Here is a 230,686-nt window from a genome sequence, read left to right as displayed (position 1 = left end):
GGCCGATGCGGGTTATTTGACTCGTCGTCTACATGACGTAGCGCAGGATATGATTGTTGTCGAACAAGATTGTGCTACGTTGAGAGGTCTTTACAAAACAGCACTTAAAGAAAACGATGATATTGTTGAGCCATTATATGACAGAATTTTAGGACGTACACCGCTTAATGACGTTTTACATCCTGAGACAGGTGAGTTGATTGCTGCTGCAAACGTTGATATTTCGGAAGAGATTGCTGAGGCAATAGAAGCGGCAGGAATTGAAGGTGTAGAGATTCGTTCTGTATTAACATGCGAGTCGAAACGTGGTGTTTGTGCTTGTTGTTACGGACGTAACTTGGCATCAGGTAAACGCGTTCAATTGGGTGAAGCTGTCGGTGTGATTGCTGCTCAGTCTGTTGGTGAGCCAGGTACACAGCTGACACTTCGTACGTTCCACGTAGGGGGTACTGCATCTAACATTGCTGCTGATTCAAGTATTGTTGCGAAATATGAAGGAAAAATCGAATTTGAAAATGTTCGTACTGTTGCTAAAGAAGGCGAAGATGGACCTTATCAAGTTGTGATTGGACGTTCAGGAGAAATTCGCATTGTCAATGATGAGAAGAAAGTTCTTTACAATCAAGTGATTCCTTATGGTGCGAACCTATATGTAAATGAAGGTGACAAAGTTGAAAAAGGAAAAACCTTAGTAGACTGGGATCCATATAATGCGGTAATTATCTCTGAATTTGGTGGTAAGATTGAATTCGAAGCAATCATTGAAGGAGTGACATTCCGTGACGAGTCGGATGAACAGACAGGACACAAAGAGAAGGTTATTATTGAAACGCGTGATAAAACAAAGAACCCTACAATTAAAATTGCTGATTTAGTGGGTGATACATTACGTTCTTATAACATTCCTGTGGGTGCTCACGTTTCTGTTCAGGACGGTCAAAAGATTAAAGAAGGAACAATCTTAGCGAAGATTCCTCGTGCTACTGGTAAGACCCGAGATATTACGGGAGGTCTTCCACGTGTAACGGAATTGTTTGAAGCGCGTAATCCTTCTAATCCAGCTGTTGTAACTGAAATCGATGGTATCGTGACATTGGGTGGTGTGAAACGTGGTAACCGTGAAATTTCTATTGAGTCTAGAGATGGACAAATTAAGAAATATTTGGTGCCGCTTTCGAAACATATCCTTGTACAAGATAATGACTTCGTGAAAGCGGGTATGCCATTATCAGATGGCTCTATTTCTCCATCGGATATCTTATCGATTAAAGGTCCTGCTGCTGTACAGGAATATATTGTAAATGGTATTCAAGAAGTTTACCGTTTGCAAGGTGTGAAAATCAACGATAAGCACTTCGAAACCATCGTTCACCAAATGATGCAGAAAGTGAATATCGAAGATCCAGGCGATACGCGTTTCTTGGAAAGAGAAGCGGTAAACAAATGGGATTTCATGCAAGAAAACGATTCCTTATTTGATAAGAAGGTTGTTGTCGATGCCGGAGATTCTAAAACGTTACGCCCTGGACAGATTGTCACTATGCGTAAACTTCGTGAGGAGAACTCGATCCTGAGACGCCAAGATTTGAAAACTGTAGATGTGCGTGATGCAATTTCTGCAACTTCTAGTCCATTACTGCAAGGTATTACCCGTGCATCATTAGGTACGAAGTCATTTATTTCTGCGGCATCCTTCCAGGAGACAACGAAGGTCCTTAACGAAGCAGCTATCGCTGGTAAACGTGATGATTTATTAGGATTGAAAGAAAACGTAATTGTTGGACACCTTATTCCTTCAGGTACAGGTCTACGAGAGTATGGAAATATTATCGTGGGATCTCGAGAAGAATACGATCAACTTTTAGCTTCTAAAGAAGAAGACTAGTTTTCCAAGTAAATAAAAAAAAGGGTAGTGATTATTTCACTACCCTTTTTTTATGAAATTAAAACCAGCTAATTTGTCCGTCTCCAAAGTCTCCTTTTATAAACAGCTTATGGAAGCCTGCTGCAGTAGCTGTATCGACAACAGCTTGTGCGCTCATATTATTGGTTAGGGCATGTATGAGTCCTGCCATGAAAGCGTCGCCACTCCCTATGCGATCGATAACCTGTAGTGTCTCTAATGTTTTGGAATGTACATTTTCTACTCGCGTATGAAAGGTGCCGTAAAATAAATTGTGGTTCGGACTGTCCATAAATCGAAACGTGTAAGCTACATGTTTACACTTTGGATATTTAGTTAGTATTTCATTAGCAGAAATTTGTGCTGCTGCGAGATACTCTTCTTTCGTTGTTTGCCTATCTAGACGTTCATCTACTGCTATGCCTAACATCGTGTTTGCAGCCCAGATATTTCCCATAATAACATCGCAATATGCAATGAGTTTTGGCATAATATCAATAGGTGCTTTGCCGTATTGCCATAGTCGACTTCGGTAATTCAGATCAACAGATATTTGTATATTTCGGCGTGCGGCTTCCCGAAGTATCAATTCCATCACATCTGCTAGTTCTTGGTTGAGTGCAGGCGTTAATGCTGTCCAGTGGAACCAAGTCACACCATCAAAAAGTTTATCAAAATCTATATCATTTGCTGTGAGTTGACTAAAACTTGAATATTTTCGATCGTAGATTACTTCGCCTTTAGATAAACCGTTTGCAGACATAAGGATGTATGAGCCTAGACGGTCACCGGTAATGATTGATTTTGAGGTATCTATTTTTAACTGTTGGAGTATGGTTAATATTTCGTCAGCTAAAGCATTGTTTGGAAATGCGCTACAGTAGGCTACTGAATTACCCATTTGTGCTAATGAAGCGGCGACATTTGCTTCCGATCCTCCCGGAAATATTTCTAAACGATTGTTTTTCTTGTCGAAAAAACTGTTACCTAAACTTTGTTGTCTTATCAGAATTTCCCCAAAGGATAATATATGGTTCATCAATGTATATTTTTTCTCTGTTAAATTAGCGTTATTTTTTGAATCTTTTTAGGTGTATTACGAAATCGTTATCGTTAATTATGAAGGCTTGAATATCAAAATACAATAAAAAAATAGGTATTATTGACCATTATAAGCTGAAGATTGATTTATGAATATTTTGGATAAATTCTCTTTAAAAGGAAAGGTCATCGTGGTTACCGGTGGTACGGGAATTTTAGGGAAAGCCTTTGTAAAAGCGCTAGCGCAAGCGGGAGCGAAGCTATGTATTATTGGACGGAATAAAGAAAAAGCCGATGAGCGGGTTAAACTTGTAGAAACCCTATCCGGTGAAGCATTTGCTGTGGTAGCAGATGTTATGGACGAAACGTCTATGCGTGATGCCCGTGATCTTATCCTAGAGAAGTGGGGGACAATTGATGGATTGGTAAATGCAGCAGGAGGTAATATTCCTGGGGCAACGATTGGACCTGATGAAAATATCTTTGATAATAAAATTGGCGATACCATAAAAGCTATCGAACTGAATTTATATGGCACCATGATTCCAACACTTATTTTTGGAGAGGTGATGGCTAATAATGGTGTGGGATCTATAATCAACATTTCTTCTCTGGCCGCGAGTCGTCCTATAACCCGCGTTTTGGGGTATACCGTTGCGAAGCATGGAATTGATGGATTCACGAAGTGGATGGCTACAGAACTGGCTTTACGATATTCGAATAAGATTCGTGTAAACGCTATTGCTCCCGGTGTGTTTTTAACCGAGCAGAATCGTACGTTATTAACCAATCCTGATGGGACGTATACTGATCGTGCACAAAAGTTTGTACAAGGAACTCCATTTTTACGTTTGGGCGATCCATCGGAGCTAGAAGGTACGTTAGTGTATCTGTTGAGTGAAGCTTCGGCTTTTGTATCCGGGGAGACGATTTTTGTAGATGGAGGCTTTAATAGTTGGTCTGGTGTTTAATATTTAGATGAATGAAAAGTAGATTTTTAGAACAAGCATGGCGTTGGTATGGTCCTAATGACCCAGTCTCTCTTCAAGATGTAAAGCAAGCTGGTGCTACAGGTATTGTATCTGCTCTGCACCATATTCCTCACGGCGAGATTTGGCCGAAAGAAGATATTTTAGAACGTAAGCGCATCATAGAAGACGCTGGTTTGGTTTGGTCCGTGGTAGAGAGTGTAACTGTGCACGAGGCCATTAAAACTCGATCTGATGAGGTCGAACATTTTTTGGAAAATTACAGACAGACATTAGTTAATTTGGCGGAGTGTGGCATTACGACTGTTTGTTACAATTTCATGCCTGTCTTAGATTGGACCCGTACGCAGCTTGATTTGGTCATGAAAGATGGGTCGAAAGCACTTTATTTTGATTGGATTGATCTTGCTATTTTTGATATTTTTATATTAGAACGTCCTGATGCGCGTCTATCGTATCCTTCAACGATCGTAAAGGAAGCGGAGGAGAAGTATGAAGCGTTTGACGATGATGCTAGAAAGCATTTGCAAAGCAATGTTTTGATGGGAATCCCTGGTGAGAAAGATCCATCATTGGAAGACCTCAGACGAAGCATACAAATTTACGAGAAAATAGGATTTGAAGGCCTTCGCGAAAATCTCGTGTATTTCCTCTCGTCTATAGCCGAGGTTTGTGATCAATATGGGGTCAAGATGACCATTCATCCGGATGATCCTCCTTATCCAATTTTAGGTCTGCCGAGAATTGCAAGTAATATAGCCGATTTTAAATACATTATTGAGAAAGTAGATCGGCCATTTAATGGTGTTTGTTTTTGTACTGGATCATTAGGCGCTGGACCTAAGAATGATTTGGTAGCCATGTTTAATGCGGTTCAACATCGTGTCAATTTTGTCCATCTTAGAAACGTAAAACGGGACGAAGTTGGTAGTTTCTATGAAGCGGACCATTTGGATGGAGATGTCGATATGTATGCCATTATGAAAGAGTTGGTTCTAGAGAATCAAAAACGTGAATTGCCTATTCCATTTCGTCCAGACCATGGACATCAAATGCTTGATGACTTGTCTAAAGTAACAAATCCCGGTTATTCTGCTATTGGACGATTGCGTGGTTTAGCGGAGTTACGCGGACTTGAATTAGGCGTCGTTAGAAATTTGGATTAACCAAGTGTTGATCGTCGAAGCTGAATAGATGTGGGTAATTTAATGTCTTCCCATTCTATTTGGCTTCGATGGCTTTTGTTGATTACTTCCACTAATTTTTTAATCGATATTTCTCCGATATCTTTGGTAGGTTGTCGAATTGTGCTCAAAGACGGATTGAGTGATAATGCTAAGTCCGTATTTGCAAATCCAATGACGGCTAAGGTGTCGGGAACTTTAACGTTCAACTTCGCTAGAACACCAAGTAAATGGGTTGTTATGGTGTCTGCGACACCAATTATGGCATCTGGAGGATGAGGAAGATTTAATAGTGTTCGAATGTGTTGTTCCATCTCCAAATGAAGTTCTTCTACACTTTTTACATTACAGTATACAACATATTCTGGTGTTAGTGGAACTTCGAGTTCTGTATGGGCCTCATAATAACCTGATAGCCTTTTGGCCGTTATCCCCTGATTTGTTCCACAAAAAATAGCTATTCTCCTGCGTCCCGTTTCAAAAAGATGTTTACAGGCATTATAGGTACCTGCAGCGTTCAAAACACCAACCTTATGCGTTTCCAAAGCATAGTTTGTGCGGTCAAATATAACAATAGGAGTGGTTTTCATAATTCGCGTGGCCAACTCCAGATTAGATTGTTCATGTATAGGACAGAAAAGTAGACCGTCGACGGCTTTGTCAAGCATGGATTGTAATGCTTGTCTTTCTTGCTCTTCGTTCTCCATTGTGTTCATAATCACAATCCGGTAATGCAGTTCACTTGCCGTTTGTTGCATTCCCTCCAGTATTTGAGATTCGAAGGGACTAGTCATCTTTGGCAATACAACGCCTATGGTTTGGGTTTTTCCTGTTTTTAGGAACTGCGCGAGTACATTGGGTTGATAATTATACTTTTCGGCAAATTCCTTTACTTTTTTTTTCGTTGATGCACTGATCTCATAACTGTCGTTCAAAGCTTTAGACACAGTAGATACAGACATATTCAATGCTTGTGCGAGACTTTTCAGTGTAGTTTTTCCCATAATTATGGATTATCTAAGATCAACGATTTCGAACTGTGGATAATTTGACTTGTTAAATGTGAAGTTGGTTGCGGAAATCTTGTGATTTACATATAGAGATTGGATAGTATAGGTATACCGGCCTCCTGACTTATCAAAAATAAGAACATCGTGTATATGTTTATTCTTATTGATGCGGATTTTTATTTTAAAGTAGTTTGTGCGTGTGTCGATAGGACTTAGTTCGACCACTTTTAACATTTCAGAACCCACCTTTTCATCTTCTGTAGTTAGGTATTTATAGCCTTTTTTATAAAAGGTAAACAGGTTGTTTGGACCAATAGTTTCTACATTATTTTCGGCATCAGAGACTTGTATTTCTTTATCCTCCTTTAAGATCGACCAGGTGGTTTTTCCGTCACTGATGAGTTCTTGTACACGCAAAATAATACGATATTGATTTTTTTGCTTATTCAGGAAGATTGTTCCGCTATCTGCATAATCGCCAGTTTCTCCTTGCTTGGCAGAAAAGGTAAAAGAAGCTTGTATAGTATTATAAGCATCGTATTTTTTCGAAACTTCATCAAGTAATTTTTTTGCAGCGGGATCTGTTTGCGCAAAACTTACGGCAAAGTTTCCGAACAATAATAGCATGACGATTGTTAATGTTGCTTTCATCTGAATAGATTTATTTATTCATTGTTATGTGGGTTGATAATACGCTGCCCAACTCCTTTTAATATATTGGCGGACGTTATGTTAATCTTTGTTCCGCAATGTTTCTAAATACTGTTCCAAAGAATATTCGTCTGGGTAAAGTACTTCTCGAGCTTTACTACCTTCAAATGGCCCTACAATTCCAGCGGCTTCTAGTTGATCTATAATTCGTCCGGCTCTATTGTAGCCAAGTTTTAACTTTCGTTGGATTAATGAAGTTGAACCTTGCTGATGCATAACAATAAGTCTCGCCGCATCCTCAAAAAGCTGATCCCTATCTTCGAGGTCAAACTCAATTCCTCCACTTCCTTCGCCATTTTCATCAACGTACTCCGGCAATAAAAATGCTGAAGGATATCCTCGTTGGCTGCCGATGAATTCTGAAATTCGATCTACTTCAGGCGTGTCGACAAATGCACACTGTATACGCGTTAGGTCACTTCCCGTTGCTAAGAGCATATCGCCTCGGCCGATTAATTGATCTGCACCGCCCGTATCTAAAATCGTTCGTGAGTCGACTTTTGATAAAACACGGAATGCTAGTCTAGCCGGGAAATTCGCTTTGATTGTACCTGTGATAATATTGACCGATGGGCGTTGCGTCGCGATAACAAGGTGTATACCCACAGCACGAGCTAACTGCGCTAATCGTGCAATCGGTGTTTCTACTTCTTTTCCTGCGGTCATCATTAAATCAGCAAATTCGTCTACTACTAATACAATGAAAGGTAAGAATCGATGACCCTCTTCAGGGTTTAATCTGCGATTGACAAATTTTGCATTATATTCTTTTAAATTCCGTACCTGTCCATTTTTTAGTAAATCATAGCGCTGATCCATTTCAATACACAGGGAATTCAACGTATTGATTACCTTTTTTGTGTCGGTTATAATAGCTTCTTCCTCGTTTGGCAATTTTGCTAAGAAATGTCTTTCTATCGTTTTGAATAGAGATAGTTCCACTTTCTTAGGGTCTACCATAACGAATTTAAGTTCTGCAGGATGTTTCTTGTACAGCAGAGAGGTGAGGATTGCGTTAATTCCCACGGATTTACCTTGACCTGTGGCACCGGCAACAAGAAGGTGCGGCATTTTGGATAGATCCGCGATGTAGACTTCATTAGATATTGTTTTTCCCAAAGCAATGGGTAAATCCATATCTGTTTTTTGGAATTTTTCGGTAGCCAATACAGAACGCATAGATACCATCTCTGGAGAGCTGTTGGGAACTTCTATTCCAATGGTGCCCTTTCCTGGCATCGGTGCTATGATACGAATTCCTAGTGCCGCCAAACTAAGCGCGATATCATCTTCTAGATTTTTTATTTTCGATATCCTAACTCCTGGTTTTGGAATGATTTCATATAACGTTACTGTGGGGCCTATAGTTGCCTTGATGTGTTCTATCTCAATGTTATAGTTGCGTAAGGTTTCAACAATACGGTTCTTATTTGCTTCAAGCTCCTGTTGATTTATGGTTATTTTACCTGTGCCGTAATCTTTTAGGAGATCGAGTGTGGGATATTGATAGCCAGATAGATCTAGTTTGGGGTCGTATTCGCCAAATTGCGCGACGAGATCATCTGCAGTTATTGCTTTTTCTTCGATAACCTTCGATACACTTAATTCCAGTTCTTTGGGTTCCTCTATTTGTGAGGGAATGGATGTTGGACTTTCTACAGATAAGGTGATTTCATGAGAAGAAGTTGATAAAGGGATGTTGAAATCCGTGTCTTGCTCTTCATCATCCAGTTCTAAAGCTATAGCATCATCTGAAGGAACAAGGTCTTCAATTCGTTTGTTTTCAACAATAGGGGATTTATGGACGGGGATCGCTTCGAAATCTTCTTGTTCTTCTCTGTTTGCATGGGAGGGAACATTGGGGCGATTCAAATTGGAAGAGTTGGTTGTTTTAATAAAATGATCATAATTATCTTCCTCTTCTTCTAGATCTTCCTCAGGTTGTTCTTTTGATACAGACTTGGAAGTCCAGCTCCATTTTAAATCAAGGTTATATACAATAATCAGCACAGTGAGGTAGGCAAATACGAGAAGTGCTGCTGTTCCTGTAGAGCCAATTTGTGCTTTCAAAAGTTGATTCGTCCAGTAGCCGAATTTTCCTTCTAAAATATGCGGGGAGTCGGTTAAAAAATCCTGGAGAAAGCCCAAGGTAATTGAAAGAAATACAATCCCCAATAACGCATATGTGATGGTTTTCCATACGGGGAGTAGCGATTTTTTATAGAGAAATTTGTAACCAATAATAAAGGCCATAAGGGAAAATAAAAACGAAGCTATCCCAAACCACTCGTAAATAAATTGATTCGCGAGTAATGCGCCTAGTTTGCCTAGTTTGTTCTCTACAACGGGTAAATCTACGGTTTCGTCTGCTATTTCATGTGCGCTTTTGAATAGCGTTGACCATCCTCCATTCGTTTGCGCGATGTAACTTTGATCTTGTTTCCATGTGAATAGGTAGGAAACAAAGGATACCGCTAGTATAAAAGATACAAAAAGTAAAAAAATACCCAGTATCTTCAATGCTTTACGTTGACCTTCAGAAAAGTTGATGTTTTCGAAAGATCTAAAGTGTTCTTTTTTCTTGTAGGTTGCGCTTCCACGTGCACTCGTTCCTCTTTTTGGATTCCCTGCGGATGTGGAATGTTTGAATGTATTTCCTTTATTTGACATGAAAAATCGATAATCCTCCTAACTACAAACTTAAACAAAAAGGATGATTATCTTGTTAGAATTTGAGGTTTTACCATTTTACATATGGGATTTATCATCTACTCAACAAAATAAAAACAGACTTTATTTTTGATATAAAGTCTGTTTTTTTATTATCTGCTTAGATTTAAGGTGATAGGGAGTGTGTAAGCGACCCTTACTGCCCGTCCTCTTTGGACACCAGGTCTCCATTTTTTTTGCGCCATTTTCAATGCTCGAATGGCAGCATCTCCTGTTCCAAAACCGAGATCGTTACGTATTTTGAAATCACTCATGCTACCATCTTTATTGACGATGAATTCTATTTGGATTGTTCCTGATACACCTGCTCTGATAGCCCTATTTGGATATTGGTAATTGTTAGCGACAAACATGCGTAAAGCGTTATATCCTCCCGGATATTCGGGCATAATTTCATAATTGTCTTCATCATATGTTGTTTCTGCTCCTGTAGAATCTTTTGTGATTCCCCGTATCAGTTTTCCTTCTTCCCATTCTTCTTCATAAGAATAGGTCTTAAAAGAACCTTTCCATTCTCCATTTTTTTGATTGTTGAGAATTGGTCCCTGCTCTGTAAGACGATTTTTATTCAGTAAATCTGTGATTACTAAAATGCCGTTTCCATTTTTAGCGAGTATGTTACCTAGGCTGTCTTGGACGAGTAAGTATTCGATAGAATTATTGTTTTCTTCATTTTTGCTTGAACTAGGTTTGTTGCCTTCTTGTGTGAGAGAGACAGCTTTACTTTTATGCAGTCTCTTCATAAACAAAATACCATTTTCGTAATAGGTGTAAGAAGAGTCTATCAAGGTATGGTTATCACTGAAATATTCTTTCTCAAATAGTTGTCCATTTGGGTAATAGCTTAGAGCTTCACCTACTTTACTGTGTGTAGTTCTTTCGTTTTTGAGCGTCGCAATTGTCTTTTGCGTATCTCCTTTCGTGTAATACTCTAAGTATTTGAATAAATTTGGCGATTTGTCGTCTGTTGCAATAATGCGATAGAAAAAAGACTCTTCTTTGTCGGTGATTTCTTTTCCATCTTTATCATAATAACTTACGCGTAAGTACTGAGCAGATGTCGTCGAGAAGAATAGAAGGAAGGAAAATGTGAAAAAAATGTAAGCTTTCATATACTTATGTTCGTGAAGTGGGTGAAATATTCCCACCTCACGAAGATAAGTTCTATTTAAAGATAATCAAAAAATAATTCTTCTTTCCACGTTGAATTACAATGTAATTTTCGTTGATTAAATTTGTGTTGTTAATGATCAATTCGATGTCGCTAATTTTCTCTTTATTGATTGCGACACCGCCACCCTGCAACATTTTACGTGCTTCACCTTTCGAAGGGAATACTTGGGTTTGCACAGCAAGGAGGTCTAATATATTGATGCCCGCCATTAAGTCCGTTTTACTGACCTCAAATTGCGGTACACCATCAAAAACTTCAAGAACGGCATCGTGCTCTAAATCGGCTAGGAATTCTAAGGAACCATTTCCGAATAAAAATTCAGATGTTTTTAACGCTGTTTCGTAGTCTTTTTCCGAATGGGTTCTGATGGTGATATCTTTTGCTAATGCTTTTTGTATCGCTCTGCTGTGAGGCGCTGCATCATGCTCGGCAATAATTGCATCAATCTCTTCTTTCGGCTTCAGTGTAAAGATCTTTATCCAATTCTTAGCATCATCATCGGATGTATTCAGCCAAAACTGGTAGTATTTGTAAGGACTTGTTTTCTTTGGATCCAACCAAACAGCGCCTGACTCTGTTTTTCCAAACTTTTGTCCGTCTGCTTTTTTAATCAATTGTGTTGTAATCGCATAAGCTGTGCCCTGATCTTGTCTGCGGATCATTTCACTGCCTGTAACGATATTTCCCCACTGATCGGATCCGCCCATTTGGACTTTACAGTTATGGTTTTTCCAAAGATAGTAGAAATCATAGCCTTGTATAAGTTGGTAAGAAAATTCGGTAAATGATAATCCATTTTCTCCCTCTAGGCGTTTTTTTACAGAATCCTTCGCCATCATGTAGTTAACGGTAATAAGTTTACCTACATCACGAATGAAATCCAAAAAATTAAAATCTTTAAACCAATCGTAATTGTTAACCATTTTTGCCTCATTCTCTCCTTCTCCGAAATGCAAGAATTTGGCAAGTTGATTTTTTAGACAATTAACATTATGTTGTAAGGTAGCTTCGTCTAGGAGGTTTCTTTCGGCCGATTTAAAGGAAGGGTCTCCAATCATTCCCGTTGCTCCACCCACTAATGCAACAGGCTTATGTCCTGCATTTTGGAAATGGATTAAGGTCATGATTTGTGTGAGATGTCCAACATGTAAGGAGTCTCCCGTAGGATCAAAACCTATATACCCCGAAACTTTTTCCGAGTTTAATAATTCTTCGGTTCCAGGCATAATATCCTGTAGCATACCTCTCCAACGTAGTTCTTCTACAAAGCTCATCTTTTTAAGGTTAAGATTTTTTATTTAAGATTGCAAAGATAAGAGATTAAGCTGTATCTTACGATAATAAATGCGAAGTTTGACTTGTGAATTTTCTGTCCCATTATTATTTTGAACGCTACAGTCTGCATTCTGAGACTGTTTTAGGTGCACTTTTGCCTGATTTACTTAAGAATGTCGACAAGCAATATAATTTCCATCCTCAACGATTTGAAGAGTTGATGTTTGCATTGCCTCAGACAATGCATATCTCAGAGGGCTGGTATAGGCATTTGGAAGTCGATAAGCTTTTTCATAGTTCACCATTTTTTTTGGATCACTGCCATGTGTTGCGCAAACAGCTGGATCCCATTGTTCATCATTTACCTATTAGAGCATCTTTCTTGGCACATATTGCGGTAGAATTGTTGCTTGATCATATTCTTTTGGATCAACAGTTGGTGAATCCGGCGAGGTTATATGAGCATTTAGCCCAAGTTCCTGATCGTGTTTTAGAGAAATATTTACGCATATTGGGAGAAGTAGACATCGAACGCTTCATAACATTTTACCGACGATTTATAGAGGTGAAATATATTTTTGATTACAGCGATATATCTAATTTGTCACGTGCTCTTTTTAATATTTGTAAACGTATTTGGGATTTTGAATACAGTTCTGATGATTGTGTGAAGCTAACTGCATGTTTAAGGCGTTATAAAGCGTCTGATTTGAAGAATTATCTTGATATATTTCATTATATTCAAGGGAATTTAGTATAAAGTAGCGTATTTTTTATCATTTTTGTTGTCGTTGTTGTCAAATTATTAACATGTTTATATGATAAGCAAACTTTTACGAAAGAAAAACGTCGACCAAATCATTCGTGACTCTCAAGAAGGAACAGGATTGGCAAAGGTTTTAGGGGTGAGGGATCTTGTTTCACTCGGAATCGCAGCAATCGTTGGAGCCGGTATCTTTAGTACGATTGGCTTAGCGAGTTATGAAGGTGGTCCTGCTATTTCTTTGTTATTTATCTTTACTGCTTTTGCATGTGTTTTTACTGCCCTAGCATATGCACAATTTGCCAGTACGGTTCCTGTCTCAGGAAGTGCTTATACTTATGCATATGTGGCCTTTGGGGAGCTTTTTGCGTGGATAATCGGTTGGGCCTTAGTGTTGGAATATGCCGTTTCGAATACTGTTGTGGCCATATCTTGGTCGCAATATTTTGTGTCGATGCTGGAAGGGTTTGGCGTTTTCCTTCCAAAATGGTTAACGATGGCTCCTGGATACGCTATCGATGCACATGCAAAATTTCTTTCCGATGGCATAGCCAGTTTATCGTTGGCTGATAAGGCTGGTCTTGAAGCTTATATGTCGGCTCCTCGTATTGCTGACATACCTATTATTTTTGATTTTCCAGCTGGAATTGTAACTGTGCTTGTTACTTGGTTGGTGTATATCGGTATAAAAGAATCCCAGCGGGCAAGTACGATTATGGTAATGATTAAGGTAGGAATTATCCTATTGGTGGTCTTCGGGGGAATTTTCTACATCAAACCTGAGAACTGGACACCTTTCGCTCCCAACGGGGTCAAAGGTGTTTTAGGATCTGTAGCAGCGGTCTTTTTTGCATTTATAGGCTTCGATTCGATCTCGACAACAGCAGAAGAATGTAAAAATCCACAACGAGATTTGCCTAAGGCAATGATTCTTTGTCTTATTATCTGTACTGTATTATACGTAGCTATTACATTGGTGCTTACAGGAATGGTGAATTACACGGAATTAAATGTGAAAGATCCTTTGGCATTTGTTTTCAAATATGTTGGACTGGATTTTATGGCAGGTGTTGTTTCTATAACTTCGGTAATCGCAATTACGAGTGCCCTATTGGTTTATCAGCTTGCACAACCTAGAATTTGGATGACAATGAGCCGTGATGGTTTGTTATCCAAGCGATTTGCAAAAGTACATCCGAAGTATAAGACGCCATCTTATGCGACTATTGTTACAGGTATTGTTGTAGCGATTCCTTCGCTGTTTTTCAAAATGGATTTCTTTGTGGATCTCACGAGTGTAGGTACTTTTTTCGCTTTTATTCTCGTTTGTGCTGGGGTTTTGTATATGGATTATTCTGGTATTTCCGCTAAATCAAAATTTCGGGTACCTTACGTTAATGGTAAATATCTGGTAGGTTTAGGCTTTATTGCTGGGTGGTTGTTTGTTTATATCTATGGTCAGGGTATCGTGCAGGAATGGCTTTCCATGTCTTTTGTCGAGATTATAGAACATAAATCACTGGTTTTGTTGTTTTGGATTGTTTGGCTGGTTCTAGCGGTTATGGCCTATAAATATCGTTTTTCCTTATTGCCCGTGGTTGGAATACTGATAAATCTTTATTTAATGAGTGAACTTGGCGCAAGCAACTGGTTTATATTCATCATTTGGTTGGTTATAGGGTGGGTGTTGTATTTCGCCTATGGTTTTAAACATTCGAAGTTAAATAAACAATAAAAGGGGATAATTTATCCCCTTTTATTGTTTATAGATGTCTTACCCCAATGAAAATCTATTGGAGTGTTTTCTGTTAATGCAGCCTTTTTAATTTAACCTCTTTTGTGTTTGGGATATTTAAGGGCACACGTTCTAAGGTGACGAAACTACTGTCAAGCCCAAAGCCTTTTTCTTCGGATAAGCTAAAGCGTTTTAAAATTTTATATATTTCTAAGATTATCTTTTCGTGCCATTTAAGATCATGTGTTTTGGAAATCATCTTTTCAAGTACTACAAAATTGAAATCGCCTGCTATTTTATGTTTCTTTAACGTCTCGTAGTTGCTGGTGATATCAATTTCTCCTTTTTCAACCATGTCTTCTACTACTTTCCTAAACAATAAGCTAATGCGTTGTTCTTCTCTGAATCCCAATTTAAAATCAATGCGGATTAATTTCTTGGGAATTAGTTGTTCAACGACAAACTCCTGTGTGTGGGGGTTATCCATTACATCTACGTGTACCAACCAATAAACATCTGCGCGTTTAGGCTTTTTGTTGATGATGGAATAGATAATCTTAGATTCTATCTCATGCTTATTATTTGCGCTAGTAAGGTATACCAAATGGGATGCGAAAAGTGGTACAGATTTGTCTTCACTAAGTTCCGATATAATAGGGAAGTAGTCTCGGATATCATTAAATCGTACAAAGCTATTCTTTATTTTACGAGCACCATACCAAGAAAACATGGCGATGAATAGCGTTGTCGCCAAGAGTAGGGTGAGCCAACCGCCATGCGTAAGCTTTACCAAATTTCCTGCTAAAAAAGAAAACTCTATTGTGAAATAGAAAACTGCGAATACCACAATCCAGATTTTAGGAATATGTACACGAGCTAAGAAAACGCACATCAAAACGGTTGTCATGATAAACGTTAAATTGATGGCTAGACCGTAGGCAGCCTCCATGTTCGAAGATTCCTTGAATACGGCGATGATGAGCATACAGCCGATGTAAAGAATCAGGTTAATGGAAGGTACATAAAGCTGTCCTTTTTGGTCGCTGGGGTACCGTATAGATACCTTAGGCCAGATGTTTAATCGTACAGCCTCAGAAATTAGCGTGAATGAACCCGATATCATGGCTTGACTGGCAATTACTGCTGCCATCGTTGCGATGGCAATTCCGTACACAACGAATCCCTCTGGCATGATTGCGTAGAAGGGATTTTTTTCGCCCATTTGGGTTCCCGCGTGTTGCAGAAGCCAAGCGCCTTGTCCAAAATAGTTAAGGACAAGTGTTAATTTTACGAAAATCCAACTTACCCTTATGTTCGACTTTCCACAGTGTCCCATGTCTGAATAGAGAGCTTCTGCACCCGTTGTACATAAGAAAATCGCTCCAACGAGAAACAGCGCATTTGGATGATTTATGATGGTTGAAATCGCATAATAGGGGTTAATTGCATAGAACACTTCTGGCGCATGTTTGATATACAACGCGCCAAGTACACCGATCGTGGAAAACCATATGAACATCATTGGTCCAAAGATTCGACCGACTATAGAAGTGCCGAAGCGTTGGATTAGAAAAAGTAAGCTGATGATGATGACAACAATGGGCACTGTTGGCACTTGTGGATGTCTTATCGCAAGACCTTCAATAGCCGAGGATATTGTAATTGCCGGCGTAATCATACCATCGGCTAACAACGTGCTTGCGCCGATTATCGCAGGTATAATCAACCATTTCGCTTTTTTTCTCACGAGAGAATATAGGGAAAGAATTCCTCCCTCACCTTTGTTGTCTGCGTTTAACGTAATCCAAACGTATTTTATTGTAGTTTGTAGAGTCAATGTCCAAAATACGCAAGATAGACTACCTAGAATGAGACTCTCTTCTATGATTCCCTTGTTAAAAATAGCTTTAATAACATACAGAGGGGACGTTCCTATATCCCCGAATATGATACCAAGACTAACGAGTAGACCCGCAAAGCTGAGTCTGTGTGCATCGTGATGCTTATGGGTTTTCATTCTTATTAATTTATCCTGCAAAATTACAGTAAATTATGTGCCAAACTATATAAAAAAATCAGGCAACGTATAAACTTGTTAAAAATTGTTAAAACGAATTTTTTTTTTTGAAACAGGGTGGAATCAATACTAAAAAAAATTACTTTTGTATAGGAAGGTTTGTATCAGCAAGGTGCTGATTTAGAATCAACCACCAACCAGTATAGTCTACACTATAAACAATGATTAGATTGATTAACAAAATAGCTTTATTCACCTGCGTTAGCATAGGTATGCTTAACGTTGGAAAAGCGGTTTCATCTAGTCGCCCTATCGCTGTAGATGCTCTCACTACTTATTCTTCTATACATACAGTGTCCTTGCCTGAAGATGATGCGGAGAAGCTTATTAATAATGTGAAGGTTTTTTATAATCCGGTTGCAGATCAGATTACCGTGAATTTTAAGCTAGCGAAACAGAATACTGTTGCTGTCAAAGTAATGGATGCTTTAGGTAATGAATCGCTAAACTTAATGAACGGAAGGTTGGATGCTGGTATGCAAAATCTATCTTTCGAAGCGAGTGGTAAACTCACAACTGGTGTTTATTTTGTACGTGTTTCTGCTGGAGCGGAGACCGTGGTAAAACGTATCTCCGTACGTTAATTTCATCAAAACCCTTAGAAGCTAGTTACCTTCGCTTTCGTCTATCCAAAGGCCATCATTCTTTATAATCTCAATAAGTTCATCTAATGCATTTGTTGCACTGACATTCTTTTTGACAACTTCTTTTCCTCTGTAAAGCGTTATTTTATCAGGCCCGGCACCTACGTACCCATAATCTGCATCAGCCATTTCTCCAGGTCCATTGACAATACAGCCCATGATCCCTATTTTTAGTCCTTTTAGATGACTTGTACGGCTTCTGATCATCTGCGTGGTTTCTTGAAGATCGAAAAGTGTTCTTCCACAGCTCGGACAAGAAATGTATTCTGTTTTTGAGATTCTGGATCGGGTTGCCTGTAAAATTCCGAAAGATAGAGAGGCTATTTTCTCGGTAGGTGTTGCGGGTGAATCAAGCCAAATTCCAGAGCCTAGTCCGTCTACTAATAATGCACCAAAATCTGTGGAAGCATAGAGCTGAATTTTTGATATTGGCTCTTCTGGATCCATGACGTTTCCTATCGGTCCAGAAAACTCTTCTATAGGATAACTTCTTTTAATGATAGTAGGGACAGATAATCCGATGTATTGCAGATTGTTGAAAAATTGTCTTTGATCTGCCATCCCATGATGCTTATCGGTTTCGAGGACGAAAACGATGGTCTTGTCTATTTGTAGATTTGCAAAACTATCGGTTAGTATGTCGTCGTTTGAAATCTGAATGAGATTTAGCACAGGGTCATGTATCGTATTTTGTTGGTACTCATTTAAGGAAAATACGGGATGTTTATTTGCTTTGTTTTCCAGATTTATCCAGGTTTCGTAATCATACAATACCTTGAGATTCCCCGGTAGAACAAAAGATGGAAGGTTTGAACCAAGATAGACGAAATCTACAGATTGATCTCCCATGTGGTATTTGTCATTGATAACATCATACCTGTAGCCTACACTCGATAGAATAAATGGATCTTTAAGATTTTCTCTCGAAATGTCTACGACGATGCGAGGAACCAAAGATCCTCCAATAAAAGCGTTAACTTCCTGTGTTTCAAAAGCTGTTGTCGAGGTGTTGCCAGAGATGTTGATGATCGGCTTCTCTGTCGAATTTTGAGCAGTTAGCGCTCTGTTTCGATATCGATTCACAAGGGCTAAAGCAACTGGAGCTTCATTTTCCGGCTCTTCTGTTAATGATACCCGAACAGTGTCACCTAAGCCATCTTCCAGGAGTGTACCTATACCTACGGCTGATTTAATTCTACCGTCTTCTCCATCGCCAGCCTCTGTTACGCCGAGATGCAGTGGGTAGTTCATGTTCTCCGTAATCATCTTTTCCACCAATAAGCGATAGGCACTTACCATCACTTGCGGGTTTGAAGATTTCATTGAAATAACCAGGTTACGAAAGTTTAGATCTTCACAGATTCGAATGAACTCAAGAGCTGACTCAACCATTCCTTCTGGCGTATCGCCGTATCGGCTCATAATTCTATCCGATAGGGAACCATGATTTGTGCCTATTCGCATGGCGGTGCCGTATTCCTGACATATTTTTACGAGAGGAGCGAATTTCTTGTAAATTCGATCTAATTCTGCTTGGTAGGCACTATCTGTGTAGTCAATCTGATCAAATTTCTTTTTATCGGCATAATTTCCTGGGTTAATACGAACCTTTTCTACAATGCGCGCGGCAACTTCTGCTGCATTAGGGGTAAAGTGTATATCTGCAACTAACGGAACATTGTAACCTCTTAATTTTAGTTCTTTCTTAATGTTCGCTAAATTCTCGGCTTCTTTAATACTCGGAGCTGTAATTCGAATGTATTCACAGCCTGCATCAACCATTCGGATCGTTTGCTCGACGGATCCAATTGTATTCATGGTGTCTACCGTAGTCATACTTTGTATCCGTATCGGGTGATGAGCTCCCATAGGGATGTCGCCGATTTGAACTTCTCTTGTTAGAAACCTGCTATAGGTCGTTTTGGAGTTGCAATATCCTCCATCCAGTTGCGTTACCACTTTCGTATCCATGCGTAGCTACAAAGTTAGGTATTTTATTAAATTAATACCGCGTTATTTTGAACGTATTAGCTGCACCATCGATCTCGATATCGTATTTTTTATCGGCACTGTCGTAATTGGCTGTTTTCGCAATACCATTCTTTTTGGTTTCGAATCCTTCGAAAGAATTCTTTGAAAGAATTGAAGAATATTTAACGCTTATAGCGGCGTCTTCAGGAATGTGGAAATGGATTTTCGAGGCCCCTGTTGCGATTGCAATTTTTGCTGTCTCGCTTTTAGGTGCTCCTAAGGTTAAGTCCAAATTACTGGCACCAGTATTGATTTCTAAATTTTTGAAAGACAGAGAACTCAAGTCTCCTGTAATATTCGCTGCGCCGTAATTCAGTTCGAAGTCCCAGAGAATATCTGGATTTAAGTCAATCAGGACCGCGCCGGATTTTTTATTGTCAGAGACAGGTTTTGCGTTAAGAGTAAGCTCCTGCACGCCCTCGTTGATGGTAGATTGAAGATTCATCCCCATAGCATTATCCTGGCTTTTTGCCGTTAGCAGTTGTTCTTTATTTGTTGCAGTTAGTTCAAATTTTCCAGCGCCGCCGTTGAATTCTAGACGTGCTTCATGTATGCCACTATCGATGGACGCTTGTACGTTGTTTTCAAAGGGCTGTCCATCCTCCAGGTCTCCAATTTGGATATTCTTGTTGTTGAGAAGGCTCTCGGTCCAATGGGTTGAGGGTGACGTTATTCCTATGTAAAATATCCAGCCCAAGAATAATACATTCGATGCAATCTTGATGTAATTTCCGTAGACTTTATTTTGTACCATCAGATTAATTCCTACGATAACGATAAGTAGCGGCCAATATTTTAGTGTGGGAACGAAATTGAAATCAATAACATTGATATTGTGTAGCAGGAGAACCATGCCGATGAATACGAACCAAATGCCAGATGTGATTTTATTTTCCATAATTTGTATTTCCGTGTAAATATATGCCTCAAAAGTATAAGTTACTAATTTTTTACAAAACCTGTTTTAGGTTATGTTGTTTATATTTTCGGTGAAAGAAACGATAATGTCGGTAAAAATTCTTCCCTGCAAATGTGTATATTGCAATAATATTAATTTAAGCGTTGATTATTTATGATATTCCACCATTTTGGAGCGTATGTTTTGTTGCTAAGAAAAGTTTTCAAGAAGCCTGAGAAATGGAAAATATATATAAAGGAAATTTTTCATGAAATGAATGAGATCGGTGTCGGATCGATCGGTTTAATTGTTATCATTTCTACTTTTATAGGGGCAGTCATGACTTTACAGATTGCCTTCCAGTTGGTTTCAAATTTAATTCCTCCCACAGTTATCGGGCAGATAAATCGGGATTCTAATATACTCGAGCTTGGACCAACGATTTCTGCGTTAGTGCTTATGGGAAAAGTAGGTTCTGCGATATCGTCACAAATCGGATCTATGCGTGTTACCGAGCAAATTGATGCGTTGGAAATTATGGGTATTAATGCACCAGGCTATCTTATTTTGCCGAAGATTTTGGCTGGAATTGTTATGGTACCAGCCTTGGTTGTTATTGCTATATTTTGTGCGATATCTGGAGGTTTAATAGGTGGAGCATTATCAGGAGCAGTTGCACCGACAGATTACATACAAGGTATTCAAGGAGGTTTTAATGGATTTACGGTTACTGTGGCATTGGTAAAAGCGTTTATTTTTGGTTTTATTATTACGTCCGTACCCGCTTACAAAGGCTTTTTCGTTAGGGGGGGAGCTCTCGAGGTGGGGCAAGCAGGTACGCAAGCAGTGGTAATTGGATGTATAGCTATTTTAGCCTGTGATTATATTATTACGGCATTGATGTTGTAAACTAATGATAGAAATTCAAAATATACATAAATCGTTTGGAAGTAACCATGTGTTAAATGGTATAGATGCGATTTTTGAACCAGGAAAAGTTAGCCTGATCATTGGCGGATCGGGTTCTGGAAAAAGTACATTGTTAAAATGTATTGTTGGACTGCATGAACCTGAAGAAGGAAAAGTCTTTTTTGATGGTGAGGAATTTACGAACATGGATTTCGAAGCGCGAGTTCCCATTCGGCGAGAAATTGGGATGCTTTTTCAAAATTCAGCGCTATTTGACTCTATGACGGTGGAACAGAACATTGTGTTCGCCCTCGATATGTTTACGGATATGGGTAAAAAGGAAAAAGTTGAGCGCGCGAATTTCTGTTTAGAACGGGTCAACTTAAAAGATAAAAATAAGTTATATCCTTCTGAACTGTCTGGTGGAATGAAAAAAAGAGTTGGTATTGCAAGGGCTATTAGTATGAATCCGAAGTATCTCTTTTGCGATGAACCCAATTCGGGGTTAGATCCCGCAACATCGATCTTAATCGATGAACTTATTCAGGAATTGACAGAAGAATACCAATGTACCACTGTCGTGGTAACGCACGATATGAATTCGGTGATGGGGATTGGCGACTATATTTTGTTTCTACATCGCGGAGAGAAGTTTTGGGAAGGGTCAAATGAGGAGATGCTACGTACGGATGTTCAGGAATTAAACGATTTCGTGTTTGCGAGTCCGTTGATGAAAGCTGCGCGATCGACGATTAAGTAGAGCTATACTCTTGTTAAGACGAACTTAAGTTTATATTTTTGCTCCCCAAAATTGTTATTAGAAAGTAGCAGGATTGGAATTTTTAACTTTTGATTTTTAACTTTTGGATTCAAAAACTAACATACAATTGCTCACACCCCAATATTGGGAAGATTATGAACTAATCGACTGTGGCGATTTTGAGAAATTGGAGCGCTTTGGTGAGTTTGTGCTGATTCGGCCCGAACCACAGGCTGTTTGGCCTAAAACATTACCTGAGTCTGATTGGAATAAATTACATCATATTCGTTTCAAGGGCCGTTCTGCAACATCTGGCGATTGGTTGAAGAAGAATCCGAAGGGACAGGATCGATGGCATATATCTTATAAAAATCAAGATGTTGCCATTAAGTTTCGCTTGGGACTTACTTCTTTTAAACATGTAGGTATATTCCCGGAGCAAGCTGTGAATTGGGATTATATTTCGGAATCTGTGAATGCATTCAAGACGCCTAATCCTAAGGTGCTGAATCTATTTGCCTACACAGGAGGGGCATCATTAATTGCAAAAGCAGCAGGAGCAGATACGACACACGTGGATTCGATTAAACAGGTGGTAACCTGGGCGAATGAAAACCAAGAGTTGTCGAATCTAGATAATATTCGATGGGTAGTCGAAGATGCCTTAAAATTTGTTAAGCGGGAATTGAAGCGCGGAAACAAATACAATGGTATCATTTTGGATCCACCGGCTTATGGGCATGGTCCGAAAGGTGAAAAATGGAAACTGGAAGACCATATTATGGAGATGATGCGTGATGTGGTTCAATTATTGGATCCGGAAGAACATTTTTTAATTTTAAATACTTATTCTTTAGGATTTTCTTCTGTGATTGTGGAGAACCTGATCTATACGGCTTTTCCTAAAGTAGAGAATCTTGAAGTTGGCGAGCTTTACCTGCAAGCTACGGCCGGTGTGAAGCTTCCATTGGGTGTTTTTGGAAAATTTCGTAAGTTCAAAAAATAAGGCCTTCATAAAATTTGAAAAGCTTCAAGGTATTCACTTTGAAGCTTTTTTATTGCACCGTTATCAGCTTATGGTTAAAAGAGAGGCTTCGTATGATTCCAATAAAGATAGAAATCTGGATTCAAGATCTGCTTTGAACAGCTTTACATCGAGCAGTGATCTGTAATATTGTATTCCATTTAACAGTTGCCCTTTAAATTTTTCTTTGAATTTAATGCTTTTGCTGTCATCTGCATACAGTTCAATATACTTTCTATAGTAATCTATATACAGTTTTAATTCATTGAGGAACATATGTGGTCTATCTGGCATTGTTAACGGGATACGGCCATATATGTGATCCACCATTTGCTTTAACGAGTAAATGTTTTTGAAGAATTTTGTATTTGGTCCCGGACATATGGCGACTGCTGTATTTTCTTTTGGTTGAGTCATGTTATATTTCAGGTATGCGGCACTGGCAAGCCCTTCACATAGACAATTTTTTTCAGTGATTTTATCGTATTCGTCCTGAAATTCCTGTTGTTGTAAATTAGACTTTTCCAATTCTTTTATTTTTGCCTTTTGATAGGCCCGTGATGCTGTACAAATTGGTGTTTTCGAGAATTCAGTACTCGATACAAGGTATCGTTTTATACAGGGGCTTCCTGGTTTGCCTTTTCTAATGCGATCAAGGCGGAGCTGTTCGGAGCTGCTTGGACGGAAATTGTTAAAAAGAACACCCAGTGGAGAACTATTACTCAGGTAAAAGTCATCATCACTTGCATCCTTGAGGGAGGACAGCGTCTGTTCATCTACGGTTGTGGCTTCTGGGACCAATAAAAAGGGCGATCCCCACCCAATGCTGTCAAAACCATAGTAATCTATCAAAAATGATTGCTCCTCTGCGTTTCCAACTCCTCCTTGTACACTAAATTTTGTATCTAACGAAGAGGTTATTTTGGGTGGAAGTCCGCGTTGCTCGATAGCTTGTTCGTAAAGCGAACGTAGTTCATCAAGCAGGCTGTCTTTTTTTTGTTTAAACTCTTCTAAAATAGGCCCCAATAGATAGCCGTCTGTTGCAAAAGCATGACCGCCACAATTGAGCCCAGATTCTATACGGAACTCGGAAACCCAAATTCCTTTTTTTGCGAGGTATTTTGATTGGATATGTGCGGAACGGAAATCAGAAACTTTAAGTGTGATTTTCTTTTCCAGTATTCCATTTTCGTTTGGTAGGAATGCTGGGAACTCGGCAATATAATTATATAAGCGGGGGTTCATTCCTGCAGAAAGTATAAGGGAAGAATGTAATTTGGAGTTTGCAAATCCGCGTAAGGCTGCAGACGCGTCTGAATACATTTCGTCCAGTATATGGCCTTCTTTATCGCTGTTGATCTTGTCTACTTTTGACATGATGTTTACATCAATGTCGCCAGCAGTCACATTGTCTTTTAGGTAAGTTTGGAGTAAAGATTTCTTTGTGGAATCGATCGTATTTATCATTTGTTGATAAAGCAATTTCTTCAAAGAGTTTTCAGGCAACAGCTCAAAATACTTTGTGAGTTCCGATTGCGGTGTGAATTCTTGACTTTTTATGGTTTCAATTTGGTTGTTGACTAAATCCTGTACCAAATTGAGATAGGCACTGATCCTTTTCGCTCGATAATCTGATTCATTTCTCGTAATCTCCTGGTGAATCAAATTATTCATTTTGGCATAATAGAACCTCATTCGTTCAATTAATTCATCATCTACGACAGAGATGACGGAAGATATTCCATATCTCGCTACTTTAATAGGAGAGTCGATGGAAAAGGCGAGTCCTAGGACTGGAATGTGAAATTTATGCGTCATAAGTATATCTTATCAACGCGAAGTAAGGAAAATCTAACTAAGGATAAAGTAATGGAGGTGTTTCAAAAAAATGATTGATGTCATTTTTTATAATCAAGGACAAAAAGCCTTATTCAAACACCACCGTTTTGTTTCCATGTAACATGACTCGATCTTCGGTCAGCAATTGTATAGCATGGCTTAGTACTGCCTTTTCAATTTCTTTTCCAGCAACAACCAGATTTGGAACATCGTAGCTATGATTGATAGATTTTGTTCGTTGTACAATAATTGGGCCTTCGTCCAAGTCATTTGTTACAAAATGAGCGGTAGCACCGATGATTTTTACTCCCCTTTTATGCGCCTGACGATAGGGATTTGCACCTATGAAGGCAGGAAGAAAAGAATGATGAATATTGATCAATTTATTTTGGAAGCGTGCTACGAATGAGGGCGAAAGGATCCGCATAAACTTAGCCAACACAATGTAGTCTGGTTGGTATGGTATTATCTTTTCCGCTAATTCTTGCTCAAAAGTCTCTTTATCCTTGTTTTCATGAGATACAAAATGGTAGGGGATATCGAACTTTTCTGTAAACTCTTTAAGTGTCTCATAATTGCCAATAACGGCCTCTACATTTGCATTGAGTGTTTGGAAAAAATGGCGTACCAATATATCCGCTAAACAATGGTGTTCTTTTGTAACCAAAACGACCAATTTCTTTTGGCGTGAGGGATTTATAGCCACAATCGCCTGTGGAGGAAGGTGAGTTACTAAATCTTGCTGAAGACCTGCGACTTCAGCGGGAACGCCGCTACAAACAATACGTAAGAAAAATTTGCGATTTTCTTCATCGACAAATTCGCGCATGGTCACGATATTTAATTGATGTTTCGCTACAACTTGCGCGATGTTCGCTACAAGACCAACAGCGTCTTGGCAGTGAATAAGGATTAAAGTTTGGTTGTTCATGGTAAAGGTTGAAACTGTGCCGCTACATCTTAGGATGCAGCAGCAGCTTTTGCTAGTTCTTCTTCTAGATCTATTTCTACACGAAGGTTATCTACAATATGTCTTTGGCGTTCGGGGGTGTTTTTCCCCATGTAATACTCCATTAATTGAGGAAGTTTGTTTTCTTTGGATAGTATGACGGGGTCAAGACGCATATCTTTACCTATGAATAAGCCAAATTCAGAAGGCGATATTTCACCTAGTCCTTTAAATCGAGTTATTTCGGGTTTTGCGCCTAATTTACTGACCGCTCGTTGGCGTTCTTCGTCTGAATAACAATAGATAGTCTCTTTTTTGTTTCTTACCCGAAACAAAGGTGTTTGCAAAATAGAGACATGCCCCGCTTTTACCAGGTCTGGAAAAAACTGTAGAAAAAATGTGAGTAACAGCAACCTAATGTGCATTCCGTCAACATCGGCATCTGTTGCAATAACGATATTGTTGTATCGTAATCCGTCAAGTCCATCTTCTATGTTTAATGCATGCTGCAATAGATTGAATTCCTCATTTTCGTATACAATTTTTTTAGACATACCGTAGGAGTTCAAAGGCTTTCCCTTTAAGCTAAAAACTGCTTGAGTTTGTACATCGCGTGATTTGGTAATCGACCCACTCGCAGAATCTCCCTCTGTTATAAATAAGGTAGTTTCTAGGTTTCGTTCATTTTTATCAATGAAATGTACTTTACAATCGCGTAGTTTCCTATTGTGTAAAGAGGCTTTTTTGGCACGCTCGTTTGCCAATTTTTTTATGCCAGCGATGTCTTTTCTTTCACGTTCAGACTGCAGGATACGTTTTAGTAATGCATCAGCCGTGTCCGAATTTTTGTGTAAATAGTCGTCTAGTGCTTTTTTTACGAAATCGTTGATAAAGGTACGTACGGTTGGACCATCCGGGCCTATACTTTGGGAACCTAGTTTTGTCTTGGTCTGAGACTCAAAAACAGGTTCTTGTACCTTGATCGCAATTGCGCCTATTATAGATGCACGTATATCTGAGGCGTCGTATTCTTTTTTGTAAAACTCACGTACAGTTTTTACGACAGCTTCACGGAAGGATGCTTGATGGGTTCCTCCCTGTGTCGTATGTTGGCCATTTACGAATGAATAATATTCTTCTCCATATTGTTGACCATGGGTTATTGCGATTTCTATATCATCTCCTTTGAGATGAATGATAGGATAACGCATGGATTCTGTATCTATATTCCTTTCGAGTAGATCTTTAAGGCCATTTTCCGATATATACTTCTGTCCGTTGAAATTTATGGTTAATCCCGAGTTCAGGAAAACATAATTCCAGATCATGTTTTCTACAAATTCAGTCCTAAATTTATAATTTCTGAAAATGGAGTCGTCGGGGTAAAAACTAGTCGCTGTTCCATTACGTTGCGAAGTTTCTTTTTGTTCATCTGCGATAAGTTCTCCACGACTGAATTGGGCAATTCTAGTCACTCCTTGGCGATAAGATTGAACAGTGAATTGATGTGATAGGGCGTTGACAGCCTTTGTACCGACGCCATTTAGGCCCACAGATTTTTGAAAGGCTTTACTGTCGTATTTTCCACCGGTATTAATTTTCGATACCACATCTACAACGGAGCCAATTGGAATGCCGCGACCGTAATCACGTACCGAAACTTTGTTGTCATGAACAGCTATATCTATTGTCTTACCTGCTCCCATAACGAATTCATCGATGGAGTTATCAACGATTTCCTTTAGTAATACATAAATCCCGTCGTCATAGGCTGAGCCATCACCAAGCTTTCCTATATACATGCCAGGACGTAAACGGATGTGTTCTTTCCAGTCTAATGAACGTATACTATCTTCGTTATAAGTCGTCATACGGTTGTTTCTTTTTCTTCGCTAGCAAAAATAGAAAAAAAAGAAACATACTGCTTACTTAACAGGCGGTGTTCATCCCCGATTACCATTAATTTTTTCAAAAAGAGATAGAACGGTACAATTTTTTCTAGAGCAAAATAGTTTTATTTATATTTAAGAAAAGCCAATATATTTTTATGGAGCAAGAACTAGAAGAAAAGTACAAGATTGAAGCACCTGCCAGCTGGGTACAACCTGTTTCAGATGAAGAGCTGTTGTCTTGGATAGTCGAAAGTGATTTTTCCCAACAACAGTATGATGATGGCAAGGATTATTGCTATTTCCTTCGGAAAATAGAATATACTGACGATACACAAAATGCGGAATATAACTGTATGGCGTATAGTGTTCAACAGCCTGGAACTTTAGAATTTGCCTCGGTGAATGAGTTTGTTGTGTACGCAGCAGAGCATTTGATTTTTCATCGGATATCTGTTTTGCGGGAAGGCGTACTTATTGATAAGTTGCCTGATGCTAAGTTTAAAGTGTTGGATAATGAAAACCAAAGTATAGACGGTGTCATCAATAGCTCGAAAAAGGTGAATGTTACAATCAAAGATGTGCGCCTTCATGATATTCTGATCGTAGAGGATACACGCGTGACCTCCTTTACAGATAAAGACTTTTTGCGAAAAGAATTGTTTAAGTACATATGGTTTAGTCCAGATGTGTATTGGGCGTATGGAAAGTATGAATTTGACCTAATTAATAGACGTACAAAGCCTATTGCTTACAAAAAACAGTTCTTTCGAAATGAGGAAGGTGCTTTGTCGGAGGTTGAAGAAGGAGTGATTGTTCCGGGCGAGGTCTTTTCTTTGCGATACGAAAATTACATGAATCCTGTCGATGTGAATCGTGAGGTATTCCCTTTCATTGATTTTGTCTCTAGATATGATTACCCATCGTTGATGGATTTTGTGTACCCCCATTATGAACAAGCGTTGACGACGAAATCGCTGTCAGAATATGCGCCCGATTTAGTGTCAAAGTTGGATGCTTTAGGGAGTGATATGGAGGCGAAGATTCAATACGCGATAGAATTTGTGCAGAATAATGTTCGTTATATCTATAATGAGGAAGAGATGCACGGTCATAAGCCTCAAGATCCTTGGCTTACCTATGATTTTAAACAAGGAGACTGTAAAGCAAAGACCGTGTTGTTAAAATCTGTTTTAGATTATTTGGGTTTGACGTCGGATATCATTTTGGTAAACTATAATGCTGACTTTTACTTGAAGCATTATCTACCTTCTCTTTTTAATTTTAATCATGTGATTTTGAAGGTGCATTTTGAGGGGAAAGATTATTTTGTAGATGCGACTTATCGCGATGAATATGGAACCTTGGCGAATCGCTCATTTATAAGTTTTCTTCATTATCTTGAAATGAAGCCTCAAGCTGTCTTGGAAAAGCGTGAAGGTTATACCTATCCTGATTTCGCCATCTTTGATGAAATTTTGTTGGATGTAAAAAATGATATGGGGGAAATTAGTATAAAAACCACTTATCGCTATGGGCGGGCTAATTCCATGAGGCGCTACTTTAAAAACACGAATAAAAAAGCCATTGTTGACCATACCAACAGTTTCGTTTTTGCTTGTTTGGATTTTGTGGAAAATGAAAATAGTAACGACAAACGTCAAATTTTTAAAGATGCTGCGATGCGTATTGTGAGCGATGATAAGGAGAATAATATCTTCGTCACGCAATATACAGCAACCGTTGCAAATCCCTATTTTACATCAAGTGATGGCAGAAAATACCTGAAGTTTTACGACGCTAATATTGTGAAACAGCAGTTGAAAGAATATGTGCAGAAAGATGTAAGCTTTTGGCAGTCATTTGATTCTGAAAAATATCAGATTACAATACGTTCGGACAAGCCTATCGATGTTCAAGATGAATACACGAATAAACAAATGGACGTCGATTACGAACACTTTAAGTATAAGCTGAAGAAAAAAGTTGATAAGTTTGGTGCAGTAGCCGATATCGAGTTTGTGCCCTTATCTAACGTAGAAGTGGCTGTATCAGATGTTCCTGATTTAAGGGATAAATATACGGCGGTGGGAAGAAGTGCTTATGGACTAGGGGTTGCTATCGCAAAGCCGACACTTTTAGATTCGATCAAATCGTTGTTCGGTAAGAAATAACAAAGGGGAGTGTAATGCTCCCCTTTTGTTTATTAAAATTATCTTCCGAAATCGTCTTGAACACGAACAATGTCACTCTCATCTGAGGGATTTTCGGCGTCTGTGTGTTGCCATATTTCAGCTACTACACCATAACCTTCTAAACCGATAAGACGGTGTCTTTCGCCTTGAGAAAGACGGATGAATTCGCCTTCTTTTAATTTTCTCAATTCGCTCTCTTCGTCTGTACTGCTCGTAACGACAGCTACTTCACCTTGTGTTACACGCCAGATTTCAGCACGGCGATGGTGGTACTGCCAAGATAATCTTTTGTTGGGCGCTACAATAAGAATTTTGGGACTCAATTTCCCTGAAATCTTTAGGTCTTGTACGTTTAGGCCATCAAAGTATTGGTCTGCAAACTGTTGTGCTTGATCTTCGTTGATAACGAAGAATCCTCCCCAAGGTCTCGTTTGATCGATGTTGTCGATAGTAAAACCTTGGCCTGTTAATTTTGCTTCAATTTGGCTAAATAATTCGCCTTTATCAATATGGTCTGCCATGTCTTTTGTATTTGCCGTGAAGTTAGCTGTTTTCTTTAAATTACACCAAATAAAACAGGTGGAAAGTAAGGTGTATGTTGAATAAGTGTGTTCAATTATCAAAGACCAGCCCAAAGATATTCTTATCTTTGGGCTTTCTATTTAGTAAAAAGATCAACAATGGCGAAATCTTCAGTTGATGACAAAAATCTGGCTTTCATGCAAGCCGTCTCATTTGTCAATCAAACGAACCAACATTTATTTTTAACAGGAAAAGCAGGGACTGGAAAAACTACTTTTCTTAAATATATAAGAGAAAACTCCTATAAAAAGATGGCTATTACTGCGCCGACAGGTGTCGCAGCAATGAATGCTGGTGGAACTACACTACATGCACTTTTCTGGTTGCCATTTGGTGTTTTTATTGAAGATTATACCTTAAAATGGGATGAACAGGATAGCCACATCTATAATAAAAGTCGCCTTTTTTCTACCATAAAACTTACCAAGCAGCGTCGAGCCATACTGCAGGAATTGGAGTTGTTGGTGATCGATGAAGTATCGATGGTCCGAGCAGATACATTGGATGCAATTGATGTTATTTTAAAGTCTGTACGAAGAGATATGCGTCCCTTTGGTGGGGTGCAAATGTTGTTTATCGGTGATTTGTACCAGTTGCCTCCCGTGGTTCGAGATCACGAGTGGCAAGTTCTTCGTGAACATTATAGTAGTGCTTTCTTCTTCGATGCCAAAGTCCTTCGCGAACATCCTCCTGTCTTACTCGAATTGAGTAAAATATATCGTCAGAATGATCTTGATTTTATTGGACTACTGAATAATATACGTAATAATAAATGTACACAGGCCGATTTAGATTACTTAAATTCACATTATAAAGACGATTTTTCTCCAGAAGAAGGAGAGCAGTTTATTACATTGACATCTCACAATAAGCTGGCTGAAACCATCAATCAAGAACAATTGCTGAAACTAGCTGGAACGATGCATAATGTAAAGGCTGTGGTTAAAGATGAATTTCAGCAATCCTCTTATCCAGCGGAAGAAACTTTGCCACTTAAGATTGGAGCACAGGTTATGTTTATCAAAAATGACAGTGGTGAGGACCGTAAATTTTTTAATGGAAAGATTGGTGTTGTTAAAGAATTGCTGTTGGATAAACATCAAGTAATTGTCGGTTTTAAGGACGGATCTGAGGATGTAACTGTTCGGCGTGAAACTTGGGAGAATATTCGTTACAATTACAATAAAGGAGAAGATAAGATTGAGGAAGAAGTCATGGGGACGTTTTCTCAATTTCCATTACGTTTGGCTTGGGCTATCACCATTCATAAGAGTCAAGGGTTAACCTTTGATAAGGCAGTGATAGATGCCGGAACATCTTTCGCTGCTGGTCAGGTATATGTTGCTTTAAGCCGTTTAACCGGTCTTGAAGGTTTAGTGTTAAAGTCGAAAATTCCACATCATTCTATTCGAACAGATTTTCAGGTCGTGGAGTTTATGCAGCGTATGAGTTCGGGTGATGAAGTTCATAAAATATTGGAGTTGTGCCAAAGGCATTACTTAGGGCAGATACTTTTGCAAAGTTTCCGCTGGGAGACGCTGGTGGAAGGCTTGCAAGAGTTGAAGGAATCGCTTGGGAAACGAAATATAGATAGTAAAGATTTAGCGCTTGAAATTTTGGAGAATGTATTGACGGCCTTACGTGAACAACAAAAAGTAGCCAATAAATTTATTACGCAGTTGTATGCCATGCTGAGGGATCGAGAGCAGTTGGATTACGTAAAAATCTGCGAACGGACAAAGTCGGCAGTGGCTTGGTTTTTACCTCGTTTTGATGAAGGTGTCTTGTTGGCAACGCAAGAGCATATTGAAGCGTGGAAAATTAAGAAGCGTACCAAAAAATATGTAGAAGAATTACGGTCGCTACTGTTGGATTTTCGTAGGAAGAAGGAGCAGCTGTCTCATTGTTTAACCATTGCGGATATTTTAACCAAGGAAGGTGATCTGTCTCAAGTCGTACACGCATTAACAGCAAAAGAAAAAACCACTGATAGTACCGTGAAATCTGCTCAAGACGACGATGCGGTAAAGGACACAAAGGCTATTTCTCTTGATATGTTCTTGGATGGATTCAGTATCGAAGATATTGCTAAAAAGAGAGATATGGTGGTGGGAACAATTTACGGTCATCTTATTAATTATGTAGGAAATGAAGTGGAAGCTACAGATTTAATTTCGCAAGAGAAATTAGATAAAATCCTAACTGTGATCCGTCAAAACCCTGATAAATCATCGTCGGAGTTAAAGATGCTGTTGGGGGCTGATTTTGATTACCCGGATATTAAAATAGGTCAGAAAGTGTTGGAAATAGGGGTTTAGTCTGTTTAGTTGTCTTTTTTAGAATAAATCTAAAGAGGCTTGTGGTTTCTATGTAGAAAATCCTATCTTTGAGTCCTTTTAGTTTGCTGATGGAAGAAAAAAAGGGAAGTAAGGGGAAGAACAAGTGGATGGTCTTCACTTCCATGCCTATACAAATGGGGGTAACAATTTATATCTTTTATCGATTGGGAGCTTGGTTGGATGTTCGCTACGCCGTTGAAAGTGGTTGGTGGATGAAAGGGCTGACCATGTTAGGGGTGATTGTATCCATGTACCAATTTATTAGGCAGGTCAATTATTTGAATAAAAATGAATAAATACGTTAAGAATGCGGTGTTTCTTGTATTGTTTACAGGGATAGGTTTAGGGATACACACTTTCGTGTTGAACTTTACGGGGCTCGATGTATATTGGGAACGTACCGATTATTCGTTGGTGGGTCTATATACTTTTGGAGCGGTAGCTTCTTTATTGATAGCTGTGTTTTTATTTCTTACCGATTTCGCTATGCCTAAATATCTCAGTTTTGTGTTTTTGGGCGGGATTATGTTGAAAATTTTAGCAAGCTATCTTTACATTAAATCCGGTCTAAATGTATTCGAGAATGACTTTTTAGAATTGAACTTTTTAGTGTCGTTTTTTATCTTTTTATTGTACGATGTTTACGTGGCTTATCAGCTTGTAAATCAGGAAGTAAAGGTTGTGGAAAAGTAATTTCGCAAAAAGTTCTAACAAATGTTAATAAATGCCAAATAAAGTTGTATTTTTGCGCAAAATTTTTTATCATTCAATAGTAAATCGAAAATGGTGAGTCTTAAGAGAGCACTTTTATTTTTTGCAGTAATCTTCTTTGCTGTTGCCCCGTTTACCAGACTTCGTGCTGCTGAAGAAGCACATCACGGAGAGGAACCTAAATCCCAAGCGGAGGAAATCCAGGAATATAGTCAGCATCACTTGCAGGACGATTATTATTTTTCGTTGTTTACCGATAAGAATGCGGGAAAGCATTATGGTTTTCCTCTTCCTGTTATTTTGATTGATAATGGATTTAAGGTTTTCTCTTCTGGAGAATTTCATCATGGCGAGTCTTTGGTTGAAAAAGACGGTCAGTACTACAAATTGTATCACAGTAAGATCTACAAAACGGATGCTGCTGGAACGATTACTTATGATGAACATAATCATCCGTTGAATGAAAAACCGTTAGATTTTTCTATCACAAAGAATGTTGTAGGTTTATTTTTAGCTGCAATATTGTTGTTTTGGGCGTTTTTAAGCTTGGCTAAAACTTATAAAAAAGGACCTAATGCACTCCCTAAAGGTTTAGGACGTGTTTTAGAACCTTTGGTTTTGTATGTTCGCGATGAAATGGCTCTTCCTAATATTGGCCACCGCTACAGAGAATTCATGCCTTATCTGTTGTCGGTTTTCTTCTTAATATTTGTTCTTAACTTGTTAGGATTAACACCGCTTGGTTTCAATGTTACCGGAAACATCACGGTTACATTGTGTTTGGCTTTATTCACATTTGTAATTACCAACGTGAAGGGAAATAAAGACTATTGGAAACATATTTTCTGGATGCCAGGAGTTCCGGTTCCTTTTAAATTTGTTTTGGCACCAATTGAAGTGTTGGGAATGTTTACCAAGCCGTTCTCGCTGATGTTGCGTCTATTTGCTAACATTACTGCAGGTCACTCTGTTGTTATGGGGCTTATCGCAATTGTATACTTATTTCAACAACAATTAACGATTCCAGGTAGTATCGGTGTTTCAATGTTATTGACATTGATTTTGACATTCTTAGAATTGTTGGTAGCATTTTTACAGGCGTTTATCTTTACCATGTTGTCATCCCTGTTTATTGGTATGGCGGTAGAGGAACACGCGCATCATTAATCGAATTTTTTGTTAAATTTTTATAAATTCTTATTACTATGTACAATTTAATTGGAGCAGGTTTAATCGTAATCGGTGCAGGTTTAGGTTTAGGTAAAATCGGTGGTTCAGCAATGGAAGCTATCGCACGTCAGCCTGAAGCAGCATCTAAAATTCAAACTGCGATGATCATCATTGGAGCCCTAGTAGAAGGTTTAGCATTCGGTGCTTTAATCTTAGGTAAATAATCCAATGTAAGGTACAAAAGCACCTTTACAACGGTTGGTTGTAGAAGGTGCTTTTTTAAAGAACAAAAAATAAAAATAATATTATAGACTATATATACAATGGATGCACTAATTAATCAGTTTTCGTATGGTTTGTTCTTTTGGCAACTTATCATCTTGTTGATTGTAATCATTATCTTAGGTAAGTTTGCTTGGAAGCCGATTGTGAATGCTTTGGAAGAACGCGAAAAGGGAATCTCTGATGCTTTGGCTTCTGCAGAGAAAGCAAAATTAGAGATGGCTCGTTTAACAAACGAAAATGAGCAATTGTTAAAAGAAGCACGTGCTGAACGCGATGAGATTTTAAAAGAAGCGAAAGCGTTGAAAGATAAAATCGTTGCGGAGGCGAAGCATGAAGCGCAAGAGTCTAGTCAGAAAATCATAGCGCAAGCTAAACAAGAGATTGAAGATCAGAAGAATAAAGCATTGGCTGAAGTGAAAAATCAAGTTTCTTCCTTATCTTTGGACATCGCTCGCAAAGTATTAACGAAAGAATTTGAAGACCAAGAAAAACAAGATGCACTTGTTGCGGACTTGTTGAAAGATGTAAAATTAAAATAATTACTTGGTCAAAATTTAAATTTAATATATGTCAATTTTTACAGTTGCATCCAGATACGCAAAATCACTTCTTGAGCTTTCGCAAGAGCAAGGTAACTTAGATGTTATTAAAACTGATATTGAACAACTTCTTGCTGTAATAAAGGGTAATACAGAATTACAGACAGTTCTTAAAAACCCGATTGTAAGTACGGATAAGAAGTTAGGCATTCTGACAGCTCTTTTCGAAGGAAAGATAAACCCGCTTATTCTTTCTTTCTTCACTATCTTAGTGAAAAAAGGACGTGCTGATATCCTGGCTGACATTGCACAGGAATTTATTCGTGAATACAACGAAGTTAAAGGCATCGTGAAAGCTACAGTGGTATCCGCATCTGCATTATCAGAAGCAAACCTAAATGAGCTTGCTTCTACTATTGCTAATGAAATCAATGCGCAAGTTGTTTTGACGAATACTGTAGATTCTTCATTAATTGGCGGATTCGTTGTTCGCGTGGGAGATCGACAAATCGATACAAGCATTGCAGGTAAATTGCATAAATTGGAAAAGTATTTTGTACGTCAAGGTGTTTAGTGCCTTGATTTTTGGATGTTAAATAAAATCAAAAACCCCTTATAATAATAACAATGATAGAGGTAAGACCAGATGAAGTTTCGGCAATTCTAAGAGAGCAATTGTCGGGCTTTAAATCAGAAGCCGAACTCGAGGAAGTTGGTACCGTACTAACTGTTGGTGACGGTATTGCTCGTATTTACGGCTTAACTAAAGTTCAGTCCGGTGAGTTGGTTGAATTTGATAATGGATTAGAAGGTATCGTTCTAAACTTAGAAGAAGACAACGCAGGTGTTGTACTTTTAGGTCCTTCTGACGAGATTAAAGAAGGTGATACAGTAAAACGTACAAAACGTATTGCATCTATTAAAGTAGGTGAAGGTATGTTAGGACGTGTTGTAAACACTTTGGGTCAGCCTATCGATGGTAAAGGGCCGATTGTTGGAGAAACATACGAAATGCCTATTGAGCGTAAAGCGCCGGGTGTTATTTACCGTCAGCCTGTAACTGAGCCATTACAAACAGGCATCAAAGCGATTGATGCGATGATTCCAGTTGGTCGTGGACAGCGTGAGCTTGTAATTGGTGACCGTCAGACAGGTAAAACTGCGGTATGTATCGATACAATTTTAAATCAAAAAGAGTTTTATGATGCAGGGCAACCTGTATTTTGTATATATGTTGCAGTAGGTCAAAAGAATTCTACAGTAGCAAATATTGTACGTGTTCTTGAAGAAAAAGGTGCATTAGCTTATACTGTTGTTGTTGCAGCTTCTGCGGCAGACCCTGCTCCATTGCAGTTTTACGCGCCAATGTCAGGTGCAGCTATCGGTGAATTCTTCCGTGATACAGGCCGTCCAGCGTTAATTGTTTATGATGACTTATCAAAACAAGCTGTGGCTTACCGTGAAGTTTCTCTTTTATTGCGTCGTCCTCCAGGACGTGAAGCATATCCAGGAGACGTTTTCTATTTGCACTCTCGTTTATTAGAAAGAGCGGCGAAAATCAACTCCTCTGATGAGATTGCGCGTAACATGAATGATTTGCCAGAATCGATCAAGCACTTGGTGAAAGGTGGAGGTTCGTTAACTGCACTTCCGATCATCGAGACACAAGCTGGTGACGTTTCTGCTTATATTCCTACAAACGTGATTTCAATCACTGATGGTCAGATCTTCTTGGAATCTAATTTGTTTAATGCAGGTATCCGTCCAGCGATCAACGTAGGTATTTCCGTATCTCGTGTTGGTGGTAATGCACAGATCAAGTCGATGAAGAAAGTTTCTGGTACTTTGAAGCTAGATCAAGCCCAATTCCGCGAGCTAGAGGCTTTTGCGAAATTCGGTTCTGACCTTGATGCTGCTACAAAAGCGGTATTGGACAAAGGTATCCGTAATGTGGAAATCTTAAAGCAAGGCCAGTATTCTCCAGTATCTGTAGAAAAACAAGTTGCGATTATCTATGCTGGTACAAAAGGATTGTTCCGTTCCGTTCCAGTAAAGAGCGTTCGTCAATTTGAGGAGGAATATTTAACGCAATTAGAACAACGTCACCCCGAAGTTTTGTCGGCGCTTAAAGCGGGTAAGTTTAGTGACGAATTAACGGATGTGTTAGAGAAAGTAGCTAAAGAATTAGCAGCGAAATATTAATAAGATAGGGGTATAGAGTATTGAGTATAGAGCTTTATACTCAATACACACTACTCGATACTCAAATCTATACTAGTGTATGGCAAATTTAAAAGAAGTAAGAAACCGGATTAGCTCGGTAACATCGACGCAACAAATCACAAAAGCCATGAAAATGGTTGCTGCAGCGAAGTTGAAGCGTGCGACAAATGCTATTGTACAATTACGTCCTTATGCCGATAAGCTAAGAGATATTTTAGCGCAAGTTTCTGCTTCCGTTGAGGGAAATGATTCTCCCTATACACAGGATAAAGTACCTACAAAGGTATTAGTTATTGTGTTAACCTCTAATAGAGGGTTGGCTGGAGCATTTAACGCAAATGCGATTAAAGCAACAAATAACCTTATTTTTAGCAAATATGCGGAGCAACATGCTCGTGGGAATTTGAGCATTATTGCAATCGGTAAACGTGGTCATGACTTCTTTCAAAAACGTGGTTTTAATGTATTAGGAAACTACAATGATTTATATAGTGACCTTAACTTTTTAAATGTATCCCGTGTTACGGAATATGTTATGGAAGAGTTTAAGGCAGGTAATATTGATCGTGTTGAAGTTGTATACAATCAGTTCCGTAATGCTGCCGTTCAAATTCTGACAGCAGAGCAACTTCTTCCTTTACTTCCTCAAGAAAAGGAAGAGAATGTAAAGACAACAGAGGTTGATTATATTATAGAGCCTTCTAAAGAAAAGATTATCGAAGAGTTGATTCCAAAAGCTATCAAAACGCAATTATTTAAGGCGGTTTTAGATTCTAATGCTTCTGAGCATGGAGCGCGTATGACTGCGATGGATAAAGCAACAGATAATGCTGGTGATCTATTAAAATCCCTGAAATTGTCTTACAACCAAGCACGTCAGGCTGCGATTACAACTGAATTAACTGAAATTGTATCCGGTGCGGCTGCATTGTCTAATGGATAAATTTAGCATTTACATCATAAAAAAAGGGGATCACACGATCCCCTTTTTTTATGATGTAAGATAGGGTCTATTATCGCTATAGATACTTTACTTACCGGTGTAGACGTTTTTTCTGACGTTTTGTTATCTTCTTCTTGCTCAAATATTTTTTGAGTTTCTTCTTTTTATTCTGAAATCTTCTTATCTTTCATTATCAATTATAATGAATTATGATAATCCGGGTGTTATTATTAACCATAATATCCCTTCGATTATCCGCTCAAGTTTTTTCACCCTCTCCCTTTTTAGGTATGGGAAAAGCTGCCATTGCGCAGGAGGGAATTTATGCTTTGCAGGATAATCCCGCGGGGATAAGTAGGTTGCCCAAGCCAGTTGTTGCGGCAGCCTATCAACAGCATTTTGGAAATGTAGATCTTGCTACACAAGCATTCTATCTAGCAACTCCTTTATTCAATTCTACTGTATTGGGCTTAAACCTAAGCAACTATGGCTTGTTCGGTGTGTCGAGCTTGCTGCGGGGAGCGGGATCTTTTACGCGCGCCTTTGGAACGCATTTAAGGGCATCTGTAACTGCCAATTACCACCAATATATGTTAGAGGGAAATTATAGTCAACGACGATTTTCTGCAGACTTGGGTATCCAATATTGGTTGGATGAAAATACGTGCTTTGGTTTATCCGCTAAGAATATTGGAAGAGCTACATTTTCTACGGTTGTAGATCAACGTATTTCCCGAAATTTAGGTTTGGGCGCCTTTATACGACTATCGAGCGAATTGGAACTTGCAGCAGACGCTTTGTTGGATGAATTTTCTCAACAGGTTTATCGCGCTGGCCTAGCCTATTATTTTGATAAACGATTCGTTATTCGGGGAGGAGCGGTAACTCAGCCTTTAACTTATACAGCGGGCTGTGGTTTTAGAAAGTCAAATTGGCAGATTGATTTTGCATCTTCCTTTCACTCAAAATTGGGTTCTTCCCCACAGATCGCACTCGCTTATGTATTTCAATAAATTCTATTTCATTTTATGTCTCCAACTCGTTGGAAATATTTTCTTTGTTGTCTGTCAGGAAACGGAAATTCAAGCTTGGGAGGAACAGTTGATCGAAGAAATCGTTGCTAATCTAGAACAGGAAGTTGACGTTAGTGAGTGGACGGAGCGGTTACGTTATTACGTTAAACATCCGATGGATCTCAATACTGTAAACAGCGATAAATTGGCTGATCTCTTGTTTCTTTCTCCGTTGCAGATCACGAATTTATTAGCGCATCGGTCAGTTTCTGGAAGATTTTATTCTGTTCTTGAGTTGCAAAGTATAGATGGTTTTGATAAACAAACTATAGACAAGTTGCTCCCTTTTGTTGTGATAGCGCCAGGATCATATGTAGAATCAATGCAATGGAAAGATATTTGGGAGAAGGCAGATCACAGTGTAATGTTCCGCTATGGGAAAGTTCTGGAGAAACAAAAAGGATACGGTATTACAGATACGACACGTTCTCGGTATTTAGGTGATGCAAATCGGTATATGTTCCGCTACCGATTGAATTTTAGTCAAAATATCCAATTTGCACTCAATATGGAGAAAGATGCCGGTGAACCATTTTTCTCGAACAAACAACAGTTGGGATTTGATCATTATGGGATGAGTTTGTTTGTTAAAGGACATGGTGTTATTAAACATTTCGTTTTAGGAGATTATAGTATACAGGCAGGTCAAGGCTTGGTCATGTGGAATGGTTTAAGCTTCGGGAAAGGAGCGATGATTACTAGTGGGGTAAGACAGGGGACGGGTTTAAGAAGTTACACTTCGATGAACGAACACAGTTACTTGCGCGGAACTGCTGTTACATTATCTTACCGGGGGATAGAGGTCACACCGTTTATTTCTATGCGTCGTTTGTCTGGATCCATTACATCGGAGCAAGAAGGACATTTCATTACATCAATTTCTAGCTCGGGCTTACATCGTACCCCTACAGAATTAGCAAATCGACATACTATCAAACAATTTACCTCTGGCTTAACACTGTTGTATCACAAAAAACGTTTGCAATTGGGAGCCGTTGGTGTTTACTCAGCCTATAATGGAACGATCTTGTCAGGTACAGCACTTCGTAACCTCTATGATTTTGAAGGGGACCAAACAGCAAATGCAGCAGTCAACTATCAGTTTACATTTCGTAATGCTTATTTATTTGGTGAAACTGCCTTTCATGCAAATGGAGGTTGGGCAACGATAAATGGAGGTATGCTTAGTCTTCACCCCAATGTATCTGCATTTGTGAACTATAGAAATTATAGTAAAAGCTTTTATACAACCTTTGGACAAGCTCTTGGCGAGGGAAGTGCTGTCGCGAATGAAAAAGGTATTTATGCAGGAGCTGCTTATATTTTGGGGCGAAAAATAGAGTGGGTAAGTTATCTTGATGTATTTGAGTTTCCTTGGCTGCGTTATCGCGTGTCAGCACCAAGTGTTGGAATGGACTTTTTATCGCAATTTACTTACAAATGGTATCGAAAAGGCCGTTTGAGCATACGGTATCGACATCGTCTGAAAGAAGAAGATAGTAGTGAATCATTAACTTCAGAAAATATCGTAGAAGAGGTTTTAAAAAGACAACTACGACTAGAGTTTCACTATAAACTATCGAAGATTTGGGAAATTCGTTCTCGCTTAGAAGGGATAAACTATAGAAAGGCGACCCGTAGAGAGCGTGGAGGATTGTTCTATCAGGATGTTTTTTTTCGTTCTGTTTCGCATCCTATAAGTGCCAATTTTCGTGTAGCTATTTTTAATACAGATTCTTATGAGTCACGTTTATACGCTTATGAAAACGACGTTTTATATGCAGGTGCCTTTCCGTTATATAGTGGTAAAGGATGGAGATCTTATATAAACGTTCGTTACAGCGTGACCAAGAGTTTTGATTTTTGGATGCGCTATAGCCATAGCAATTATTTTGGTGTTGAATCTGTTGGTTCGGGATTGGATGAAAGCACAGGGAATAAGAGAAGTGATATCAAATTACAATGTAGGTATCGATGGTAGAGATTCAGCTATTTCAATACCTGAGAAAAATTCCGTTTCTGAGAGTTTTCATATTTCTGGCCTTAGGCATTAGCTTGGGATATATAATACCGTTGACGACATTTTTATATTATTTTTGCGGGCTTATTGTCCTACTGGCCGTCTGTTCATCCATCGTATTGACCTTGTTTTACAAACGTCTATTTAAATGCTTGTTTCCTTGGCTATTTTCTGTTGCACTCTTTTTATTGGGAATTGTTGTTATAAAACAGCAGCAACCGCACCAGCAATTGACGTATTTTAAGAATCAAGATGCGGATACTCTCATCGGTGTCATTGTGGAAGAACCTGTGTATAAGGAAAAAAATGTTCGATTTGTCGTGCGCGTTGAGGGTTGTCTAAAACATAACATCTCCATTCCAGCAACGGGAAATGTTATGTTGAGCGTAAAGTCTGATCAAACGGATCATAGGTTGTTTAGTTACGGTGATAAATTGTTGTTTGCCAATCGTGTTGCTGAAGTTTCGAAGTCTTATAACCCGTTACAATTCGATTACAGAGAGTACTTGAAGCGAAAGAATATTGATCATCAGGCGTACTTGACAATGGGTCAATTGACTAAGATTGATAGTAATAAAGCTTCTGTTATCCGAAAGTATACCCTTAATTTGCGGATGGCGATGCTCAAGAAATTTCAACATGTCATATCAGACCAACGTGCTTTAGATATTTGTGCCGCATTGGTATTTGGTTATCGGACGAATTTCGACGAGACAACGCTCGCGGCATTTACAAATACCGGGACTGTACATATCTTAAGTGTATCGGGATTGCACGTAGGAATCGTTTTCTATATCTTGAATTTTTTGCTGCGACCAGTTGATCGAATCAAGTTTGGGCAGCATATCCGGTTGTCTGCCATCTTGATATTAATTTGGATGTACGTGCTGCTTACCGGATGCGCCCCTTCTATTTTGCGTGCGGGTGTCATGATAACTTTTCTGCTATTCGCCAATTGGGGAAGGCGCAAGTCCGAAAATGTAAATACGCTGTTTGCATCAGCAAGTATTTTACTTATTCTTGATCCATTTCTGTTGTTTGACGTCGGTTTTCAGCTTTCTTATCTAGCTGTATTGGGATTATTTGTTTTTCATCCATTGTTGCTAAAGTGCTTCCCCACAAAAAGAAAGTTCGTGAAGCCGATATCGGAGCTCTTGTCCGTTTCCTGTAGTGCACAGCTGTTCACTAGTCCATTGGCGATTTTTTATTTTCATCAGTTTCCCACTTATTTTCTAATAGCAAACTTATTTATCACGATTCCCTCTACGTTACTTATGTATGTTGGGCTATTATTGATGTTGTCTCCATGGAACTTTCTAAATATTTTTCTGGGAAGAGGCTTAGTCTTTTTGTCACATGTTACACTAGAGGGGTTGGAGTGGATTCAAAAGATGCCTGCTTCCGTTTTATCTGGTCTTCAACTTTCGTCCTTTGAACTGATAGTTTGTTTTTTACTTATTTTCTTTTTGACGATATCCTGGTATAGTGCCCTGAAGAAGTTTCTCTGGATAGTTGTCTCTTTAGGTATGATATTAGTAGGGGGGCTTGCTGTAAAATCTATAGCTTATAGCGGCTTTCAGGGAATTAAAGTTTACAATATGAAGCATCAGCTGGCAATTGCAGTCATTGACCGAGGAGTCGTATGTTTGTTCTCTAATTTGGATTCTCTAGATCATCCCTTATTGAAAAATGCCGTTTTGTTGGATTTAAGCTGTTACACCGATATCCATGGAATAAAATTCGAATGTCTTTTCTTTGCAGAGGGGAAGGAAATATTGTTGGAAACTGCTTTTGGGAGGCTGGCGATAATTGAAGGGGAGCGATCTGTTCCGTTGCCCACAAATTGCCAATGGATTTTATGGCGCAATGCTGGAAAGGATAATCTGCTTAATTTTGAGGAGAGCAGCTCTTCTGCAAATTTTATTTGGGATGGGGTTGATAGAGAAACAGTTTTCTCTGAAAGGCAGAATAAATTCCATGTATTGGGAAAAACGCATTATGTATTGAAGAATAATTTTGCTTATGTTTGGCAGAAGGAAGATTGAGCATGGAAAATAAGAGCTTAACCTTATTGAAACAGTATTGGGGCTATGACTCATTCCGGCCTCTCCAACAGGAAATCATCGATTCCATCTTATTGGGCCGTGATACGTTGGCTTTGTTGCCTACTGGTGGTGGTAAATCCGTTTGCTTTCAGGTTCCTGCTTTACAGCTTGCAGGAATCTGCATCGTGATAACACCATTGGTGGCTCTGATGAAAGACCAAGTTGAGGGGCTTCGGAAAAAGGGCATAGATGCAGTAGCTATTTTTTCGGGAATGTCTCGTCGAGAGGTCGATATAGCGCTTGATAACTGTATTTTTGGACGGATTAAATTTCTGTATTTAGCTCCAGAGCGTCTGTATAGTGAAGTGGTGCGGGAACGTATCCGATACATGAAAGTCAATCTTTTTGCCATTGATGAGGCACATTGTATTTCGCAATGGGGATATGATTTTCGTCCTCCTTATTTGGAACTCGCGAAACTAAGGGAAATTCATCCCGCAGTACCCTTTTTAGCGCTTACAGCGACAGCGACACCAGCGGTCGTTGAAGATATTCAGAACAAGTTAGGTTTTGTTGGTAAAGAAGTTTACCAGAAGAGCTTCCGAAGGAGTAATCTCGCTTATATGGTTCTTCAGGAGGAGGATAAAATGGGCCGTATGTTACGAATGATTCATAAGTTAGGTGGTTCAGGGGTAATCTACGTTCGTAATCGACGAGAAACCCAAGAGATTGCACAATATCTTATCAATCATGGTATTTCAGCAGATTTTTATCACGCAGGACTTGATGCGCCGACAAGATCTAACAAGCAAGATTTGTGGATGAGCAATAAAGTTCGGGTTATAGTTGCTACGAACGCCTTTGGTATGGGAATAGATAAACCTGACGTGCGTTTTGTGCTCCATTTGGAACCTCCAGATTCTCTTGAAGCCTATTACCAAGAAGCTGGAAGAGCAGGCCGAGACGGAAAAAAAGCGTTTCCGGTACTCATGTTTCAACAAACAGATAGGGACAAACTTTGGGAGAATTATGAGGTAAGTTTTCCTCCAATAACCTTTGTACAACAAGTCTATCACCATTTGGGTAATTTTTTTCAAATAGCCTATGGAGCCGGAAAGGGCTTGTTTTTCGATTTTGATGTTGTTGCATTTTGTAAACGTTACCGTATTGATATACTACCTACATTAAATGCTTTGAAATTTTTAGAGCGAGATGGATGGATTGCGTTGTCTGAGGCGGTGTTTATTCCGTCAAGATTTAAGTTTGAAATAGATTATCAAGAGCTGTATAAATTCCAAATCCAATCTGCCAAATACGATCCATTAATTAAGTTTATTCTTCGCATGTATGGAGGAGTGTTTGATTACTATGTTCCCTTGAATGAATATGATTTCGCGAAGCAGCTAAAAACTTCTTACAGTACGATTGTAGAAATGCTGAACGGACTTCAGAAGCAACAGATCGCCTCTTATTTACCGAAAACAGATGCACCTCAACTTGAGTTTTTACAGCCCAGGGTTGACTATAAAAATTTATTCATTGATATCGCTTTTATTCAAGAACGAAAACGTATCAAAGAGAAACAGATTAAAGCGATCTACGCTTATTTAGACGAAAAACGATGCCGAAGTATTGCCCTTCAAGCGTATTTCGGAGAATTGGATGATACCTTATGCGGGGAATGCGATCTCTGCTTAACACGAAAACACAAGGCCGACATTGTAAGAAAGCTAAAAGAAGAGATTAAAACGCTGCTTTTGGAAAAGGAGATAGGGGTAAAGCAATTGGTCGATTTATTGCAGATTGGAAATGACGAGCAAAAGCTCTATGTTATTCGCTTACTGCTAGATGATAACTCGATTATTTTAGAAAAGGGTATGTACCGATGGAATACCACTTTCTAATGTGGATTTATTTGACAAAAAAATGAAAAAGTTCAAAAAGTAAAGTTTTGATAAGATTTCGATACTTGCTAATTTTGCATTTTAGTTAAAATCGTTCTTGTCATGGCAAAAAAATTATATGTGTCCAACTCCACAGGTTCCTCCCGAATGTTTAAAAGTAACTTCTTGGAGTCGTTAACAAAAATACATTATAGTGTTCCTTTGATTTTTTGGATTCCTGTCATTTGTTACTTTATTTATAAATCTTACAGTGTAGGAGAGATGTCTATTGGTACTATCAGCTTCTATTTTTTTGCAGGTCTTGCGTTTTGGACTCTGGCTGAGTATGTACTGCATCGGTGGGTTTTTCATTTTCATCCTACTTCTTCGTGGGGAAAACGCATTCACTTCATTTTTCATGGCGTTCATCATGACTATCCGAAGGATCGCTTGCGACTGGTTATGCCCTTGTCTGCGAGTATTCCTATGGCCGCTATTATTTATTTCATTTTCAGTATATTCTTCGGTGAATTTACATTGGCCAGCTTCTTTTCTGGGTTCTTGTTTGGTTATTTGATCTATGATGAATGTCATTACGCTATGCACCATGCGAATTTTAAATCGGGTTGGTTCAAAAAGATAAAAGACCATCATATGTTACACCATTATGCTGATCCTGAACGAGGTTTTGGTGTAAGCTCGGCGCTATGGGATAAGATTTTTAATTCCGGGTTTAAGAAGAAACAGGAGGAGAATTCTAAAAAGTAAAAAAGAGGACTTGTCCTCTTTTTTTTACCATCGTATTAAAGCAGATCCCCAGGTAAAACCTGCACCAAAAGCGGCAAGGCAAACCAAGTCTCCCTCCTTAATTTTTCCTTGTTCCCAAGCTTCGCAAAGTGCTATTGGAACCGAAGCGGCAGTTGTGTTCCCATATTTTTGTATGTTATTAAAAACTTGTTCATCTTTCAGTCCCAACGTTTTTTGTATAAATTGGGAAATTCGAAGATTGGCTTGGTGTGGAACCAACAAATCGATATCCTTTGCCGCTAATCCGTTTTTAATTAAAGCCTCTTGGATTACTTCAGGAAACTTGACAACGGCTTTCTTGAATACGGCCTGACCATCCATATAAGGGAAGGCTGTACCATTTTCCAACATGTCGGTGGTCATGAGCATCCCGCCCAATTCTTGTTCAGGCCAATCAGGCTTTTCTTCGAGCCACAGACCTCCAGAGGCCCCTGGATAATACATAGCTAATTTCTCAGCATCTGCTCCGTCTGCGTGAAGGTGTGTGCTGAGAATTCCTTTTCCAGGTTCGGTGGTAGGCTGTAGAACAACAGCTCCGGCACCATCACCAAAAATAACGGAGACAGCTCTTCCTCGTGTTGAGTAGTCTAGTGCAAAGGAGTGCTTTTCTGATCCTACAACCAAAATGTTTTTATACATGCCGGTCTTGATAAATTGATCCGCCACAGCGAGCGCATACACAAAACCTGAACATTGATTTCTGATGTCCAATGCGCCTACTTCTTTCATATTCATTTCACGTTGCAACAGTACCCCGCAACCAGGGAAGTAATAATCCGGAGATAAGGTTGCAAATATGACAAAGTCAATGTCTTCAGGAGTTGTATTAGCTCGTTGAATTGCTATTTTGGCAGCTTCGATGCCCATCGTTGTTGTCGTTTCGCCAATACGATCTGCATAGCGTCGTTCTTTGATTCCCGTGCGCTCTTGGATCCATTCATCGCTTGTATCCATAAATCGCGTTAAATCATTATTGGTGTATACATTTTTAGGCACATAATAGCCAATCCCTGCGATCTTCGACTGAAACATAAGTTGTATCGTTTTGATTAGACGGTAAAATTACGTAATTTTTAAAAAATAACTATTTTTGTATTATGAGTGTACAAACCGAACAAGAAACCTTTACGCTTGACGAAATTTTAGCGGTTGTTAAAACTTCCAACCGTTTAATTCTGTGGAATGATGAAACAAATACATTTGATCATGTGATTAATTGCTTAATGAAACATTTACAGTATTCTGAATCGCAGGCAGAACAGATCGCTTGGAAGGTTCATAACGAGGGTAAATGTGCAATTCTGGAGGGATCCTTTACGGAAATGGAGGTCTATAGAAAGATCTTGAAATCGGAAGGGTTAACCGTCTCTGTAGAATAAATATACATCGTAATAATACGGTTACGATAGAACTATAGCAGGTTTTATTTTGTTGTTTTGTGAAAATGTTTGTTTTCACATGATATCAACTAAAAACTATAAGCTTTTACTTTTTTATATTATTTTCCCTTCTTTTATTTTTGCCCAAAAGGGAAAAATAGAAGCTCTTGTAATAGATGCGGAAACCAATGAACCCATTATTGGTGCTAGTGCTTCCTTGTTAAAACAAATTGATAAAAGCTATGTGCTTGGGGCTCAAAGTGACCTCAACGGACAATTGGTTTTTAATCAAGTGGAGTTTGGTTCTTATGCGTTAAGAATCACTTATGTAGGAAAACAGGATATTATTCGTGAAAATATTCTGGTTAATTCCACAGATCCTACTAGCCTAGGTAAAATTCTGTTGACAGACGACGGTAAAGTTATTCAAGAAGTTGTCGTTGAGGCACGCGTACCTGAATTAAAGTTGGGCATAGATCGAAAAGTATTTGATGTTTCGCAGAGTTTAGTGAGTGTTGGTGGTTCAGCAACAGATCTTTTACAAAATGTTCCTACATTACAAGTGGACATGGATGGAGCAGTGTCCCTTAGAGGGTCGAGTAGTGTGAAAATATTGATTGACGGTAGAGAATCTGCTATGGCTGGAAGCGATATCAATGCGTTATTGCAATCTTTGCCTGCCAATGCCATTGATAAAGTGGAGCTAATAACAAACCCTTCTTCAAAATACGACGCTGAAGGACAGTCCGGTATCATTAATATCGTTTTAAAGAAAAATGTAAGTACCGGTCTCAACGGTACAGTCACGGCATCTGGTGGATCCTATAATAACTACATGGCAGGTGTGACGCTAAATTACAGAGATAAAAAGTTTAATTATTACGGAAGCTACAATTTCAATAGAAGAAATAACGTGGGATCTGGATTAAGAAATAACCTATACCTAAACAATAACAGTCAAATTAATAATACGGAAGAGACTTCAAGAAGGGGGATCAATAATACATTCAAGCTCGGAGCTGATTACTACATCAATGAGAAGACTACCGTAGGTGTGTCCAGTAATTTAAGTGTTCGGGACAACGATAGAGATGCTGATTTGATCTATCAATATTATAATCATCCTAGTCTATCTGGAACAAGTACGCGATTGTCTCGTCAGAACGAAGGGGATTTAGGATATGATATCAATGTTGATTTTTTACGGAAACTAAAAAGGGAAGGGGAAGAGTTGACCGCAAACTTCAACTACGGGAGAGACACGGAAGATGGAACGAATAGTTTCACCCAGACCTATAGTTCAGGAATGCCAACGGACGGTCGTATTAATAATACAAGCGAAGATGGGAAGATGATGAATATTCAGCTCGATTACATTTTGCCATTGGGAGAGGATCGTAAGTTTGAAGCAGGCTATCGTAGCATTATCCGTAAGTCGTTTGATACGCAGTTTTCGGATACGCTAAATACAGTGGATAATAGCTACTATCCCGATTATTCTATTAGCAACGATTTTGACATGACGAATGCTGTACACGCCTTATATGTAAATTATCAGGATCGTTTGTCAAAGAAAATCGGTTATCAGATTGGTTTACGTGCAGAACAGGTCGATCTTAGCACCACATATTTTAGTAAAGATCCTGATTTGTCTGCCGATGAGTTGGAAACCAATGGGAAGCAAAATTACTTTCGCCTTTATCCAACGGTGTTCTTAACTTATGATGTAAATGATGCTGGTGATAAGATTCAATTGAGTTATTCACGTCGGGTTCAGCGTCCAAAAGGATGGCAAGTTAACCCATTTCCGGACGTGTCAGATGAAATGAATAGAAGACAAGGGAATCCCAGTTTATTGCCTGAAGATATACACTCCTTTGAAGCTAGTTTTGCCAAGTTCTATAGTAAATGGAATTTTATTTCATCTGCATACTATAGACGGATGAATGATGTGATGCAACCTTACATTTATGAGGTAGATAATAATAGCGTTACCTACAGTAAGTGGGAGAATTTAACCAGTTCTAATGTAGCGGGATTAGAACTGATTACAAAAGTTAACCTCACGAATTGGTGGGATGCGACTTGGAATGGTAATCTATTCTACAATAAAATTGAAGGAAATGATGCTTTTGATATTCAAGAGCAGGAAGGTGTGAATTGGAATACCAATTTGAATACAAATGTGAAGTTCGCTAAAAGTTGGGCGATGCAGGTACGCGGAGATTATGCGGCACCACGGGTTATGGCTCAGGGGAAGATGAAGTATATGGCGGGAGTTGATGTTGCTGTCAAGAAAGAATTTATGAACAAACGTGCAAATTTGTCGCTGAATGTCCGCGATTTATTTAATACGCGTCGTTTTGGTGCAACAACGGTAACGCCGCAGATTAATTCGGAGTTCGAACATCGTTGGATGAAACGTATGGTAACGCTTTCATTTTCTTATCGTTTCGGTATTCAAGATCTTACGAAGAAGCGGGATAAAAATGAAGGCGAAGGAATGGGCGAAGATATGGGAGGCGGATATTAAAAGTGCATAATTTTTATTACCTTTAGTTGACAACTAAACTTATGTGTATTTATATGAAGAGAAAATTTATTTACGCAATCAGTGCTGTTATGCTGTTGGTTGCGGTATCAAGTAAGGCCCAAAATAAAAATGTTGTGGCAACTGATGTACCTCCATATGAGATCCTAAATCTTCCTAAGGTCGATATCAAGAAATTTCCAAAAAATGCAGATGGAGCTTATGTGATTTTTGACGGTAAGTCATTAGATGGCTGGCGTGGATATAATAAAGAAAAAGTGCCCGCTAAATGGTCTATTGAAGATGGAACATTGAAATTTTCTAAAAATCCAGTAGGGGTAACCAATCCTGATGGTGGAGATCTTGTCTTCGCCTACGACTTCAAGAATTTTGAATTAGAGTTCGATTGGAAAATATCACAATCGGGTAATTCTGGTGTGTTTTTCCTTGCTAAGGAAGTTAAAGACCAGCCAATTTACATTTCTAGTCCAGAGTATCAATTGTTGGATAATGAAAATCACCCGGATGCGAAGATGGGAGTAGATGGAAACCGTAAATCAGGATCGTTGTACGATATGATTCCGGCGATACCCCAGAATGGTAATCCCGCAGGTGAATGGAATAAGGCAAAGATTGTCGTAAATAAAGGAAAAGTTACCCATTATCAAAATGGCGTAAAGGTGGTTGAATACGATTTGTGGACTCCAGCTTGGACAGCTCTTTTACAAGAAAGTAAATTCAGTCAGACAAAATGGCCTCTCGCTTTTGCATTGTTAAACCAAGTTGGTGGAAAAACAAAATCGGGGGTAATTGGATTTCAAGATCACGGTGACGACGTTTGGTTAAAGAATATTACGGTAAAGGTTTTGTAAGAATAAAGTGATGTAACAGCGTAAGCTGATACAAAGCCAGATTATATTTAAGGAGTTCCTTTTCATATAATCTGGCTTTTTGTATGATAAATAGCGTACCTATATGTTTGAAAATTTATCAAGATAGTACGCTTTTTTTAATTTAAAAGAAGGATTCAAGTTCTCCTAGATCTCGGATCATGTAGCGAACATCAGCTGGTTTTTCTGCTCCTATGGCATTAAAAAAAATAGCATCAATACCTACATTTTGTGCTCCTCTGATGTCGGCGTCGAGATTATCCCCAATCATGATCGATGTATCAATTACAGAAGAACTGTTGGATATCGCATAGTGGAAAATCTGAGGATTCGGTTTGTTGACACCTACATTTTCTGAAATAACAATTGTCTGAAAGTAATTCGAAAGATTACTATGCGCTAACTTTTTTTCACACGCTTCTTTGAATCCGTTGGAAATAAGATGAAGATTATATTTCGATTGTAAATAACGGAGTGTTTCATGGGCATTAGGAAAAAGATTCGTTTTGGTGGGACAAATAGCCAAATATTCGTCCTCAAAAGCCCAAGGGAATAATTGAGGAGAAAGGCCTAGTTGCTCAAATGTATCTTCAAAACGAGCTTTACGTAAAGTCGCCTTATCAATTCTTCCATGGTGATATTCATCCCATAGCCGATGGTTGTTGTACGTATAGGTATTAATGAAAACATCTGAATTCTGCTGTCCAGTCAATTTATCGAATCCATATTTGTAATATAAATCATGCAGCGTCTCTTGTGCATTGCGGTCAAAGTCCCAAATGGTGTGGTCTAGATCGAAGAAAATATCTTTTTTATCAAAAAACATATACAAACTTACATAATTCATTTTTATATGGTTGACACTAGTGTTATCAGCAGTGCTATTTTGTTGTTGTTACGTAGTTGTATTATACACTTGGTACAGCATTAGAGAAAGAGGTTTTTTCGTCTGAGTGTCAAAAAGTGTTTAGTATTTTCATACAGACCTACAAATGGTTATTTTTGCGTATCTTAATAACTTATATGAGGAGAGCCCTTGTTTTATTTTATTTTTTAGTTTTTTATGCTGTGATGCAGCTTGGCTGGTGGGGTTACCTTTTGGTGAGCTATGAGCCAGAACGCAGAGGGATGATCATTGGTGAGGGAATTTTTTTCCTCCTTATTTTTATCTGGGGTGCTATGCGTTTGAAAAAACTGTTTAGTAGAGAACATAAACAGCAACAACAACAGCAAAACTTTTTGCTATCCGTCACCCATGAACTAAAGTCTCCATTAGCGTCGGTAAAGCTTTATATTCAAACTATTCTAAAGAGAGATTTAGAAAGAGAACAGCAAAAAATGTTTTTGGCTAACTCCCTTAAAGACATCGAACGTTTAGATGATCTTGTGGAAAATGTTTTGCTTACTACGAAATTGGAAAACCGAAGTTTTAATTTACCCAAAGAAGAATTTAATTTTTCCGATGTGGTCAATAGCGTTGTAGATCGTTTGCAAAAAAATGCCTGTAGTTCGCAGGTTATTAAGCCAGATTTAGAACAGGATGTCACTATTCATGCAGATAAGTTTGCTATTACCAACGTCGTAAACAACTTGATTGAAAATGCAATTAAATATTCTCCTCCTTGTGCAAATGTCGTTGTACAATTGAAAAAGCTGGAAGACGGAAGGTTGACGTTTTCTGTTTCGGATCACGGTCCCGGCATTCCTGATGAGGAGAAGAAAAATATATTCAATAAGTTTTATCGTGTAGGAAATGAATCCACGCGTAAAACTAAAGGCACAGGTTTAGGGTTGTATATCGTGAAGACCGTATTACAAAAACACAATGCCTCAATAAAGGTAAAAGATAACGCTCCATCTGGGAGTATTTTTGAAGTAACATTTGAGAACTATGCAAACTAAACAACGCATACTTTTGGTAGAAGACGAAGAACATTTGTTAGAAGCTATCAAATTAAATCTTGAGTTAGAAGGCTATCGTGTAACAACAGCTACAGATGGGAAAAAGGCTCTTAAAATTTTTAAAGAAGAACGATTCAATTTACTCATTCTAGATGTTATGATTCCTGAAATTGACGGTTTTCAAGTAGCTGAAACTGTTCGATTACAGAATACGGAAGTCCCCATCATGTTTTTGACGGCAAAGAACAGCAGTGAAGATCGTATCACGGGGCTAAAAAAAGGTGCAGATGATTATCTGGTTAAGCCATTCAATTTGGAAGAACTGATTCTTCGGGTTGGCAATCTGATTCGTCGCGGACTTAAAGCGGATGATTTAAAAGAGTTTAATTCTTACAGCATAGGTGACAAAACAATCTATTTTAACTCCTATGAATTGCACCATACTGATGGCACAATAACCTCACTTACGAAGAAAGAAACGATGTTGTTGAAGCTGCTGATTGAGCGGAAGAACGAAGCTGTGTCGCGCGAACAAATTCTTGAAACGGTATGGAACTATGATGTTTATCCCTCAACTCGTACAATAGATAACTTCATATTGACTTTTAGAAAGTATTTTGAACCAGATCAGAAACATCCGGTATATTTTCATTCGATTCGAGGTGTAGGTTATAAGTTTACAGACACAGCGGCAGTATAACACGCAATGAATACACAATCTAGAATGATTGTCATCGCAATTGCGGTGGCATTTCTTCTTTATGCAGTTTATGCACAGCATTACAATTTTGCAATTTATATCTTAGGCGGTATAGGTTATCTCATTTGGGGGCATTTTCGGGAAGGTACGGTCTTTTTAGCGACCCAAGCTTTTCATAAGCAAGATTATGAGAAAACCGAGCGTTTATTGGCTGAAATAAAAAATCCGGATAATTTGCGTAAAGGGCGTCGTAACTATTATGAGTTTATGATGGGGAATATTTTATTGAAGAGAGATGAGGTTGACGAAGCCGAATATCATTTTCAATTGGCTTCTCGTTTACCTTGGAAACGGGATGCAGAAAAAGGATTCGTGTTTATCAATCTGGCGAATATAAGCTTGCGGAAAAAGAACTATGATCGAGTATCCGCTTATTTGGAATTGGCGAAAAAGTTAAAATTGACAGAAAGACAGTTGAGGATTGTTGAGAAAATAGAAGTAGAACTAAATAAAAATATCTAAGTGAACCAAATTTTAAAGAACGATTTATTCATAAAAGCTGCTTTATCGCAGGCTACAGAAAGACCTCCGGTATGGATGATGCGTCAAGCAGGACGTTTTATGCCCGAGTATTGGGAAATAAAAAACAAGTATAGTTTTTTAGAGATGTGTAAAACGCCTGAAATTGCAGCAGATGTCACCATGCTACCTGTTGATTTGTTGGGTATTGATGCCGCTATTCTATTTTCTGATATTCTGGTAACGGCGGAAGCAATGGGAGGCGATTTATCGTTCGAACAGGGTGTTGGTCCTCGTTTTAGTAATCCAGTTCGTACGCAAGCCGATGCCGATAGATTAGAGGTGAATTGTCTGGACAAGTTGGAATATGTGGCGGATGCAATCCGTGTTATACAACAGCGTCTAAACGGAAGCATACCTTTAATTGGATTTGCGGGAGCACCGTTCACGATATTAAGCTACTTGGTCGAAGGAGCTTCATCCAAAGATTTTAAATTGACGAAATTGCTGTTGAATAATGAACCTAAACTGGCACATCAAATTCTTCAGAAAATTGCAGATGTCACTATTCAATACCTGAATATGCAGATTGATGCTGGTGTAAATGCTGTGCAATTGTTTGATAGTTGGGCACTAGCGCTGTCATGGAATGACTATCGGGATTTTTCACATTATTACAATAAATATATTCTAGCAAATATAAAACGTTCTGTTCCTGTTATTTCGTTTTGTAAGGGTTCGTCTGTATTCGCACCAATGATGGCGGAAGCCAATCCAGACGTTATTTCTGTCGATTGGAATGCCGATCTTAAAAATATTAAACAGTCCTTGCCTCAAGGTATCGCAGTACAAGGGAATTTAGATCCATTTGTACTTTACGCGGAGAAAAGAGTGATCAAAGAAAAAATTCACCAATTATTTGAACGTATGCGTGGGGAAGATGGTTTTATATTTAATTTAGGGCATGGTATTATGCCGGATATTCCTTTCGATAACGTTAAATATGCGATCGATACGGTGAAAGAATATAGATATTAAAAGAATGTTGGGGGCGATTAGCCCCTCATTTTATCCTTTTTGACATGTTGTACCTATACGCAAAATCATTGCATATTATTTTTATGGTTTGTTGGATGGCAGGTCTATTCTATATGCCTCGCTTGTTTATTTACCATACAGAGGCGAAGGAAAAAACAGCGCTAGAGTACGAGATTTTGCATAAACAATTTAGTTTGATGGAGCGTCGCCTATGGTGGGTTATTGCTACTCCGGCCATGTATATTACCATTGCTTCTGCCATGACCATGTTGTATCTTTCCCCTGGATTACTCAGCCAAAGTTGGATGCATGTGAAGTTGGGCTTCGTTATCGGCTTAATTTTTTATCATTTCAAAAGTCAACATATTATGAAGCTTTTGGCAACAGGGCGTTGTTCTTGGACGTCATCGCAATTACGTCTTTGGAATGAGGTGTCCACTATTATTCTCTTTGCTATTGTATTTCTTGTTATTTTTAGATCGGCGGTTGATTGGATTTTTGGGGTTTTGGGATTATTGAGCTTAGCAGTCCTATTGATGATTCTAATTAAATTGTATAAAAGATATCGCAAATCAAAAGGAGAACATATAGACTAAAAAAAAAAAGCTACTGTGGATGAATGGCTCACGAAAGTAGAATACAAACACGAATGAAAATACGCTAGACATTCCATATGACCTTTAAAAAACAAACCGAGTGAAACGAGCTCATTTATTCCAATGAAATAAATGTAACACTTAATAAATATTAATTTACGTATGAAAAATATCAGTTTACTCTTCATTTCAATTCTATTTACTCTTGTAGCCAAATCGCAGGAGCAACATGCTTGGGCATTTGGATTTTACGGCGATGTCCAACTCGAATCTCCGACATATAATGGTGCTTTCGGAATTCAAGGAAAGTATGACTTTGGTAGATTTTCATCTGCCCAAGCGCAGGTTTTTGGACGAAACGGTTACGTTTCAGTTGGGGCTGATTATTTGTTCTCTTTTTTAGATAGAGAGAAAACGAATTTTAATGTGTTTTTAGGGGGAGGAATTGGTCAGGATTTTTATAGATATAATGAAATCGCCGGGGAGAAAATTGTGCCTGAGCAAAAGGAAAATCATACGGTAGCTAATGGTCAGGTGGGGCTAAGCTATTATTTCCCCTCTGTAAATTTATCGCTTTATGCAGGTTATAAAGTAAAATATAATTTGGATTGGGAAGAGGTAGATCCAAATTATGTGATGTTTGGAATACGCTATCATCTTTGGTAAAAAACGTTGATTAAAAATCAACGTTTTAGGTGCCAAAACAAAGGTATTTTACCTCTAAATATTCTGATAAACCATGGCTCGATCCCTCGCGGCCTAGACCTGATTGTTTAACTCCTCCAAAAGGCGCTGATGCATTCGAAACCATGCCTGTGTTTATTCCTACCATTCCCGACTCAATTTGTTCGGATACACGCTGACAACGGTATATGTTCGTAGAATAAAAGTAAGCTGCTAAACCGAACGGTGTGTCGTTCGCTAGGCGAATCGCTTCTTCTTCTGTTTCGAATGGAAATAACGCGCATACGGGACCGAAGGTTTCCTCTTTCGCGATGAGTGCATCATGAGAAACGTCTGTTAATATTGTAGGCTCAAAAAATAGGTCTTTTATGGGATTCCCTCCGAAAGCTATCTTTGCTCCTTTCTCCACGGCATCTGCCACATGTTGTTTTACTTTGTCCAAGCCTTTTACGTTGATCAGTGGACCTACCTGTATGTTATTCTCCATCCCATTGCCGACACGGAGTTTTGAAACCTCTGCACTCAGCTTTTGGGCGAACTCCTGATAGATGCTGCGTTGAACGTAGAATCTGTTGACCGCTACGCAAGTTTGTCCCGCATTCCTAAATTTTCCTGCGATGGCTCCTTTAACAGCTTCATCAATATCGGCATCGTCAAATACGATAAACGGTGCATTTCCGCCCAATTCCATAGAAACTCTTTTAATCGTACCAGCTGCTTGCTGCATTAAAATACTGCCGACTTTTGTGGAACCTGTAAAAGAGATCTTACGTATTGCAGGGTTGGATGCTAGTTCGTTGCCAATTCCGTTGCTGTCTGTTGATGTTATAATATTTAATACTCCTTTGGGAAGACCTGCGATTTCTGTCAATCGAGCTAAGGCAATAGCTGAGAACGGCGTTTGCGATGCTGGTTTAAGAATGACGGTACAACCTGCAACGAGCGCAGGTGCAATTTTTCGGGTAATCATAGCTAATGGAAAATTCCAAGGGGTAATAGCGGCTACCACACCTACGCCTTGTTTGATCGTAAGAAGACGTGTACCTTCCTTTAAAGCAGGTATGGTTTCACCATAGGTGCGTTTACCTTCTTCGGCATACCATTCCATATACGAATTGGCATAGTCAACTTCTACCAGAGATTCGGTCAGCGGCTTTCCACATTCTTTAGTCATGATTTCCGCGAGTTCCGTTTTGTATTCATTAATCAGTTCGAAAATTTTTCGGACAAGTGTTGTTCGTTCTCCTATGGTTGTTTTTTGCCATTGTTTCCATGCATTTTCAGCAGCATTAATGGCTGTTTGACAATCTTTCACAGTGAGATCAGGAACATGGCCTAAAGGGAGCAATGTTGCAGGGTTAATAACAGGAAACGTTTTTTCACTGTGGACGAACTTTCCGTCAATATATGCTTTTTCTATAAATAGGGTGCTGTTCATAAAATTCCTTTTTAATTTCTAACGTTTGGTAAGATGAACTGTTTTGATGAATGCTATTTTCTATAATCCTTTTTGTTGTTATGTCGATGTTTAAGCTAATCCTTTTATTTAATAATGAAGGATTGAGGAAAGACGAGTCATGTTTATAAAGAAATTGCCAAGAAAAAATCTTTAAAAAAGGATTTTCTTGGCAACGGCTTTATTTATGTAAGAATAATTAGGCGAATAATGCGAGCTCGCTATTCGTTAACGCACCACATTAGCTGTCTTTCAGAATCGAGTGTCCCATTCGGTCTCTTTTTGTTTTAAGATAACCCTCATTATAGGGGTTAGGTTCGATCTCTATTGGGACATTTTCTACAACTTCTAACCCATACCCGACGAGGCCAGCACGTTTTGTTGGATTGTTAGATAATAGTCGCATTTTTGTAACGCCCATATGACGAAGAATTTGAGCTCCCACACCGTAATCCCGCAAATCAGCTTTAAAGCCCAATTGTAAATTTGCATCCACGGTATCTACCCCCTGTTCCTGAAGTTTATAGGCGTGTAATTTGTTAATTAGTCCTATTCCGCGCCCTTCTTGGTTCATGTATACGATAATCCCTTTTCCTTCATTTTGAATTATCTCCATCGATTTATGAAGCTGTGGTCCACAATCGCATCGGCAAGATCCAAAAATATCACCGGTGATACAAGAACTGTGCACACGTACTAAGATCGATTCATTTTCCTCCCATTCGCCCTTGTATAAGGCCAGATGTTGCTCTCCTGTATTTTTTTGAGTGAAAGCCTTCAGTTTAAATTCTCCCCATTGTGTCGGCATGTTTACCGTTTCTTCCTCCTGAATTAAGGAATCGTTTTTCAGGCGGTATTCAATAAGATCTTTTATACTGATTATTTTCAAATCAAAACGTTTAGCAACCTCCATAAGGTCAGGGAGGCGAGCCATTTCACCATCTTCCTTTAGTATTTCAACGAGAACGCCAGCAGGCTCAAATCCAGCAAGACGTGCGATGTCTACAGAAGCTTCTGTATGTCCTGTCCGGCGCAATACCCCACCATCTTTTGCAATAAGAGGGAATATATGTCCTGGACGGCCTAATTCTTCTGGATGTATATTCGGATCTATTAAGGCTTTTATTGTTTTTGAACGATCGGATGCAGATATTCCGGTAGTACATCCGTATCCTTGAAGATCGACAGATACAGTAAAATTGGTTTCGTACACTGCTGTATTCTCTCCAACCATTAAATTTAGGTTAAGCTCGTTGCAGCGTTCCTGTGTAAGAGGTGCACATACAAGTCCGCGTCCATGTGTAGCCATAAAGTTGATCACATCAGGAGTTGCATTGCGGGCTGCGGTCACAAAATCTCCTTCGTTCTCACGATCCTCATCATCCACTATAATAATGACCTTTCCAGCTTTGATATCTTCAATAGCTTCTTCGATCGTATTTAATTTTATATCCATGTTGTGTTAGTCTTTCTTTGCAAAGGTAGATTTCTTTCATCGCTTTTGTATAATTCACTTGTCAAAAAGCGATCTACTAATGTTGCAACTTTTTATCGAATCTGCTCGTAACCCATTTCCACAGCATCTGTACTTTTAACTTATACTGATCGATATCGAACAGAGAAGAGTCTGTTGTCGATTTGTAGGTTAAGAACACAGCAAGTGGAGTAAGTACAAAAATTGCCATCCACATACCTAGAATTGGATCAAGACTGCCATCCTTGGCTGCTTTTTCTGCCATCGTCGAAATGATATGGTAAATTAAGAAGAAAATGATGGCAACAACCACAGGTAAGCCTAATCCACCTTTTCGGATTATGGCACCAAGAGGAGCTCCAATAGCAAAGAGTAAGAGACAAGACACCGCCAAGGTGAATTTACGATGAAACTCAATATGGTAGCGAATGTCTTTATCTGTATAGGCCTTGTATTCAGGTTCCTTCATGTCAAAGATGTTGTTTAGCTGTTGTACCTGTCCTAAGGCATTGCTAATAATGCTCCTTCGTTGCTCAGGCGTTACATATCCCTCCAAAAAATTGTCAAACTTCTTTACCGAAACCGGTTTTACGGTTGCTTCGTGATAATATGGCGAAAGATAAGTGATGTAATTTTTAGTTTCCGAAAAAATAAGTCTAGAGACGCTATCTATTTGAATTTTATTTGAGTCGGTATAGAGTTTTAATTGTTTTAGATTCAACATTGAATGGTGTGTCTTAAATAGACTTTCATCCGTACGTTTCATCTGAAATGCTTCCATATCAAATTTTTGCTCGGTTTCTTTGAAGCGAAAGCGTGTGAATTGTTGACGTGGATCGTATCGTTTGGCATTTCTAGATCGTTGTTCTTCATAGCGGACCCCATCCTTAAGCCGAAGGATCATGTAGTTATTATCTGCGGAATTCTGCATGAAGCCTTCTTTCGCTAATAGTACGTTGTTCGCTGCGTTACCCGCCTTGTTATGATCATAAATCATTAAATCATATAAGATTGTGCCGTTTTCACTTTTGCTTTTGGCGCGGATGGAATAGCCAGGAATTGTAGCATTGAAGATACCAGGTTTGATAAGGAAATCTGCTTTTTTGTTTCGAACATCCCACAATAAAGAACCCATTTTTAGGTTCACTACGGGTAGGATGTAGTCAGAAAATATAAAAGAACCTCCCGCAAAGAGAGCAACTAGAAAAATTAAAGGTGTCATGGCCTTCCTTAAGGAATAACCAGCGGCTTTGATAGCTACGAGTTCATAGCTCTCACCGAGATTACCAAAAGTCATGATCGAGGATAGTAACATGGCTAATGGGAGCGCCATCGATAACTGAACAGCACATTGGTAGCCAATTAGTTCCATTAATACATACCATTCAAATCCTTTTCCGATCAGGTCATCAATATATTTGAACAAAAAAAGCATTAAAAGAACAAACATTACAATGCAAAAACAGACCAAAAATGGTCTTATAAATGCCTGTAAAATTAATAAGTGTATCTTTTTCATATCAGCACCAAATTTCCTTACGAAATTCCATAACAAAGATATGCTTTTTTTCGTAAGCTTCTGTTTTTTAAGCAAACGGTATGCAGATACACTCGAGTATTTTGTAGAGGTATGGTGATGATTTTTTATGCACCAATTACACTTTGCAGATAGCCTATTGAGTTATCCCAGATCTTCTTTCTGTCTTCCAGATTGTCTGATTTTACAAAGTCTGTAATAGATAGAGCGACATCATTGGTCAACTCGTCTTGTATGATTTCAATTTCAAAGTAATAAGGGTCATCCTCTATCCACTTAAAACGGACAGATTTGTTTTCTTTACTAGAAATAAGCTTGGCACGGTTTACCTCATCATCCCATACAAATTCATAAATACCATCCCTGTAATTTACGTCATCTGCAAACCATTGGGACAAGGCATTGGGTTCCTGTATATAGGGGAATAAAATTCGAGGCGACGAATTAATGATATATTCTAAATGAATTTCAATTTTTTGTTCCATATAGTTTGTTTTGGCTAACACAAAATCTCCATTGTTGATGTTTGTAATAATACAATTTTATTTTTGTAATCAAAATAGAATGTAAAATTAATTTTATTGATTCTAGGAAAATGATTTTATTTTATTTATAATGAGAATGTTGTATATTTCTGTTGAAGAAAATATTGTGAAAATAAATTTTTCCTTGGCATATCATGACTATTTGCTATATTTGCATCACGAAAACGGCGGGGTAGCTCAGATGGTTAGAGCGCAGGATTCATAACCCTGAGGTCGGCAGTTCGATCCTGCTCCCCGCTACATTATTAAAGCTTCAACTAAAATTGAAGCTTTTTTATTTAATACACATTTCTGAATCTGACCATTCCTGATTGCATGAGATGTTCTTCTGCCTTATATAACCGTGGTTGATATATGGTTAACATGTTATAAAATAGCAGATTGCGATATTTTGTTTACCTTTGTGTTTATGGGAATAATTACTGGTTGGAAAAGAATTTACCTGACGATTCTTCTTTCTACGTTCTTTTTGTGTATCCGTGCGGATTATTTTGCAAAATCAGTTCGTATTTGTAGAATACAAGATAAAGATGGAGTAACTCTGCAGTCTCCTGATGATGAGAATAAGCCTAAAGCCGTTGTTTCAATTGCGAAAAAATTATTAGGAATAGGTTATAAATATGGTGCGGCAAGTCCGTCGCATGGTTTTGACTGCTCTGGATTTGTATATTATGTATTTAAGCAAATTGACATTACTATACCAAGGAGTTCATCAGCGATCGGGCAAGTGGGTAAGACTATTCCATTGTCGGACGCCAAGGCAGGTGATATTATTCTGTTCACAGGAACGAATCCTGCCAGAAGATCAATTGGACATGTGGGCATTGTTCTTTCTAATGACAATAAGTTATGCTTTATTCACGCAAGCTCCGGTAAAGCACAGGCTGTAACAGAGACGATGTTGGAAGGTAGTTACAAGAAGCGGTTTATGAAAGTCGTACGGGTACTAGGGGAACAAAACGTTTTGTGAGTTCAATTTGTTGCATTAATATACGACACTTCTCTTTTTTAATCGATAAACAGAGAAGTGTCTCTGTTTATCGATTAATCCGCTAACCGTTAAGTATTTTACTTTTCTCTGTGTCAAACTCTGTTTGTGTTAGAATGCCAGCGTCTAGCAATTCTTTGAGCTCCATTAGCTGCTTTTTTTTATCAGAAATGCTATTCGATGAAGAGGGGGCTGTGTTCTTTGCATTTGCGACAGTAGTATTTCCAATACTTGAACCATATTTCAGTAGCAATTCCGTTATTTCATTATAACCCTTGATATTTGCATAATCGATTGCTTTCTGCTCCTTGCGATTAACCAAATGAGGGTCAGCTCCCTGTTCCAATAGATAGCGCGTAATATCTTTTTTTCCATTTACAGCAGCATAATGCAAGGCTGTATTGCCAGATTCATCTTGTATATCCACAGAAGCGCCACGCTCTAGTAGAAGTTTAACCATACTGAAGTGTCCGTTTTTTACGGCGAGATGGAGAAGACTCTCGCCTCCTTGAATCTGCGTAGTTTTTAAACTAAATTCAGCATTGAGTGTACTATTGTTCGCCGTTTCTATCCAGTCAAGATAGCCATATAATACTTGATCGTTTCCTGTTATAGGTCTACTGTAGTTCGGGTCTAGCCCTCTATCGATAAAGAGGTTCACAATTTCTTTTTGATTATGTCCACACGCATACCAAAGAGGAGAGAGCCCGTCATTAGAAGTTGCAAAAATGTCTGCTCCAGCTTCAATAAGGACCGTAATTGCAGTTTTGTTAGCCTGATGACAAGCGAATAATAAAGCATTTTCGCCATGATGATTCACGTGGTTGATGTCAACACCTTCCTCGATAAGTTGCTTCATAATGGGGAGACTTTTATGTTGAGTTGCAATAAGGATCGATGAGTTCCCTTGTTTGTCCGCTGCATTTATATTTGCTCCGTTGCGGATAAGAAGTTTCACAAGCTCTATGTAACGATAGTTTGAAGCTACGAGTAGAGGTGTTCGCGCTTCATTATTCTCTGCGTCTACCGGGATTCCCTTTTGAATGACAAGTTCAGCAAGCTCGATCTGTCCATTCTGTGCGGCAATATGGAGTAGGCTATTTCCCCCGAAGTCGTTGATCTCTACACGAGCCCCTTGTTCTATCAAATAAATTGCTGTTTGTTTTTGTTTTTGCAAAAAAGCAAAGTAGAGAGGCGTTTCTCCTTGGTGATCTTCGTAATCTAAGTCAGCGCCAGCTCCCACTAAAGATTTTACGAGATCAATGTAGCCTCGGTGTGCAGCATAATGCAAAGCAGTACGACCTTTCTCATCAGTGTATTTTACATCAACTTCTTTGTTATTAAGTAGCAGTTCTGCTATTTTTCGTTTGCCGCTTTCGCAGGCTATAATAAATGACATGGACATCGTTTATTTCTCCTTTTGTGAATGTAAGATTAAGAGTTCAACGGTTTTTGTTTTTAGATTGTCTGCGGAGGCTAGCATCAGTGCCGTTTGTTCTTTATTATTGGTCAATTGGCTGTCCGCGCCCGCCTCCAATAACATTTTGACCTTTTTATAGATATCTTTTGCTACCTGTTGGTCATAATTGCAATTGACAGCACAAACTTTATGTAAAAGTGTATTTCCTTGATCATCCGTTTGATTAATATCGGGCATAGTTAGCCTTAATGCTAAATCAAGGACGATAGGGTTTTTCTCTGCAACCCAATCCCAGCCAGATTTGGGTACATGATAATGTAAGCTTGTCGCATTCAAATCCGCTCCATCTTCAAGGAGTTTGGTAAGTAACAAAGGATTCGTCTCATAGGATCCGTGTAACATGCGAAGATGTTCATGAAGTACGCTTTTTCCTTCTTTATTGCGTTGATCGAAATCTATAGACTCAAATGCAGATAGTTTGTTGTAAATATCGAGGTCTAGTTTGTGAACAATGGCGTAGAAGAAAGCCGAATTCCCTTCAGCATCCTGATCGTTTGGACTTGACCCTTGTTCAAGTAGTAGATCCAATAGCTGTTTTTTATTGCTTTCTATCGCCATATGCAAAGCCGTTTTTTTGACAATATTTCGGTCTTGTATATCTAATCCTTCGGCCAAAAGCAACTTTACATAATCAACTAACTTCTCCGCAGGGGCCCGGCAATATTTGATTACAGTGTGGAGTAATGTTTCTTCTGCGTTATTTCGAATATCGGTACGTAAACCGGCATCTATAAGTGCTTTAACTATCGGTAACGGAGCTTCCACTTCAAAAGCATAAGATAATAGGGTGTATTCATCTACCTCGTCTTGTAAGTTTTCTGCATGTGTTAATAAGAATTGGAGCAGATCGAGTAAATCCGTATCGGGATTAATTGATTTAAATATGGGATAATATATGCTTTCTCGAAAATTCTCAAATTCGTATATATCATTGGGAATATCTCCATGTTCCACAAGCGCTCTGATTAGTGAATAACCTTTATCTCTCATAATTTGATGAAAGAAGAAAGGTAAATTTTGCGAATGCATAGATGCGGGGATCCCTTGTCCGCTCTGTAACAAGGAAACCGCCTCTTCAAATTCTCGACGGTTTACTGCTTGAATAAAAGGTGTTTTTTCTGACATAATGGAATAATATCGATACGGTCTGTGTACAACTAAGACGTGCTTATGGATTATTTTTTTATTACGTTACAAGTAGGATGCCAAAAAGTAAGACTGATATTGATTTTTAACAAGTGATACGGTCGTGAATCCGTTTTAGAATCAGGTTTTTATAAAAAATATCTCCTAAATTATAGATTATAAACTTTTAGTATGAAGTCTCCGTTGGTTAATCTTCATGGCCTGTTTTATCTGTCTAAACAGAACGCTATGATCAAGTTTAATACAGTTTCAGGACGATCCATGGTAACATGATTAGTCGCTGACCCGTATTCCTTGGTAAGGACGGCAGCAGCGGCGAGAAATACAAATAAATAAGCCTGCGGGAGCAGGCTTATAACTAAACTAAACAACGAAATGTCTCACGACATGTCCTATAATTGAAACAAACTTTAATAATTCTTAAGGATAAGTTGTTACCACCTTGCTTACCTTCCAGCCATCTTCGTTTTGGTTCAAGGTAATGTAATCTACACGAGTGAAGTGTTCAAATTTCATTATTGCTTTCGCTACACAAGCTTGACCACTCTGATCTAAAATTTCATAGGTTGTCTCGCAATTGAACTTAATCCCTTTATGCGCTTTCAAGAAGCTTGTATACTCTCTTTTGTTGAATCGAAGATTATTGACCGTATTTCGGTATTCAAAATCATCAGCAAAGAGGTACTTATTCAATTCAATGCTACCTAAAGTCGTGGCTTCTAGATAGGTGGTAATAATTTTTGCGGATTCCACATTGCGAAGTGGATTTGTTTTTTCCACCGCAAAAGACTGAAATGATATCATCAAGATGAATGCGGTTACGATGGATGTGATTGTGGTTTTCATAGTTAAATTTTTAGTATTGTTATTCATTTGTTTTATCAACAAATCGTTCTTTTCTATCTCGGCCTCTGTTTTGTCTATTCAAAATTAGCTGGAAGATCTATCTTGTTGAATATCAATTAGACGGGGCTCCTGAAAAACTCGGTGAATACCGAAGAAATGTCGGTGAAACACTTTTTGCGAAATGGGAAAAAGACTGTGTTGATCATACTACTTTGTTTTATAATTTCCTTGTGCCAAGATGTAAACAAGGAGATGACCATTTTTGTAATTATCTTATTTTGAGATACTTTTGTTGGTTCGTGTTTTTTGACCTCGTTCGATAATGAACAAATTCATGTTCGTAATCGAACAGATCGATTTTTATGCTGCTAGGCGAGCTCGTCTTGCTCCTTAATATAGGTTTATCAAGTTGTGCGCGGAAAATGAAAAATCCTGAAACGGGGAGCTTCAGGATTTTTACTAACTAACCAATTATTAACCTAAATTATGAATTGTGTAATTTATAGCAAATGATATGCCAATTTTAACTGAATTTACGATTTAGCACATGTAATTATGACGGAAAAAGCCATTCGTTACGAATGGCTTTTTCTTAGGTAGATGGAGTGAAATTAGGACAGTATAATTTTTTAGAGGCTCTTCGGCGGCTAGTGTCCTGCGTATAGACTTCTAATGGACAAATCGATCAATATATTTTAAAATGGCTCGTTTTTTGTATCTATCTAAAAATAAGATAGGAACCAAGTGGATTCTCAATCTACTTATTATATAAATTTTTTCGTTTTTGTTGTTTAGTAATCTAGTGTTTGCCCAAGAACCTCGCAAGGACAGCGGGGTGTTTGGGCGCTTAACCAACTTTCGTTTTACAATTACTATCCGATTTCCTGTATTTCTTGTGATTTCCCTTTTCTCTTAGACCAAATCATAAACCCGACCCAAACTGTGAGTAAAATTACAATAAGTGTGATCTCTGTCCCATGAATACCGTTCCTGAAAAAATTATTTAGCGAATGAAAGCCGGCGACGGCTAGTAACGAGTGTGTTTTTTTATATACTTTTCCTATTCCCCAAGTACCTGCAAGAATAATAAAGAAGAAAATTATATTTCCCGTATTCCATGCAAAATTGAGATGCCAAACAAACCAAAGTATAGCGATGAGAAGATTAGCGTAAATTATAGGAAGCTTTGCGAGCTGTTCTTGTAGAAATCCGCGCCAACCAATTTCCTCTAATAAGCCATATAGCAAGACCGTAAACATAAGTAGCAAAGGAAAATTTCCTTCTTGTACATAATAAACAGTAGCAATCAATAGTGCAGGAAAAATCGTATAGACAATAAGCGGGATCCAAATTGTAGCATATGTTCCTTTAAGAGACAAGTTTGTCGGAATACGAAATACTACGAAGGTAATAAGTGCACCTAAAGTTGGGCCGATTCCAAGTAACAAAATATGTAGATAGCCATTGTCGATGTCTTTCAAAAAGTCGGTTTTAGCGCCGACATAACGGCACAATACGGCGATAATGTAAAATAAACCAATGGCAAAATACTTGTTTCTTGCTTTCATTTTTTCTGTGTCTAGTTGTTGTTTGGAATCTTTGGCGATTAAAATAGCTACTGCGTTCTGCTGTGGACCATTATTTAATCGTATACGATTCATAAAGTAGCTTAATTTGAATCCAAAAATAAGCGTAATAATCAAACTAGAAATTGACTTTGGGTAAGAAATTATCTTTCCGTGATTCTTTTGCGTATGCGGCTTAAACTTTCTGCAGTTAATCCGAGATAAGCAGCAATGATTTTTAAAGGGACGCGCTTAAATATTTCCGGACGCTCGTTTATCAATGCGAGATACCTCGTTTCTGGTGTTTTCGTGAGAAGTTGTATTTGTTCATGTTGTTTACGCATAAAAAGGATATCAGCAATAGCTTTACCTATGGTAATTCCTACCGTAGAACGACTGTATAACGTATTGAGATCGTTAAAGTGAATAGACCATAACGTTACCTCTTCAATCGCTTCTGTTTTTATCGCTGTAGGTTGCTGTGTAATAAAAGATAGATAATCACTACATAAAGCATTTTCAAAAAGAATGTTTATGCAGCTATCCTTTTTTCCATCCCAAACGAAGATGCCTATACAGCCAGACACGATGATGTTTACATATTTTTCGACTTTGTCGTGATCCTTAATGATTTCACCCTTTGCAAAATTGCGTATGAGGAGATATTCCGAAAAGGATTTCCAGACATGTATGTCTGCTTTAAAATAATTGTCAAAAACTGATTTTACCTGTTCCGGTGTAGGACTTTGCATTTTATATAAAATTCTTTTTACTGCGAATCTAACTATTTTGAATTCGAATGTAGAAAGCCTTTACTTTAAGCGTATAAATTATTTTTAGGAAATCAGGAATCTGTCGGGTAATATTGCTGAACTTGATGGTCAGATTCTTTACGCCTGCATGTGATATTAGGGAAGAAAGGTTATACGGCACTTGCAGGGCATCTGTTGGATGCGCGTGTCAACGATGGAGGAGAGTTTTTTGTTTATACTTTGGAAACTAAACGAACCAAAGTTAAAAATGACAATTTGGCCTTAAACATTATTGATTTTTTATGCACGATAAATCATTCCCGATATCGGATGTTTTGCTCCCTTTTACAGACACGTCCAATATCGTTGTCTTTCTACTTTTGTATAGTATAATCCTACCCTATAGATCTGTGGTTGGAAGCTTGAAAAAAATAGAAAGTAAATATGGAGAAAACAAAGCTTGAAATTATTCAAACACAGCTTGAAGTAATTCGAAAGGAATATATTACCCCTCATTATATTAGGATATATTTAACAGGGGAAGATGTTGCTAGAATAAATAATACGACTATAGGCGTAAACAATAAGGTACTCATTCCTCCTAAAGGTGTTGATAAGGTTTATTTTCCAGAATTTGACTATGAAAATAGACAGTGGAAGCCCATGTCGGAGGCTATAAGACCAATAGTAAGAACTTACACGCACCGGGGTATTGATCTGATTAAGAACGAAATTTGGATAGACTTCGTTGCTCACGGAGATGAAGGACCTGCTTCAAGTTGGGCACTTGCTGCAAAAGCTGGTGATGTATTGGGAATATTGATGAAAGATGGGAAAACAGCTTTGTACAGTAAAGCTAATAATTACTTACTGGTTGGAGATGCAACCGCGATTCCTGTTCTTGGAGCCATTTTGGAAGACTTACCCGCAGAGGCTAAAGGAACATGTATCATCGAAGTGCATGGAAAAGAGGATGAACAGTCGCTATATACAAAAGCCGATATTCAATTTACTTGGTTGCATAATGAATCTCCACAAAAAGAGAGTGCTTTAGCTGATACGCTTAAAATATATAAGCTACCAACCGAAAACCGATTTGCTTATGTGGCGGCGGAATTCTCTACAGTAAAGAGTATCAGGAATTACTTGAGAAAGGAAGAGAATTGGAAACGAGAAGAACTCTATGCATATTCCTATTGGAAATCCGGTGTTGCGGAAGATAAATCCGCGGCAGAGCGACATGACGAAAATGAATGAAAACTGTGGATGAGAATTTAACCCGAGACTTTGTATTTGCATCGAACATTGCTTAAGTTTGATTAAAAGGATTGATGATGGATAAAGTAACCAAAGCCTCTTTCTATGACCTAGAGGCTAAAACGACAAGCGGTAAGAAAATTGCTTTTTCGGATTTTAGAGGCCAGGTAGTTCTGATTGTGAATACTGCGACACGATGTGGTTTAGCTCCCCAGTTTGAGGGGTTGGAAGAACTGCATCTCAAATACAAAGATCGAGGTCTTGTTATTTTAGGTTTTCCATGCGATCAATTTGCTGGACAAGAACCTGAATCGAATGAGCGGATGGAAGAGGTTTGTAAAATAAACCATGGTGTTACATTTCAGTTAACGGAAAAATGTGAAGTCAATGGCGAGGCCGCTCATCCTGTTTTTAAGTTTTTAAAAAAGAAATTAAAAGGCTTTTTAGGTAGTCGTATAAAATGGAACTTTACCAAATTTGTCATTGATCAAAACGGTGAACCTTGCAAACGCTTCGCTCCCGTTACGAAACCGAAGGATATTGAAAAGCTGATACAGCGTCTATTATCTTAAAATATGCTGGAAAGAATTTGGTAGTTATTAAATTAAATACAACAGTAGATGCACCAATAGAGGTGGTATTTGATCTTTCGCGTAATATTGATATGCATCAATATTCGGTTTCCAACACTCAGGAAAAGGCCGTATCCGGTGTCACATTTGGTCTCATCAACCAAGGGGAATCTGTAACATGGCGAGCTAAACACTTCGGAATCTTTCAGCAACTAACAGTTGAAATCGTAGCTATGGAACGGCCAGTTATGTTTATTGATCGGATGACAAAAGGTATCTTTAAATCTATGGACCATCAACATCATTTCGAAAAGATAGGCGAAAGTACGATTATGCATGATTTATTTTGTTTTCAAGCGCCCTTTGGAATGCTAGGAATCTTCGCAGAGAAGCTCTTCTTAGCACGTTACATGAAGAAATTCCTCAAACAACGGAATACGATAATAAAACAAGTAGCTGAAAGCGGTCAATGGAAGAATTTTCTATCCTAAGCATTGGATAAATTGGGCTTTATTTGTTTTTTACTGTTGTTTTCTGTTTATACCTACTCTTGTTAATCATGAATATACAAATAGCTAAAGGGAGTATTCCACCTATATAAAGAGCCTTTTTATTTAACGGACAGCAGAAGACCGTAATCGTTTTTTTTAACTACTGACAATCTGTTGTCAATTTCGGGTTATTACTTTGTAGATAACAGAATTAACATCGATTACTATGAAAAAGTATGAACTTAATGATTGGAATGATAATAAGGCATCTCATGTTCTTTCTCTCGAATGTCAAGAAAGTATGGCAGTAGAAAATATCTACTTGATCTTTCTTTTTCTGATGTATTTGTTGCTTTTAATGTCACTTTCAAGCTAGATTCTGTATCGTAAAGCAATAGAATTCCAGATGGCCCGGGCGAAATTAACATCTGTTATTTCTGTTCCTCCTTCAAAGATCCAAATCCCAGCACTATCTTTGACAATGGTTCTTGGGACATTATCGACAAGAATACGGATAGCTCGCGTTCCTTTATAAAGATCTTCCCTAACTAACCTGATGATATAATCCACACTATGGAGATTGATCCTAAAACGTAACCCTTCATAGTACGTTGGTGGTAAGATGTTGCTTACTGGTTGGCTGCCCGTGTTTCGATTAATTGATTTAATAAAATTCATAATTTCTTCAGCATAGTAGCTTATGTCTTGAGAACATTTCGTGGAAGAATTAGTTCATGAATCGCATGTTGTTTTTTTAATCTATTTTTAGGACGAAATGTCAAAAGTTCATGCATTCGACCTAATTGGCAACATAATATGTAACTTGATCAGTAATGCGGTGAAATATAGTTTGCCCGGTGGGCTTGTAGAGGTCGATGTTTTTCATTTAAAGGATAAGGAGGCGAGTTTTCTCGCTATTCGAGATTACGGTAGTGGTATGGAATCGTCTACCATGAAGAAAATCACAGAAAAGCAATTCCAAGGTAGTATAGAAGGGGCGCATGACGAAAAAGGAACCGGTATAGGTTTAGCGTTATGTCAAGACTTATTAGAGCGTGTTGGTTGGCGGCTGGAGGTCGTTAGTACGCTGGGAGAGGGGAGTATATTTCGACTGTTTTTGCCTATTCAAAACACTATGATGCCTAGTGCGACCTTGGAGTTATCTGCCTTGGAATAACGGATTTTACGAGACGGGTATCTTTACTTTTTTTGCTTTACTTTTTTTAAACTTTCTTCCGTACCAAACATAGAAGCCTGTAATAGGTAAACTTGCACAAATAATACTGCCCAGAAAGGCGACTATCATGCCCGGAATTCCGGCTATTTTGCCTACATGTATATCATAATTTGAATTACGCCATTTCATTCCCATCGTTTTTTCGTGTTGTAATCGGGAATTATACGCCTTTCCATTTCGTAAATCATAGGCATAGAGGTCTGAAGCCGACCACCAAGAACGATCATCATAATATACTATTCCGTTTAGCTGCTGTACTTCGCTTAATATATTCATGTAGATACCTTCATGAACAACGTGTTTTGTCTGTATATCTTTCCAAATTAAATCGATAGGTCTTGTGTCATGTGTGATTTTTAAAATGGTGTCTAATGAGGCTGTAGGCGGAGCAACCTGTAGATTAGGCCGTTTTCCATCAAGAAGCAAGTAAATGCTATTTTCCCACCATTTAAAAGACCATACCAAACCTGTGCAGGCGATAACAATAGCAATACAAAAGACATAAAATCCAAGTACTTGGTGCAGGTCATAGTTGATGCGTTTCCACTTTGCCGTGAAATCAATTTTCATTCTTTTAATGGCAACCTTTTGGTTTTTAGGCCACCAAAGCCATAGGCCCGAGATTAATATAAATACGAAAATTATTGTACTTGAACCAACAATGGTACTCCCAACGTCGCGACGTAGGTAGAGAAACTGGTGAACTTGGCGTACAATCCAGAAAAAATTCATTTCTACATCTATTTTACCGAGTACTTTGCCATTGTAGGGGTCGACAAAAACGCGATCCCAATAGTAAATCTCTTCATTGATAAAAAAGCCTTGCACATCGGTTTTTGCTCTACGTTTCACCGCTTCGAATACAAAAGGTTTATTACGTTCTGTTGTAGCGGGCGTTCGAACCAGTGTAATCTGTTTCCCTGAATCGACCGCATTTTGAGCCTGTTGCAATAGGGCAGAGAGAGGACGGTATGTTCCGTTTTTAGGAACGTCTACTTGACATAGTTCAGGATGGAATACAGAGAAAAGCTCCTCCTCAAAGACAAATATTGCCCCTGTTGTACTAACTACAAATACCACAAGCCCGGACAGTAGTCCGAGCCAGCGGTGAAGAAATAATGCGATTTTCTTGAATGGCATGTTGTTAAAATGTATAGCCAAGAGTGAATAAGAAATTTCGAGGTGTTCCAGGAAATAGACGAATGTAGTCGTAACCACCCACCCAATGTGTTTTATTAGTGATGTTGTTGAAGTTTCCTTGTATTTGTACTTTTCCTATTGTGTAGTACAGCGCTGCATTAAAAAGGGTATATGAAGGTATTGTTTGATCTTGATTCAAAGACAGGTTACGCTTGTCTACGAAATTTGTACCAAAGCCGATTCCTAAACCTTTGACTGCTCCCTTTGGAATGGAAAAGCGAGTCCAAAGGTTGGCGGTATTTTTTGGAGCATTCGGTTTTTGTCTATTCAATTCCTCGTTATTTGCTCCATGTGTAATTTTTGCATCATTATGCGCGTAAGATCCTATGATACTCCAATACGGAAGGATTTGACCTTGGATATCAAATTCAATTCCTTTTGATCGTTCTTTCCCAATTTGCTCCAGCAAATCTGCATTATCAGCAGTAGGAGCTGCATATAATGTATTCTTTTGGTTGATTTGATAGACAGCTGTGCTTAATTGTAGCTTTCCGTTAAGCCACGCTGTTTTTAAACCAAATTCTGTCATATCATTCTCTAAAGGATCAAAAGGACCTCCTGCGTTTGGATTCGATAAAGCGGAGGCTGTTTGTGGGTTGTAACCCTGAACATAGGTTCCATAGATGTTAATTTGTGGACTGATGGTATAAACTGCGCCAATACGAGGAAGTAGGACATCTTGATAGACATTATCCGCTTTTTCTGTTTTGTAATTGACAATATCTTTATATGTTTCATACCGCAAGCCTAACAAGAGTTGTAGAGGGCCAAAAGTTAGTTGATCTTGCAGGTAGAATGCATTGAGATGGTAGTAGGTTGGAGCTACTAGAGTCGATGCAAAGAAGTATTTACTAGCATCTTGTAATTGCTGGCTTTTTAATGGATTACTCAAATCAAAGCTAGATACATTGGGTATCGGATTTCCTTGGCTATCCAACATATAATCCGCTATTTTTGCCGGATTAAATCGGGCTATTGTTCCTGTATTATCTTTATTTCTGTATCCACTGGCTGTTAATTGAGAGCCACCCACGGGGAGCACCTCTTGTGCGTAATCGTACCCTAAAACCAGCTTATGTAGAATAGTTCCGGTTCTTGTTTGGTAGTTAAAGAACGCTGCAAGATTGTCCATAAAACGTTTTCTATTACGTATAAACACCTGGCGCGCAACCATGTTGTCGATATTTTCTCCGTTGCCATCTACAGCATAGGCATTTGCTGAGCGATGCTCCGATAGATCTTCCGCATAGCCAGTTTTTATATAGGAAGCATTAAAGCTCAAATCATTTGTAAAATGATGATTTAGCGATGCCGTAATCATATAAGTCTGTTCGTTGAGGAAATCGTTTGCCGTACTCATGGATTGACTGATGGGCGTTGAATAGAGATCTCCATTAGCAAAAACTGATTGCCCCCGATCCAAGCGTGACCGAGAGTCGTTATATACCATATCAAAATTTAAACGCGTATTGGCAGATGGGATGAATGAAAAAGACGGTGCAATAACTATATTTTTATCAAATTGTAAGTCCCGAAAGCTTTGCGCATTTTCATAACCGATGTTTAGTCTGTAAAGCAAAGTTTTGTCCGATGTCATGGGGCCAGTAAAATCTGCTAATGCTCTCATATTGTTGAAGCTACCCACAGCGAACTGTAATGATTTCCTTGTTTCGTCTAAAGGTTTTTTCGTCACTCGGTTTACTACTCCTCCTGGACTTGAGTTTCCAAACAAGGCAGAGGAAGGTCCTTTCAAAACTTCAACACGTTCTAAGTAATTGGCTAGTGGTTGTTTCCAAAAACCCGTAGTCGTTCGTAAGCCATTCACGAGCTGTGTATTAGATCCACCATTGATACGAAAGCCACGTATGGTGATATCGTCATAAAAGGTAAACTGATTTACGCCGCTAAAATTTTTTACGATATCTCCGACACGCATCAAGCCTTGATCGGCAATTAGTTCCTTTGTGGCATAGGATACCGATTGAGGAAGATCACGAAGTTTCGTTTCGGTCTTACTTCCGATGAATGATTGGTTGTTTGTGTAGGATTTTTCCTTTCGGCCAAATATTTCTACTGTCTGTAACGCTTCTTGGGTCGGCGTAAGAAGAAAATCGTACGTACTTCTATCGTTTTTTAAGATATTTATCTTTTGTTTTATTGTTTTGAAACCAATTGCGCTGATTTGTATTTCATACGTTCCCTCCGGTAATGTTTTTAAAATGAACTGACCATAAACATCTGTTACCGATGTTGTCGTTGGTTTATATGTTGTGATATTAGCATTCGGAAGAGGCTCCCCACTTTGTTCATTGCGGACTGTTCCTCGGAAAAGAGCGAAATCTTGTGCTTTTAGAAGTGACACAAAAAGTGAAAAGATGAAAAAAAGTAGAATAGTGTATTTATTCATTTTATTTAAAATAAGTCTTAATAAGAGGCAAAAGTCGCGTATAAAACTTACATTTGTTGGAGAAAAAATATACAAATCAGGAATTTTTAAGGCATATGAGGAGTAAAGGTTTGGAGAAAATACTTCGTAAAAATGGTTCATTACAAGAGACTTGGGCTTTAGATAAGAAAGTTGAAGCCGAAATGCAAGTCGTGCCACCACACTATATGTTTGATATACGGGATTTTGCAGATCGACCTTTTCAGCAACGGCAAAACAGATTAAAACAATACCGATCAGAGATGACGGTTACAGAATTGGTGTTCCCAGAAGGGATACATGTGATGCATGCTCAATTACAATCTCAAAGTGATGGCTACCTCTGTATCGATGTCGCACAGCCTTATATTCATTTATTTTTTGCACTCCAAGACGATAGACATTATTATGTCGATGGTAATTTGTTGGGTAAACTATCGCCGGGAAGACACCAAGCTTTTTTGTTTCACAAAGAAGAGGTGACTGCGCTATGGCATGTCCAGACTGAAGATTGCTTTGTGGAAATCAACATCGCAGTAGCTGTGTTAGAAAGCTGGTTGCCTGAAACGGGAGAACATCGGATAAGGTTGGAAGAGATTTTAGAAAAACAGCAATCTAAGGCTCTCTTTCCAGATACAATGCAGACAAGTCAACGTCAAAAGCAGATTTTAATGGAGTTAACCAATAAAATGGTGGAGGAAGATTGGCTTCATTTATATACGAAAGCGAAATTGATGGAACTTGTGGCTTTAGTGTTTGATCAGCAACAGGTGCAGGAATCGCTACCGCTAAAAGAGGAAATAAGCACAGATATGCAGAAATTGATGGAGGAAGCGAAACGGATATTGGATCATGACGTAGTTAACCCACCTTCGATTTCTGAGTTATCCATCCTGTTGGGCACGAATGAGAACTACCTTAAGAAGTACTTCAAATTATGTTATCAAACAACCATATATGGGTACCTCACATCAGTTCGTATGCAACGAGCCAAAGAAATGTTACAGCAAGGTGAACGTCCCATCAATGAGATATCCCGTTTTCTTGGTTACAACAGTCACGCTCATTTCTCTGCAAGTTTTAAAAAGCACTTCGGTATTAAGCCAAAAATATTGCATAAGCAACGTGGGGTAGGTGTGGATAGCTAAAAATGGATGATATTAACATCTCCTACGCTTATTCTCCTAAAGCAATTTAATACTTTATAGAACTTTCGTCTCCTATCAGCGTTCCAATTCCTTATTTACTTCAAGGACATCTTCGCGTGCCGCAAGATAGCGCTCTGCTTCTAATGCCGCCATACATCCCGTCCCCGCCGCTGTAATAGCTTGGCGATAAATAGGATCTTGCACGTCTCCACAAGCAAAAACCCCCGGAATATTTGTAGCCGTAGAATTGGGTTTTGTCGATAGATAACCTATATTGTCCATTTCAAGTTGTCCCTGAAAGAGCTCTGTGTTGGGTTTGTGCCCGATGGCAACAAAAAATCCGCTGACATTTAAGATGGATCCCTCGTGCTGGGTTTTGTTGTTGAATGTTCGAATACCTGTTACTCCGCGTTGGTCTCCAAGAATCTCTACTGTCTCCGTATGATACAGCACTTCGATGTTTTTGGTATTTTGAATTCGGTTTACCATCGCTTTGGAGGCGCGAAATGCGTCTCGTCTGACCAACATATACACTTTTCTACAAAGCTTGGCAAGGTAGGTTGCTTCTTCTGCAGCCGTATCTCCTGCACCTACAATGGCTACATCTTGTCCCTTGAAAAAGAACCCATCACAGACCGCACATGCTGACACGCCAAACCCGTTGAATTTCTCTTCTGAAGTAGACCAAGCCACTTCGCGGCTGCGCCTGTTGCTATGATTACAGATTCTGCAGTGATATGTTGAGTCCCGTCTACTTCAATTTGGTGTACACCATCTTCTTTCGAAAAAGAAACCTTGGTGATATAGCCAAAGCGCACATCAGTACCAAACCTCTCTGCTTGCATTTTAAGGTCTTCCATGAGTACTGGACCTGTAACACCTTGTGGGTAACCCGGAAAGTTGTCAACTTCTGTTGTTTGGGTGAGTTGTCCCCCGAGGATGATTCCTGTATAGAGTACTGGTTTCAAATCCGCGCGGGCTGCATAAATGGCTGCGGTATAGCCTGCTGGACCCGATCCGATAATAAGGCATTTCACATGTCCTACATATTCATTGTATGTCATTGGTAACCGATATTTATACTTTTTTTAGATTTATCAACCTTGCAAAACTAAAGCATGTCGGGTAAAATGAAACCCTTATTTGTATTTTTCGAATAATTAACAGGAATTATCCCTACTTCGGGATTGTTTGTTGTAATATTTATTGTGTAATGTGTTTTTTGTTGTTTTTTTTATGGAAATAGGGGTGATATGTTGTTTATATTATGATTTGTATAAAGATTTGTAAAAAAAACAAAAGTAGAGATGTCCGGCTTGGTGGTGGTGTTTTTTAGTACATCCTCCTTGATTCGTAGGTGCTCACAACGATATTTGTAATAAGACACGAATTAAATAATCTATACAGATGAAGAAAATAACCCTAGTTGTAGTAGCAGCTATGATGATGATGTCAGCTGCAATCGCACAGATTCATAATCCCGTAAAATGGTCTGTTGCCTCAAAAAAAATAAACAGTAAAGAAGCGGTGGTATTCATTAAAGCGACGATACAGGATGGCTGGCACATTTACGGACTGGATGTTCCAGAAGGAGGACCTATATCGACGAAGTTTTCATTTAGTACGTCATCTGAATATACGTTGAATGGAAAGGTAGCTGCTCCAGCTCCTCAAAGTAAATATGAAAAAGATTTTAAGATGAATGTGCCTTATTATCCTAAAGAAGTAACTTTTCAGCAAAAAGTAAAACTGACAAAAGGCCAGACGACGGTAAAAGGTGTCGTTGAGTTTATGGCATGTGATAAGTCGCAATGTTTGCCTCCTGACGAATATAATTTTAGCATCGCAATAAAGTAGTAAGATTTTAACCGATTTCGACTTCAAAGATAACGAAGCGCACGTGAAACCGGTAGGCAGGTTAGCATAACTTGCTTAAAGAAAATACCGAAAAGGTATTGTTGTTTAGTTAGTAAAATTAAAAGGCTACCTCGCCCGGGTGTAGCCTTTTTTACTTCCAATACACCTGTTTGAATTTCTATCACTTCTTTCATTTTCTTTATTACTTTTGTTTTAACTTGACAAGTTGAAAATACCACAAGTGTATTTTTTTAGATAAGTAGATGTCAAATACAGTAAATACATATTGGGACAGTTTTCTTGCAGGAGATAAATTTGCCTTTGAGCAAATCTATAGATTGCTATTGCCTAATTTGTATGAATACGGAATGCGGCGGGTTGCTGATGAGACATTGGTAAAAGACGCCATTCAGGATGTTTTTATCAAACTATGGGAAGGACGGGAAAAGCTAAGAGAAATTGCAAGTCCAAAACATTATTTACTTGTCGCATTAAAAAACAGCTTGTTGAATGCACAACTTCGTGACGGGAAACTCAGTCCTATCAGTGAGAAGGAAGAATTTGCGCTAAACTTTAATCTTGAAAGTCAGATCATCAAAACAGAAGAAGATCGGCTTAGAGCTGAAAAACTCGTTCGCGCATTAGAACAACTAACGGCTAAACAGCGAGAAGTCATTTATTTACGTTATTTCCAAGAGCTCAGTTATGAAGAAATTCATGCGCTAACCCATATTTCTATTAAGAGCTTATATAAGATTAACCATCGCGCAATAGAAACATTGAAAGAATTTTTGGCTATGCCAAAAGGCGATGTTATCTTATTATTATCCCTTCTTCGATTTTTATATTCATAATATATTTAGTTTATCTTTTATTCTTTTTTGACCATTTGGGTGCTATTTTGAATTTTTTTTAAAAAAACTTTCAATCTCATGGGATAAAATGAATTGTTTATTTGTCTTACTCTTAACAATGTCCTAATAATGGAGAAATATAACGTTTACACGGTACAGGATTTTTTGGATGATATGGATTTCTTGATGCATGTCAAATATCCAGATGGTGCGGATGCGCAGCCCTGGATAGACTGGCGTCAGGGTAATCCACCGAATGCCGACTTATACGATGAGGCGCGTTTTTACCTGCAAGGAATTTTGGGATTGGTTCGGTTACATCCTACACAATCGTTCGCGAATCGCCTATATGAAGATATTGAGTCCGGTATTCAGAAAAATAGTCGTTTGAAAAAAAGTAAAGAAATTCGTTTATGGGTTTATCGTAGTGCAGCTGCGGCTATTTTATTGTTCGTGACACTTTTCTGGTACTTTACGTCCCTTATTACAATCAGCACAGGTAATGGAGAAGTTCAGGTGATGCAGTTACCGGATAGTAGTGTAGTACATATCAATGCGAATTCATCAGTGGCATACCATCGCGCTTGGACTTGGTACGATAAAAGAGAAGTTTATACCACTGGAGAAGTGCTATTTGAGGTGAAACATTTGAATAAAGATAATTCAAGAATAAAAACCGGAGATCAATTTGTCGCTTATTCTGGCGATATCGCGGTCGAGGTACTCGGTACGAAATTCAATATCAAAAACAGGGATGCAAAAATCACCGTATCACTTTTAGAAGGGAAAATCGCTCTTCGGAATTTAAGAAAACCTACAGAGGTTAAATTGATGACACCAGGAAATGCCATCATGTATACAGCTGATGGTTTTCAGGAAGCTACAGAAGGAGTTGCTAAAATAGAGCAATCTACTTCTTGGTCTGAAAAGAATCTTGTAGCCGAAAATTTATCCATTGGCGATTTAATTAATGAATTCCGCTATATCTATGGGCGGGAGATCGTGGTGACGGACAGTAGTTTGCTGAACAAGCGAATCGATGGTCGTATATCGCTTAATTCACAAGAGAGTATCATATATTCTCTTGCCAATATTCTGGAAGCTAATATTCGTTTGGACAAGGATACAGTTTATCTAGACCCTAAGTAGAGCAGAAACTAAATAATAAATACTTAATTACTCTAACCTATCATTTGACAATGAAGATGAAAACAAACCAAAAGCAACCGAAAAGCAAGCTGTTATCGCTGCTCATCGGTTTATTGTTCTTCAGTTTGTGTTTGCCAGCCTTTGCCCAACAACGGTTAACACTTACAGAAGCAATCAAACGTGTTGAACAGCGGTTCAATGCGAACTTGAGTTATGAACATAATCTTTTACAAGGAAAGTTCACAGATTCTGAAGCGCTCAAAGGTGCGAAATTGGAAGAAGTACTGAAGAAATTACTTTACCCCAATCAGCTCGTGTTTCTCTATGTGGATGAAAAATCATATTCTATCGTGAAGCGTAGTGAGCAAGAGGAAAGTTCAGGATCGTTTAGACGAATGGATGTTGATACTCGAGATCAAAATGTTACCGATCGTGTATCAGGCACAGTTCGATCTTCTTCTGGGAAACCGATTCCTTTTGCGAGTGTTTGGGTAAAAGATACCCGGAAAGGAGCTAAAAGTGATGAGAATGGTCGTTTTTTGGTGTATGATATCAAGCCCGACGATGTGATTGTCGTTACAGCAGTAGGTTATGAAGAAAGTAGTGTGGTGTCCGGAAATAGAAACGAGGTTACTTTTGTGATGAAGGAAAAAGAGAATCTGTTGGAAGAGGTGGTCATTTCAACTGGTTATCAGAAGATATCGAAAGAACGTGCCACGGGATCTGCTTCCGTTATTACGGCGAAGGATTTGGAAAAGATTCCTTCTCCCAATTTAATACAACGTTTAGAAGGGCAAGTTCCCGGCGTACAGGTGTCTATTGGTACAGGTGATCGTACATTTACTTATAACAATAACCAACTAGGGATCTATTCCAGTACGCGTACTATTGGTCAAAACGATTATAGTATGAATGTACGGGGGATAGGGAGTATCGATACGGAGACAGAAAAATCCCCTTTGGTTGTGGTTGATGGAGCAATTTCCACTATAGATTTAGCCATGTTAAATCCAAACGACGTGGAAAACATTACTATTTTGAAAGATGCAGCTGCAGCTTCTATTTATGGGGTTCGCGCTGCAAATGGTGTCATTGTTGTTACCACAAAAAAGGGGTCTATTACGGGGGTGCCACGTGTCAATTTTTCTATGAACACGGCTTTTTCTGGACGACCTAATTTGGGATACTTAAAGACAATGAATAGTGCTGAGATGATTGATTACCAAGAAGAACTTGTTTCAAAAAATATTCTCAATGCTAATAATAACTCTGCTCTAAATTATACTTATTCGCAATATTATGCAGGAGATGTTGTAGCGGCAGCAATTAATTTAAAGAACGGCCAGATGACACAGGCGGATTATGATGCATTTGTAAACCCACTCAAGAACATTGATAATCGTTCCCAGATTCAGGAATACTTGTTGAGGCCAATGAACAGTCAGCAATACAACTTCTCTATTAGCAACGGAACAGAGAATAATAACTATTTCTATTCCGCCTCCTACGCTAATGAAAACCCTTATACTAAAGGGGAAAATGGGAAACGATTAACATTGAATCTCAATAACTCCTGGAAATTATTCAAAATTGCTACTTTATCTACGAGTATAAAGGGGACTTTTTTTCGTAATAACAAAGGTGGAATTGGTCTGTCGACGATTTATGACGCTAGTAGTTCAACGCTATTGCCCTACCAGTTACTAGCTGATGAGAATGGAAATGGAATTTCTTATGATCGTCTGACGCCAGGCTTCGTTGACGCGCTTGGTTCAGCTTACAAGGACTGGGGATATAATTATTTGCAAGAGTTAGCACTTGCTGATAACATGCAAAAAGACAATAATTATTCTGCGATTATTAATTTAGAAGTTCCTTTCTACAAAGGTTTAAAGGGTTCTGTTATGTATGCAAATGAACGTTCTTTTGGAGATAATCGTCGTTTCCAAGATGAGAATTCATATGCAAACAGATCTTTACTGAACTTATTTACCCCCATAGGAGCGACCTCAAATTCTATAGGTCTCAATAAAGGCGGAATCTATAATATTATCAATACAACTGTAAATAATTATACGGTTAGAGGACAATTAAGTTATGATAGGCTATTCGCACAAAAACATGAAGTCACAGCAATAGCGGGTTCCGAAATAAGACAAACGGAAGCAGGTCAAGGAAACAATACGCTTTATGGGTATAATCCTCAAACTGGATTTAATACAGCTGTGAGTTATGCGAACTATGCTTATAGTACCTTGGCTGGCTATAGTTCAAGCCTTTCGGGATCTCCTTCACAAGCCGATCGTACCCGACGCTTTTTATCTTATTTTTCAAATGCAGCGTATACATACTTAGGAAAATATACGGTATCGGGAAGTGTCCGATACGATGATTATAACAATTTTGGGTTAGATCGCGAATTTCGTGCGACCCCGTTGTGGTCTACTGGATTGAAGTGGAATGTTAGCAAAGAAGGTTTTATGAAGAATGTTAAAGGTTTAAATCAATTAGCATTGCGTGCTACCTATGGCGTAAACGGAAACATTACACAGGATGTTCGTCCCTTTACTTATATAACGTTGGATGAGTCTTATCTAAATGCGACAAACGAACCTAGTGCAAGTATTATTGCAATCGCAAATCCACAATTGCGTTGGGAGAAAACATATGTGACAAATATTGGTCTTGATTTTGGGTTGCTTGACAATAGATTAACAGGTGTTATCGACTATTATTATAAGGACGGTCGAGATTTGTTGTATAGTTTTCCTATTGCGGCGCCTTATGTTGGAAACATCAATTCAGGTACTTTAAAACGAAACACCGCAACAATGGTCGGCAAGGGGGTAGATATAGGATTGACGGGAGTACTTTTGCGGAATACGGATTGGAATTGGGATATGACAGCAAATTTTTCCTACAATACGAATGAGGTTACCGACAACCGTTTTGATCCTACAGATATTTCCACTTTCACTTATTCTTACACACCTGTTGGCATAAGTTTTTTAGAGGGGTACCCTAGCGATAAAGTGTTTGCTTTTCGTCATGCGGGATTAGATGAAAATGGGTTAACACAAATCTATAATAAAAATGACGAGGTTGTTTCCGTAAGACAGACCTTAGCAGGTGTTGAAGATCTGAAGTATGTAGGACGTACTACAGCTCCTTATTATGGAAGTTTGCGTACAAACCTTCGTTATAAGCAATGGTCGATGTATGCCCTTTTTACGTATCAATTTGGCAATGTATTTATGAAACCAAGTGTAGAATCTTATATGACTCCAAGTAGAGGGTTTACATTGCCTAAGTATGATTTGAGTGCAGATATTGCAGACAGATGGCGTGAAAGCGGTGATGAAGCAAAAACGAATGTTCCTGCGGTGACGGCAGATATTTATTCGCAATATAGTCTGCAACGTTATATGTATTCGGATATTAATGTGCTGAAAGGCGATTACATTCGTTTACGTGAGGTATCTTTAAGTTACTCTTTGCCCAAAAATTTATTGAATAGTATAAAAATCGAACAAGTACACCTAACAGGTTCGGTCCGTAATTTAGGATTGATTTGGACGGCAAACAAAGAAGGTTATGATCCCGATTTCGTAACATCTGTAGGTAATGTAACCAATTTACGTCCTGTACCAAGTTATAATTTTTCCATTAACGTTAACTTCTAAAATGGATTATCATGAAAACAAAAGCTCACCTATTCAACAAAAAAGCAAAAATGAGAATAATATATAAATTAGGTTTTTCAATACTCTCATTGATAGGCTTAAGCAGCTGTGAAAAATATGTGGACATAAAGACACAAGGACAGCTCACTCCTGGAACAATAGAGAATTATAGGTATTTGTTAAATAATACATCCGTTTGGGAAGCAGCTCCGACCATATCTGATATGGCTTCCGACGATTTAGAGATTTTAGATGGATCAGCACAACAGTTATCTTTAGCAAGTAGCGACTATTATGGTTATTATGGGAGAGCCTACCAGTGGTCGGACGTTATCTATCCTATAGAGAATATGTACTATAAGGATGATAATTGGAGTTGGCTGTATAATACTATTGCGTATGCCAATACTGTTATCGCGGAGGTCCCTAATGTTTCAGACGGCACGCAAGATGAAATAGATGCTTTGATCGCAGAAGCTAAGGTGCATCGTGCATCTGCATATTTGATGCTCGTGAATACTTATGCAAAACCTTACATAGAGAGTACAGCTTCTACAGATTTAGGTGTTCCACTTGTGCTCGCGCCGACAACAGAACAGCCTTTAGTGAGAGAGCCTGTGCAAAAAATCTATGAATCTATTTTATCCGATTTGGAAACAGCAATATCGAGTCTTCCCTCCACACAGTCGTATACAACCTTACCAACAAAAGCATCAGCATATGGTCTCTTGGCAAGAACTTGTCTTTATATGAACCGTTATACTGAAGCAGCAGCAGCAGCAGATCAGGCTTTAGCATTGAAAAGCGATCTAATCGATTTGACAACTCTTACGGAATTAACATCGACTAATTATCCACAGCGGGTTTTCAATAGTGAAATTTTGTTGTCGAAAGTTCCCATTAATGGTGTAACTGCATACACGACGACTGCGCTTCGATTGAGTGATGATCTTTTAAGTTTGTTTAATACCAATGATCAACGTTATAATTTGTTTACTGTTCCGGGAAGTATCATCTCTTCGTGGGATGTATATGAAGGACGCTATTATTATCTTGATTACATCATGAATGAAGGACGAAACGTAGGGCCTACTGTTCCTGAAATGCTATTAATCAAAGCAGAAGTGGAAGCCCGTAATAATCAACCTGCAGCAGCTATGGCGTTGGTTAATCAATTACGTGCAAAGCGAATTTTACCTAATGGTAATGTTAATTTGACCGCAGGCACAGCTGATGAAGCACTTATAAAGGTTATTCAGGAACGTCGTCGCGAATTTATGTTCCGCATGTTACGTTGGTGGGATATGCGCCGATTAAAAGATGATACGAGATTTCAAAAAACGTATACCCGTACATTCGGTGGAAAAACAACAACTCTTGCACCGAACAGCAATCGTTATGTGTTTCCTATTGCATCCTATGAAATTAATTTAAGTCCCGAAATCGTGCAAAACCCATAACCGGAAGTTGTATTAAGAAGATAGATAAGTAGTATGAGAACAATGAATAAAATAATCAAAAAATCTTTTAATGCGTTAACAGGAGTATTATTACTTAGTGCTCCTTTGATGGCGCAAAACGCTAACTTTAAGGTGATACCTGAGTTTCCTAAAGAACTAGATACCATTCAGCTAATTTATGATGCGCGAAATACCGCACTAAAAAATGCAACGGAAATATCTGGAATGCTTACAGGTTTCCAAAATTTTAAATGGATACATGATAACTTGAAATTTGCCAAGAAAGACTCGGTCTGGACAACGCAATATGTTTTACCTGCCGATTTAGGTTTGATGAATATTGTATTCCAATCCGATACCTTACAAGATAATGGTGGTGACCAGACCTATTCCTACATATTGTCGGCAAACGATGGACGCCAAGTATCCGGTGGTATGTTGGGGTGGGGATTGTTGCGGACACCTCATATTGTAAGAGGTGTACCTTACGTCGTTGATACCACTTCCTACAAGACGGATGAAATTTTGTTGATGTGGGCAAAGTACGAGTTGCAATATCATCCCGAGAATCGTTTTCGAGTGCTATATGCTGCAGCAAGTGCATTAAAACATATGAATACAGCTGAATCTTCAAGTAAACTGCAGAACGAATTGAACGCTCTTCAGCAAATTCCTGAAATAAGAGAAGAGGATTTGTTAGAAATCTATAAGGTGTACAAAGAAATTCTTCAGGATACGGCAAAGACAGCAGAAATAGAAACACAAATCCGAACTAAGTTCCCAAAAGGAGAATATGTGACAGGACAGCAACGCTTAAGTGACTTTAAATTAATACAGGAGGCTAAGACAGACGATGAGCGATTAAATGCAGCTATGAATTTTGTTGACAAACATCCTTATAATGATGCAGATTCAATTTTCAATGACGCCAATCGTATCAGTTATGTTAGTGCTTATTGGATTATTTCCGTCTATACAAGTATGCAGAAAGATTTGAGCACTTATACGAAGTATATCTCGACGACGGCTCCATACCAAGCTTTATCCAATGTCATATATAGATCGTTAGATGTGCCATACATTTCGCAAAAAAGCATGAATGCGGCTGAGATTTTACCCTATGCACGTGTCGTGATGGATCGCTTAAATTACTATAAAGATAATTTTCATTCAGATAAGTATGCCACACTTTACTACATTAATGCACCTCTTTTTGCAAAGATATTAGTCGATAACAAATTGTATGATGAGGCTTTCGTTTATGCGGCAGCAGCGCAGAGCACAGCGCGTTACGAAAATGCTGATTTAAATGATACCTATATTCGGGTGCTTGAAGGCCAGTCGAAAATGAAAGAGTTGCAGATCGCTTTAGAGAAAAGTTATTCGCTAAACCAAAGTTCGACCTACATGTTAGACTTGTTAAAAGAGTTGTATAAAAAGAAAAATAGTTCGATCGAAGGTTATGAAACATATTTGGCCGGACTAAAGGATGTAGATAAAGGAAACGAATTAAAAGCAAAGGTGAAAGGTCTACTGATAAACAAAGACTTTACTGATTTTGAATTGTTAGACCAATATGGCAACAAAGTACGTTTGTCTGATCAGAAAGGGAAGATTGTAGTTTTGGACTTTTGGGCATCTTGGTGTGCACCTTGTAAAGGAGCCTTTCCGGGAATGAAATTGGCCGTTGAGCATTTTAAAAATGATTCAGATGTGGTTTTTTATTTTGTTGATACACAAGAGCGTAAAGCAGATATGAAAGACTATGTTACGAATTACATGAAGGAGAACAATTATCCATTTACCGTGTTATTGGATGTCAATAGTAATGTGTCTAAAAAAGCAGGCGTTACAGCTATCCCACACAAAATGGTAATTGGACCTAATGGAAAATTACGTTTTTCGGAAATCGGTTACATGGGAAGTGCTTCGGAACTTTCCGACGAGATTATAGAGATGGTGAATTTGGTAAAAGCTGAAAAATAAATTAGATAAAAATGAAAATCCTGAAGGGAATATTATTGTTAGCGTTATTCGCTTTGTTAAGCCCGTTTGTTGCAGCGCAAAATTTCAAAGCAGAGGATGTTGTTTTTCATGCCGTTCATGATACGATAAGTTTTGGAGCGACAATCACAAGCCCTAAAGAATCTGGGAAATATCCTGCATTGGTCTTGGTATCGGGTACAGGACCTCAAAATAGAGATTGCGAGATGGCGGGACAGCCACTTTTCGCCCAAATAGCAGCTCATTTGAGTGGACAGGGTTATATCGTGCTTCGTATGGATGATCGTGGCGTTGGGAAAACGACGGGTAATTATATGGCTGCCACTACTGCCGATTTTGCGAACGATGCGTTGGAGGCCGTGGATTATTTAAAAAAACATCCCCAAGTTGATACTTCTAAAATTGGTCTTTTAGGGCACAGTGAAGGTGGAGCTGCGATAGCGATAGCAGCTTCGAAATCCAACAATATTTCCTTTTTGGTTAGTTTGGCTGGATTGGCAACAAGTGGATTGGAATCGTTATTCTTGCAGAATGAAAGTCTGGTGAACAACTCGCCGATGACAGTTATTGATAAAAAGCGGTCAAATGAAATCAATCGGTTGATGTTTGCTGTGGCTTATCAATATGCTGAATCGGATAGTTTGGAAAGCAAGTTAAATGCTACTTATAACTATTGGAAAGAAAAAGACAATATTTATTTTGCTACATTGGGAATTGAACACGATCATTTTCGTTTTCCTATTTGGTCTTATGTACAGCAAGCTGTTGGTCCGTGGTATCGCTATTTTGTGCGTTATAATTCGCAGATGGTTTTAAGCCACGTTGATGTACCTATTTTGGCATTAAACGGAGACAAGGATCTTTTTGTGACGCCTGTTAATCTTCAGTATTGGGCAACATATAGTTTGTCAGGACAACAAGGTAAAGTGACGACAAAATTATTACCACAAGTCAATCATTTGATGCAGGAATGTAAAACTTGTGATACCAAGGAATACCGTAATTTAGGACCAATGCCTGAATCGACATTGAATATAATTTTAAACTGGTTGGATAACACAAACAAAATCGTACGATGATAAAGAGATTCATTTTTTTTTATGTTTTTTTCCTTTTTTGCTCTTCATTTACTTTAGCCCAAAAGAAAGGTATAAAAGAAGAAGTCGAGGCGATAGTTAATTTCTTAAATGAAAAAAATAGTAGAGCTTTACTCGCGTTGATGACGGATTCCAGCCGTATTGGTAATCTGCCCCCTATGGATATACAGAAGGTCTTGCCGGAAATTTTATCCAATTTTAAAGGTGTTGAAAAGTTTGATATTATTAGTGACATGTCATTAGCGAATGGAGATCATCTTGTTTCACTGCAGGTTACCTATGCAGATGGAAAATCGGGAAAACCTACATTTCAATTCAATAAATTGGGGAAACTTGTTAACCTTGGTATTATTAAAGCGCGGCTAAAGGGTAATCCGGAAGAGGCTTTGACACAAGCATTAAATGCTACGGAGAAAGCAGATACTTTACGTATTCCGTTCCAAATGGAAAATGGTCTTATTTATGTACCTGCTGAATTGAATGGCCAACAGGGTTTCTTTATGTTTGATAGTGGTGCACCGGTACTCATTCTACGGAAAAAGTATGTTTCTGTGTCGCATATAAATAAAGAAGTTTCCGTTGATTTTACAGGAATGGGAGGCACGATGCGGGATGTTCAATGGGCTGTGGGAAATACCTTAAAATGGGGAGGAATGACTATTGAGGATCTGGATGCTCCTGTTGCCGCTATGGATGATATGGAATTAGAAAATGGGGTGCCTATTTTTGGTTTGATGGGATATGGTATGTTAAAGGATTATCAGCTAACTTTTGATTATACTCGACAAGAACTACTCTTAGAGCGGGTTGATAAGGATGGCGATCTTGTTGGTTCGAGCTTCAAAAAAGGTAAATATCAAGGCCTATTTTCCATGCGAATGAAGCGACATATTCCTATAGTTGACATTGCCATAGGTGACCATGTTTATCCAATGGGAATTGATTGTGGGGCGAATGCAAATGTGTTGAAGGAAGATGTGGCTGCAGCTATGAATTCCTATATTGATTATGGAGATGAGAATGTAAGCATCTCCGGAGTAGGAGGCGTAGCGCAGAATAATCGTGTTGCTTATCTTATGAAGGCTATGATCGGGTCGGTCGCTCTTGAGGATATGTATACTGTTTTTACTAATCAAGCGATTGGCGGAGGAGAAGGTGATGATGCACTACCGATCGTTGGATTGTTAGGGACCCCTTTTTTGAATCAAAACAAAATAACCCTCAACTTTAACAAGGGTGAGATCACCGTTTATTAAATATAAGATCTGATTTAACGTCTTCGATCAGATCCTAATAGATTAAAGAAACCTATTCAGGTAAATTGTTTACTTAGTAGTAAAGGTCGACCCTTCTGAGGTCGGCCTTTTTTGTATATGTTGAATATCAATTATTCAAGATTTGAATTTTTTGCTAAATATCAGATGGCAATGGTCAATATTGGGAAAGTTTGCTGTATCACGTAATTCTATCTTTGATAGAAAAAATTCTATACACATTGCTGATAAACTATAAATTATGAAAAGAAAATTGATTCATCTGATAAGTATCGCCGTTTTTTCGGCTCAACTGTTTTTTTTAAATTCTTCTTTTTCTGCCATATCAATAGGAAGAATGGATTCGATACAGATAGGGAGTAAAGACGTGTATTTGCCCACAGAGGTTTGGCGAGTGCCCGAGAATAACGATTATGAAAATCCGGAGAGTGAATATAGCAATACGAGACGAGTGGAATCTGCCAATATTGTTCTCTTTTGGGCTAAAGAATATGGGGATCAACCGATGCACAATAATGACGAGGCGAAAAGATTTGATCCGGAAGCTGTGTTGAAGACTTGTGAAGACTTGTATCAATTCTATACCAAAGAACTAAAATTTGTAGAGGAAGGGAATTCTATTTCCGATCGATACAAGTTGTTGATGTATGTATTCGGAGGCGATGATGGAACGGCATATGGTGGAGGTGCAGCGGATAAAATAGGTGTAATGTGGACGCCCGCCGCTCGAATAAAGAATGCTCCATATGGTGCGCTTGCACACGAAATGGGGCATAGTTTTCAGTATTTAGCAAAATGTGACGGAAATTGGGCATATTCCTCTCCGATTGAAGGAAGCCGTGGCAATTCTATATTTGAGATGACTTCCCAATATATGTTATGGCAAGTATATCCCGATTGGATAACTTTTGAAAATTATCATTTGAAAGGCTTTATGGAGAAGACACATTATGCGTTCTTACATGAAGAAAATCAATACCATTCTCCTTTTGTTTTAGAATATTGGGCGAGTAAACATGGGAAAGATTTTATTGGGAAAATGTGGCGTAGTGCACAAAAGGGAGAAGATCCAGTTATGACCTACAAACGTTTGGCAGGTCTATCTCAGGAGCATTTTAATGACGAATTATTTGACGCTTATCGGCGTTTTGTCACCTGGGATATGGCAAGAATCGAATCGGTGTCTCGCCAATATGCGAACCAACATTTTACCAAGCTCGACGCATTGCCTGAGCAAGGTTGGCGTATATCGGCAGATAAAACTCCTCAGAACTATGGTTACAATGCGATCCGCTTACACGTTCCCACGGGAGAAAATAGAGAAATCGAATTAACCTTTAATGGAAAGAAGGGGTTAGCGGGATATAGGACAATACATCCCGAAGAAGGAGGTTGGCGATATGGTTTCTTGGCTGTCTCCAAGGCTGGTTTGCGCACTTATGGACCAGTATATAAAGACGATAATGCGACTGTTGCATTTTCTGTTCCTGACGATACAGCTTATCTCTGGTTAGTGGTTATGGGAGCTCCGAAAATTCATCGAAGTCATCTGATTGATGGTAAAGATGAGACTGATGAGCAGTGGCCTTATGAAATTGTGTTAAAAAAAACAAATTTATTTAATGAATAGTGGGTTCTTGTTGACTTGTGTTGTTTAATTTTTATTGTTTAATAAAAAAGATCAGGATTATTTTTATGGTTCTGATTTTTTTTGTGTCATTATAAGTGTATTGGTTAAAATTTAATTCGATTTAGCTAAATTATGTGCGTTTTTGGGGGTTGATATGTAATATTTTTGTTGGTAAGGTTTGATAAGAGAGTTTAATTATGCTAACACTAAACAAAAATAGAAATGAGAATCAATTATTTCATGCTAATCGTTATCGGGCTGTTTCTGTCGCTTGATAGCTCCGGACAATCCCAGATTCTAAAAGGAGTCGTGGTCGATGTCAATAAGTCGCCTCTAGCAGGCGTATCTATTGCTGTCAAAGGCACTTCCAGTGCTACGAGTACAGATGCCTCCGGAAGATTTACGTTGACATCCTTAGCTCCCAATGGTACATTACTTGTTCGACATCTAGGCTTTAAGTCCCAAGAGATAGATTTTGAAACGAAAACTGAACTTACAATTGTGTTATCCGAGGATAGTGAGGAGCTTGGAGAGGTTGTGGTTACAGCACTTGGAATCAAGCGTGAAAAGAGGCAGTTGACTTACAGTACCCAGGAAGTTTCGGGTGAAGACATTAGTCGTTCTAAGGAGTCAAGTGTACTCAACGCCTTGACGGGGAAAGTCTCTGGTGTCCAGATCACCTCTTCCTCCGGGCAACCTGGAAGTTCTTCTCGTATAGTCATTCGCGGAACGAGTTCCTTAAGCGGTAACAATGAGGCCCTGATTGTTGTCGATGGTGTACCGATTAATAACGATCAAACAGGGAATAATGGCAATGGTAATGGTATAAGTCGATTTTCGGATATCGATCCGTCCATTATTGAAAGTGTCAATGTACTTAAGGGATCTGCAGCCTCAGCGCTTTATGGTTCCAGTGCAGCGCGAGGGGTTGTCATCGTGACGACCAAAAATGGATCTAAGGAACAAAAACCAACATTTAATTTTACTACCCAGTACGCTATAGATAAAGCAATCTATCCACAAGTGCAATCGCTATATGCGCAAGGGACGAATGGTGTTTATTGGAATGGTGTGGATAGTGATCAAAAAACCAGCTTGGTTTGGGGACCGCGCTTGGATACTTTGATGGTTGACGGACAGCCTGTGCGTAATGTAAACCCTATGGATGAATTTTTTCAAACTGGTAGAACGTGGACAAATGGCTTGAGTATTCAAGGAGGATCGGATAAGGCGAATTACTTTATGTCTTATTCGTATTTGGATCAGGAAGGTACAATTCCTACAACGAATTACAAAAGACATGCTTTTTTTGCGAAGTATAATAATAAAATCACAGATAAATTTTCTGCAGGATTTCAATTTAATTATGTGCCTACTACTGCTCATCGTACATCAGAAGGGTATGGGTTAGAAAGTCCCCTTTGGACCATTTATACAGCTCCATTCTCTTGGGACCCTTCCCCTGCGGTCGACGACGATGGAAATCAGCGGATGTTTCGCTATTCAAGAAATAACCCGTATTGGGCCTTAGAAAATATCTACACTGATATCACAGGGAATAGAATACTGCCAGTAGCGAATTTCTCTTATACTCCATTTAGCTGGCTTACCTTTACAGAGAGGATAGGAGCGGATCTATATTCTGAACAATCAAAATACCACGAATTGCCTAGCGATATGCTTGGTACAACAGGAATATTGCGTGATCGTAATAATAATTATCGTCAATTCAATCATGACTTTATTGCTGAACTTCGCCAGCCTATAGCCGATGATACGGAACTTAGTGTGCTTGTTGGGAATAATATTTTCTCGACGTATAACCAAACGTACGAACTGACAGGTACAGGTGGCTTTACCGTGGAAGATTTTAATAATATCAGTAATACAGAGAATCAAACGGTATCGGAATCTTATACGCAATTTAGACGTGTTTCGTTTTATGCACAGCCTACTGTCGATTATAAGAAAATACTCGTGCTTTCGTTGACAGGAAGATTGGAGCAAAGTTCTGTGTTTGAAAAGAGCAACAGAACATATATGTATGGTTCGGTGTCTGGAGGATTCGCATTTTCGGAATTATTGAAGAGTAAGTGGAGTTGGCTTGATTTTGGAAAACTACGGGCTTCTTACTCTATTGTCGGAAATGACAATGTTTCTCCATATGCCACTACAACAAATTATGCAGTAGCTACCAATTTTCCATTTAATGGTGTACCAGGCTTTTTGATCAGTAACGTGTTAGGGAATTCTGCGTTGAAAAATGAAACGACGAAAGAGATTGAAATTGGCTTAGAAGCTCAATTTTTGAAAAATAGAATCGGCTTTGAATTCAATTATTTTGATCGCAATCACGAAGATTTACTCTCCTATGTTACTTTGGCAAACTCAACAGGTTATAGCAATTCCTATATCAATGCTGGTAGTATGTATAATAAAGGAATCGAGGCTTTGTTGAATATTTCTCCAGTGAAAAAAGAAGATTTTTCATGGGATTTGACATTGAATTTTACGAAGATCAAAAATAAAGTTACTTACATTAATGGTGATGCCGGTAACGTTAATATTGGGCAAACTTGGGCCTTTCGTGGAGATCCTTACGGAACCTTTTTCGGCACAGGCTACAGCTATAATAATGCTGGACAGCTTTTAGTAGATGATTCGGGGTTGCCGGTGATTAGCGAATCGAAAAAGATTGGAAATATCCAACCCGATTGGTTGGCGGGGTTGAATAATAGTTTCACTTATAAGGATTTCAGCTTGAGCTTTTTCTTCGATATGCGAAAAGGTGGAGACATTATGAACTCCGATGATCGCTACGGCTTTTTCTATGGAACAAGTAAAGCTACTGAGAACAGGGAGGATCGAATTGTGGAGGGAGTAAATGTGAATACCGGAGAAACCAATACAGTTACGGTATCGGGACAGAGTTATTTTCAACGGCTTAGCGATATCTATGAATCGGCTATTCAGGACGGAACGTATATTAAATTGCGAAATGTAAATCTGACCTATAACTTTCCTACAAAATGGATAGAGCGCACACCTTTTAAACGAGGATCTTTTACTGTGACAGGACGAAATTTATGGATCTATGCACCACATTTTACGGGTTCAGACCCTGAAGTGAATAGCTATGGAACAGGAAATGGGGCAATAGGCCTTTATGGAAATTCGGCGCCTACTTCCCGCTCCTACAATTTCACCCTATCGTTAACCTTTTAAATTGTAAAAAATGAAAAAGATATATGCTTATTTGATTGGCGCGTGTACGTTATTATCTCAAGCGAGTTGTGATAAATTTCTAGACGTCAACGAAAATCCGAATCAACCTGCGGATGTACAAGAATCCTTATTATTGCCTGCTATTGAGTATAATTTAGTGAATAACGTAGTCGCTGGTTGGGCCTCTATTGATGCTGCGCATTTCATGCAATTGATAGCCTTAAACCAAGCTGTACCTAATGTCGGAACTTATAGGCTAAATCCTGTTGATTTAGATGATCCTTGGTATTACACTTACACCTCTTGTCTCCAAAATATAAAGCTGATGAAAGAAAAGGCAGAATCAAAAGGGAATGAGATTTATGGTGGTATCGCAGATGTTTTATTGGCTTATACGCTCGCTTATGCCAGCGATATGTGGGGCGACATCCCTTACTCTGAAGGTTTAAACGGTTCAGCCAATTTTACGCCAGCTTATGATGCACAGGAAGATATTTATAATACCGTACAAGGATTGCTTGATGAGGCTATCACCCGGTTATCATCCGGAGGTGGTTCCACACCAGGTAGCGATGATTTCTTTTTTGCTGGTGATACCCAGAAGTGGATTAAGGCTGCTTATACATTGAAAGCTAGGTATTATATGCACCTAACAAAAGCTCCTGGATATGCGGCATCTGAGCAGGCTCATCTTGCTTTGACAGCATTAGAGAATGGTATGGAAAGTAATGATGATGATCTGGCTTTGCCTTATGACGGATCTGCGGGCCGCGAAAATAGATGGTTCAAAAATTTCCTCCCTGGCGAAACTATCGTGCTCTCGTCGAAGACTGTGGATTCTTTAGTCAATCGGAACGACCCTCGCTTATCCAGCTTGGTTGCTCGATCGGCCTTGAACAACGATTATAGTGGACGATTGATAGGAACAGTAGGTATAGGCTCACTAGAAGCGTATTCGATTGGGGGCAATTTCTATGCGAGCGAAAGTTCGCCACTCTCGCTGATCAATTACCGAGAGGCGTTATTGTTGAAGGCTGAGGCTACATTAATTGTTTCAAATGCAGCGAGTGCGCAGCCGTTTTATCGTCAGGCTATTGAAGCGGATATGGAGCATATTGGTGTTACTTCAACAGCAGCTATTCAATCTTATTTAACTGCACGTGGAACTATTAACGCAGGTAATGCAATGTCTTATATTATGGAAGAGAAAGCTGTCGCTAATTTTTTGTCACCGGAAATTTTTAACGATTGGAGACGTACGGGCTATCCTGCTTTAGTAAAAGTACAAAATGCTTTATCCGATATCCCAAGAAAAATGTTGTATCCACTTACTGAAGTGACAAATAATCCACAACCACAACATACGAATGATGCGTTAATCAATCGCGTGTGGTGGGACGCACAATAGTTGATTTTAATATCAAAAGCAAAGAGGGGCGTCTGAAAAGGACGCTTCTCTTGGAATTACTTTATTGATCCTTTCTCTCTGGATAGATCAACGGCTTTCATTTTGAATTGTTAGTCAGATACTCGATTGCTCTTGGTTAAACTAATTTAAGTGCTTAATTATTAAATCTGTATCTACTCAAATATGACTAACGCTATCCATGTGTTGCTGCGTTACATGCCTGTATTGTAGTATATCATACTTGTATTACCGCGTTACATGCCTGTACTCGAGTATATCATACTTGTGTTGCCGTGTTTCATGCCTGTACTCAAGTATATCATACTTGTGTTGCTGCGTTACATGCCTGTATTGTAGTATATCATACTTGTATTACCGCGTTACATGCCTGTACTCGAGTATATCATACTTGTGTTGCCGTGTTTCATGCCTGTACTCAAGTATATCATACTTGTATTGCCGCGTTACATGCCTGTATTGTAATATATCATACTTGTATTGCCGCGTTTCATGCCTGTCTTGTAGTATATCATACTTGTATTGCCGCGTTTCATGCCTGTCTTGTAGTATATCATACTTGTGTTGCTGCGTTACATGCCTGTCTTGTAGTATATCATACTTGTATTGCCGCGTTTCATGCCTGTCTTGTAGTATATCATACTTGTATTGCCGCGTTTCATGCCTGTACTTGAGTATATCATACTTGTGTTGCCGCGTTACATGCCTGTCTTGTAGTATATCATACTTGTATTGCCGCGTTACATGCCTGTACTCGAGTATATCATACTTGTATTACCGCGTTACATGCCTGTATTGTAGTATATCATACTTGTGTTGCTGCGTTTCATGCCTGTACTCGAGTATATCATACTTGTATTGTTCCGTACTATATGCCTGTAAATCTTATAGGCAGTATCCATTAAATTGTACACTGGCTTAATGTACATGTACAAAATAGCGGTCTTGCAGGATACGAGTTTAATACGTTATCCCTATTTTATATGTACATGATACTTGTTTTTCAGGTGCGCATATTTTTTTCGGTAAGCCGATGGCGTATCACCAAATAGTTTGGTAAACTGTTGCCTGAAATGTTTAATATCGCTGAATCCTGCGGCATAGGCTGCTTCATTGATGTTCGCGTTTGTATCAATCAACAATCGGGCAACTTTTCGAAGTCGAATATAGCGAATAAATTCGTTGGCCGATTTTCCAGAAATAGACTTTATACGTCGGTACAGATTCGAATGACTCATGCCAAGTTGTTCTGCCAATGTTTTGACGGAGAAATCAACATCTTGTAAATTCGCTTCTACTACGGCAATAGCCTGCTCTAGAAAATCTTTGTATTCCACAGGTATTTTGTGGTCATTGACTTGTAAAGTGATGGCACTATGGAAATACTGATGTAAACGATGACGATTCTGAATCAGGTTGTTGACACGGGCGGTCAAGATTTCCTTATCAAAAGGTTTGGTTATATAGTCATCAGCTCCTCCTTCGATACCTTTCAATTTAACGTCAGGAGAGAAACTAGCGGTTAATAAGATAACAGGAATATGGCTTAATTTGTTGTTTTTCTTTATTTTTTCGCACAAGTCTATACCCGAGACTTGGTGCATCACGACATCACTGATCACAATGCTGGGCTCCAAGGTCCGTAGAAGTTCCAATGCTTTTTCCCCACTTTCCGCTTGCACAACGTCAAAATTAGACAGGAAGAGTTTGCTGATATAATTTCGTATATCATCGTTATCATCGACAACGAGCATGATATCGCGAGAGGTGGTTAGTGGAGTTGTTATAACTTCTTGATGTTCATACTCCGAAGCTACTTTCTGAATATCGGAAGGCGTATCTTCATCCATAAGTTCTTTTATGAATATCGAGTGTTCAGGAACGTCTTCGAAAATGAGATTATCTTTAATAATAGACGAAGAGCGTGGAATCGCTAAGGAGAAAGTTGTGCCTCCCATGCTGTTCTGCTGAAATGTAATATTTCCTTGATGTGCCTGTGCAAACTTTTTAACAAGAAAAAGTCCAATGCCGAAGCCTTCTTTTGCTTGACTATTACTGGAATAGTCGCGTTGGAAAGGCTTGAATATGTTCTCGTCTAGCGCTTGATGGGTTCCATTACCGGAATCGTTGATCTCTAAAATGATGTTTCCATAATGTAACCGAAGTACGATATCTACTTTACCTTGGTTTGCGGTATATTTGATTGCATTGTGAAAGAGATTAAAAAGACATATTTCGAGTTTTTCGCGATCACCATAGAGGCTATAGTCCTCTTCTGTATTCGAAAAGGTGTAGTTTATATGACGAGAATGTGCCAATTGTTGAAAACAATAAAACACTTCACGAGCGAGCACAGAAAAATCGAGCTTGACGATGCGGAGTTCGTCAAAGTCACTATCCGCTTTTCGAAAGAGCAAAAGTTTGTCGACTAGGCTGAGTAAACGCCGCGCATTGCTGTACACATGCTGTATTTCCGTTTGATGTTCGGGAGGTTCTGATTGATATAAAATTTCCTTTAATGGATTAACGATAAGAGTTAAGGGGGTACGAAATTCATGTGCGATATGGGTAAAGAACGTGATTTTCTTTTCATTAAGTTCATGTTCTTTGCTGCGCTCAAACTCCGATGTTTTTAGTCGGTATAATAATTCTGTTCGATGTTTCACGTAACGGATATACAGGTACAACGCTGTAGCCAAAGCGACCCCATAAAAAAGGTAAGCCCACAAAGAGCGCCACCAGGGAGGAAGTACCCTAATTTTTATTAGACGCTCGACGCTATTCCATTTTCCGTTGGCGTCGGTAGATCGAATGCGAAGGGTGTATGTTCCTTCTTTCAAATGAGAGTAATGAGCTGACCGCTGTTTGTCTACATAATTCCAATCTTTATCCCATCCTTCCAGGAAATACGAGTATCTGATTTTGTCCGGAAAGCTATATTCCAATGCCGCAAAAGAAAAAGATAATATGGCATTGTCGTAAGGAATTTCTAATGCATCTATTGCCGAAAGCGGATAATCTACGTAATCGTTGTAGCTCGTATAAGGTTTGTTGTCAATTTGAAATTGTGTTAGTACCAGCGAAGGAAATTGAGAGCGAAGATGCATATCTTCCGGATTAAATATATTGAAGCCTCTGATCCCCCCAAAGGCCATTTCTCCATTTTTTAGTGTTAGTGCTGCGTTGTAGTTGAATTGATTGCTTTGAAGACCATCTGATTTGTAGAAATTCTGAAAGCTGCGGTCGTCGGTATTGAACTTCGATAGTCCATTGTAGGTTGATATCCAGAGATTTCCTCTTTTGTCACGCAACGCATTTAGTAGGGTGTTGCTGGGGAGGCCTTCTTTTTCCGTATAGCGGATGATCTTTCCGGTAAGTGTGTCAAATAGGAGTAGGCCGCCACCTTCTGTTCCTATCCAGAGTTTTTTATCTTCGGCATGTTGTATAAAACGCACGGGGGTGCCGATGGGGAATATTTTGTGTTTTTTTGTGCTGATATCATAATAAACAAGTTCTGCCCATGACCCCATCCAAAGTGTATTTTGTTCTCCTTCCATAAAGGATAAAATATCATAAATGGGAATGTCGAGCGGAATAAATTGATCTGTTTTTTTGTCCAGTTGATAAACGTGCCCTCCATTTAATGTAGAAGCCCAAAGCCGTTCTTCACTGTCTTCGTAAAGTCGCCAAACTGCTTTGTTGGAGTAGCTTGTCTGCGGATAAAAACAATCGTAGCTTTTAATATCCCCAGTTTTGGTGTTTAGCTTAAGGATTCCGCGATCGTAGGTCGCTATCCATAAAAAATTATTTTTATCTTCTATTAGCCCTGTTACAAAAGCTTGTTTGAGTAAATTGCTATTAGAAAGGGGATAATTTATGAAACGTTGATGAGGCATATTCCACTTCAATAGTCCTGCACCATCGGTGCCCACCCATAAATTATCATTTTCGGATTCCTCGATTGAAAGGACGAAGTCTCGCGAGCTGATTTTTTGATTTTCACTGTTATTTTTAACGAGTTGAAACTTTCCCTTGTTAGGATCAATAAGATTTACGCCCCCTCGTAATGTACCTATCCATTGGCGATCTTGCCTATCTTCGTAGACGGCAAATACAGAGTTGCTTGTAAGTTGTGTACCGCTGAATAAAGGAAGGTGTGCAATTTGTCCTGTTTGTATATTGATTTTCTGAATACCACCTCCGTCAGAGCAAGCCCAAATTTTTTGATCCTTACCGAAATACAGGTGCACAATCCTTTCCTGACACAAACCATTTGTTGAGGTATAATATTGAAAACTACTTTTTGTAGTATTGTACCGGGAGATTCCCCAATTTGTTGAAAACCAGATGTCGCCATCTTTTGAAGCGGTCATTGAACTGGCATTGAAGTTTCCTGCCATCTGTAGGCGTACCGTATGACTTTCGCTATCGTAATAACATAACCCAACATGGTGAATCACGATCCATAATTTACCATCCGGCGTTTGGCACGTTCCACTGACATTGTACGTTGTCGTTGGCTTTTGATGAGGCAGCAGTAATGGTATTGATTCTGCAATAACTTCATTTTCCTGATGTCGGATAGCAAGTAAGCCAGCTTTACCGCTACCTGCAAAAATATTTCCCTTTTTGTCCATTTCGAACTGATGGATAGAGAAATCAATGGAATCAAGTTTGTTTTTCTTTGTTTGGAGTTTCAATCGTGTAAAACCGCTATGAGCAGGATGTAAGACAGCAGCTCCTACTTTTGTTGAAATATAAAGTATCCCTTTTTTATCTTCAATGATATCGGTGACGCGGTTATCTGGTAGCGAGTGGATATCGTGTGGAACATTCTTGAATATTTTGAATTCATAACCATCGTATCGATTTAACCCATTAGCTGTGCCAAACCACATAAAGCCGTCGTTGTCTTGGTAGATATCCGTTATATAGTCGTTGGATAAGCCTTGCTCTATTCCAAGATATTCAACGGTGTTTTGGGCATGTACTTGGGACAGTAGAAATAGGATGTAGATAAAGACTTTTACGTATAACTTCATAATATTAAGTTTGTCTTATTCTTGTTAGGCGTTAGTTTAATGCTAAAGTAAGTAATATTCGGTTTTTTTTTTGCAGATTTGATAATTTTGTCTTCTTTTTTATAGATTTTATTGAATTAACATCTGTTAACATAGTTGTGTTATTTCTCCCCCCTTTTTTTATGAATCCCCCCCTTTTTCTTTGCCTCTGATCTAGCTATTATTGCAATATGCTAATCAATATATATGCTGTATTGTTAGATAATCAATGTTGAGGTATACCTAGGATTTTGAACCTTGCGATAATAATATAAACCATAATAATGATAAAAATGCTAAATACTTCGTAAAAGAATACACTTCTTATGAGTGCTGGTGTGTGCGCTCAACTCTTATGTGATAGTAAATGTTTAAACTCCCGATATATAAGGGAACATAACCTAAATGATGAAAATTAAAATACTTGTTAGAATGATGGGGAAACGCTCATCACTTTATTTCGCTATGTTTTCAGTTTGGCTATTTTTTTCAAGGTGTAGTAGCGATAAGCTCCTTTCAACTGAAATCTATAATTCTTCTGAGCCGATTGTGATAAATAAATTTATGCCAGATTCAGGGGGGATAAGAACCCAGTTTATTATTCAGGGATCGAATTTTGGTACGGATAAGGATAAAGTCTCGGTTTTTTTTAGTGACTATGAACGGGACCGACAAGCAACAATAGTAGGAATGACTAACGAGACTATCTACTGTCTAGTCCCTAAACAATACGGAGGAGCCAATACCATAAAAGTCAAAATTGTGAGTGATTCATCGGAGACGACAGAAACGTTTAAGTATATAGTTGCCGAGAGTGTATCAAATGTAGTTGGAGTAGCTAGTTCCGGTGGTTCTGTTGATGGAAGTTTAGCAGATGGACGTATTCAACGAACTTTCGGTCTGGCAGCGCTAAATGATGACGAATTGATCAGTTTCGAAAGTCTTTCTTCTAATGTTCGCTACATCTCAGTTAATGATAATAAGATTTCTACGTTACAGACTGGTTTTGATGGTACACATCCTGCTGTAACGAAAGACAGAAGTAAAATATACAGTATAGGCAGAAGTTCGCCACACAAAATATACATGTATGAGAAATCGTCATTGTGGGCTCCTCAAATTATGGCGGCGCAAATTTCAGGATCAACGGGATTAGTTTTTTCGGCATGCTTAGACGATTCGGAAGAGTGGCTCTATTTCAGAGATAAAAATGCGGTTTTTGGAAGGATACAGATCAGTAATCCAAATAATGTTGAAATTTTGAATACTGCATGCGGCAATGTAGGAACAAGTGATTATTCATATATGACTTATAGTTCAGTCGATGACTGCTTTTTTGTTAGTGTTCAATCTTCAAATGGTATTTACAAAGTAAGTAAAGATGGTTCGATTGTAGAAGAATATGCTGGATTTAATGGATTGGGACGCTTTGACGGACCAAAAGAAGAGGCATCTTTCTACTCTCCGGTAGGTATGTGTATTGATAAAGATGGAAATTTATATGTAATAGATTCGAATTCAAACCTTATACGCAAAATTAATCGTTTATCGGGACAGGTTTCGACCATAGCAGGGCAATATCTCGTTTTTGGTGGAGCCAATGGAGCTCCCTTGGAATCAAGTTTTAATTATCCTTATTGTATTGCGGCAGACGATGAAGATAACTTTTTTATAGGGGAAAGTTGGGGTGTGACCATTAGAAAACTAGCTATAGAGTAATGTCGTGATTTGTTTTTACACGTTTGAAAATTAGTTATATGAATTTATAAGATATGCAGAAGTCATTAAAAAAAATATTGATGTTAATTGTACCTCTATTGGTTTTACAGTTGCATCTTTTTGGGCAGTCAAAAGATTTATTGAAAATAGAGGGTAGTGTGATGGATGAGAATGGTAAAGAATTGGTCGGTGTAAGTATTCGAATTAAAGAAAAGTCAGGATCTGGAACTACATCTAATAATAATGGATATTTTACTTTGGGAAATATATCAAAAGGAAATACAGTTATCTTTTCTTTGGTGGGTTATAAAGACTATCAGCTAGAAGTTAATGAATCAATGCTCAAATTGAAAATAGCATTAACTGAAGAAACAAATGAAATGGATGAAGTTGTTGTAGTTGGGCGAGGTGAACAAAGAAAAATTACAGTAACAGGGGCTGTTACTAGTATTGACGTAAAGGAGTTACAAGTTCCAGCTTCATCAATAAGTAATATGTTAGGAGGGAGGGTTCCTGGGATTATAGCTGTGACCCGAAGTGGGGAGCCGGGTAGTGATTTTTCAGAGTTTTGGGTACGCGGGATAAGTACATTTGGGGCGAATCAAAGTGCATTAATCTTAATCGATGGAGTAGAAGGAGATTTGAATAACGTAGATCCTTCCGATTTGGAAAGTTTTACTGTATTGAAAGATGCTTCTGCAACAGCTGTTTATGGTGTTAGAGGTGCAAATGGCGTTGTTTTAATCACGACAAAAAGAGGTAAGGCTGGAGCTCTGAAAATGTCTTTTAGAGCCAATTCAACAATCACACAGAGTGCCCGTATGCCTGAATATGTTGAATCCTATGATTATGCACGATTAGCTAACGAGGCCAGGCAGGTAAGAGGCCTCGATCCAATTTATTCAGAGGTGGAGTTGGAAATCTTTAAAAAGAATTTAGATCCAGATTTATATCCTAATGTAGATTGGCGTGATGTTCTTTTAAAGGATTTCTCACGATACGATCAAGGAAATCTGAATATCTCTGGAGGTGGCACAAATGCAAGATATTACATGAGTTTAGGATACCTGAATAAAGAAGGTATCTTTAAACAAGATAAGGCAGCAAATAAGTACGACGTCAATACGAATTATTACAAATATAATTTTCGGGCAAATATAGATGTAGATTTAACGCCGACAACACAATTGGCTCTTAATCTAGACGATGCTATTACACAGACAAACTCGCCTGCTTATGCTACAGATAACAAATACCTATGGACTTCGCAGGCTAATATTACCCCTGTTAGTGTTCCCCTTCGGTACTCGACAGGACAGTTGGCCGGGTATGGGGCAAACGGGACAGAGCTCACACCATATTACCTCTTAAATTACACGGGTTTCTCCAAAACAAATACCAATACCGTGAATGTTAAACTGAATCTGCAACAGGATTTGAAAAGTGTAACCCCGGGATTAACAGGTAGTGCCTTGTTTTCTTACATGTATAAAAGTACGCATACAGCCTCTCATACAAAGCTTGGAGCGGACGTTTATCATGCCACGGGACGCGCAAATGATGGAAGTCTTATCTCTACGCGGACGGTGTCTGCAACGAACCCTACATATGGTCAAGGATCGCAAGCGGACAGGCAAGTCTATATGGAAGGACGTTTAAATTATGCGAAATTAATTGATGATAAACATAATTTTACAGGGCTTTTGCATTATTATCGACAGGAAGATGTTACATCTGATGTAGATAAGTATGAAAGTTCCTACATGAGTATTGTACCGTTAAGGTTTCAGGCTCTTTCAGGACGCATCGCTTATTCATACAAAGATACGTATTTGGCTGATTTGAATATGGGCTATTCGGGTTCAGAAAACTTTAAGCCAGGGGAACAATACGGTCTTTTTCCAGCCATATCAGCTGGTTGGGTACCAACCCAATACGAATGGGTAGATGATCACGTTCCTTTTATCGATTTCTTTAAAATAAGAGGGTCTTGGGGGAAAGTTGGAAATGCCCAGATTTTAGATGATAATGATAAATTGGTGCGATTTCCTTTTCAGACGATACTAACAACGAGCAGTAATGACTGGGGGTCAACTATAACTGAAGATAAGGTAGGAACAGACGGCTTGAGATGGCAAACTTCTACTAAATATGATGTAGGTGTGGATGCGAAATTTTATAAAAATAGATTCGATTTGACAGTTGATGCATTTTTGACCGATGCAAAAGATATTTATCAACAGCGCGTCACTATACCAGAGGAAGTAGGAGCTGCGCAATCTCCTTATTTAAATGTTGGTTCGATGCGGAGTTGGGGGATGGATGGAACATTGGCCTATACACAGACCTTGAATCCTGATTTCACCTTTACTTTACGTGGTAATTTTACTTTTTCCAGAAATAAGGTGACACATTGGGAACAAACAGGTGTGAATTTTCCTTACCAATCTTATACAGACGTTCCCTACGGAGTTCAACGTGGCTTGATCGCTTTGGGATTATTTAAAGATGAAGATGACATTGTAAGTAGCCCAAAACAAACCTTCATGGCAAATTACTTGCCTGGCGATATCAAATATAAAGATGTCAACGGTGATGGAATCATAGATACCGATGATGTCGTACCTCTAGATTATTCAGATGTCCCTCGTATAGTCTATGGATTTGCAGCTTCCGTAAATTGGAAAAAATGGAACTTCAATGTTTTCTTCACGGGGCAAAATCAAGTAAGCTATTTTCTTGGTGGTTCCGGATATTATCCTTTTGCCGCAGAAGAAACCGGTAATTTGCTATCTATCGTAACGGATCAATCTAATCGCTGGATTCCTGCTTCGGTTTCGGGAGATGCAAGTACTGAAAATCCTAATGCTCGCTTCCCTCGATTAACCTATGGTGCAAATAGTAACAATAATAGAGCTTCGACTTTTTGGATGGCGGACGCTTCATTTTTGCGCTTGAAAAACTTGGAAATAGGTTACAGATTCGAAGGGGTTCGGCTTGCAAAAAAGAAAATAGCGGCCATTAACTTAAATCTTATAGGAGATAATTTAGCTATCTGGGATAGTGTGAAATTATGGGATCCGGAACAAGCTTCCGATAACGGATCTGTTTATCCGCTGCAAAGAACATATACTCTGCAGATGAACATCACCTTTTAATTTGAAAAAAATGAAGAAAATAACAAATATATTTTTGGGTATCTGTTTTATGGCCAGTTTTTTTATCCTTGATTCATGCAAAAAGGGGTATTTAAACGTTGACGAATACTTGTATGATTTTACCTCATTGGACAGCGTGTTTGCTGATCAGGATAAATTACTTACGTATATTAACGGCATAGCTTCTTATCTCCCTAATGAAGACCGTTTATGGACAAATGCTTGGGCACCTTTCCAGATAGCATCGGACGAGAATTTTATATCGTGGAACGATGATAGACATGCAGGGATGAAATTTTTATTGGGGGAGATTACACCGTATTTAGCTAATTCATATTACAATAATTACGGTACTTGGTATAAAGGTATTCGCAAGGCGAACACCGTAATTGCACGTATAGACGAAACCAAGAATATCAGTACCTCGACCAAAAGGGAATATCTTGGCGAAATGTATTTCTTTCGAGGATATTTTATGTATTTGCTTATACAGCAGTATGGCCCGGCAGTTATTCCTCCGGATGAAGTGTTGGACATAGATGCCACTGGAGAGGAGCTCTCCTTGGAAAGAAATACCTATGATGAATGTGTGAACTACATTATCGAAAATATGGAGTTAGCTTCTTCCTATCTGCCCAATACAAAGGATGCACTGTCGGATATTTATCGGCCGACATCCGGAGCTGCATTAGCTGTAATGTCCAGGGTTCTTTTGGTAGCAGCAAGTCCTATGTACAATGGTAACCCTTCATATTCAACATGGAAGCGAACCGATGGAACTAATTTTATTAACCAAACGAATGATAATACAAAGTGGGGCAAAGCAGCTGTGGCAGCAAAAAGGATCATTCAAAATGGGCAATACGAATTATATACATATCCCAGAAGTACGGATACAGAAGCACTGGCAAGCAATGTGCCGACGGATCAATACCCAAATGGAGCAGGTGGAATAGATCCTTATCGTTCGTACAAGTATTCGTTTATAGGAGAGGTTCCTGCAACGAGTAACTCGGAGATAATATGGTGCACGAATCAGAGTCCGACGACAACAGATTCTCCACTATGGATTTCTTCTCTGGCTCTTCACGGAGGAGGAAACGGGCTCAACATTACCCAAGATCTCGTAGATGCGTATAAAATGAAAGACGGGCGGGATATCAACAATTCCAGTACGGAATATCCTTATCCTGGAGCGAATGATGTGTATCAAACAATAGGTTCTACAAAAGTTCACTCTGATGTTCAAATTGCGTCAAATGCCGCTAGAATGTATGATAACCGAGAGCCACGATTTTATGCCACAATAGGCTTTTGTCATTCTTATTTTAAAGGAACGACTTATACAGGCTCTGAGACAACTTATAAGAATGTAGAAATAACATATTATTCCAATGGAAATGGAGCACCTACGACAAATTATCCAAATGATTACAACCATACGGGGTATACTTGTATAAAATATAATCATCACACGGACAATCTGAGAGGAAGTGCTCTGAGTAAGGTTTTTCCTATTTTTCGATATGCAGAGATATTATTGAACTATGCGGAAGCACTCAACGAATTAAATGGGACTTATTTTGACGAAAGTACAGGAATTACAGTACAACGAGATTTAGAAGAAATTGCCAACGCAGTGAATAGGGTTCGTTACAGAGCTGGGCTTCCTGGGATGTCGTCCGAAGAGCTGACAAGCCAATCAAGTGTTCGAGAAGCCATAAAAAGGGAGAGAAAAGTTGAATTTGCGTTAGAAGGCAGGCGCTATCACGATTTAAGAAGATGGTTGGATGCTCCCGATGCTTTCGGTACGCCAATAGTAGGAATGAATATAAAGGCTTCCAGTAGTCAACGCAGTTCTTTTTATACGAGGACAATCATCAATAACGTACTAACCGATAGGGAATGGGCTTTCAAACTATACTTTTGGCCATTGCCGAAAAACGTTTTGGATAAAAATTCCAAATTGGTACAAAATCCTAGTTGGTAACTTTTTAAGAGAAATAAAATGAGAAATTATATTTTTTTGACGACGGCAATATTTCTGATGTTGTTTAACGCTTGCAACGAAGAAAACCCATTGGATGTGGAACAGTATATGAAGCAAGTTTATATTGTAGGTGCAAACCAATCCAATAACGAAGGTTTGCTAACAGTAGATGTTCCTTATGTCGCCACTGCTGATGAAGAGGCTGAAACATATATTTCTTTAGCTGTCGGCGGTAGTCAATATATTGATCGTGATATAATGGTGAATGTAGAAGAGGCAGGTAGTTCGGCGGTAGATCAGTACAATTTTATGTATTTGTATAAAGATGACGATATCCAATATCGGATGTTGGGTGCTTCCTACTATAGAATTCCATCCAAGTCTGTAACGATTAAATCTAATAACATCTATGCTCGTATGCCCATCTATGTTAAAACTTACAGTTTTGAGCGGGATTCTTTGCTTGCACTAACCTTCAAAATAACCGATGTATCTGATCCCGATTATGTGAAAATCCGAGAAACGGATACTGTTTTAATGTTTTCTGTGGCAATGTATAATAGTTATTCAGGCGATTATACCATGACTGGATCATATTATCAGTATGGCAAATCAACTGCAGTAGATACGGTAAGTGTCGTTACCTTAAGAGAACTTGAAGCTACAAGCTACAATTCGGTACGCTTATTTCACTTAGCGAATACAGAAAGTATAGCGAATGCAGCTGAATATGGGATCAAGATTGTCATTAATTCTGATAATACTTTGACTTTGCAACCTTGGGGAAATCTTGCGTTAACTGATGGAGGAGGGGGGTATGATCCTACGAATAAAAAATTTACATTTTGGTATAATTATACGGTAAGTGGAGTTGTTTATCAGTTTAAAGGAAATCTTGTTATGGACGGCGTCTAGGTAATTTTTTTAGTCTGTATATACTTTATTTTTTTTAAGCTTGGTTCATCTGTAAATTATTATTTAAGATAGAACCAAGCTTTATTTGTTTGGAACTTTTGTTGTTCTCAATGTTTTTTTATTAGTTGATTTATTTCACTGGTATTAGTGTTTTGAAAAAAAGTTAAAATCCGGTTATCATTGACTAAAATCAGATTTATTAACTCCAAAATCAGTTTTTTACGATCTAAGTGAGCCTATTTCCCCCCCCCTTTTTGACCAAATCCCCCCTAAACTATTCGACTTATACTGCCGATAATTGAGGATACAAAATTATCTACGTATTACTAACCAAATTTAATTTATAATGAAAAGATACAAACTGCTTAGGCAAAGATCAGGTATACTTCTATGCTTTGTATTGATGTGTCATTTTGCTATTGCGCAAAATATACGTGTATCAGGGATAGTTTCCAGTGGAAATAAAGCCTTAGAAGGAGTTTCAATTGGTGTGTTAGGTGGGCAAGCTCGATCTGTTACCGATGTCAACGGTTCTTATTCAATTGATGCTGCTGCTAGCGCGACTTTGGTATTCAGCAATGTCGGTTACGTGCGAAAAGAAGTTGCTTTAGCTGGGAAACAAGCTAATTCTGCAGGTGTTATTACCTTGAATGTGGAATTAGAAGAAGATCAGAGTGTTATCGAGGACGTCGTGGTGACAGGATTCGGCCAACGCGAAAAAAGGGCATCTGTTGTAGGTGCGGTAACAAGCATCGATCCTAAAGAATTAAAAGGGCCAACAAGTAACTTAACGACGATGTTGGCTGGTCGTGTGGCAGGTATGATCGCTTTTCAGCGTAGTGGCGAGCCTGGTTCAGATAATGCTAACTTTTTTATTCGCGGCTTGGGAACATTCGGAAGTGGAAAACAAGATCCATTAATTTTAATAGATAACGTTGAATCTACTCAAAATGACATGGCTCGTCTTCAGCCAGATGATATAGCTAATTTTTCAGTATTAAAAGATGCTAATTCGGTGGCAATGTATGGCGCTCGTGGCGCTAATGGGGTTGTTCTTATCACTACGAAATTAGGAAAAGAAGGATCAACAAAATTTGATTTTCGCTCGGAGAACAATATCTCGACCAATACCCGAAGCTTCAAATTCGCGGATAATATTACTTATATGGAAATGGCAAATGAGGCTTATTTAACGCGGCCTGTTGATGGAGCCTCTGCACAAGGGTTGCCTTATTGGCAAAGTAAAATCGACCATACGAAAGCTGGCGATAATCCGCTCCTCTATCCAAATAATAATTGGATAGATCAATTAATTAAAGATTATACTTGGAATCAACGTAATAATTTGAGTATTGCGGGAGGAGGAGCCAAAGCTCGTTACTATTTAGCAGGAACATACAACATTGACAATGGTATTTTGAAGGTTAATGGTACGAATAATTTTAACAATAATATCAAACTGAAAAATTATTCGGTACGATCAAATGTAGATATCAATTTTACGCCAACTACCATAGGTATTGTTCGTGTTTATGCGCAGTTTGATGATTATACAGGTCCTATTGGTGGCTACGACGAAGATGGAAATAGACTTAACGGTGGAGCAATGACTTTTAGACGTGCTATTTGGTCTAATCCTGTTGCTTTTCCAGCTGTTTATCCAGCAGAATATCTCCCGTACATGAACCATCCTCTTTTTGGAAATGCCTTAAATAGAAATGGAAGCCTTTATGTAAATCCTTATGCGGAAATGGTCCGTGGTTATCAAGAATACAATACCTCGACCATTATGCCACAGATTGAGTTGCGCCAAGACCTAAGTTCTGTAGTTCCAGGGTTGAATGTAACAGCAATGACCTATCTCAAAAGATATGCTTATTTTGAGGTAAGTAGACGGTATAATCCTTTTTATTATACATCTTCCGTAGACCCCTCTGGTGGATTGATGCTCAGTGTTATGAATGATGGAGGATTAGGTTCAGTAGGAACGGTGGGTACAGAGTATTTAGATTATAGCGAATCAGGAAAAGAAGTAAATTCTATGTTTTATGCACATGGTATCGTCAACTACAACAGGATTTTCGGAAAACATAATATTGGAGGTACGCTTATTGGATTGATACAGAATTCATTAAGTGGTAATGCAGGAAGTCTGCAATTGTCGCTCCCTTCTCGTAATATTGGCCTTTCCGGACGCGCGACTTATAATTTTGATGATAGATATGTTGCTGAATTTAATTTTGGATACAATGGCTCAGAGCGTTTCGCAAAAAATAAGCGGATGGGATTTTTTCCCTCTTTCGGACTTTCATACAATTTGCATAATGAATCATTCTTTGAACCTTTATTGGGTGTCGTAAATAATTTAAAATTGAGAGCCACACACGGTTATGCTGGAAATGATCAAATTGGCGAATCAAGTGAGCGTTTTTTCTACTTATCCGAGGTAAACATGAATAGTACGAGTTTAGCATTCGGAGAGCTTGGAGGTTATTCTCGACCAACAGTTGCAATTACTAGGTATGCGAATGAAGATATTACTTGGGAGCGGTCGCAACAAACCAATATTGGTTTAGATTTGGGTCTGTTTAATGCGTTGGAACTTAATATTGATGTTTACAAGCAGGTACGAAGTAATATTTTAACCGACCGGTCCTATATTCCAGCTACAATGGGTTTACGTGCGGATATCGTGGCTAATACGAATAAGGCTCAAAGTAAAGGGATCGACGTTACATTGAATTACAATAAATCGTTTATGAATGGTTGGTATTTACAAGGGAGGGGTACCTTTACTTATGCTGTAAGTAAACGTCTTATTGTAGATGAGCCAGCATATGCCGAATCATCTCGATATACTGTGGGGACATCTGCTTCACAGGAGTTCGGATATATTGCGGAGCGACTTTTTGTAGATGATCAGGAAGTTCTAAACTCACCTACGCAATTTGGTACTCCAGGTGCAGATTATTTGGGCGGTGATATTAAGTATAGAGATTTAAACGGCGATGGACAAATTACAGATTTAGATCGTGTAGCGCTTGGATACCCGACGACTCCAGAAATTATTTATGGCTTTGGTGGAACCGTCGGAAATAAAGGAATTGATTTTAGTTTTTATTTTCAAGGCTCGGCCCGATCTTCCTTCTTCATCAATCCTGAAAATATTTCTCCGTTTTACTTGAATGGAGGTAACCAAAATGGTTTGTTACAAGTTATCGCAGACAGTTACTGGAGTGAAGATAACCGTGACCTGTATGCTCTTTGGCCTAGATTAAGTGAAGGGGTAATCTCGAATAATAATAGACAATCTACCTGGTGGATGCGTAACGGAGCTTTCCTTAGATTGAAAACTGTGGAATTGGGTTACACATTTAAACCTAGTATCATGGAAAGAATAAAGGCTAAAAACTTTAGGATATACGCCAATGGAATGAATCTCTTTGCGATTAGCAAGTTTAAAATGTGGGATGTGGAAATGGGGGGTAAAGGAATTGGTTATCCTATTCAAGCGAGCTACAATCTGGGTATTCAACTTAGTTTTTAAAATCTAAATACGATGAAAATGAAATTATATAAAATGAAACGATTTGTAATCTATTTCTTGATGATCGTATCGTCTCTCGGAATTGGCTCTTGTGCAGATTATATCGACGTTGTGCCAGATAATGTCGCGACAATTGATAATGCTTTTTCGTTAAGAAATGAAGCGGAGAAATTTTTGTTTACCTGTTATGCGTGGTTGCCCAATAATGCGGATGCCCAGACAAATACGGGTTTTCTGGCAGGTGATGAGGTCTGGATTCCGGTAGCACAGCGCGAAATATATCCAGCTTACAATTGGCAAATTGCTAGAGGGGGGCAAAATGTTAACGGACCTTTGGTGAATACTTGGGAAGATGGCTATTGGACGGCTATCCGTGATTGCAACATATTTCTTGAAAATGTATCAGACTTAAATAAAGTGCCTGACTTGTCGACAGATGAGCGTTCTCGTTGGCTTGGTGAAGTGATGTTCTTAAAAGCATACTATCACTATTTACTTTTTAGGCAATATGGGCCAATCCCACTCATTAGAGAAAACATAGATCTTGATGCAAGCGAGGAAGAGGTTCGTGTTGTGCAGAGGCCTGTGGACGAAGTGGTGGACTATTTGGTTGGTTTATTAGATTCTGCAGCTAGCAAATCTGTCCCCTCATTGATAACTGATCAAGCCTCTGAATTGGGACGTATTACCAAACCTATTATTTATGCCGTGAAAGCAGAAATTTTGTTGACAGCAGCAAGCCCATTGTTTAATGGCAATACGGACTATGCTGCCGTGAAAAACTCGCAGGGAGAGTCGCTATTCAATTCCTCTGTTGATGCCACCAAATGGACAAGAGCTGCTGACGCTGCAAAGCAGGCCGTTGAATCGGCAGAAGCTGCTGGTTTTTATCTGAACACATTTAATAAAAATGAGTATGGTCAATTTACGTTATCTGACTCGACCGCGACGGTACTCGGACTTGAATTGGGATTCAATGAACGTTGGGCCTCGGAACATATTTGGGCAAATCCAAACCATACGGCTTGGAATATACAGCGAGATGCTATGGCGAGATTATCGTCTGATGCTACGGTTAGTGATGCTCGCTCACATTTATGTGCTCCTCTAAAAGTAGCGGAGATGTTTTATACGCAAAATGGTGTTCCCATTACTGAGGATAAAACCTTGAATTTTAATAATAAATATACGTTAAGAACAGCAACCAATGCCGAACGCTTTTATATCCAAGAAGGATATACGACGGCTCGATTAAATTTTGACAGAGAGCCTCGGTTTTATGCTTTTTTAGGATTTGATGGCGGTGTTTGGTTTAAATTTGATACGCCAAGTTTGACAGATGAAGATACCTACGTTTTGCAAGGTAAATTGAATCAGCAAGGAGGTGCTAATACCTATGGCTGGATTAATGAAAGCGGTTATTTCTTGAAAAAATTGGTGAATTGGGAACAGGCTTTTGCCAGTAGCGGGGTGAGTTATCAAAGTTACCCATGGCCTAATATCCGCCTTAGCGATGTTTACTTAATGTATGCTGAAGCACTGAATGAATCCTCTGGTCCTTCGACAGAAGTATATACTTATTTGGATAAAATTAGGGAAAGAGCTGGGTTAAAGGGGATCTTAGAGTCGTGGACAAGCTATTCTAATAACCCTAGCAAGCCTACAACGAAAGATGGACTTCGTGAGATTATTCAACGTGAGCGTATGATTGAGTTGGCTTTCGAGGGAAAACGTTTTTGGGATTTACGGCGTTGGAAATTGGCGGTGAATTACTTTAACCAAAATATTACCGGATGGAGTGTAAGTCAAGAAGAAACAAACGATTACTATCAGTTACGTACGATCTATTCACAAACTTTCGTCTCCCCAAGAGATTATTTTTGGCCGATATCGGAAAGTGAACTTACGGTAAATCCTGCGTTAGTACAATCTTTAGGCTGGTAATTGAAGTTAACTTTTAATTTAAAAAATTATGAAAAAATCATATTATATTCCAAATATACTTTTCCTTTTGTTTTTACTACTGACAAGTTGTGCGGAAGAATTTAATCAGGCATCGGTATTAAATTCTACACCTCCCGGGCAAGTCTCAAATGTTCGGGTGGAGAATCTTCCTGGTTCTGCAAAGATTACGTACTCTCTACCGAAGGATCAAGATCTTTTATATGTAAAAGCGGTGTATACACTGGCTTCGGGAAGAGAGATGGAAGTAAAGTCTTCTTATTATAACAATTCTCTCACTGTTGAAGGTTTTGCGGACGAGAAACCTTATGTTATCAGTTTATATTCGGTTAATCGTAGCGAAGTTAGTTCTGAAGCAGTAGATGTTACAATCGAGCCATTAGAAAACCCTATTTGGGAAACCTTTCGGAGCTTAGAGGCTATTGCTGCTTTTGGAGGAATTCGAATTACAGCTGAAAATGACAATGAAAAAGATGTAACGATTATGGTAATGAAGGATTCATTGGGAGAATGGGTGCCATCCTTGGATAATATCTATACATCGGCGAAACAGATAAGTCGCACTATACGTGGATTGGATACGATTCCTCAGGAGTTTGCAATCACGGTAAGAGATAAGTATCTAAATTATACAGATACGCTAGTGACTACTATTACTCCTCTATATGAAACTGTTTTACCGAAATCACGTTACAGTGCTGTCGTTCTACCTACGGATGTAGGACAAGGGTATACCTCAACTGGATTGGCAAAGATGTGGGATGGTGATATTTTCTATTGGCCAAATATTTCCATGACTGATGCTAGTGTGACCAATGCACAATGGGTTACGTTCGATACTGGTGTTTTGGCAAAAATGAGCAGGATTGTTATTTGGGATTACCCCGAGTATACCAACAGTGGACGTATTTACTACTATGGTGGAAATTTGAGGTTTTTTGAAGTTTGGGGATCAAACAATCCGCCCGCTGATGGCAGCTGGGATAACTGGCATCTATTAGGCAGTTTTGAAAGTGTTAAATCTTCGGGATTACCAGTTGGAGAACAGTCAGACGAAGACTACCAGTTGGCTTATTCTGGCTTAAGTTATGACTTTGATGTCGCGGCATCTAAAGCCCGATATCTTCGGATAAAGTCTATACGTAATTGGGCAGGTTCAACCTTCATGGCCATTTCTGAAGTTCAAGTATATGGGGATCCTCGTTAAGGTAATTTTGTATAAATAAAAAAAAGAAATTATGGATAAGCATTTAATTAAGAGACTCTTTCGCATAATAGTGCCCTGTCTTGTTGTATATTGTTTAGTGAGCTGTTCAAAAAGTGACGATTATAAAAAATATTTAGAAGGAGGAGAGATTACCTATACAGGAAAGATTGATTCCGTTACCGTATATTCTGGAAAGGAAAGAGTTTATGTGACAGGACTTTTTTTGGCAGACCCGAAAATAGAAAAATTACGTGTTTATTGGGGGAATCGAACTGATTCTGTTGATGTCGCGATACAGCGTACAGAGAATGTAGATACTTTAAAATTGATTATTCCGGTAGAAGAAGGTGTTCACAATTTTGAGTTTGTCACTTTTGACGGTTTAGGCAATAAATCGTTGACCGTATATAAGACAGGAGTTTCGTACGGCGCCCGCTACTCCTCTGGATTAATTAATCGGCCTGTATCGAATTCTTATATTTCTGAAGGAGACGAGGGATGGATAGAATGGGGTGGGATGGATTTGACTAGCGGCGTTATTGCAACGGAGGTGTCTTATACCGATGAAAATGCGGCAGAGCATAGGTTCTTGGTGCCTATTGATTCGACAGCTTCTTTATTGCCGGAAGATTATGTTATTGGCGAAAGTGTAAAATACCGAACACTTTTTCGTCCTGACACATTATCTATAGATACTTTTTACACGGAGTACACCGAATTGAATTTTACGAGATATGTTACAGCTTTGTACCTCACTAATACTACAGCTCCTTTTGCTACTTCTGCATCTACAGGAGTTCGTTGGGCTACTCCTGCCAACTGGGTGACGAATAGTGCTGTTAAAAACTATTTGTCAAATGGAGTCTACTATGGTGGTGTGGATTTAAACCAAAATAGCAGATTGACAATGGAATCAGGATGGAACAGTACCAATCTTCTCTCCTTCACAAACGGGAAAATCTACCAAACGACCATACTCCCTGCCGGTAACTATGAGTATGAAGTCGATATTGATGATGCATCAAGCAGTGGATCATTTTATATTGTTGTAGCTAAAGGGACAAGTATTCCAAATATAGAAAGTCTATCTTCTGAGGCATTTAAATATCTAAGTTTTGTGAATCGCACGGGCACATTGAGTCTATCTTTCGAATTGACAGAAGAAACAGAACTTTCTTTTGGTTTTGTAGGATCACTTGTTGGTACTGGCAGCACGGGACAATATTGGAAAGCTAATAGTGTAAAACTTAAATACCTTGCACAATAATAAATCGTAAGATATGAAGAGAGCAATTTTTGTATTTCTAGGTGTAGCGGTAATCTTGTTAACAAGCTGCTCAAAAGACAGCGTACCGTTAAACGATACCGTTGTTGTCGAAGAGACCGATATAGCCTTACCTACATTGGCCGTTGTGACCTATGCAGATGTCACTACAACCAGTGCAAAAATTACTGGACTTGTTACTGAAAAAGGAGGTGCATTAGTTAATAGTAGAGGGATTTGCTGGAGCAAATCCCCAAATCCAACAATTGAAGACGCTGCGTTGGAGGCCACGTCGGTAAAGGGCTCAGGAGAATTTAGTGTTCAACTCAGTAATCTAAATGCATCTACCGACTACTACTTGCGAGCTTATGCAAAAAACAAAGGCGGCATTGCATATAGTGAAGAAATTATTCTCCGGACAGCTGATGTTCAGACCGTTGAATTTGCAAATGCACCAATGTTTATCATAGGTTCATCTCGTGCTTCCTACGACGTTGAGGTTCTAAGTAGCGGTGGAGGTGAGATCACAGAGTTAGGTGTATGTTGGGGAGAATCGGAGCATCCTACTGTTGATGATGGAAAAGTTGTCCACAGCTCCGCAGGAATCGGTAAGTTTAGAGTGAGTTTTGATGGGCTAACCGAACGAACAAACTACTATCTCAGAGCCTACGCTATTAATGAAACTGGTGTCAATTATGGTGAATCAATTTCGTTTCGCACTATTGGAAAAGGAAATGTAACCTATACTTTTAATAAGGTTGATAACCCAACAGCTGATCAGCTTGCCGCCTATGCTCGTTTGCAAGTTGCAATTGATAGTGCAGTATGGTATGCTAATAACTATACCTCAGCGACCAAACATGTTTGGCTGAACTATGATACGGGGGTAGCAACTGCGGATGCCAATAATGAAGGATGGATGCGTTTTGGGGCTAGTTCTACATATCAAAACATACGGACAATGTTGCATGAAATGAATCATACCTTTGGAACAGGTACCACGAGTTGGTGGTGGAATGATGCTATTTCTAATGGTACTTATCAGTTGACGAATGCTACGCAGATGGTTAAATATATTGATGGAAGTGATGCCGCGATAAACGGCGACAGTCAGCATTGGTGGCCTTATGGATTAAACCAAAATTCGGAAGTAAGCTCTAGCTGGGATTACGTTTATAATTGTCTTATTATCGAAGCAATGAGAAAGGATGGTATGACTTCGCATAGTGGAGCCCACTTACCTTAACAGCAATCGCCAAGGACAAAAGACTTAATTGAATAGAATAACCTTAAAAATTTGACAGATTGTTAGCCTTGTTACTGGACGGATTTGCAATAAAATAGTTTCGCAAAATCGTTTTCAAAAGGCTCCTGTATAGTGTGTACTACTCCATAGCAATATGGAGTAGTTCGTTTAACAACTATTTAAAGTTAACTTTATGATACGTATATATAGTACCCTATTATTCATTACTGTAGCCCTATTTTTTTGTTCCTCAAATATTGCTACTTTACCGTCAAAAAAAAATAAAGATCGTTTTATCGGAATATGGGAGCTTGTGGCTGTTGAAAATGCAACGGGAGAGGAATTCCCTATTCTTCCTGGACAATTGAAGATTTTTGCAAAGGATCGAACGTATCGCTTTCTATCCATTGGTTCGCAAGGTACATCAATCAGACAAGAGGGAACATTTAAAGTCCATTCAGATACGTTGTATAGTGAAGAAATTGAATTTGCAACAAATCCTATCTTACTTAATCTGTCTTCCAAAATCTCTTATGTTTTTCGGACAGAAGATACCTTGTTTATTACAGGTGAGGTGAATGGAGCAGTCTTTCGTGAAAAATGGGCTAGAGTGAAGATGCCATCTCGATAACTAATCGATTGTAATCAATACGTGACATGTTTATCGCCTTATTCTCAATATCCCCAACTTTTTTGCTGAAAATGCCCCCTTTTTAACTTCTTTTATCCAATAAATTTGTAAGTAACATATATTTATTCATGATATCGATAACAATTTAATTTTTTATGAAGCGACTCCTTTATTCTGTTTTTCTTTTTGCCATGTGTTTTTCGAGTTATGCGCAGCAATATTCCAACGACAATTACCGGCTCGTGTGGTCAGATGAATTCGATCAAGAGGGGCTACCTCAGGAATCGAATTGGAATTTTGAAGAAGGCTTTATGCGGAATCGTGAAGATCAGTGGTATCAAAAAGATAACGCTTATTGTAAGAATGGTCTGTTAGTTATTGAAGCGCGCAAAGAGCAGTCAAAGAGAAGCAATCCCACATTCGAACAGGGAAGTAAAGACTGGATTAAGTCTCGTAAGGAAATAAAATATACATCGTCGTCTTTGAATACCTTAAACAAAAAAACATGGAAATACGGTCGGTTTGAGATAAAAGCAAAAATTCCTATCGGGTCTGGATTATGGCCTGCATTTTGGACCTTGGGTGTGGACGGTGAATGGCCTTCGAATGGAGAAATTGATATCATGGAATACTATCAGGGGAATATCTTGGCTAACATCGCTTCTGGCACAAAAGACCGTTGGACGGCCAATTGGAGCAGCGCAAAGAAGTCTGTCAAAGAACTTGGCGGAAAGGCTTGGGCAAAAGAATTTCATACCTGGAGAATGGATTGGGATGAAAATGAAATCGCGTTGTATGTAGACGATAGTTTGATGAATAGGAAGAGCATAAAGGACCTTCAAAATAAAGACGGTAGTGGCTTGAACCCCTTTCAACAACCCCACTACCTGTTGTTAAATTTTGCGCTTGGTGGAATTAACGGAGGAAAGATTGATGATAGCCTGCTACCTGCAAAGTATGAAATTGATTACGTCCGCGTCTACCAAAAAGAAGAGCACTTGCCAGAGGAGTTGGCACAATTTACGCCTGGAGAGCTGTGGAATGATCAATATGGCCAGCATATCAACGCACATGGAGGTGGAATTATTTATCATGAAGGAACTTACTATTGGTACGGCGAAAAGCGAGGTGGAAAAACTTCGTTGGGAGTAAATGTTTACTCCTCTAAAGACCTTTACAATTGGACATTTGAGACTTTAGCATTTTCACCGTCTGACGATCCAGATAGTGACATTGCTTGGGGATGTTTGATGGAACGACCTAAGGTGATTTACAATGCAAACACGAAAAAATTTGTCCTTTGGTTTCACCTTGAGCTTAAGGGGCAGGGGTATGCTGCTGCGCGTGCAGCTGTTGCGGTAAGTGATAGCCCAACCGGTCCGTTTACTTATGTACGAAGTTTTAGACCGAACAATAATATGTCCCGAGATATGGGGCTATTTGTAGACGACGACGGTAGTGCTTATCATATTTATTCTTCCGACGAAAATTATGCCTTACGCTTGACCCGTTTGACAGACGATTATCAAAATCCAACTACGGAAGATAAATTACTGTTTCGTAATCATCGAGAAGCGCCAGCATTATTTAAGCACAATAATAAATATTACCTCTTTACCAGTGGCTGTACAGGCTGGGCTCCTAATAGAGCTGAATTACATGTGGCTGATCAACTTTTTGGACCTTGGAAATCTTTAGGTGATCCTATGCGAGGCCCACATGCAAATATTACATTCGACGCGCAATCTACCTATGTCTTACCTGTTGAAGGTAGGAAAGACGCCTTTATTTTTATGGCAGACCGTTGGAACCCAGAAAACTTAGCTGATAGCCGTTATATTTGGCTACCTATTTCCATCAACAATGACGGAATTTCTGTCTCTTGGATAGATCGCTGGACATTACAGACATTCAATTAGGCATCAAATAACACTAACATTATATAACGATTACTTGTTAAGCTCATGAACTTATCTTTTAAGATTAGCATTGCCATTACGCTCTCTTTACTATTATTTGGTCACATCTCCTTTGCACAATCCAGTATCATGCTGAAAGGTACTGGCGTGAATAGAAACGAGGAACCTGCCATCGAACGAGCAGGAGTGCCTTGGTTGGATGAAACCATTGTGGAAGAGAATCGCTTGCCCATGCATGCTAGTTATTTTGTCTATGAAAACAAACAGCTGGCAGAGGAAGGAGACTGGAAGAAATCCAAAAATTACCAGAGCTTGAATGGAGCATGGAAATTTAAATGGGTAGAAGCTCCTGCCGACCTGCCTCAGGATTTTGAAACTTTGGCACATGATGATAGCCAGTGGCCGACTTTTCAAGTACCTGGTAACTGGGAACTCAATGGCTTTGGTTTCCCCATGTATACCACGTCGGGTTTTGAATTTACATATTTGATCGGAAGGCCAAATCCCCCGCTTGTACCCATGCGGTTCAACCCGACTGCAGTATATAGGCGAGAGGTGAATATCGACGAAAATTGGAAAGATCGACAGATTCATCTCCATATAGGCGCAGCTAAGTCTAACCTCTCAGTGTGGGTAAATGGTAAATATGTGGGATATGGAGAAGATAGTAAATTACCTTCGGAATTTGATATTACGCCCTATTTAACGAAAGGTAAAAATCTGATTGTTTTACGTGTGATGCGTTGGGGGGTAGCTAATTACCTTGAAGATCAAGATATGTGGCGATTAAGTGGGATTACACGCGACTGTTATTTGGTGGCTCGTCAGCCATCTCATATTACCGATATCGCTATCTCACCAGAATTGGATACCAGTTTTGGGGTAGGAACCCTACATACTAAACTGTATCTAAATCAGAAACCTGTTCAAAAATTAACGGCAGAAATAGCGTTGCTTAAAGATGGTACCCTTATTGGAAAAGAGGCGATTCTTTTGGATAAAGGAGGAGAGATCGTTTCGAAAATTGCAGTAAAACATCCTCAGCTTTGGACTGCCGAAACTCCAAATCTGTATCAGGTCATAACGACGGTTACAGATGCACAAGGAGAGACTGTTGAGGTCATACCGCAACGGGTTGGATTTAGAAAAGTCGAGATAAAAAATGGACAATTTTTGGTAAATGGACAGCCAATTTTAATCAAAGGTGTTAACCGGCATGAAACAGATCCTAAAACTGGACATGTAATTAGCCGGGAAGCTATGATTAAAGATATACAGCTGATGAAACAATTTAATATTAATTCTGTTCGAAGTAGTCATTATCCCAATGCTGAACTTTGGCTAGACTTATGTGATGAATATGGATTATATGTTATTGATGAGGCGAATATCGAGTCGCATGGTATGGGATATGATCTATCGTGGACAATGGCGAATAGACCTACATGGGAGAAAGCGCATGTTTCAAGGGTAGAGCGTATGATGGATAGGGATAAAAACCATGCTAGTATCATAACTTGGAGCATGGGTAATGAAGCTGGGAATGGATATAATTTCTACAGGGCTTACGTACGTATGAAAGAGAAAGACACAACGAGACCAGTGCAATACGAACGTGCCGTGGTAAATTACGGCGAAATGCGTTTTGATTGGAATACGGATATGGTTGTTCCCATGTATGCTACGCCAGGAGCGATGAAGAATTATGCGAAGAACAATCCTAAGCCTGCGCGTCCTTTTATCCAATGTGAGTATGCACATGCCATGGGGAATTCATTGGGGAATTTTAAGGACTATTGGGATATCATTCGGGAAAATAAGGGCGTATTTCAAGGGGGATACATTTGGGATTTTGTCGATCAGTGTTTTCAACGTGTAAACGAAAAAGGAGATACTGTTTATACCTACGGGGGCGATTACGAACCTAAAGAAGCAATAACGGATTGGAATTACGCATCAAAGGGTATATTTTATGCAAATCGTACCCCTTATCCGCACGCCTGGGAGATGAAGAAAGTGTATCAAGATATTCATAGCTCGTTGGTAGGAAAAGAAGGAATTAAAATATATAATGAACGTTTCTTTACTGATCTGAGTAACGTCAAAGCCGAATTTGAGGTTGTGGTAAATGGGGTAAGCGTACATAAATCCTCCGTAGATAAGATCGATGTTGGCCCTCAACAGACTGCAGTTCTACCTTTTTCCTATGACAGCCAACAACAAGGTGAGGCCTTTTTAAATATTACGTATCGTTTAAAAAATGCGGAGCCTTTGATGCCGGCAAACCATATTTTAGCGACTGAGCAGCTATATCTAGGTGGTAGTTACAGATCTTCTGTGCCAAATAAAACTGTGCCTGCGGGAGCTATTGATATCGAAGATGATGGCGCTAAAATCCATGTAAAAGGAAAGGATTTAATCGTGGTTTTCGACCGAGAAAATGGATGGTTGGAAAAATATAGATACAAAGGAACGGATTTGATGGAGCCTGCACATTCTTTTAAAGCTAACTTTTGGCGTGCACCGAACGACAATGACTTTGGTGCGAATACACCGGAGAAGTTGAAAGCATGGAAGGCCGTTACGCAAAAGACGATCGTTAAGTCCATCGACTCGAAGGTGAGCGATAGAGTTGCGTATATCAAAGTGATACATGAGCTGCCGGAAGTGTTTGCAACCTTACAAATGGATTATGCGATCAATAGTGCAGGTGATATTTCAGTGTCTGAGTATTTACAGGTAGACAGCGGGAAGCAAGTGGAAGTATTGCCTCGTTTTGGTATGCAATGGATATTTCCTGCTGGTTTCGAAAATATACAATATTATGGGCGTGGACCGCACGAAAACTACCAAGATAGAAATTTTAGTGCACATGTAGGACTCTATAGACAGTCGGTTGATGAACAGTATTTTCCTTATGTAATGCCACAAGAAACGGGCTATAAAACAGATATCCGCTTTTGGAAATTAACGGATAAAAAAGGTCGAGGAATTACAGTTGCAGCAGATTCTCTGTTTAGTGCAAGTGCGCTTCATTTCTTCGATGAGGATCTGGATGATGGTGCTAAGCGAAGACAGCGGCATGCAGCCGATTTGTTGAAACGTAAACAAACACAATTTAATATTGATCTGAAGCAGATGGGCGTTGGCGGCATCAATAGCTGGGGGGCTTGGCCGATGAAAGAATACCTCATGCCTTATGGCGATTACAGGTTTTCTTTTACCATTCGTCCGACATATTAGTATGCATTTCGTGTCTGCTGACGTGTATAGTGTTCAATGATGAAAAGTGGAAACCGGGAATTTGGTATTGTTCTTCCAGTTCCCGGTTCTACAGTATTTAGAACTCCCGACTCAAGCATATATTCTGAAAAATATGGATCTTTCATTCCTGTGATAACCAGTTTATTTTGGTTATCATTGCTGCTATGAATGATGTCAAAAATATCCTATTCGATCTAGATGGTACGTTAACGGATCCCGCAGAAGGAATTACAAAATGCATTGCTTATGCATTAGATTCTTTTGGCATTGAAACGCTGGATCTGCATAGCCTAAGAGCCCATATAGGCCCCCCTTTAAAAGACACATTTATGGAGGTTTACAGTTTCGATGAAGAAACCGCGTTGCAAGCGGTAGCGAAGTATAGAGAACGTTTTTCTACCGTTGGACTTTATGAAAATCTTTTGTTTGATGGGGTGCCATCATTTTTGGAAGAGTTGAAATCCAAGGGCTACGGAATTTTTTTAGCGACATCCAAGCCGGAGATATTTGCAAAGGAAATCATTCGTTATTTTGAGCTAACGTCTTTTTTTGATTTTATTGGAGGGTCAGCGTTAGATGATTCCCGTCCGACAAAGGCTGATGTTATTCGTCATGTTATGGAAGGGGCTTCGCTTGCTAAGGCTGATCATTGTGTGATGATTGGTGATCGTAAACACGATATTTTAGGCGCTAAAACATGGGGGATGTCTTCTATTGGCGTACTTTATGGTTACGGTGATTTGGAAGAATTGAGAATTGCAGGTGCAGATTATATCGTCGAGGACATCCCTGGACTTCGGAATATTTTCGTATGCTGAGGTAATGTTTATCTCCTAAGTGTTTGGTTGATTGTAAATAACGGAGCAAAAAAAGCGCGCCTTCCTAGAAAGCACGCTTGGAAATTTAAACTAGAAAATAAATAATAACGATAACGCTATTAAATTTTGCGGATTAATTTTACGGTCTTGATTGTGCGTGGTATCACATACCGACCTTGTTCATCTTTATTCATGTCTTTTACATGATAGCCACTTTCTTCGGATATATTCAGTAATACATTAGGTGTAAAGTCCGCACAACTTAGTGTTAATTCTACTTCTTTAGCTTTTGGATCATATTGTAAAGATTCTATTTCACCAGCATCTGTGGTAATCCATAATTTTTCTTCAGCTAGAAACACGCGACCTCTTGATGAAGTCGTCAGGTTTACTTTTATCAGGCCTTGCTTTTCTTCTAAATTACCACTGAACGAAAGCCATCCAAATTCTGGGTGACGGATGATATAGGTTCCTGAATTTACTGCGTAACCGTAAAATCCTGTGCCATAATCGCCTGAAATACCATCGTTCGCTAATGTAGAAGGGTAAGAATGAAATGCACCAGGTGCAAAACCATCTTCTGTAACGTTTGCCAATGCTCCCATCATTCCAGCATGCCCCACGCGTAAGAGGTAAAAATCATCAGGATGATCACGGTACTCCGTTAATACAGGAATGGCGTTTAAAGCAGATCCGTAGTGGTGAATTTGTCGTTCAATACGCGCCAGTTTTCCTCCATATACGAAATCCCAGTAGCGACGAGCACTTCCATTATAGCCCCAATGTGGAACTGTCGGTGCGTATGCTAGAATGGCGTTGAGGGTAACTTTAGCTTTGTCGTCAAAACCAAAGTATCTAGACCATACATATACTTCCTCTTGTCCTGTCGAGTCCCATGGCATCTCACTTCCAAAAGGATAGTTGAGCGATTTCCAGTGTAAGGCACGCTCCTTCATGACGGTTTCTAATTGCTGTGCGGCCTGTGTTACCCCTTCTTTTTTTAGATCCATTAGAATCAGGAGAAATACACTGCCTTCCATCTGACCAAATTGAGCATAATGGGGAGCCTTTTCTACCATGGCGATGGCTGTTTGAAAAGCTCGGTCTAAGTACGTTTGCCAACCTTCTTCTGTAACAAGCTGGTTCTGGTTTCTTGCCAGACGATAAAGTACCCAATGTGCTGCCGCAACGTGTGGATAGTTGTAAGACCTACCAATATTATCGGCTTCTTTCTTCGGCCATGCAGCCCACGTTTTATAATTTATAGCATCACTGTATGTGCCCTTGGGCATGGAATCCGGTTCATAATAAAACAAACTTTTTACAACAGCATACTTATTTTTGCCTTCTTTGTGTTGGATATGTCCAAACATGGTTTCGTTAGCGAAACGCTTTAGTTTGTTGATCTCGGTAGGATCTGGCTGTAATAATTGTTTCATGATAGCAGCAAGCCAACTAGCAGCCCCAGCTTCATCGCTTAGACCGGCAAACCAAGCATTTTGATGTTGTGTGACCGGTGACTTTGTTTCGTAGTCGTAGGTTATGACGGATGGGGACCGACCAAATGGATCGTTGGGATTTTCATACCATTGTGTGGTTGTAAGGAAATGGCCCAAGTCTTTGACAACTTCTTTTTCTGGTTTGATGACTTTATACTGTATGGTTTGGAGCAGTCCATCTTCATAAGTGATTTGTAGTCTCGCTCTTCCCCAAGTATTTCCTTTTACAGTATAGCTAGCCCATTTTCCTTTCGTTGTCGCTCCAGGCTCGAGCGTTAAGGCTCCAGTTGGATATACTTCGATGTTTTTTACCTTCTTGTGATACTTCAAAAACAATTTTGCAGGGTTGTCTACGCTCACGAGGTAGCCTGGTGCACCAACAGCTACAGGTCTATTTTGATGGACAAGTTCTTCTTCTATTTGTTTTATGCTAGGGGCTAAAACGAATCGTAAGGCAAAGCTTTTAGTCTCCCCTGGTTTTAAGATAGTTGATGTGGGGGTATTCCACTGCTCTACACCCTTCCAGTCTGTTTCCGCATAAGCTTTAGAATGGATCAACCATTCATGGAAGCCTTCGAAGGTTATACTGCGAGGAGTAGGGTCATTATTCAATGGGTTGTAAGCCTCAAATGCCGCATTTTCTGCTGGCAGAACTAAAAGGCTAGGGCCGTTTCCATGTAGTCTATTTACTTGCAAATAACCCGCGTCTTTACCAATATAAGGATCAAAAAATACGTTGTCAGCGTGCGCACTGTCTAAGCTTTTCCAGTCCATATTGTTGTTAAAGATCATCGGAATACCCAATGCACCGATTTCAAAAGATTTCTTCGTGACGTTTTTGATACTGAAGCGTAGGTAAAGATTTCCATTGTGATTTTCCCAAGAACGAGAAACCTGTAAAGGGATGTCTCCGAGTGTTGCACTGATGTCGGCTGCAGCAAGCACCTTACCTGAAGCTTTTAGTGGTTTTACGGACTCCCGAACCCTTGCTGAAGAGTAGGCTGTCCAAGAGTTCTCGCCTATGGGGCGGATAGAAAGATTGATGTCTCCCAGATGGTAAAATTTGTTACGGTCGCGTTTTGTTAACAGTTCGTCTGGGGTGTAATCAAAACGCTCATCGCTCGTCAATTTTAGTGAAGAGAGGGTTTGGGAAGATTTTAAAATGCCCACGTTCAATTGGGAAAGTTTAAAGTTGCTACTTCCCTGCTCTACACCGAGTGTGGCGGGCTGTTTCTGTACTTGCTCCCAAAATGGATTTTGGGCATAGACTGCTGTGGTCACCGATGCTTGCAACAGAAGCAATACCAAAGGAACTTTAAAAGCTTTATGCATATGATCTATACTTGTATGTTTTCTTTAGGATTAACTTATGGAAAGTTAGCTGGTTTTTAGATAACTTTCATACTAAACAAAAGTAATAGGTTTAGATTAGCTTTTCTTGTCGGATATTGGCTTTCAATCTTCGGAAATTAACCACTGTGTTCTTTTGAGCAAAGTAAACGAAAAGCATTCATCATACGATTCAAAATATTCTCTCTCTTCACAATATCGACAACTTTATGAAACCCGAAGCACTTTTTACCTGACTAACAGGGTAAATCTTTCTGTTTAATTATGATATAAGGAGGTTCAGTTTTAGAGTGAAATATACTTCATTTTGCTGTCGAAGATAAAGGCTTTTTCGGAATGGTTTAGGGCAATGTGGTTTTGAATGTCAGCAAGCACATCTTCCTGGAAAGACAAGATGCTATCTTCTTCTTGCACCGTCAATTGTAGACAATAGGTCGTGCCTTCGTGTGGAGAATCCAACATTTTTAAAAATTTGACATCGTAAGAGCTTGTGCGCAGTTTATGCTGTAGCCATACCAATAAGGGATCATGGCTGCTATCTTCAACGATGATGGATATGTTGTATAAAATCATGCACAAACCTAAGTAAATTCAATTTTATATGCAAAATGAGCCAATTAGTTGCTTATATCGATATCCTTCGTTAGGTTTTTCTTAAGGACTATTAGGCGGGTATAACGGATAATAGTAGCGACTTTAAGTGAGGAGACAAACGTTCTTGTTACTTTGCAAATCACGAAATTACAACTGTAAAAATAAGGTTGCATATAAGGTATATTCTCAAAAAAATGCCAATATTTGAAATTGGAATAAGATTGGAATATGTTTAGAGTTTTGCTTTGGTGTTTTGTTGTGTGCCTATTTATGGGGCTGATGTCGTGCGGAAAGCAACAGGATGTGAATAAGCTGATACCTATTGAAGATTTTTTTATTAAGCCCGAGAAGAGCAATTTTAGACTTTCTCCTGATGGAAAGAAGATTGCTTACTTAGGGGTTGACGATCATTGTCGCAATATTTTTGTGCTTGATCTTCAGGATAAAAGTAAGTCTAAGCAATTGACTTATCAATCGGATATGAATGTGCAATATTTCTTTTGGGCATCCGACTCCGCAATCGTGTATGCAAATAGTCATTCGCCTGGAGATAGCCTACGTGTTTTTGCTATTTCTATCCGGACAGAGAAGTCAATAGCTTTGTTACCTCCGAAAAAAGCCAAGTTGCGGTGGTTGAACCCTCAAACGTTGTATGGTAATTACTTGCTTGCTTCGCTGAATGATCGTGATTCGACTGTTTTTGATCTTTATCGGATTTTTTTAGATGGGACAGCTCCTCAGCTTGTGTCCCAAAATCCAGGTAACGTGTCGAATTGGTTTCCCTCTCCGGATGGTAAAGTACGGCTGGCAGTGACCAGTGATAGCGTACAAGAAAGTATTCTATATCGGGCTGATGAGTCTTCAACATTCAATCGTGTCACAATAACAGATTATCAAACGCTGATTCAACCTTTGGGCTTTGTGAAAAATGCAACCAACCTGGTGTATGCCTTGTCTAATCATGAACGGGACAAGTTGGCTTTGGTGGAATATGATATATCCACGGGAAAGGAGGAGCGTTTGTTGTACAGTAACAGCCAAGTGGACATCGAGCCTTTTGGCTATTCGGATAATTTACGGGAGATGGTATTTAGCCAGTATACGCTAGATCGCCCAGAGAAGCTTTTTTTTAACAAAGATTTTCAACATGATTTCGAAAAGCTCTCGGCGCTGTTTAAAGATCAGTCTATCGATATCTTAGATACGGATACCAGTCTTCATCAGTGGATAGTGAAGATTTATACGGATGTAAATGCGGGAGGGGTGTACCATTATGATGCAGTAAAGGGGAAAACGAATCTATTGTCTGATATTAACCCTAATCTCTCCACTTATACGTTGTCTCACAAGGAGCCCATCAACTTTCAAAGTAGAGATGGCTTAACGCTTCATGGTTATCTCACCTATCCACAGGGAAAGACTCGGGAGGAATTACCTGTTGTTGTTTTGGTACACGATGGACCTAATCGCAGGGAAACTGCCGATTTTGATGCTGAGGTTCAGTTTTTAGCGAATAGAGGATACCTCGTTTTTCAACTCAACTACAGAGGTTCGGCAGGGTATGGTAAGAAATTCTGGGCTGCAGGTTTCAAGGAATGGGGAGGTAAAATCCAAAGTGATATTATTGATGGGGTGACATGGTTGATTCATCAAGGTATTGTTGATAAAAAGAGAGTAGCAATCATGGGGACAGGTTTTGGTGGATACTCAGCATTACATGCCGCAACGTATAATTCGTCTTTTTATCGATGTGCGATATCCATGTCTGGGTATACTAACTTGTTTACCTATTTCAAGGAAATTCCACCTCACCAAAAACAATATGTGCGTCTTTTTTATAATATTATCGGTAATCCGAATAAAGAATACGAACTGTTTAAAGCAATATCGCCGGTATTCCATGCCGATCGCGTGAAAATTCCCGTATTGTTTGCGCAAGGAGGAAGCGATCGGTATAGCTCGTTGACTGACGCGAATCAGTTTGTTCAAAAACTGAAAAACAATAACGTCCCAATTAAGTATATATATAGGGAGGACGAGGGACGACGTTTTAAGAGCGAAGAAAATATAGTGAGTTATTACCAAGAAGTAGAAGCCTTTTTACAAAAGTACCTGCAATAAATTCATGACGTATAACCAGCTTAAATATCGCAAAAATTTTGGATTGCTGATCGTCTTCGTGGTGCTCATGACGATTTTGTTTATAGCTGCGATGACGGCCGCAAGATCGATGATTGCGAACCTTATTGAAACTGAATTTAACAATAGAAAAGTAGAAGTCTTTGATCAGTCTTTTCACCCGTTCTATGAGTTTTTTAATGAGAAAATTCCGGAGATATCTTATTACCAAGGGTATCTGGATTCGACTAAGGCAGCATCCTACGTCAATGACGTTATCAGGAAGAACCCTTTTGTGGAAACAATCTTATTTTACGATATTACGGTGACGAATTCCGATTCCATTGAAGCCGGTATTAAGTATAATCATCTTTTGGTATATCCTAAAAGTGTGATTTCCTTTCGTCTGGATAAAGAAAATAGGCTTATTGCTCAGCGAAAAGAAAGTAATGAAACCAGAGCATACGTAGAAGATTTCAATAGTATGGTTTTGAAATTTGTAGGTTTTCTGGATCGTGTGAGTGATTCTACGCGTATGTCGGATAGCGATATCTATAAAGTATTCTACACGTTGACTGCTGGCAAGGTATCTTACATGAATATCCCCCGAATCTCTGATTTGTTGGCCTACAAGAGGATGATGTCATCGGCAGATAATCCTATTGTATCTTATGATCAGGATATGTTTATGTTTTTGATCAATCCTAGTAAGATCCATATAAAAAATGTCGCGCCCAATTTGTATGAAAAGATCGAAATTCTGCCTATTGTCTCTGGAAGTGTAACAGATCAACATTTTTATTTGCAGACCGAGCTTCCTTTACCTGGTGCTTTGTCCGATTATAAGATGCAGTATACGAGTTCAGAGGCTTTCATAAATAAGGAAATCAATCGACGGTTTTTGCCAGTTAGTTTAGGTGTTTCGGCTATTTACCTCATTTTGATCTGCATTGCTTATTTAATTTATCGCAATATCATGATAAACAGTAAGCTGTTCCAGCTGCAGTATGATTTTATCAATAATCTGACTCATGAGTTTAAAACCCCGGTCAGTGTGATAAAAATTGCAGGAAATAACATTCAGAGCTCTGAGAAACTGTCGACCGACGAACAACGTATGTATGGCAAGATCCTAGATCAGGAAGCTGACAAGTTAAATAGCTTAATGAATAAATTGCTGTCATTTGCACAGATTGAAAACAAATCGATAAAACCAAATAAAGAGGAAGTAGATGTCGATGAATTTTGCGAACCTATTTTTGCTGCTGTAAAGTTAAAATATCCAGATTTAAACTTTTCCTATCATATCGATGTCCAAAATAATATGGTGGTCGATTCCACGTTATTGTTGAGTGTTTTTCAGAATTTAATCGATAATGCTTATAAATATTCTGAGCCTCAAAAACGTTATCTGGATATTGAGTTACAACAAAACAAAAAGAATTTTGTTATAAAATTTAAAGATCAAGGAATTGGTATAAATAAGAAAGAATTTAATAGTATTTTTAAAAAGTTTTATAGAGTAAAGAATCAATTCAATCAACAGGGGAGCATCGGTTTGGGGCTGGCTTTTTGCAAAGAAATTGTTGATTTTATGGGAGGAGAGATCAAGGTTGATAGTGTGCTGAACCAAGGTACTACCTTTACGTTGCTTCTTCCTCTAGGTCCAAAAAAGAATTAAGTAGTATTATGAGCAAAGATATCACTATAGCTGTTGTGGAAGACGATGAGAACCTACGTTTTCTTGTTGCCCACCGTTTGTTAACCGAAGGATATAAAGTGGTCCAGGCCGGCAATGGTACTGAAGCAGAGGATTTGATTCTGCAACAGAAGCCCGCCGTTGTATTATTGGACTGGATGTTGCCGGGTAAGGAAGGTATCGAAGTCTGTGAGAACGTTCGTAAAGCCGGATTTGAAAATATCATCATTATGATGACCGCAAAATCGCAGGATGTAGACAAGATTGATGCTTACAGTTATGGAGTTACAGACTATATCACTAAGCCATTCAACATGGACGTTTTGGTCGCTATGATTGAGAATAAGGTGCGGTTTTTTCTCCCTAAGAATAATGATATATATACCTTTGGTCATACAGAGCATCACCCGAATATACACTCGTTAGTGCGCGATGGGCGTAAGATTGAACTCACCATTTTGGAAAATAGAATTCTATTGTATTTTCTGCAAAATGTGGGAAAAGAAATCACGCGTGAGGAACTGATGGAAGTCGTTTGGGGATATAGCTCCAACGTGAATACACGCACCTTAGATATGCACGTCGTACGTCTTCGTAAGAAAATAGAAACAAATCCGGATAAACCGCACTATCTCCAAACTGTGCGGGGCTTAGGTTATAAGTTTATCGATACAGACGAAGAAGAAGAATAAACAAATTTGGTTTTATGAATGTTGATCGCTATCTTAGCAATCAACGTACAAGACCATGTTGTCCTGGTGAGGGGCGGTATGGTCTTGTATTTTTTTTGATTTTTTTAGAAATAAATTAAGTTAAATAATATGGCAGAAGTAACTTATTACACACAAGAAGGATTAGATAAGCTGAAACAAGAGTTACACTATCTAAAAACGGAAGGTAGAGCTAATATTGCTAAAGCGATAGCCGAGGCACGAGATAAAGGCGATCTATCTGAAAATGCGGAGTATGATGCCGCAAAGGAAGCTCAAGGTTTACATGAAGCGAAGATAGCGAAGTTGGAAGAAGTGATGGCAAGTGCAAGATTGATTGATGAGTCTACACTTGATACTTCTAAAGTACTGGCGTTGTCTTATGTGAAAATCAAGAATAAAAAGAACAATGCTGTGATGACATACCAATTGGTGTCAGAAACTGAGGCAGACCTTAAATCGGGTAAAATTTCGGTGAAATCGCCTATTGCTCAGGGGCTTTTAGGTAAATCAGTTGGAGAAGTCGCGCAAATTGATGCTCCTGCAGGAACGTTGGAGTTCGAGATTTTAGAGATCTCTCGGTAAGAATGTGATAGGTTATGTGCGGGTTGCCATAACCGCACGTAATTTAGAGAAGATAAAGAAAGACGGTTGCAAATTGCTGCAGCCGTTTTTTATTGAAAGCATTTGTTATCGAAGGCCAATAAGAACTTTCATTTGTATAGGTTATCTATGGAATCGTGAAAGTTTGTTATATTTGTTTGTTTGCAAATTAAACGTAACGTATGTCAACCATTTTTTCGAAGATAGTATCGGGGGAAATTCCAGCACATAAAGTTGCTGAAAGTAACGACTATTTAGCTTTTTTAGATGTAAGTCCTTTAACACAGGGGCACGTATTGGTGATCCCTAAAAAAGAAACCGATTATATTTTTGATATTCACGACGATGAATATATGGGCATGTGGGTGTTTGCTAAAATTGTAGCACAAGGTATAAAGCAGGTTTTTCCTTGCCGTAAGGTTGGTGTTGCTGTGGTGGGACTTGAGGTTGCACATGCACATATCCACTTAATTCCTTTAAATAATGTGGATGATATGAACTTTGCAAGACCAAAATTAAAATTGGAAGCGGAAGAGATGGCACGGATTGCCGAAGATATTCGGGAAGCAATTTCAGAAGTAACTAACCCTTCAAAGTCTTAATAATTTAGAGAAAACAATCAAGAGGATGACAGAGTATTCTTTTCTTTGTTTCCTCGATTAAAAGATTAATATGCAAGATTTGTGGCTGTCCTTTCAGCAATTGTTGGATCCTGAGTATCTGTTAAGTCATGGAGGATTCTATATAGTTGTGTTGATTGTCTTCGCTGAAACAGGACTTTTCTTTGGTTTCTTCCTCCCGGGAGATTACCTTTTGTTTTTAGCAGGACTTTTCTGTGCTTTGGGTAAGATAGATGTCGATATCACCACCATGTATTTCGGGATTTTAGCCGCCGGTATCTTAGGGAATTTTGCAGGTTATTGGTTCGGCTATCGAACGGGACCTGTATTGTTTAAACGTAAAGACTCGATGCTATTTAAGCGTAAGTATGTGATTATGGCAGAAGAGTTTTTTCAAAAATATGGCGGAACAGCGCTTATCATAGGTCGGTTTGTTCCTATTATTCGTACATTTGCCCCGATATTTGCAGGGGTGGTTAAGCTGAATTTTAGGAAATTTTTCCTTTATAATGTTCTTGGAGCTTTCCTCTGGGTAAGTTTATTAACATTAATGGGATATTTTCTTGGTGTTAAATTCCCCGCTATAATTAATTATGTAGAGTATATCATTGTCGCCCTTATCGTTATTGCATTTTTGCCTATTGCGATAGCGCTATTAAAACGATGGTTGAAAAATAAGAAAGCAAACAAACAGTAATATAATATTAATGAGTAATACACATCCTTGGCATCAGATAGCTCCCGGTAGCGACTTGCCAAATTCCGTCAATGCAATTATTGAGATCACAAATGGATCTAAAGGTAAATACGAATTAGACAAAGATACTGGTCTTCTTTTGTTAGATCGCGTATTAAGTTCTTCTGTTGTATATCCTGCTAACTACGGATTTATTCCGCAAACGTACTGTGATGACAAAGATCCTCTTGATATCTTGGTAATTTGCTCTGTAGATATTTTACCGTTGACATTGGTTGAAGCAAAGGTAATCGGGGTAATGAATATGGTTGATGGTGGTGAGCAAGACGATAAGCTTATTGCTGTTGCTAAAAATGATCCTATTTATAACTACATTGACGATATTGAGCAGTTAGCTCCTCATATTATGAAAGAGGTTGTTCAGTTCTTTGAAAGCTATAAAGCTTTAGAGAAAAAATCAGTCGTAGTGGAAGGCGTATACGGTCGTGAACGTGCACAACAGATCTTACTAGAAAGTATCGAGCTGTATAAAAAAGAATTCGCGAATAAATAAGCTCTAACATGGCCATAGACGTTTTTTGGACAATATTTTTGGTTTTAGCCAACGGTTTCTTCGTAGCTGCAGAGTTTGCGATCGTTAAGGTGCGCGCATCTCAAATAGAGTTACAGGCGAAATCAGGTAGTAAAGTGGCAAAAATTGCCAAGAATATTACAGAGCATCTAGACGGCTATTTGGCGGCTACGCAATTAGGTATTACATTAGCTTCTCTTGCCCTAGGTTGGGTAGGAGAAGCTGTAATGACAGAAATTGTACACAAGGTATTCGGTGTTTTTAATGTAGAGTTAACAGGACCTATTGCTAAGAATTTAGGTCATGTTCTCGCTTTCAGCATCATTACGTTCCTGCATATTGTTTTTGGTGAGCTTGCTCCCAAATCAATAGCTATTCAGCGTCCGGTGGCAACAACCATGCGTATAGCTGCACCACTTCAATTTTTTTACTACATATTTAAGCCCATCATTTGGATCTTAAATGGCTTTGCAAATTTTCTTTTACGACTTATCGGAATTGAAGTGCACGGGCATGAAGCTAGCCACTCCTCAGAGGAACTGCAATATTTGTTGGAGAAAGGGAAAGAGAGTGGAGCCTTGAATAATGCCGAACACGAGCTAATTAAGAATGTGTTTGATTTCAACGAACGTATCGTGAAAAACATCATGGTGCCTCGTACAAAGATTGTTGCTGTTGACATGTCGGAGACGGCAGACGATTTTATCAATACTGTCACAGAAGAAGGATATTCCCGTATTCCCATCTATGATGATAATATTGATCAGATTGTTGGAATCGTACATACCAAGGATATCTTACCTATTATTGTGAAAGGTAAAGAAGTGGTATTGAAGAATATCATGCGTAAGCCTTATTTCATTCCAGAGACGAAAAAAATCAACGATTTGATGACTGAGTTCCAACAGAAGCGTATCCAAATAGCGATTGTGTTGGACGAGTTTGGCGGTACTGCTGGAATGGTGACGCTTGAAGATATTGTTGAGGAATTGGTTGGAGAGATTCAGGACGAATACGATGAGGAAACACCAGTAGTGGAACGGATTTCGGAAACGGAATACATGGTGGATGCAGGAGCCAGTGTACACGATGCAAATGGTTATTTACCTTTGGAATTACCGGAAAGTTCAGACTACGATACCATTGCTGGATTGGTAAGCCATTATTTTGAGAAGATACCTGACGTAGGGGAAGTGAAAGAAGTAGAAGGCTATGCGATAACAATTATTAAGAAAACCCAGCAGAATATAGAATTTGTTAAGCTAGATTTGGTAGAAACAGCAAACGACGATATTGACGAAAACTAGTTCTTATGCATTTGTTCTACTCACCAATTTTGGAGCCTCACCATACTCAATTTGTACTGAGTGAAGAAGAAAGTAAACATGCTATACGGGTTCTTCGTTTAGAGGCTACTCAGCTGGTGTATCTGATCGATGGTAGAGGAGGTTGGTATTCCGCAGAAATTTTGGATCCTCATCCAAAAAGAACGATTTTAACGATTCTTCACGTAGAACAGGATTATAAAAAATCGAATTATCATCTTCATGTAGCTGTCGCCCCTACAAAAAATATAGATAGGATCGAATGGTTTTTGGAAAAGGCAACTGAAATCGGTATTCAGGAAATTACCCCAATCATCAGTGAGCATTCTGAACGTAAAGACGTTAAGATTGATCGCTTGAATAAAGTGGTTGTTTCAGCAATGAAACAGTCCTTAAAGGCTTACATGCCTTTAGTTCATCCTGCAACATCTTTTACACAGTTTTTGAAGGATACACAGCTCGAAGACGAGCGTATAAAATGTATTGCACACTGTGAAGATGGTGAAAAGAAGTACCTCAATCAGCTATGTACTGCAGGAGGAAGGTATATTATTCTCATTGGCCCAGAAGGCGATTTTTCATCGAATGAAATCTCGCAAGCTTTGAATGCGGGCTACAAGCCGGTGTCTTTAGGAAATAGTCGCTTGCGTACCGAGACGGCTGCTTTGGCTGCTTGCTTGGAGATTTCGTTGTTAAATAGATAGCCTACTGTTTCGGATCTTAGTATTGTATTTTTTTCGTTAAATACTGTAAATGCAACCCAATTTCATTCGTACTTCTATAGAATAGTTAGTAATTTGCGGTGCAAAATTGACAAATCATGGCAGATATTATTTTATCTTCTGTTCAGCTAAGCTATCAATATCCAAGAGGTGCTAAATTGGTGTTCCCAGATATGCATATTGAAAAAGGACAGCATAGCCTACTTCTAGGTGAGTCAGGAAAGGGAAAAACAACACTTCTTCATCTATTAAGTGGCCTCTCTAAACCAATCACGGGTGAGGTACAGTTGATGGGGCAAAGCCTGTATACTCTTCAAGGTTCTCGTTTAGATGCATTTAGAGCAAAAAACTTAGGCTTTATATTTCAGGAAGCACATCTGCTTAAGAATCTTTCGGTGTTAGAGAATATAAAATTAGCGCAAAGCCTTGCAAAGAATGCGGTTGATGAGCAGGGAATATTGGAAATATTACATAAGCTACAATTGAAGGACAAGGCGTCGGCTCTGCCCAACGAGCTAAGTAGGGGGCAGAAACAACGAGTAGCAATAGCACGGGCAGTCATTAATCGGCCAGCCTTGTTGTTGGCGGATGAGCCAACGGCATCCCTTGACGACCACAATACGTCTTTGGTGTTGCAGCTGCTTTTTGATATCGCTAATGCATATGGATCCACCTTGCTCATTGCGACGCATGATAAACGGATTAAGGAACATTTCAAAAATAACTATCAACTCTAGCCGCATGAATAATCTACAACTCGTTTGGAAAAATATTACGCATCAGCTAGGTTCAACACTTCTGAGCATTCTTTTAACGGCATTTGGCGTAGCGATTCTTTGCGTTATCTACATTACGAGTGATACTTTTGAAAAGCAACTGACAAACAACACAAAGAATGTCGATTTGGTCGTGGGAGCAAAAGGAAGTCCACTGCAATTGATTTTGAGTTCTCTTTATCACGTTGATAATCCTACGGGAAATATCGCGCTAGAGGAAGCTCGTAAACTTGCCCAAAATCCATTTATTGAAACAGCTGTTCCGATATCGTTAGGGGATAATTTTAAAGGACATCGTTTGATCGGTACGGAGCCGAGTTATTTGGATCTGTATGAACTTTCTTTCAAAGAAGGAGTTATCTGGAACTCTGCTTTTGAGGCTGTTATTGGTAGTGAGGTTGCGCGAAAAAGAGGTTTGAAGATAGGAGATAGTTTTAATACTTCCCATGGACTCGCGGCAGAAGGACATGTGCACGATGAGCATCCTTTTCGCGTCGTGGGGATACTCCAACCCTCTCATTCTGTCGTTGATAATTTAATTTTATGTAATCTGGAAAGTGTATGGGATGTACATGGTTTAGCCCATGAAGATCATAGTGCGCATACACACGATGGTGACCATCATCATGAAGCCGACGTACATACTCCAGATCAACACCAAATAGAGCATAATCATGAACATGATCATCAGCAAGCTCAACCGATAGAGGAAGCACAATCTTCGGAAGAACTTGTTCAAGAGAGACCACAAGAAGAACAATATGTAAAGAATATTGGTGATGATATGTTAGCGTATAGGGGCGATGAGGTTACGGCCTTATTAGTTAAATATGCATCTCCAGCGGCTATGGGTATTGTGCCACGGCTCGTCAATCAGTCGACAGATATGCAGGCTGCATCGCCTGCGATAGAAAGTACGCGCTTGTTCTCGCTGTTGGGAGTGGGGCTCGATTCGTTAACTGTTTTAGCTTACATTATTATGTTCATTGCTGGACTTAGCGTTTTCATCAGCTTGTATAATGCACTCAAAGAACGGAAATATGATTTAGCAATCATGCGCTCTATGGGCGCATCTCAAACTAAACTTTTTACCTTGGTTATTGTCGAAGGGATAGTGATTACAGCAATAGGCGGAGTAATAGGTATGTTCTTAGGTCATTTTGCACTTTATATTATTAATATACAGACCAGCGAAAGTGCCGATTTTATTCAGGTATTTGCGTTGAACAACAAAGAGATTTATTTAATAGCGGTAGCTTGTATTATTGGTGTTGTGGCGGCCTTAATTCCTGCCATTCGCGCCTACAAGACCTCTATTTCTACCATTTTAGCAGATAAATAACATGAAAAAAATACTATTTTTTGTTTTTTTTACCATTTTCGGTCTTGGTGTAACTAAGGCTCAGGTAGGTCAGTTTCCACAAATGAACGTTCCTGACCATACCCCAATGATGAACAGTACCTGGGAGGCGATCGATAAAATGATGTATAAAGTGACTTATGAGGGAAATAAGAAGGTATATACACCAAGCTATCCCCCTGCACTGAAATCATTGGAGAACAAAATTGTGGAATTACCTGGATATTTAGTCCCTTTAAACAGTGGACGTACGCATAGCACATTTATGCTTTCGGTTCTGCCAGTTATGCAATGTATGTTTTGCGGTTCCAACGGTATCCCCCCAATGGTTGAAATCTTTATGAAAGACGGTTCTGTAAAGTTTACAGAGGAGCCTATTAAAGTTAAAGGGAAAATGAAATTCAATCCGGAACCGTTGAAAGGAAATGCAGAAATTCAGATTATTGACGCTGTATTAATAAAGTAATCGGTCCATAAAGATAAACCGAAGTTTTCTAAACAAAAAAGAGGCAGCTGCCTCTTTTTTGTTTTATGGTATGTTATAAAGTACGTTCAATAATTCTTCATCCAATTTAGTTTTATAATCAAATGAGATCCATCTTAGTGGTGCATTTTGCTTCCAGATGGCAACGTTGGATAAGTAAGCTGGAAGAGGTATAATAACTGCCTCCGATAACAATTCCATTTCATCTTCTTAATAATTTATTAACAAATACGTGATGTTTTGATAATTCTTAAGTAACAGTAAGCTAATATTTAGCTTATAATATTGCAACATAATTTTAACACGCTATGAACAAGTTCAACTATTATGTTGCGTTAATCATTTCACTATTAACCATTCAAGTCTCGGCACTCCATGCTCAACAATTTGGGGTAAAAGGAAAGGTATTGGATGTCGAAACCTATAAGCCAATTCCGGGAGTAAGCATTAAAGTCGCTAATTCCAGCCTAGCAATTTCAACCGATGAAAACGGAGAGTTCTCCATTACACTTCCGGAAAGAGGACGTCAATACACGCTTGTTAGTACATTCGTAGGATATAACACGGACTCTACACAATTTAGTCTACAAACCAACAACTGGGAATTTGTCCCGGTTACACTTGTAAATGCCAATTCTACTTTAGATGAAGTTGTTGTAACAAGAAGAAGAGAGCGGATTAGTGAAATTGCGCTGTTGGAAGAACGTAAAGCTTCTAATTTGATGTTGGAGAAAATTGGTGCGCAAGAGTTAACCAGAAAAGGAGTGAGCGATGCAGAAGGCGCATTAACTAAAATGAGCGGAGTTACGAAGTCGGCAAGTGGAGCAAATGTTTTTGTTCGTGGTTTAGGAGATCGTTATAACACGACAACATTTAATGGTTTAGCCTTACCTTCCGAAGATCCTTTAAATAAAAACATTTCTCTAGATTTCTTTGGTACAGGTATTATTCAGAGTGTCGGTGTGAATAAAACTTTTAATGCACAGTTATTGGGTGATGTAGCTGGAGCCAATATAGATATTCTTTCGAAAGAACTTAGTGATAATGCATTTCTTGAGATCGGTGCTTCGGCAGGTGTAAATACACAAGCTGTTAAAGCGAAGGATTTCAAACGTATTTCTGGTACAAATTGGTTTGGTTCTTTGAAAGAAAAAACTTCTCCCATTACCGATTACTCGAGATATAGTTTCAGGAATAATTGGGATGCCTCTAATATTGAAAACCCAGTGAATTCTAGTTTTTCTTTAGCTGGTGGAAGGAAATTTAAAGTAGGTGATGGTAATTTAGATGTCTTTTTAACAGGAGGCTTTAATTCTGAATATCGCCGTTTTGACGGAATCGTTCGTCAAACATCAACGGATGGATCGGTAGGTATTGATCAAACGGTAGAAAAATCACAATATAATGTATCAAAAACCGGTATGGCTAATTTGAAATACTCATTCAATAACCATTATATTGCTTTTAATTCGTTGTATATCAATGATCAAGCGCAAGATTATGGAAATTATTATGGTCTTAATGAAGAGTCTAATGTTGGTGATATAGGTATTTTTAGAAGAAGTCATGTAGCTGATAATAAATTATATGTAAATCAATTATTGTCGAAAATAAATTTATCTAATCGTCTAGCTTTAGATCTTGGAGTAGGGTACAATATGGTGAAAGGATTGGAGCCGGATCGTCGTACAACTCAATTAATTGAAAGGGATGGAGTAACTCGGGTATCAGATGAGGCTAATGGGCCTGATAATGAACGTTATTACTCTGATATGACGGAGAAGGGTTGGACAGGTAAAGCTATAGCTACATATAAAATTGAAAATGATAATAATTATGACAGAAAAATTGATTTTGGATATAATTTAAATACTACGCGTCGTCGTTTTGATGCTCATTTGTTTTACCATGACATTGTTGGAGATCCAGATAGAACGGTTGCTGATGTAAATAATATTGATGTTATTTTTAATCAGAATCAACTCGATAATAATTTCTTCAGTTTGACTTCTTCTAGAGGTCAAACGCTAGCTACTGACTGGTATGATGCGAAAAAATATACACATTCTGCATTAGCAGTGGGTACGTATCAGTTTAATGAGAAATTGACAGCAGTTCTAGGTCTGCGGTTTGATAAAGTTATGCAAAATGTCATATTCGATACGAATGGGGGATCATACAGTAGTAATTTAAGAGGTCCGTCAAAAATTAACAAAGATTATTTTCTGCCAAGTTTAAATGTAAAGTATAGCCTAACGGAAAACAGTAATTTAAGAGCGGCGGCTAGTAAAAGCTATACTTTACCACAATTTATTGAGATAGCTCCTTTCCGTCAAACATTTGCAACTTATAAAGTTAATGGTAATCCAGACCTGGTGCCTGTAGAGAACCTGAATTTTGATTTGAAATGGGAATTGTTTCCTTCAAATAGTGAACTTATATCTGTGGGAACTTTTTATAAGAAGCTGAAAAATCCAATTGCTAGGGTAGAAACAAAATCTGGCGGTGTCTTAATGACTTATTTCAATGTTGGAGCTACAGCTGAGTTATTTGGAGCAGAAGTCGAGTTAAAGAAAAATCTGTTAAAAACAAATACTCAGAATGGTGATAATATTCTTTCCGCAGGAGCCAATGTATCTTATTTATATTCTAAACAAGAGCTTTCGGCTTCAAGAGCGGGTTTTACATCATCTGAAAGTGCATTACAGGGAGCTTCTCCTCTTTTAGTTAACGCAGATGTGTCTTATCTTCTTAATGGAAAAAATTGGAATTTGAATTCTTCTGTGGTCTTCAATTATTTTTCTGATCGCGTATACTCCTTGGGTTACTCAGATTTTCAAAATGCCATAGAAAAAGCGGTTCCGACATTAGATTTTGTAACAAATGCTGTGATTTCTAAAAAATGGGGTATTAACTTGAAAGTACGAAATATACTGAATCCAAGCTATGAGATAGAAAGAGAGTTCACTGAGCGAGAAAATATAACTCTTGAATCTTACAAAAGAGGTGTGGATCTAAACTTAGGTTTATCTTATAGGTTTTAACAATTATATAACATTAAGTTAATCAAACAGTTAAAGTAGTTAAATAATATTGTAACATAAATTATAAAGATGATGAAAACAAAATTACTTGCAATTTTAGCGGCTTCAGCGTTAGCGTTTACTTTTACAAGCTGTTCTAATGATGATGATACTACTCCAGATAATGGAGGTGATGTATTGAGTGTGTTGAATGGTAACATTACGGGTAATGCAACATTAGCTTCTTCAGTTCGTTTAACTGGCGCAACTATTGTCCGTTCAGGAGCAACATTAACTATTCCTGCAGGAACAACAATTTCTGCGGATGCAAGTGGAACAGCTGTATACCTTTTGGTTGAGCAAGGTGCAAAAATTATAGCTGAAGGAACAGCTACAAGTCCGATTGTATTCACTTCTGCGGCTTCTTCTCCTAAGGCAGGAGATTGGGGTGGTGTAATCATCAATGGTTATGCTCCTCTTTCTGGACCTACAGGTACTACCGGAAGCACTGAAATTAATACAGATATTCCTTATGGAGGTACCAATGTTAGCGATAACTCTGGTGTTTTGGACTATGTGAAAATTGAATATACTGGTGCAAAAATTGATGATGATTCTGAGCATAACGGTTTAACTTTAAATGGTGTTGGTAATGGTACAAAAATTAGCAATATCTATATTAAAGATGGTGCTGATGACGGTATCGAATTTTTTGGTGGATCAGTAAACGTGACGAATCTTCTAGTGGTGAATTCCCAAGATGATATGTTCGATTGTACACAAGGTTATACAGGTACTTTAACTAACTCTTATGGTATTTGGGAAGCTAGTTATACAAGTAGTTCTAATGACCCACGTGGAATCGAAGCTGACGGAAATCTTGATGGTGATTTTCCTACACATTCGAATCAATCTGCTTTCACTGTTACAAATATGACAATCGTAAACAAATCTACTACGTCAGAAATGAACGATGTTGTTAAAATAAGAAGAGGTGCTAAAGCGACAATAACGAACTTAAATATTCAGGTTGCTGAGACTGCAAAAATTGCTGATATTATCGATTTTGCAGATACTAAAGGTGCAGGTGATGCCGCTTCAACAATTCAGTATTCAATCACGCCAGCTTCATTGTTTAGCGATAGTAAGATTAAAAATACTATCGGAGCAGTTTTAACAAGAACAGAAACAGCTCAAGTAGGTGCAACGACATCGGCATTCTCTTGGACTGGTTATTCTTTCTAAAATTTAATTAGAATATATATAAAAGCCTCGTTCCTAATCAGGAACGAGGCTTTTTGGTTAAGCTTTCGTTCTTTGTGAAGTTGTTCAAAAGATTTTTATTTGTTGGCTTTCACAGCATAAACTATAACAGTTCATATTCACAGATGGTAATCGATTCTCCGCGGAAAACTATGGCCTCTCCTTGTTTTAAATTTGTTTCTCTATGGATTTTAACGACATCTTTGTCGGGGTGATCTAGTATATTTTTTGCGTTAAGCTGGCTGGAGGAATAAGTGATTTTATTCTTAAGCTTTTTTATGGTACAATGATGAAAGCGAATGTCTGTAGTAAGATCTTTCGAGTAACGATTAACGATAAATAAGGTCAGTTTTTTATGGTCTCGGTCTACAGTTGCAGAAACATCGAGAGCAGGAATGTTATCCTCGATAAAGGGTGCATTCACCGAAGTAGCAATAGCTTCTTTTAAGCTGTATTGACGGAAGGCCTGTAGCGGATAAAAGATGGTTTGTTTGATGGATGTTTTCTCATTGCTCATAATAGGGGCAAGGATGTTTACCAGCTGTGCCCAGTTGGCCATTCCCACCCATTGTGCTTGGCGTTGTATGCTGTTGAGAAAACTAGCAGTGGCCAGTGCATGACGCCATTCGTAAATATTTGTCGTGCCATAGGGCGGGGCTTGACGCTCCCATATTCCCCATTCATCAAACGCAATTTTAATGGGGCCTTGACGCGATGGAAATCTATACCACTCGCTCCATTCCCTGACGCTATCTTGGTAATTTTTTTGTATGAAGTTTCCTAGTTTTTCCAATTCTTCCTCAGCCAAAGAAATCTTCTTAAAAATAGAGTACGGTTTACCTGCATCTGTATTAACATAGTAATGAAAAGATAGGTAATCTATGGTGTCTCCCAATCCATCCAGAACGGTTTTGTTCCACGTTTCATTCATTGCTTCACCATTGGCAATAAGCTTGATGCTAGGGTCTGTTAGTTTCATTAACTTAATAAAATGCCACATGTCCTCCACATATTTTTTTGGGTCTTGGTGTCGGCCAGCGTCGGGGACAGCTCCTTCTTCGTTTCCTAGCGCCCAATATTTGATGTCAAAGGGTTCAGGGTAGCCATGTGAACGCCGAAGATTTGCATAATAGGTATTACCTGTACCATTGCAATATTCAACCCAATTTGCAGCTTCTTCGGCACTTCCGGTAGCGATGTTGACCACAAGACAGGGGTCAGCTTGTATCTCGCGGCAGTATTCCACAAATTCACAGGTTCCAAAATGATAAGTGTTGATACCTCCCCATATAAGGTTTCGTTGCGCCTTTCGTTGTGCTTTTGGCCCGATTCCATCTTCCCAATGGAAGGTTTTGACGACGGTGCCACCAGGAAACCGCAAAATGCTCGGATTTAATTCCTTTGCTTTTTCCAATACATCTTTGCGGAAACCTCGTTGATCCGTCAGTGAAGATTGTTCCTCGTAAATACCACCATCAATACAGCGACCTATATATTCTATAAATTGACCATATACCAAAGGACTAATCTTCCCGAGTGAATTTTGGGCATCGACCTGAATTTGTATTTGTTGAGCGGTAGCAAACAGTTGAAACAGTGTTAATGATAAGAAAGACAAAAAAAACTTCATCGTAATGATAGGATTAAAGCATAAGAAAGCGTAAATATATTAATAAAAAAAGAACCCTCCGACATCGGGCGATGGAGGAGGGTTACAAACCAATTATTAACCTAAATTATGAACTAGAAACTATTCAACTATTAGGCCAACTTTGGATATGTGCTTTTTTTTTGTGTAACTACCGTATATATACGGTGATTTATAATTGTTATGGGGATGGAGGGATGTCTGATTTTTTAGGCAGTTAGGGCATATGTTTTTATTTAGTTGTTTTTGATTTCAGTCGGATAAGTTTAAAATTTACTTTTTTAGCTTTAACTTTTCAGCTTTTACTTTCCAAATTCTGTATCTTCGTGCAATGGATAATTTTATTGTTTCAGCTCGTAAATATCGCCCGGTAACCTTTGATTCTGTCGTAGGTCAGCAGCATATTACAAGTACGCTTAAGAACGCGATCCACAATAGTCAGTTGGCACAGGCTTTTCTGTTTTGTGGACCACGGGGAGTTGGTAAAACGACTTGCGCGCGTATCTTAGCAAAGACAATAAATTGTGAGCATATTGCCGAAAATGTGGAAGCCTGTGGTACCTGTGATAGTTGTAGATCCTTTCAAAACGGCAATTCTTTTAGTATACACGAGCTCGATGCAGCTTCCAATAACTCTGTAGATGATATTCGGAGCTTAATAGAACAAGTTCGTATCCCGCCGCAGACAGGTAAATATAAAATATACATTATTGACGAGGTGCACATGCTCTCTCAAGCTGCATTTAATGCTTTTCTGAAGACGCTAGAAGAACCACCTTCCTATGCCATCTTTATATTGGCTACGACAGAAAAACATAAAATTCTACCCACAATCCTTTCTCGTTGTCAGATTTTTGACTTCAATCGCATTAAGGTGGACGATATGGCCAATCATTTGGCCTCCATTGCGGAAAAAGAAGCTATTACGTTTGAAGCAGATGGTCTACATATTATTGCGCAAAAAGCAGATGGTGGTTTGAGGGATGCGCTGTCCATGTTTGACCAGATTGTCAGTTTCTCCAATAAGAATATTTCTTATCAATCTGTTATCGATAATTTGAATATATTAGACTATGACTATTATTTTCAATTGTTGGATGGCATTGCTAAAGAAGATGCTGCACAAAGTCTGTTAATTTTTGATAAAGTGCTGAATAATGGCTTTGATGGAGGGCATTTTATCAGTGGACTTGCGACTCACATACGAAATCTGTTGGTTTCGAAAGAACCTGCTACATTGAAGTTGTTGGAAGTAAGCGAAAATATTAAACGTAGGTATCTTGAGCAGTCTCAAGCTTTAAGTTCGGGTTTATTGCTATCTGCGCTCAATATTGCTAACCAATGCGAAATCAACTACAAGAGCAGTAAGAATCAACGTTTGCAGGTTGAGCTTGCTCTTTTAAAGATGTGTCATATCGCGGCCGCAATACTCCTGAGTAAACAAGGAAGCTTTGTGCCCTCAGCATCGCCTGAGCAAAAAAAAAAACTCCCTGATCAACCCGTAGCTCCAGTAGATAGACCGGTTTCTCCTACAGCGCAAGTTCCTGTTTCTACCTCTAAAGTTGACACAGCACCTATTGTTGGGCAATCAAATATAGCGTCGCCTACCAATAATGCGAAGCCACCTATCGTTTCTTCGTCTGTGGCTACAGATACGCCTAAGAAGGGCTGGGGCAAAATTGCGACGCCTACAAATATCCCAAACCTCAATACCATTTTTGAAGATAAACCTGTGGAAGAGGATCAAGAATCTGATTTAGTACAAGGGACTGATTTTCAAGAAATAACGTTAAACGTTTTCCTGTCGAAATGGAATGCTTTCGCCGATACCCTCAAACAAACGAGTAGAATCACATTGTATACCATTATGACAGCAAACACACCTCGTTTGAATGGTACCGTTATCGAGATTGATGTTGAGAATGGCGTGCAGATGGAGGAACTTAAATTGGGGAAAATTGATATGCTGAACTATCTCCGTGTGGAATTGAAAAACTTTGCTCTTGATATCCAAGGTATACAGGTGGAGATGACACGGTCCCGAAAACCCTATACTTCCCAAGAAAAATATCAGGCGATGGTTTCTAAGAATCCTGCATTGGAGACGCTGCGTAAAGCTTTTAATCTCGGTTTGAGTTAGACTGTTGACAATGTTCTGGTCTAAAGGGGATGCAATCGATTCGTTAATGTCATTCTCATTTCGTGTATTCAGATGTGATGGGTGAAAAAATTAAAGTCTCAAATGTTTATTCGAACTTCTATGCATCTAGGCGACAGCTAAAGGAATCAGGAAAGATTTGCTTATCTTTGCAGACTAAAGTTGAAACTTGGAAAGAGTGTCTCTTTCCTGGCATCTTGTTTTTACTGTCTATTTTAATTTACTTATTACTAATGCAAAACTTCCAACGTAGAGAAAGAGGAGAAAAGAGAGAATCAAATCAAATGGTATTTGGTATTCGCGCCGTTATTGAAGCTATCGATAGTGGAAAGGAAATCGAATCTCTATTTGTGCAACGTGGATTGACAGGTAGTTTGTTCTTAGAGCTAAAGGCTTTGTTGAAAGAGCATGGTATTGGTTTTCAGCAAGTTCCTGTTGAGAAATTAAATCGTATAACACGAAAGAATCACCAAGGTGTTATTGCCGTTATATCACCGATTACCTATCAAAATATAGAAGATCTTCTTCCTGTGATATTCGAACAAGGCGAAACACCTTTTCTCTTAATGTTGGATGGGGTGACCGATGTGCGTAATATGGGGGCAATTGCGCGGACAGCGGAATGTGCCGGCGTTCATGCGATCATTGTTCCCAAAAAAGGATCTGCAGAAATCAATCCCGATGCGATAAAAACTTCAGCAGGTGCCCTCTACAAGATTCCTGTTTGCCGTCAAGATTCACTTGGAAAAACAGGAAGATTTTTAATTGATTCGGGGGTGCAATTAGTCGTCAGTACGGAGAAAACGGAAGATTCTATCTACGATGTAGATTATACAGTACCTACCTGTATTATCATGGGGGCAGAAGATGTTGGAGTTTCAGACGATTTGATCCGAATTTCCGATAAATTAGCAAAAATACCTATGTTTGGAGAAATTGGCTCATTGAATGTTTCTGTTTCTGCGGGCGTGGTGATCTACGAAGCTATTCGGCAACGTAACCTAAAATAAAGAAACTTGAAAAAACATATCCAACGACAGTTACGGGTTTATCGCTATGTATTTTATAAAGAAACACTGGTAGATCCCCGGGAACATTTTTGGTCTTTCTTGGGCGCTTTTGTAGGTATTTTTAGTATTGCTTTTGTACAATCGTTACACCTGCCAGTTTCTGAAAATGTCTTTCTGATAGGCTCCTTTGGAGCTTCTTCTGTTTTAGTGTATGGCGCTATACAGAGTCCACTTGCTCAGCCACGTAATTTAATTGGAGGCCATGTGGTTTCTGCACTAGCCGGGGTCACGGTTATGCAACTGTTACCGGATATCATCTGGCTGACTGCCCCATTCGCTGTCGCGTTATCGATTGTACTTATGCAGGTGACAAGGACGTTGCATCCTCCGGGAGGTGCGACTGCTTTAATCGCGGTAAGTAGTGGGACTAAGATTGCCGAAATGGGCTATTGGTATGTGTTGAGTCCTGTTTTTTCTGGTGCTGTTATTTTGTTTGTTGTGGCTCTGATTTTTAATAATATCACCAGAAAACGTCATTATCCATCGCGAAGCTCACGTTTGCGTCGCTCTCGTAGAAGGCATTTGAAGAAAAGGTTTGTCTGAGCTGTTATAAATCCAGTTCAGACAAATCATTTTTAATGATACATTTCTTCGTATTCCCGTTGGTATTTCTTTAGAATTTCTCGTCTCTTCATTTTTAGTGTAGGTGTTAACTCTCCTTTTTCTATCGTAAATTCCTCGGGGAGTAGAGCTATTTTCTTTATTTGCTCCCAGTTTCCAAAGTGTTTGTTCGCCAGTTTTACTTCTTGGTTTACACGTTTGTATATAGCTGGGCTAGACAAAAATTGTTCTTTTGTTAAAGGAACTAAATCTGGTTCATTTAGCTTCGCCCAATCCTTCAGATTGGCATAATGTGGAACAATAAAAGCACTTGCAAATTTCATACTATCCCCAACGACCATGGCTTGTTCGATAAATTGAGATTCTGTGAGTTTAGTTTCGATGGGTTGAGGAACAATATATTTACCTCCTGAAGTCTTAAACATTTCCTTTTTTCGGTCAATGATTTTAAGGAAATTACCATCCACCCATTTTCCGATGTCGCCAGTGTGTAGCCATCCATCTTTGAGGACTTCTGCTGTTGCTTCTGGATTTTTATAGTAACCTTGCATTACATTCGGCCCCTTAACTAGAATCTCGCCATCTGCAGCTAGTTTGATTTCGACATCCTTTACCGGATTACCTACAGTTCCCACACGTATGCCTTTATTGTAGAAGTTGACAGAAAGTAGAGGGGAGGTCTCCGTTAATCCATAACCTTCATAAATGGGGATACGGGAAGCTAGTAATACGCGAATGATTCTTGGTTGTAAGGATGCGCTTCCCGATACGACGGTGACGAGATGACCACCAAGCGCTTGGGGAAATTTATTTAGTACGAGACGTCGCGCGATCGCTAACTTTTGTTGATAGATAAAACCGGTGTTCTCTCCTGATGGGTCATATTGTTCGGCGATACTGATGGCCCAGTGGAATAATTTACGTTTGACGCCCGTTAATGAATGTCCTGCTTTCAGGATGTTTTCAAAAACTTTCTCCATGATTCGAGGCACAGCAGTCATAATGTGAGGTCTTACTTCTCTGATATTGTCACCTATACGTTCTAAGCCTTCAGCGAAATAAACGGTGATACCAATGTAAAAATAAGTGTAAATCACCATGCGTTCATAAGCATGGCAAGGAGGGAGGAAGGTGAGCGCTCTGCTGTACCCTTGAAGTGGTGTCGCTTCCCGTGCTGCAAATACTGCACTTAAGATATTGTCGTGTGTGAGCATCACGCCTTTTGGCTTTCCTGTGGTGCCAGACGTATAGATCAAAGTGGCCAGATCACTGGAGCGTACACTGGCTTTTAGACCGTCTATTTGTTGTTCGTTAATTCCTTTTCCGATGTCAATAAGTTCTTTCCAATTTCGCGACTCAGGGAAATCATTAATCGCAAAGATGAATTTTAGGGAGTAAATGGAACTCATTAAGTTGTTAATCCGTTGATATAAACCTTTGTCGCTTACTACACAAAGCGCTATCTCTGCATCGTTGAAAATAAATTGATAGTCTGCATCTGTAATATTAGGATATACAGCAACCGTGATCGCACCGATCTGTTGAACCGCAAAATCAATAACATGCCACTCATAGCGGCTTTCAGAAACCAACCCAACTTTATCGCCTGCTTTTACCCCCAGTTCTACAAAGCCTTTCGAAATGGCACGGATTTGTTCGATAAATACATTGGTTTTGATATGTTGCCATTTGTTGTCGATTTTATGGGAAAACATGTTTAAGTCAGGAAACAACTGCAGTTGCCTGTAAGCTAAGTCAAATATGCTATTGGGACTATCCATATGTAATTGTTTTGGACAAAGAAGACTATGTCTCTCTCGGCCATAAATAAACGGCATTACCCACGAATTGTTTACCTTTTATTTGTAAAGGTAATAAGCAACACGAAGTTTGCCAAGGATGATAATGCAACAAGAAAAAGCCAGAAATTCGAAGAAAATCTGGCTTTTTTATTAAAAAAATGAGTGATTAATAACGTGATCTAGAAGATTGTTTTTTTCCAGAAAAATCTCTAAAACCAGATCCAGATTCTTTTCTGTCTCCTCTAGAGCTGCTTCTTCTGTCTCCATTGCTACGAGAAGAACGCTCACCACCGCGTGATCTTTCGCCTCCACGATTTCTATCTCCTCCACGAGAGCGACCTCCACGGCCTTCGGAACGACCTCCACCATCTCCAGATACTTCTATACGTACCTGACGACCATTGAAGTCAACACCTTTAAAGCCTTCGAAAACTTTGTTTACTTCTGCATCCTCAACTTCGAAGAAAGTGAATACTCCTTTCAGGTCGATTTTTCCAATAGATTTTCCTGAAATCTTTGCATTATTACAGATGAAACCAAGCATTTCTCCACGACTGAATTCATCAACAGAACCAAGATTCATGAATAATCTTGTAAAACCTCTAGAAGAAGATCTAGCTTGACGATCACCACGATCGCCTCTGTCTTCTCTTCTGCTATCACGTGCATCGATATTTAAATCAGGTGCATCTTGATAATATTCTAAGAATCTGTTAAATTCTAAAGAGGCAAAACGTTTGATGATATCTTCTTTAGAAAGATCCTGCATGCTTTCCATAATTTTTGGAATGAAAGGCGCAATTTGATCCTCGTTGATATCGACATTGTGCACTTTATCAATCATTTTGAAAAGCTGTTTTTCGCAAACTTCAGCACCTTGTGGAACTTCTTTTTTCTCGAAAGGCTTACCAATGATTTTTTCGATGTGACGGATCTTGCTAAGCTCTTTCACATTCACTAAGGAAAGTGAAATACCTGTTTTACCCGCACGTGCTGTACGCCCTGAACGGTGTGTATAGTTTTCTACTTCATCAGGTAATGAGAAGTTGATAACGTGGGTGACATCATTGACATCGATACCGCGTGCAGCAACATCGGTAGCAATAAGCAATTGAAGGCTACGCTCGCGGTAGCGTTTCATCACTTTATCACGTTGTTGTTGCGACAGGTCTCCATGTAAAGAATCGGCATTATAGCCGTCCTTAACCAAAGCTTCTGCAATTTCTTGCGTTTCAATTTTTGTACGACAGAATACGATACCGAAAATTTCCGGATAGAAGTCTACAATACGTTTGAACGCCGCATATTTATCTTTAGCCTTAATTAAATAGTAGTGGTGTTCAATGTTTGCATTACCTGTGTTTTTCGTTCCAACAGTAAGCTCAAAAGGGTTGTTCATATAGTTTTGTGCTATACGACGTACCTCTTTAGGCATAGTAGCCGAGAATAACCAAGTTTTTTTTGTGTCAGGAGTTTCCGAAAGGATATTGTTGATATCTTCTTGGAATCCCATGTTTAACATCTCATCAGCTTCATCCAACACGACATATTTCACGTCGGAGAAATCGATGGCATTTCTGCCTATGATGTCTAACATACGGCCGGGAGTAGCAACAACAATCTGTACTCCACGACGGATTTGGCGCAATTGATCAGAAATATTTGCACCTCCATACACTGCAACAACATGTACGTTGTCAATGTACTTCGCAAATTTTTCTAAGTCTTTTGCAATTTGTAAACACAACTCACGTGTAGGGCATAATACTAACGCTTGTGGGTGTTTCTGAGAGAAGTCAATCAGTTCTAATAATGGAAGACCAAATGCCGCGGTCTTTCCTGTGCCGGTTTGGGCTAATCCGACAAAATCGTCGTTACCAGTCAGTAATACAGGAATGGCTTTTTCCTGGATGGGAGATGGTTTTTCAAAACCAATCTCAGCGATGGCATTAACAACTTCATGACGGATTCCCAAGTCTAAAAATGGGTTCATGAAATAAAATATACAATAGGCTCTATTGCCTAAGGCGGTGCAAAGATAAGAAAAAAAAGTTATTATTAAAAAATATTAACAGGTTAATTATGAACTATTTGTTTTTTACACAGGGATGATTTTTCTAAAGCTCTCGAAAGTTGGGGTTTGGTTCTTTAGATTTTGACCTACTCGAGGACGCTGACCATAAATCTGAGATGTGTAGTAGGGGGAGTTGTTCTTCTGAATTCTGGCAAGCAATTTTTTTGCGAAAGCAAAGGTGCTTAACAAACCTTGGCTACGTACTAATATAAGCTAGCACCAAGCTAAAAATCTGTTAAGCACCTTTCCGTGCAATTTGGACAGCTGTTAATACAACGTAAATTCTACACGACGATTTTGCTGACGACCTTCGGCAGTTGCATTTGTCGCTATGGGTTGAGTCGGTCCATAACCTGTCGCTTCAATACGTGATGCATTTGCTCCTTTAGAAACCAAATATGCTTTCACGGATTCTGCGCGCTCTTTGGATAAACGCATATTCACTTGCATCGATCCCGTATTATCTGTGTGACCAGCCAGTTTTAAACTGAAATTTTTCTCAATCAATAAGGAAGCTACACGATTTAATGAGGGATAAGAAGATGAGCGTATTGTTGATTTAGCTAAATCGAACTCTAAGTTTTTGATAGCTTCGTCGACAACCTTTCTGTCTTCTTCGGTTACTACGATTTTTTCGATAACCTTTGTTTCATTTTTTAATTCTGGTAGGGGACATCCGGAACCATCAACTTTCACGCCTGATGGTGTGCCAGGACACTTGTCATAACGATTTGCTACACCGTCGCCGTCATCGTCATTCAGGTCATTGTTTAATGCTTCAACCTGCGTCTTCAATGCTTCATTCGCAGATGCTAAACGATCTCTATCTGCCTTTAGTTCGTCGTATTTTGCGGTGTAGTCGTTGACTAGTGTAGCGACTGGGTTAGAATTGTTGAGCGCAGCTTTCGAACTACTGCCCAGCGCAACTTCGATGCCTGCATGTGCATAGGAGAACAGGTCGTTTTTGTATTGGCCTCCTGTTTTTCCGTCAAAATCTTGGTTTGCCCAATTAAGCTGGTAACCTAAGTCTAGGTTGATACCTTTGGAAACTGCAAATTTTAGTCCTAAGTCTACAGGAACATAAAGTTTTGTTTGTTTCTCTGCAGTGCTTTGGCTACCGTCTATTGTGCTGCTTGTTTCGAAATTCATAGCTCCTAAACCCACGGCTGCATAAGGCTTGATCACACTGTTGAAAAAACGCCAATTACTATTGGCCATCGTCCACTCGCCGGATAAAGCACCAGACCAAGGGATGTTTGTTTCAAAAGAAGCTACTTCTCCGCTTAACGCATCTTCATTTGTTCCAGCTACCTTGCCTCCTAAATATTGAGCTTTGATGCCGAAAGAAGGAGAGATTTGTTTTTTGATGTAAGCACTATAGCCTACATTGTGTTCCAGTTTGTCGAACCCATCTCGGTTAAAACCAAAAATATTTCCTTGATTTAAGAGACCAGCATTTATACCTATAGACCAAGTACGATACTGCGACGTCGCTCCTAAAGGTGTTGTGCCCTCGATCGTGGAGTAGTTTTGAGCGTGTACAAATGATGTGCCTGCGAGAATTCCTGCCGCACCTAAAAGGAATAGTTTTTTTAAGTCAAAATTTACCATATCAAATTATTTTTTTTTTAGACAATTGAACAAAGGCAATTGTTTTGCCAAAAAAATAATTTTCTAGTACAAAAGCGAAAAAAATCTTATGCTTGTCGACGGAATACTACAATAATTGGGAGAGAGGACAATAAAGGGAGAAGGCAACTGCCGCTGTATTTTTTTTGTATTTCATAGAGCGACAGTTGTTTAAGTGTTGTATTTTATCCTGCTGAATGCACGCGGGCAAATAAAGTGGGGATAGTTAAATTAAACGCCATTTTTCGGACGATATTTTCGTCGATGAGTTTTCTGAAGATACTCTTTCTGCTTTTCGTGACTAATAAAATGTTGATGCGTTCATCGGCTAGTACGTTATTGACCGCATGTGAGATGTTCTCAAGCGCCCTGTTGTACAGCGCCTGTGACTTTACAGTGTAGGAAATATCCTCTATGCCGGTCCGGTGAATGATTTCGTTAATCCATGATTTGAAACGTTCATCTATCAGTTTGATGTCTTTATCTTCTTTGTTGACGTGAATTAATATCAATTCGAAGTCGTTACCTAATAAGTTAATAGCTTGTTGTAGTGCTTCTATTTCTGCTTCTTTGAAATTACATAGGAGGCCGATACGCTCTTTTTTAAAGGTGTTGGCATCCTTCGGAATACCTAGTACAGGGGTTTTCGTGTTAAGAATGACGTCATAGGTGTTACTGCCTAAAAAAATGGATTCGAGACCAGAGGATCCTTTTGTGCCCATGATGATAGCATCATAAGTGAAGACTGCTGTAACTTTACTGATCTCTTCATAGAGATTGCCTTCTTTGAAAATTTCATGACAGGTAATTGAAGGGTGTTTGAGATGAATAATTTCTATCAATTTCTTCATTTCATTTTTTGAAATTTCAACTTGTGGGTCGATCAAGTCAGGATTGACTTGTCTATTGACATATAAGTTGGAGTGGCTGGTGAAAACATGTACAAGATCTAACTCTTGACCACCCTTGTTTTCTAAGATAATCTGGCAGGCGTACTCGACAGCAATTTGTGAGTATTCTGAGAAATCGACAGGGATTAATATTTTTTTCATAACCAATAAAATTAAATTGTTTTTCCGAAAAAAGCGGGTTTTTGAAGTTCTAAAGCCATTGCTTTTGAAACTGAGGATGTGAATAATCGCTCGAAAAAGGTCTTCCTACTCTTTGAAATGAGGATCAGATCGATCTCCTCTTCACGAATAAGCTGACTAACAACCTCAGGTACAGAATCCAGCTCTTTATCGTCCTTCACGATAGGAGCTATAAGTTGATCAATATGACGGATAGCTGGGAATTCCCGGATATTAAAAGTCCAGGAGTCTAGGCGTTCACGAACGGAAGTTTCTTTTTCCTCTTCTTTGTAAACATGAATAAGGCTTAAATCGACTGTTTCCTTGAAAATGTGTACAAATTCATGTAGCGTTACCAATTCTTCTTGTTTAAAATTAGTAAGTAGCGCGACTTTTGTAATTTCTGTATGGAGAGGTTTGTTTGGAATGGCTAAAACAGGAATCGGAGATTTTGCGATGATAAGCGCTGTATTACTCCCCCAAAAAATGTTTTTGTCCGCACTTGCGCCAGTTGTTCCCATAACAATGGCAATGTAATTTTCGTTTTTAGCTTCCTTTGGTAAGACCTCTTCAAGAAGCCCACGTTCATTTTGATAGGATATCAGCAGATCTGGGTATAGGCTCTTGAGCCGATCGATCCATTCTTTGATTGTGATATCCGCTTTGAGTATATCTGCATCTTGTGTTTCTTTTGTCAGTTCTTTCTCGTCAAAACTCGAGGATGAGGCGGTGTAGCAATGAACAATATGTAGACTGTATTTGTGCTTTTTACATAGTTCAGCAGCATATTGGGCAGCTAAAAACGCATTGTCTGAAAAGTCAGTCGGTACTAAAAGTTTCTTCATAAAAATACGTGGATTACTGTATAAATGTACAAATAATATATCAGAGTAAAATTTGATTTGATGAACAATTTAGTCAGTCTCCTTATCTTCTGTTGATTCCACTTTGTTAGAGCAAGCAATTTTGAGTAAGTTTGCACTTCAAAATAGCATATTATTCCATGACGAGTAAAGAGATACGCGAAGCTTTCTTAAGTTTTTTCAAAAGTAAATCCCATCAAATTGTTCCTTCGGCTCCAGTTGTCGTAAAAAATGATCCTACGCTGATGTTTACGAATGCCGGAATGAACCAGTTCAAAGAGTTTTTCTTGGGCGAAGCACAGTCAAAATTTTCGCGTATAGCGGACACGCAGCGTTGCTTACGAGTGTCGGGGAAACATAACGATTTGGAAGAAGTTGGTATAGATACTTATCACCACACGTTGTTCGAAATGTTGGGGAATTGGTCGTTTGGAGATTATTTTAAAAAAGAAGCTATTTCTTGGGCATGGGAACTTCTTACCGAGGTCTACAAGTTAGACAAGGATCGCCTGTATGTCACTATTTTCGAGGGCGATGAAAAAGAAGGGCTGGCAAAAGATGAAGAGGCCGCTGGTTTTTGGAAGGCCTTGATCGCAGAGGATCGTATTTTGCTGGGGAATAAGAAAGATAATTTTTGGGAAATGGGTGAAATGGGGCCTTGTGGGCCTTGTTCGGAAATTCATTATGATATGCGTGGGGACGTTGAACGTGCTGCATTGTCGGGGCATACACTTGTGAATGCGGATCATCCTCAGGTTATTGAAATTTGGAATCTCGTATTCATGCAATTTAATCGCCTCAAGAGTGGGAAATTAGAAGCGCTACCTGCTCGACATATTGATACAGGAATGGGGTTTGAAAGGCTGGTTAGAGCGATTCAAGGAAAAACATCGAATTACGATACGGACGTTTTCCAGCCAACTATTCGGTTTATTGCTGAGCGATCGGGAATTGCCTATGGTGCGGATGAGAAAACGGATATAGCTATGCGTGTTCTTTCTGATCATATACGTGCGGTAAGCTTTGCTATCGCCGACGGACAATTACCTTCTAATAATAAGGCTGGTTATGTCATCCGTCGTATTCTGCGCAGAGCTGTGCGATATGCTTATACATTTTTAGGGTTTAAATCGCCATTTATTAATGAGCTTGTGCCGCTACTAGCTCAACAATTCGAAGGGGTGTTTGATGAGTTGATTCAACAACAGAGCTTCGTACAAAAAGTAGTCTTAGAGGAAGAGGTTTCGTTTTTAAGAACCCTCACTACAGGTATACAACGATTTGAAAATTATGCTTCGGAGCATCGTAACATCGCAGGTGATTTTGCTTTTGAATTGTTTGATACTTATGGTTTTCCAATCGATTTGACAGAACTGCTTTCGCGGGAAAAGGGACTGCAGGTAGATATGTTAGGTTTTCAACAGGCATTGCAAGAACAAAAGGAACGTTCTAGAGCGGCGACAACAATTGATACAGGAGATTGGGTATTGGTTCAGGACGAGGACGAGTCGGTCTTTGTGGGATATGATTACCTGGAGGCCAATACGCAAATCGTCAAGTATAGGAAAGTGACGGCAAAAGGAAAAGAACAGTTTCAATTGGTGCTTTCTGTTACACCATTTTATGCCGAAGGTGGTGGTCAGATCGGCGATTCGGGACTTTTGATTTCTGAGGTTGGAGAGCGGGTTTCCATTACGACAACAAAGAAAGAGAATGGATTGACTGTGCATTTTGTGGATCAACTTCCGCCGGTTTTAGTAGGAGATTTCAAAGCAATAGTAGATAAGCAGAAAAGGATAGATACGGAAAATAACCATTCGGCTACACATTTATTGCATGCAGCGTTAAAACAAGTACTAGGAGAGCATGTCAATCAAAAGGGATCTTTAGTTAATGCAGACATTTTACGTTTTGACGTTTCTCATTTTGCTAAGATTTCCTACGAAGAACTTAAGCAAGTAGAGGACATTGTTAATGCAAAGATCAGAGAAAATATTCTTTTAAAAGAAGAACGCATGGTTCCTTTTCAACAGGCTATTGATTCTGGGGTGACGGCTCTTTTCGGAGAGAAATATGGAGACTATGTACGTGTGATCACATTCGATGATAGTTTTTCGAAAGAGTTGTGCGGGGGAACGCACGTGAAAGCTACTGGGCAAATCGGTTTCTTTAAGATTACATCTGAATCTGCAGTGGCAGCGGGAGTCCGTCGTATAGAAGCTATTACTGGTACACAGGCCTACGCTGTGATTCGCGAGCAATTTGAGCTGGTGAATAAAATGAAAGAATTGCTGAGTAGTCCGAAGGACTTTGTCTCTTCCTTAGCAAAATTGATTGAAGAAAATAGTGAGCTTAAAAAAGAAATAGAACAAAATATTCGCGAGAAGTCATTGGCATTGATCAATGATCTTTCTTCTAAGTTTGAAACCATCAATGGTGTTAACTTTCTTGCTGTACAGGTTGATTTGCCTAGCGGGGATGCGGTTAAAACCTTGGCTTATGCATTGAAGGGGGCTATGGAAGATGTCTTCCTTGTATTAGGAGCAGACTTTGAAGGAAAGCCAAGCTTAACAGTGGCTATTTCAGATAGCTTGGCAAAAGAACGTGGATACAATGCTGGGGCTATAGTGAAAGACCTTGCAAAAGATATTCAAGGTGGAGGTGGTGGGCAGCCATTTTTTGCAACTGCTGGTGGTAAGCTAAGTGTAGGCTTAGGGAAGGCGATTGCCCGCGCAAAAGATTTTGTAATTTAAAAGGTATATGATGGTAAGAGTTTTAGGTGGATTATTGTGCGTCTTAGCACTATTTTTAGGTGGGTGCTCCAATTCCGATGGTATTCATGTTTCTGGTCGTATCGATAATCCAGGTAATATCAAGGTGATTTCCTTTTATGAAGGAGATCGTAAGTTAGATTCTATTTATCTTGGGGATGGAAACACTTTTAAATTTGAACGGGAAGCAACGCAACCGAGACTCTTATCTATTGCTGTAGGTAATAATAAATACCCAGTTATTTTAAGTCCTGGCGAGCCTTTGACTTTTACAGCTGATATGTTTAGTCCGGACGATTATAAGGTGGAGGGGTCTCCGCTCACAGAAGCACTTCGCGATTTTGCTCCTTTTAAGCGTCGTAAAGAGTTTGTTCAGGATTCTCTACAAAGTTCTTTTGCAAAAGCGACGGCTGATAAATCCGCAGAGGAAATTGAAAGTCTCCGTTTTGACTATCTGACAACATTTAAGGAAAAATTAGCCTTGTATACGAAACAGGCGGTTGCATTTTCGAAAGACCATCCCGATCTAGCAGGATTTTATGCGATAAGCACGCTGGATCCTGAGGTGGCTGAGAATGAAATTCTAGCTTATGCGGACGAAATAAAAGATCAGTTTGTAGATAATCGCTATGTTTCGCAATTTAAGGAAGAGGCCGGTAAGCTTAAGCGATTGGCTGTAGGGCAACCTGCTCCGGAGATTACATCCTTTACGCCTAATAATAAAAAGATAAATTTGTCTGATTTTAAAGGGAAATATACGCTTATTGATTTTTGGGCTTCTTGGTGCGGGCCTTGTCGGCAGGAAAATCCCAATATTGTCAAACAATATCAAGCTTTTAAAGATAAAGGGTTTACAGTTCTTGGAGTTTCCTTAGATAATAATCCAGGGAGTTGGATGCGGGCAATAGAAGATGATAAATTGGACTGGACACAGGTGTCAGATTTGCAAGCCTGGAATTCTCCTCTCGTCGTGGACTACAAGATAAAAGCCATTCCCACATCTTATTTGATTGGCCCTGATGGAGTGATATTGGCTAAGAATTTACGTGGTAAAGAATTGGAGGACTTTCTCCAAAAAACATTAAATTAAAATTTATGTTTAACTAGTGTTAAGTATTAATAATTTGATAACATTGCTTTAACTTTATTTTACCATTAAGTACATAATTTAGCAAAAAAACAAAAATGAGCGCCAATCAGAAAATACTAGTGGTAGATGACGAGCATGATATCGTTGATTTGATATCGTATAACTTGACAAAAGAAGGTTATCAGGTTTATCAGGCACATAATGGCAAAGAGGGAATTGAAGTAGCGAAGCAAGTTAATCCTGATTTAATTATTCTGGATGTCATGATGCCGGAAATGGATGGTATAGAAGCTTGTCGCTTGATGCGCTCTATGCCGGAGTTTAAGCATACGTTTATGGTATTCCTAACTGCGCGGAGTGAAGAATACTCTGAAATAGCAGGGTTTAATGTAGGGGCTGATGATTACATAGCAAAGCCTATTAAACCACGCGCTTTGATGAGCCGTATTAATGCTATTCTTCGTAGAAACACTGCTGAAGCAGAGATTAGTACGGGGGATAAGCTTGAGATCATGGACTTGGTTATCGATAGAGACTCGTTTCTGGTGTACCGCGATTCGGATAAGATTACCTTAGCCAAAAAGGAATTTGAATTACTTTATCTTTTAGCTTCGAAACCAAATAAGGTTTTTACAAGAGAGCAAATCTTGAAAGCAATTTGGGAAGATTCTGTCGTGGTGACGAATCGTACGATCGATGTTCATATACGAAAGCTGCGCGAGAAAATAGGTGAAAACTATGTGTCTACTGTAAAGGGAGTGGGCTATAAATTTGAATTGAACTAAGATTTTATTTATATAATTTTGAAAGCTGTCTTTATTAATAATAAAGACAGCTTTTTTATTTTGAAAACACCTAGTTCTGGAATATTTGCTACGTTGCAGAAAATAATCAAGCATAAAAAAAGCGAGTTTATTTAAACTCGCTTTTGTACCCAGCGCCGGAGTCGAACCGGCACATCCGAAGATATTGGTGTTTGAGACCAACGCGTCTACCAATTCCGCCAGCTGGGCTTGCTGTATCCTTGTTTGACGATGCAAATATAGAAGTTGTTTTATGTATTCCAAAATATATTTTGCTTGTTTTTGTGAACTGGTTGATTTTTAACTTATTTATTTTTTTTACTATGTGTTTTTTCTATTTGCAGACCGTTTTCAGGTACTTAACACTATTTAACGTGCCTGCCATTAAACGTTGTCCCGTATTGATACTCTATTAGAGAAAGAAACAAGAAACAGATTTTTAAATTAAAATAACGACAACATGAAAAAGATTTTATCATTAGCGCTACTATTAACAGGTATCAGTTTGACAACATTTGCGCAGACCGCAAAACATGAAGAACAATCTGAAAGAAAAGAACGTAGACACGTGCGTACTGAACGTCATATGGAGAAGCGTACGCCAGAAGAAGTGGCAAAGAATAAAACAGAACGTTTGGATAAGGAGTTAAAATTCACAGAAGTACAACGTAAACAGGTTTATGCGATTCAGTTAAAACAGGCTAAACGCGAAGCCGCTCATTATGCAGAAATGAAAAAAATGGAAGGTAAGATGCATAAAGAGATGCAAGGTTCTCGACAAGATATCGATAAAGTCTTAACCGCGGAACAAAAAGAAGTGATGAAAGCAAAATTTGCGCAGCGAAAAGATGGGGTAAAGGGAAAGAATAAACCTGAAATGCGCAAACCTTCGATGCGAGAGAACACAAGAGGTTAAAGTTTAATGATGATGTAGTGGATGTATGTTTTAGATGGGGATGAAAGGGGCTAAAGCCCCTTTCATTATTTCAGTTGTTTTACAATCTGGGAAATCATTGGATAGGTGTTTTCTTTTACGATACCAAGCTCTTCGGATGAAAGCCAACGCGCGTCAGTAATGTCTTCCTCCTCTTGTGGAATGAGTTTCGGACATTTGTTTACCCCCATCTCGTACCAGTTTGTCTGCTTTAATACAAATTTGCCGCGCATTACGTAAGTATGGTAAGTGGTTTGGAATTTCTCTCCAAGATAGTTTACACGAATACCACACTCTTCTTCAACTTCACGCAATGCAGCGTCCCTCATTTTCTCATTATCTTCGACTTTTCCCTTTGGAAGATCCCATTTTCCTAATCGATGTATAAACAAGTATGCACCATCGCCATTTTTTACGATACCGCCTGCAGCTTTTATGATGGTAACTTTTTGAAGAATAGCTTTAAAAACCTTTTCTACATCAGGGTGTACATAGAGATATGTAATGTCTTTGGTTGCTTTATTTTTGGAGGCTTGGAAAAGTTTTTCGAGGTCAATGTCTTGTAAACCAATTGTTTGAACAAGTGATAGTTTTTTTGGTACAAAATCAGCTAAAATTAGCTGAGATTCGTTCATATAAATTTTATAAATTTGTGCCATGAATAATTTAAATGAGGTTGAACAAAAAATTGCTGAATCCTTATTGCAAATTAAAGCAATAAAATTGCAACCTAAAAACCCTTTTACATGGGCCTCGGGTTGGAAGTCTCCAATTTATTGTGATAATCGTATTACACTGTCACACCCAGCTATCCGAACTTACATCCGTCAAAAGCTTTCTCAGCTTATTCAAGAGGAGTTCGGTACCGTTGAGATGATCTCTGGTGTGGCTACAGCTGGTATTCCTCAAGGGGTACTTGTCGCTCAAGATTTAGGGTTGCCATTCACGTATGTTCGAAGCAGTGCAAAAGACCATGGTCGTCAAAATCTGATTGAAGGTGAAGTGGTAAGTGGACAGCGTGTTGTTGTTGTGGAAGATCTTATTTCCACAGGAAAAAGTAGCTTACAGGCTGTAGAAGCTCTACGTGCTGCAGGATGTAATGTTGTTGGACTAGTATCTATCTTCGCTTATGGATTTGATGCCGCTGTAAAGAATTTTGCCGATGCTAAATGTCCTTTCTTTAGCTTATGCAATTACGAGGCCCTGATCAAAGTTGCTGTTGGCAATAGCTATGTGCTGGAGTCAGAGGTTGCATTGCTTGAGCAGTGGAGAAGAGATCCTGCAAATTGGATAGGTGAATAAATTAAAAAACAGAGCATATGACTATTATTCAAAGTAATGTTGATATTCAGAAATCGGTTGGGGAGGTATATTCCTTTTTATCCGACCTCAACAATCATGAACAACTTATGCCAGAAAATATCTACAATTGGTCTTCTACAACGGATGAAGCCCAATTTACGATAAAAAATATGGCAAAGCTCGCTTTGAAAATCAGTCAGCGTATCGAAAATAAAGAACTCATTTGTGTGCCTGCTTCGGAGGCTCCTTTTGCGATTACTTTGCGATGGAAACTACAACAAGTGGATGAGCAAACAACAAATGCAACATTTGTTATAGAAGCGGAGCTTAATATGATGATGAAGATGATGGCTGCAGGACCATTGCAGAAACTTGTTGATCATCAGGTGGCGCGTCTAAAAGCTATTCTGGGGTAACGGATCTAGTGGCCTTGATGACATTTTAATCCAACAGGTCAATAATGATGTAATGGTTTTATTTTTTAGTAGAATACCGTGGTAAACGATAAAAAAGACACCTGAATAGTTTATTCGGGTGTCTTTTTTTGATGAATGTTAAGCAATGCAGAAAGCATTCTTGATTTCAGTTAAAAGACTAAACAGTGCCTGAAATTTTTGCTAAACGTTGTAACAGCAAATGTGTTTGTAAAAAAAATGGGAATAGTGTCATTAATTCAGAACAGCGGACTGAACAACGAAAGAGTTTTGTATTTTTGTTATTCAAGTTTATAACCAAGCTTTAGTTAGATGGAATTACAATTAAAACGTCCTCTCGCCTTTTTCGATTTGGAGACTACGGGAGTAAATATATCTGTTGATCGAATAGTTGAACTTTCGATATTGAAGGTGTCTCCAGGTGGAATAGAGGAGGTGTTGACTACGCGTATTAATCCAGGTATTCCAATCCCTGCCGAATCGTCTATGTTTCATGGTGTATATGACGAGGATGTTAAAGATTTGCCAGTTTTCAAAGATCGTGCCGCTGAAATCCGTGATTTTATTGGTGATGCGGATCTGGCGGGATACAATTCTAATAAGTTCGATGTGCCGATGCTGATGGAAGAATTTTTGCGTGCAGGAGTGGATTTTTCGTTAGAGGGTCGTTCGTTTGTCGATGTTCAGAATATATTTCATCAAATGGAACAACGAACCCTGAAAGCTGCTTACAGATTTTACTGCAATGAAAATCTAGACAATGCACACACAGCTGAGGCTGATGTTCGAGCGACCTATGAGGTTTTAAAGGCGCAGCTTGCGAAGTATGAAGGGGTTTCTTACGAAGATAAACATGGCAATGTGTCGACGCCGGTTGTTAATGATGTGGATGCTTTACATAAGTTTACAAACCTGAGTAACCCTGTGGATTTTGCTGGACGTTTGGTTTACGATGAGGATGGCGATCCCTGTATTAATTTCGGAAAACATAAAGGAAAGAAGGTTGTACAGATATTTGAAGTAGAACCTAGCTACTATGCTTGGATGCAAAATGGAGACTTTCCGCTATATACTAAAAAGGTGTTGGAAAGATTATGGAATAGTTTTCGGAACCAAAGAAAGGAACAACGCGATACAACGCAAGCCTTAGAACGAAAAGCTGAACCCCAGAAAGAAAGAGAAAACGTCGTAAAGTCGAAAGAGAAAACACAGCCCATTACCTCTGATATGCTGAAACAGCTCCAGGGGAAATTTGGAAAATAAAAATTAAGCATACATGATAAATACAGAAGAAACAGAGCACTTACAATGTGTGATTATTGGGTCGGGACCTGCGGGATACACTGCAGCTATTTATGCCGCACGTGCAGATTTGAAGCCTGTTGTTTATACAGGGATTGTACCTGGTGGTCAATTGACACAAACGACAGAAGTAGATAATTTTCCTGGTTATCCGCAGGGAATCACCGGACCAGTAATGATGGAGGATCTGAAAGCGCAAGCTGAACGATTTGGTACAGAGGTGCGTTTTGGCTACGCTACAAAGGTTGAATTCGCTAATGATGGCGGTTTACATAAAGTGCAGATCGATGGTTCAAAATGGGTTGTAGCAGAAACTGTTATTATTGCTACGGGAGCAACAGCAAAATGGTTAGGGTTACCTTCGGAAGAAAAATATAATGGTTTCGGTGTTTCTGCCTGCGCGGTTTGTGATGGCTTTTTCTTTAAAGGGCAAGATGTGGCTATTGTTGGGGCTGGAGATACAGCGGCAGAAGAAGCTACTTATTTGGCTAAATTATGCCGTAAAGTATACATGTTGGTGCGCCGGGATGAATTCAGAGCGTCAAAAGCTATGGTGCATCGTGTAAGTAACACTGCAAATATCGAGGTATTGTACAATACTGAAACAGAAGAGATATTAGGTAATGAACAAGGAGTCAATGGTATTCGTGTTGTTAACAACGAAACCAACGATAAAAGAGTTCTTGATGTTACAGGTTTTTTTGTAGCTATAGGACATAAACCTAATACCGAGTTGTTCCAAGGGATTTTAGAGATGGACGAGACTGGGTATTTAATTACCAAAGCGGATAGTACGGCAACAAATATTCCAGGTGTGTTCGCCTGTGGTGATGTTCAGGATCATATCTACCGTCAAGCGATTACTGCCGCAGGAACAGGATGTATGGCAGCGTTGGAAGCTGAACGCTACTTGGCAGCAAAGCACAGTGGAGAATAAGGAAATAAAAGATAAAAAAAGAGACGTATTATACGTCTCTTTTTTTATGTTAAAACTGCGCAGTATACACCGAGTAGGCAGTTCTCAATAATATCTTTTAGATTACTTGGAAATGCTTTAAGGCATTCCAGATACCGTTATCGTCAACATCAGAAGTAACATAATCGGCTATTTCTTTGACTTCTGGATTTGCATTCCCCATTGCAATACCAACAGCAACATGTTTGAGCATGGTAATATCATTGCCCCCATCACCGAAGGCCATTGTTTGCGAAATATCTATTCCAAAGTGTTTACAAAAAATATCTATTCCCACTTGTTTGCTTTGACCTTTAGGATTAACATCGGCAAATAATGGTGTCCAACGGGAGGCCACAGAATTAGGCATGACACGCTCCATAAAGGCTTTTTCCTCGTCGGGCCCTAGAAAGATGTTTGTTTGTAACACGCCATGAATGTCCACATGATCACGGTCGACCAAGGGAGGAACAGGTAAATTTAAATGTGCATACATTCCTGCAATTTCTGGCGTGACATCGTAGATCGTAATTTCATGTTCTGACATTAAAGAAAAGCTTAAAGGTGCCTCTCTGGTATAATCCAGAACCGCTTGTATATCGTTAGGATCTATCGCTTGTCTAAAAAGTACGTCACCGTTGATGGTCACACAGTATCCCCCATTAAAGGTGATGAAACCGTCAAAATCTAAATTTTTGATGTGGTCGATACTGTTAATGGATCGTCCGGTGGAAACAATAACTTTGATGCCCTGTTGTTGCAGTATTTTTATGGCTTCTTTTGTCGAGTCAGGAACTTGGTGGGTTTTGAAGCTGAGTAAGGTGCCATCTATGTCGAAGAAAACGGCTTTTATTGTAGGGTTGTGCATACACAAACATAGATAATTTGACTTTTTTATCCAAACGAAAGCCTATTCTGCAAGTGATTTCTAGTCGAAAAATTTTAGACGTAGTTCAAATCTGTTTTGTAGCATTTTAGCTTTTTTGCAATCTCTCTTTTCAGTATTTTTCCAAGGAATATGCAGAGATGTTGAACGGCCGACGTAGTCATGAAAGTTTTTTATCTTTGCGGCAAGACAACGACTATGGACAACCATTCATCTTTTCTTCAAGAAACATACGCTGCTATAGCTGCGCAGGATCTTATTAAACTCTCCTTGGGTAATTACCAAGGAAAGGAACTCGATCTAAAAAATATCTATATCAAATTGGTTGTGATAAAAAAAGTGTGGAAGATGCAATTCACATTTCGATACCGGACAAAAGATATTGCAAAAAACTACGAGTTGTCTGAGGGGAAAGAGCTTCTCAAGTATTATTTGTCGAAGCAAAATTTTAGGGTGGCCACACTTTTTACCGCAGATAAGAATCTTTCCTGTCAACTCAATAAGAACGGTGAATGGTTCTTGAAAAGTGATAAGCCTACAGCTAAAAAGCCGGCTTCATTTGATCATGATAAGGCAAAAGAAAGAAAATTACAACACGACAATAAATATTATCTCCAAGCTTTGCGGTTGACAGATTCCGAAGGAAAGGTATTTAAAAATGCGCAAGATAAGTGGAAGCAGATTAATCATTACATCGAAATATTAAGTTCGATGTTGCAGCAATTACCTCAAAAGGATTTGCTAAAGGTTGTCGATATGGGCGCAGGTAAAGGTTATTTAACTTTTGCACTATATGACTTTTTATGCTATTCCATGCAAAGAAATGTTGCTGTTGTCGGTGTAGAATATAGACAAGATCTTGTCGATCTTTGTAATAAGGTCGCAAAAGAATCACAGTTCGATCAACTTATATTCGAACAAGGTACAATTGATAGCTACAGCGGTAAGGATACAGATGTTTTGATTGCGTTGCACGCATGTGATACAGCTACAGATGATGCCATTGCAAAGGGAATAAAAAGCAATGCTGAATTGATCGTGGTAGCACCTTGTTGCCATAAACAGATTCGACGTGAAATGGAACGTGAAAGAACAGTAAATGAATTCGATTTCTTGGTGAGGCACGGTATATTCATGGAACGTCAGGCTGAAATGTTAACCGATGGCATGAGAGCGTTAATTATGGAGTATTTTGGTTACCAAACGAAAGTTTTTCAATTTATTGCGGACGCCCATACTCCAAAAAATGTGTTGGTCATGGGCATAAAAAAGGCAATTGATCCTAAAAAGCAACAAGAAATTTTAGCTAAAATACGATCCAGCAAAACTTATTTTGGTATTGGCTATCACCATTTAGAAAGATTGATGGGGATCGAAAATCTACTTTAATTTATAACGATATTTTCGCCCCGAGGTAATAATTTCTGGCAGGTGCTGGATTGAAAAAACGATTACCAAAAGCGTTGATGTCATTTCCCAGGCTATAGGATTCGTTGAATAGATTGTCTATGCCTCCAAACACTTGTAGAGCTACCTTTTGCTTTGTCGGTATCGTAATGCCAGCTTTTGTTTGCACCAGGTTATACTTTTTTGCATAAATACTGTTTGCATCGTTTAGTGGTATTTCGGAAACATATTGGTGGTAGACGTTGAGAAAAAGTGAGGCGGGTAGCTGCATGGATAGGGAATTACTGATCGTCCAATCTGGAACCGCCGTTATTTTGTTGCCGGAAAAGTTTCCACTGTCTGTTATGTAGTTGCCGAAGGTGTAAAAATTTCGGGACAGGGCATGGTGGTAACTCAATCCACGGATGAAATTTGTGTTCGAAGGCTTTATGATTTGCGCAAATAAGGATCCTTCAATTCCTTTTTGGTCCATTTCTCCCGCATTGACATACCGCTCCGTATCGTTTTCACCTAGTAGCCGAACAATGCCATTTGTCATTTGGTAACTGTAGGCGGATAGATCAACCATCAGGCGGCGGTTCTTTGTTTCTATGCGAACCCCCACTTCGTAATTTACCCCTGCTTCCGCCTGAAGTTCCTTATTAATTTGATTTCCGGATGGACGAATTTCTGCTAGAGTCGGCGGAGAGTAGCCTTTTGATATCGAGGCCCTGAGGGCGAGTTGATCTGTGATAAGATAAGAGGACGCTAAGCGGGGTATCCAGATCGCATCTAAATTGATTTGTCCGTTGGGATTCTCTTCTACAGGATAATGTCTGGTATAGGCGATGCTTGTTTGGTTTAACCCTATTGAAGCCTCCCATGTCCACTTTTGAGCAATCTTAATCATCGTTCGATAAAAAAAGCTACTTTGTTTGTTGTTCAGGTTATCACTTTCTTGAGCAGTGCCAGCTATGCCTCCTGCATTTTCATAATTATTGATGTCGTTCCAGCCCTTTTGTCCTTCAAAACCTAATTGCATCTGCCATGTGAACTCACTAGATTCTTCGTTAGAAAGAGAAAAGAAGGTGCGTATACCTAGATTCTTTTCATGACGAATTTCATAATTTGTGATAAAAGGATTTTCAAGATTTGTGTTCGATCCGAAGATCATCATCTTGTGCGATAAGTATTTGGATAATTTCGTCTCATGGGCGATACCGCCGTACAACGTTTTGTTGTATATGCCTGCTTTTTGTTCATATGCCCCAGGAGCGGCGCTTGTTGCTGGTCGTGCCTGACGAGGATTCTCTTCGGCTTGTGCAGCCGTTAGTCCTCCTGGTGTACGGTAGCCAAGGTCGGTATAGAGCAGAAATAGTTTAATACGCGCAGCAGACGAATACTGCGATTGCTGAGTTGTTTGAAAGGTTTTTTTGTTTAAGGCTGTATTTACTCTGTAGCCATCAGAACGGAGAAAGGAATGGTCTATTGAAAACTGATACTTGTTGTTGATCTTTCGTTGTATGGATAGTTGCTCCTGAAATAACCCATAGGATCCGCCAGATACCTGCAATGCAGCTCTATTGTCGATGTTTTCAAATCCTTTGGGTTCAATACGGATAACACCACCGGAATTCGCGCCATATAGCGATCCATCGGGACCCTTCAATACATCTATTGATGCTATGGAGAAAGGATCAAGAAGATTAAGATAGGTGTTGCCACCGGCATCAGTAAGCGGAAATTCGTTGACGTATATTTTTACATTTCGAATCCCAAAAGCAGAACGGATTAGGCTCCCCCGCATAGCCAAACGATAACTTCCGGGCGAACGTTCTTCCATGCGAATGCCTGAAACGGTATTGATTGAAGACAGTAAGCTTGTTGTTTGCTGTCTTTGAATGCTGTTTTGGTTTATAGACTGTGCTGACGAGGTAAGTCCTAGCAGTGGTTGTTCGCTAAAATAGGCATGTATGTGAATCGGAGGTATGGAGGTTGAATCCATATCGATCTTATGTTGTGCAAAGGTCGAAAGTTGGGTGGATAGAAAAAAGAAACAGGTGAATAGCTGAAATGGAGATGGCATATACTTTTACTTAATGCTTAATAAAAACGTTGATGATTCTTTTTATAGTCCAGGGCATAAACTTTTGAACGTATGATTGGAGGGCAGAATGAATAATTTTACGGTCATTAGAATGCTTCATTAAGACCTAAGAATAATCCCCTTTGTCCAAAACGGCCAACAGCGTAGTCAATACATAAATTTGTGCGGGTTGCTTTATTGAACAGCAAACGAAGTCCTGTCCCAGCGGCGGGTTGCCACTGCTGGAAAAGTTTAGTCCCAAGTCTGTCATTGGCACTTTGTACATTGGCAAACACCACACCACTTAGAAATTGATTACGAAGGAGCGGAAATCGATATTCGACCTCTGAATAGAAAAAGGAGCTGCCTTTAAAATAGCCATTTGTATAGCCTCGCCCAATTCTAGAATAGGTGTCTTTTCCCGTGCCTGGTAGATCTAGATAAGCTAGATTTCCTCCAACATTGAAAGAACCCCAGTGCCAAAAGGCCAGTACATGGTTGGGACGTCGTTTGGAGAGAGGCCAATATTTACGAAAATCGGTTTGCAGTTGGTAGGACGCTTGTTCACTCCCCATCCAAGTCTGGCTCATCCGTAGAACGATATCCGCATAGATGCCATGATATGCACTATTTGGGTTGTCGCGCGTCATATATTGCCAGTTAAACATAAGTCCGTTGTTATTGTAATTCTCTGATGGGTAATGGGTCAGATTACTATATACTTGAAGTGGTGTTTCTGTATGTTCACCCAAGGTTTTGATATTCCTTTTTAATTCGATGAATACTCCCGCGCCGACAAACATACCCGGCAGAAGATTTTTATAAAGTCTTTCATTTAATCCATACACGGTATACTGATTCACATAACGCGTGCGTTCTGGATTGTTTAGTACTTCTTCCTCTGGAATAGTGGTAGGAATCACATTACCGATGCCCATTCCATAATCTAAAGCAACCATCTTGGCGATCACAAGACCACCTTTTAGATTCCATTTGTTTTGTTTTGTATAGATGTCATGGGCGAGATATCCCACAATAATACCACGTGTTGTATAGTTAATTGCTGTAGCAAAGGTGGACATCGCCGTATTTTCTCGTGGACCGAAGTGTAATCCTCCAACGACTTTTGCTCCTATCTGGAAACCAATACTTGGGTTATAGTTTATGTTCGGAAGAATGGATAAGCCTGATCTTTTTTTATGTACTTTTTCGGTGGTATCGTGCCTTAAAAAGCGACTTATATCTTTAAAACCGTCGCTAATGTCGTATAGATGATCGATGGCAGTTAAGGTATCCCTCGTTGAATTGGATATCGTATCTTTTAATATAATGTTTTGCGCATGCCCACCGACAACAAAAAGCAAGAAAAAGAAAAAAATAGAGTACTTGTACATCATGTCATTACTGTTCTCCCCTTTAAAATAAACAAGGTGGGAGGATGCTTGTTTGCTAAAATAATGCTTTTTGACAAGCATCCTCCACAATTAGTCAATTTTTTCCAAGGTGAAATCGATCTCTTGCTGTTGGATAATCCTTGAGTAAAATTCTTTCAAATGGAAATATTCATCGACAGAGTAGATCGGTTTGTTCAATGCTATTGTCTGTTTGGTGACAAGGCGATCTTGATCTTGTAAAGATTGAGCACTAAATCTCGCGGCTTCTTCGGGTAGTTTAAGACTGACGTTTTTGGGACTTGAAGTCACTTTGTAATTCTTGGGAAGCGCTATATTGGTGGTATGAGTTATCTGTCTCTTTGACCCAAGGTCGACTTGATAAAGACGCTCGTTAAGGTTGAATGGATTTTTTGAGGTTCGTTCTATAAGGATAGGATTGAAGTGAATCAGTCCATTTTGCACTTCATTTCCCATATCGATTTCCATGTCGAATTCTTCAATTAGAAAATCTTCCAAGCTATCAACGTTTCTTAATAATGGATTGTTCATCCGGATAGATGGTCTTTTGGCCTCTACACTCTCGAAGTATTCTTCATGGCTACTGAAGGAAGCTATTTCCGACCGCTTACGTAAGGCGTCCAAACCTTTATACGTGATTGATAATCTTCCTTTTAGTGTAGCTGTGCTGTCGAGTTCGCCAAGGAAAGTGAAACTGAGAATTGATGACTCTTGATTCGTTAATGGAATCCATTCTGATGACTTCTTGGAGTAAATGATACGTCCTTTTTCATTGATACAGCGTAGCGGAAGTTCTGCAAAAGGAGTAAATCTGTCGGAAGCATCTAAGAGAACGGTCTTTCCATCAATTTCGGCGGCAGCGATCACATAGTTGAAATCCGATATGACGGGATGAAGGTTATTCGGAATCCCGTTGTCACGTGTGGAAACCAAAACTGGATAGGTATTTATCGATGCCGTATTTAGAGCAGCTATCAAAGCTAGATTAATATCTCCAATATTTCCACTATGTTTTTCTAAGCTTTCTTTTACGCCATATTGTGCATATTTTCCGTAATAATCATTCCACTTGATGTTTTGTTGAATATAATAGTAAATTGCTTTGGCCCTGTCGGTAGTGGTTGTTTTTCCTGCCAATAATATAGGCAGGATATTTTCGAATACGTCATTTTTTTTGATTTGTCCCCCAAAATACTTTTCAGTAAGCAGCTCTCGATCTACATCACGCCATTCTTTTGTTACTTTTACTTTAGATCCGTTCGTTAGATAGTATTGCTCCAATTCGAAGAAAACAGCTGATTTGTAATTTTTTGGAGCCAACATATAGTCCTCTTCTTGAAAAGAAGGAACGTTGTCCATAATATAAGTAATCTTGGAACAGTCGTTTCTGACCCCATTCAATAAAAAATAAGAACGCAGAATTTCACTTTTGGTATCTGTAAGTTGATAGGGACCTCTTAAAGTGACGCGGTATTGATAGGAGGCAGGCATGATTGCTGTATATTCGCTATGTAGTTTAGGAATGTCCCGTTGGAATTCCCAAGTGCGAAAGTTTAAAACATCGGGAGATGTTAGTCGAAACTGAACATCGATAATTGAACCTTCTTCGACTTGAGGAAGGGTAAATTTAGCTACATGAACATGAGATCTTACTTTATCTGTAAAGAAGGCCTTGTTCGTCATTTCTGTTTCCTGGATGCTATTGTTTTTTATGTTATAAGTCTTTCCCTTGATTTCAGTGATGCTTTCGAAATCACTTCCGTAAGCATATAGGGGAATAGCAAAATTAGCTTCTTCAACACCTTCTTTCTTTAAAATTTTGATGCGAACAAAATAATCATGTACAACCCGGAGTGCATGATCCGCTTCGATCACCTCCAATTGTGTTTTTCCGAATTCCTTCAATACCACTGCATTCGCATCTTGAGCGAGCGCTGGCGTTTCGTCTAGAAAATCTGCAAATGAAATTTTAGGTATACTTTCCTGCGCGGTTAAACCACAGATCCATAGGATGAAAATAATTGTTAATAAATGGCGCATAACGTTGATAATTGTTATGCAATATACATAATCTTATGAATTTGATGGCTTAAAAATATGCATTAGTTGCCTGTAGTAACTAATGTTCTCATTAACTCAAGTGGTTCGTGCTTCTTGCGTATAAAAAAAAAGCAAATGAAATATCTGTAGTTGTTAACCAAGCATACAGCATTTGTCAATTTGATCCCAACTAATAAATGTAGAAAGAACAGTAGAACAAGTACTATTCGGCCTCTAACAATTGTTTTTCGTGCAAATCAAAATATTCACCTTCTAAGGTCATGAGCTCTTCATGTGTGCCTTGTTCCACGATCTTCCCATGGTCCAACACTAATATATGATCCGCATTTTTGATTGTAGAAATACGGTGAGCAATAAATATCGTTGTCTTATTTTTCATTATCCGACTTAGGTTGTGCAATATTTCTTCTTCCGTTTTGGTGTCAACAGCTGAAAGACAATCGTCGAAAATGAGCACTTGTGGATCTTTTATCAAAGCTCTGGCAATAGAAACGCGCTGTTTTTGCCCTCCAGATAGCGTGATACCTCGTTCTCCGATAGCCGTTTCAAATCCATCTTCGAAACCAATAATATTATTGTATACAGCAGCGTCTTTTGCAGCTTGTTCAACTTTAGGCATATCCAAGGTATCCAACCCAAAAGCGATATTTCGGGCAATGGTGTCTGAAAATAAGAATACCTGCTGAGGGACGAAACCGACCTGGACGCGAAGACTTGCTGTCTTCAATTGTTGAATAGGTGTCTCATCAAAATAGATACTACCAGTGTCGGCATCATACATGCGTAACAAGAGATTTGCTAAGGTAGACTTTCCGGAGCCTGTTTTTCCGATAATTGCCAAGGTTTTTCCTTTTGCAATAGTGAAGGACAGATCGTCGATGGCTTTAATTCCTGTTTCAGGATAGGTGAAGTTTAGGTTTTTAACAGTAATATTACCTTCAAGAGTTGTCGTGATTGTACCATCATTGATTTCCGTTTCCGTCTTTAAAAACTCATTGATACGTTTTTGAGAAGCCGCTGCTCGCTGAAATAAAGAAGTAACCCAAGCTAATGACATAGCAGGGAAGGTAAGTTGGTTGACATATAGAATGAACTCTGCAATATTACCAGCGGTTATCGTGCCATTATTTACTTCTATTCCTCCAATATATACCGTGATGATTGTACTAAAGCCTATCAGAAAAATGATTAGTGGGAAGAAGATTGCCTGAACTCGAACCAAGTCAAGAGATACTTTATTGTATATATTGCTTTCTTGTGCGAAGACGCCCATTTTCTGTTCTTCTCGGGTATATGTTTTAAGAACACGAATGCCGGAGAATGTTTCTTGGACGAAAGACGATAATATGGAGAGTTGCCGTTGTATCTTTTCGCTCCGTTGGTTGATAACTTTGTTTACGAAAAGAATAATCGCAGAAAGAACTGGTATCGGCAACAACGAGTAAGTCGCCAATTTTGGGTTGACATCATACATAGCATAAATGACCATAATAGATAATACCACTGTATTAATCGCATACATGATTGCCGGTCCCAAGTAATTCCGTACTTGATTTACATCTTCTGTAGCACGGTTCATCATGTCACCCGTATTATTTTTTCTGAAAAAAGAAAAATCAAGTTGCTGATAGTGGTTGTATATTTCGTTCTTTAAATCGTATTCAATGTGCCTAGATGTTAGAATAATCGTTTGGCGCATAAAGAACAGAAAAATACCTCTTAATAAGGCTAAGACCAGAACGACAAAACCGAAAAAAAGTAGGCTACTTCCAAAAACTTGATACACTAAAGCTTGTCTATCGAAACCATCGTAAAGCCTGTAGAGGTCAATGTTTTCTTTTACCAAGTCAAAAGCTTCTCGTATAACCTTGGCCGGTAGGATACCAAAATAATTGGATATGATAACAAATAGTACGCCTGGGATTAATTTCCAACGATATTTATAAAAGTATTTATTAAGGTATGCCAACTCTTTCATCGGAAGCAAAGGTAAGCGGAAAAAATCAAAAAAAATCTGTTTAAACGAAGGGATATGTCAATAGATTGCAATTGTATAAATTAAGCAAATAATAAAAAGAGGGACTAGGAAATATTTCCTACTTTTGCAGAGATATTCGTAAAACATGCGTACTTATTGATTGCTATGCTAGTAAACAATTCTTCGGTTTTTGAGCAGATGGGCGTTTTAGGCCATCAAAATTTATTTTTCTGTCACGACCAGGCTGTCGGATTACAGGCTATCGTTGCCATCCATGATACGACATTGGGACCAGCTATTGGAGGAGTACGTATGTTACCCTATGAATCTTTGACGGATGCAGTAGATGATGCATTAAGGCTTTCTCACGCTATAACATATAAGGCGTCTTTAGCAGGTTTAAACCTCGGCGGAGGCAGTGCTATTATCATTGGAAATAATAGGACAGACAAGACAGAGGTGTTAATGCGTCGCTTTGGACAATTCGTAGAAGGGCTAAATGGGAATTTTATAGCTTCTACAGATATTGGAACGACACAAAAAGACTTGGAATATATGCTTTCTGAAACCAACTATGTTGCGGGATTGCCGGCTTCATTGAATGGTGGTGGAGATACAACAGTTTTTGCGGCGCGAGGTGTTTTTTACGGAATTAAAGCGGCAATCAAAGAGTTGTATGGCGATGATAGTTTGGCGGGAAGAAAAGTGGCTGTTCAAGGTGTAGGAAGTGTGGGTGAGCAGTTGGTTGGCATGTTAAGAGCCGAGAATGCGCGGGTGTACGTTTCTGATATGACAGAAGAACGCAAAATGAAGATCGCAGCGAAGTACAAAGCCGAGCCTATTACGTATGCAACGAGTTTTGAGTTGGATGCTGATGTATATGCGCCGTGTGCACTTGGAGGAACTGTTAATCCTGATACAGTACCGCGTATGCGTTGCAAAATTATTGCAGGATCGGCCAATAACCAATTGAAAGAAGAGGAAGAAACAAATCGATTACTCAAAGAACACAATATTTTATACACCCCAGATTTCTTGATTAATTCGGGTGCACTGATTAGTTGTTATTCGGAACTGGAAGGTTATGGCAGTGAACGTACCGAAGCTTTGGTGAAAAATATTTATAACGCAACCCGTCATGTGATACAAAAATCGCAGGAAGATCAGATTACTACCTATGAGGCAGCAAAACAATTGGCAGAAAAGCGTATCTTTGACATCAAAAAATTAAAAAGATAACAGGGAGATGTGTATTCATCGACCCAAATTAAAAGTATAATATCGTTCTTATTTATATACAATCGTTCTTTAAATTAAATTATGCTTAATAGAAGGCACCTTCGGGTGAAAGTCATGCAGACGCTATATGCGTTCAGTTTATCAGAAGATAAACATATCAAAGATTTCGAAAAGGCACTCTTGATCAGTGTGGATGAGGTCAATCAAATGTACATATGGACCTTAAATCTGTTGGATGAGGTTGCCGAATATGTCTTGATTGATGCAGAAGGAAGGGCTAACAAATTTTTGCCTACCGAGAAGGATAAGGTGTATACTACAAAGTTGAATAGCAATACCTTTATTGAATCATTAAGACAAAACAGAACATACCTGGAAAATGTGAAGAAATACAACGTTTCTTGGACATTCGATCCGGAGATTGTACGTTCCATTTTTGCAGAGTTGAAAGAGTCTGAAGAATATCTGGCCTACTTAAAGCAAGATGACCGTTCTATAGCTGTAGAAAAGGATATTGTTAAGTATATTTTCAAGAAGATTATATTGAAGTCGCCTGAAATTGAGCAGGTGTTTGAAACGAAATTTATCAATTGGCCGGTAGATAAGGAGGTTTTACAGGCAATGATTGCAAAAACCTTTAAAAATTTCAGCAGTGAAAACCCGGTGCAGAATAAACTAGCTGACTTAACCCCTAATTGGGACGAAGACAGTGAGTTTATTATCGATTTGCTAAAACAGACAATTCGTTATGGTACAGAATACCAAGAAATGATATCTGTTAAAACTAAAAATTGGGAAGCTGATCGTATTGCATTGGTCGATAACTTGCTTATGCGTATGGCTATATGTGAACTGATTAACTTTCCGACAATTCCAGTGAAAGTGACGATAAATGAATATATAGAGCTTTCGAAGGCTTTTAGTACGGCGAAAAGTAATACTTTTATAAATGGTATTTTGGATAAGATCTTAGCGGATCTGACGGATCAAAGACGTATACAAAAGCAAGGCCGAGGTCTGAAAGATTAATAGCCTTCTTGTGCTGACATTGTCGAATAATTGCTTGTAAAAGCTTAAAATAACAATATAAGTATGAACATATTTAAAACTAGTTTAGTTTGTTTGGCAGTCGCCATATTGTCATCCTGCGGTGGTTCAGGCGAACAACAAAATGATGCTACAGATAGTACTGCGGTGGTGAAAGGTGAAAATGACGGTATTGGAAAAATTGAATTTACAGAGTCAGCTTTCGATTTCGGACAAGTGAAAGAAGGGGAAGTGGTTGAGCATAGCTATGAGTTTAAGAATACGGGCACATCGCCGTTGATCCTTAAGCAAGTATCTGCTTCTTGTGGATGTACGACACCGTCTTATACAAAGGCACCAATTCTTCCGGGAAAGACAGGGGAGGTGAAAGTGAGTTTCAATAGCGATGGACAAGTTGGAAAGCAACAAAAGATTGTTACCGTTGTTTCTAATGCAGAAAATGGGGTAACTACTGTGCAACTTAAAGGTGAGGTGCTAGCGAAGTAATTCGCTTAGTACGATGATAACTTACTTTTTTAGTTTTAATTTTTTAATTTTTAATTTTAAATATGATTACAACATTATTACAAGCGGCACCTGGAGGAAGTAATTTGATGAGTTTCCTACCGATGGTTTTGATTATCGTGGTTTTTTATTTCTTCATGATCAGACCGCAAATGAAAAAGCAAAAAGACCACAAGAAATATATTGAGGAATTAGGTGTGAACTCTAAAGTTGTAACCACAGCTGGAATTCACGGTCGTATCGTCGAAGTAAGCGAGTCAACGTTCTTAGTTGATGTGGGTTCTGGCGTTAAAATTCGTTTTGATAAATCTGCGATTGCACTTGATGCTTCAAAAGCAGCTAACGGCGAAGCGGTTAAAAAATAAGTCTTCGTTTTGCATATTCAAAAAGCAGCCGATTCTGGCTGCTTTTTTTGTTTGTGGCGTGATGTCGATAGATGATGTTTTCTTACCTTTGCTTTTATGGCGCAACCCCGGATAAGCAAAGTGAAACGAAGAAAGATTGCAATCTTCTTGCGATGTGTAGGGATATCTTTTGTCGCCTGGTTGCTTTTTGCTGTATCTAGCATACAGGTCTATACAATGAAGGCGGGAATTTCCTACGTAAATATCCCGGAGAAGAAAGCTTTTCACCCTCTACAGTCGGACTCGGTTAGTATAAAGATGAAAATGAGTGGTTGGAAAATCTTTATGAAAAAGATGCACCCCGACACACCACATATACAGGTTGATCTTAGTGGATTGAAAACAAGGAGTTTTATTGTGTTTACGAATCAATTGGGGTATATCAATCGTCAATTTCCATCCGATAATCAAGTGGTGGCGGTAAGTCCAGATACCTTGTTTTTTGACTTTTCCAAACAAACACAACGTAAGGTACCTGTCCGCCCGCTGCACAGCATTCAGTTTAAAAAGCAATATGGAATTATTGGTGATACGAAGGCTAATCCTGAATATGTTACTGTTACAGGTCCCTTGGAAGATGTTGCTAATATAGAATACTTGGAAACAGATACCATTAAAGGTACAAATGTCGGGACAGATATTCGTACGGTGGCTTATTTGAATAAACATCAAAAAAATAATATAACGATTTATCCCACCTTCTCCGAAATAACGATTCCCGTTGGCGAAATTACCGAAAAAGTAGTCGAAATTCCGTTAAAAGTAGAGAATGCATCACGGTATACTTCGGTGCGTACGCTTCCGAGTAAGGTTAAAGTTGCCTTCTTAGTATCGCTTAAAGATTATAATAAATGGACGGCTAGAGATTTTGAGGCTATTGTCGATATGGATAATTGGGAGCAAAATAAAGTACAGAGCCTTCCTGTGATCGTGACTAAAATTCCGGACTATTGCCAGATTATTAGCGTTGAACCGCAGAATGTGGATTTTTTTGTTAGAAGATAGCTACTATGGGATTAAAAATTGGAATAACAGGAGGGATCGGTTCCGGAAAAAGTTATATAGGTAGGATATTTAAGGCTTTGGGAGTGCCATTTTATGATGCAGATGCCGAAGCCAAGAAGTTGATGAATGATAGCCCGATGATCCGAGAAGCACTTATAGAAGCCTTTGGTCAGGAAGTATACGAGGAGGATAACAACCTAAATCGAAGCTATCTTTCTGCACTTGTCTTTAAAGATAAAGAGAAGCTTGCGCTGTTGAATAGTATTGTTCATCCTGCGGTTATTCAGCATGCAGTCGATTGGGCGGATCAACAGCATTATCCCTATTCGTTGAAGGAGGCCGCTTTATTGTTTGAAAGTGGGTCTTTTCGAAACCTGGACTTTACAATATTGGTTACCGCACCCGAAAGTTTACGCATACAGCGTGTAATGCAGCGCGATGGTGTAGGTGCAGAGGAAGTGCAAGCAAGAATAAGCAAACAGATGTCGGAAGATGAAAAAGTGAAATTGGCCGATTTTGTGATCATCAATGATGATTATACGGCTTTGCTTCCGCAAGTCTTAGATCTACACCACCAATTTTTAAAGGAGGATCAATGTCAGTAATTCTTTCCGATTTTCTGGTGAAAACAGAAGAAGGTTATTATTGCCGCTATGGCGATTTTTTTGTGGATGCTATGCTTCCCGTGAAGACAAACCTGATTTCCCATGCACACGGGGATCATGCAACAAATGGCCATCACCGTATGTTTGCTACAGATGCTACATTTGCATTTATGCAGAATAAATTCCCTAAAATGCAAGAGGAAGCCATGGTTGCGGTACAGTTTAACCAGCGTTTTTTTCTCAATGAGGTGGAAATAGAGTTTTTGCCGGCAGGACATATATTGGGTTCTGCACAAATTATGATGATTTTTAGGGAAGTTCGATATTTGTATACAGGCGATTATAAATTGCAGCTAGATACAACTTGTGAACCGCTTGAGTTTACGCATACTGATGTATTGATTACAGAGTCGACTTTCGCAAATCCTGGCATTGTGCATCCCGATGTTAAAACGGAGATTTTAAAACTAAAAGATAAACCAAGTAATATTATGCTTGGTTGTTATACTCTAGGAAAGGCACAGCGTCTAACCGCATTGATAAACGAATTCTTGCCTGAACGGGAGGTGTTGGTTCATCATAAAATGTATCCTGTACATCGGCTTTATGATAAATTAGGGACTGTTCAACTTAAATATAGTTTGTACAATAGAAAGGCTATGAAGGATGGTGCAACAAATAAAATTTATTTGGTACCTCCATTGACATTCAATAGCTATTTTAGGGCGAAAAATGTTTTAAAGGCATTTGCATCTGGTTGGGAGCGACTGCAAAAGCAAAACGATATTGAATTGTATATTTCTGATCATGTGGATTGGAAAGACTTGTTGTATTTTATTCAACAGGTTACCCCGAAAGAAGTATGGACAGTACATGGTGATGGGCGATCGCTACAGTCTCACTTTGCAGGTGAGTTAGTTGTTCGTGATATTTATAAAAATTGATGGTTATAGCATAGTAATCTACAAAACGGTAAAATGAAGAAATTTTTGGAAAATTTGTTTGGAACAGTGGGGCCTAAAAAAGTTGGAATGGGATGTTTGGTCGCAGCAGTCGCTTTTGTTGTTATCTACTGGTTATTAGGTTTTTTATAGGAGTTTTCTTAAAGAAAAAGGGCTGTCTTACTTAGAGGAAAGACAGCCCTTTTTTGTATAACTATGAAAAGTTCTTAGTGCTTAAAGTGTCTTACACCTGTAATAACCATGGCTACTCCTTTTTCATTAGCCATATCTACAGAGAGCTGGTCCTTTATAGAGCCACCAGGCTGTAATACTGCTGCCACACCGGCATCTCCAGCAATTTCCACACAATCTGGGAAAGGAAAAAATGCATCGGAAGCCATTACGCTACCTTTTACTTCAAAACCAAAAGCTTGTGCTTTTTCGATCGCTTGTTTTAAGGCATCGACGCGGGAAGTTTGACCTACACCAGAAGCTATAAGTGTGTTATCTTTCGCAAAAACAATTGTATTCGATTTGGTATGCTTCACAATTTTATTTGCAAAATAAAGATCTGCTAACTGTGTGTCTGTAGGCTGTACTGTTGTTACTGTAGTCATGGACTCAGGTCCTTCTACAGTATGGTCTTTATCTTGAAGAATGACGCCGTTTAACAAGGTCTTAAACTGAGCCGCAGGAAGATCAATAGATTTACGTCTTAAAATGATTCTATTTTTCTTCGCCGTAAGTACGGTTAAAGCTTCTTCAGTATAAGCGGGAGCGATAAGTACTTCAAAAAATAGTGTGTTGATTTCCTCTGCCGTATCTTTATCAATTTCACCATTGGTAATCAACACGCCTCCAAACGCCGATACAGGATCGCAAGCTAAGGCATCTAACCATGCCTGTTTTACTGTTGTGCGAGATGCTACGCCACAAGCATTGGTGTGTTTTAATATTGCAAAAGTTGGATCTGTAAATTCATCAATGATAGCAACAGCAGCATCAACGTCAACTAAATTGTTGTAAGATAATTCCTTGCCGTTGAGTTTGTCAAACATTGCATCCAGATCTCCGAAAAATGTTCCTTTTTGATGTGGATTTTCTCCATAACGCAACGTTTGCGATTGTTGAATCGATTGTTTAAATACAGGTAGAGGAGCTTCTTGATTAAAGTAATTGAAAATAGCCGTATCGTAATGTGAAGATGTATTGAATGCTCTTTTTGCAAATTCTTTACGTTGCTCCAACGACGTTTCTCCATCTTGTGTTGCAAGAATTTGTTCCAACTCTACGTAATCATTCTTAGAAGAAATGATCACCACATCATTGAAGTTCTTGGCTGCCGCACGGATAAGTGAAATGCCTCCAATATCTATTTTTTCAATGATATCCTGTTGCGCTGCACCCGATGCTACTGTTTCCTCAAAAGGATATAAATCGACGATGACTAAATCAATCTCTGGAATTTCATATTGAGCCAGTTGTTGTTGATCACTTTCTAACGGGCGTCTAGCGAGGATACCTCCAAATACCTTTGGGTGTAATGTTTTAACACGGCCCCCTAAAATAGAAGGATAGCTTGTTAAGTCTTCTACGGGAACAACGTCGATTCCTTGCTCACGGATAAATGCTTCCGTACCGCCTGTAGAGTAGAAAGTCACACCGTATTTGTTTAGTAACTGAACGAGGGGAGCTAAGTTGTCTTTGTAATATACTGACACTAAAGCGTTTTTAATCTTAACAGGATGATTCATTTTAATATATTTGGAGCCGCAAAGGTACGAATATCTATTAATAATTTTTCATTTTTCTAGTTTAAAAATAAAAGAGCTTTCTTTCTTCTTTTTGTATCTTTATGTAAACTAAAATTTAATATTATGAGGAAGATTTTCCTGTTCTTTATCCTATGGAGTACAACGACTGCGGGCTATATATCTGCTCAGGAAAATGTAGCGTTTACACCTAAGAAGAGAGTAATATCGCCTGAAGTAAATGACGATAATACGGTTACTTTTCGCGTCTTCGCTCCGCAGGCTTCACAGGTTTATGTGGTTGGAAATTGGATGGATAAAGATGCTGCTGGACAGGCGGGAAAAGCGGAAATGCAACGGCAAGACGATTATTGGATATATAGGAGCCCTAAATTAGCATCTGATCTTTTTCTTTATAACATACAGGTGGACAATGCCATCTGGAGTGACCCACTAAATGTTTATCAAATTAGGGATGTGGGAAATATTTTCAATTATTTTGTGACAGGGGGTGACCAATCTAGCTTATACCAGGTGGCTGACGTTGCACATGGAACGATCGCCAAGCGCTGGTACAATTCCCCGACCTTAGGTATGAACAGACGCATCACGGTTTATACGCCACCTGGTTATGAGATGGACAAAGGTGAATATCCAGTGCTTTATCTATTGCATGGTATGGGAGGTGATGAAGAAGCTTGGCCCTCTTTGGGACGAGTAGCGCAGATCATGGATAACCTATTAGCTGCAGGCAAAATTAAGCCGATGCTTGTGGTAATGCCCAATGGACATGTATCTAATACGGCTGCCCCCGGTGAATCTTCAAAGGGACAATACCCAATAGATTTCTTTACGCCGGATGTGGGGACAGGAAAAATGGAAGAATCTTTTGCTGATGTTATCGGATTTGTAGAAACAAATTACCGTGTAAAGAAGCAGAAAGCGGCAAGAGCTATTGCTGGACTGTCCATGGGCGGTTCACATACCTTATTTATCTCTTCTTATATACCGAATACCTTTGACTATATCGGCCTATTTTCAGCAGCTTTTAGAATGAATGAAAAGGCGGAAAGTCCCGTTTTTGATCAGTTTGAAAAAAATCTAGTGAAACAACGTGACAATGGATATCAGTTGTACTGGATAGGGATGGGAAAGGAAGATTTTTTATATAAGACGGGCAAAGAATATAGAGAAAAACTCGATCATATAAAGATGCCTTATACGTACTATGAGAGTGAAGGCGGGCATACTTGGTCGAATTGGAGAACTTATCTTACACTTTTTTTGCCGCAGCTATTTTAATTCGTAGCTGTTTTGCTATAAAAAGATCTGGACGGATATTTTTTACCTACGTTAATATCGATTAAAGATAGGCATTAAGGGGCTATTTAAGCAATAATAAATAAAAAAAGGGAAGCACGGCTTCCCTTTTTCAGTTGTATTTTTTTAAGAAATTTTCAATCACTTTTGGGAAGTATTGGTGTTCCAATTGCTGTCCTTTGAATTTTATCGTTTCCAGCGTGTCGTCTGCTTCGATCTTAAATTTGGCTTGGTGAATAACTTCCCCTTCATCGAAATTTTCATTTACAAAATGAATGGTAATGCCATGTTCGTCTTCGCCTGCTTCAAGTACTGCCTTGTGTACCCGATCGCCATACATTCCTTTTCCACCAAATTTAGGTAATAAAGCAGGATGTATGTTGATAATTTTATTTGGAAAAGCCTTGAGCAGGTTTTGAGGAACAAGCCATAAAAAACCAGCTAAAACAACAATATCAATATCGAGACGTTTTAATATGTCAACCACTTCATCAGAATCGTAAAACGTCTTTTTGTCAAAAATATGGGATGGTATTTCAAAATTGTCAGCACGTTGTAATACGTAGGCTTCTGGATTATTGCTTAATACCAAAGCGACTTCGGCTAAGTTAGAGTATTTAAAATGCTCCATGATTTTCTGAGCATTTGATCCTGAGCCAGAAGCAAAGATAGCGATGCGTTTTTTCACAATATGAATCTTTTATCTTTTGTTATTGATTTGTAGCCAAATATAGGGTATTTTTCCGATATTTCCGTCGAAATAGCTTTAAGGGAATGTCAATTGCGATATAGGAAAAGAATAATGACAAAAATCAGATTATCTCTACTTTTTATCTTCTTGGTTAATTATTGTTTGGCCCAAAAAGAGTACCAACAACTGCCTAAGATTTCGGGTATATACAATATAGATAATGCCAATAGCTTACTGGCGAAGGCATTGCCAACTACCGGGAAAATAGTTTTTGTTTTTTACGACCCCGGTTGTGGTCATTGCCAACAGTTAGGCAGCGCTTTTTCGAATAAAATAAAAGAGATGTCAGGCCTGTCGCTGTTTTTTATCAGTATGAATGATAAAGAGTATGTGGATGGGTTTATTAATATGTTCGCGAAAAACTTGAAGGGTAGGACCAATGTTTCCTTTTGGAAAGATCCAGGCGTGGAGTTTATCGAAAAGTTTAAACCAACGAATTATCCTGCTACTTATATTTATGATGCAGCAAAACGAACATTGATTGCTTCTTTTCAGGGTGAAAATGATCTGTTTAAAATGCTTCCATTTTTAAAATAAAATGCGGCTTAAAAATAGAAGTTTTCTATACATGAAGCTATTGGTTCGCCGATTGCTCGAGTAGTTTCTCCATCATCTGTACACCGACTTTGTCCACTGATTCTGCTGCATTCGACAACACAACGACAGCTGTCTTTGTATCCGGTGAAATAGCGAGAAACGAACTGCTACCGGCGGTTCCTCCATTATGATGAAAATAAATTAAACCATCCAACATGCTGATGTGCCAAGCCAAGCCGATATCGGTGTTATTCGGCGTGAAAAACGTAAATTCCCTTGTCAATCCCATAGCATGTTGTAATTCCGTTTGAGGCATTTTAAATTCTTCTACAGCGAAGAGCATCATGTCTTTGACATTGGATTTGAGCCCACCAGCTCCAACCATAGCTTTCCAATTCCAAGAAGGGGTCTCGTTACCTTTTTCGTCATAAGCCTTTAGGGCTACTTGTTGTTTTTTTGGATCTGGTTTATCCGTGGTGTTTGTGAGCGATAATGGTGTTAAGATAACTTCTTGTAAAAGTTGTATATAGGGTTTCTTCGTAATGATTGAAAGGAGCTCACCAAGTAAACCAAAGCCTAGATTGCTATATTCATATTCCTCTCCAGGCGTTTTGCTGTTTTTAAAATTCTTTAGAAATGAAAATAATGCTTTTCTATCGTAATTCGCATAGGGATCTTTAGCGTTAAATCCAGCGATTGTATTCCAATTGTCAGCTAACCGTGGTAATCCGGAGGTATGATTGGCCAGCATCTGAAAAGTTATGCCCTTTAATGAAGGATTCGTTGAAATCGAATCCGGGAGAAATTTTGAAATGGAATCTTCTAGATGTATGGTGTTCTTTTTGACCAGATCAGCTAGCAACGTTGCTGTAAAAACTTTGCTGATGGAACCTATTTCGTAGAGGGTGTTTTCGGAGGGGATGGTTTGGTTCCCTTTCTCTGTTTCCCCGTAAAAAAAAGACTTGTACTTGTTGTTGTGAAATATTGCGACGGAAAGCGACTGCGCATTTCCCTTTTTGACATACGTATTCGCTAGAGAATCTATAAAGAAATCAGTAGGATCTACGCGTTCTACATTGCTGATTACTTCGGTTTTATCTTCTTGTTTGCTGACCGATTTTTCTGCAGCTTGAAAGAGAAGGAGGTCGTAGCGGTAGTCTGTGTTTACCTGCAGTTTAGCTTGTAAGGCGTGTTTGGGGAATTGTAATAGGTAAGTTGCCGTGTTATCGTGGAAATCGATTAGCTCTGCTTGTTTAATTTGCCCCAACTGATAGAGGTTATTTAATACAAAAGCCAGTTGGTCGTTGCTGATTTGAGACTTGAAGTTTTCTGAAGATAAGTTGTAAATAGAGTCCGTCATTTTGGTGTTAATGAAGAACTCTATTTTATTGAAAACCGCCTTATTCGTCAACTCGGTTTGGCTTTGCGCTAAACCGATGAAGGAAATCAATGTAAATAGTGTCGTAAGTAAATTGCGTCTCATAGGCGCAAAATTACAGAAACAATTATTTATAAGCCAATTATTTGTTTCAAACGTGCATAGCCAGACTTGCTGATGTTTATTTTTTCCCCTGTTAACAAGGTGGCAATATAACTCTCTTTCTCCATCGGCTCTATTTTTGCTAGCTGGTCGACTTTAGCAATGAAAGAACGGTGAACGCGTACAAACTGCTTTGGATCGAGTTGTTTCTCAAACGAACTCATTGTTTTATTCTTTAGAAATACGCCGTCTTTTGTGTGGATTTTTACATAATCATCATAGGCTTCCAAGAAATTCACCTGTTGTACAGGGATGATTTTAATTTGTGTGCCATTTTTTACCACAATGCGTTCTAAAGATTCTTCCTCGGTAATGGCGTTTACTTTTTCTATAGTTCCTACTTTAGGGACGCTATTTACAAAATTGTTTCTGAACTTGGTAATTGCTTGTTCGAATCTATCTCTACTGATAGGCTTTAATAGGTAATCTATAGCATTCTTTTCGAACGCTTTAATCGCAAACTCGTCGAAAGCTGTCGTGAAAATAACATTGGGCATTTCGTCTACAATTTCGAGCATTTCGAAACCTGTTAATTTCGGCATCTGTATGTCGAGAAATACCAGGTCAGGCTGCAACTGTTGAATCGCTTTCGCACCTTCAAAACCATCTCCGCATTCCGCTACAATCGCTACATCTGCATGTTGTTTGAGATATTCGGTTATAATCATCCGGGCTAAGGGCTCGTCGTCGATAACAATTGTCTTAATCATATTGAGGGATTTTTAAGGTAGTTGTAAATATATTATCTTTTATTGAAGTCTCCAATAAATCTGTTCGGCTGTACAATAAAAACAAACGACGTTTAATACTCGAAAGACCAAAGCCTGTTCCTTTTTTTGTTTCAAACTGATCCGAATCAAATGGATTGGTGATCGTGATATACAACATGTAATTGTGCAATTGTATATCGACGGTTATTTCCACGTTTCCAATGACATTATACAGCCCGAATTTGATGGCATTCTCTAGCAATGGTTGAATAATCATCGAAGGAACTTTCGAAGTGCTTGACTTTTCTTGTTGCGCAAATGTTGTGGTTAAACGATGTCCAAATCGGACCTTTTCAATATCTAGATAAAGTCGTAAATGTGCGATCTCGTCGGCTAAGGGAATAAGCTGCTTGTCATCTTTACGCATTGTTCCACGTAAAAAATCTGACAATTGAAACGTCATATTTCGAGCTTCATCTGGTTTTATTCCGATCAAGGCAATAATGGAGTTTAAGCTGTTAAATAGAAAATGGGGCTGGAGTTGTTGGCGTAAATTATAGAGCTCCGCATCGCGCAAGATGCGTTCCGATTCTTCCTTGCGCTTTTTGTTTTCCTCGTATTCTTCTTGAATATTCCAAAAAATGTTGATAATGATAACACAGAGTAGGAGTAAGAAATTTATAATAAAACGATAGGGTAATACCTCGTAGAAATGTGTCAACGAGAAATCATCAAAGAATTGATTTAGAAAGAAAATGGATAATCCTACACTCATAACCGTTAGGGTGAGGCAGATTAAAGCTATTTTGATATATTGCTTTTTTCGCGGCAGATAGTATTGAAGTGTGCTATAGATAAGATAACAGCAAATGGTGATAGACAAAGCTCCTATGATGGGTTCGTAAGGCATAACCGGTTTCGGTCGGCAATCCCACCATAGGAGAAAATAGGAAACAAGAAAGTATAAAATACAAATAGTCCACGTACTAAAGTGGATGAGGCGATTTTTTGTGGTTAGTTTAAAAGTCATCTACTCCCTAGCTGTTTTTTATCGTAATATTTCCGAATATTGAAGTTCCCGTGATGTATAAACATTTATTTTGATCTGTTATATTCGTTAGGATCACACGTCTATCATCGCTTTCACTTAAGATGGAGGAAACAGTTGTCGCAACGATCCAATGAGGTGGCACAATAATTTTAGTGCTTCCAAAAAGCTGAAATACATCCAATGCAACAGGCTGCTGTATATCTGATTGGATAAGGTTGATCTCTGTACTACCAAAAACATTAGTCAATGTTCCGCCTAAAAAATTCTTCGAAAAAATAATTTTTTTCGCATTTCCAAAAACAGAATCTACCTTGATATAATTTTCTCCTTCGTAAGTGTATCCCCTTTGTTGGCTACGCTCATACGATGATGTGTTGTTTTGCGTTGGTTCTGACTGTTGAAAAGGCGATTGAAATGTATTGCTATCTTCATGCACAACATCCACCCGCTTATCCCAATCAAATTCGTCCTTTTCTTCCGGTGTAACCGGAGGTATCGGTGGCGGCGTATGACTACGGTTTCTCATGATAAGGTATATCCCTACGATGATGGCACCTAGTGGAACGATAACACCTCCGAAAGAAAGGTTTGTTAGATCTCTAAGTAAAAATAGCCCACCGATTGTAATAAGAATAACCGAGGATTTTTTCTTAAATTGAGAGTTTACACCGATAACTAGACCAATAATAATGAGTATCATTTCCCATCCGAAAATCCAGCTCGGAAACCACATACCCATATTCAAGTTTTTCAACAACAGCGCTAAACCCAGAAAAACAATCACGGCGCCTACAATATTCGCACTCTTGTTGTTACGTGGTGGAATTGGTGGTGGTGTTTTATAATCTCTATCTCTTTCCATTGCTATGTGTTTTTTATTTGATTCAAAAGTAGCGCAATACTTCATAATCAGTAAGCCAAAATAGGTAATACATCGCACTTTTTCGGTAAAAGCCGCCATTTTTTCGGTAAAAAATCTGCGCTTTTAAAATGTCATTTTTGGATATATCGGTATTCTTGTAAAGACAGGGAAAAAAAAGTCATATTTTTTTTGTCATAATTTGGCTAATTGAAATAAATTATTATATATTTATAGCTGAAAAAGGATTTAAACTTAAATACTTACAATACAAATGGGAGATTTTGAAAACAAAGAGCGCGAAGAAGTATTTTCAAAAAAGGTGAGAGCTGGAAAACGTACTTATTTTTTTGATGTTAAAGCAACTCGTTCTAACGATTATTATGTGACCATCACGGAGAGCAAAAAACGTTTTGAGGATGGTCAATTTATTAAGCATAAAATTTTCTTGTACAAGGAAGATTTTGAAAAGTTTGCTGAAGGATTGACAGAGGTTGTTGACTACATTAAAGCCAACCAAGATGTTGTTGAAAAACGTTACGAGCCTAATCAAGAAGATTCAGCATATGAAAGCAATGAATACGCACAGAAAGATAATTTTTCGTTTTAGTACGTATTCTTAGCAAGAGATATAATATAGAAGCCACTAATTAGTGGCTTTTTTTATTACAGGTATTTTAGCAGAAGTCTGTTAGCGCTTTGCTAAAGCCTGGTTTGACGGTAAAAATGATGCATATTTTTTATTAAACATGTTACAGGCCTTATCCCCGCTCGTAGTTTATTATTTGTAATTTCGTGGTCTATGGTGATTTCGATGGTAAAAAAAACAGTAGTAGCGACGTTATGCACTTTGTTCGCTATTTGTCAGCTCTTAGCGCAGAAGAAAGAATTGAGTTTTTTACAAGCTTGGGGACAGGATGCTTCTGTCACAAAGAACATAAATCAATATATCGGGTGGTCAGACGCTGAACATTATTTAGAAAAGGATGCGGTGGATCAGCTTGTTTACAAGATTGATGTAAAGTCTGGTCAGAAGGAGGTTTACGAGCCTCTTCCGGAATCGAAAAAGGCCGTGTTTGTGAAAGATAACGATATTTTTGTGCGTGATGGGGAACAGGACGCTATACAACTGACAATATCGCCTGATATCGAGGAGAAAAATCCTACACTTTCTCCTGATGGGAGATATGTTGCATTTACGCGGAATAACGATTTATACAGTATAGAGCTAGCAACAAAAAAAGAAATGCGCTATACAGAAGACGGAAGTCAAACAGTATATAACGGATGGTCATCTTGGGTTTACTATGAAGAAATTTTGGGTAGAGCAACTCATTATAAGGCTTTCTGGTGGTCGCCAGATAGCAAGCAAATTGCATTTATGCGTTTTGATGATACCCATGTTCCTATGTTTCCCATTTATGTTTCTACCGGACAACATGGGTATCTAGAAGAAACACGCTACCCGAAAGCTGGAGATGCAAACCCAACTGTGAAAATTGGATTTGTTAAGGTCGCGGGGTCTGCTATAATATGGGCTGATTTTGATGAGCAGTTCGATCAATATTTTGGTCAACCTTATTGGAGTTTCGATAGCCATTCTATTATGGTGCAATGGATGAATCGCGATCAGAATAACCTGAAATTTTATGCCGTAAATCCGCAGAATGGTCATAAAAAAGAAACCTATGACGAGAAGCAGGAAACATGGATCAATTTGGATCATGAAGAGCGCATTACTTATTTGGCAGACAACAAGCATTATATCTTAAAGTCAGATCGTACAGGATGGGCACATTATTACCTCTATACATTAGATGGGAAGTTGGTGAATCCTCTTACCTCGGGCGATTGGCAAGTGAATGCCCTTGAAACGATTGACGAAAAAAATAAAATCATTTATTTCACGGCCCGCAAGGAAAACTCCGCTACAGCTGATTTGTACAGTGTGGATTATGGAGGTCGTCAATTGAAGCGTTTGACATTTGGCGATTATACGCATCAGGTTATGGTATCCCCGACAGGGAAATATTTTATAACGAGTTATTCGAACGTGACAACACCTGTTAAAGTTGCCTTAATGGATAACAAAGGAAAGTTGTTGAAAGCGCTTGCTGATAGTAAAGCTGAATCATTCGATTCTTATAATCTAGGGAAGACAAGTTATTTTACGATTCCTTCGGATGACGGCTTATTTCAATTGCCTGTTATCATCACCTATCCTGTGGATTTTGATGAGCGTAAAACGTATCCTGTAATCATGAGTATATATGGTGGGCCTGATGCGGGAACTGTGAGGAATACATGGAAGGGTACTGGTAATCAATATTGGGCGCAGCAAGGAGTTGTTCAAATTACATGTGACCATCGAGCGTCGGGGCACTTTGGAAAAAAGGGAGTCGCTCTTATGCATAGGAATTTGGGTAAGTGGGAGATGGTTGATTACATTACGGTTGCTAAATGGTTAAAAAGTAAACCTTGGGTAGCAAAAAATAAGCTCTTGATCACAGGACATAGCTATGGGGGCTATGTAACTTGTCTCGCATTGACAAAAGGAGCGGACTACTTTGACTACGGAATCGCGGGAGCACCTGTTACCAGCTGGGAATTATACGATACACATTATACCGAACGTTGGATGGATACGCCGGAAGTTAATGCACAAGGTTACGAAGAAGGATCGGTTTTGACTTATGTGAATCAATACAAGGGTGGGTTACGTATTATGCACGGAGACAGTGACGATAATGTGCATTTACAAAACACCATTCAACTTGTGGATGCTTTGACAGATCGCGCAGTGCCTTTTGAGTTAATGATCTATCCAGGCAGTAGGCACGGATTCTCCCGGTCGAAATCGAATTATGATTTTCGGGAAAGAGTACGCTTCTATTTCCAATATCTCTTAGAGAAACCTGTTCCCGACGATTTTAAGCGATAGAAATGTAATATTTTACGTCTCTATCAAAAATTATCTCATATTTGCATTATTATTTTTCAGCATGTTACAGTTTCTAAAAGAAAGTACATTTAAGGCTAATGATGTTTTTTTACGGGCAATGTCTGTATTGAGAAAACATTATTTTTCTATGGCAGGCCTTTGTTTTTTGTTGTTTGTGACTTCTAATTTGTCGTCTTATCTAGCTTTTACGCTGGAAGATTCGAAGTTGTATTTCCTAAAAGCGCTCCTGTGTTTCGTTTTTCTTACGCTTTTTTTTGGAACACAATTGATACTGATTAAACGAGCGCTTTTACTGGTTCGTGGAATAGAACATGCAGATTTTAAGGATTACATTCCTTCGAGTAAGCAATTTGTCAACTTTTTGCTGGGATTTATTCTATACTCTTTTTTAATCGGTATTGTGTATTTCCTGACTTCTATCCTGAGTTTTCCTTTGCTGTATGTTGGAATTGAGATGGAGTCGTTGAGTATGGAAGTCAACCCTTTCTTAACGGGGGTAATTATGATGTTTGTGTTGATCCGAATTACTTTTTTTCCTTATTTCATCGTTGATAAAAAATTTAATCTTTTTCGATCATGTAAGCTTAGTATTGCACTGACGAAGGGTAACACGATTAATTTGTTGCTTTTAATGTTTGCGGTGGGTATGGCCTATCTTTTCCAGGTTTCATTTGAGTACTTGGGCTATTTCCTTATTGCGAAAGTGTTTAGTGTGATCAATACTTTCGTGATCATTCCATCCGTAAGTTTGGTTATGGCGGTTGCATACCATGACATGATGAAAGAGTATAAAGGTGGGGATGATCCGGAATTGTTAAAAAATATTATCTAATCGAACTTAATTTTGAAAAAAAGAAATATCGCCATACTTGGAGCTACGGGGAGTATAGGTACTCAAGCTTTAGATGTGGTAAGGACATTTCCTGAATTACTTGAGGTGTCGGTTTTGACTGCCGCATCTAATGCCGAATTATTGATTAAACAAGCTTTGGAATTTAAACCTCGTGCTGTTGTCATCCTGCAAGACGAAGGCTATCCGAAAGTGAAGGATGCGCTCGAAGGAAGTGGTATTTTGGTGTTATCGGGTGGAACGGCATTAGAAGAAGTTGTGCAATATGAGGAGATTGACGTTGTTCTTAATGCGATTGTAGGTTCTGCAGGTCTACGTCCTACCGTAAAAGCCATACAGAGTGGAAAAGATATTGCTTTGGCCAATAAGGAAACCTTGGTAGTTGCTGGGCAATTAATCATGGATTTGGTTCAACAACATCAGGTAGCGATGTTACCCGTGGATTCCGAACATTCGGCGATTTTCCAATGCTTAGCAGGCGAGGGGGAGAATCCAATCGAAAAGATATATCTGACGGCGTCTGGAGGTCCGTTTAGGGGCAAGGATAGAGCATTTTTAACACATGTAACCAAGCAACAAGCGTTGAAACATCCCAATTGGGTGATGGGGGCTAAGATAACGATCGATTCTGCCTCGCTCATGAATAAGGGGCTTGAGGTAATTGAAGCAAAATGGCTTTTTGGTTTGGAGCCTGATCAGATTGATGTGATTGTTCATCCACAATCCATCGTTCATTCCATGGTGCAGTTCAAAGATGGCTCAATGAAGGCTCAAATGGGTTTGCCCGACATGAAGTTGCCCATACAGCATGCCTTAACCTATCCCTGTCGCCAAGAAAATAGTTTTGAGCGATTTAATTTTTTGAATTATCCCTCTTTGACATTTGAACCTGCAGATACGCATACTTTTCGTAATTTAGACCTTGCTTATCGTGCACTGAATGATGGCGGTGATAGGCCTTGTGTGTTGAATGCAGCAAATGAAATCGCTGTATCAGCATTTTTAGAAGAGAAGATTTCCTTTTTAGCCATGAGTGAGCTTATTGAGGCGACAATGTGTCAGTTAAAGCTGGTGGAAACACCAACCTTGGATGATTTATTGGCCATTGATCAGGAATCTAGGATTGTGGCACGAGATTTAATGAATAAGATGTAATGATTACTTTGGTATTTGACTTATAAATTTAAACTTTTTTAATGGGAACATTAGTGATGATCGGACAAGTGGTCTTAGGCTTGTCAATTTTAATCATATTGCACGAATTTGGACATTTTCTTGCCGCCAGAGCTTTTGGTATTAAAGTCGAGAAATTCTACCTTTTTTTTGATGCTTGGGGCGTCAAATTATTTAAGTTCACGTACAAAGGTTGCGAATATGGTATAGGATGGCTTCCGCTGGGGGGCTACGTGAAAATTGCTGGAATGATCGATGAATCTATGGATACCGAGCAACTTAAACAGGAGCCTAAGCCTTGGGAATTTCGTTCTAAACCAGCGTGGCAGCGGTTGATTGTAATGCTTGGTGGGATTATAGTTAATGTCATTGTCGGTATTTTGGTGTTCTGGATGCTTACATTTAGTTACGGAGAAACCGATGTAGATAATTCGAAATTACAATATGGCGTTGTGCCCGGGATTATAGGAAAAGAGATTGGTATACAAGCGGGAGACAAAATTTTAGCCGTTAATGGGAAGCCTGCTATTAAATTTTTTGGGGATGTGATGAGTTCGGAGGTACTGATGGGAGATGCAGTGCTGACGATAGAGCGATCAGGAAATAAGCAGGAATTGAAAGTTCCTGCGGATATTCTCAATGCTGTGGCTGAACATAAGAAAAATGAATTGGTTAGTCCTAGACATATATTAAATAGTGTCAAAGATGTGGAGAAAGATTCGGAAGCTGCACGCATGAAAATTACCGAAGGCGATAGTATCGTAGCTGTTAATGGAAAGCCTACTTTCTTTTTCGATCAGTTTACCGACGAAATTAAAAATAGTAAAGGAAAAGCTGTTGAGGTAACACTCATCCGAAAAGGTGAACAGGTACAGGTTAAAGGTAAAGTAGATTCTACAGGAACACTAGGTGTAAATTTAGGGGTGCCTAATTTTCCGACGATTATCCAAGAATATGGTTTTTTTCAATCTTTACCTATCGGAGCGACAAAAGCTTTTTCAGTGATTACAGATAATATTAAAGGTTTTGGTAAGATATTTAAAGGCGATGTACGTGCTGATAAAGCACTTTCTGGTCCTGTCGGTATTGCCAAAATGTTTGGAACTGAGGTAAATTGGATTAAATTCTGGGGGTTAGTAGGTATGCTTTCAATGGCCTTAGCGTTTATGAATTTGTTGCCTATTCCTGCGTTGGACGGCGGACATGTTATATTTCTGATTGTAGAAATGATACAAGGTAAGCCGTTGAGCGATAATTTTTTGGAGAAAGCGCAAATGGTCGGTTTCTTTATTCTTATAGCGCTCATGCTCTTTACGTTAGGAAACGATATTATTAAGTGGTAAAATAAAGTAAAAGGCCAGTTTACGCTGGCCTTTTTTAGTATAAATATATGGACGGGAAAACACGCGCAAATATAAAGCCAGGCATGTTGGTTAACATCGTATTGAAAAAAGACCAGCGTACAGGCGAATTGACAGAAGGGATTGTCAAAGATTTATTAACTTCGGCCTCCTTTCACCATAGGGGGATTAAAGTACGTCTGCAGGATGGGCAAATTGGTCGTGTACAAGAGATATTAGAAGAAGACTAGTCTGTTGTTTTTGTTTTTAATTTTTACTTTTCGATTTTAAATACTTACCTTTGTCTCTCGTGAAAAATGAGGTAACATATCTCGTTGCAGCGGCGCAATATTTCAATGTTTACATTGATACAAAGGATATTTGATTTTATTTTAGCCCATTTGGGCTTTTTTTGTATCCATAATTGAACAATATTAAAATTATACATAAAATAATAGAATGACCAACTACAGTAAATTACCAGCCATTTTGGTGCTCGAAGACGGGACAGTTTATCATGGCAAGGCGGCCGGAAAAATTGGAACGACTACGGGCGAGATCTGTTTTAATACAGGTACTACAGGTTATCAGGAGATCTTCACTGATCCTTCTTACTATGGGCAAATTATGGTAACCACCAATGCGCATATCGGTAATTACGGGATTGATGAAGATGATACGGAATCTGAAAAAATTCAGATCGCTGGTTTAGTTTGTAAAAACTATAACATCAATTATAGTCGTCAAATGGCGGATCGCTCTATTCAGACGTATTTTGAAGAAGAGAACCTAGTAGGTATTTCTGATATCGACACACGTTCTTTGGTGAGACATATTCGGGATAAAGGGGCGATGAATGCAATTATCTCTTCTGAAAATCTTGATGTAGAGGAACTAAAGAAACAACTTGCACAAGTTCCTTCGATGGACGGGCTAGAGCTTTCTTCTTTGGTATCTACAAAAGAGCCTTATTTTTATGGTGAAGAAGCCGCTCCTACACGTATTGCAGTCTTGGATTTAGGTATCAAAAAGAATATCTTGCGTAATTTCGATGCACGTCAAGTTTATGCAAAGGTGTTTCCTGCAAAAACAACATTCAAAGAAATGGAAGAATGGAATCCGGATGGTTACTTTATTTCGAATGGCCCTGGCGATCCTTCGGCAATGGATTATGCCATTGAGACGATTAAAGAAATTGTCGGTGCAGAGAAGCCAATGTTCGGTATTTGTTTGGGACATCAGATGTTAGCTTTGGCAAACGGTATTCGTACTAAAAAAATGCACAATGGACATCGTGGTATCAACCACCCTGTAAAAAATGTAATAGCTAACCGTTGTGAAATAACTTCCCAAAATCACGGATTTGGTGTCGTAGCAGAAGATATCGAAAAATCAGATAAGGTAGAAGTGACACACGTTAACTTGAATGATAACTCTATCGAAGGGATTCGTTTGAAAGGTAAAAAGGCATTCTCTGTCCAGTATCACCCAGAGTCTTCACCTGGTCCTCACGATTCACGTTATTTGTTTGATGATTTTATTGCAATGATTAAAGCATAATGTAAAAAGGCTGAACCTTGTGTTTGGCCTTTTTTTTAGCTAAGTTTGAATATCCAAGTATAAATGTTATCTTAGTGTTGATTATACACTAAGTTGAAGATTAAAAAGACAATAATAAAAAAATGAGTTTAATAATTGATGTTCATGCGCGTCAGATTCTTGATTCGCGCGGTAATCCTACGATTGAAGTAGACGTAACCACCCAAAATGGATTTGTTGGACGTGCAGCTGTTCCTTCTGGAGCTTCTACAGGTATTCACGAAGCAGTAGAATTGCGTGATGGCGATAAATCAAAATACCTAGGTAAAGGCGTTTTAAAAGCTGTGGAAAACGTGAATACCAAGATTGCTGATGCGTTGAAAGGGGTAGATGTATTCGAACAAAATACAATCGATCAAATTATGATCGCGTTGGATGGTTCTGAAAACAAAGGAAATTTAGGTGCTAATGCAATTTTAGGTGTGTCTTTAGCTGTGGCTAAGGCTGCTGCGCAAGAGTCTCATCAACCTTTGTATCGTTACATTGGTGGCGTAAATGCAAATACATTGCCTATCCCAATGATGAACATTATCAATGGCGGATCACACTCTGATGCACCTATTGCATTCCAGGAGTTTATGATTATGCCTGTTGGTGCTCCTTCTTTCTCTGAAGCTTTGCGTTGGGGAGCAGAAGTATTCCATACGTTGAAAAAAATTCTTCACGATAGAAATCTTTCTACTGCGGTGGGAGATGAAGGTGGATTCGCTCCAACATTCGATGGCACAGAAGATGCTATTGAAACGGTATTGAAAGCTATTGAAACTGCAGGTTACAAACCAGGAGATGATATCTGTTTAGCATTAGATTGTGCTTCTTCCGAATTTTATAAAGACGGTAGCTATAACTACGCAAAATTCGAAGGTGACAAAGGTGCTGTTCGTTCAAGTGAAGAACAAGCTTCTTACCTTGCAGAGTTGACAGAGAAATATCCAATTATTTCTATCGAGGATGGAATGGCTGAAGACGACTGGGCTGGTTGGAAGACATTAACCGAGAAAATTGGCGATCGAGTACAACTTGTTGGTGATGATTTGTTCGTTACAAATACAAAACGTTTACAACAAGGTATTGATAACGATACCGCTAATTCCATTTTGGTGAAAGTAAATCAGATCGGTTCGTTGACTGAAACAATCAATGCCGTTACTTTAGCTCAAAACTCTGGATATACTTCTGTAATGTCTCACCGTTCAGGAGAAACCGAAGATGCGACTATCGCAGATTTGGCTGTTGCATTGAACTGCGGACAAATTAAAACGGGTTCCGCTTCTCGTTCAGATCGTATGGCGAAATATAATCAATTGTTACGTATAGAAGAGGAATTGGGTGCAAATGCTCGTTTCATCGGTAAGAACTTCAAATACGCAATTAAAAAATAATTAGACGAAATGCGAATAGAAAAAGGAAGCTTAGGCTTCCTTTTTTGTTTATTGAAAATGAGTTGATAGTCAGGCATACGATTTTATTGGGTGTTATTCCTTATCTTTAACTTAAGATTTTTACTTTTGCTTTTATGGAACGATTTCTTACGTTGATTCGAAATAAATATTTTATAGCTGGACTAGCTTTTTTAACTTGGATGTGCTTTTTCGATCGATATGATGTGAGTACTCAGATTGCTTACCAGCAGGAAAAGCATAAGCTAGAAGGCGAAAAGGCTTTCTATGAAAATGAAATTGGACATATTGAGAAATCGATTAAAAATGCACAGTATAATCCTAGTGAAATCCAACGAATAGCGAGAGAGCGCTATAAGATGAAAAAAGATAATGAAGATGTGTATGTGATCCAAGAAGTTGAACCGAAGGAAGATTAGTACTGTTTTTATAGTAAATTAGTTGCGCCCGTTATATGCTTTACATCGCATCGATTCTTTTGACTGTTTGTCGATTGTTTTGAAAATACGGCGATAGTCTTTTACAACGGCAGCAATAGCGAGGCCCATTCCAGTATTTCCGGATGTGCCTTCTATAATGGTACTTTCTGGTTTCAATTGCCAAAACTTTCCGGCATCCTCTATCACGTTTAATGCGATTTTATCCTTGATGAATTTCCCGGGTTTATGATTTTTATTCTGGCAAAATTGCCGATAGTTTCGAGGATGTTATCATACCATATGCTGCTTTCGTTGACGCATTTAGAATTTAAGGTGCTTTACGGTCAACCCGTTGTTCTTAAGTTGCTTTAAAGCATCTATCCCAATCTTAAGGTGCGTTTCCACATACTTTGCCGTAACCGCTAGATCACTTTCTGAAGTTTTTACTCCCTCAGGCACCATCGGTTGATCCGACACTAATAACAATGCACCCGTTGGAATTTTGTTCGCAAAGCCCACACTAAAAATTGTCGCTGTTTCCATATCGACCGCCATCGCACGAATAGTTTTTAAATACTTTTTAAAAGCTTTGTCATGCTCCCAAACGCGTCGGTTGGTGGTATACACTGTTCCTGTCCAATAGTCTCTGGAATAATCACGGATAGTGGTTGAAATAGCTTTTTGTAATGCAAATGAGGGTAGAGACGGTACTTCCTGCGGGAAATAGTCGTTTGAGGTTCCTTCTCCGCGAATAGCGGCAATAGGTAGTATAAGTTCGCCTACCGGAATTTTCTTTTTGAGACCTCCCGTTTTTCCAAGGAAAAGCACTGCCTTTGGATTAATTGCCGACAGAAGGTCCATTATCGTCGCTGCCATTGGACTTCCCATACCGAAATTAATAAGGGTTATTCCCCCTGCACTACATGCTTGCATAGCCTTGTCCTCGCCGTAGATATGGGCATTGTCGTGCATTTCAGAAAACATCTTGACATATTTGGAAAAATTAGTCAATAATACATAAGGCTCAAATTCCTCTAAAGGACAGCCTGTATAGCGGGGCAACCAGTTATTGACGATGTCTTTCTTTGTTTTTAATCCTGGAGTGATGGGAGATTCAACTGTTTTTTTTGTCATATATATTTATTTAAATTTAACCATAGACTTTATACCAAAGCCTTTTACTATAAAAAAATCCCTCAGTTTCGCGCTGAGGGATTTTGCTTTAAGCTACTTGAAGCTTCTTAATGTCTGATTTTGCAAATTTCTTCTTCGCGTATTCCAATGTGATATGGAGAACCTTTTCACCACTTTCTTCTTTCGTCGTGGGTATCTCAAACATGGCATCCAACATGATAGCCTCGCAGATCCCTCGTAAACCTCGTGCTCCGAGTTTGAAATCCCAAGCCTTATCTACAATGAAATCATAAACATCTTCATCGAATAAAAGCTCGATATCCTCGTATTGAAATAACTTAACATACTGCTTAATAAGCGCGTTTTTTGGTTCTGTTAAGATATTTAGTAATGTTTCTTTATCTAGCGGATTAAGATAAGTTAACACAGGCAGACGACCGATTAATTCAGGTATAAGCCCAAAGTTTTTTAAGTCTTGTGGCGTGATATACTTGTATAAGTTGTTCAAATCAATATCTTCCTCATCTTCTTTCATCTTATAACCTACAGTTTGTGTACGTAAACGATTGGCAATTTTTTTCTGTATACCATCGAATGCACCACCGCAGATAAAGAGAATATTGCTGGTGTTAACAGATATCATCTTTTGATCGGGATGTTTACGTCCTCCTTGAGGAGGTACGTTGACATTTGTTCCTTCAAGAATCTTCAATAGCGCCTGCTGTACACCTTCGCCAGAAACATCTCTGGTAATAGATGGGTTGTCACTTTTACGTGCTATTTTGTCAATCTCATCGATATAGATAATGCCGCGCTCTGCAGCAGCAACATCATAGTCGGCTGCTTGAAGTAAACGTGTGAGTATGCTTTCAACATCTTCGCCCACATAACCAGCTTCCGTTAAAACTGTGGCATCAACAATACAGAAAGGAACATTTAAAATCTTAGCTACTGTTTTAGCCAATAACGTTTTGCCTGTGCCTGTCTCGCCCACGATGATCAAATTTGATTTTTCAATTTCGATTTCATCCTTGTCGACTTTCTGATTCAGCCTTTTGTAATGATTGTAAACAGCGACCGATATAACTTTCTTTGCATCATCTTGACCAATAACATACTGGTCCAAATGTTGTTTTATTTCCACTGGGCGTACCAGTTTCAAGGTGGTTTGAAGCGACTTGCTTTTACGTTGCTTCAACTCCTCTGCTAAAATTTCCCCCGCTTGCGTTACGCAACGGTCACAAATATGAGCTCCGTCGCCAGCAATAAGCATCTGAGCATCATTTTTACTGATGCCGCAAAAAGAACAACGGATATCTCGATTATTAATCTTACTCATTGATTAATTTATTATTTAAGATCCTTTTTGGATAATAATACCTCATCAATCATACCAAACTCTTTGGCTTCGTTTGATTTCATCCAATAGTCACGGTCTGATGATTTTTCTACCCACTCATACGATTGTCCAGAATGCTCTGCGATGATCGTGTATAATTCCTCCTTCAGTTTCAACATCTCGCGTAGGTTGATTTCCATGTCGGAAGCTACACCTTGTGCACCACCGGAAGGTTGGTGGATCATGACGCGTGAGTGTTTCAGGGCAGCTCGTTTTCCTTTTGCTCCCGCAACCAATAGCACAGCTCCCATAGATGCGGCCATGCCTGTACAAATTGTTGCTACATCGGGAGAAATGTACTGCATAGTATCGTATATCCCTAATCCAGCATATACACTACCTCCTGGGGAGTTGATGTAAATTTGAATATCGCGTTGTGCGTCGGTAGATTGCAAAAACAACAGCTGCGCTTGAACAATGTTGGCAATCTGGTCGTTTATCGCATCTCCTAAAAATATGATACGATCCATCATCAAACGAGAAAAAACGTCCATTTGTGCCACATTAAGTTGACGCTCTTCAATGATGTAAGGCGTAAGGTTTGTTGGCAGATTCGTTTGAACACGAGAAATGTAATTATCTACATGTTGGCTACCAATACGGTGATGTTGGATAGCATATTTTCTGAATTCATTTTTATCTATGTTCATTTTTCTATTTTTTTCTGTTTTCTAAAAGACTAATATAAAATTATATTTTTAATCTAAACTACAAATTAAGAGCCGAATTGTAATTTGGCAGTTCCGCTAAAAATTCAAAACTATTTTTATCGAAGTTTATAGTACAATAATAATGCTCTATTCCATTGCTAACTAAAAGCAAAGGTATTTTATGGATGCTATTGTAGTTTGCTATTTGATGAAATGTCTTCTCTGTAATTTTGACAGTAGGAGCTTTAAATTCTGCCAAAAGTATCTTTTGCCCTTCACTGTTGTAAATTAAAAGATCACTTCGCTTTTGTAAGCTGTTTAACTTGAGGCCTCCCTCTATTTGCATCAATGTCTTAGGATAATTTTTATGCTGATGTAGGTAGCTGATCCAATGTTGTCTAACCCATTCCTCTGGTGTTAATAATAGCTCTTTCTTTCGTAACTCATCAAATATGAACAACTTGCCCAGTTTTTTTGTGATCTTGGATGAATAGGGCGGTAAGTTTAAAGGAATCGGCTTAAACATCTGCAAAAATAAGTTTTTTTTACCAGTTAACAAAACGATGCTTGGCTTATGAAAGCCACAGAAAAGTCGTATTTTCGCATTATATGAGTGTAAATACCATTCTCTCCGATTTAAAGAAAAGAAAATTCAGTCCGGTTTATCTGTTACATGGCGACGAATCATATTATATTGATTTGATAGCCGATACATTAGAGCGGACAGTTCTTAATGAAGCACAAAAAGGATTCGATCAGACTATTCTATACGGAAAGGATACAAGTATTGTTACTTTCGTGAATGCAGCAAAACGCTATCCTATGATGAGCGACTATCAGCTTATTATTATTAAGGAGGCACAAGACCTGAAATGGAAATCGGAAGAGGAATTATTACTCAAATACTTAGAAAATCTGACACCAACTACGATTCTAGTTCTCGCTTACAAATATGGTAAGTTTGACAAGCGGAAGAAGATCTATAAATCTTTTGAGAAGAATGGTGTCGTCGTGGAATCGGCTAAACTTTACGAAAATAAAGTAGGAGAGTGGATTGTAGAACAGTTCCAATCAGCAGGCCGATCAATTCATCCACAGGCCGCTTTGATGATGGCTGATTATCTTGGTACTGACCTTTCAAAAATAGCAAATGAAATAGAGAAGTTGCTGTTGAATGTTTCGAAAGAAACGGAGATTCTTCCTTTACATATCGAACAGAATATCGGTATCAGTAAGGATTTCAATGTTTTTGAACTCCAGTCTGCTCTGGCAAAAAGGAATGCCGTAAAGGCGATTCAAATTGTGGACTATTTCATTGCAAATCCTAAATCAAATCCGTTGCCTATGGTTATTGGTAATTTGGGGACGTACTTTACAAAAATCCTTAAATATCATTATTTACCAGACAAGTCACCTCAGGTAGCAGCTAAGCAGTTGGGGGTACATACGTTCTTCTTAAAAGAATATGAAAGTGCCGCGCGGAATTTTAATAGGAGAAAAACCTTCGACATCATTCACGATCTAAGCAGTTACGATTTAAAGACCAAAGGGCTTGATATTGGCCCATTTACCGATAGTGGTGAGCTGTTACGGGAACTTGTATTCAAAATATTGAATTAATGCGCTGAAGAGTTATCTTCCTTTTTTTTCGGTAATTCTGTGTACGGATTGGCTTCAGACTCGTGAATTTCTTTATAATGCATGGTGGTCGTAGGTGGTGTTGCTTCTGTATCGACGTCGATTTCAACTTTGATTTCTTTTTCTATCTTCGGCTTTCTTACAATTCCCCATTTTATTAATAGTTCTTGTGTGGAGTTTACTTTGAGGTGTTCTTTCTCTGGTTCGCCAATTAAAAATCCAAAAGCCTGCATTGACGGTATAGCGTCAAATAGAACTTTAATGGTCGCGGTAAGGGGTAAGGCTAAAATTAGTCCGGATAACCCAAATAGCATCCCTCCTAAAAGGATGGCAATAACCGCCATTAAAGGATTGATACTTACTTTGCTGCCAACGATGTTCGGAGTGATAATATTTCCTTCTAGAAATTGCACGACCTGAAACCATGCGATAACGCCGATAGCGTACCAAGCATTGTCTTTTACCGCAAGCGCAAACAAAGCCGGTAGTATAGACCCAATGGCTATGCCGATATAGGGAAGTAACATCAACAAAGAGGCCAATGTACCAAAAAACCAAGCGTATTCAATACCCATTACCATAAGACCAATGGTGTTGAGTATTGCGACAATTCCCATAACAGTAACGAGTCCTAACAGATAACTCTGTACAACATAATAGATTTTATTCAATGTTTCATCTACCTTGGATTGGTTCACACTTCTGAATGCCTTGAAGAAAAACTCCCGGAAGAAGTCGCGGTAATAGAGAAGGAAAAAGCTGAACAAGGGAACTAATACAACACCAGCTAGTATGTTGCCAATCGATCCGAAGGTTGCGGAGACCATCGCGCCGGCATTGGATAACAACTTGTTTCCTTGATCCCTAAATTGATCCATCATGGCGGTACGTTTTATACCAAATGTCGTTTCTACCCATAGTTGCGCTCTTTCTAATACAGATATCATTTTGTCTGTAATGGCAGAAGCGTCTTTACTAATAATGATACTTTGATGAACGATAAACCAACCAATCGTCCATATAATACCAATAGCGACGATAACGGAAAGGATAGAGGCGGTAGCTTTGCCCAATCGTAGCCTTTCAAATAGGCGTGCCAGTGGAAATAGCGAGATAGATATGAGTATGGAAAACAGCAAAGGTATCAATACACTTTGTGTTGCGTACATAAAACCTAATAGCAGGGCCATCGCCATCAAACTGGATGCTAAGTCTAGCGCATAAGGAAATTTTTTTGAACCATTATCCATAAAGAAAATCTATTTATTGAGTAACGATTAACTAACTCTTTTGTTTTTGTAATTCCAATACAAGATATAGAAAAATGCGAGTAGAATGATAAAACTATTTATCACAAATATACCCGGGATGCGACTGATTTCTTCACTATATATGTAGCCAGCAAGGAGAGCACCACCGCCAATTCCGGCTTCGAGGGCGATATACATCGTTGCCATGGCTTTTCCACGATGTTGTGGAAGGCTGAGATCGATGGTCCACGCATTCACAGCGGGTGAAAGAATACCAGTTCCTATTCCATAAAGTATTGCTCCTCCGATAAGCCCTTCTACGGCATCTCCAATTCCGATGACGAATACGGCTAATGCTACAATTATTACGCCTACAAACATTACGCGAATACGGCCATATCGATCTGCAACTTTACCTGATATAAACCGGATAGCGATGGAAGAGAGGGTGTACGCCGTAAAAAATAGTCCCTTGTTGCTTATGCCTAAATGTTCGCTCCAGTCGGGTATCAATGTGAGGATAACGCCATATCCCGTATAACACAATAAGGTTACTAAAGCCGCGGGGATAACTCTTGGTTCGATAATTTCGCTTCGATGTATGCGTAGCATGGATGGTCGAAAAGGTTGTTTATTCACGAGTGTTTCGCGCATATTCATGACAATAACGATAGATAATACGGCAAAAAGTGACGAACAATAGAACATGGGGTTCATTCCGTAATGTAGCGCGATATAGCTGCCTATGGCTGGTCCTACAGCACTTCCTATACTGAAACAAAGGCCATGCATGCCAAGGGCTTCGCCCCAACGATTTTGCGGGATAATATCAGCCACATAAGCCGAAGTCGCAGTAGGTTTAAAACCTGTCGAAAAACCATGTATCAGTCTCAATAGAAAAAATAGGGCGACAGAACTGATAATCGGGTAGAGGAAACCACAAACAAAGCAAACGATGGAGCCGACGGCCATAACAGGTACCCTACCCCAACGGTCTGTTAATTTTCCACTAAATGGACGGGAGATCCCGGCTGTTAATGTGAAAAGGGCGATGATTAAGCCCTTGTGTTCTCCACCCCCCATCTTACTCAAATGACTTGGTAATTCTGGGATTATCATATTGAAACTTGCTGAGAACAACAAAGAACTCATGCACAAGAGCGCGAAAGGAAGTGTGTAAATAGATTTTGATTCGCTCACTTTTAAGATATTGAAAGTTTTTGCCGCGCCAATTCGGAACAAAATATGGTTGTTGCGACGGCGACGTTTAGGGACTCTGCAGCGCCGATCCGTGGTATGGTTACTGCTTGGTCGATTTTTTCTATGACTGTTTTACTTAGTCCATTGCCTTCGTTACCCATAACGATTAAACTTGCATTTTTAAAGTCTGTTTCGTAAATAGATTGTCCGTTTAGCAGGGCGCCATAAGTTGGCATTTTTGCGTTTTGAATAAATTCAGGCAGATCGGTATAAATAAGTTTGACACGGGCTAGTGATCCCATGGTGGCTTGTACAACCTTTGGATTAAAAGCATCTACCGTGTCAAGTGAACAAACGATATGTGAGATGCCAAACCATTCTGCAGTACGGATAATGGTTCCCAGATTTCCTGGATCTTGAATATCGTCAAGCAAGAGCGCATGTTGTTGCCGTAAAAGGTCCCATTCAATTTTTTCTGTTTGGGGTAGATAGACTAAGGCTAAGATTCCTTGCGGATTTTTTAATGACGTTATTTTTTGAAATTCGTTTTCACTAACCGTTGTACATTTTATATTTTGAAGTAAATTACCCATTTTTGTTTGCGTTTCCATAATGCAATAGATGCTATGGATACGATAGTCAGAAGAAATAAACTCCGTTACGGATTTCAAACCTTCCACGATAAAAAGACCGTGTTGTTTGCGAAATTTTTTATGCTGCAATGACGTTATTAAACTAGTTTGCGCTTTTGATAACATTGTTTAATGATTAAGAAAGACTATTTTTTTGCTTTTGCAAGTATAATGCTTTTGTTGCTATTTTTAGCATCCTGTCGCTCCGCGAAATATGTTGAAGACGATCAAGCCTTGATTTCTGATGTCGATATTAACGGCATTCCTCCCGAACTTAAAGAAAGTGCGTCGGCATATATTTCGAATGAGGTTAAACCTAATTCACGGTTGAACCTAACCATATATAATTTGTTTAACACAAAGAATGGCAAATATAAGAAAGATGGTTTAAGGAATGTTGGTGATGCACCGCATATTTTGGACTCATCGTTGGTAGAGCTTTCCTCCCGACAGATTAATAGGTTTTTGCAAACAAAAGGCTATTTTAATAACAGTGTCGCTCCTCACGTCGATATCAAAAAGAAGAAAGCACACGTGCAATTTAATGTGGTTATTGGTGAACCATTTGTATATGGTAGCGTGGATTATCATGCTGCTGATTCTGCCGTGGAAGCTGTGTACGTAAATCGTGTAAAGAAAGATTCGAAAGCAATCCCCGGTAAACAATTTGATAGTAATGATCTCTTGGAAGAACGGGAATTGCTTTATAATCAGCTTAAAGAGAGAGGGTATTACGCGTATCTACGTCAATATATGCGTGTAGGAATAGATACCAACACCGTAGCGAGACAAGCGAATCTACATATTGATATCCAAAATCCATCGGATAGTTCGAAACACACCGTATATAACGTAGATAGTGTGTTCGTAACCGTAAAGCTTCCTTTTGGTCAGGTGGCCACGCATCGACGAAGGACATATCTCGATAGCACGTTACAGATAACATTTAACGACGAAACAGGACGGTTTCGTTTAAAACCTTTGGCGCGCTACATGTATGTAAGACCGGAAATGCGTTACAACTTGAAAAAAGAGAATCAAGCTTATGATCGTCTCTACGAAACGAATGGTTTTCGCAATGTCAAAATAAACTACCTAAAAGTTGATTCGAACCGTCTGCATGCATTTTACGAACTTACTCCCAGACCGGTTATGGCTAATCAAGTGGAAGGAGAATTTACATTCAGTTCGGGGATGAGTGGATTTAATGTTGGAAATACCTTTTCACATCGTAATATATTTGGGGGGGCGGAACAGCTTGAAGTAAAATTGCGTTATGGTGTGCTATTCGATCCTCGATTGGAAGGAAATTTAGCAAATAAAATATTCAATAATGATTTTCAGGTAGGCGTAAATCTTATCGTTCCCAGATTGATGACGCCGTTTCCCAATTCAAGCGAGGGTACATATGGGCTGCCTCGAACGACATTTTCAAGTACTGTACAATTGTTTCAGCAAGATGGTACATATTCCAACAGATATTTTACCAATACATTAAACTACATTTGGTATTCAAGCCCGCGTTCACAACATAGTTTGACGCCAATTTCTGTAGAATACCGATTGGGAAGATTAAATGACGATTTTGCGCAGCGCTTAGAAGATGAAGGTTATCAACTGTATGTGAAAAGCAACAATCGTGAATATTTCGGACTAAGTGCTCAATATGCGTATACCTATAATGCAAAGAAATTATTGCAATTACAGAATTTCCATTATTTCCGACTGGGGTTGGAAAGTAGTGGCAACTTATTAGGGTTGGCTAGCAATCTGTTTAAATTCAGTTCGTCTGACGAAGGAGAGAAACTTTTGTTTGGTGTACCTTATCTGCAATATGCGAAGACGGAATTGGATTACCGACTGTATCGTTATTTAGGTGGTAATAGGCAGTTTGTTTTCCGTTTTAATGGTGGTATTGCCGTGCCTTATGGAAACAATTCTGAATTGTTAATATTTGAGAAAAGCTTCTATGGTGGTGGAATGAACGGTATTCGTGCATGGCAAGCCCGTACATTAGGACCTGGAAACTACGATCGCAGCGGTTTGAGCGAAGATCTGTTACTGAATTTAAGAAATCTTGATCAGTTGGGAGAGATCAAATTGGAAGCTAATGTCGAATATAGGTTTCGATTACTCAATAATTTTCTTGGAACAAAACTGAACGGTGCTACGTTCATCGACGCAGGAAACATCTGGTTATTGAAAGATAACGAATTTACAACAGAGGGAACTTTTAAAGCCGATAGATTTCTTTCGCAGATCGCTTTGGGAACGGGATTTGGCTTACGGATGGATATGGATTACTTTATTATTCGCTTAGATGCTGGATTGAAAGTAAAAGATCCACAATTTGACGGCAGTAAGCAGTGGGTAATTAAGGAGCTATTTAACGCGAAAGCTTTTAAAGACGCATTTTACGAAGTGAGAAAGCCTGACCGTTATAATTTTATTCAATATAACTTTAGTGTGGGATTGCCCTTTTAGAACAATCCTTTTAAACCAAATAATATGCTCTCAAAAATTTTGGAAAGGTCTAATCCTTTTGTGTAATGAAAATAGGCATAAAGTACTGCGAGTACAACAAATGTGGTCAAAAAGCGCTTAAAAAGATAAGCAATTAATAAAATCGCTCCAGGTATGATAAGAAGGAGTGCTCCGTAAATTTTGAATGGCTTTAGACTTTGCGCTGATTTGTGAACGTAATACAGCTTCCCGACCGATTTCTCTTGGTTTTTATGTTTAAAAAATACAAAAGTAGACGATTCTAAAGGATGTTTTACTACGGCGATACCATCGTGAAAAGCCAAATCCTGTTGGAACCCATTCAAATTGAAAACAAAAGTTCCATTGATGTTTTCCAAAGGTTTTTCAGCACTGTCAACGGCGATGATGGCCAGTTTTCCATTTTTCGTAAGATTCTCTTCGACAATGAAATTGTCAATACGCTGCGGTTGTGCATCCGTAGTTAGGTAAGTCAGCAAAAGGCACACCGTGATCTGGAATAGTCTATTTATCATCTTCAATACGCTTCATGCAATATTAGGTAAAATTTATTACTCTCCATAGCCTGTAAAGGAGCTGAATAATAAGATATCTGCTTTGATTACCTAGTGCGCGATAATCTTGTATCATACAATTGATTGTCGCTTTGCTTTTTTTGTGCTTTACTTTTTAATTTTAACTTTTTCTTCCTTACATTTGTGCTACAAAAAAAGTTTAAACTGATATGGAAAATACAGTGTCTCCAAGACCCGCAAAAACGACAGATAACAACGCGAACCGTACAGAATACTATGTAAAGCTTACTGTAGCTATCGTAATCGGTTTAGTTGGAGTGTTCATCAGATTTGTACCAGATGTTATTCCATCTTTGGATCAAATGGCTTTTACATTTTCGTTAATCGCAAACTTGGCTATTATTGTAGCTTCTATAATTGCTTTTAAAGTTGTTTTTGATATCTTAGGATTTGGAAAAAATAAAGACTAATTAAAGTCTTTTGATAATAAAAAAAGCATCAAGACGATTCTTGATGCTTTTTTTATTGGCATCTGTAGAGAATAACTTAAAGAAAAAGCATAAAAAAGCCTGCGTTAATCTTTAACGCAGGCTTTTTTTTCTGTATGTTTTACGCAAATAAAGACCAGGTACTCCAAGGAATTCTTGAAAGAATGAAAACTAATCCGATGATGTAGAATAACAAAACCGTTTTGTTGGCTTTCTTTGGATCACTTAGTTTCTTTGCTTTTGAATATCCGATAGTAATTAAGACAATAGCAAGGAGCATCATCAACGGGTGTTCTAGAAAGTAAAGTCTTGAAAGACCATTTTTCATGTTCTCGCCAGAGAAGGCCTGTAAGCCCAGTGGAGACGTGAAGTAAATAATGATACCAACAAGTAATTGTAAATGAGCTGCAATAAAGCCAATTAATGCAATTTTCCGATTGTAAGGTTTGTTTCCTAAATAGTTGGCTAATGTAATTACGATAGCAATTACTAGTGCAAGCAATAATACAATTGCTATAGTTGAATGTAAATGTTTCATTCGGTTAAATAAATTAAATTTTATACATTATCTCTTTTTCGAAGTTACTAACTTGACCAAGTTAACGTGGAGTTTTTCGCCAAGTTTGAACTTACGATGACAAAGGTACTATTTTTCCACAACTGTAGCTCTTTTATCCGTTCACAGTTGCGGAAAAAAGCTGATTTGTTATTTTTTTAGTCTTGCCTCACCAATTGTTTTAAATTCGGATTTCGCTTTAAAGTTCGGAAAGCTTTTTTCTAAACTCATAGTATAACCAATGTCGAAAAATAGACGAATGTCTGCAAGAATTCCTTGAAAATCCCAATCTGCAGTCACCTCATCATCTACGGTATGATATCGCCCTTCCAATGCTTTTTTTCTTTGTGTATTTAGGATGGAATCTTGTGATAAAAGATTTTTTCCACTTCCCATAAACAAGCCAGGGACGCCTACTTTGACGAAGTTGAAATGGTCTGATCGATAAAAGCCACCCGACGAAGGATTGTTCTCCCCATGTACGGTACGTCCAAATTTTTTAGCCGATCGGACAACGTAATCCTCAATTTCTGTTTGTCCTATTCCTACGATAGAAACATCTTCTGTTGCTCCCATCGCGCTAAAGGCATCCATGTTTAAATTGGCCACCGTTTTTTGTAAAGGATAAATGGGGTGTTGCGTGTAATATTCTGAGCCTAAAAGGCCTTCTTCTTCGGATGTCAGCGCAATGAAAACAATGCTGCGTTCCGGCTTTATTTGGGTAGCTTTAAACGCTTTCGCAAGCTCAAAAAGTGCAGCTACACCAGCGGCATTGTCTATTGCGCCATTGTATATAGAATCTCCATTAATGGCTTCGCCAATACCGAGATGATCCCAATGTGCGGTATAAATAATGACCTCATCAGGTCGTTTCGTTCCCTCTAACTTCGCTATTACGTTATTAGAGGAAGATTTCCTGATGTCATTTTTAAGATGAATTGATGTAGTAACAGCAAGGTTAACGGGCTTAAATCCCTTCTTTTTTGCTTTATCCCTAATATCTGATGGCAATTTGGCTAGTGCGAAAATTTTATTTGCAGTCTCGCTACTGATCCACCCTTCAAATGCTGTTGTTTTTCCTTTTTCGACATTGTCTACTAAATTAAGTTGAGGCCCAGACCAGCCTGTTCTTACTACATTCCATCCATAGCTGGCAGCATCGGTATCGTGAATCAGTAATATACCCGATGCACCTTGCCTCGCAGCTTCTTCATACTTATAAGTCCAACGACCATAATAAGTCATTGTATCTGCTTTGAATAATGTCTTATCATATTTTCCCGGATCGCTAACCAAAGCGACCACCGTTTTTCCTTTTACATCTATCCCCTCATAGTCATTCCATCCAAATTCTGGGGCCACAATACCGAAGCCAACGAAGACGAGCTCACTGTCTTTTACTTGGATATCCGATTGAAGTAAACGGCTTCCGACAACAAAGTCGTCTAGATAAGTTGTCGAAAGAGAACCTTCTTTTCCCTGGAAAATAAGCTGTTTTTCTGTTGGGGTAGACGTTGTTTCCACCATAGGCACTTCCTGAAAATAGGATTCTCCGTTGCCTGGCGATAAGCCCAGTTCTTTGAATTGTTTCTCGATATACTGTACAGCCAATGTATCTCCTTTTGTAAAAGGCTTGCGCCCTAAAAATTCATCCGAAGATAATTGGTTTACATATTGACTGTAGGTAGATTCTGTAATAGCAGATAAGGCAACAGAATCGAGAGTTGTTGCTATCGAATGGTCTGCTTGACGTTCTTGGCAAGACAGGCCTAAGATTGACAAGACAGATAGTATAAATGTATTTTTATGGGCCATAAATTTAAATTTTATATGGTGGATGATAATTATGAGACGAGGATCACTTCAGCTATAGGATGAAATAGATATACTTTCTCGGTAGTTACTTCTATGCATTTGTATCGCTTTCTCAATTTCTCCTGCTTTTGAAACATACGCGTTCCGTTGAATAGGAAATAGCTCCCTTCACTGATGGACTCTACCGTAGTTATTTCCTGCTGTTGATTTGTATCGTATTGGCGCAACACCCTGTACAAATTCATATCAGTGCAACTGGAAGCCGCTGGATTATTCATGTATTTTGTGATTGCCTGAAGAATATCTTGCGGAAATATGCCAAGCGTTAAAAAGGGCTGCATGAGTTTTTTGTAGTTTTCTTTCCATTCGCTTCCATGAGGCTTTACTTTATTTTTGAAAAGTTGCCAAGTTTTCAAATGGGCGAATTCATGTATTGTGGTGATCAGAAAAGCATAGGGATTAAGATCGTGGTTAACCGATATCTTATGCGGTTGGCCTTGAAAAGGAGCCATGTAATCGCCTAATTTTGTCTTTCTACTTTTTGAAACACGAAATCGACAACTTGTATCGTTAATCCATTGCGATATAATAGGAGCTGCTGCTGCTGGAACGTATTTGCTCAGTTGTTTTGAAAAATCAGCCATGTCATACAAACATATTAATTTTTTGTCGAAAGAATCTTTTTGTCATGTTCGATGAACTTCTTTTGGTTTTTTTATGCCCTAGTTTTTTTTCTCTTTTTTATCGAGGGAAAAGAAATTAATTGATAACTAGGATTACAGCAAGCTGCTAATTTGCGGCTTTGTAAGGCAAGTTTAAATTATGAAAACAGTGCAGATGAAGCTTTATCATAAACATGTAAATAACTATCTTTGATAGTATAATAGAAAATCAATGAGAACAATTGTTAGCTTTATTTTTTCGATGTGTTTTGTCATTTCCTTATCTGCGCAGGAGCTGAACATACGCGTGGAAATTCAATCTCCACAAGTACAAAATACGAATAAGCGCGCACTCGAAATATTAAAAAAGGTAGTTCAAGATTTTCTTAATAACCGATCGTGGACAGCGACGAAGATAACCCCTCAAGAGAAGATTGATTGTTCAATGGTGATTACCATTTCGGAATGGGACGGTTCAAAAACGTATAAAGCTTCAGCGCAGGTGTTCTCTTATCGTCCCGTATATGGAACAAATTATAGCACACCAGTGTTAGCCTATCATGATCGCCAATTCAATTTTTCGTATGTAGAAGGGGAGCAACTTGACTTCAATGAAAATACAAATCTAAGTAGTCTATCTTCCTTGTTGGCATTTTATGCTAACATTATTGTTGGAATGGATAGTGATACATTTAAGTTAAATGGCGGAAGTAAGTATTTTGCTTCAGCAAGAGCTATTCTGAATGCCGCGCAAGGAGGTCAAGAGGAGGGGTGGCGTTCTATGGAATCCCTTGAAAATCGTTATTGGTTACTGACTAATCTTTTGGATCGGAAATACCAGCCTTATCGAGATTTTGCATACCTCTACCATCGAAATGGCTTGGATAAAATGACGGAAGATGCATCGAAAGCACGCGAGACAATGGCTGGTCTACTTGCGAAACTGAAGGAAGTGGATAGAAATAATACAGGGAATGTTCTCACATCTGCGCTTTTTTCTGCGAAATCAGATGAATTGGTAGGAATATTTAGTAAACTTCCAGGAAATGAGGGAACACGTATTTTTAATACATTGGTGGAATTGGATCCAACCAATACCTCAAAATATGAGGCATTGAGATAGACATTTGTAATTTATGTTGAGTAGACTATTGATTAAGAATTACGCATTAATAGAAAATTTAGATATTCGATTTGATGCAGGACTAAATATTATAACTGGAGAAACTGGTGCTGGTAAGTCCATTATCATGGGGGCACTAGGTCTTATACTCGGAAACAGGGCGGAAGGTAAACATTTCTTTAAAGAAGATAGTAAATGCATTATTGAGGGATATTTCCACGTGGAAGCCTACAATCTTCAAGCATTTTTTGCCGACAATGATTTAGACTATGAGGTGGAAACAATCGTACGTCGGGAGATTTCGGTAGATGGGAAATCGCGTGCATTTGTTAACGATTCTCCTGTCACGCTGCAAGTGCTCAGATCTCTTGGCGAACGTCTGATTGATATTCACTCACAGCATGCGACTTTGCAACTGAATACAGAACATTTTCAACTTCTAGTTTTAGACAGCGTCGCCAAAAATGACGATATCTTACGTTCTTACAAAGAAACATTGATGCGATTTCGCAGCAATGTTTCTGCATTGGAGCGACTTCGCACGGCTATCGCTGCAACCAATGCGGAACTGGATTTTAATCAATTTCAGTTTGATGAATTACAACAGCTGAATTTGGAGAATGGTGAACAGGAACGACTCGAAGATGAATTGAATCAGCTGGAGAATGCTGAAGAAATCAAACGGGGTTTATTGGGGGCATCTTATCTATTGGATGAAAACGAGAACGCAGCAAATCGATCATTGAAAGATGCATTAAATCACTTACAGGCTATTCAGCGTTATTTGCCTTCAGTCGAAGGATTGTCTAATCGTTTGCTTAGTGCGCAAATTGAAATTAAGGATATTGCACAGGAGATTTCTTTCCTTGAAAAAGATGTCTATATGGATGAGGGGCGTTTAGAGGTCGTGAATGCAAGGTTGAGTGATTTGTACAGTCTACAGAAGAAACATCGTGTTGACAGTGTCGTCGATCTAATCCGATTACGGGATGAATTAGAACAAAAAATTCAGGCCGTCGCTAATCAGGAAGAACGATTGATAAAACTTGAGGGTGAAGTAAAACGTAGTTTGCAGGAGCTTGGAAATACAGGTGAATTGCTCCGTCAATCTCGTGCCGGAGTTGTCAAAGAAGTGGAAGAGTATGTGCAACAATTGTTGGCGGAAGTCGGTATGCCTAATGCGCAACTAAAAATTGAGTTGACGGCGCTAACTGCTGATCGATACAAAACAAGTGGAGGCGATGATATTCAATTTTTATTTTCAGCAAACAAAGGACAAACACAGCAACCTATTCATAAAGTTGCCTCTGGTGGTGAACTTTCGCGCGTGATGTTGGCGGTAAAATCACTTATCGCACAAAGTTCGGCCTTACCAACGATTATTTTTGACGAGATTGATACAGGTATATCTGGTGAAGTGGCACTCAAAGTAGGGCAGATTATGCAGAGGCTGTCTACTAAAATGCAGGTTTTGGCTATCACACATTTACCACAAATTGCCTCGAGAGGACTAGCACATTTTAAAGTGTACAAACAGGATGAAGATGATAGAACGAGGACAAATATTGTGCAGTTGGATGCTGAGGAAAGAGTGGTAGAGGTCGCTCAAATGTTAAGTGGAGCCAATCCTGGCGAGTCTGCTCTACAACATGCAAAGGAATTAATTGAAAACTAAAAAATACACCTTCCTCAAAAATATTTGGGGAAGGTGTATCATAATCTTCTGAATAGTCGTAGTTAATTACTATTGTACGAAGTCAGCTTCCGTAAGTGATACTTTGATGAAAACGTGTTCAGGAACGGAAATTTCACCATTTGTATAAATAGGGTCTTGCGCATATACACGAACAGAACCTGTTGTATAGTCAAAGTTATAAGAAACTCCGTCAATAGTGGCCGGAAGAGTGTTATAAGTAGCTTCATTGTCAAAACTAATTGCAAGTCCAACTATTCCTTGACTCACATAGTAAGATGTTAGTTCAGGGACATTCAAATCTACATATTTGTTGATTGCAGATTGCGATGTCCATTGATTTGCATCTCTTTCATAAACCATTGTGATGCTAGGAACCACATCATAGTATTCTTTCGTACAACTACTAGAAACAGCTAGTGTAGCCGTGCCGATTAAAAAGGCTAATAAAATTTTTTTCATGTGTATCGTGTTTTTTAAGATGTAATAAAAATATGCTTCTCTTCTCTATAGAGACGTTAAAAAATGTTAATGGTTTAATTCAATCAGCAAAAAATAAGCCATAAAAAAGACACCAACGGATATTGGTGTCTTTTTTATGGCTTCAATTAAAAATTATTCTTTTTCGTTATCGTCTGTATTGCTTACATCCGACTCAACTGAATTTGTATCATTAACAGTATGAACTGCTGTGACCACAATTTCACTTTTCTCTTCGTTGTAATCAATTGCTAACTGCGAACCATTCTTCACCTCACCTTTTAAGATCTCTTCAGCAATAGGATCCTCGAGGTATTTCTGAATAGCACGTTTTAGTGGACGAGCTCCAAAATTACTATCATATCCTTTTTCCGCAATAAATTCTTTTGCTTTATCGGTCAATGAAATGTGATAGCCTAAACTTTCTATACGTGTAAATAACGATTTTAATTCAATATCTATAATTTTGAATATATCTTCTTTTGTCAAAGAATTGAAGACGATTACATCATCTATACGATTTAAAAACTCAGGAGCAAATGCACGTTTTAAAGCTGTCTCGATAACGCCTCGCGAATGTGAATCCGCTTGGTTTACTTTCGCAGCAGTAGAGAAACCTACTCCTTGACCAAATTCTTTCAATTGGCGAGCTCCGATATTCGAAGTCATGATGATGATCGTATTTCTAAAATCTACTTTACGGCCTAGACTGTCTGTCAGTTGTCCTTCATCTAATACCTGTAACAATAAATTGAAGACGTCCGGATGTGCTTTCTCTATTTCATCCAATAAGATAACTGCATAAGGTTTACGCCGTACCTTTTCTGTCAACTGTCCACCTTCTTCATAACCCACGTAACCTGGAGGCGCTCCCACTAAACGTGAAACAGCAAATTTCTCCATGTATTCACTCATGTCGATTTGGATTAATGCATCTTCAGAATCGAACATAAAGCGTGCAAGTTCTTTGGCAAGTTCTGTTTTACCAACACCCGTAGGACCAAGGAAAACAAAAGAACCTATTGGTTTCTTGGGGTCTTTCAAACCTGCACGTGTACGTTGTATTGCTTTGACTAATTTCTGTACAGCATCATCTTGACCGATAATTCTCCCTTTAACCGCGTCACCCATATTCAACAATTTTTGACTGTCTGATTGGCTAACACGCTGAACAGGGATACCTGTCATCATGGCTACAACTTCTGCTACATTATCTTCTGATACCGTATAACGTTTTGATTTTGTCTCCGCTTCCCAAGCAGCTTTTTCTTTCTCCAGTTGATCCAGTAGTTTTTTCTCTGTATCGCGAAGCTTTGCTGCTTCTTCGTATTTCTGACTGCGAACTACTTTGTTTTTTTCAACTTTTACCTCTTCAATCTTTTCTTCGATATCGATAATCGATTGAGGGACGTGTATATTGTTCAAGTGTACGCGAGACCCCGCTTCATCTAAAGCATCAATTGCTTTATCTGGTAAAAATCTATCGGTGATATATCGAGTCGTCAATGATACACAAGCTTCAATCGCATCTGTTGTATACGTGACATTGTGGTGCTCTTCGTATTTGTCTTTGATACGGTTTAAAATTTCTACTGTTTCGTCATGCGATGCAGGTTCTACAACGACTTTTTGAAAACGACGGTCTAAAGCGCCGTCTTTTTCAATATACTGACGGTATTCATCGAGTGTTGTAGCACCAATACATTGAATTTCTCCTCGTGCTAGCGCAGGCTTAAACATATTCGAAGCATCTAATGAACCTGATGCACCACCTGCTCCCACAATAGTATGGATTTCATCAATGAATAGAATCACATCCGGTGATTTCTCCAGTTCATTCATTACGGCCTTCATACGTTCTTCAAACTGGCCTCTATATTTTGTGCCCGCAACTAAAGATGCTAAGTCTAAAGTGACCACGCGTTTGTTAAACAAAACACGTGAAACTTTACGCTGCACTATTCTAAGTGCTAAACCTTCTGCAATTGCCGACTTACCAACGCCAGGCTCTCCAATTAAAATTGGATTATTTTTCTTCCGGCGGGACAGAATCTGAGAAACACGTTCGATTTCTTTCTCACGTCCTACAATGGGATCTAATTTACCTTCTTCAGCAGCTTTTGTTAGATCCCGTCCAAAATTATCTAAAACCGGTGTTTTAGATTTAATGTCCGAGACCTTTTTCGGTGCTGTGAATTGTTGATCGTCATCAGCAAAGTCATCATCCCCAGTAGGCGAATTTGAGGCTTCGTCGGTAATCGTCGTTTTGTTTTGCTCTACTTCATTCTTAAACAGATCGTAAGTGATGCTGTATTGCTGAAGAACTTGCGAGGCAATGTTCTCTTCGTCTCTTAAAATAGCCAACAACAAGTGCTCTGTTCCGATAATGTCGCTCTTAAATATTTTGGCCTCCAAGTAAGTGATCTTTAGTACTTTTTCTGCTTGTTTGGTCAATGGCATATTTCCAATGGGAGCTCTAGACATCGATGAACCCTTTACGGCATCTTCAACGGATTGACGTATGGCTGTGGTATCTATCCCGATATTCTTTAAAATCTTTATTGCTACCCCATCGCCCTCACGAATCAACCCGAGCAAAAGATGCTCTGTGCCGATATAATCGTGGCGAAGCCTTAATGCTTCTTCTCGGCTGTAGGAGATCACATCCTTTACGCGTGGTGAAAATTTTGCTTCCATGTATAAACCTTTCCTTTATTAATATGATAGGATGTTATAAATGTAAAAAATAAATTATAAATCCTATACTGATTGTCTGATAGAATTTATCAACAATTACGCCATAGCTTGGAAACTATCAAAATGTCAGTCTTCTAGAACTAAAAATGACTATATTTGTACAATTTAGTAGTATTTAGAGCATATATGTCCGACGAAAAAATAATCTTTTCAATGGCTGGTGTAAACAAAATTTACCCGCCTCAAAAACAAGTTTTAAAAAATATATATCTTTCATTCTTTTATGGTGCAAAAATCGGCGTCATTGGTTTAAATGGCTCTGGAAAATCTTCTGTATTGAAGATTATTGCTGGTCTTGATAAATCCTATCAAGGGGAAGTGGTTTTTTCTCCAGGTTATTCTGTAGGGTATTTAGCCCAGGAACCTGTATTGGATTTGGAGAAAACTGTTCGTGAGGTTGTTGAGGAAGGAGTTGCGGAGACGACAGCTATTCTTAAAGAGTATGAAGAGATTAACGAGAAGTTTGGATTGCCTGAAGTCTATGAAAATGCGGATGAGATGGATAAGCTTTTAGCTAGACAAGGGGAATTACAAGACATAATCGATGCGACGAATGCTTGGGAATTGGATACAAAATTGGAGCGGGCAATGGACGCTTTGCGATGTCCAGATGCCGAAGCTAAAATTGTCAATTTGTCAGGTGGGGAGCGCAGGAGGGTAGCACTTTGTCGTTTATTGTTGCAGGAGCCGGATGTCTTATTGCTGGATGAGCCAACAAACCACTTGGACGCGGAGTCTATTGATTGGTTGGAACAGCATTTACAACAGTATAAAGGAACAGTGATTGCGGTAACGCACGACCGTTATTTCTTGGATAATGTAGCCGGTTGGATTCTAGAGTTAGACCGGGGAGAGGGAATACCGTGGAAGGGGAACTATTCTTCATGGCTGGATCAAAAAGCGAAACGCTTAGCACAAGAAGAAAAACAAGAAACGAAACGCCAAAAAACGTTGGAAAGGGAGTTGGAGTGGGTACGCATGGCACCAAAAGCAAGGCACGCGAAATCTAAAGCCCGTTTGCATAATTATGAAAAACTGGCTTCGGAAGAAACAAAAGAAAGAGAAGATAAACTCGAGTTATTTATTCCGCCAGGGCCTAGATTAGGAAATGTAGTGATTGAAGCGGATAACATCTCGAAATCGTATGGTGACCGTATTCTTTTTGAAAATTTAAGTTTCTCCTTACCTCCGGCAGGTATTGTTGGTATTATTGGTCCAAATGGCGCGGGTAAAACGACGTTGTTTCGGTTGATTACAGGGCAGGAAATGCCTGATACAGGTACATTCAAAGTTGGAGAAACGGTAGTATTAGGCTACGTTGATCAAAACCATGATGATTTGGATCCAGATAAATCAGTCTGGGAAAACATTACCGAAGGCAATGATAATATTTTGTTAGGAAATAAACCCGTGAATTCGCGGGCTTATGTGTCTAAGTTCAACTTTAATGGCGCTGATCAACAAAAGAAAATAGCAGTCTTGTCTGGGGGGGAACGTAATCGGGTGCACCTCGCGATTACATTGAAGAAAGCATCCAACGTGCTTCTGCTGGATGAGCCGACCAATGATATAGATGTTAATACGTTGCGCGCGCTGGAAGAAGGTCTCGAAAATTTTGGCGGCTGTGCGGTTGTTATCTCCCACGACAGATGGTTCTTGGATAGGATCTGTACCCATATTTTAGCTTTCGAAGGCGACTCACAGGTTTATTTCTTTGAGGGTAATTATACCGAATATGAGGAGAATCGTAAGAAACGTCTGGGAGATATAGCCCCTAAACGTATTAAGTATAAAAAATTAGTGAAATAAATAACTATGATCGATTCCGTAAAGCTTCTGGAAGCCATTATTGACAATGCTATTGATGGAATTATTATGATTGACAGCCGAGGGCGAGTGGAATCGATCAACCCCGCGGCCTCAACTTTGTTCGGTTATCAGCCAGAGGAAGTTATTGGTAATAATATTTCGATGTTGATGCCGGAACCCGATCGGAGTAATCATGACGGTTATATCGAAAATTATCAACACACAGGGGTTAAGAAGATTATCGGTATTGGTCGTGAAGTAAGAGGTCGAAAAAAAGATGGTACAACTTTTCCTTTTAGGTTGGCAGTAAGTGAGGTTCACTATAAGGAAAAAAATATCTTTACGGGGTTTATTCACGATCTTACAAAAGAAAAGGCTGCTGAAGATGAACTGAGAAAACACGCTATTGAACTTGAGGAGAAAGTTCGTGAACGTACAAAGGATTTGATTATGTTGGTGTCTGAATTGGAGAAAGCAAAGTCAGATGTGAGTCTATCCCTCGAGAAGGAAAAAGAACTTAATCAAATGAAATCTCGCTTTGTGTCCATGGCATCGCACGAATTTCGTACGCCTCTAAGTTCGGTACAACTATCAGCTTCATTAATTGAAAAATATATAGAACGTCCAGATTTTCAGAATGTTATTAAGCATACCCATAGAATCCGAGGAGCAGTTCAGTTGCTAAACAACATATTAAATGATTTTCTCTCTTTGGAAAAATTGGAAGCTGGTAAAGTATTGCTGAATAAAACAGATATCAATTTAGTGCAACTAGCCGAAGAGATAACCGAAGAGATGCAAATGATTTGTAAAAAAAATCAACATATCGTTTATCAGCATACGGGGGATAAGGGGATGTTTTATCTTGATAGCCATTTAATAAAAAGCAGTATTATTAATTTGGTTTCTAATGCAATTAAATATTCTGGAGAGGATACTTTTATTGAATTCTCTACAGAGATCAAAGATGATATGTGTATAATATGTATCAGCGATAATGGAATTGGTATTCCTGTCGAAGACCATAAAAATCTCTTTGAACCTTTTTTCAGAGCACACAATACTGGAAATATCCCCGGTACTGGATTGGGGCTTAATATTGTGAAGCGTTATGTGCGGCTGATGGGGGGCGAGATGGAATATCGGTCTGCAATCAACGAGGGGGCTATGTTCAAAATGACTTTCCAACAATAGTAAAATATAGATGGCAAAAACAATTTTAATAATTGAAGACAATTTTGAAATTAGAGAGGGTGCTGCTGAGGTGCTTTCTTTAACTGGAGATTATGAAATTATAACAGCGCCTGATGGTAAGGTAGGCGTCGATTTGGCTATCAAGCATCGACCTGACTTAATTCTTTGTGATATCATGATGCCGGAATTGGATGGGTATGGTGTGTTGTATATGCTGAATAAGAATGAGACCACTTCAGATATTCCGTTTATTTTTCTAACGGCAAAATCAGAGCGAGCGGATGTGCGAAAAGCAATGGAAATGGGGGCTGATGATTATTTGACGAAGCCTTTCGATGATATTGAGCTGATTAATGCTATTGAAAGTCGATTTAGAAAAAGAGAAAAGATTTCGGCTAATAATGGAACACGTGGAGGTTTACATTTAAGTGAGGACGAGCAGAACTATCTTTTGAAAGACTTGGTTAAGGATGCACGAATTAAGGTGTTCAAAAAGAAGCAGTCTATTTATTCTGTTGGAGATTCTCCTGTTTTTGTTTATTATCTTTTGAGTGGTAAGGTAAGAAGCTTCTTGTTTTACCAAGATGGGAGGGAACTTTCTACAGATATCCATATAAGTGACACCTTTTTTGGATATGAAACGGTTCTATTGAATGAGGTGTACAGCGATAATGCAGCAGCTCTGGAGGATTGTGAAATTGCTTTGATTCCTAAGGAGCGCTTCTTTGAATTGCTTTACAACAAGCCAATGATTGCAGGTAAATTTATCAAATTGCTGTCTGGGAATATCCGTGAAAAAGAGGAGCAGATGTTGGGATTTGCTTATGATACTGTTCGTAAGCGTGTTGCAAATGCATTGGTAAATGTTGCAGAGAAGACGACGCCTACAGTAGGAGAGGAAGGTATTGTGGTGCGTATTTCGCGCGATGATTTAGCGACACTTGCTGGCACAGCCAACGAAACAATCAGCCGTATGTTAGCTGAATTTAAAGATGAGGGATTGCTTGTTAAAGAGCGTAGTGCAATTCGTATATTCTCGATTGAAAAACTGAAAGGCGTGAAATTTTAATGCACGAAATGAGCTGAACGCTTGTTCAAGCTCTGCCCTAAAACCCCGTATAAAAAATGCCTTTAGAGAATTTAAGTTTTCTAAAGGCATTTTTCTTTAGCTCTTATTTTCTCCTCGGTGCAATATGTTTGTTTTCTGTATAGCGATATCTTAATTCGTTGGATGTAAGATATATCTTCTTTCTTTTTTATAAAGATGATTGTGATTAGTATCATTTTCTAATTTGACTCAACGCATCACAAGCTAGAAGAGGCAAAAGTACCTTTGTAAAGTAATTACAAAATATAGGGCCTAATGAAAGCTGTTGCATATAATATCAAGGAATTTGAAAAGGAACTGTTAGCTATTGCTAATCGTAAAATTCATGATTTGACTTTAATATCAAACGAGCTGAATTTTAATACGTTACATTATGCTGTAGGAAAAGAAGTTGTTATTGTTTCTGCAGATGATGTATTAGAAGCTAAACTGCTTGAACAATTGAAGCAGGTCGGGGTACAAAAGATTGTGACACGTTCTTTAACGACAGATCACATAGACCTTTATCGCGCGCACGAACTCAATATTCAAATTGCGAATACTCCTTATATAGACCGCAGTCCGAAAGGTATTGCAGAACAGACGATACGTAATCTCAATTTGTGGGAAAAAGGTAAATGTGTCGGCTTAGCCTGTTGCTGTGTGAAAGAATGCGGTGTACTAAAATCAAAAAATGATGAGACAACTGAACACAGATTTGATCAATAAATATAATGTGGCAGCACCACGTTATACCAGTTATCCTACAGTTCCTTTCTGGGATGCAGACACTTTTACGGTAGAAGGTTGGTTAAGCCAATTATGTGTCAATTTTGAATCCTCACGTGATGCCGGTATTAGTTTATATATTCATTTGCCCTTTTGTGAAAGTTTGTGTACCTATTGTGGCTGTAATACGCGTATAACTAAAAACCATCAGGTAGAAACACCCTATATCAACTATATTTTGAAAGAATGGGCGATGTACAAGGCGCATTTGGGGACAGATATTTGTATTAGCGAGGTTCATTTTGGTGGAGGGACGCCAACATTTTTCGAGCCTGAAAATTTAAATAGATTAACGATGTCCTTGCTTGAAGGCTGTACAGTATTGGAAAATGCAACCTTTTCTTTCGAAGCTCATCCTGCGAATACGACAAAAGAACATTTAGAGACACTATTTGCATTGGGATTCAAAAGATTGAGCCTAGGTATACAGGATTTTGATCCCAAAGTACAATATATCATCAATCGCCAGCAGACGGAAGAAGATGTTGCACGCGTGGTGCAAATGGCAAGAAATATAGGATATACGTCTATCAATTTTGATCTGATATATGGATTGCCGTTGCAGACAAAAGAAAGTATTGCGGACACGATCAATAAATCATTGGTCATGGAACCTGATCGGATATCATTCTACAGCTATGCGCATGTGCCTTGGATTAAACCCGGGCAACGAAGATTCACAGAACATGATCTTCCTGTCGGTCAGGAGAAGTTGGAATTATATATTCTTGGAAAACAAATGATCGAAGAGAAGGCCTATAGGGATGTGGGGATGGATCATTTTGCAAAGGTGAATGACGAACTATTTAAGGCTTCGTCGACAGGTAATCTTCATCGAAACTTTATGGGGTATACAGATCGGTATACTCCTGTTTTGATCGGTTTAGGTGTGTCATCTATTAGTGATGCGTGGAGTTGTTTTGCCCAAAATGTAAAGACTGTCGAAGAGTACTACCGATTGTTGGACGAAGGAAGTTTTCCCGTATTTAAGGGGCATTTGTTAACATCTGAAGATTTAGTTATTCGGAAATATATTTTGGATATGATGTGCCGTGCATCGGTTGAATTGTCTGATGATGCGGAACAAAAAGCTATCATCATACGAAGGCTATCACCTCTGTTAGAAGATGGATTGGTGGAGATTCACGATGGAAAAGTGCTTGCAACAGAATCTGGTAAATCTTTTCTCAGAAATATCTGTATGGCTTTTGACCAACGTCTTCATCAGGTTAAAGAAGGAAATCGTTTATTTAGTCAAGCTATCTAAGGAACAGGTGTGCTTCATGGTAACCACTTAGATTTATTTTGTTTGTATGGAAGATCGTGAGTTTATTTTACTGGATCAAGTTTGCTTTCATTGTGGGGATAAAATGGAATCAGATTCCACGTTAAAGGTGGATGAACATGTTTTTTGTTGCTTAGGATGCCAAACGGTGTATCAGATCCTAAAGGAAAGTAATATGCAAAATTATTACCGGTATAATACACATCCTGGTAAATCACAGAAAGTACCGAAAGAAGATCTGACATATTTAGACGAACCTAATATTGTTGCTAAGCTTGTTGATTTCAAGGATCAGGAACGTTCGATTATCACTTTTTTTATTCCCGCTATACATTGTAGTTCTTGTATTTGGTTGTTAGAGCATTTGTATAAGTTAAATCCCGCAGTGTTAAATGCAGAAGTGGATTTTATGAAAAAACAAGTTAGTATTAGTTTTAAACATGAGGAACTCTCCTTGCGGAACTTAGTTGCTTTACTCACGGATATCGGTTATGAACCTAAAATCACGCTACAAGATCTTGTAAAAGAAGGGAAAAAGGTAAACCAAAATCGTCTTGTTGCTAAAATCGCCGTTGCAGGATTTTGTTTTGGAAATTCGATGATGTTGAGTTTTCCGGAATACTTTGGAATGGACGCTTTTGAAAAGCACTACGCCAATTTTTTTGGCTATATGAATCTTGCATTTGCAATCCCAACACTCTTCTATAGTGCTTCTGACTATTTTAAGTCTGCTTGGCAAAGTTTGAAACACCGCCAATTGAATTTAGATGTTCCTTTGGCCTTAGGTATTTTGGTGATTTTTTTACGTACGGCAATCGAGGTTTTGACGCAAACAGGACCAGGCTTTGCGGATACTTTATGTAGCTTGGTTTTCTTTATTCTTATAGGGAAATGGGTGCAACAGCGTACTTACTATCACTTATCTTTCGAACGGGACTATCGTTCTTATTTTCCTGTAGCGGTAACCCGCTTGGAAGAGGGAGGGGATCGTCCTGTGCAAATTGCAGATCTGAAAGTAGGAGATCGAATTTTAGTGCGTAATAATGAGATTATTCCTGCAGACGCAATTTTGCTTAAAGGGAGTGCTGCTGTCGATTTTAGTTTCGTTACCGGAGAATCTAAGGTGGTCGAGAAGACTTTAGGAGAGATTGTATATGCTGGAGGTAGACAGGTAGGGGGAGCTATTGAGTTGGAAGTTATGAAAGCGGTCTCTCAGAGTTATTTGACTAAATTATGGAATAACGAAAACCTAAAGCATTATGAGAAAAAATTTGATACGTTTATTGGTTTTATAAGTAAATATTTTACGATAGGTTTGATTACTGTTGCATTGGTGGCTACATTGTTTTGGCTAACAGGAGGTGATCCGACTCGGGCCTGGGGAGCCTTCACAGCGGTACTGATTATCGCTTGTCCTTGTGCTTTGGCCTTGAGTTCGCCATTTACGCTCTCTGCGGCTTTGAGTATCTTGGATAAGAATAAGATGTATTTAAAGAATACTGCTGCGGTCGAGCAGATGGCAGCTATCGATTGCTTGGTGTTTGATAAAACAGGTACAATCTCTTCTCCAAATTCATCTATGATGTTTTTTGAAGGCGACTTAACGGCAGAAGATCGAGTAATTGTTCGTTCCGTATGCAGGCATTCTGGACACCCTTTAAGTCGCGAAATAGTAAAATGGCTAGGAGAAGGTGAATTGAAAACGCTGTTCGATTTTGAGGAATTTATAGGGAAAGGTATTTTAGCTCGTATCGAAGGCGTATCGGTGAAGATCGGTTCCGCATCTTTTGTGCTTGGTGAAAACGGAATCCAGGACGGTACTCGTGTGTATGTTGCTATTGGAAGAAGTTTGTGTGGTTTTTTTACGTTGGAGCAAGCTTGGAGAGAGGGACTTTTAGCTGTGGTAAAAACATTTGAACATAAAAAATACGATTTACATTTAATTTCTGGGGATAATGAACGTCGCCTTGATGCTATTCGCTTGATTTTTCCCAAATCGGCAGTGCTATTGTTTAATCAAAGTCCTGCCGAAAAACTAACACAGATCGGTAACTGGCAAAATCAAGGAAGGCAAGTTTGTATGTTAGGAGATGGGTTGAATGATGCAGGAGCTCTTCGTAAAGCAGACCTGGGGATCGCGGTTTCTGATGATATCAATAATTTTTCACCAGGATGTGATGCTATTCTTGATGGAAGTTCTTTTTCCAAATTGCCGGTTTTTTTTGCTTTTGCAAAGGATGCTGTGAAAGTTATTCATTTTAGCTTTTTGATATCGTTAAGCTATAATATTGTGGGGCTGTCCTTTGCTGTCCAAGGTACGATGTCTCCTTTGTTTGCTGCAATCCTCATGCCTATTAGTACGGTAACAATTATTTCCTTTACGAGTTTAATGACGCGTTGGTTTGCACGTAAGAGAGGATTAATTTAATTGGTTTTTAACTGTATTTTGTTATATTTTTATTCAGATGTCTCATGAATATTATCTTTTTTCTTATTGGTTGTAGTATTTTTATCGCGTTGATATTTTTAATAGCTTTCTTTTGGGCAACAAAAACAGGTCAACATGCAGATACGTATACGCCATCTGTTAGGATTTTGTTTGATGATGAAATTGTGGAAGAGTGTAAGGCCGAGGTGGATTGCACAAAGGAGCTAAAAAAATAAAATGCTTTATTTCCATAAAGCACCTCTTTTTTAGCATCGAATAGGAGGAGTTAACCTCTTTTTTTGTTTTTAGACTGATGGTCTAATTTTTCTGTGTTTTGTTCTACAAATCCCCAATTTGTCATGTAGTACATGTAAGGATTTTTTTCTAATCGTACGGTAATCATTTTCTCTTTTTTTATCATATAAACCTTTCTTTTTGTTTCTTTATTAACTTATCAAATTCTGTTCCAATCTGATTGTCTCAAGTCTTTTTTGTGTCAAATAAAGTGTTTTATGTTTGCAGCGAGTTATTTGGAACGTATTCTTTAGCTCTGTTTAAGTTCGGTGTTAACAGGGGTTTTATAGGGGTATAGTAGGGGGTTAATAGGGGGTTAGTAGGGGTAATGCCCCTACTAACCCCCTATTAACGCTAAGTAAATCCGGTCTAAGGTGGGAAGTTGGAGGGGCTTTTTGCTGCGCAGGCTTCGAAACAAGAACAACCCAAGAACGGAACAAGGATAACCTAAGGATGGAACAAGAATGACCCAAGAACGGAACAAGGATGACCCAAGGATGGAACAAGGATAACCTAAGGATGGAGCAAGAACAACCTAAGAACG

At 38.9% G+C, this 230,686-nt stretch carries 184 protein-coding genes, 2 tRNA genes and 1 pseudogene (1 of these 187 cut by a window edge); 120 read left to right on the top strand and 67 right to left on the bottom strand.

The window, feature by feature from the left end:
* Nucleotides 1-1,885: the 3' end of a DNA-directed RNA polymerase subunit beta' gene (gene rpoC / locus ACSZOX_RS19705; RefSeq protein WP_437921906.1), read on the top strand. 2,393 nt of this gene lie to the left of the window's left edge; the window shows 1,885 of its 4,278 coding nt (coding positions 2,394-4,278); the start codon falls outside the window, past its left edge; the stop codon is at nucleotides 1,883-1,885.
* A gap of 58 nt (nucleotides 1,886-1,943) precedes the next feature.
* Here rpoC and ACSZOX_RS19700 read toward each other — a convergent pair whose 3' ends face one another.
* Nucleotides 1,944-2,942: a PfkB family carbohydrate kinase gene (locus ACSZOX_RS19700; RefSeq protein WP_437921905.1), complete on the bottom strand. Its 999-nt coding sequence runs from the start codon at nucleotides 2,940-2,942 to the stop codon at nucleotides 1,944-1,946.
* Nucleotides 2,943-3,093: 151 nt separating this feature from the next.
* On the opposite strand from ACSZOX_RS19700, the gene ACSZOX_RS19695 reads away from it, so the two are divergent.
* Nucleotides 3,094-3,915 (top strand): SDR family oxidoreductase, encoded by an 822-nt coding sequence (locus ACSZOX_RS19695; protein ID WP_437921904.1) that lies wholly within the window; start codon nucleotides 3,094-3,096, stop codon nucleotides 3,913-3,915.
* Between the two features lie 11 nt (nucleotides 3,916-3,926).
* On the top strand, nucleotides 3,927-5,099 hold the full coding sequence (uxuA, locus tag ACSZOX_RS19690) for a mannonate dehydratase (RefSeq protein ID WP_437921903.1): 1,173 nt from the start codon (nucleotides 3,927-3,929) through the stop codon (nucleotides 5,097-5,099).
* Here uxuA and ACSZOX_RS19685 read toward each other — a convergent pair.
* The 5 genes from ACSZOX_RS19685 to tyrS all read right to left on the bottom strand — a co-directional run bounded on the left by ACSZOX_RS19685 (nucleotide 5,096) and on the right by tyrS (nucleotide 12,016).
* On the bottom strand, nucleotides 5,096-6,121 hold the full coding sequence (locus ACSZOX_RS19685; RefSeq protein WP_437921902.1) for a LacI family DNA-binding transcriptional regulator: 1,026 nt from the start codon (nucleotides 6,119-6,121) through the stop codon (nucleotides 5,096-5,098). The two genes, uxuA and ACSZOX_RS19685, sit on opposite strands and share 4 nt — an antisense overlap.
* A gap of 9 nt (nucleotides 6,122-6,130) precedes the next feature.
* The gene (locus tag ACSZOX_RS19680) at nucleotides 6,131-6,778 is read right to left on the bottom strand and encodes a LolA family protein (RefSeq protein WP_437921901.1); all 648 of its coding nucleotides are present in this window, start codon (nucleotides 6,776-6,778) and stop codon (nucleotides 6,131-6,133) included.
* A gap of 81 nt (nucleotides 6,779-6,859) precedes the next feature.
* Complete coding sequence (locus ACSZOX_RS19675) at nucleotides 6,860-9,508, bottom strand: DNA translocase FtsK 4TM domain-containing protein (RefSeq protein ID WP_437921900.1); 2,649 nt, start codon at nucleotides 9,506-9,508, stop codon at nucleotides 6,860-6,862.
* 152 nt (nucleotides 9,509-9,660) lie between these two features.
* Entirely contained in the window at nucleotides 9,661-10,680 is a 1,020-nt protein-coding gene (locus tag ACSZOX_RS19670) for a TonB family protein (protein WP_437921899.1), read from the bottom strand.
* A gap of 52 nt (nucleotides 10,681-10,732) precedes the next feature.
* Nucleotides 10,733-12,016 (bottom strand): tyrosine--tRNA ligase, encoded by a 1,284-nt coding sequence (tyrS, locus tag ACSZOX_RS19665; RefSeq protein WP_437921898.1) that lies wholly within the window; start codon nucleotides 12,014-12,016, stop codon nucleotides 10,733-10,735.
* Between the two features lie 86 nt (nucleotides 12,017-12,102).
* Between tyrS and ACSZOX_RS19660 the strand changes: the two genes are divergently transcribed.
* Together ACSZOX_RS19660 and ACSZOX_RS19655 are read left to right on the top strand one after the other, a co-directional pair.
* Complete coding sequence (locus ACSZOX_RS19660) at nucleotides 12,103-12,777, top strand: ACP phosphodiesterase (RefSeq protein ID WP_437921897.1); 675 nt, start codon at nucleotides 12,103-12,105, stop codon at nucleotides 12,775-12,777.
* Nucleotides 12,778-12,835: 58 nt separating this feature from the next.
* Nucleotides 12,836-14,515 (top strand): amino acid permease, encoded by a 1,680-nt coding sequence (locus ACSZOX_RS19655; RefSeq protein ID WP_437921896.1) that lies wholly within the window; start codon nucleotides 12,836-12,838, stop codon nucleotides 14,513-14,515.
* A 73-nt stretch (nucleotides 14,516-14,588) separates the two neighbouring features.
* On the opposite strand, the gene ACSZOX_RS19650 is transcribed toward ACSZOX_RS19655, so the two are convergent.
* Entirely contained in the window at nucleotides 14,589-16,532 is a 1,944-nt protein-coding gene (locus ACSZOX_RS19650) for a KUP/HAK/KT family potassium transporter (RefSeq protein WP_437921895.1), read from the bottom strand.
* A gap of 221 nt (nucleotides 16,533-16,753) precedes the next feature.
* Here ACSZOX_RS19650 and ACSZOX_RS19645 point away from each other — a divergent pair, with 221 nt between their 5' ends.
* Nucleotides 16,754-17,176: a T9SS type A sorting domain-containing protein gene (locus tag ACSZOX_RS19645; protein ID WP_437921894.1), complete on the top strand. Its 423-nt coding sequence runs from the start codon at nucleotides 16,754-16,756 to the stop codon at nucleotides 17,174-17,176.
* A gap of 21 nt (nucleotides 17,177-17,197) precedes the next feature.
* Here the strand turns inward: ACSZOX_RS19645 and ispG are convergent, their stop codons facing one another.
* Nucleotides 17,198-19,207, bottom strand: a complete 2,010-nt coding sequence (gene ispG / locus ACSZOX_RS19640) for a (E)-4-hydroxy-3-methylbut-2-enyl-diphosphate synthase (protein WP_437921893.1) — start codon at nucleotides 19,205-19,207, stop codon at nucleotides 17,198-17,200.
* A gap of 31 nt (nucleotides 19,208-19,238) precedes the next feature.
* Nucleotides 19,239-20,165 (bottom strand): LiaI-LiaF-like domain-containing protein, encoded by a 927-nt coding sequence (locus ACSZOX_RS19635; protein WP_437921892.1) that lies wholly within the window; start codon nucleotides 20,163-20,165, stop codon nucleotides 19,239-19,241.
* 174 nt (nucleotides 20,166-20,339) lie between these two features.
* Here ACSZOX_RS19635 and ACSZOX_RS19630 point away from each other — a divergent pair, with 174 nt between their 5' ends.
* The 3 genes from ACSZOX_RS19630 to ACSZOX_RS19620 all read left to right on the top strand — a co-directional run bounded on the left by ACSZOX_RS19630 (nucleotide 20,340) and on the right by ACSZOX_RS19620 (nucleotide 22,840).
* A complete protein-coding gene (locus tag ACSZOX_RS19630; protein ID WP_437921891.1) occupies nucleotides 20,340-21,074 on the top strand; it encodes an MlaE family ABC transporter permease in 735 nt (244 codons plus the stop codon).
* Between the two features lie 4 nt (nucleotides 21,075-21,078).
* On the top strand, nucleotides 21,079-21,834 hold the full coding sequence (locus tag ACSZOX_RS19625) for an ABC transporter ATP-binding protein (protein ID WP_437921890.1): 756 nt from the start codon (nucleotides 21,079-21,081) through the stop codon (nucleotides 21,832-21,834).
* 103 nt (nucleotides 21,835-21,937) lie between these two features.
* Nucleotides 21,938-22,840, top strand: a complete 903-nt coding sequence (locus ACSZOX_RS19620) for a class I SAM-dependent methyltransferase (RefSeq protein WP_437921889.1) — start codon at nucleotides 21,938-21,940, stop codon at nucleotides 22,838-22,840.
* A gap of 63 nt (nucleotides 22,841-22,903) precedes the next feature.
* Here the strand turns inward: ACSZOX_RS19620 and ACSZOX_RS19615 are convergent, their stop codons facing one another.
* The 3 genes from ACSZOX_RS19615 to ACSZOX_RS19605 form a co-directional block, all read right to left on the bottom strand.
* A complete protein-coding gene (locus tag ACSZOX_RS19615; RefSeq protein ID WP_437921888.1) occupies nucleotides 22,904-24,676 on the bottom strand; it encodes a hypothetical protein in 1,773 nt (590 codons plus the stop codon).
* 109 nt (nucleotides 24,677-24,785) lie between these two features.
* Nucleotides 24,786-25,628 (bottom strand): formyltetrahydrofolate deformylase, encoded by an 843-nt coding sequence (gene purU / locus ACSZOX_RS19610; protein ID WP_437921887.1) that lies wholly within the window; start codon nucleotides 25,626-25,628, stop codon nucleotides 24,786-24,788.
* Between the two features lie 29 nt (nucleotides 25,629-25,657).
* Complete coding sequence (locus tag ACSZOX_RS19605; RefSeq protein ID WP_437921886.1) at nucleotides 25,658-27,517, bottom strand: DNA topoisomerase IV subunit B; 1,860 nt, start codon at nucleotides 27,515-27,517, stop codon at nucleotides 25,658-25,660.
* Between the two features lie 176 nt (nucleotides 27,518-27,693).
* Here ACSZOX_RS19605 and ACSZOX_RS19600 point away from each other — a divergent pair, with 176 nt between their 5' ends.
* Nucleotides 27,694-29,709, top strand: coding sequence for a hypothetical protein (locus tag ACSZOX_RS19600; protein ID WP_437921885.1), 2,016 nt, complete (start codon nucleotides 27,694-27,696; stop codon nucleotides 29,707-29,709).
* Nucleotides 29,710-29,747: 38 nt separating this feature from the next.
* Here the strand turns inward: ACSZOX_RS19600 and ACSZOX_RS19595 are convergent, their stop codons facing one another.
* Nucleotides 29,748-30,251 carry a phosphoheptose isomerase gene (locus ACSZOX_RS19595; protein WP_437921884.1) on the bottom strand — a complete coding sequence of 168 codons (504 nt, stop codon included), beginning with the start codon at nucleotides 30,249-30,251 and terminating at the stop codon, nucleotides 29,748-29,750.
* A gap of 159 nt (nucleotides 30,252-30,410) precedes the next feature.
* Here ACSZOX_RS19595 and ACSZOX_RS19590 point away from each other — a divergent pair, with 159 nt between their 5' ends.
* From ACSZOX_RS19590 to ACSZOX_RS19525, 14 genes are all read left to right on the top strand, one after another.
* Nucleotides 30,411-32,630 (top strand): helix-turn-helix domain-containing protein, encoded by a 2,220-nt coding sequence (locus tag ACSZOX_RS19590; RefSeq protein WP_437921883.1) that lies wholly within the window; start codon nucleotides 30,411-30,413, stop codon nucleotides 32,628-32,630.
* A gap of 89 nt (nucleotides 32,631-32,719) precedes the next feature.
* Nucleotides 32,720-32,947 carry an AtpZ/AtpI family protein gene (locus tag ACSZOX_RS19585; protein ID WP_437921882.1) on the top strand — a complete coding sequence of 76 codons (228 nt, stop codon included), beginning with the start codon at nucleotides 32,720-32,722 and terminating at the stop codon, nucleotides 32,945-32,947.
* The gene (locus ACSZOX_RS19580; RefSeq protein WP_437921881.1) at nucleotides 32,940-33,344 is read left to right on the top strand and encodes a hypothetical protein; all 405 of its coding nucleotides are present in this window, start codon (nucleotides 32,940-32,942) and stop codon (nucleotides 33,342-33,344) included. Before ACSZOX_RS19585 ends, ACSZOX_RS19580 begins: the two co-directional genes overlap by 8 nt.
* A 90-nt stretch (nucleotides 33,345-33,434) precedes the next feature.
* Nucleotides 33,435-34,529: a F0F1 ATP synthase subunit A gene (atpB, locus tag ACSZOX_RS19575; protein ID WP_437921880.1), complete on the top strand. Its 1,095-nt coding sequence runs from the start codon at nucleotides 33,435-33,437 to the stop codon at nucleotides 34,527-34,529.
* A gap of 38 nt (nucleotides 34,530-34,567) precedes the next feature.
* Nucleotides 34,568-34,756, top strand: coding sequence for an ATP synthase F0 subunit C (gene atpE, locus ACSZOX_RS19570; RefSeq protein WP_028070619.1), 189 nt, complete (start codon nucleotides 34,568-34,570; stop codon nucleotides 34,754-34,756).
* A 99-nt stretch (nucleotides 34,757-34,855) separates the two neighbouring features.
* Nucleotides 34,856-35,356: a F0F1 ATP synthase subunit B gene (locus ACSZOX_RS19565; protein WP_437921879.1), complete on the top strand. Its 501-nt coding sequence runs from the start codon at nucleotides 34,856-34,858 to the stop codon at nucleotides 35,354-35,356.
* 28 nt (nucleotides 35,357-35,384) lie between these two features.
* On the top strand, nucleotides 35,385-35,930 hold the full coding sequence (locus ACSZOX_RS19560) for a F0F1 ATP synthase subunit delta (RefSeq protein WP_437921878.1): 546 nt from the start codon (nucleotides 35,385-35,387) through the stop codon (nucleotides 35,928-35,930).
* 53 nt (nucleotides 35,931-35,983) lie between these two features.
* Complete coding sequence (gene atpA / locus ACSZOX_RS19555; protein ID WP_437921877.1) at nucleotides 35,984-37,558, top strand: F0F1 ATP synthase subunit alpha; 1,575 nt, start codon at nucleotides 35,984-35,986, stop codon at nucleotides 37,556-37,558.
* Between the two features lie 79 nt (nucleotides 37,559-37,637).
* Entirely contained in the window at nucleotides 37,638-38,522 is an 885-nt protein-coding gene (gene atpG / locus ACSZOX_RS19550; RefSeq protein ID WP_437921876.1) for an ATP synthase F1 subunit gamma, read from the top strand.
* A gap of 290 nt (nucleotides 38,523-38,812) precedes the next feature.
* Complete coding sequence (locus tag ACSZOX_RS19545) at nucleotides 38,813-39,535, top strand: hypothetical protein (RefSeq protein ID WP_437921875.1); 723 nt, start codon at nucleotides 38,813-38,815, stop codon at nucleotides 39,533-39,535.
* Nucleotides 39,522-41,576: a helix-hairpin-helix domain-containing protein gene (locus tag ACSZOX_RS19540; protein ID WP_437921874.1), complete on the top strand. Its 2,055-nt coding sequence runs from the start codon at nucleotides 39,522-39,524 to the stop codon at nucleotides 41,574-41,576. Before ACSZOX_RS19545 ends, ACSZOX_RS19540 begins: the two co-directional genes overlap by 14 nt.
* Before the next feature lie 92 nt (nucleotides 41,577-41,668).
* Entirely contained in the window at nucleotides 41,669-43,660 is a 1,992-nt protein-coding gene (locus ACSZOX_RS19535) for a ComEC/Rec2 family competence protein (RefSeq protein ID WP_437921873.1), read from the top strand.
* Nucleotides 43,661-43,662: 2 nt separating this feature from the next.
* Complete coding sequence (locus tag ACSZOX_RS19530) at nucleotides 43,663-45,564, top strand: RecQ family ATP-dependent DNA helicase (protein ID WP_437921872.1); 1,902 nt, start codon at nucleotides 43,663-43,665, stop codon at nucleotides 45,562-45,564.
* A gap of 102 nt (nucleotides 45,565-45,666) precedes the next feature.
* Nucleotides 45,667-46,311, top strand: a complete 645-nt coding sequence (locus ACSZOX_RS19525) for a sterol desaturase family protein (protein ID WP_437921871.1) — start codon at nucleotides 45,667-45,669, stop codon at nucleotides 46,309-46,311.
* A 24-nt stretch (nucleotides 46,312-46,335) separates the two neighbouring features.
* Here the strand turns inward: ACSZOX_RS19525 and ACSZOX_RS19520 are convergent, their stop codons facing one another.
* Complete coding sequence (locus tag ACSZOX_RS19520; RefSeq protein ID WP_437921870.1) at nucleotides 46,336-47,382, bottom strand: 3-oxoacyl-ACP synthase III family protein; 1,047 nt, start codon at nucleotides 47,380-47,382, stop codon at nucleotides 46,336-46,338.
* A 65-nt stretch (nucleotides 47,383-47,447) separates the two neighbouring features.
* Here ACSZOX_RS19520 and ACSZOX_RS19515 point away from each other — a divergent pair, with 65 nt between their 5' ends.
* The 3 genes from ACSZOX_RS19515 to ACSZOX_RS19505 all read left to right on the top strand — a co-directional run bounded on the left by ACSZOX_RS19515 (nucleotide 47,448) and on the right by ACSZOX_RS19505 (nucleotide 51,131).
* Entirely contained in the window at nucleotides 47,448-47,729 is a 282-nt protein-coding gene (locus tag ACSZOX_RS19515) for an ATP-dependent Clp protease adaptor ClpS (RefSeq protein ID WP_437921869.1), read from the top strand.
* 79 nt (nucleotides 47,730-47,808) lie between these two features.
* On the top strand, nucleotides 47,809-50,262 hold the full coding sequence (locus tag ACSZOX_RS19510; RefSeq protein ID WP_437921868.1) for an outer membrane beta-barrel protein: 2,454 nt from the start codon (nucleotides 47,809-47,811) through the stop codon (nucleotides 50,260-50,262).
* A 53-nt stretch (nucleotides 50,263-50,315) separates the two neighbouring features.
* Nucleotides 50,316-51,131, top strand: a complete 816-nt coding sequence (locus tag ACSZOX_RS19505) for a 3-keto-disaccharide hydrolase (RefSeq protein WP_437921867.1) — start codon at nucleotides 50,316-50,318, stop codon at nucleotides 51,129-51,131.
* A gap of 142 nt (nucleotides 51,132-51,273) precedes the next feature.
* Here the strand turns inward: ACSZOX_RS19505 and ACSZOX_RS19500 are convergent, their stop codons facing one another.
* The gene (locus ACSZOX_RS19500) at nucleotides 51,274-51,996 is read right to left on the bottom strand and encodes a YjjG family noncanonical pyrimidine nucleotidase (protein ID WP_437921866.1); all 723 of its coding nucleotides are present in this window, start codon (nucleotides 51,994-51,996) and stop codon (nucleotides 51,274-51,276) included.
* Between the two features lie 176 nt (nucleotides 51,997-52,172).
* Here ACSZOX_RS19500 and ACSZOX_RS19495 point away from each other — a divergent pair, with 176 nt between their 5' ends.
* From ACSZOX_RS19495 to ACSZOX_RS19470, 6 genes are all read left to right on the top strand, one after another.
* Nucleotides 52,173-53,051 carry a sensor histidine kinase gene (locus ACSZOX_RS19495; RefSeq protein ID WP_437921865.1) on the top strand — a complete coding sequence of 293 codons (879 nt, stop codon included), beginning with the start codon at nucleotides 52,173-52,175 and terminating at the stop codon, nucleotides 53,049-53,051.
* Nucleotides 53,041-53,751: a response regulator transcription factor gene (locus ACSZOX_RS19490; RefSeq protein ID WP_437921864.1), complete on the top strand. Its 711-nt coding sequence runs from the start codon at nucleotides 53,041-53,043 to the stop codon at nucleotides 53,749-53,751. Before ACSZOX_RS19495 ends, ACSZOX_RS19490 begins: the two co-directional genes overlap by 11 nt.
* A 6-nt stretch (nucleotides 53,752-53,757) precedes the next feature.
* Nucleotides 53,758-54,273 (top strand): hypothetical protein, encoded by a 516-nt coding sequence (locus ACSZOX_RS19485; protein ID WP_437921863.1) that lies wholly within the window; start codon nucleotides 53,758-53,760, stop codon nucleotides 54,271-54,273.
* Nucleotides 54,274-55,308, top strand: a complete 1,035-nt coding sequence (gene hemE, locus ACSZOX_RS19480; RefSeq protein WP_437921862.1) for a uroporphyrinogen decarboxylase — start codon at nucleotides 54,274-54,276, stop codon at nucleotides 55,306-55,308.
* A 44-nt stretch (nucleotides 55,309-55,352) separates the two neighbouring features.
* Nucleotides 55,353-55,904 (top strand): CopD family protein, encoded by a 552-nt coding sequence (locus ACSZOX_RS19475; RefSeq protein WP_437921861.1) that lies wholly within the window; start codon nucleotides 55,353-55,355, stop codon nucleotides 55,902-55,904.
* 162 nt (nucleotides 55,905-56,066) lie between these two features.
* Entirely contained in the window at nucleotides 56,067-56,570 is a 504-nt protein-coding gene (locus ACSZOX_RS19470; RefSeq protein ID WP_437921860.1) for a hypothetical protein, read from the top strand.
* A 25-nt stretch (nucleotides 56,571-56,595) separates the two neighbouring features.
* Here ACSZOX_RS19470 and ACSZOX_RS19465 read toward each other — a convergent pair whose 3' ends face one another.
* From ACSZOX_RS19465 to ACSZOX_RS19450, 4 genes are all read right to left on the bottom strand, one after another.
* Nucleotides 56,596-58,026: an NAD-dependent succinate-semialdehyde dehydrogenase gene (locus ACSZOX_RS19465; protein ID WP_437921859.1), complete on the bottom strand. Its 1,431-nt coding sequence runs from the start codon at nucleotides 58,024-58,026 to the stop codon at nucleotides 56,596-56,598.
* A gap of 259 nt (nucleotides 58,027-58,285) precedes the next feature.
* Complete coding sequence (locus tag ACSZOX_RS19460; RefSeq protein ID WP_437921858.1) at nucleotides 58,286-59,500, bottom strand: bifunctional 3,4-dihydroxy-2-butanone-4-phosphate synthase/GTP cyclohydrolase II; 1,215 nt, start codon at nucleotides 59,498-59,500, stop codon at nucleotides 58,286-58,288.
* Between the two features lie 76 nt (nucleotides 59,501-59,576).
* A complete protein-coding gene (locus tag ACSZOX_RS19455; protein ID WP_437921857.1) occupies nucleotides 59,577-61,037 on the bottom strand; it encodes an LptF/LptG family permease in 1,461 nt (486 codons plus the stop codon).
* Between the two features lie 125 nt (nucleotides 61,038-61,162).
* A complete protein-coding gene (locus ACSZOX_RS19450) occupies nucleotides 61,163-61,540 on the bottom strand; it encodes an START-like domain-containing protein (protein WP_437921856.1) in 378 nt (125 codons plus the stop codon).
* A gap of 226 nt (nucleotides 61,541-61,766) precedes the next feature.
* Between ACSZOX_RS19450 and ACSZOX_RS19445 the strand changes: the two genes are divergently transcribed.
* Nucleotides 61,767-61,840 (top strand) — tRNA-Met (locus ACSZOX_RS19445).
* A 169-nt stretch (nucleotides 61,841-62,009) separates the two neighbouring features.
* Nucleotides 62,010-62,570: a C40 family peptidase gene (locus tag ACSZOX_RS19440; protein ID WP_437921855.1), complete on the top strand. Its 561-nt coding sequence runs from the start codon at nucleotides 62,010-62,012 to the stop codon at nucleotides 62,568-62,570.
* A gap of 82 nt (nucleotides 62,571-62,652) precedes the next feature.
* Here ACSZOX_RS19440 and ACSZOX_RS19435 read toward each other — a convergent pair whose 3' ends face one another.
* The 5 genes from ACSZOX_RS19435 to ACSZOX_RS19415 form a co-directional block, all read right to left on the bottom strand.
* Nucleotides 62,653-63,987 carry an ankyrin repeat domain-containing protein gene (locus ACSZOX_RS19435; RefSeq protein ID WP_437921854.1) on the bottom strand — a complete coding sequence of 445 codons (1,335 nt, stop codon included), beginning with the start codon at nucleotides 63,985-63,987 and terminating at the stop codon, nucleotides 62,653-62,655.
* A 9-nt stretch (nucleotides 63,988-63,996) separates the two neighbouring features.
* Nucleotides 63,997-65,193, bottom strand: coding sequence for an ankyrin repeat domain-containing protein (locus ACSZOX_RS19430; RefSeq protein ID WP_437921853.1), 1,197 nt, complete (start codon nucleotides 65,191-65,193; stop codon nucleotides 63,997-63,999).
* Nucleotides 65,194-65,634: 441 nt separating this feature from the next.
* Nucleotides 65,635-66,060: a nuclear transport factor 2 family protein gene (locus tag ACSZOX_RS19425; RefSeq protein WP_437921852.1), complete on the bottom strand. Its 426-nt coding sequence runs from the start codon at nucleotides 66,058-66,060 to the stop codon at nucleotides 65,635-65,637.
* Between the two features lie 872 nt (nucleotides 66,061-66,932).
* On the bottom strand, nucleotides 66,933-67,628 hold the full coding sequence (locus tag ACSZOX_RS19420; protein WP_437921851.1) for a CPBP family intramembrane glutamic endopeptidase: 696 nt from the start codon (nucleotides 67,626-67,628) through the stop codon (nucleotides 66,933-66,935).
* Nucleotides 67,629-67,789: 161 nt separating this feature from the next.
* Nucleotides 67,790-68,377: a Crp/Fnr family transcriptional regulator gene (locus ACSZOX_RS19415; RefSeq protein ID WP_437921850.1), complete on the bottom strand. Its 588-nt coding sequence runs from the start codon at nucleotides 68,375-68,377 to the stop codon at nucleotides 67,790-67,792.
* A gap of 444 nt (nucleotides 68,378-68,821) precedes the next feature.
* On the opposite strand from ACSZOX_RS19415, the gene ACSZOX_RS19410 reads away from it, so the two are divergent.
* The 3 genes from ACSZOX_RS19410 (at nucleotide 68,822) to ACSZOX_RS19400 (ending at nucleotide 70,697) form a co-directional block, all read left to right on the top strand.
* Nucleotides 68,822-69,634: a siderophore-interacting protein gene (locus ACSZOX_RS19410; RefSeq protein ID WP_437921849.1), complete on the top strand. Its 813-nt coding sequence runs from the start codon at nucleotides 68,822-68,824 to the stop codon at nucleotides 69,632-69,634.
* Nucleotides 69,635-69,708: 74 nt separating this feature from the next.
* Nucleotides 69,709-70,206 carry a glutathione peroxidase gene (locus ACSZOX_RS19405; RefSeq protein ID WP_437921848.1) on the top strand — a complete coding sequence of 166 codons (498 nt, stop codon included), beginning with the start codon at nucleotides 69,709-69,711 and terminating at the stop codon, nucleotides 70,204-70,206.
* Nucleotides 70,207-70,223: 17 nt separating this feature from the next.
* Nucleotides 70,224-70,697, top strand: coding sequence for an SRPBCC family protein (locus ACSZOX_RS19400; RefSeq protein WP_437921847.1), 474 nt, complete (start codon nucleotides 70,224-70,226; stop codon nucleotides 70,695-70,697).
* A 372-nt stretch (nucleotides 70,698-71,069) separates the two neighbouring features.
* On the opposite strand, the gene ACSZOX_RS19395 is transcribed toward ACSZOX_RS19400, so the two are convergent.
* Nucleotides 71,070-71,375, bottom strand: a complete 306-nt coding sequence (locus ACSZOX_RS19395; protein WP_437921846.1) for a hypothetical protein — start codon at nucleotides 71,373-71,375, stop codon at nucleotides 71,070-71,072.
* A gap of 97 nt (nucleotides 71,376-71,472) precedes the next feature.
* Here ACSZOX_RS19395 and ACSZOX_RS19390 point away from each other — a divergent pair, with 97 nt between their 5' ends.
* Nucleotides 71,473-71,874: a sensor histidine kinase gene (locus ACSZOX_RS19390; protein WP_437921845.1), complete on the top strand. Its 402-nt coding sequence runs from the start codon at nucleotides 71,473-71,475 to the stop codon at nucleotides 71,872-71,874.
* Between the two features lie 6 nt (nucleotides 71,875-71,880).
* Here ACSZOX_RS19390 and ACSZOX_RS19385 read toward each other — a convergent pair whose 3' ends face one another.
* Entirely contained in the window at nucleotides 71,881-73,074 is a 1,194-nt protein-coding gene (locus tag ACSZOX_RS19385; protein ID WP_437921844.1) for a PepSY-associated TM helix domain-containing protein, read from the bottom strand.
* Between the two features lie 4 nt (nucleotides 73,075-73,078).
* Nucleotides 73,079-75,541: a TonB-dependent siderophore receptor gene (locus tag ACSZOX_RS19380; protein WP_437921843.1), complete on the bottom strand. Its 2,463-nt coding sequence runs from the start codon at nucleotides 75,539-75,541 to the stop codon at nucleotides 73,079-73,081.
* A gap of 95 nt (nucleotides 75,542-75,636) precedes the next feature.
* Between ACSZOX_RS19380 and ACSZOX_RS19375 the strand changes: the two genes are divergently transcribed.
* Nucleotides 75,637-76,707, top strand: a complete 1,071-nt coding sequence (locus ACSZOX_RS19375; RefSeq protein ID WP_437921842.1) for a helix-turn-helix transcriptional regulator — start codon at nucleotides 75,637-75,639, stop codon at nucleotides 76,705-76,707.
* A 75-nt stretch (nucleotides 76,708-76,782) separates the two neighbouring features.
* Here ACSZOX_RS19375 and trxB (ACSZOX_RS19370) read toward each other — a convergent pair.
* Nucleotides 76,783-77,771, bottom strand: a pseudogene (gene trxB / locus ACSZOX_RS19370) (thioredoxin-disulfide reductase).
* A 343-nt stretch (nucleotides 77,772-78,114) separates the two neighbouring features.
* Between trxB (ACSZOX_RS19370) and ACSZOX_RS19365 the strand changes: the two are divergent.
* Nucleotides 78,115-78,564 carry a protein-disulfide reductase DsbD domain-containing protein gene (locus tag ACSZOX_RS19365; RefSeq protein WP_437921841.1) on the top strand — a complete coding sequence of 150 codons (450 nt, stop codon included), beginning with the start codon at nucleotides 78,115-78,117 and terminating at the stop codon, nucleotides 78,562-78,564.
* Nucleotides 78,565-78,587: 23 nt separating this feature from the next.
* Here ACSZOX_RS19365 and ACSZOX_RS19360 read toward each other — a convergent pair whose 3' ends face one another.
* Nucleotides 78,588-78,758: a hypothetical protein gene (locus ACSZOX_RS19360; protein ID WP_437921840.1), complete on the bottom strand. Its 171-nt coding sequence runs from the start codon at nucleotides 78,756-78,758 to the stop codon at nucleotides 78,588-78,590.
* 69 nt (nucleotides 78,759-78,827) lie between these two features.
* Between ACSZOX_RS19360 and ACSZOX_RS19355 the strand changes: the two genes are divergently transcribed.
* The 10 genes from ACSZOX_RS19355 (at nucleotide 78,828) to ACSZOX_RS19310 (ending at nucleotide 96,348) form a co-directional block, all read left to right on the top strand.
* Nucleotides 78,828-79,418 carry an RNA polymerase sigma factor gene (locus ACSZOX_RS19355; protein ID WP_437921839.1) on the top strand — a complete coding sequence of 197 codons (591 nt, stop codon included), beginning with the start codon at nucleotides 78,828-78,830 and terminating at the stop codon, nucleotides 79,416-79,418.
* A gap of 129 nt (nucleotides 79,419-79,547) precedes the next feature.
* Entirely contained in the window at nucleotides 79,548-80,567 is a 1,020-nt protein-coding gene (locus tag ACSZOX_RS19350) for a FecR family protein (protein ID WP_437921838.1), read from the top strand.
* Between the two features lie 50 nt (nucleotides 80,568-80,617).
* A complete protein-coding gene (locus ACSZOX_RS19345) occupies nucleotides 80,618-84,250 on the top strand; it encodes a SusC/RagA family TonB-linked outer membrane protein (RefSeq protein ID WP_437921837.1) in 3,633 nt (1,210 codons plus the stop codon).
* A 50-nt stretch (nucleotides 84,251-84,300) separates the two neighbouring features.
* The gene (locus ACSZOX_RS19340) at nucleotides 84,301-85,710 is read left to right on the top strand and encodes a RagB/SusD family nutrient uptake outer membrane protein (protein ID WP_437921836.1); all 1,410 of its coding nucleotides are present in this window, start codon (nucleotides 84,301-84,303) and stop codon (nucleotides 85,708-85,710) included.
* A 42-nt stretch (nucleotides 85,711-85,752) separates the two neighbouring features.
* Nucleotides 85,753-87,696 carry a TlpA family protein disulfide reductase gene (locus ACSZOX_RS19335; RefSeq protein ID WP_437921835.1) on the top strand — a complete coding sequence of 648 codons (1,944 nt, stop codon included), beginning with the start codon at nucleotides 85,753-85,755 and terminating at the stop codon, nucleotides 87,694-87,696.
* Nucleotides 87,697-87,707: 11 nt separating this feature from the next.
* On the top strand, nucleotides 87,708-88,793 hold the full coding sequence (locus ACSZOX_RS19330) for an alpha/beta hydrolase (protein ID WP_437921834.1): 1,086 nt from the start codon (nucleotides 87,708-87,710) through the stop codon (nucleotides 88,791-88,793).
* Nucleotides 88,790-90,067, top strand: coding sequence for an aspartyl protease family protein (locus ACSZOX_RS19325; protein ID WP_437921833.1), 1,278 nt, complete (start codon nucleotides 88,790-88,792; stop codon nucleotides 90,065-90,067). The genes ACSZOX_RS19330 and ACSZOX_RS19325 overlap by 4 nt, the downstream gene beginning before the upstream one ends.
* A 259-nt stretch (nucleotides 90,068-90,326) precedes the next feature.
* Nucleotides 90,327-91,715, top strand: coding sequence for a DUF6055 domain-containing protein (locus ACSZOX_RS19320; RefSeq protein ID WP_437921832.1), 1,389 nt, complete (start codon nucleotides 90,327-90,329; stop codon nucleotides 91,713-91,715).
* 222 nt (nucleotides 91,716-91,937) lie between these two features.
* Nucleotides 91,938-94,940 carry a SusC/RagA family TonB-linked outer membrane protein gene (locus ACSZOX_RS19315; protein WP_437921831.1) on the top strand — a complete coding sequence of 1,001 codons (3,003 nt, stop codon included), beginning with the start codon at nucleotides 91,938-91,940 and terminating at the stop codon, nucleotides 94,938-94,940.
* A gap of 10 nt (nucleotides 94,941-94,950) precedes the next feature.
* The gene (locus ACSZOX_RS19310; RefSeq protein ID WP_437921830.1) at nucleotides 94,951-96,348 is read left to right on the top strand and encodes a SusD/RagB family nutrient-binding outer membrane lipoprotein; all 1,398 of its coding nucleotides are present in this window, start codon (nucleotides 94,951-94,953) and stop codon (nucleotides 96,346-96,348) included.
* A gap of 992 nt (nucleotides 96,349-97,340) precedes the next feature.
* Here ACSZOX_RS19310 and ACSZOX_RS19305 read toward each other — a convergent pair.
* Nucleotides 97,341-101,408 carry a two-component regulator propeller domain-containing protein gene (locus ACSZOX_RS19305; protein WP_437921829.1) on the bottom strand — a complete coding sequence of 1,356 codons (4,068 nt, stop codon included), beginning with the start codon at nucleotides 101,406-101,408 and terminating at the stop codon, nucleotides 97,341-97,343.
* A 567-nt stretch (nucleotides 101,409-101,975) separates the two neighbouring features.
* Here ACSZOX_RS19305 and ACSZOX_RS19300 point away from each other — a divergent pair.
* The 12 genes from ACSZOX_RS19300 (at nucleotide 101,976) to ACSZOX_RS19245 (ending at nucleotide 124,227) form a co-directional block, all read left to right on the top strand.
* Nucleotides 101,976-103,145 carry an IPT/TIG domain-containing protein gene (locus tag ACSZOX_RS19300; RefSeq protein WP_437921828.1) on the top strand — a complete coding sequence of 390 codons (1,170 nt, stop codon included), beginning with the start codon at nucleotides 101,976-101,978 and terminating at the stop codon, nucleotides 103,143-103,145.
* A 53-nt stretch (nucleotides 103,146-103,198) separates the two neighbouring features.
* Nucleotides 103,199-106,303, top strand: coding sequence for a SusC/RagA family TonB-linked outer membrane protein (locus ACSZOX_RS19295; protein ID WP_437921827.1), 3,105 nt, complete (start codon nucleotides 103,199-103,201; stop codon nucleotides 106,301-106,303).
* Between the two features lie 10 nt (nucleotides 106,304-106,313).
* A complete protein-coding gene (locus ACSZOX_RS19290) occupies nucleotides 106,314-108,293 on the top strand; it encodes a RagB/SusD family nutrient uptake outer membrane protein (RefSeq protein WP_437921826.1) in 1,980 nt (659 codons plus the stop codon).
* 18 nt (nucleotides 108,294-108,311) lie between these two features.
* Nucleotides 108,312-109,208, top strand: coding sequence for a BT_3044 domain-containing protein (locus ACSZOX_RS19285; RefSeq protein WP_437921825.1), 897 nt, complete (start codon nucleotides 108,312-108,314; stop codon nucleotides 109,206-109,208).
* Nucleotides 109,209-109,554: 346 nt separating this feature from the next.
* Nucleotides 109,555-112,755, top strand: coding sequence for a SusC/RagA family TonB-linked outer membrane protein (locus ACSZOX_RS19280; protein WP_437921824.1), 3,201 nt, complete (start codon nucleotides 109,555-109,557; stop codon nucleotides 112,753-112,755).
* A 12-nt stretch (nucleotides 112,756-112,767) separates the two neighbouring features.
* Nucleotides 112,768-114,699: a RagB/SusD family nutrient uptake outer membrane protein gene (locus ACSZOX_RS19275; protein WP_437921823.1), complete on the top strand. Its 1,932-nt coding sequence runs from the start codon at nucleotides 112,768-112,770 to the stop codon at nucleotides 114,697-114,699.
* Between the two features lie 28 nt (nucleotides 114,700-114,727).
* Complete coding sequence (locus ACSZOX_RS19270) at nucleotides 114,728-115,924, top strand: DUF4959 domain-containing protein (protein ID WP_437921822.1); 1,197 nt, start codon at nucleotides 114,728-114,730, stop codon at nucleotides 115,922-115,924.
* A gap of 31 nt (nucleotides 115,925-115,955) precedes the next feature.
* A complete protein-coding gene (locus ACSZOX_RS19265) occupies nucleotides 115,956-117,191 on the top strand; it encodes a DUF4998 domain-containing protein (RefSeq protein WP_437921821.1) in 1,236 nt (411 codons plus the stop codon).
* Nucleotides 117,192-117,204: 13 nt separating this feature from the next.
* Nucleotides 117,205-118,434, top strand: coding sequence for a hypothetical protein (locus ACSZOX_RS19260; protein WP_437921820.1), 1,230 nt, complete (start codon nucleotides 117,205-117,207; stop codon nucleotides 118,432-118,434).
* A 193-nt stretch (nucleotides 118,435-118,627) separates the two neighbouring features.
* The gene (locus ACSZOX_RS19255; protein ID WP_437921819.1) at nucleotides 118,628-119,065 is read left to right on the top strand and encodes a DUF4488 domain-containing protein; all 438 of its coding nucleotides are present in this window, start codon (nucleotides 118,628-118,630) and stop codon (nucleotides 119,063-119,065) included.
* A gap of 155 nt (nucleotides 119,066-119,220) precedes the next feature.
* Entirely contained in the window at nucleotides 119,221-120,984 is a 1,764-nt protein-coding gene (locus ACSZOX_RS19250) for a family 43 glycosylhydrolase (protein WP_437921818.1), read from the top strand.
* A 45-nt stretch (nucleotides 120,985-121,029) separates the two neighbouring features.
* On the top strand, nucleotides 121,030-124,227 hold the full coding sequence (locus ACSZOX_RS19245) for a glycoside hydrolase family 2 TIM barrel-domain containing protein (protein WP_437921817.1): 3,198 nt from the start codon (nucleotides 121,030-121,032) through the stop codon (nucleotides 124,225-124,227).
* On the opposite strand, the gene ACSZOX_RS19240 is transcribed toward ACSZOX_RS19245, so the two are convergent.
* Complete coding sequence (locus ACSZOX_RS19240; protein WP_437921816.1) at nucleotides 124,224-124,373, bottom strand: hypothetical protein; 150 nt, start codon at nucleotides 124,371-124,373, stop codon at nucleotides 124,224-124,226. The two genes, ACSZOX_RS19245 and ACSZOX_RS19240, sit on opposite strands and share 4 nt — an antisense overlap.
* Before the next feature lie 39 nt (nucleotides 124,374-124,412).
* On the opposite strand from ACSZOX_RS19240, the gene ACSZOX_RS19235 reads away from it, so the two are divergent.
* Nucleotides 124,413-125,066, top strand: a complete 654-nt coding sequence (locus ACSZOX_RS19235) for an HAD family hydrolase (RefSeq protein WP_437921815.1) — start codon at nucleotides 124,413-124,415, stop codon at nucleotides 125,064-125,066.
* Nucleotides 125,067-125,185: 119 nt separating this feature from the next.
* Here ACSZOX_RS19235 and ACSZOX_RS19230 read toward each other — a convergent pair whose 3' ends face one another.
* Together ACSZOX_RS19230 and ACSZOX_RS19225 are read right to left on the bottom strand one after the other, a co-directional pair.
* Nucleotides 125,186-127,897 carry a DUF5695 domain-containing protein gene (locus tag ACSZOX_RS19230; RefSeq protein WP_437921814.1) on the bottom strand — a complete coding sequence of 904 codons (2,712 nt, stop codon included), beginning with the start codon at nucleotides 127,895-127,897 and terminating at the stop codon, nucleotides 125,186-125,188.
* Nucleotides 127,898-128,200: 303 nt separating this feature from the next.
* A complete protein-coding gene (locus ACSZOX_RS19225; RefSeq protein WP_437921813.1) occupies nucleotides 128,201-128,488 on the bottom strand; it encodes a DUF4286 family protein in 288 nt (95 codons plus the stop codon).
* A gap of 249 nt (nucleotides 128,489-128,737) precedes the next feature.
* Between ACSZOX_RS19225 and ACSZOX_RS19220 the strand changes: the two genes are divergently transcribed.
* The 12 genes from ACSZOX_RS19220 to ACSZOX_RS19165 all read left to right on the top strand — a co-directional run bounded on the left by ACSZOX_RS19220 (nucleotide 128,738) and on the right by ACSZOX_RS19165 (nucleotide 140,176).
* On the top strand, nucleotides 128,738-130,630 hold the full coding sequence (locus ACSZOX_RS19220) for a prolyl oligopeptidase family serine peptidase (RefSeq protein ID WP_437921812.1): 1,893 nt from the start codon (nucleotides 128,738-128,740) through the stop codon (nucleotides 130,628-130,630).
* 4 nt (nucleotides 130,631-130,634) lie between these two features.
* Entirely contained in the window at nucleotides 130,635-132,308 is a 1,674-nt protein-coding gene (locus ACSZOX_RS19215; protein ID WP_437921811.1) for a sensor histidine kinase, read from the top strand.
* Between the two features lie 8 nt (nucleotides 132,309-132,316).
* Nucleotides 132,317-133,018 (top strand): response regulator transcription factor, encoded by a 702-nt coding sequence (locus tag ACSZOX_RS19210; RefSeq protein WP_437921810.1) that lies wholly within the window; start codon nucleotides 132,317-132,319, stop codon nucleotides 133,016-133,018.
* 129 nt (nucleotides 133,019-133,147) lie between these two features.
* Nucleotides 133,148-133,621 (top strand): transcription elongation factor GreA, encoded by a 474-nt coding sequence (gene greA / locus ACSZOX_RS19205; RefSeq protein ID WP_437921809.1) that lies wholly within the window; start codon nucleotides 133,148-133,150, stop codon nucleotides 133,619-133,621.
* A gap of 200 nt (nucleotides 133,622-133,821) precedes the next feature.
* Nucleotides 133,822-134,241, top strand: coding sequence for an HIT family protein (locus ACSZOX_RS19200; protein ID WP_437921808.1), 420 nt, complete (start codon nucleotides 133,822-133,824; stop codon nucleotides 134,239-134,241).
* 70 nt (nucleotides 134,242-134,311) lie between these two features.
* Nucleotides 134,312-134,956, top strand: coding sequence for a DedA family protein (locus tag ACSZOX_RS19195; protein WP_437921807.1), 645 nt, complete (start codon nucleotides 134,312-134,314; stop codon nucleotides 134,954-134,956).
* A gap of 10 nt (nucleotides 134,957-134,966) precedes the next feature.
* On the top strand, nucleotides 134,967-135,509 hold the full coding sequence (locus ACSZOX_RS19190; protein WP_437921806.1) for an inorganic diphosphatase: 543 nt from the start codon (nucleotides 134,967-134,969) through the stop codon (nucleotides 135,507-135,509).
* Nucleotides 135,510-135,517: 8 nt separating this feature from the next.
* Nucleotides 135,518-136,834: a hemolysin family protein gene (locus tag ACSZOX_RS19185; RefSeq protein WP_437921805.1), complete on the top strand. Its 1,317-nt coding sequence runs from the start codon at nucleotides 135,518-135,520 to the stop codon at nucleotides 136,832-136,834.
* 5 nt (nucleotides 136,835-136,839) lie between these two features.
* Nucleotides 136,840-137,556, top strand: a complete 717-nt coding sequence (locus ACSZOX_RS19180) for a 16S rRNA (uracil(1498)-N(3))-methyltransferase (RefSeq protein ID WP_437921804.1) — start codon at nucleotides 136,840-136,842, stop codon at nucleotides 137,554-137,556.
* 116 nt (nucleotides 137,557-137,672) lie between these two features.
* Complete coding sequence (locus ACSZOX_RS19175) at nucleotides 137,673-138,311, top strand: ABC transporter ATP-binding protein (protein WP_437921803.1); 639 nt, start codon at nucleotides 137,673-137,675, stop codon at nucleotides 138,309-138,311.
* Nucleotides 138,312-138,315: 4 nt separating this feature from the next.
* Nucleotides 138,316-139,692: an FtsX-like permease family protein gene (locus ACSZOX_RS19170; protein WP_437921802.1), complete on the top strand. Its 1,377-nt coding sequence runs from the start codon at nucleotides 138,316-138,318 to the stop codon at nucleotides 139,690-139,692.
* Between the two features lies 1 nt (nucleotide 139,693).
* Nucleotides 139,694-140,176 (top strand): hypothetical protein, encoded by a 483-nt coding sequence (locus ACSZOX_RS19165; RefSeq protein ID WP_437921801.1) that lies wholly within the window; start codon nucleotides 139,694-139,696, stop codon nucleotides 140,174-140,176.
* 63 nt (nucleotides 140,177-140,239) lie between these two features.
* On the opposite strand, the gene ACSZOX_RS19160 is transcribed toward ACSZOX_RS19165, so the two are convergent.
* Nucleotides 140,240-140,395, bottom strand: a complete 156-nt coding sequence (locus tag ACSZOX_RS19160; protein WP_437921800.1) for a hypothetical protein — start codon at nucleotides 140,393-140,395, stop codon at nucleotides 140,240-140,242.
* Nucleotides 140,396-140,502: 107 nt separating this feature from the next.
* Here ACSZOX_RS19160 and ACSZOX_RS19155 point away from each other — a divergent pair, with 107 nt between their 5' ends.
* The gene (locus ACSZOX_RS19155; protein WP_437921799.1) at nucleotides 140,503-143,238 is read left to right on the top strand and encodes a TonB-dependent receptor domain-containing protein; all 2,736 of its coding nucleotides are present in this window, start codon (nucleotides 140,503-140,505) and stop codon (nucleotides 143,236-143,238) included.
* Nucleotides 143,239-143,307: 69 nt separating this feature from the next.
* Nucleotides 143,308-144,462 carry a hypothetical protein gene (locus ACSZOX_RS19150; protein WP_437921798.1) on the top strand — a complete coding sequence of 385 codons (1,155 nt, stop codon included), beginning with the start codon at nucleotides 143,308-143,310 and terminating at the stop codon, nucleotides 144,460-144,462.
* Nucleotides 144,463-144,583: 121 nt separating this feature from the next.
* Here the strand turns inward: ACSZOX_RS19150 and ACSZOX_RS19145 are convergent, their stop codons facing one another.
* Nucleotides 144,584-146,110: an alpha-L-arabinofuranosidase C-terminal domain-containing protein gene (locus ACSZOX_RS19145; RefSeq protein WP_437921797.1), complete on the bottom strand. Its 1,527-nt coding sequence runs from the start codon at nucleotides 146,108-146,110 to the stop codon at nucleotides 144,584-144,586.
* A gap of 349 nt (nucleotides 146,111-146,459) precedes the next feature.
* On the opposite strand from ACSZOX_RS19145, the gene ACSZOX_RS19140 reads away from it, so the two are divergent.
* The 3 genes from ACSZOX_RS19140 (at nucleotide 146,460) to ACSZOX_RS19130 (ending at nucleotide 149,899) form a co-directional block, all read left to right on the top strand.
* A complete protein-coding gene (locus ACSZOX_RS19140) occupies nucleotides 146,460-148,268 on the top strand; it encodes a DNA polymerase III subunit gamma/tau (RefSeq protein ID WP_437921796.1) in 1,809 nt (602 codons plus the stop codon).
* Between the two features lie 251 nt (nucleotides 148,269-148,519).
* Nucleotides 148,520-149,296 carry a 23S rRNA (guanosine(2251)-2'-O)-methyltransferase RlmB gene (rlmB, locus tag ACSZOX_RS19135; protein ID WP_437921795.1) on the top strand — a complete coding sequence of 259 codons (777 nt, stop codon included), beginning with the start codon at nucleotides 148,520-148,522 and terminating at the stop codon, nucleotides 149,294-149,296.
* Nucleotides 149,297-149,302: 6 nt separating this feature from the next.
* Nucleotides 149,303-149,899 (top strand): HPP family protein, encoded by a 597-nt coding sequence (locus ACSZOX_RS19130; protein ID WP_437921794.1) that lies wholly within the window; start codon nucleotides 149,303-149,305, stop codon nucleotides 149,897-149,899.
* A 32-nt stretch (nucleotides 149,900-149,931) separates the two neighbouring features.
* Here the strand turns inward: ACSZOX_RS19130 and ACSZOX_RS19125 are convergent, their stop codons facing one another.
* The 5 genes from ACSZOX_RS19125 to ACSZOX_RS19105 all read right to left on the bottom strand — a co-directional run bounded on the left by ACSZOX_RS19125 (nucleotide 149,932) and on the right by ACSZOX_RS19105 (nucleotide 157,337).
* The gene (locus ACSZOX_RS19125) at nucleotides 149,932-151,698 is read right to left on the bottom strand and encodes an AMP-dependent synthetase/ligase (RefSeq protein ID WP_437921793.1); all 1,767 of its coding nucleotides are present in this window, start codon (nucleotides 151,696-151,698) and stop codon (nucleotides 149,932-149,934) included.
* Nucleotides 151,699-151,885: 187 nt separating this feature from the next.
* Nucleotides 151,886-153,712 carry a DEAD/DEAH box helicase gene (locus tag ACSZOX_RS19120; protein ID WP_437921792.1) on the bottom strand — a complete coding sequence of 609 codons (1,827 nt, stop codon included), beginning with the start codon at nucleotides 153,710-153,712 and terminating at the stop codon, nucleotides 151,886-151,888.
* Between the two features lie 348 nt (nucleotides 153,713-154,060).
* Nucleotides 154,061-155,404: an OmpA family protein gene (locus tag ACSZOX_RS19115; protein ID WP_437921791.1), complete on the bottom strand. Its 1,344-nt coding sequence runs from the start codon at nucleotides 155,402-155,404 to the stop codon at nucleotides 154,061-154,063.
* Nucleotides 155,405-155,607: 203 nt separating this feature from the next.
* Entirely contained in the window at nucleotides 155,608-156,474 is an 867-nt protein-coding gene (locus ACSZOX_RS19110) for a universal stress protein (protein WP_437921790.1), read from the bottom strand.
* 11 nt (nucleotides 156,475-156,485) lie between these two features.
* Nucleotides 156,486-157,337: a universal stress protein gene (locus ACSZOX_RS19105; RefSeq protein ID WP_437921789.1), complete on the bottom strand. Its 852-nt coding sequence runs from the start codon at nucleotides 157,335-157,337 to the stop codon at nucleotides 156,486-156,488.
* A 158-nt stretch (nucleotides 157,338-157,495) separates the two neighbouring features.
* Between ACSZOX_RS19105 and alaS the strand changes: the two genes are divergently transcribed.
* The 3 genes from alaS to ACSZOX_RS19090 all read left to right on the top strand — a co-directional run bounded on the left by alaS (nucleotide 157,496) and on the right by ACSZOX_RS19090 (nucleotide 162,001).
* A complete protein-coding gene (alaS, locus tag ACSZOX_RS19100; RefSeq protein WP_437921788.1) occupies nucleotides 157,496-160,108 on the top strand; it encodes an alanine--tRNA ligase in 2,613 nt (870 codons plus the stop codon).
* A gap of 7 nt (nucleotides 160,109-160,115) precedes the next feature.
* Nucleotides 160,116-161,216, top strand: coding sequence for a redoxin domain-containing protein (locus ACSZOX_RS19095; RefSeq protein WP_437921787.1), 1,101 nt, complete (start codon nucleotides 160,116-160,118; stop codon nucleotides 161,214-161,216).
* Nucleotides 161,217-161,311: 95 nt separating this feature from the next.
* Complete coding sequence (locus ACSZOX_RS19090; protein ID WP_437921786.1) at nucleotides 161,312-162,001, top strand: response regulator transcription factor; 690 nt, start codon at nucleotides 161,312-161,314, stop codon at nucleotides 161,999-162,001.
* A 146-nt stretch (nucleotides 162,002-162,147) separates the two neighbouring features.
* On the opposite strand, the gene ACSZOX_RS19085 is transcribed toward ACSZOX_RS19090, so the two are convergent.
* A tRNA-Leu gene (locus ACSZOX_RS19085) sits at nucleotides 162,148-162,229 on the bottom strand.
* Between the two features lie 250 nt (nucleotides 162,230-162,479).
* Here ACSZOX_RS19085 and ACSZOX_RS19080 point away from each other — a divergent pair.
* Nucleotides 162,480-162,935 (top strand): hypothetical protein, encoded by a 456-nt coding sequence (locus tag ACSZOX_RS19080; protein ID WP_437921785.1) that lies wholly within the window; start codon nucleotides 162,480-162,482, stop codon nucleotides 162,933-162,935.
* 65 nt (nucleotides 162,936-163,000) lie between these two features.
* On the opposite strand, the gene ACSZOX_RS19075 is transcribed toward ACSZOX_RS19080, so the two are convergent.
* Nucleotides 163,001-163,588 carry an NUDIX hydrolase gene (locus ACSZOX_RS19075; protein WP_437921784.1) on the bottom strand — a complete coding sequence of 196 codons (588 nt, stop codon included), beginning with the start codon at nucleotides 163,586-163,588 and terminating at the stop codon, nucleotides 163,001-163,003.
* Nucleotides 163,589-163,610: 22 nt separating this feature from the next.
* Between ACSZOX_RS19075 and pyrE the strand changes: the two genes are divergently transcribed.
* The 4 genes from pyrE to trxB (ACSZOX_RS19055) all read left to right on the top strand — a co-directional run bounded on the left by pyrE (nucleotide 163,611) and on the right by trxB (ACSZOX_RS19055) (nucleotide 166,928).
* Entirely contained in the window at nucleotides 163,611-164,255 is a 645-nt protein-coding gene (gene pyrE, locus ACSZOX_RS19070) for an orotate phosphoribosyltransferase (RefSeq protein WP_437921783.1), read from the top strand.
* A 17-nt stretch (nucleotides 164,256-164,272) separates the two neighbouring features.
* Nucleotides 164,273-164,671, top strand: coding sequence for an SRPBCC family protein (locus ACSZOX_RS19065; protein WP_437921782.1), 399 nt, complete (start codon nucleotides 164,273-164,275; stop codon nucleotides 164,669-164,671).
* A gap of 330 nt (nucleotides 164,672-165,001) precedes the next feature.
* Entirely contained in the window at nucleotides 165,002-165,952 is a 951-nt protein-coding gene (locus tag ACSZOX_RS19060; RefSeq protein ID WP_437921781.1) for an exonuclease domain-containing protein, read from the top strand.
* A gap of 13 nt (nucleotides 165,953-165,965) precedes the next feature.
* Complete coding sequence (gene trxB, locus ACSZOX_RS19055) at nucleotides 165,966-166,928, top strand: thioredoxin-disulfide reductase (protein WP_437921780.1); 963 nt, start codon at nucleotides 165,966-165,968, stop codon at nucleotides 166,926-166,928.
* Between the two features lie 97 nt (nucleotides 166,929-167,025).
* Here the strand turns inward: trxB (ACSZOX_RS19055) and ACSZOX_RS19050 are convergent, their stop codons facing one another.
* Nucleotides 167,026-167,814, bottom strand: coding sequence for a Cof-type HAD-IIB family hydrolase (locus ACSZOX_RS19050; RefSeq protein WP_437921779.1), 789 nt, complete (start codon nucleotides 167,812-167,814; stop codon nucleotides 167,026-167,028).
* Between the two features lie 180 nt (nucleotides 167,815-167,994).
* Here ACSZOX_RS19050 and ACSZOX_RS19045 point away from each other — a divergent pair, with 180 nt between their 5' ends.
* Entirely contained in the window at nucleotides 167,995-169,221 is a 1,227-nt protein-coding gene (locus ACSZOX_RS19045) for a class I SAM-dependent methyltransferase (RefSeq protein ID WP_437921778.1), read from the top strand.
* A 1-nt stretch (nucleotide 169,222) separates the two neighbouring features.
* Here ACSZOX_RS19045 and ACSZOX_RS19040 read toward each other — a convergent pair whose 3' ends face one another.
* The 4 genes from ACSZOX_RS19040 to ACSZOX_RS19025 form a co-directional block, all read right to left on the bottom strand.
* Nucleotides 169,223-171,304 (bottom strand): TonB-dependent receptor, encoded by a 2,082-nt coding sequence (locus tag ACSZOX_RS19040; protein ID WP_437921777.1) that lies wholly within the window; start codon nucleotides 171,302-171,304, stop codon nucleotides 169,223-169,225.
* 107 nt (nucleotides 171,305-171,411) lie between these two features.
* Nucleotides 171,412-172,779, bottom strand: coding sequence for a BamA/TamA family outer membrane protein (locus ACSZOX_RS19035; protein WP_437921776.1), 1,368 nt, complete (start codon nucleotides 172,777-172,779; stop codon nucleotides 171,412-171,414).
* A gap of 9 nt (nucleotides 172,780-172,788) precedes the next feature.
* Nucleotides 172,789-174,756 carry a DUF3857 domain-containing protein gene (locus ACSZOX_RS19030; RefSeq protein WP_437921775.1) on the bottom strand — a complete coding sequence of 656 codons (1,968 nt, stop codon included), beginning with the start codon at nucleotides 174,754-174,756 and terminating at the stop codon, nucleotides 172,789-172,791.
* Nucleotides 174,757-174,979: 223 nt separating this feature from the next.
* Nucleotides 174,980-176,755: an ABC transporter ATP-binding protein gene (locus ACSZOX_RS19025; protein ID WP_437921774.1), complete on the bottom strand. Its 1,776-nt coding sequence runs from the start codon at nucleotides 176,753-176,755 to the stop codon at nucleotides 174,980-174,982.
* Nucleotides 176,756-176,920: 165 nt separating this feature from the next.
* Between ACSZOX_RS19025 and ACSZOX_RS19020 the strand changes: the two genes are divergently transcribed.
* From ACSZOX_RS19020 to ACSZOX_RS18990, 7 genes are all read left to right on the top strand, one after another.
* A complete protein-coding gene (locus tag ACSZOX_RS19020) occupies nucleotides 176,921-177,994 on the top strand; it encodes a Leu/Phe/Val dehydrogenase (RefSeq protein WP_437921773.1) in 1,074 nt (357 codons plus the stop codon).
* Between the two features lie 81 nt (nucleotides 177,995-178,075).
* The gene (gene nusB / locus ACSZOX_RS19015) at nucleotides 178,076-179,023 is read left to right on the top strand and encodes a transcription antitermination factor NusB (RefSeq protein ID WP_437921772.1); all 948 of its coding nucleotides are present in this window, start codon (nucleotides 178,076-178,078) and stop codon (nucleotides 179,021-179,023) included.
* A gap of 63 nt (nucleotides 179,024-179,086) precedes the next feature.
* Nucleotides 179,087-179,527, top strand: coding sequence for a DUF1573 domain-containing protein (locus ACSZOX_RS19010; protein ID WP_437921771.1), 441 nt, complete (start codon nucleotides 179,087-179,089; stop codon nucleotides 179,525-179,527).
* A 62-nt stretch (nucleotides 179,528-179,589) separates the two neighbouring features.
* Nucleotides 179,590-179,910, top strand: coding sequence for a preprotein translocase subunit YajC (gene yajC, locus ACSZOX_RS19005; RefSeq protein ID WP_437921770.1), 321 nt, complete (start codon nucleotides 179,590-179,592; stop codon nucleotides 179,908-179,910).
* A gap of 120 nt (nucleotides 179,911-180,030) precedes the next feature.
* Entirely contained in the window at nucleotides 180,031-180,954 is a 924-nt protein-coding gene (locus tag ACSZOX_RS19000) for a hypothetical protein (RefSeq protein ID WP_437921769.1), read from the top strand.
* A 5-nt stretch (nucleotides 180,955-180,959) separates the two neighbouring features.
* Nucleotides 180,960-181,559, top strand: a complete 600-nt coding sequence (coaE, locus tag ACSZOX_RS18995; protein WP_437921768.1) for a dephospho-CoA kinase — start codon at nucleotides 180,960-180,962, stop codon at nucleotides 181,557-181,559.
* Complete coding sequence (locus ACSZOX_RS18990) at nucleotides 181,550-182,503, top strand: MBL fold metallo-hydrolase RNA specificity domain-containing protein (protein WP_437921767.1); 954 nt, start codon at nucleotides 181,550-181,552, stop codon at nucleotides 182,501-182,503. The genes coaE and ACSZOX_RS18990 overlap by 10 nt, the downstream gene beginning before the upstream one ends.
* A 224-nt stretch (nucleotides 182,504-182,727) precedes the next feature.
* Here ACSZOX_RS18990 and purH read toward each other — a convergent pair whose 3' ends face one another.
* Nucleotides 182,728-184,254: a bifunctional phosphoribosylaminoimidazolecarboxamide formyltransferase/IMP cyclohydrolase gene (purH, locus tag ACSZOX_RS18985; RefSeq protein ID WP_437921766.1), complete on the bottom strand. Its 1,527-nt coding sequence runs from the start codon at nucleotides 184,252-184,254 to the stop codon at nucleotides 182,728-182,730.
* Nucleotides 184,255-184,377: 123 nt separating this feature from the next.
* Here purH and ACSZOX_RS18980 point away from each other — a divergent pair, with 123 nt between their 5' ends.
* Nucleotides 184,378-185,553 (top strand): alpha/beta hydrolase-fold protein, encoded by a 1,176-nt coding sequence (locus tag ACSZOX_RS18980; protein WP_437921765.1) that lies wholly within the window; start codon nucleotides 184,378-184,380, stop codon nucleotides 185,551-185,553.
* Between the two features lie 130 nt (nucleotides 185,554-185,683).
* Here the strand turns inward: ACSZOX_RS18980 and purN are convergent, their stop codons facing one another.
* On the bottom strand, nucleotides 185,684-186,259 hold the full coding sequence (gene purN / locus ACSZOX_RS18975; RefSeq protein ID WP_437921764.1) for a phosphoribosylglycinamide formyltransferase: 576 nt from the start codon (nucleotides 186,257-186,259) through the stop codon (nucleotides 185,684-185,686).
* 114 nt (nucleotides 186,260-186,373) lie between these two features.
* Between purN and ACSZOX_RS18970 the strand changes: the two genes are divergently transcribed.
* Nucleotides 186,374-186,859, top strand: coding sequence for a peroxiredoxin family protein (locus ACSZOX_RS18970; RefSeq protein ID WP_437921763.1), 486 nt, complete (start codon nucleotides 186,374-186,376; stop codon nucleotides 186,857-186,859).
* A 37-nt stretch (nucleotides 186,860-186,896) separates the two neighbouring features.
* Here the strand turns inward: ACSZOX_RS18970 and ACSZOX_RS18965 are convergent, their stop codons facing one another.
* From ACSZOX_RS18965 to ACSZOX_RS18950, 4 genes are all read right to left on the bottom strand, one after another.
* Nucleotides 186,897-188,342: a serine hydrolase domain-containing protein gene (locus ACSZOX_RS18965; protein WP_437921762.1), complete on the bottom strand. Its 1,446-nt coding sequence runs from the start codon at nucleotides 188,340-188,342 to the stop codon at nucleotides 186,897-186,899.
* A gap of 26 nt (nucleotides 188,343-188,368) precedes the next feature.
* Nucleotides 188,369-189,109, bottom strand: coding sequence for a LytR/AlgR family response regulator transcription factor (locus ACSZOX_RS18960; protein ID WP_437921761.1), 741 nt, complete (start codon nucleotides 189,107-189,109; stop codon nucleotides 188,369-188,371).
* The gene (locus tag ACSZOX_RS18955; protein WP_437921760.1) at nucleotides 189,102-189,884 is read right to left on the bottom strand and encodes a sensor histidine kinase; all 783 of its coding nucleotides are present in this window, start codon (nucleotides 189,882-189,884) and stop codon (nucleotides 189,102-189,104) included. Before ACSZOX_RS18955 ends, ACSZOX_RS18960 begins: the two co-directional genes overlap by 8 nt.
* A 262-nt stretch (nucleotides 189,885-190,146) precedes the next feature.
* Nucleotides 190,147-191,022, bottom strand: coding sequence for a LiaF transmembrane domain-containing protein (locus tag ACSZOX_RS18950; RefSeq protein WP_437921759.1), 876 nt, complete (start codon nucleotides 191,020-191,022; stop codon nucleotides 190,147-190,149).
* A 271-nt stretch (nucleotides 191,023-191,293) separates the two neighbouring features.
* Here ACSZOX_RS18950 and ACSZOX_RS18945 point away from each other — a divergent pair, with 271 nt between their 5' ends.
* From ACSZOX_RS18945 to ACSZOX_RS18905, 9 genes are all read left to right on the top strand, one after another.
* Complete coding sequence (locus tag ACSZOX_RS18945) at nucleotides 191,294-191,629, top strand: DUF3276 family protein (protein ID WP_437921758.1); 336 nt, start codon at nucleotides 191,294-191,296, stop codon at nucleotides 191,627-191,629.
* A gap of 204 nt (nucleotides 191,630-191,833) precedes the next feature.
* Nucleotides 191,834-193,960 (top strand): DPP IV N-terminal domain-containing protein, encoded by a 2,127-nt coding sequence (locus ACSZOX_RS18940; protein ID WP_437921757.1) that lies wholly within the window; start codon nucleotides 191,834-191,836, stop codon nucleotides 193,958-193,960.
* Between the two features lie 61 nt (nucleotides 193,961-194,021).
* Entirely contained in the window at nucleotides 194,022-194,813 is a 792-nt protein-coding gene (locus ACSZOX_RS18935) for a hypothetical protein (protein ID WP_437921756.1), read from the top strand.
* Between the two features lie 12 nt (nucleotides 194,814-194,825).
* Nucleotides 194,826-195,986 carry a 1-deoxy-D-xylulose-5-phosphate reductoisomerase gene (locus ACSZOX_RS18930; RefSeq protein ID WP_437921755.1) on the top strand — a complete coding sequence of 387 codons (1,161 nt, stop codon included), beginning with the start codon at nucleotides 194,826-194,828 and terminating at the stop codon, nucleotides 195,984-195,986.
* Between the two features lie 41 nt (nucleotides 195,987-196,027).
* The gene (gene rseP, locus ACSZOX_RS18925; RefSeq protein ID WP_437921754.1) at nucleotides 196,028-197,347 is read left to right on the top strand and encodes an RIP metalloprotease RseP; all 1,320 of its coding nucleotides are present in this window, start codon (nucleotides 196,028-196,030) and stop codon (nucleotides 197,345-197,347) included.
* 47 nt (nucleotides 197,348-197,394) lie between these two features.
* Nucleotides 197,395-197,595 (top strand): YwbE family protein, encoded by a 201-nt coding sequence (locus ACSZOX_RS18920; RefSeq protein WP_437921753.1) that lies wholly within the window; start codon nucleotides 197,395-197,397, stop codon nucleotides 197,593-197,595.
* A 208-nt stretch (nucleotides 197,596-197,803) separates the two neighbouring features.
* Nucleotides 197,804-198,904, top strand: coding sequence for a glutamine-hydrolyzing carbamoyl-phosphate synthase small subunit (carA, locus tag ACSZOX_RS18915; protein WP_437921752.1), 1,101 nt, complete (start codon nucleotides 197,804-197,806; stop codon nucleotides 198,902-198,904).
* A 122-nt stretch (nucleotides 198,905-199,026) separates the two neighbouring features.
* A complete protein-coding gene (eno, locus tag ACSZOX_RS18910; protein ID WP_437921751.1) occupies nucleotides 199,027-200,325 on the top strand; it encodes a phosphopyruvate hydratase in 1,299 nt (432 codons plus the stop codon).
* Between the two features lie 134 nt (nucleotides 200,326-200,459).
* Nucleotides 200,460-200,762, top strand: a complete 303-nt coding sequence (locus ACSZOX_RS18905; RefSeq protein ID WP_437921750.1) for an FtsB family cell division protein — start codon at nucleotides 200,460-200,462, stop codon at nucleotides 200,760-200,762.
* An 18-nt stretch (nucleotides 200,763-200,780) separates the two neighbouring features.
* On the opposite strand, the gene ACSZOX_RS18900 is transcribed toward ACSZOX_RS18905, so the two are convergent.
* From ACSZOX_RS18900 to ACSZOX_RS18880, 5 genes are all read right to left on the bottom strand, one after another.
* On the bottom strand, nucleotides 200,781-200,969 hold the full coding sequence (locus ACSZOX_RS18900; protein ID WP_437921749.1) for a hypothetical protein: 189 nt from the start codon (nucleotides 200,967-200,969) through the stop codon (nucleotides 200,781-200,783).
* A 114-nt stretch (nucleotides 200,970-201,083) separates the two neighbouring features.
* A complete protein-coding gene (locus ACSZOX_RS18895; protein WP_437921748.1) occupies nucleotides 201,084-201,896 on the bottom strand; it encodes an AMP nucleosidase in 813 nt (270 codons plus the stop codon).
* Nucleotides 201,897-201,984: 88 nt separating this feature from the next.
* Nucleotides 201,985-203,235: an ATP-dependent Clp protease ATP-binding subunit ClpX gene (gene clpX, locus ACSZOX_RS18890; protein ID WP_437921747.1), complete on the bottom strand. Its 1,251-nt coding sequence runs from the start codon at nucleotides 203,233-203,235 to the stop codon at nucleotides 201,985-201,987.
* An 11-nt stretch (nucleotides 203,236-203,246) separates the two neighbouring features.
* Nucleotides 203,247-203,945, bottom strand: coding sequence for an ATP-dependent Clp endopeptidase proteolytic subunit ClpP (gene clpP / locus ACSZOX_RS18885; RefSeq protein ID WP_437921746.1), 699 nt, complete (start codon nucleotides 203,943-203,945; stop codon nucleotides 203,247-203,249).
* Between the two features lie 58 nt (nucleotides 203,946-204,003).
* Nucleotides 204,004-204,471 (bottom strand): type I restriction enzyme HsdR N-terminal domain-containing protein, encoded by a 468-nt coding sequence (locus ACSZOX_RS18880; protein ID WP_437921745.1) that lies wholly within the window; start codon nucleotides 204,469-204,471, stop codon nucleotides 204,004-204,006.
* 83 nt (nucleotides 204,472-204,554) lie between these two features.
* On the opposite strand from ACSZOX_RS18880, the gene holA reads away from it, so the two are divergent.
* Nucleotides 204,555-205,565 (top strand): DNA polymerase III subunit delta, encoded by a 1,011-nt coding sequence (holA, locus tag ACSZOX_RS18875; RefSeq protein WP_437921744.1) that lies wholly within the window; start codon nucleotides 204,555-204,557, stop codon nucleotides 205,563-205,565.
* On the opposite strand, the gene ACSZOX_RS18870 is transcribed toward holA, so the two are convergent.
* The 3 genes from ACSZOX_RS18870 to ACSZOX_RS18860 are packed head-to-tail and all read right to left on the bottom strand — an operon-like array spanning nucleotide 205,562 to nucleotide 208,791.
* Nucleotides 205,562-206,833, bottom strand: a complete 1,272-nt coding sequence (locus ACSZOX_RS18870) for an AI-2E family transporter (protein ID WP_437921743.1) — start codon at nucleotides 206,831-206,833, stop codon at nucleotides 205,562-205,564. The two genes, holA and ACSZOX_RS18870, sit on opposite strands and share 4 nt — an antisense overlap.
* 27 nt (nucleotides 206,834-206,860) lie before the next feature.
* On the bottom strand, nucleotides 206,861-207,985 hold the full coding sequence (locus tag ACSZOX_RS18865; protein WP_437921915.1) for an MFS transporter: 1,125 nt from the start codon (nucleotides 207,983-207,985) through the stop codon (nucleotides 206,861-206,863).
* 50 nt (nucleotides 207,986-208,035) lie between these two features.
* Nucleotides 208,036-208,791 (bottom strand): TrmH family RNA methyltransferase, encoded by a 756-nt coding sequence (locus ACSZOX_RS18860; RefSeq protein WP_437921742.1) that lies wholly within the window; start codon nucleotides 208,789-208,791, stop codon nucleotides 208,036-208,038.
* Between the two features lie 6 nt (nucleotides 208,792-208,797).
* Here ACSZOX_RS18860 and ACSZOX_RS18855 point away from each other — a divergent pair, with 6 nt between their 5' ends.
* Nucleotides 208,798-211,149: a BamA/TamA family outer membrane protein gene (locus ACSZOX_RS18855; protein ID WP_437921741.1), complete on the top strand. Its 2,352-nt coding sequence runs from the start codon at nucleotides 208,798-208,800 to the stop codon at nucleotides 211,147-211,149.
* On the opposite strand, the gene ACSZOX_RS18850 is transcribed toward ACSZOX_RS18855, so the two are convergent.
* On the bottom strand, nucleotides 211,146-211,682 hold the full coding sequence (locus tag ACSZOX_RS18850) for a hypothetical protein (RefSeq protein WP_437921740.1): 537 nt from the start codon (nucleotides 211,680-211,682) through the stop codon (nucleotides 211,146-211,148). The genes ACSZOX_RS18855 and ACSZOX_RS18850 overlap by 4 nt on opposite strands.
* Before the next feature lie 209 nt (nucleotides 211,683-211,891).
* Here ACSZOX_RS18850 and ACSZOX_RS18845 point away from each other — a divergent pair, with 209 nt between their 5' ends.
* Nucleotides 211,892-212,152 (top strand): hypothetical protein, encoded by a 261-nt coding sequence (locus tag ACSZOX_RS18845; RefSeq protein ID WP_437921739.1) that lies wholly within the window; start codon nucleotides 211,892-211,894, stop codon nucleotides 212,150-212,152.
* A 139-nt stretch (nucleotides 212,153-212,291) separates the two neighbouring features.
* Here ACSZOX_RS18845 and ACSZOX_RS18840 read toward each other — a convergent pair whose 3' ends face one another.
* The 3 genes from ACSZOX_RS18840 to ACSZOX_RS18830 all read right to left on the bottom strand — a co-directional run bounded on the left by ACSZOX_RS18840 (nucleotide 212,292) and on the right by ACSZOX_RS18830 (nucleotide 215,185).
* The gene (locus ACSZOX_RS18840; protein WP_437921738.1) at nucleotides 212,292-212,708 is read right to left on the bottom strand and encodes a hypothetical protein; all 417 of its coding nucleotides are present in this window, start codon (nucleotides 212,706-212,708) and stop codon (nucleotides 212,292-212,294) included.
* Nucleotides 212,709-212,876: 168 nt separating this feature from the next.
* Complete coding sequence (locus ACSZOX_RS18835; protein ID WP_437921737.1) at nucleotides 212,877-214,541, bottom strand: M28 family metallopeptidase; 1,665 nt, start codon at nucleotides 214,539-214,541, stop codon at nucleotides 212,877-212,879.
* A gap of 29 nt (nucleotides 214,542-214,570) precedes the next feature.
* Nucleotides 214,571-215,185 (bottom strand): SprT-like domain-containing protein, encoded by a 615-nt coding sequence (locus ACSZOX_RS18830; protein WP_437921736.1) that lies wholly within the window; start codon nucleotides 215,183-215,185, stop codon nucleotides 214,571-214,573.
* 250 nt (nucleotides 215,186-215,435) lie between these two features.
* Here ACSZOX_RS18830 and ACSZOX_RS18825 point away from each other — a divergent pair, with 250 nt between their 5' ends.
* Both ACSZOX_RS18825 and recN read left to right on the top strand, forming a co-directional pair.
* Nucleotides 215,436-216,326, top strand: a complete 891-nt coding sequence (locus ACSZOX_RS18825; RefSeq protein WP_437921735.1) for a DUF4835 family protein — start codon at nucleotides 215,436-215,438, stop codon at nucleotides 216,324-216,326.
* Between the two features lie 13 nt (nucleotides 216,327-216,339).
* Complete coding sequence (recN, locus tag ACSZOX_RS18820; protein WP_437921734.1) at nucleotides 216,340-218,001, top strand: DNA repair protein RecN; 1,662 nt, start codon at nucleotides 216,340-216,342, stop codon at nucleotides 217,999-218,001.
* Between the two features lie 69 nt (nucleotides 218,002-218,070).
* Here recN and ACSZOX_RS18815 read toward each other — a convergent pair whose 3' ends face one another.
* Both ACSZOX_RS18815 and ACSZOX_RS18810 read right to left on the bottom strand, forming a co-directional pair.
* Nucleotides 218,071-218,481, bottom strand: coding sequence for a hypothetical protein (locus ACSZOX_RS18815; RefSeq protein ID WP_437921733.1), 411 nt, complete (start codon nucleotides 218,479-218,481; stop codon nucleotides 218,071-218,073).
* A gap of 153 nt (nucleotides 218,482-218,634) precedes the next feature.
* Nucleotides 218,635-221,196: an ATP-dependent Clp protease ATP-binding subunit gene (locus tag ACSZOX_RS18810; protein WP_437921732.1), complete on the bottom strand. Its 2,562-nt coding sequence runs from the start codon at nucleotides 221,194-221,196 to the stop codon at nucleotides 218,635-218,637.
* A 186-nt stretch (nucleotides 221,197-221,382) separates the two neighbouring features.
* Between ACSZOX_RS18810 and ettA the strand changes: the two genes are divergently transcribed.
* The 7 genes from ettA to ccoS all read left to right on the top strand — a co-directional run bounded on the left by ettA (nucleotide 221,383) and on the right by ccoS (nucleotide 230,084).
* Nucleotides 221,383-223,065 carry an energy-dependent translational throttle protein EttA gene (ettA, locus tag ACSZOX_RS18805; protein WP_437921731.1) on the top strand — a complete coding sequence of 561 codons (1,683 nt, stop codon included), beginning with the start codon at nucleotides 221,383-221,385 and terminating at the stop codon, nucleotides 223,063-223,065.
* A 9-nt stretch (nucleotides 223,066-223,074) separates the two neighbouring features.
* A complete protein-coding gene (locus tag ACSZOX_RS18800; protein WP_437921914.1) occupies nucleotides 223,075-224,259 on the top strand; it encodes a PAS domain S-box protein in 1,185 nt (394 codons plus the stop codon).
* A 10-nt stretch (nucleotides 224,260-224,269) separates the two neighbouring features.
* A complete protein-coding gene (locus ACSZOX_RS18795) occupies nucleotides 224,270-225,328 on the top strand; it encodes a response regulator (RefSeq protein WP_437921730.1) in 1,059 nt (352 codons plus the stop codon).
* Nucleotides 225,329-225,622: 294 nt separating this feature from the next.
* The gene (locus ACSZOX_RS18790) at nucleotides 225,623-226,075 is read left to right on the top strand and encodes a lactate dehydrogenase (protein WP_437921729.1); all 453 of its coding nucleotides are present in this window, start codon (nucleotides 225,623-225,625) and stop codon (nucleotides 226,073-226,075) included.
* Nucleotides 226,041-227,402, top strand: a complete 1,362-nt coding sequence (gene hemN, locus ACSZOX_RS18785) for an oxygen-independent coproporphyrinogen III oxidase (RefSeq protein ID WP_437921728.1) — start codon at nucleotides 226,041-226,043, stop codon at nucleotides 227,400-227,402. The genes ACSZOX_RS18790 and hemN overlap by 35 nt, the downstream gene beginning before the upstream one ends.
* Before the next feature lie 46 nt (nucleotides 227,403-227,448).
* Nucleotides 227,449-229,848: a heavy metal translocating P-type ATPase gene (locus ACSZOX_RS18780; RefSeq protein WP_437921727.1), complete on the top strand. Its 2,400-nt coding sequence runs from the start codon at nucleotides 227,449-227,451 to the stop codon at nucleotides 229,846-229,848.
* A gap of 44 nt (nucleotides 229,849-229,892) precedes the next feature.
* A complete protein-coding gene (gene ccoS / locus ACSZOX_RS18775) occupies nucleotides 229,893-230,084 on the top strand; it encodes a cbb3-type cytochrome oxidase assembly protein CcoS (protein ID WP_437921726.1) in 192 nt (63 codons plus the stop codon).
* Nucleotides 230,085-230,686 lie beyond the last annotated feature (602 nt).

The sequence above is a fragment of the Sphingobacterium sp. LRF_L2 genome (assembly GCF_965644235.1).
Lineage (GTDB): Bacteria > Bacteroidota > Bacteroidia > Sphingobacteriales > Sphingobacteriaceae > Sphingobacterium.
This window is presented reverse-complemented; position numbering and strand designations above follow the sequence as displayed.

Coding starts and splice junctions, on each gene's coding strand:
- ACSZOX_RS19700 (WP_437921905.1), bottom strand. CDS start 2,942: ATGAACCATATATTATCCTTTGGGGAAATTCTGATAAGACAACAAAGT.
- ACSZOX_RS19695 (WP_437921904.1), top strand. CDS start 3,094: ATGAATATTTTGGATAAATTCTCTTTAAAAGGAAAGGTCATCGTGGTT.
- uxuA (WP_437921903.1), top strand. CDS start 3,927: ATGAAAAGTAGATTTTTAGAACAAGCATGGCGTTGGTATGGTCCTAAT.
- ACSZOX_RS19685 (WP_437921902.1), bottom strand. CDS start 6,121: ATGGGAAAAACTACACTGAAAAGTCTCGCACAAGCATTGAATATGTCT.
- ACSZOX_RS19680 (WP_437921901.1), bottom strand. CDS start 6,778: ATGAAAGCAACATTAACAATCGTCATGCTATTATTGTTCGGAAACTTT.
- ACSZOX_RS19675 (WP_437921900.1), bottom strand. CDS start 9,508: ATGTCAAATAAAGGAAATACATTCAAACATTCCACATCCGCAGGGAAT.
- ACSZOX_RS19670 (WP_437921899.1), bottom strand. CDS start 10,680: ATGAAAGCTTACATTTTTTTCACATTTTCCTTCCTTCTATTCTTCTCG.
- tyrS (WP_437921898.1), bottom strand. CDS start 12,016: ATGAGCTTTGTAGAAGAACTACGTTGGAGAGGTATGCTACAGGATATT.
- ACSZOX_RS19655 (WP_437921896.1), top strand. CDS start 12,836: ATGATAAGCAAACTTTTACGAAAGAAAAACGTCGACCAAATCATTCGT.
- ACSZOX_RS19650 (WP_437921895.1), bottom strand. CDS start 16,532: ATGAAAACCCATAAGCATCACGATGCACACAGACTCAGCTTTGCGGGT.
- ACSZOX_RS19645 (WP_437921894.1), top strand. CDS start 16,754: ATGATTAGATTGATTAACAAAATAGCTTTATTCACCTGCGTTAGCATA.
- ispG (WP_437921893.1), bottom strand. CDS start 19,207: ATGGATACGAAAGTGGTAACGCAACTGGATGGAGGATATTGCAACTCC.
- ACSZOX_RS19635 (WP_437921892.1), bottom strand. CDS start 20,165: ATGGAAAATAAAATCACATCTGGCATTTGGTTCGTATTCATCGGCATG.
- ACSZOX_RS19630 (WP_437921891.1), top strand. CDS start 20,340: ATGATATTCCACCATTTTGGAGCGTATGTTTTGTTGCTAAGAAAAGTT.
- ACSZOX_RS19625 (WP_437921890.1), top strand. CDS start 21,079: ATGATAGAAATTCAAAATATACATAAATCGTTTGGAAGTAACCATGTG.
- ACSZOX_RS19615 (WP_437921888.1), bottom strand. CDS start 24,676: ATGACGCATAAATTTCACATTCCAGTCCTAGGACTCGCCTTTTCCATC.
- purU (WP_437921887.1), bottom strand. CDS start 25,628: ATGAACAACCAAACTTTAATCCTTATTCACTGCCAAGACGCTGTTGGT.
- ACSZOX_RS19605 (WP_437921886.1), bottom strand. CDS start 27,517: ATGACGACTTATAACGAAGATAGTATACGTTCATTAGACTGGAAAGAA.
- ACSZOX_RS19600 (WP_437921885.1), top strand. CDS start 27,694: ATGGAGCAAGAACTAGAAGAAAAGTACAAGATTGAAGCACCTGCCAGC.
- ACSZOX_RS19595 (WP_437921884.1), bottom strand. CDS start 30,251: ATGGCAGACCATATTGATAAAGGCGAATTATTTAGCCAAATTGAAGCA.
- ACSZOX_RS19590 (WP_437921883.1), top strand. CDS start 30,411: ATGGCGAAATCTTCAGTTGATGACAAAAATCTGGCTTTCATGCAAGCC.
- ACSZOX_RS19585 (WP_437921882.1), top strand. CDS start 32,720: ATGGAAGAAAAAAAGGGAAGTAAGGGGAAGAACAAGTGGATGGTCTTC.
- ACSZOX_RS19580 (WP_437921881.1), top strand. CDS start 32,940: ATGAATAAATACGTTAAGAATGCGGTGTTTCTTGTATTGTTTACAGGG.
- atpB (WP_437921880.1), top strand. CDS start 33,435: ATGGTGAGTCTTAAGAGAGCACTTTTATTTTTTGCAGTAATCTTCTTT.
- atpE (WP_028070619.1), top strand. CDS start 34,568: ATGTACAATTTAATTGGAGCAGGTTTAATCGTAATCGGTGCAGGTTTA.
- ACSZOX_RS19565 (WP_437921879.1), top strand. CDS start 34,856: ATGGATGCACTAATTAATCAGTTTTCGTATGGTTTGTTCTTTTGGCAA.
- ACSZOX_RS19560 (WP_437921878.1), top strand. CDS start 35,385: ATGTCAATTTTTACAGTTGCATCCAGATACGCAAAATCACTTCTTGAG.
- atpA (WP_437921877.1), top strand. CDS start 35,984: ATGATAGAGGTAAGACCAGATGAAGTTTCGGCAATTCTAAGAGAGCAA.
- atpG (WP_437921876.1), top strand. CDS start 37,638: ATGGCAAATTTAAAAGAAGTAAGAAACCGGATTAGCTCGGTAACATCG.
- ACSZOX_RS19545 (WP_437921875.1), top strand. CDS start 38,813: ATGGGAAAAGCTGCCATTGCGCAGGAGGGAATTTATGCTTTGCAGGAT.
- ACSZOX_RS19540 (WP_437921874.1), top strand. CDS start 39,522: ATGTATTTCAATAAATTCTATTTCATTTTATGTCTCCAACTCGTTGGA.
- ACSZOX_RS19530 (WP_437921872.1), top strand. CDS start 43,663: ATGGAAAATAAGAGCTTAACCTTATTGAAACAGTATTGGGGCTATGAC.
- ACSZOX_RS19525 (WP_437921871.1), top strand. CDS start 45,667: ATGGCAAAAAAATTATATGTGTCCAACTCCACAGGTTCCTCCCGAATG.
- ACSZOX_RS19520 (WP_437921870.1), bottom strand. CDS start 47,382: ATGTTTCAGTCGAAGATCGCAGGGATTGGCTATTATGTGCCTAAAAAT.
- ACSZOX_RS19515 (WP_437921869.1), top strand. CDS start 47,448: ATGAGTGTACAAACCGAACAAGAAACCTTTACGCTTGACGAAATTTTA.
- ACSZOX_RS19510 (WP_437921868.1), top strand. CDS start 47,809: ATGATATCAACTAAAAACTATAAGCTTTTACTTTTTTATATTATTTTC.
- ACSZOX_RS19505 (WP_437921867.1), top strand. CDS start 50,316: ATGAAGAGAAAATTTATTTACGCAATCAGTGCTGTTATGCTGTTGGTT.
- ACSZOX_RS19500 (WP_437921866.1), bottom strand. CDS start 51,996: ATGAATTATGTAAGTTTGTATATGTTTTTTGATAAAAAAGATATTTTC.
- ACSZOX_RS19495 (WP_437921865.1), top strand. CDS start 52,173: ATGAGGAGAGCCCTTGTTTTATTTTATTTTTTAGTTTTTTATGCTGTG.
- ACSZOX_RS19490 (WP_437921864.1), top strand. CDS start 53,041: ATGCAAACTAAACAACGCATACTTTTGGTAGAAGACGAAGAACATTTG.
- ACSZOX_RS19485 (WP_437921863.1), top strand. CDS start 53,758: ATGAATACACAATCTAGAATGATTGTCATCGCAATTGCGGTGGCATTT.
- ACSZOX_RS19475 (WP_437921861.1), top strand. CDS start 55,353: ATGTTGTACCTATACGCAAAATCATTGCATATTATTTTTATGGTTTGT.
- ACSZOX_RS19470 (WP_437921860.1), top strand. CDS start 56,067: ATGAAAAATATCAGTTTACTCTTCATTTCAATTCTATTTACTCTTGTA.
- ACSZOX_RS19465 (WP_437921859.1), bottom strand. CDS start 58,026: ATGAACAGCACCCTATTTATAGAAAAAGCATATATTGACGGAAAGTTC.
- ACSZOX_RS19460 (WP_437921858.1), bottom strand. CDS start 59,500: ATGGATATAAAATTAAATACGATCGAAGAAGCTATTGAAGATATCAAA.
- ACSZOX_RS19455 (WP_437921857.1), bottom strand. CDS start 61,037: ATGAAAAAGATACACTTATTAATTTTACAGGCATTTATAAGACCATTT.
- ACSZOX_RS19450 (WP_437921856.1), bottom strand. CDS start 61,540: ATGGAACAAAAAATTGAAATTCATTTAGAATATATCATTAATTCGTCG.
- ACSZOX_RS19440 (WP_437921855.1), top strand. CDS start 62,010: ATGGGAATAATTACTGGTTGGAAAAGAATTTACCTGACGATTCTTCTT.
- ACSZOX_RS19435 (WP_437921854.1), bottom strand. CDS start 63,987: ATGTCATTTATTATAGCCTGCGAAAGCGGCAAACGAAAAATAGCAGAA.
- ACSZOX_RS19430 (WP_437921853.1), bottom strand. CDS start 65,193: ATGTCAGAAAAAACACCTTTTATTCAAGCAGTAAACCGTCGAGAATTT.
- ACSZOX_RS19425 (WP_437921852.1), bottom strand. CDS start 66,060: ATGAAAACCACAATCACATCCATCGTAACCGCATTCATCTTGATGATA.
- ACSZOX_RS19420 (WP_437921851.1), bottom strand. CDS start 67,628: ATGAAAGCAAGAAACAAGTATTTTGCCATTGGTTTATTTTACATTATC.
- ACSZOX_RS19415 (WP_437921850.1), bottom strand. CDS start 68,377: ATGCAAAGTCCTACACCGGAACAGGTAAAATCAGTTTTTGACAATTAT.
- ACSZOX_RS19410 (WP_437921849.1), top strand. CDS start 68,822: ATGGAGAAAACAAAGCTTGAAATTATTCAAACACAGCTTGAAGTAATT.
- ACSZOX_RS19405 (WP_437921848.1), top strand. CDS start 69,709: ATGATGGATAAAGTAACCAAAGCCTCTTTCTATGACCTAGAGGCTAAA.
- ACSZOX_RS19395 (WP_437921846.1), bottom strand. CDS start 71,375: ATGAATTTTATTAAATCAATTAATCGAAACACGGGCAGCCAACCAGTA.
- ACSZOX_RS19390 (WP_437921845.1), top strand. CDS start 71,473: ATGTCAAAAGTTCATGCATTCGACCTAATTGGCAACATAATATGTAAC.
- ACSZOX_RS19385 (WP_437921844.1), bottom strand. CDS start 73,074: ATGCCATTCAAGAAAATCGCATTATTTCTTCACCGCTGGCTCGGACTA.
- ACSZOX_RS19380 (WP_437921843.1), bottom strand. CDS start 75,541: ATGAATAAATACACTATTCTACTTTTTTTCATCTTTTCACTTTTTGTG.
- ACSZOX_RS19375 (WP_437921842.1), top strand. CDS start 75,637: ATGAGGAGTAAAGGTTTGGAGAAAATACTTCGTAAAAATGGTTCATTA.
- ACSZOX_RS19365 (WP_437921841.1), top strand. CDS start 78,115: ATGAAGAAAATAACCCTAGTTGTAGTAGCAGCTATGATGATGATGTCA.
- ACSZOX_RS19360 (WP_437921840.1), bottom strand. CDS start 78,758: ATGAAAGAAGTGATAGAAATTCAAACAGGTGTATTGGAAGTAAAAAAG.
- ACSZOX_RS19355 (WP_437921839.1), top strand. CDS start 78,828: ATGTCAAATACAGTAAATACATATTGGGACAGTTTTCTTGCAGGAGAT.
- ACSZOX_RS19350 (WP_437921838.1), top strand. CDS start 79,548: ATGGAGAAATATAACGTTTACACGGTACAGGATTTTTTGGATGATATG.
- ACSZOX_RS19345 (WP_437921837.1), top strand. CDS start 80,618: ATGAAGATGAAAACAAACCAAAAGCAACCGAAAAGCAAGCTGTTATCG.
- ACSZOX_RS19340 (WP_437921836.1), top strand. CDS start 84,301: ATGAGAATAATATATAAATTAGGTTTTTCAATACTCTCATTGATAGGC.
- ACSZOX_RS19335 (WP_437921835.1), top strand. CDS start 85,753: ATGAATAAAATAATCAAAAAATCTTTTAATGCGTTAACAGGAGTATTA.
- ACSZOX_RS19330 (WP_437921834.1), top strand. CDS start 87,708: ATGAAAATCCTGAAGGGAATATTATTGTTAGCGTTATTCGCTTTGTTA.
- ACSZOX_RS19325 (WP_437921833.1), top strand. CDS start 88,790: ATGATAAAGAGATTCATTTTTTTTTATGTTTTTTTCCTTTTTTGCTCT.
- ACSZOX_RS19320 (WP_437921832.1), top strand. CDS start 90,327: ATGAAAAGAAAATTGATTCATCTGATAAGTATCGCCGTTTTTTCGGCT.
- ACSZOX_RS19315 (WP_437921831.1), top strand. CDS start 91,938: ATGAGAATCAATTATTTCATGCTAATCGTTATCGGGCTGTTTCTGTCG.
- ACSZOX_RS19310 (WP_437921830.1), top strand. CDS start 94,951: ATGAAAAAGATATATGCTTATTTGATTGGCGCGTGTACGTTATTATCT.
- ACSZOX_RS19305 (WP_437921829.1), bottom strand. CDS start 101,408: ATGAAGTTATACGTAAAAGTCTTTATCTACATCCTATTTCTACTGTCC.
- ACSZOX_RS19295 (WP_437921827.1), top strand. CDS start 103,199: ATGCAGAAGTCATTAAAAAAAATATTGATGTTAATTGTACCTCTATTG.
- ACSZOX_RS19290 (WP_437921826.1), top strand. CDS start 106,314: ATGAAGAAAATAACAAATATATTTTTGGGTATCTGTTTTATGGCCAGT.
- ACSZOX_RS19285 (WP_437921825.1), top strand. CDS start 108,312: ATGAGAAATTATATTTTTTTGACGACGGCAATATTTCTGATGTTGTTT.
- ACSZOX_RS19280 (WP_437921824.1), top strand. CDS start 109,555: ATGAAAAGATACAAACTGCTTAGGCAAAGATCAGGTATACTTCTATGC.
- ACSZOX_RS19275 (WP_437921823.1), top strand. CDS start 112,768: ATGAAAATGAAATTATATAAAATGAAACGATTTGTAATCTATTTCTTG.
- ACSZOX_RS19270 (WP_437921822.1), top strand. CDS start 114,728: ATGAAAAAATCATATTATATTCCAAATATACTTTTCCTTTTGTTTTTA.
- ACSZOX_RS19265 (WP_437921821.1), top strand. CDS start 115,956: ATGGATAAGCATTTAATTAAGAGACTCTTTCGCATAATAGTGCCCTGT.
- ACSZOX_RS19260 (WP_437921820.1), top strand. CDS start 117,205: ATGAAGAGAGCAATTTTTGTATTTCTAGGTGTAGCGGTAATCTTGTTA.
- ACSZOX_RS19255 (WP_437921819.1), top strand. CDS start 118,628: ATGATACGTATATATAGTACCCTATTATTCATTACTGTAGCCCTATTT.
- ACSZOX_RS19250 (WP_437921818.1), top strand. CDS start 119,221: ATGAAGCGACTCCTTTATTCTGTTTTTCTTTTTGCCATGTGTTTTTCG.
- ACSZOX_RS19245 (WP_437921817.1), top strand. CDS start 121,030: ATGAACTTATCTTTTAAGATTAGCATTGCCATTACGCTCTCTTTACTA.
- ACSZOX_RS19240 (WP_437921816.1), bottom strand. CDS start 124,373: ATGAAAGATCCATATTTTTCAGAATATATGCTTGAGTCGGGAGTTCTA.
- ACSZOX_RS19235 (WP_437921815.1), top strand. CDS start 124,413: ATGAATGATGTCAAAAATATCCTATTCGATCTAGATGGTACGTTAACG.
- ACSZOX_RS19230 (WP_437921814.1), bottom strand. CDS start 127,897: ATGCATAAAGCTTTTAAAGTTCCTTTGGTATTGCTTCTGTTGCAAGCA.
- ACSZOX_RS19225 (WP_437921813.1), bottom strand. CDS start 128,488: ATGATTTTATACAACATATCCATCATCGTTGAAGATAGCAGCCATGAT.
- ACSZOX_RS19220 (WP_437921812.1), top strand. CDS start 128,738: ATGTTTAGAGTTTTGCTTTGGTGTTTTGTTGTGTGCCTATTTATGGGG.
- ACSZOX_RS19215 (WP_437921811.1), top strand. CDS start 130,635: ATGACGTATAACCAGCTTAAATATCGCAAAAATTTTGGATTGCTGATC.
- ACSZOX_RS19210 (WP_437921810.1), top strand. CDS start 132,317: ATGAGCAAAGATATCACTATAGCTGTTGTGGAAGACGATGAGAACCTA.
- greA (WP_437921809.1), top strand. CDS start 133,148: ATGGCAGAAGTAACTTATTACACACAAGAAGGATTAGATAAGCTGAAA.
- ACSZOX_RS19200 (WP_437921808.1), top strand. CDS start 133,822: ATGTCAACCATTTTTTCGAAGATAGTATCGGGGGAAATTCCAGCACAT.
- ACSZOX_RS19195 (WP_437921807.1), top strand. CDS start 134,312: ATGCAAGATTTGTGGCTGTCCTTTCAGCAATTGTTGGATCCTGAGTAT.
- ACSZOX_RS19190 (WP_437921806.1), top strand. CDS start 134,967: ATGAGTAATACACATCCTTGGCATCAGATAGCTCCCGGTAGCGACTTG.
- ACSZOX_RS19185 (WP_437921805.1), top strand. CDS start 135,518: ATGGCCATAGACGTTTTTTGGACAATATTTTTGGTTTTAGCCAACGGT.
- ACSZOX_RS19180 (WP_437921804.1), top strand. CDS start 136,840: ATGCATTTGTTCTACTCACCAATTTTGGAGCCTCACCATACTCAATTT.
- ACSZOX_RS19175 (WP_437921803.1), top strand. CDS start 137,673: ATGGCAGATATTATTTTATCTTCTGTTCAGCTAAGCTATCAATATCCA.
- ACSZOX_RS19170 (WP_437921802.1), top strand. CDS start 138,316: ATGAATAATCTACAACTCGTTTGGAAAAATATTACGCATCAGCTAGGT.
- ACSZOX_RS19165 (WP_437921801.1), top strand. CDS start 139,694: ATGAAAAAAATACTATTTTTTGTTTTTTTTACCATTTTCGGTCTTGGT.
- ACSZOX_RS19160 (WP_437921800.1), bottom strand. CDS start 140,395: ATGGAATTGTTATCGGAGGCAGTTATTATACCTCTTCCAGCTTACTTA.
- ACSZOX_RS19155 (WP_437921799.1), top strand. CDS start 140,503: ATGAACAAGTTCAACTATTATGTTGCGTTAATCATTTCACTATTAACC.
- ACSZOX_RS19150 (WP_437921798.1), top strand. CDS start 143,308: ATGATGAAAACAAAATTACTTGCAATTTTAGCGGCTTCAGCGTTAGCG.
- ACSZOX_RS19145 (WP_437921797.1), bottom strand. CDS start 146,110: ATGAAGTTTTTTTTGTCTTTCTTATCATTAACACTGTTTCAACTGTTT.
- ACSZOX_RS19140 (WP_437921796.1), top strand. CDS start 146,460: ATGGATAATTTTATTGTTTCAGCTCGTAAATATCGCCCGGTAACCTTT.
- rlmB (WP_437921795.1), top strand. CDS start 148,520: ATGCAAAACTTCCAACGTAGAGAAAGAGGAGAAAAGAGAGAATCAAAT.
- ACSZOX_RS19125 (WP_437921793.1), bottom strand. CDS start 151,698: ATGGATAGTCCCAATAGCATATTTGACTTAGCTTACAGGCAACTGCAG.
- ACSZOX_RS19120 (WP_437921792.1), bottom strand. CDS start 153,712: ATGAACCCATTTTTAGACTTGGGAATCCGTCATGAAGTTGTTAATGCC.
- ACSZOX_RS19115 (WP_437921791.1), bottom strand. CDS start 155,404: ATGGTAAATTTTGACTTAAAAAAACTATTCCTTTTAGGTGCGGCAGGA.
- ACSZOX_RS19110 (WP_437921790.1), bottom strand. CDS start 156,474: ATGAAAAAAATATTAATCCCTGTCGATTTCTCAGAATACTCACAAATT.
- ACSZOX_RS19105 (WP_437921789.1), bottom strand. CDS start 157,337: ATGAAGAAACTTTTAGTACCGACTGACTTTTCAGACAATGCGTTTTTA.
- alaS (WP_437921788.1), top strand. CDS start 157,496: ATGACGAGTAAAGAGATACGCGAAGCTTTCTTAAGTTTTTTCAAAAGT.
- ACSZOX_RS19095 (WP_437921787.1), top strand. CDS start 160,116: ATGATGGTAAGAGTTTTAGGTGGATTATTGTGCGTCTTAGCACTATTT.
- ACSZOX_RS19090 (WP_437921786.1), top strand. CDS start 161,312: ATGAGCGCCAATCAGAAAATACTAGTGGTAGATGACGAGCATGATATC.
- ACSZOX_RS19080 (WP_437921785.1), top strand. CDS start 162,480: ATGAAAAAGATTTTATCATTAGCGCTACTATTAACAGGTATCAGTTTG.
- ACSZOX_RS19075 (WP_437921784.1), bottom strand. CDS start 163,588: ATGAACGAATCTCAGCTAATTTTAGCTGATTTTGTACCAAAAAAACTA.
- pyrE (WP_437921783.1), top strand. CDS start 163,611: ATGAATAATTTAAATGAGGTTGAACAAAAAATTGCTGAATCCTTATTG.
- ACSZOX_RS19065 (WP_437921782.1), top strand. CDS start 164,273: ATGACTATTATTCAAAGTAATGTTGATATTCAGAAATCGGTTGGGGAG.
- ACSZOX_RS19060 (WP_437921781.1), top strand. CDS start 165,002: ATGGAATTACAATTAAAACGTCCTCTCGCCTTTTTCGATTTGGAGACT.
- trxB (WP_437921780.1), top strand. CDS start 165,966: ATGATAAATACAGAAGAAACAGAGCACTTACAATGTGTGATTATTGGG.
- ACSZOX_RS19050 (WP_437921779.1), bottom strand. CDS start 167,814: ATGCACAACCCTACAATAAAAGCCGTTTTCTTCGACATAGATGGCACC.
- ACSZOX_RS19045 (WP_437921778.1), top strand. CDS start 167,995: ATGAAAGTTTTTTATCTTTGCGGCAAGACAACGACTATGGACAACCAT.
- ACSZOX_RS19040 (WP_437921777.1), bottom strand. CDS start 171,304: ATGCCATCTCCATTTCAGCTATTCACCTGTTTCTTTTTTCTATCCACC.
- ACSZOX_RS19035 (WP_437921776.1), bottom strand. CDS start 172,779: ATGCTTGTCAAAAAGCATTATTTTAGCAAACAAGCATCCTCCCACCTT.
- ACSZOX_RS19030 (WP_437921775.1), bottom strand. CDS start 174,756: ATGCGCCATTTATTAACAATTATTTTCATCCTATGGATCTGTGGTTTA.
- ACSZOX_RS19025 (WP_437921774.1), bottom strand. CDS start 176,755: ATGAAAGAGTTGGCATACCTTAATAAATACTTTTATAAATATCGTTGG.
- ACSZOX_RS19020 (WP_437921773.1), top strand. CDS start 176,921: ATGCTAGTAAACAATTCTTCGGTTTTTGAGCAGATGGGCGTTTTAGGC.
- nusB (WP_437921772.1), top strand. CDS start 178,076: ATGCTTAATAGAAGGCACCTTCGGGTGAAAGTCATGCAGACGCTATAT.
- ACSZOX_RS19010 (WP_437921771.1), top strand. CDS start 179,087: ATGAACATATTTAAAACTAGTTTAGTTTGTTTGGCAGTCGCCATATTG.
- yajC (WP_437921770.1), top strand. CDS start 179,590: ATGATTACAACATTATTACAAGCGGCACCTGGAGGAAGTAATTTGATG.
- coaE (WP_437921768.1), top strand. CDS start 180,960: ATGGGATTAAAAATTGGAATAACAGGAGGGATCGGTTCCGGAAAAAGT.
- ACSZOX_RS18990 (WP_437921767.1), top strand. CDS start 181,550: ATGTCAGTAATTCTTTCCGATTTTCTGGTGAAAACAGAAGAAGGTTAT.
- purH (WP_437921766.1), bottom strand. CDS start 184,254: ATGAATCATCCTGTTAAGATTAAAAACGCTTTAGTGTCAGTATATTAC.
- ACSZOX_RS18980 (WP_437921765.1), top strand. CDS start 184,378: ATGAGGAAGATTTTCCTGTTCTTTATCCTATGGAGTACAACGACTGCG.
- ACSZOX_RS18970 (WP_437921763.1), top strand. CDS start 186,374: ATGACAAAAATCAGATTATCTCTACTTTTTATCTTCTTGGTTAATTAT.
- ACSZOX_RS18965 (WP_437921762.1), bottom strand. CDS start 188,342: ATGAGACGCAATTTACTTACGACACTATTTACATTGATTTCCTTCATC.
- ACSZOX_RS18960 (WP_437921761.1), bottom strand. CDS start 189,109: ATGATTAAGACAATTGTTATCGACGACGAGCCCTTAGCCCGGATGATT.
- ACSZOX_RS18955 (WP_437921760.1), bottom strand. CDS start 189,884: ATGAGTGTAGGATTATCCATTTTCTTTCTAAATCAATTCTTTGATGAT.
- ACSZOX_RS18950 (WP_437921759.1), bottom strand. CDS start 191,022: ATGGAAAGAGATAGAGATTATAAAACACCACCACCAATTCCACCACGT.
- ACSZOX_RS18945 (WP_437921758.1), top strand. CDS start 191,294: ATGGGAGATTTTGAAAACAAAGAGCGCGAAGAAGTATTTTCAAAAAAG.
- ACSZOX_RS18940 (WP_437921757.1), top strand. CDS start 191,834: ATGGTAAAAAAAACAGTAGTAGCGACGTTATGCACTTTGTTCGCTATT.
- ACSZOX_RS18935 (WP_437921756.1), top strand. CDS start 194,022: ATGTTACAGTTTCTAAAAGAAAGTACATTTAAGGCTAATGATGTTTTT.
- rseP (WP_437921754.1), top strand. CDS start 196,028: ATGGGAACATTAGTGATGATCGGACAAGTGGTCTTAGGCTTGTCAATT.
- ACSZOX_RS18920 (WP_437921753.1), top strand. CDS start 197,395: ATGGACGGGAAAACACGCGCAAATATAAAGCCAGGCATGTTGGTTAAC.
- carA (WP_437921752.1), top strand. CDS start 197,804: ATGACCAACTACAGTAAATTACCAGCCATTTTGGTGCTCGAAGACGGG.
- eno (WP_437921751.1), top strand. CDS start 199,027: ATGAGTTTAATAATTGATGTTCATGCGCGTCAGATTCTTGATTCGCGC.
- ACSZOX_RS18905 (WP_437921750.1), top strand. CDS start 200,460: ATGGAACGATTTCTTACGTTGATTCGAAATAAATATTTTATAGCTGGA.
- ACSZOX_RS18895 (WP_437921748.1), bottom strand. CDS start 201,896: ATGACAAAAAAAACAGTTGAATCTCCCATCACTCCAGGATTAAAAACA.
- clpX (WP_437921747.1), bottom strand. CDS start 203,235: ATGAGTAAGATTAATAATCGAGATATCCGTTGTTCTTTTTGCGGCATC.
- clpP (WP_437921746.1), bottom strand. CDS start 203,945: ATGAACATAGATAAAAATGAATTCAGAAAATATGCTATCCAACATCAC.
- ACSZOX_RS18880 (WP_437921745.1), bottom strand. CDS start 204,471: ATGTTTAAGCCGATTCCTTTAAACTTACCGCCCTATTCATCCAAGATC.
- holA (WP_437921744.1), top strand. CDS start 204,555: ATGAGTGTAAATACCATTCTCTCCGATTTAAAGAAAAGAAAATTCAGT.
- ACSZOX_RS18870 (WP_437921743.1), bottom strand. CDS start 206,833: ATGGATAATGGTTCAAAAAAATTTCCTTATGCGCTAGACTTAGCATCC.
- ACSZOX_RS18865 (WP_437921915.1), bottom strand. CDS start 207,985: ATGAGTTCTTTGTTGTTCTCAGCAAGTTTCAATATGATAATCCCAGAA.
- ACSZOX_RS18860 (WP_437921742.1), bottom strand. CDS start 208,791: ATGTTATCAAAAGCGCAAACTAGTTTAATAACGTCATTGCAGCATAAA.
- ACSZOX_RS18855 (WP_437921741.1), top strand. CDS start 208,798: ATGATTAAGAAAGACTATTTTTTTGCTTTTGCAAGTATAATGCTTTTG.
- ACSZOX_RS18850 (WP_437921740.1), bottom strand. CDS start 211,682: ATGATAAATAGACTATTCCAGATCACGGTGTGCCTTTTGCTGACTTAC.
- ACSZOX_RS18845 (WP_437921739.1), top strand. CDS start 211,892: ATGGAAAATACAGTGTCTCCAAGACCCGCAAAAACGACAGATAACAAC.
- ACSZOX_RS18840 (WP_437921738.1), bottom strand. CDS start 212,708: ATGAAACATTTACATTCAACTATAGCAATTGTATTATTGCTTGCACTA.
- ACSZOX_RS18835 (WP_437921737.1), bottom strand. CDS start 214,541: ATGGCCCATAAAAATACATTTATACTATCTGTCTTGTCAATCTTAGGC.
- ACSZOX_RS18830 (WP_437921736.1), bottom strand. CDS start 215,185: ATGGCTGATTTTTCAAAACAACTGAGCAAATACGTTCCAGCAGCAGCA.
- ACSZOX_RS18825 (WP_437921735.1), top strand. CDS start 215,436: ATGAGAACAATTGTTAGCTTTATTTTTTCGATGTGTTTTGTCATTTCC.
- recN (WP_437921734.1), top strand. CDS start 216,340: ATGTTGAGTAGACTATTGATTAAGAATTACGCATTAATAGAAAATTTA.
- ACSZOX_RS18815 (WP_437921733.1), bottom strand. CDS start 218,481: ATGAAAAAAATTTTATTAGCCTTTTTAATCGGCACGGCTACACTAGCT.
- ACSZOX_RS18810 (WP_437921732.1), bottom strand. CDS start 221,196: ATGGAAGCAAAATTTTCACCACGCGTAAAGGATGTGATCTCCTACAGC.
- ettA (WP_437921731.1), top strand. CDS start 221,383: ATGTCCGACGAAAAAATAATCTTTTCAATGGCTGGTGTAAACAAAATT.
- ACSZOX_RS18795 (WP_437921730.1), top strand. CDS start 224,270: ATGGCAAAAACAATTTTAATAATTGAAGACAATTTTGAAATTAGAGAG.
- ACSZOX_RS18790 (WP_437921729.1), top strand. CDS start 225,623: ATGAAAGCTGTTGCATATAATATCAAGGAATTTGAAAAGGAACTGTTA.
- hemN (WP_437921728.1), top strand. CDS start 226,041: ATGATGAGACAACTGAACACAGATTTGATCAATAAATATAATGTGGCA.
- ACSZOX_RS18780 (WP_437921727.1), top strand. CDS start 227,449: ATGGAAGATCGTGAGTTTATTTTACTGGATCAAGTTTGCTTTCATTGT.
- ccoS (WP_437921726.1), top strand. CDS start 229,893: ATGAATATTATCTTTTTTCTTATTGGTTGTAGTATTTTTATCGCGTTG.